Below are 230,686 nucleotides of genomic sequence, written 5' to 3' on the forward strand. Positions count from 1 at the left end.
GGGGAGGGGGAGCTGGACGCCCGCTACTGGTACCGCAACCTCGCCGAACCCGTCCGCTTCCACGACACCGCCAAGGCCCTCGTCGCCACCGGACACGACCTGTTCATCGAGATCGGACCGCACCCGCTGCTCGGTCCCGCCCTGGTGGAGACGGCCGAGGCCGAGGGGGTCCGCGACGCCGCCGTCGTGTCCACCCTGCGCCGGGACGAGGGCGGTCCCGACCGGTTCCGGATCGCCCTGGCCGAAGCGTTCGCGCACGGTGTCGCACCCGATTGGGCCACCGTGTTCGGCGAGGGCGCGCGCCTCGTGGACCTGCCCACCTACGCCTTCCAGCGCCGCCGTTACTGGCGTGACCCGGCCGCCGCGACCACCGCCGCGCCCGTGTCGGTGGCGGGCCCCGGACCGGAGGCCGCCGAGGGGACCTGGACCCCGCCCGAGGGGACGACCCCGGCCGAACGCACCCGCGCCGTCCTGGACCTGGTCCGGGTGGAGACCGCCGCGATCCTGGGCCACGAGGGGCCCGACGCGGTCGAACCGCTGCGCGGTTTCCTCGACGCGGGCGGCACCTCCCTGGGCGCGGTCCGCCTGCGCGACAGGCTCATCGAGCGCACCGGACTGAACCTGCCGGTGACGGTGGTCCTGGACCGGTCCACCCCCGCCGCCCTGGCCGATCACCTGGCCGGACTGCTCGACGATCGGGACGCCCCGACTCCGCTCCTGGGCGAACTGGCCCGGCTGGAGAGCGCGGTGTCCGCCGCCGAGACCGACGGGTCGGTCCCCGACGACGTCCGTCGGGAGCTGTCCGACCGACTGCGCGGCCTGCTGCGCCGCGTCGACGCCGTACCCGACCCGGACGGCCCCGACCTGGACGGGGTCGGTGATGACCAACTCCTGGCCCTCATCGACCAGGAGTTCGGGATCTCCTGAACCCGGATGCCCGACGATCACGGTGGTGAGAGCACACGCATGACGCGTACGACGAACGAGGACAAGTTCCGCGAACTGGTCAAGAAGATGGCCGTCGATCTGCGCCAGGCCAGATCACGGGTCACCGAGCTGGAGGAACGCGACCACGAACCGATCGCGATCGTCGGCATCGGCTGCCGCTTCCCCGGGATCACCGACCCCGAAGGCCTGTGGGACCTGGTCATCGAGGGGCGCGAGACCCTCGGTCCCTTCCCCGAGGACCGCGGCTGGGACCTGGACCGGTTGCTGTCCCCGGACCCGGACGACCCCGGGTCCACCTACGTGCGCTCCGCCTCCTTCATCGCCGACGCCGGCGACTTCGACCCGGCCTTCTTCGGGATCAACCCCCGCGAGGCACTGGCCATGGACCCCCAGCACCGCCTGGTCCTGGAGACCGCCTGGGAGGCCCTCGAACACGCCGGCATCGTCCCCGCGTCCCTGCGCGCCACCCCCGCAGGGGTGTTCGTCGGCACGGTCGGGCAGACCTACGGACCGCCCGTCCAGGAGTCGCCGCCCGAACTCGTCGGCTACCGGATGCTCGGCGCCATGCCCGCCGTCGCCGCCGGTCGGGTGTCCTACACCCTGGGCCTGGAGGGCCCCGCCGTCACCGTCGACACCGCCTGCTCCTCCTCCCTGACCGCCGTCTCCCTGGCCGTGCGCTCCCTGCGCGCCGGTGAGTCGTCCCTGGCCCTGGCCGGCGGCGTCGGCGTCTACACCGACGTGTCCCCCTGGGTGTCCTTCGGCGGGCACGGGGTCCTGGCCCCGGACGGCCGCTGCAAGGCGTTCTCCGCCGACGCCGACGGCACCGGCTGGGGAGAGGCGGCGGGCATGATCGTCCTGGAACGCCTCTCCGACGCCCGACGCAACGGCCGCCACGTCCTGGCGCTCCTCCGGGGCGTCGCCGTCAACCAGGACGGCGCCTCCAGCGGACTCACCGCCCCCAGTGGTCCCGCCCAGGAGCGCGTCATCCGCGCCGCCCTGGCCGACGCCCGCCTCACCCCCGCCGACGTCGACGCCGTCGAGGCGCACGGCACCGGCACCCGCCTGGGAGACCCCATCGAGGCCGGCGCGCTCTCCGCGGTCTACGGTCGCGACCGCGTCGGTGATCCCCTGTGGCTGGGCTCGCTCAAGTCCAACGTCGGCCACACCGGCGCGGCCGCCGGGGTGGCCGGGGTCATCAAGACCGTCCAGGCGCTGCGCCACGGGACGCTGCCGCCCACCCTCCACGTGTCCGCGCCCACCCCGCACGTGGAGTGGGCGTCGGGAGGGGTGGCACCGATCCTCCAGGCCCGCCCCTGGCCCGAGACCGGGCGGGCGCGCCGCGCCGGCGTCTCCGCGTTCGGAGCCAGCGGCACCAACGCCCACGTCGTCCTCGAACAGGCCCCCGAAGCCGAGCCGGCCCCCGCCCGGGAACGCACCGCGCTCACCCCCGCCGGCCCGCCCGTCCCCGTGCCGTGGGTACTGTCCGGACACGGTCCCGACGCCCTGGCCGACCAGATCCGGCGCCTGCGCGACCGGGTCGCCGCCGATCCCGACCTCGACCCGGTCGACGTCGGCGCGACCCTGGCCACGGCCCGCACCCCGTTCACCCACCGGGCGGCCGTCGTCGGCGCCGACCGCGCCACCCTGCTGGCCCGCCTGGACGCCCTCGCCGCCGGTGCCGTCCGAGAGCCCGGCATCGCGCGCGGTCGCGCCCACGAGGGCCGGACCGTGTTCGTCTACCCTGGTCAGGGCTCCCAGTGGGAGGGCATGGCCCGCACCCTGCTCACCGAGTCCCCCGTGTTCGCCGCGCGCATCGCCGACTGCGAACGCGCCCTGGCCCCGCACAACGACTGGCGGCTCACCGACGTCCTCCTCGGCCGCTCCGGCGCACCCTCACCCGACCGCGCCGACGTCGTCCCCCAACTGCTGTGGGCGGTCATGATCGGCCTCACCGCCCTGTGGCGCGCCCACGGCGTCCACCCCGACGCCGTCGTCGGCCACTCCCAGGGCGAGGTCGCCGCCGCGCACATCGCGGGAGCCCTCACCCTCGAACAGTCCGCCGAGGTCATCGCCGTGCGCAGCCGAGTGCTGGGACGGCTCAACGGCGACGTCGCCATGGCGGTGATCTCCCAGGGCGCCGCCGACCTCGAACCGCGCCTGGCCGACGCCGGCGACCTGCACATCGCCGTGGCCAACAGCCCCGGCACCACCGTCGTGGGCGGCGACCGCACCGCGGTCCTCCGGCTCATCGAGGCCTCCGCCGCCCGGGGCGTGCGCGCCCGCCTCTTCGCCGACTCCCTCATCTCCCACACCCCCCACACCGCGGCGGTCCGCGACGAACTCCTCGGCGGACTGGCGCACCTCGCCCCCTCCGAGCCCGACGTCCCCCTGTACACCCCGGTCACCGGCGGCCTCCTGGACCGGCCCGCCGACGCCGACCACTGGTACGCCGGGCTCAGCCGCCCCGTGCTCTTCCAGAAGGCCACCGAGGCCCTCCTGGCGGCCGGACACACCCGGTTCATCGAGGTCAGCGCCCACCCCGTGCTCACCGTCCCCGTCACCGAGACGATCGCCGAGACCGGCGCGAACGCCGCCGCCATCGCCACCCTGCGCCGCGACGAGGGCGGCACCGAACGCCTGCGCACCGCCCTGGCCGAGGCCTTCGCCCACGGCGCCGCGCCCGACTGGTCCACGGTGTTCGGCGACGGCGCCCGTTTCGTGGACCTGCCCACCTACGCCTTCCAGCGCCGCCGCCTGTGGCTCACCGCCGACGGCGGCCGGAGCGACGTCACCTCCGCCGGTCTGGAGAGGGAGGAGCACCCGCTGCTCGGCGCGGCCCTGCCGCTCGCCGACACCGGAACCGTCCTTTTCACCGGCCGCCTCTCCCGTGGCTCCCACCCCTGGCTGTCGGACCACGCCGCCCTTGACACCGTGCTGCTGCCCGGCACCGCCTTCCTCGACCTGGCCCTCGCGGCCGGTGAACGGCTCGGCGTCCCCCACGTCGCCGAACTCATCGTTCAGGTCCCCCTGGTCCTGCCGGACAGGGGCGGCGTCCAGCTCCAGGTCGTCGTCGAGGCCGCCGACGACCACGGGCACCGCGCGATCACCGTGCACGCCCGCCCCGCCGGCGACCCCGGAGCCCCCGACCTGGGCGAACGACCCTGGACACGGCACGCCTGCGGCACCCTCGCCCTCGAACCCGCCACGCGACCCCGCGATCTCGTCGTATGGCCGCCCGCCGGCGCCGAACCCGTCGACACCGGCGACCTCTACGCCGGGCTGGAGGCCCTCGGCTACTCCTACGGGCCCGCCTTCCGGGGCCTGACCGCGGCCTGGACGCGCGGCGACGAGGTGTGGGCCGAGATCGACCTGCCCGCCGCCCGGCACGCCGAGGCCGCCCGGTTCGGACTGCACCCCGCCCTCGCCGACGCCGCCCAGCACGCCATCGGCTGCGCCCCCTGGATGCCCCGCGACGGGGTGCGCCTGCCCTTCGGCTGGAGCGGCGTCACCCTGCACGCCGTCGGCGCCACCCGCCTGCGCGTCCACGTGCGACCCACCGGCACCGACGAGGTGACGATGCTGCTCGCCGACTCCGAGGGCGCCCCCGTGGCCGAGGTCGAGTCCCTCGTCCTGCGGGCCCCCGCGGCGGACCTCGTCGCGAAGGCCCCCTCCGACGACCTGTTCCACATCGAATGGTCGCCCGCCGCCGCCCCGGTCGCCCCCGGCCGCCAAGGGTGGGCCGTGGTCGGCGAGGACCTCCTCGACGTCGCCTCCGCGCTCACCGCCGCCGGGCACACCGTCCGCGCCCACCCCGACGTCGACGCCCTCCTCACCGCCCTCGACCACGGGGCGCCCGTACCCGACCACGTCCTCCTGCCCCGCCTGGTCGCCCCGGTCGTTCCCGACCCGGCCGACGTGCGCGCCGCCGTCAAGGACGCCGTCGCCGCGATGCAGCGGCTGCTCGCCGACCCCCGCACCGGGGACGCCCGCCAGGTCGTCCTCACCCACCGGGCGGTCGCCGCCACGGCCGACGAGGACGTCCCCGACCTGGTCCACGCCCCCCTGTGGGGGCTGGTGCGCGCCGCCGCCCAGGAACACCCCGGCCGGTTCGCCATCGTGGACACCGACGACCCCGGGCGCTGCGCCCCCGTCCTGGTCGCCGCGCTGACCGGTGACGGCGAACAGACGGCGATCCGCGCCGGCGTCGACCTGTCGCCCCGCCTGGTCCGCACCGAACGGATCGACACGCCCCTCTCCTTCGGGGACGGCACCGTCCTGGTCACCGGGGCCACCGGCACCCTGGGCGGGGAGATCGCCCGCCACCTCGTGGACCGCCACGGCGTGCGCGACCTGCTCCTGGTCAGCCGCAGCGGGCACGACGCCAAGGGCGCAGCCGAACTCGAAGCCGACCTGACCGGGCGCGGCGCCCACGTCGCCGTGGCCGCCTGCGACATCGCCGACCGCGACCGCGCGGCCGCCCTTCTGTCCGGCCACCGCGTCACCGGGGTCGTGCACGTCGCCGCCGACCTGGACGACGCCCTGTTCACCTCCATCACCCCCGACGCCGTCGACCGTGTGCTGCGACCCAAGGTCGACGCCGTGCGCCATCTGCACGACCTGCTCCCCGGAGCGTCCGCGTTCGTGCTGTTCTCCTCCGCGGCCGGCACCCTGGGCAGCCCCGGACAGGCCCACTACAGCGCCGCCAACGCCTACACCGACATGCTCGCCCACCACCGGCGCGCCACGGGCCTGCACGCGGTGTCCCTGTCCTGGGGCATGTGGGCCCGGCGCGGCGGCGGCACCGCCCGCCTCGACGACAGCGACATCGGCCGCTACGCCCGCCTCGGCCTGGCCGCCCCGATGACCACCGATCACGGGCTGACCCTGTTCGACGACGCCCTGAACACGGGCCGCCCCCACCTGTTGCCGGTACCGATGGACCTGGCCGGGGCGCGGGCCCGGGCCGCCCGCACCGGCGCGGTCTCCACCATGCTCTCCGGGCTGGTGCGCCCGCCGCGCCGCCGCGCGGGCACCTCCGGGCCCACCGCCGACGACCTGCGCGGCACCCTGGCGCGCACCCCCCTCGACCGGCGCGCGGAGATCACCCTGGCCCACGTGCTGTCGGCCACCGCCGAGGTGCTCGGTCACACCGGCGCGACCGAGATCGGCGCTGACGACCCCTTCCTGGAGATGGGCTTCGACTCGCTCACCGCGGTCGAACTGCGCAACCGGCTCGCCACGTCCACCGGTCTGCGGCTGCCCGCCGGGCTGGCGTTCGCCCACCCGACCCCGCGCGCGCTCGCCGCCCACCTGGCCGCCGAGACGATCGTCGAGGAACGACCGGCGGAGACGTCCCGGGGATCGGCGGCCTCCGACGGGCTGGTCGACCTGTTCGTGGACGCCTGCCGTCGGCGGCGCATCGCGGACGGCCTCGACCTGCTGTGGTCGGCCTCCCGGATGCGTCCCACCTTCACCGGGACCGCCGACATCGGCCCGCCCCGCGTCCCGGTCCGGCTGTCACGCGAGGGGGAGGCGACCCGGCTCATCTGCCTGCCGTCGATCCTCATGGTCTCCGGGGTCCAGGAGTTCGCCCGGTTCGCCGGGCGCATCCGGGGTCACCGCAAGGTCGACGTCATCGCCCAACCCGGGTTCGGTGACGGCGAACCGCTCCCTGAGGACATCGACGCCGTCGCCGAGGTCCTGGCCGACGCGGTCGCCGCCTGTGCCGGAGAGGACCCCTACGTCCTGGTCAGCCGGTCCTCCGGCGGATGGGTGGCGCACGAGGTCCTGCGGCGTCTGGAGGACCTCCAACGGCGGGGGAGCGCCCGGGCCCCGGTCATCACGGCGCTGATGGACACACCCGACCCCGCCGACCTGGACGTCTCGGGTCTGCCCACCATCGAGACGGGCGTGGTCGAACGCGCCGAGATGATCGGCATCATGGACGGCGTCCGACTCACCGCGATGGGCGCCTACCTGCGCCTGTTCCGCGACTGGCGACCCGGCCCCGTGGAGACGCCGGTGCTCCAGGTGCGTCCCGAACAGGCCACCGTCGACCGCGACGGCCGGCGGCTCGCGCCGTTCACCTGGACGGTCGGACACGAGGTGCTGCGCGTCCCCGGCGACCACTTCACCATGCTGGAGGGCCACGTGGACGTGGTCGGCGTCCTCTTCCACGACTGGCTCACCGCCCGCGGTCTGTGACCCCGTCGGCCCCGCCGTCGTCGACGGCGGGGCCGGTCAGACCTCCGTGACGTGGTAGACCTTGCGCAGGGTCTCGTGCACCGTCCACCGGGTGTGGTCGCCGGCGCGCAACAGGCACACGTCCCCGGCCCCGACCTCCAGGGTCGGTCCACCGGTCACCTCGATGGTGGCGCGTCCGCTCAGCACGACGAACACCTCGTCCGCCTCGGTGTCGGTGACCACCCCCGGGGTGATCTGCCAGACGCCCCGGCTCTGGGAGCCGTCGGCGGACTCCCACAGGACGCGCGAGGCGACCACGGGGTCGCCCGCGACGATCCGCGCCGGGTCCAGCGGCTCGGGTTCGAGGTCCACGTCGGCGACGCGCGCGACGAAGGGTGCGAGGGCTGAGAGCGTGTTCATGTCCTCCATCATGAACGCGACGGCCCCCGCGGGGAACCGACACGGTGTTCCCATCGGGGGCCGATGAATGACAGATCGACCGGTCCGCCGCGCCCCTAACGGGGGGAGCGCAACAGGCCGAGGAGATCGTCCACGACGACGTCCGGGTCGCCGGCCGAGGCCGGATGCCCCGCCAGCCTCAACTGGACGGCGCCGTGCGCGGCGGCCAACAGCAGGCAGGTGCACCGTTCGGGGTCGTGCCCGGCCAGCTCACCGCCGCGCTGACAACGGCGCACCACGTCCGTCAACGTCTCGGAGGTGCGCCCGAGGGCCTCCTCCAGTTCGCGGCGGGGGCGCGTCCACGGGCCGCAGTAGATCAGCCGGAAGCGCACCGGATGCTCCAGGGCCCACGAGACATAGGAGTGCAGGACCGAATGGAGCGTTCCGCCGAGATCGTTGGGGGCGTCGGCGGCGCGGTCGATCATGCGGCCCAACCGCTCCACCTCCCGGGTGGCGATGACCGCCAGCAAGGATTCCTTGTCGTGGAAGTGTTTGTAGGGGGCCATGTGGGACACACCGCTCATACGGCCGACCTCACGGAGGGTCACCGCTTCGACTCCGCCCTCGTCCAGGAGGGCGGTGGCCGAGGCCAACAGCACATTGCGCGTGTCGTGAGGCATTCACCCATGTTAGACCCGCTGCCGGTACAGACCGGGGGCATCGTGTGCCGCTCGGTATCCGGTCCCGGAACAAAGGACGTCGTGGTGACGTTGAGTGGATGTGCCCAGGGCCCCCCGCCCGAAGCCTCGGCCCGTGCGGCACCGTGGGAAAAACCGGTTGCCGTCCCTCCTACCCTTGACTACTGATGAGCACCACCACGCCCGCACCCACCGCGGACCATCTCCGCTCCCGGCTCCGCGACCTCATGCCCGTGGACCGCCACCGGCTCCGTCGGCGTATCGACGGCCTGGCCAAGATGCGCGACGAACGCCGACGCGCCTCCGTCCTCACCCAGCTCGCCCGGGACGTCGACGAGGCGCGGCTGCGCGTGGAACTGCGCCGCGAGGCCGTTCCCGAGCTGACCTACCCCGAGTCGCTGCCGGTCAGCGGCCGCCGTGAGGAGATCGCCGAGGCCATCCGCGACAACCAGGTCGTCATCGTCGCCGGTGAGACCGGTTCGGGCAAGACCACCCAGCTCCCCAAGATCTGTCTGGAACTGGGCCGCGGCGTCATGGGCACCATCGGGCACACGCAGCCGCGCCGGCTGGCCGCCCGCACCGTGGCCGAGCGCATCGCCGAGGAGATCGGCACGCCCCTGGGCGGCACCGTCGGTTACAAGGTGCGCTTCACCGACTCCTCCGGTGACGACACCCTCGTCAAGCTGATGACCGACGGCATCCTGCTCGCCGAGATCCAGCACGACCGGATGCTGCGCGCCTACGACACGCTCATCATCGACGAGGCCCACGAGCGCAGCCTCAACGTCGACTTCCTGCTGGGCTACCTCAAGCAGCTGCTGCCCAAGCGCCCCGACCTCAAGGTCGTCATCACCTCGGCGACCATCGACCCCGAGCGGTTCTCCCGCCACTTCGACGACGCGCCCATCGTCGAGGTGTCCGGCCGCACCTACCCGGTCGAGGTCCGCTACCGGCCCATCTCCGAGGACGTCCTCGACCCCGAGGAGAACAGCGGCCGAAGGCCGTCCGCCGAGGGTGGTGGGTCGGCGGGTTGGGAGAGGAACCCGGGAGGCGGTACCGACCGCGATCAGACCCAGGCCATCCTCGACGCCGTCGACGAGCTCTCCCACGAGGACCCCGGCGACGTCCTGGTCTTCCTCAGCGGTGAGCGGGAGATCCGCGACACCGCCGAGGCGCTGGAGAAGCGCAGGCTCCGCGACACCGAGATCCTGCCGCTCTACGCCCGCCTGTCGGTCGCCGAGCAGAAGCGGGTGTGGTCCTCCCACTCCGGACGCCGCGTCGTCCTGGCCACCAACGTCGCCGAGACCTCCCTGACGGTCCCGGGCATCAAGTACGTCATCGACCCGGGCACCGCGCGCATCTCCCGCTACTCCCACCGCACCAAGGTGCAGCGCCTGCCCATCGAGGCGGTCTCCCAGGCCTCCGCCAACCAGCGCAAGGGCCGCTGCGGTCGCGTCTCCGAGGGCATCTGCATCCGGCTGTACTCCGAAGAGGACTTCCTGTCCCGCCCCGAGTACACCGACCCCGAGATCCTGCGCACGAACCTGGCCTCGGTCATCCTCCAGATGGCCGCCCTGGGACTGGGCGACGTCGCCGCGTTCCCGTTCGTGGACGGCCCCGACCACCGTCAGATCAAGGACGGCGTCAACCTCCTCAACGAGCTCGGCGCCCTGCACCCGGACCCCTCCGGCGCCAAGCGCCGGCTCACCCCGATGGGCCGTCGCCTGGCCCAGCTGCCCGTCGACCCCCGCCTGGGCCGCATGGTCCTGGAGGCCGAGCAGCGCGACTGCCTGGCAGAGGTCCTCGTCATCACCTCGGCGCTGTCCATCCAGGACCCGCGCGAACGGCCCACCGACAAACAGCAGCAGGCCCAGCAGTCGCACGCCCGGTTCGCCGACAAGGAATCGGACTTCCTGGCCTTCCTCAACCTGTGGAACCACCTGCGCGACCAGCAGAAGGAGCTGTCGGGCAACCGGTTCCGCCGCATGTGCCGCGACGAGTTCCTCAACTACCTGCGCGTGCGCGAGTGGCAGGACATCCACGGCCAGCTCAAGCAGGTGCTGCGGCAGATGGACATCGAGGTGCCGCCGCTGCGCCCCGAGGCCGCCGACCCGCGCGCCGTCCACATGTCCCTGCTGGCCGGGCTGCTGTCCCACGTCGGCCTCAAGGACCCCGAGAAGCACGAGTACCTCGGTGGCCGCGGGGCCCGGTTCGCGATCTTCCCCGGTTCGGCGCTGTTCAAGAAGCAGCCCCGCTTCGTGATGGCCGCCGAACTCGTGGAGACCTCCAAGCTCTGGGGGCGCATGGTCGCCCGCATCGAGCCGGAGTGGGCCGAGGAACTGGCCGACGACATCGTCAAGCGCAGCTACAGCGAACCGCACTGGGAGCGCAAGCGCGGGGCCGTCATGGCCTTCGAACGGGTCACCCTCTACGGGGTGCCCATCGTCGCGCAGCGCAAGGTGTCCTACGGGCGGGTCGACCCGGAGCTGTCCCGGGAGCTGTTCATCCGCCGCGCCCTGGTGGAGGGCGACTGGGAGACCCGCCACCACTTCTTCCGCGACAACCGCGCCCTGCTGGACGAGGTCGAGGACCTGGAGCACCGGGCCCGCCGCCGCGACATCGTCGTCGACGACGAGACCCTGTTCCGGTTCTACGACGCGCGCGTCCCCGAGGACGTCGTCTCCGCCGCCCACTTCGACGCCTGGTGGAAGCAGGCCCGTCGCGACGAGCCGAAACTCCTCGACTTCACCCGCGAGGACCTCATCAACGACGGCGTCGACGTGGTCAGCGAGGAGGACTACCCCGACACCTGGCGTCAGGGGACGCTGGTCTTCCCGCTCACCTACCAGTTCGAGCCGGGCAGCGACTCCGACGGCGTCACCGCGCACATCCCGCTCAAGGTCCTCAACCAGGTGGAGGCCGACGGGTTCGACTGGCAGATCCCGGGGCTGCGCGCCGACCTGGTCACCGCGCTCATCCGGGCCCTGCCCAAGCCGCTGCGCCGCAACTTCGTCCCCGTGCCGGACAACGCCGACCGCGCCCTGGCCGGGCTGGCCCCCTACGAGGGGACGCTCACCTCGGCGCTGGCCGCCGAGCTCACCCGCATGGCGGGAGAGCGCGTCCCGGCCGACGCCTTCGACCTGACCAGGGTGCCCGACCACCTGCGGATCACCTTCCGCGCGGTGGACGACCGGCAGCGCGCCCTGGCCGAGGACAAGGACCTCGAACGGCTGCGCGCCAAGCTCAAACCGCGTCTGCGCGAGGCCATCTCCGCCGAGGCCAAGGGCGTGGAGAAGAAGGGGCTCACCTCCTGGGACTTCGGCCCGCTGGAGCGCACCCTGGAGCGCAAGGCGCTGGGCCCCAAGGTCAAGGGGTACCCGGCCCTGGTGGACGAGGGCGACAGCGTCGCCGTGCGCATCTTCGACACCGAACCCGAACAGCGCGCCGCCATGTGGACCGGCACCCGCAGGTTGCTGCTGCTCAACCTGCCCTCGCCGGCGGCCGTGGTGAGCAAGGGTCTCAACAACCCCGACAAGCTCGCCCTCGCGGACAACCCGTACGGGTCCACGAAGAAGCTGCTCGTCGACGCCGAGACGGCGGCCGTCGACCACCTGCTCGCCCGCGCGGGCGGACCGGTGTGGAACGGCGACGACTTCGCCGCGCTGGCCGAGCGCGTCCGCGCCGACCTGGGCGACGTCGTCGCGGAGATCCTGCCCAAGGCGGCCCGGGTCCTGGTGCTGTGGCGCAAGGTCGCCAAGAAGGTCAAGGGCACCACGTCCCTGGCGGTCCTGCCGTCGCTCAACGACGTCCAGGGTCAGCTCGTCTCCCTCGTCGGAGACGGGTTCCTCACCGCCACGGGGGTGGGTCGCCTCGACGACCTGCACCGCTACCTGCGCGCCGTGGAGTACCGGCTGGAGAAGCTGCCGGAGAACCCGCGCCGCGACCAGGTCGAGATGAGCAGGGTCGAACAGATGCGCCAGGCGATCGCCAAGGTGGTCGGCGGTCTCAAGCCGGGCCGTTCCGCCGATCCCGACGTCGTCGAACTGCGCTGGATGCTGGAGGAGTACCGGGTGAGCCTGTTCGCCCAGGGGGCGATCCGCACCGCCTTCCCCGTCTCCGACAAGAGGATCATGAAGGCGGTCGAGGCGGTCAAGGCCGCGGGGCGGTAGCCTGCGGGCCCACCCGTGAGGCGGGTGGGCCTCGGCGGCGTCACGCCAGGGTCTTGGCGATGTCGCTCATCTTCCGGTACAGCCGCATGCTCTCGGGGATGCCCCGGAACCCGTGCTTCTCATAGAAGGTGTACGCCTCCTCGTCCAGGGCGTCGACCACGAAGAACCGTACGGCGAAGACCTCGTTGCCGGTCAGGGCACGTTCGAAGGCGTCCACCAACAGCACGGGTCCCAGACCTCGCCCCTGGTGGCGTGTGTCCAGTGCCAGCCGCGCCAGGAGCACGGCGGGCATCTTGTGCATGCCGCCTCGGGCCAGGGATCTGGGCAGCTCCTCCCGCTCCAGGGTCATGGAGGTGAAGGAGTAGTAGGCCACCACCTCCGTGGAGCCCTCCTCGCACCAGACGAAGGTGGCCGCGGTGTTGTTGGCGCGCGCGTGCAGCGCGCTTCTGCGCAGCCAGGTGTCCAGCTCCTCCTTCCCACAGGAGAAGGTGTCGGTGCGGTGCTCTCGCCGGAGGGGCTGACAGACGAACACGCCCGGTTTACCTCTTCACCATGGAGCGGTGCCTGCGCACCGCGGAGGCCAGTTCCTCGATCGGCTGAGCGGGCTCCTCCAGGGATTCGACCATGGCGTCGAAGAACGCGGCGGGGACCGTGGTGGCCTGCTCGCGCTCCACGATCTCCGTGGCCGCCTCCCTGGCGGTTCGGACGACGAACTTGGAAGCGGACTCGTGGCTGATACGGGCCGCCTCAAGGAGCAGTGCCTTGTCCTCGGGCGTGACGCGGACTTCGATCCGTTCCGTGGCGATGCTCATGGGCGCAGGTCTTTCTCGGTGGGCGGCCTTCCCGGTCGGCGGTGGCGGACGCACAGCCGGGACTCGTCCCCGAGTGTACGGCATTTGTACGGACATCGGGAGGGGGTGTGAATTGCGCTGGATGCTGGAGGAGTACCGGGTGAGCCTGTTCGCCCAGGGGGCGATCCGCACCGCCTTCCCCGTCTCCGACAAGAGGATCATGAAGGCGGTCGAGGCGGTCAAGGCCGTAGGGCGGTAGCCGCCCGCGCGGCGGACGCGCGCCCCGGCCCGTGCGGGCCGGGGCGCGGTGGTCTACGGGGCGGCGCGCCGGGCCGCGTTCTCCTGCCTGGCCCCGAAGAAGTCCCCGCCCTTGCGGAGGGTGTCGTCCGTGCCCCAGTCCTCCTCGGCCCCGACCTTGCGCAGGTGGGGGATGTGCTTGCGGCAGTGGATGTAGGCCTCTTCCACCTGCACCAGGACCCACATCTGCGCCCGCTGGCCCGGGACCTCCGGCAGGGGCAGGTCCCGCACGTGGGACCGCAGGCGCTCGTCCTCCATGATCTTCACCCGGCCGTTCACGTGGAGGCCGATCCGGTCGCGCAGGAAGTCGAGGAACATCAGGCCGATGTGCGGGTTCTGGGACATGTTGCCCGCACTGGCGAAGACGCCGTTGCCGCGGTACTCGGGGAAGGCCAGGGTGCGGTCGTCGATCACGTGGACGAAACCCGGGGGGCCGGCCCTGAAACTGGAGTCGCACTCGCCCCGGCCGTCCGCCGTGGCGATGAACAGCATCTCCTGCCGGGCGATGAAGGCGCGCATCTCCGTGTTGAGGTGGTCCAGCATCTGGTCGCGGTAGAAGCGCTCCGCGCGTTCGGTCGTGCCCATGACGTGCTGGACGTACCGCTCTCCCTCCGTGCCGGTCGAGTTGTTCTGGCTGGTCTGTGTCATGAGGTGGGGCTTTCGACGGTGTGCGGTGTGGGGAGGGGCCGGGGCGCGCCCGTCAGCGCGCGCTGCGGGACATGGCGGACGGCGGGGCGGGCTCGACGTCCTCGGCCCCGGCGATCATCTGCGCGGTGATCCACTGGTAGACCAGCACCCAGGCCGAGCTCATCGAGGACGACCAGGTGGGCGAGACCTCGCTGACGGCGCGGACCAGGGCCCGTCCGACATAGGGGTAGTGCTCGGGGAGCACACCCAGGTCCCGGTGGTGGTCCCTGCCCAGACGCCGCAGGTAGTGCGCGATCTCGTCGGGGGAGTCGAGGTGGCGGACCACCGACAACAGGGCGTCGGCCATGCGCTGCTGCTGGGGCCGCAGGTCGGCGGAGAACATGTCCCGCACGGCGGGGACCATCTCGAACAGGTTGTCGTAGAAGGACTTGGCCAGGCGGGTCGATCCCTCGGGCAGGTCGACGCACGACTGGCGGACCAGATCGATGATCTCCCGGTCGGGGAGCGGTACTTCGGATACGCGGCGAAGAGTCAAGGACGAGTCCAGGGTTCGGGTGAGAGGGGAACCACGGTGCGTCAGCGGGCGGGGCGCTGCGAGCCCGCCGTCACCGAAGAGGACGGGGTCGTGCACCGGGGCGGTCCTCGGCGACCGGGACGCGGTCTCGCGCCGAGGGGCTCGGATCCACCCTTCCCGCCAGGAGCCCCGCAGGCGAACGGTGCGGGACGAGAGAGGAAACAACGGGACGGGTGGGGTGCAAGTGACCCTTGTCTTTTTTTCTCGGTCTTTTGAGGGGGAACTGTAACAGATCTGCTACGGGGAGGAGTGTCCTCGTCCGGCTTCGCCACCGTGGGCCCGCGATCCCGGCCGGGTCCCTTCTGCCCGAGGTCGCGGGGCGATAGCATGCGGCGGGTGGTGTAGACCACCGTCGGCACGGACGCGAGGAAACGGGGTCCCCTTGGGCGACGCGGTGAACGGACGACGGCTGCTGCTCGTGGGCACCTACACCCCGGACTCCGACCCGCCCGGCGCGGGTCGGGGGATCCACCGGGTGGGGTTCGACCCCGTGACCGGCGAACTCTTCGACCAGGGGGTGGCGGCGGACACCCCGGGGCCCTCGTTCCTGGCCTATCGGCCCGAGCCGCCCACGGTCTACGCGGTCAACGAGCGGGAGAAGGGCACCCTGACGGCCTTCCGCATCGACGGGAGCGCCGACCTCACCGAACTCGGTGAGGTCCCCACCGGCGGGGGATCGCCCTGCCACGTCCGCTACCTGGGCCCCGAACAGGTCGCCGTCGCCAACTACGCCAACGGCGTGGTGACCTTCGTGCCCACCGACGCCGACGGCGTCCCGGCCGCGCCCCACCGTGAACTCGCGTACCGGGGGAGCGGCCCGGTCAGCGACCGCCAGGAGGGCCCGCACGCGCACAGCACCGCCGTGGTGCTGAACTCGCACGAACGCCGCCTGCGCTACCTGCTCACCGCCGACCTGGGCACCGACGAACTGCGCGTGTACCAGTACGCGGTGCCGGTCCAGGACGAGGAGCCGGCCCACCCGGACGAGGGCCTGTTCGGCACGGTGAGGCTGCCCGCGGGCACCGGGCCCCGCCACATGGCGGTCAACGGCGACCACGTCTACGTCGCCGGCGAACTCGACTCCCGGGTGCACATCGTCCGGTGGAACCCGCGCCGGGGCGCAGGCGAACACCTGGGCTCGGTCCCGACCATCGGCGGCGTCCACGACGCGAACTTCCCGGCGGAGATCGCCCTGCACCGACTCAAGGTCACCGGCCGGGAGATCGCCGACGGCGACGCCCTGCCGATGACCACGACCTACGAGGGACGGGTGTACGTGTCCAACCGGGGCGCGAACGTGGTCTCCACCTTCGCGGTCCGCGACGAGGGCGCCAGCCTGGAGCACCTGGCCGACACCCCGGTGGGGGACTGGCCCCGCCATTTCGCGGTCGTCCGGGGCCACCGGGACGAGCCCGACCACCTGGTCGTCGCCGCCCAGAACGGCGACGAACTCCGCTCGCTGCGCATCGACCCCGACACCGGGATCCCCACCGACACCGGCCACCGCCTGGAGATCCCGATCCCGGTCTGCGTCCTGCCGGTCCCCATCAACCGCATCCGCCGCGCCTGCGATCACCCCTGACCGACGCGGCCCGGGACGGCGCTCCGATCACTCCGCTTCGTCCGACTCCACCCCGGACATACGTGTGGCCCGGGGACCATCGGCCCCGGGCCACGAGCCTCACCGACTGACACCTGTCCCTACCGTCGCCACCGCACCGGACCGGCTCCACGACCCTCGCGGCCCGGGCCTCGGCGGCGGCTCCGTGTGCCATCGCCGGGACCGAGCCGGAACCGCCACGACCGGCCTGCTCGGCTGCGTCTTCTCGATCTCGGCCGCCAACTCCGGGGCACTGTCACCGCTCAGCATCACCATGCGTCCGGTGTGCGCCGCCCAGTACCGGCCGGTCGAGCTGCCGTGCCACACCGTCCACCCGTGCTCACGGTAGGTGGCGCGGAGGTGGTTCACCTCCTGCGGAATGGACGCTTCGACGGTCTCCGGGGTCGTGAAGGCGGTCATGCCGCACCGCCTTCCATGGCCCTCAGGGCCTTCCGAAGTTCCTCGGCGCCCGCGCACACGACCGGTTCGGGCCGGCCGCCGTCGGTGGTCCGGGTGTCGATCGCCATGAGGCAGGGCCGTCCCTGCCCTCCGCGCAGTTCGCAGATGAGGAAGCCGGGGAACTCCTCGCGCAGCGTCAGAACGGCTGCGCTCGGCCTCAGGTGGTAACCCTCCACGGTGTTCACCGGCCCTTTCGGGGGAGGGGGACCGCCGGGGCCGGCGGCTCGGGCACGTGCCATCGCAGCTCGAAGAACATCCCGGGTCCGCGCAGGGACCGGAAGCGCCCCCAGCGGGAGGCGAGGGCGTTCACCAGGAACAGGCCGCGCCCGCCCTCGGCGTAGGTGTCGGGGCTGACGGCGCGGAGGGACGGGGCCCGCCCGTAGGCGTCGAGGACCTCCACGCGCAGCCACCCGTGGAAGAAGAACGCACGGACGTAGAAGTCACCGCGCTCCACGTCGCCGTTCGGGGCGTGCCGGACGTTGTTGGTCGCCAGCTCCGAGAGCAGGAGCAGGGTGTTCTCGGCGGTCTCCTCCGGAGCGTCCGCGAAGGTCAGCTTGCGCTCCATCCAGTCGCGGGCCTCTTTCACGCTCTCGGGGCGTCCGACGAAACGGAAGGAGCAGCGCCTCAGCGGCAACCGCCGACGCGGTTCGGGGGTGTTGGGAACGATACGGTTGGACATGGGTCCTCACCTGTCTACTCAGGTTGTGGGCCAAGGCCCTGGTTCGGTGTTCGTGCACCGTCCAGGGCCGTTTGCGTGCTAGCCGGGGTTGCTCCCGGCTCCTTTGGCCACAGTGGCACGAGAAGCGCCTGAACTCTCGCTACGGCCATAAGAAGAAGCTTTCTGTGGAAAGCCGAAGCGCGGTGTGTCCACTTGTGTTCAAATGTAGGCATGGGTGGCCGGCAGAAGGCAGTAGATAAGGCAGCATTGGTGCAATTCGGGCAGGAGCTTCAGCGTCTGCGCAAAGCGGCTGACCTGTCCCAGCGTGAGTTGGCGAAAAGAACCCTTATCTCTCACCAGATGTTGGGAGCCATAGAGCGAGCGCAGCGTGCTCCGCGCAAGCACTTCGCGGAACGAGCGGACAGGGAGCTCGGCGCGCACGGAGCCCTCTCCCGCCTGCGTCCTGGAGCACAGGAGAGCTACCCCCACTGGTTTCGACGCTATGTGGATCTGGAAGCCGAGGCTGAGGCCATCCACGACTTTCAGTCCGATGCCGTGCCTGGGCTGTTCCAGACCAAGGATTACGCCCGCGCCGTGCTCAGCGCGGGATGGCCGCCCAACGACCAGGAGCGGACGGAGCGCCTACTGTCTGCCCGTGTGGCGCGGCAGAAGTTGCTGAAGCGTGATCCTTTGCCGTTGCTGTGGGCTGTCATCGATGAGGGAGTTCTACGACGTGCGGTGGGGTCCAAGGAGATCATGCTGGCTCAGTTGAGCCACCTCTTGGAACTGGCGAGCAGGCCGCACATCCGCCTTCAGGTGTTGCCCTTCAGTAAGGGTGCCCATGCCGCTATGGATGGATCGTTCAAAGTGTTGGACATGAGTGACGGCAAGCACCTGGCCTACGCGGAGATACCAGGCAGTGGCCGCGTGATCTCTGACGCCGATGAGGTGAAACAATGCTCCCTGCGGTTCGGGGCGCTACAGTCCTTGTCCTTCTCTCCGGACGAGTCCGTTGACTTCATCTCCCGCTACAAGGAGGCACACAGCCATGGAATCGACTCCTTCTCACTGGCGTAAGTCCAGCTACAGCGGCAACCAGGGGGGTGACTGTGTGGAGGTCGCGGACACCCCCGCCCACGTCCACGTCCGTGACACCCAGAACCGCTCCCTCGGGCACCTCACCTTCCCCTCCTCCGACTGGGGCGCGCTCCTGTCCACCCTGCGGGAGGACACCGTGGCCGGGTAGGTCCGGTGGGTTCCCACGCGCGCCGCCCGGCGTCGGCGTCCGGCGAGGTGGAATGTGACCCGCGTCTCAGGGGGAGTCCGACAATTCCCGCAGCTCGGGTTCTGTACACCCCCGCCATCCCGCCGGTGACCCCCGATAACGGACAATGGGTGCTGTTCCACTCCTGTTCGCCTTCCGAGGGGAAGCCCATGCCCACGACCCGGACCACCGGCGTCCGCTACAAGGGACTGACCGCCCGCGACCTGGCGCTCATCGCCGTGTTCGCCGCGTTCATCGCCGTCCTCAGCATCACCGGTGCCATCAACCTCTCCTTCTCCCCGGTGCCGATCACCCTCCAGACCCTGGGCATCATGCTCGTCCCGGCCCTCCTGGGCTGGAAGCGCGGCACCCTCGCCGTCGCGGTCTTCCTCGTCCTGGGCCTTGCGGGTCTGCCCCTGTTCGCCGGCGGCGCCGGCGGCCTGGGCGTCCTGGCCGGACCCTCCGCCGGGTTCATCCTCAGCTGGATCCCCGCCGCCCTGATCATCGGCCTGCTCACCGACCTCATGGTCCGCAACGGCCGTTACCTCTTCTGGGCGGGACTGGCCGTCAACGTCGTCGGCGGCATCCTCGTCGTCTACGCCGTCGGCGTCCCCTGGCTGGGCGTGGCCATGGGCAACGACCACCTCGCCGCGTTCACCGCCATGGTCGCGTACCTGCCCGGCGACCTGGCCAAGGCCGTCATCGCCGCCCTCATCGCCTCCGCCGTGTACCGCGCCTACCCGATCCCGCCCGCCGGCCGCCCGGTCATCGAGGACGTCGAGCCGATCGAGGGGACCGCCGAGGCCGAGAAGGCCGACAGGGGCGAGGACGCCTGATGCTCCGCCTGGAGGGTGTCTCCCACTCCTATGACGCGCGCCCCGTGCTGCGCGGCATCACCCTGGACCTCGCCGAGCACCGCATCGGCGTGATCGGGGCGAACGGATCGGGCAAGTCCACGCTCGCCCGCACCCTCAACGGCCTCGTCGTCCCCGACGAGGGCCGGGTGACGCTCGGGGAGTGGGACACCCGCCGTCACGCCAGGCACATCCGCCGCCGGGTCGGGTTCGTCTTCTCCGACGCCGCGAACCAGATCATCATGCCCACGGTCGCCGAGGACGTGGAGATCGGTCTGCGCGCGCTCAGACTGGGGCGGGAGGAGACGGCCCGGCGGGTCGACACCCTGCTGGAGCGGTACGGTCTGGACGGGCACCGCGATCACCCCGGACACCTGCTCTCCGGTGGCCAGAAACAGCTGCTGGCCCTGGCCGCCGTCCTGGCGACCGAACCGGAGATCCTCGTCTGCGACGAGCCCACCACCCTGCTCGACCTGCGCAACACCCGCATGGTCCACCGGGTCCTCGACACCCTGGAACAACAGGTCGTCCTGTTCACCCACGACCTGGACCTGCTCGACGCCTTCGACCGGGTCCTGGTGGTCGACGACGGCCGGATCGTGTTCGACGGCCTGCCCGCCGACGCGGTCGACCACTACGTCAAGCTCATGGACGACCGGTGAACACGCTCGGCCTCTACATCCCCGGCGACGGCGTCCTGTACCGGCTCCGGGCGGGGACCAAACTCGCGGGCCTGCTCGTCGTCTGCGTCGTGGTCATCGCGCTGGCCGACCCGCGGGTGTCGGTGGGGCTCCTCCTCGCCGCCGTGCTCCTCTACCCGGCGGTGGGCCTGCCCTTCAAGCGGGTCCTCGGGGTGCTGCGGACGCTGTGGCCGTTCCTGCTGGCGATCGGCGTCTTCCAGGGACTCTTCGGCGACCCGCTCACGGGGGTGCGTCTGTGCTCCCAGCTCCTGGCGCTGGTGCTGCTGGCCAACGCGGTCACCCTCACCACCCGGGTCCGCGAGATGCTCGACCTCTTCGAGCGGCTGGCCCGGCCCCTGGGCCGGTTCGGCGTCTCCTCCGAGCGGGTCGCCCTGGTCCTGGCCCTGACGATCCGCTCCATCCCCATGGTCGCCGCCGCCTGGCGCGCGGCCGTGGAGGGCTACCGGGCGCGCGGGCTGTCGGGACGCCCCTACCTGTTGGTGACCCCGCTCATCGTGCAGCTGTTCCGCATGGCCGAGGCGACGGGTGAGGCCCTCGTGGCGCGCGGCATCGACGAGGACGCCCGGCCCTGACCCCCTCTCCGGCGAAGGGAACGTCGCCTCAACGGCGTGTTGCATCCGTATCGATTCCGTATCGAGCCGTGGCACCGGATGATACGGACGGGATAATGGACGCATCAGCCGCTGAGAACGTTGTCGACGACGGATCGGTGATCGTGTGCTCCGACGTCTCCTCGCCGACCTCCCCCGCCCCTTCCGCACGCTCGTCGTGATGGTGCCGGTCCTCCTGCTGTTCCTCCTGGTCCTGTCCCCTCCCTCCTCCCAGGCGCTACCGGAGGCCGATCCCGCGGCCGTGCAGGCCATGCTGTCCCGGAGCACGATGGCCCTGGTGCCGTTCGCCCCCGTCACCGGACCCGCGACCGGGGGCCCCGTGCTCACCCCGCGGCAGCACGACGACCTCACCGCGCGGGTCGAGGAGATCATCGCCGACGGTGGCGGCCGGGTCGGCATCGCCCTCCAGGACCTGCGCACCGGCGCGACCTTCAGCCACGGCTCCCGGGAACCGTTCGCCACCGCGAGCGTGGTCAAGCTGACGATCCTCACCATGCTGGTGCTGCGCGCCCGGGAGGAGGGCCGCGAACTCACCGAGACCGAACGCGCCGAGGCGTCGGTGATGATCCGTTACAGCGACAACGACGTCACCAACGGCCTGTACGAGCGGATCGGTTACAACCCCGGTTTCGTCGAGGGGGCGGAGACACTGGGGTTCACCGACACCGAGCCCCATCCCCACGGCGTGTGGGGCGGCACCCTCACCACCCCCGCCGACCAGATGCGGCTGCTGCGCGCCCTGTACACCGATGAGGGTCCGCTCACCGCCGACGAACGCGCCTACGTCCGCGACCTCATGGAGTCGGTCGCCCCCGAACAGGCCTGGGGCGTGTCCGCGGCGGCACGGGAGGGTGACGTGGTCGGCCTCAAGAACGGGTGGACGCCCAGGGAGTCCGACTCCGGCCGCTGGATGATCCACAGCGTCGGCTACGTGGCCGGGCCGGAGCGGGTCTACCTCATCGCGGTCATGTCCGACGGGCACCCCGACCACGGCTCGGGTATCGCCGTGGTCGAGAGCGTGGTCGCGGAGGTCACCTCGACCCTGGGGCACCCGCCGGTCGATCCACCGGCGGGTGCCCCTCCGAGTCGCTGAGACGTCCCTCGTCGGGACTCCGCTCCGCCCATCACCACCGCTCCCGCGGGGCGGCGGCCGACGCCCTCACCCGGAGAGGTCCATTCCCCGGGTTCGGGCGGACTCCTCAGGGCCCGTTCCTCGGGCGGCCTCGCGCGAACCGAAGCGGAGGTTCACAGGAGGCAGGGCCGTCCCCGTTCTCCGGGCTCGCCGAGCACGAGGCGGAACGGGGGTTCACGAGAACACGGCCTAGTCGAGCGGGCCGCCGGCCACGTACAGCACCTGGCCGGAGACGAACCCGGAGTCCTCGGAGGTGAAGAAGGCCACCGCGTTGGCGATGTCCTCGGGCAGGCCCACCCGGCGGACCGGGATCTCGGCCTCCTTGAACTTCTTCATGTCGTCATAGGAGACGCCGACGCGCTCGGCGGTCGCGCGGGTCATCGCGGTCTCCACGAAACCCGGGGCGACGGCGTTGACGGTCACGCCGAACTTGCCCAGCTCGATCGCCAGGGTCTTGGTGAAGCCCTGGAGTCCGGCCTTGGCCGCGGAGTAGTTGGCCTGGCCGCGGTTGCCCAGCGCGGAGGAGCTGGAGAGGTTGACGATCCGGCCCCAGTTCTGGGCGGTCATGTGCGTCTGGGCGGCCCGGCTCATCAGGAAGGAGCCCCGCAGGTGCACGTTCAGGACGGTGTCCCAGTCCGAGGCGGACATCTTGAACAGCAGGTTGTCGCGCAGCACACCGGCGTTGTTCACCAGGATGGTGGGCGCGCCGAGCCGTTCGGCGACGGTGTCGACCGCCGTGTTGACCTGCTCCTCGTCGGCGACGTCGCAGCCCACGGCGATGGCGCTGCCACCGGCGGCGCCGATGCGGTCGACGACCTCCTGGGCGTCGGATTCCTTCAGGTCCAGGACGGCGACGGCGTGGCCTTCGGCCGCCAGACGCTCGGCCGTGGCGGCGCCGATACCACGGGCCGCTCCGGTCACAATGGCCACACGAGGCGTTGCGGACATGGGTTACCTCCAGGATTCACGTGGTGGGCGCGTAGGAATCCTATCTCCATCCCTACCGGTCGGTAAGTGGCCGGGGGGCTTCTCCGAGCACGTTTCCTCGCACCCCTGTGCGGCGCCACCTGGGTGTCGTCCCCTCGTGCGAAGATGCCGCCCGTCGGGTCCCCCGGTTTTCCTGCACGCCGTCCTCCCTTGGCCTACGATTGCCTGCAAGGCCAGGATGCACGTGCATTCGATCCGTGCAGCAGCACGCGCCCGACCAGTCGGGGAGGAGTGGAAGGCATGGAGTGTGCGGAGACGGTCACGGAGCCCACGGGGGGATGGTGGCTCAGGGTGCTGACGCACGGCTCCCGGCGCTGGAACACACCCGTGTGCGGAGACCGGCACGACGCCGTCACGTGGACCTTCGACCCCCGCCCCCACTCCGTGTCGGCCGCACGCGAGATTTCCGCCGTCCTGCTTCGGGAATGGGACATGACCCACTTGTCCCCCGATGTCGCCGTGGTCGTTTCGGAATTGGTCACCAATGCGGTCCGCCACGGTGGTCCGCTGCTCCCCATCGGAGCGGGTGAGGCGGGTATTCAACTCTCCCTCATGCGCAGCGGGAGCGAATTCATCTGTGCCGTTCGGGACGGCGGAGATCGGTTGCCGCTCAGAAGGAGGGCCGATGCGACCATGGAGGGTGGTCGGGGACTTGCCTTGGTGAGCGCCTTCGCGCGAGAGTGGGGTGTGATTCCCACTCCGCCCGGGGGAAAGTTCGTTTGGGCGCAATTCGTGTGATCCGACGGTGTCGGATGATCACGGCGCCCCGCACGGACCCCGGGCCCCGGACCCGTGTCCGGGGTGGCGGGGACCGGAGGCCACCGACCCCGGTACCGCGGTCACATCGGCTATATCGTGTACACGGGTGTCCCGAGGAGAGCGGACGCCCTCGTGCAGGGGAATGACAGGGAGGCGGCGAACGTGGATATCGCTCGATTGCGCAAGGGGAGTGGCCCCACCGTGCGTCGCATGCTGCTCGGCCACGAACTGCGCAGCCGACGCGAACAGCGCGGTATCAGTCGAGAGGACGCGGGGAGCAGGATTCGTGCTTCCGCGTCGAAGATCAGTCGGATGGAACTCGGCCGGGTCGGTTTCAAGCTCCGCGATATCGAGGACCTCCTGAAGTTGTACGGCGCCGACCGCCGCACGATCAAGGAAATGCTCGAAGTCGCGAAGGAATCCAACAAGCCCGGATGGTGGAAGGAGTACGGCGACTCCCTGCACAAGTGGCTCACCCATTACATCGGGTTCGAGGAGGCCGCCGACCAGATCCGTATCTACGAGTCGCAGTTCATCCCGGGTCTGCTCCAGACCGAGGAGTACGCCCGCGAGATCATCTTCGGCGGCGTCGAGGCCGACACGGTCGCGGAGCAGCGCCTGGAGGCGCGTCTGAAGAGACAGAAGCGCGTCGAGACCGACGACAACATGCGCATGTGGGTGATCCTGGACGAGGCCGCGGTCCGCCGCCCCATCGGCGCGACCACCACCGGTCTGGGCGTCATGCGCCGTCAGATCGAGCACCTGATCCGGCTGAGCACGGAGAAGGACAACATCACCATCCAGATCATCCCCTTCGCGGTGGGCGCGCACGCGGCCGAGGCCGGTTCCTTCACGTTGCTGCGCTACTCCGACTACGAGCTCGCGGACATGGTGTACCTGGAGCGCTTACACGACGGTGAGCTCAACGACAAGCGGTCCGTGGTGGAGGCCTACACCAAGGCGATGACCCGGCTGAGCGTATCGGCGGCCACCCCCGACCAGACTCTGGAGATGCTCAAGGGCATCCTGGAGGACTTCTCCGTTTCCGGCGACGGGCCCGTCACCCCCGTCTGACCGCCCCCATGACGAAGGACCCCGTCCCCCGACGGGGTCCTTCGTCGTTCCCGCGCCGATCCGTCGAGGACACGGACCGTGCTCGTGCGAACTCGCGTGGAACGGACTCGGGCGATACGGGTCGGCGCGTGTGCGGGGGGTCCCACCTCGTGGTGGCGTGACCCCCCACCTGCGCTCCCGGGGCCGGTCGGCCCCGACGGGAGCCTCCTCAGCTCAACAGGTTGTCGAAGTCCCCGTCCTTGGCGCCCAGGATGAGGCAGTCGATCTCCTCCTGGGTGTAGACCAGGGCGGGGCCGGCCGGGAAACGGGAGTTGCGGACGGCGATCGATCCGTCGTTCAGGCGGGCCAGCTCCACACAGGCACCCTGCGAGTTGCTGCGCTGGGCCTTCTGCCAGGCGGCCTCGGTGAGGTCGGACGCGCTGATGCCGTTGTACGCGGTCATGTGGACGTTCTCCTTCGGAGTTCCTTGAGGGGAGGTGCCGTGCGACTGCACTGCCAGATGCACGTGCATAAGCACTGACACGTTCACAAGCATAGCGTGACACTCGCCACTTGTCCGGGAGTTCACCATCCCGAGTCCCACGTGATAGGAGAAGGCTCTTCACGGGCGGCGTGTCCCACCGCGGCCCGCCCGTACCGGCCCGCCCGCCCGCCACCCGACCCGGACCGGTTCCGCACACGCGAAGGCCCCGCCGGGCGAGGGTTCGCATTCCGGCGGGGCCGTACGGGCTCAGGGTCAGGAGCAGACCAGGGCGGTCCTCAGCGCTTCCAGGTTCCCGCGCATGATCGACGGGTAGTCGTCTCCGGGGGAATCGTCGGTGACGCCCTCCAGCGGGTCGAGCACCTCCACCTCGGCGCCGGTCTCGGCGGCGATGGTCTCCGCGGTCGCCCGGGGCATGAGCGGCTCGGTGAAGATCGTGTTGACGTCGTGCTCTTCGACGAAGTCGGCGATCTTCGCGATCTGGGCGGGAGAGGGCTCGGTGTCGGGGTCCACCCCGCTGACCCCCATCTGCTCCAGGTCGTACCGCTCCGTCAGGTACGAGAAGGCGGTGTGCCCCACGACGACCTCGCGGTGCTCGCAGGAGGCCAGACCCTCCTCGTACTCCCCGCCGATCGTCGCGAGCTCGGCGCTCACGGCCTCGGCGTTCGCGGTGTACTCGTCGGCGCCCTCGGGGTGCAGCTCACCCAGACGCGCGCTCAGGGCGTCGGCGACCTGGGCCATGAGGTCCACGTCGAGCCAGAAGTGCGGGTCGAAGTCGCCGTGCTCGTGCCCGTCGCCCTCGTCCTCGTGGTCCTCCTCGGCCTCGGCCTCGTCCTCGTGGCCGTGGTCGTCGCCCTCGTGCGCGTGGTCGTCCTCGTGGCCGTGGTCCTCTTCGTCCTCGTGGTCGTGGCCGTCCTCGCCGGCCGCGTGCAGCTCGACGACGTCGGCGACGTCCAGTGCCTTGTCCGACGCCTCCTGGGTCACGGCCTCGTCCACCGCCGGCTGCAACCCGGACACGTAGAACGCGACGTCGGCCTCGGTGATCTCGCCGATCTGGCGCGCGGTCAGCTCCAGATCGTGGGGTTCCATGCCGGGCTCGGTCAGCTGGACGACCGCCACCCGGTCGCCGCCGATCTCCCGGGCCAGCCATTCCAGGGGGTAGACGCCGGTGACCAGGGTCAGCTCGGGGTCGGCCGGAGCGGGGCCGCCCGTCTCGGCGGCCCCTCCTCCCTCGCCACCGCCGCAGGCGGTGGCCGTCATCAGTGCCACCGCGCCGAGCGCGGCGGTTCGCAGGATCGTTCCGGTTCGCATGGGACCATGATCGGGAAAATGAAAACGGTTGTCAATTTGACCGTTGTGTCCGGTATCTCGTACCGGCCTCCGTCGGGATCAGACGACCTCGGCGAAGAGCTCCACGTCCTCGGTCCGGCCCGCGACGACGATCACGTCGCCCTTCTGTAGCACGGTCTCCTCCGTCGCGTAGGTGAACGGCGAGTTGATCCGTTTCACCGAGACCACCGTGATCCCGTACTTCTGGCGCACCTTGGTCTCGCGCAACGGCCGGCCGAGGAGTTCCTTGGGCGCCTTGGTCTTGCCGAGGGAGAACCCCTCCTCCAACTCCACGTAGTCGAGCATCCGCCCCGACACCAGGTGGGCCACCCGCTCACCCATGTCGTGCTCGGGCAGGACGACGTGGTGGGCCCCCACCTGTTCGAGGATGCGCCCGTGACGCCTGCTGATCGCCTTGGCCCAGATGTCGGGCACGCCCAGGTCGACGAGCTGGGAGGTGGCGAGGATGCTCTCCTCCAGGTGGGTGCCGATGGCCACCACGGCCCTCTGGAACTGGGCCGCGCCCACTTGGCGCAGCGCCTCGTCGTCGGTGGCGTCGGCGATCACGGTGTGGGTGAGGGCCTCGGAGTAGGACTGCACCAGGCGGGGGTTGGAGTCCATGCCCAACACCTCCCAGTCGTGGTTGACCAGTTCCAGGGCGAGGGAACTGCCGAAGCGTCCCAGCCCGATCACGAGGATCCGTTTGTCCTTCAGTTTGTTCTGTTGCGGCATGTCGGAGCTCCTAGAGAGATCAGCCGATGATCGGCCGGGCTTCGGCGAAGTCGTAGCGGCGTTTGCGCTCACGGAAGGCGATCGCGGTCGCGAACGTGACCGGGCCGATCCGGCCCGCGGCCATGAGGAAGGTGAGGAAGAGCTGGGACCAGGGTTCCATGTCGGGGGTGATCCCCGTGGAGAGCCCGACCACTCCGACGGCCGAGACGACTTCGAAGAGGGTCTCCATGAAGGTGAAGGGGGTGGTGTGCAACAGGATCACGGTACTGATCGCCACGACCGTCATCGACAGGAACGTCAGGCTCAGCGCCTGCCGGATGACCTCCGGGGCCAGTCGGCGACCGAAGACGTGCACCCGGTCGTGCGCCCTGATCTCCGACCACACCACCAGGAAGAGGACGGCCAGCGTCGCCACCTTGATCCCGCCCGAGGTTCCGGCGCTCCCGTTGCCGGCGAACATCATCATGACGGTGAGCAGCAGGGTCGAATCGTTCATGGAGCCGATGTCCACCACGTTGAACCCCCCGCTGCGCGGCATCACGCCGTGGAAGACGCCGTCGGTGATGCGGGCCCACCAGTCCAGACGCCCCAGGGTGAGGGGGTTGTTCCACTCCATGATGATCACCAGCACGATGGTGACGAGGAACAGGGCACCGCTCGTGGCGATGGTGATCTTGGTGTGGAGGCTCCAGGCGTGCGGGGTCCGGAAAGAGCGGCGCAGTTCGATGAGGACGGGGAAGCCGATGCCGCCGAGGATCACCGCCGCCGCGACGGGGAAGAGGATGAAGGCGTCACCGGAGAAGCGCGTCAGGCTGTCCCCGTACAGGGACAGGCCGGCGTTGTTGAAGGCCGAGACGGCGTGGAAGACGCCCGAGTAGAACGCCTCCCACAAGGACATGTCGTAGGCCAGCCACATGCGCGGGAAGATCAGGGCGAGGATGACGCCCTCGATGATCAGGCTGACCTTCAGCACCCGGGTGGCGATGCCCCTGACCTGTCCCACCGCCAGGGCGCGGTTCTCCGCCTGCACGTTGAGTTCCATGCGCAGGCTGAAACGGTGGATGATCGCCACGCCCATCAGCGAGGCCAGGGTCATGATCCCGAGCCCGCCCGCCTGGATGAGCACGAGCACGATCACGTCGCCGAAGGGGGTCAGCCGGTCGCCGATGTCGATGACGGCCAGCCCGCACACCGCCAGGGCCGAGGTCGCGGTGAACAGTGCCTCGACGAAGGTCAGGTTCTCCTTCTCGGAGGCCGCCGGGGTCATGAGCAGACCGGTGCCGATCAGGTCCACGACGAAGAAGATCAGGACGAAGGCCCGGGCCGGTTTGCTCCAGACGTTCTTCCGATGCTGGACGGGATCGCTGTTGAAGCTGTGGCGGTGACGGCGCGGGAACAGCGCCCTCCGGGCCGAGCCCAGCTCGGATAAGAGCCGGGACACACGGCCCGTGGCCCGTGCCAGGGTTCGCATCATGGTCGTCATTCCGTCACTTCGCGCGGGTCGTCTTCGCTCAACCCGAACGATTGTGCCAGCAGGTATGGACCGGTACGAGCCGGGGCACGGGGCCGGAGGCGGGACGTGTCGTCGTCCCGGGGGTTCAGGCGTGTCGGGCGCCCTCGTGGTCGGCGTGGCCGGGCGGCTCCAGCTGGAGGGTGGAGTGTTCGACGTCGAAGTGCCCGGCCAGGCAGGTGTGCAGTTCGTCCAGGGTGCGCCCGCCGTCGAGGAGCCGTTCCTCGGGGACGACCACGTGCGCCGACATCACCGGCACCCCGGAGGTGATGGTCCACACGTGCAGGTCGTGGACGTCGACCACGGCCGGGTGTTCGAGCAGGTGGCGGCGGACCTCGGCCAGGTCCATGCCGCGCGGCGCGGACTCCAGCAGGATGTGGATCGCCTCGCGCAGCAGTGACCAGGCCCGGGGCACGATGATCGCGGCGATGAGGAGGGAGACGAGGGTGTCGGCCCGACTCCATCCGGTCGTCCAGACGATGAGTCCGCCGATGATGACGCCGACCGACGCCAGCGCGTCGCTCACGACCTCCAGGTAGGCGCCCTTGACGTTGAGGCTCTCCCGGGCGCCGGCCCGCAGGATCAGCGCACCGACGATGTTGGCGGCCAGACCGATGGCGGCGACCACGACCATGCCCGGCCCGGACACCTCGGTGGGGGAGCGCAACCGGTCGACCGCCTCCACGACGATGAACCCGCACAGGACGAACAGCACCAGGGCGTTGACGGCGGCGGCGAGGATCTCGGCCCGTTGGTGGCCGAAGGTGCTGCGCCCCCGGGCGGGGCGTGCGGCGATCCACACGGCGGCCAGGGCCAGGGCCACGCCGAAGGAGTCGGTGACGGTGTGCCCGGCGTCGGCGAGCAGGGCGAGACTGCCGCTGGACATCGCGCCCGCGACCTGGACGGCGGCGACGGCGAGCATGAGCGCCAGGACGAGCGCGAGCCGACCTCGATGGGCGGAGCCGGCGGTGCCGACGTGCCCGTGTCCATGCCCGTGTCCGGCACCCATGGACCCCTCCTCCGTGGTGATGACGTGATGGTTCAGTCACCACTGTTTATACAGTCTGAACTGTCTATACAGCAAACTATGTACAATGGTTTTCATGTTGACCTCCGAGCAGCGTCTCTCCGCCATCCACCGGCTCGGTCGCGCCCTGTCCGATCCGACCCGCTGCCGCCTGCTCCTCGCCCTCCTCGACGGCCCCGGCTACCCCGCCGACCTGGCCGATCACCTCGGTCTCACCCGTCAGAACGTCTCCAACCACCTGGCCTGCCTGCGCGATTGCGGCCTGGTGCGCACCCAGGCCCACGGCCGTCGGGTCGCCTACGAACTCGTGGACGCCTCTCTCTCCCACGCCCTGGAGGACCTGCTGCGCGTGGTCTGGGGCACGGGCCGCCCCCACGCCACGGCCGAGGGCGGGGCGCGGGACGAGCCGGAGCGTCGCGTGGGTTGACCCCGGTCCCTCCCGTCCCCCCTCGTTCCCTCCGTCGCGCGGACGATCGGGAGGTGCCGCCGTGGCGCACGTCACGGGCGGCGGTGATCGACGCGCACCCCTCGCGGCGCGGGCGGTCTCCGACTTCTGTCGGGTGTCCCCGACTTTGGTCAGGGGTGGACCCTGACAGAAGACTGACGCGTCCCTGAAAGGCCCCTGAAGCCCTCGTGGGAACGGGATGTCCAGATATAACGCGACGTATGGTTGGTGTGCGCCCGGCGGATACGGTGCCCCGCACACGACGGAGCACCCGGCGCGGGACGGGACCGTCCCGCGCGAGAGGGACTCCGCACGGATGAGAAACGTATCCCCACCCCACCTTTCGAGGACCGGTCCGCCCATCGGCGACGACGACGCGGCCGTGCCCCGGGCACGGCGCCGACCGGCCCCGTGACCCGCAGCGAGTAGGAGCGAGAACCTCTCATGTCCAGATCGGCCCTCAGGACCCCCCGATCGGGTCCCTCCCGCCTGGAAGGGGTGACCGGATGAACCGCCTCGCGGTCATGTCACTCAAGAACCGGGCGTTGGTACTGCTCATCACCCTGGCCGTGCTCTTCTTCGGAGTGCTCGCCGCCGGCGCGGCCAAGCGCGAGCTCTTCCCCCAGATGTCCCTGCCGATGGTGATGGTCACCGGCACCTACCAGGGGGCCTCTCCACAGGTGGTGGAGAACCAGGTCACCGAGCCGCTGGAGCAGGCGGTCCAGGGCGTCGCGGGGGCCGTGAGCGTCAACTCGACCTCCAGCAACGGCGTCGCGCAGGTCACCGTCGAGTTCGACTACGGGGCCGACCAGGACGACCTGGTCCGCCAGACCCAGATCGCGGTCGACCAGGTCTCCGGCATGCTGCCGGAGGGCGTGGACACCAGCGTCATGTCCTTCAGCACCGACATGATGCCGGTCGTCATGCTCGCCGCGGGCGCCAAGGACGGCGACGACCAGGCCATGGTCGAGCCGCTGGAGACCCACCTCATCCCCGAACTGGAGTCCATCGACGGCGTCCGCTCGGCGATGATGACCGGCGCGGTCTCCTCCGACCTGATCATCACCCCGGACACCGAGGAGATGGTCGAGGCGGGCGTCACCGCCCAGAACATCACCGAGGCGCTCCAGGGCAGCGGTCAGCTCATGCCCGGCGGCGACATCGACACCGACGGCCGCACCCTCGGCGTCACCACGGGCGAGCAGTTCACCTCCGTCGAGCAGGTCGAGGACATCTGGATCCGCCCGGCCGCACCGGAGGCGGGCGCCTCCTCGGCGATGCCCGGCGCGCCTCCGGCCGCCGAGCCCGAGCCGGTCCGCCTCTCCGAGGTCGCCGACATCGAGCTGGTCCGGGACGACGCCACCACCCTGGCCCGCGTCAACGGCGACCCGAGCATCGGCGTGATGATCCTCAAGACCCCCGACGGCAACACCGTCGAGGTCTCCGAGGGGGTCCAGCGGGTGCTGGACGAGCAGGCCGAGGTCCTCGGCGACGACATCGACATCAGCGTGGTCTTCGACCAGGCGCCCTACATCAACGAGTCCATCGTCGCGATGCTCGAAGAGGGCGGCATGGGTCTGCTCGCCGCGGTGATCGTCATCCTCGTCTTCCTGCTGTCGATCCGCTCCACCCTGGTCACCGCGGTCTCCATCCCGGTGTCGGTGCTGATCGCCTTCCTGGGCATGCAGGTGTTCGGCTTCACCCTGAACATGCTCACCCTCGCGGCCATCACGATCTCCATCGGGCGCGTCGTCGACGACTCCATCGTGGTCCTGGAGAACATCCGCAGGCACCTGGACTACGGCAAGGAGAAGATGGAGGCCGTCAAGACCGGTGTCCGCGAGGTCGCGGGCGCGGTCGTCTCCTCCACCCTCGCCACCGTCGCGGTGTTCCTGCCGCTGGCCTTCGTCGGCGGACTGGTCGGCGAGATGTTCATGCCGTTCGCGGTCACCGCCACCCTCGCCCTGCTCGCGTCGCTCATCGTGTCGATCACGATCATCCCGGTGCTGTGCTACTGGTTCCTCAAGCCGCGCGACATCGGCGACGCCACCCAGGAGGAGATCGAGCACGAGGAGAACGAGCGCGAGCTGCGCAGCCCGCTCCAGCGCGCCTACATGCCGGTCATCCGGTGGATCACCACCAAGCGCAAGCAGGCCACCGTCATCACCCTGGCCGCCTCCGCCCTCATCTTCGGCGGCACGGTCCTCATGGCCGGCCAGCTGGAGACCGACTGGATGGGCCAGTCGGAGGAGAACACCTACGCCCTCGTCCAGGAACTGCCCCCGGGCACCTCGCTGGAGGACGCCGACACCGAGGCCGCCAAGGTCGAGGAACTGCTCGCCGGGTTCGCCTGGGTGGAGTCCTACCAGACCAACGTCGGCGGCAACGCCATGGCCGGTCCGTTCGGCGGCACCGGCACCGCCCAGATCGACTACACGATCACCGCCGATCCCGACACCGACCAGGAGCGCAACCGCGAGGTGCTGCGCGACTCCCTGGCCGACATCGACACCGAGCACGAGCCGACGATGGGCGCCATGGGCGCCATGGGGGCGGGCTCGGGCATCGAGGTCCAGGTCACCGCGGACGACCAGGAGGTCCTGGCCGAGGCCGCGGCGATGGTGGCGGACGAACTGGGGGCGATCGACGGCACCGCCGACGTCGTCAACGGCGTCACGATCTCCCAGCCCGCCATGGAGGTCCGCGTCGACGGTGAGAAGGCCGCCGAGCTGGGACTGACCGAGTCCGCGATCGGCGGCCAGGTGAGCGCGGCCTTCAACGGCCAGCGGACCGGCACCGTCACCCTCGACGACGCCCGTCGCGACGTCGTGGTCCGCGCCGTCGACTCCCCGACCGGCGTCGAGGAGCTGGAGGAACTGGTCGTCATGTCCCCGGTCGCCGGGCCGGTGGAGCTCTCCGAGGTGGCCGACGTGGTGGAGGTGGAGCAGCCGCCGCAGCTCACCCGCATCGACGGCATCACCGCCACGACCGTGGAGGCCGCCGTCACCGCCTCCGACCTGGGCGCGGTCAGCGCCGAGATCATGACCACGCTCGACTCGCTCGACCTGCCCCAGGGCGCCACCGCGACCCTGGGCGGCGTCAGCCAGGACCAGAGCGAGGGCTTCGCCTCGATGATGCTGGCCATGGTGGCCGCCGTGGTCATCTGCTACCTGATCATGGTCGCGACCTTCAAGAGCCTGCTCCAGCCGCTCATGCTGCTCATCTCGATCCCGTTCGCGATCACCGGTTCGCTGGCGCTGCTCCTCGTCACCGGCACTCCGCTGGGCATCGCCGGCCTGGTCGGCATGCTGATGCTCATCGGCGTGGTCATCACCAACGCCATCGTGCTGATGGACCTGATCAACCAGAACCAGAATCGGGGGATGCCGCTCAGGGAGGCGATCGTGGAGGGTGCCCGTCACCGTCTGCGCCCGATCCTCATGACGGCGCTGGCCACCGTGGCCGCACTGACCCCGATGGCCCTGGGCGTCACCGGTGGCGGCGCCTTCATCTCCGCCCCGCTGGCACTGGTGGTGATCGGTGGTCTGGTGACCTCGACCATTCTCACGCTGATCCTGGTCCCCGTCCTCTACCAGCTGGTGGAGTGGGGCAAGCAGCGCCGGGCGGCCCGCCGGGCGTCCCGTGAGGAACTGCGCCGGTCGGCGCGCGCCGCCAAGGTGGCGGCCGCCCGAGAGCGCACCGAGGAGACGGTCGGCTGACGGGGCCCCCGGGAGACGGGGGATCCCTTGAGGAGAGGGGCGTTCCGCGCTTCGGCGCGGGATGCCCCTTCGTCGTGTCCGGGTCGGGCGAAGCAGGGTGGCGGCCTGTGAGCGGAGCGTTGATTTGTGTCATCGGCGCACTACGGGCAGGCTGCGACACATGACGGAAACACAGAAGAAGAGTCTCGACGATCTCGTGCGCGAGGAATTGGGCGCGGAACCCTCTCAGGAGGCCAAGGACTACGCGCGTCTGCTCTACGAGCGCTACCGGTTGCCGGAGCCGTCCGGCCCCGAGAGGGAGGAGGACGTCACCGCGCCGACCTCGGAGTGACCGGCGAGGTCACCGGTCGGGCTCCTCCCACGTCAGTTCGAACCACACCTGGCGGCCCATTCCGTCCTGTCGGGCCTCGCTGCCCCACTTGTCGGCGAGCGCCTCGACCAGATCCAGGCCCCGGCCGTGCTCGGCCGTGTCGTAGGGGTCCCGGTGCTGCGGTCGAGGCGTCTCCTTCAGGTTGCCCAGGTCGCGCACCTCCACCCGGGCCCACCCCGGAGCCCGGTGTACGCACACCTCGAACTTGCCGGTCTCCCGGCCCGAGGCGCTGTGCGTGATGGCGTTGGTCGCCAGTTCGCTGGTCAACAGCGTGGCGGTGGTGGGATCGGGACAGTCGCCCAGGTGGCGGGCGACGAATCGGCGTGCGTAGGCGATCTGGCCCGGCAGGCCGGGGAAGCGACGCTTGGCGGGTCTGGTGCTGTGCTCTTCCATGGGATCGACCGGACTGTGCAGAGGAGAGGACGGGACGGTCGCGGGGCGCTCCGGCGAGGACGCGCCGCGCACGCCGACGGGGACGAGGGGATCGTGGGGTGCTGCTGCGGTCTCACACATGTGCGGATTCACTCCCCGGTGTGTTCGCGGCGGGCAGGGCTGAGGAGCGCCTGGCCCTCGGTGCGTCCGTGCCCGGCTGGCGGGTCACGGCGCGTGGTGGACACACAGGTCGAAGCCCCCTGGGACAGGGAGGGATGCGGTGCCGTGCGGCGAGGCGCGCGGGTCGAGGGCGGCGACGGGCGAGGTGCGGGAGCGGGCCGGGATGGATGGTCGTGTCCGATGTCGAATGTGCCCCACGACACTGAAGGGCGTATTGGCGCATAGCATACGCTCCGTGCCTTTCCGGAAACCCGGCCGACCTGGTCGGGTCAGAATAACCCCGCTTGACCTGGATAAAGGGGGTGTTCGGTCAGGGTATGACACCGGTCAAGGGCGGGGTTCCGTGACTGGTGGGGCGTACGAGGCTGCATAACAATGCGGTAACGGAGTTACGGCTTTCGCTGTTCGTCGGGGTCTTGCGTACGCGGGGGCCGACCCGCCAGGGTATGGGGCATGGCCTCCCGCTCCCCCCTGACCTCCGGCCTCGGCGTTCGACTCGACCGCGCCGTGCGCCTCGCCGACGAAGGGCACGTCCTCGTCGGTGGGGACCCGATCCGCTCGTTCCGTCTCACATCGCGACAGGTCAGCGGTGTCATCCGGTGGGTGAGCGGGGCCCCGACACGCGACCTCGACGAGGCCGCGACGGCCGACGCCCTGGTCCGGGCCGGACTGGCCCACCCGCGTCCGATCGGGGTGCGCCCCGATCTCACCGTCGACGTGGTCGTGATCGACCGGGGCGCGGCCGGTGGTCTGATCGCCACCCTGGACCGGCTCGAACGACTCCACCCGGGACTGGAGCCGATCGTCGTCGGCGCGACGGGACCCGCCGCCCGGGCCGCCCGCGCGCACGGGGCCCGTGTGCTGCCGGGGCCCGTGGGCGGAGCCGCGGCCCGCGCCCTGGCCCTCACCGTCTCCGACGCCGACCTCGTCGCCCTGATCGACGCCGGCCAGGTGCCGATGCCCGGCTGGCTGGAGGCCTGCGTCGGACACTTCGCGGACCCCGGGGTGGCCGCGGTCCTTCCTCGCGTCCTCGTCGATCGCTCGGTGCCCGCCGGTGCGGGGGCCACGGCCGTCGCCGCCGTCGCCGCCGCTCGGGTCGTCCCCGATCGCGGGCCCGACCCCGCCCCCGTACTGCCGTGGGGGCACACCACCCCCGATCGCGCCCGGCCGGCCGGGGCCGCCCTCGGCGATCCCTTGCGCCCCGCCACCTCCCTGGTCCTGCGCCGCGACGCGGTGGGAGAGCTCCGGCCCGACCCCTCCCTCGGGGTGGCCGCCGAACTCGAACTGCTGTGGGGCCTGGTCGATCGGGGTGCTTCGGTGCGCTACGAACCCCGGGCCCGGATCCTGGCCCGCCCCCTCGACGACCTCGGCGGTTACCTGCGGTCCTGCGCCGAGATCGGCGTTCGGGGCGCGGCCCTGGCCCGTCGGCGCGGTGCCCGTGCGGCCGGACCCGAGCTGTCCCGGATCGGGGCCGCGGCCCTGGCCCTGCTCGTGGCCGGCCGGCCCCTGTCGGCACTGACCTGCGTCGCCGTCGGAGGCGGGGCCTCCGTGGCCACCCTGGCCGCGCCTCCGTCCCGTACCGCCCCGGCGGTGGGACGGAGTCTGGTGCGCGAGGCCGGGGTGATCTCCTCGGCCCTGCGGGGCGCGTGGTGGCCGCCGGCCGTGGCGGCCGTCGCGGCGGGCTCCGCCGGGATCGCCCGGGACCTGGGCCGGGGGCGCCGGGTCCGTCGCGGTCGGGTCGTGGCCGTGGCGGCCGTGGCGTCCGCCCTGGTGGTGCCGCACCTGACGTCGTGGCGGACCTCGCGCGGCACCGCGCCGGTCGATCCGTTGACCTGGACCGCGCTGGGCATCGCCGGTGACGCGGCCCGAGGGGCGGGGGTCTGGTGGGGGATGGTGCGGTCGCGCACGGTCGCTCCGCTGGTGCCCCGGGTGAGGGTGGCGGGACCGATAGCGGGCCCTCTGCACGAGGGGCCGGCCGCCGAGCGGGTTGAGGGCGACTCGATGAGCCTCGTTGGGCCCGGTTAACTCCCATCACGTGGAGTGACGCCCGTTGGTGAGGCCCGATCGGCCCCGTTCCGTCCTTCCGGGGGCATCGGGAGCGCGCGGACCTCGGCGGCGGTGGAGCCGGGTTTTCGACCTGTCGCGGTGCACGGCCTTTCGGTGTTGAGTTTGCCCGTTTTGTCGTGTTTCACGTAAACACTGATGACCCGAGGAGCGTCTCCAGGGTGGCATTCATGCAGTTCAAAGCGACTTTTCTGGCCGTGTGTAACTATTTCATTGCTTTGTGTGAAAAGATTGACAAATCGCTAGCTTTTTGTCGGTGAAAGCGGCTCTGTTGTCTTTTCTTGATGTACTGGTTACCGTCAAGTGTCTAGCGATGGCCCAGACTCTTGACATTCCGGTCACTGACCGTGAATCGGACGCAACAGTGTTTCACCAGTCACCGGGAGTGACCCCCACCGGTGGTCGCGGGATCATGGACGCTCAACGGGCCACAAGCCATCGAGTCTTCGAACCGTGCATCACCAGTGCTCCTGGTGCAAAAGCACCCCCGTCAGCAGACCACCGCGCCGGTCTCGGCTGTGAGGTTCGGAGAGAGTTTTGGGCAAGTTCCTGGTCAGGCGACTGTTGAACTACGTCGTGCTGATCTTCCTGGCGACGAGTTTCGCCTACCTGCTCGCCGCCACCAACCTGTACCCGCGCGGATACTTCGAGCAGATGCAGCCGCCACCCACCCCCGAGGCGGTCAACGCACAGCTCGACGCGCTCAACCTGAACGACCAGACGCCCCTGGCGCAGCGCTACGTCACCTGGCTGACCGGGGTCGTCCAGGGCGACTTCGGACAGACCATCCAGGGACGTGACGTCACCGACCAGGTCTGGCTGAAGGCCGGCGTCACACTCCGACTCATCACCGTCGCCACCATCCTGGGCAGTTTCCTGGGCATCGCCATCGGCGCCTACGCCGCCGTGCGCCAGTACCGCAGATTCGACAAGGCCGCCACCGTCGCCTCGTTCGTCGTGCTGGCCATCCCCACCGTGGTGATCGCGCTCAGCGTCCAGATCGGCGCCACCGCGATCAACGGGGCGCTCGGCTTCCAGCTCTTCCTGTTCTCCGGCGAGTACTCCGCGGGCTTCAGGGGAGAGTGGTGGGAGCTCCTGCTCAACCGACTGCACCACGCGATCCTGCCCACCTTCGTGCTCGCCGTGGCGCTCTTCGCCGCCTTCGCCCGCTACCAGCGCAACATGATGCTCGACGTGCTGGGCGCCGACTTCGTGCGCACCGCCATGGCCAAGGGGCTCACCCGCCGCAAGGCGCTGCTCAAGCACGCCCTGCGCACCGCGCTGATCCCCACCATCACCTACTTCACCTTCACCTTCGGCCTGATGGTGGCGGGTGCGACCTTCACCGAGAAGATCTACGGCTGGCACGGGATGGGCGCCTGGCTGATCGACTCCATCTCCCAGCAGGACGTCCATGTCGTCGCGGCCGTCTCCTGCTTCATGGCGGTGACGATCATGATCGCCTCCTTCCTCTCGGACATCCTCTACGCCTGGCTCGACCCGAGGGTGCGGGTGTGACCGTGACACGACCCCGCGCGAGCGCGCACACCCTCATCCGACCGTTCGCCCCGACGGCCGCCCGGCAGGAGAACCCGTCATGAGCACCACCGAAACGAGCCCGAAGACCACGGCCGGGGTCCCGACCGTGCCGCCGACCCCCAGCCGGGTCAAGGACATCGTCCGGCAGCTCGTGGGCACCCCCCGGGTCATCGTCGGCCTGTCCATGATCGCGCTGCTGCTGCTCTTCGCCTTCATCGGTCCGCTCCTCACCGGTTGGGACATCGGTGAACGCGACTACCTCGCCCTGAAGTCGCCTCCCTCACCCGAGCACTGGATGGGCACCAACGCCACCGGCCAGGACATCTTCACCCAGGCCTCCGCCGGTCTACAGAAGTCGCTGCTCATCGGTCTGCTGGTGGCGCTCATGTCCACCGCGATCGCCGCCCTGGTCGGCTCCTTCGCCGGCTACTTCAGCGGCATCCCCGACCGCGCCCTGATGTGGATCGCCGACCTCGCGCTGGTGCTGCCCAGCTTCGTCGTCCTGGCCATCCTCTCCAAGCACTTCGGCGGCGACGGCGGCTGGTTCGTCCTGGTCATCCTGCTGGCGGGGTTCAGCTGGATGGTCACCTCCAAGATGATCCGCGGCATGACCATCTCGCTGCGCGAACGCGAGTACATCCACGCCGCGAGGTTCATGGGCGTCCCGTCGCACAAGATCATCCTGCGCCACATCCTGCCCAACATGTCGTCCCTGCTCATCGCGGACGCCACCATCGCGGTCAGCACCGCGATCATCGGCGAGACCTCGCTGAGCTACTTCGGCCTCGGTGTCCAGGCGCCGGACATCAGCCTCGGTGTGGTCATCGCGGACGGATCCCGCTTCGCCACCACCGCGTGGTGGATGTTCCTGTTCCCCACGCTGCTCCTGGTGATCCTGGTGCTCGCCGTGAACATGATCGGGGACGGGCTGCGCGACGCCCTCGACCCGCAGTCCAAGTCGCGCCGGTCCTAGGGGGGAAGAGCACATGAGCGTAGAGACCATCGAAACCGCCGAGACGACCGAGGTCCGGCCGGGAGACGAGACCCCCGTCCTGGAGGTCACCGACCTCACCGTCACCTTCCGCGGCCTCAACGGCAACCCGGACGTGCACGCCGTGCGCGGTGTCGGTTACTCCGTCCGTCGCGGCGAGGTGCTGGGCATCGTCGGCGAGTCCGGTTCCGGCAAGTCCGTCTCCTCCATGGCCGCCATGGGCCTGCTGCCCGACCACGCCGTCATCACCGGCTCGGTCAAGCTGCACGGCGAGGAGATCCTCGGACTGGACGACCGCGCCATGGCCGCCCGCCGCGGCAAGGTCATCTCCATGGTCTTCCAGGACCCGCTGTCCGGCCTCACCCCGGTCTACACCGTGGGCGACCAGCTGGCCGAGGCCGTCCTGGTGCACAACCCCAGGCTCCCCAAGGAGCAGGCCCGCAAGCGCGCCGTCCACCTGTTGGACCTGGTGGGCATCCCCAACCCCGAGGGCCGCTACCGGTCGTTCCCGCACGAGTTCTCCGGCGGCATGCGCCAGCGCGTCATGATCGCGATGGCCATGGCCAACGACCCCGACGTCATCATCTGCGACGAGCCGACCACGGCCCTCGACGTCACCATCCAGGCGCAGATCCTCGACCTGCTGCGCACCGCCCGCGAGGAGACCGGCGCGGCGATCGTCATGATCACCCACGACCTCGGCGTCGTCGCCGGGTTCGTCGACCGGGTCCTGGTCATGTACGCGGGCCGTCCCGTCGAGATGGGCGGCGTCGACGAGATCTACTACGGCAGTCGCATGCCCTACACCATGGGCCTGCTCGGCGCCGTTCCCCGCATGGACCTGGAGCGCCAGGGCGCGCTCGTCCCCATCAAGGGCACCCCGCCCTCGCTGAGCGACCTGCCGCCCGGGTGCCCGTTCGCGCCCCGCTGCCCCATCGTGAGGCCCGAATGCTCGCTGGCCGAACCCGACCTGCTCCCGGTGGGCGGGCAGCCCTCCGCGGAAACGATCGAGGAGGTCCACGGGCACACCGACGACACCTCCGCGACCGGGGTTCGCGACACCGGTGTCCAGCGGGTGGCCTGCATCCGCTCCGGTGAGATCGCCGACCGGGGATGGACCGCCCAGGACATCTACCCCGTCCCGGACATCCCCGAGGTGCCCGTCGCCGACGTGCGCCGGGAGGACCGTGCCGAGATGCTGCGGGTGGAGGGGCTGACCAAGCACCACCCGCTCACCAAGGGCGCGGTGTTCAAGCGGCGCGTCGGCACCGTCTACGCGGTCGACGGGATCGACTTCGACATCCGTGAGGGCGAGACCCTGGCCCTGGTCGGCGAGTCCGGCTGCGGCAAGTCCACCACCCTCATGGAGATCATGGGGCTGGAGCGGCCGCAGGCCGGCAGCATCACCGTCATGGGCCACGACACCGCAAGCCTGGGCAAGACCGACCGGTTCGCGCTGCGCCGGGACATGCAGATCGTCTTCCAGGACCCGATGAGCTCGCTGGACCCGCGCATGCCGGTCTTCGACATCATCGCCGAGCCCCTGCGCACCCACCGGTTCTCCCAGGCCGACACCACCCGTCGCGTCTACGAGCTCATCGAGCTGGTCGGCCTCAACCCCGAGCACGCCACCCGGTTCCCCTCGGAGTTCTCCGGCGGTCAGCGCCAGCGCATCGGCATCGCCCGCGCCCTGGCCCTGGAACCCAAGCTGCTGGTGCTCGACGAGCCGGTGTCCGCCCTGGACGTGTCCATCCAGGCGGGCGTGGTCAACCTCCTGGAGGAGCTCCAGGCCCGGCTCGGCCTCTCGTACCTGTTCGTGGCACACGACCTCTCCGTGGTCCGGCACATCGCCGACCGCGTGGCCGTCATGTACCTGGGGCGGATCGTCGAGATCGGCGACACCGAATCGGTCTACACCAAGCCCGCCCATCCCTACACCCAGGCGCTGCTGTCCGCGATCCCCATCCCCGACCCGGAGAGGGAGCGCGCCCGCACGCACATCGTCTTGGACGGCGACCTGCCCAGTCCCGCCAACCCACCGTCGGGTTGCAGGTTCCGGACCAGGTGCCAGAAGTTCATCACCCTCTCCGAACCCGAACAGGAGCGGTGCATGAGCGTCGAACCGTCGCTCGACGCCACCAACGGTGGCGACCAGGCGGCCGCCTGCCACTTCGCGGAGCGGCAGAGGGTCCTCTGATCCCTCGACGGTCCGATACGGCACGGACCGGTGCCGCCCCGCGCGCCGGTCATCTCATCCCCATAGGAGGAATCCCCATGCGAATCGGGAAGGCGCGTTACCTCGCCCCCGTCGCCGCACTGGTCGTCATGGCCAGCGCGTGCAGCAACGACGACGGAAGGTCCACCGAGGAGGCCAAGGAGGAGAACGCCTCCCTGGAGGCCACCGACCTCAACCCCGCGGCGCGCGAGGATCTCCAGGAGGGCGGCCGGTTCGTCTGGGCCCTCAGCGAGTACGAAGAGCAGTACAACATGGTCCACATCCAGGGCAACAAGGCTGACGTGCGCCGCGTCATGGCCGCCATGATGCCCTCGATCACGCGCTTCCAGCCCGACGGCTCCTACGAGCCGCGCAAGGAGTTCGTGCTCGACTACGGCGTGAGCGAGGACGGCCTTGAGGTCACCTTCGAGCTCAACCCCGACGCCGTGTGGTCCGACGGCGAGCCCGTCACCTGGGAGGACTACGAGGCCCGGGTCCTCACCTCCAAGGGGGAGACCGAGGGCGACTTCCAGGTCGGCTCCGACGAGGGCTACAAGTACATCGACGAGGTCGTCCAGGGCGACGACGAGTTCTCCTTCACCCTGGAGTTCTCGCAGCCCTACGCCGACTGGCCCGCCCTCTTCGACATCGTGTACCCCAAGGAGTACATGGAGGACGAGGAGCTCTTCGAGGAGGGCTACACCGCCGGTGAGGAGTTCGTCACCGCCGGTCCGTTCGCGAACCCCGAGTTCGACGAGGTCACCCAGCGCATCATCGTCACCCGCAACGACGACTGGTGGGGTGACAAGGCCCTGCTGGACGAGATCGTCTTCGTGAACGTCGCCATCGACGGTCAGGCCACGGCCTTCAACAACAACGAGGTCGACGGCTTCTACCTGGGCTACGACTCGGCCGGCTACGACCTGCTCCAGGGCAAGGACGGCGCCTACTTCACCCGCGCCGTCAACCACGGCCACCGTTTCATCTCGGTGAACGCCGGCAGCGAGCTCCTGTCGGACAAGAACGTCCGTCACGCCCTGGCCATGGGCATCGACCGCGACAAGATCGCCAACGTGGCCCTGAGCCCCGTCGACTGGCCGATCACCGGTGAGGTCAACCGCCTCCTGCGCTCCAGCCAGCACGGTTACCAGGACAACAGCGGCGAACTGGGCGAGTACAACCCGGAGCGGGCCGGGGAGCTCCTCGACGAGGCCGGCTGGACCCTGGAGGACGGCGAGCAGTTCCGCACCAACGCCGACGGTGAGACCCTGACCATCAGCTACGTGGCCTCCGAGGACATGCAGCTGGCCAAGGACGAGGCCGACATCACCCGCGAGATGCTCGCGGAGATCGGCATCGAGGTCGACGTCCAGAACGTTCCGGGCAACGCCCTGTTCTCCGACTACATCGTGCCGGGCAACTACGAGCTGGCCGCGTTCGTCCTGACCGGTTCCAACCCGTACGCCAGCGACAGCGCCGGCAACTTCGGCGGCCCGTACGACGAGGACGGCGAGGACTGGGGCAACAACCTCAGCTTCCACTCCACCCAGGAGATCAACGACCTCTTCGAGGAGATGGGCCAGGAGACCGACCCCGACCGCTACGCCGAGCTGGCCAACCAGATCGACGCCGCCATCTGGGAAGAGGTCCTGACCATCCCCATGTTCGAGCGTCCCGGCCAGTACGTCCTCAAGGACGACCTCCACAACTGGGGTGAGTACGGCCTCGCCGGCGACTACGTCTACGAGAACATCGGCTGGGCCAAGGAGGAGTAACACCCCTCCCACCGTGTCGCGCCACCGGCGGCCCTGACCCGACGCCGGTGGACGTACCCCCGGCGCCGCCCCTCCCACGAGGGGCGGCGCCCTTTCGCATGTCCGGGTTGGGGCTGCGGCCCGGGCTGTGGCAAGGTGTGGCTCGATCCCCCGAACCCCCCGCCGTCCCTGCTCGCTGGAAAGCCCCCCATGACCGTACGATCGATCCTCATCATCGGAACGGCGGCAGCGCTCTGCGCCGTCCTGGCAGCCTGTGCCGGGTCGGGGGAGACCTCCCCCGAGATCGACCCCGCGCCCGTCGAGGCCGGTGTCGAGACCCCGACACCCGAAGAGGGGGACGAGAGCGGCGCGCCCCCGGACGCGGAGCCCTCCGGACCCCGCTGGGGCACCCCCGTGGGATGGGCCGCCCAGCCCCTGGAGCGGGAGGGGGAGATGCACCCCGCCGTCACCGGCGGAGCCGCCGGGGAGACCGTCACCGCCGACGACGCCGACACGCTGGCCGAACACCTCGCGGCGGAGGAACCCCTGGTCGTCGAGGTCTCCGGCCGGATCGAACTCGACGGCGCCGTTCGGGTGGGGTCGGACAAGACCCTGATCGCCGCCGCAGAGGAGACCGCCGAACTCGTCGGAGGCCGTCTGGTGGTGGAGGAGGCGGCCAACGTCGTCATCTCCGATCTCACCCTCGACGCGGACGGCGCCGCCGTGTCGGTACGCGGCGGCTCCCACCACGTGTGGATCGACGGCAACACGCTCCGGGGCGGAGGTGACGAGGCGCTGATCTCCATCACCGACGGCGCCGACCACGTGACCGTCTCCTGGAACCACTTCCGCGACTCCGAGGCCGCGCTCGGCGTCGGCGGCAGGGAGGACGGTCCCGATCCGATGCGGGTGAGCGTCCACCACAACCTCTTCGAGGGCGTCGACACCCGCAACCCCCGCGCCCGGGGCGCCGCCCGCGCGCACGTGTTCAACAACTTCTACCGGGGCGCCGCCGGGCACGGCGTGGAATCCGGCTACGGGGCCGCCGTCCTCGTGGAGGGCAACTACTTCGACGGGGTCGGGATCTCGGTGACCGTCGATCCCGAGGTCCCCGGTTCCGCGTTCACCCGCGACAACCTTCTGGTGGACACCGGGCAGCCCGAACTCTTCGGCACCGTCGACGACCCGCCCTACGCCTACGAACTGGACGACACCGCCGACGTCCCCGACATCGTCACCGCCACGGCCGGCGCCGGCCGCTAGGTTCCGGTCGCCCGGGGCCGCCCCGGCGACGGTCGCCCCCCGCTCCGCACACCCGGAGCCATCGTGCGGGTCACCGCCCGAACGGCCGCTCGAACGGCCCGGGGTGCGGGCCCCGTCCGACTCCCAGAGCGCGATGGGGAGGGTGTGCCGGGAGCGCGGGGACGCCTGGCACGGCTTCGGGGGGGCGGGCCCCGTCCGCCGGTTCCGAGCGTGTGCGAAGCGTGGCGGAGGGAGGCCCGAGAGCGGGAGGGCCGCTCGCACACCCCTCACCGTGCCGGGTGTCGGGGGTGACCGGGAGGGGCCGACGGCCCGCCTCCGACCACCCGGTCACCCGGTCACCCGGCCGGAACGATCAGGACACCTCGTACTCGTAGGCCTCCTCCACCCCCTCCGGAGTGACGTAGAGCAGCCGCAGCGGCCGCCCCTCCGGGGAGACCCACAGCGTGAACGCGGCCTCGTCCTCCGACGTGAGCGTGTTCTCGCGCCGGTGGACGTCGTAGTCGCCGAGCGTCGCGGTGAACGTCCCCTCGTAACGCAGGGCCGCCGTCGCGCCCTCCTCGGTCTCGACCTCCTCCCTGCCCAGGAACTCGATGTCGGGGGAGGTCCCGGTGATCTCGTGCAGCTTGGCCGTGCCGAACGCCGTCGAGCACAGGTACCGGTCCGCGTCGGTGGGTTCGGTCGGGATCTGCAAGCCGTGTCCGGCCGTCGTGATCGGCGTTCCGTCGCCGAGGTCGTAGCGGTACACCTCCGTGCCGTCGATGTAGGTGAAGGAGTGCTCGAACAGGGGGGTGCCGGCCGTGTCGTAGCGGGCGGTGCCCTCGCCCACCGGCGTTCCGTCCTTCCGGCGGGTGAAGGAGACCGCGTAGGAATCGGCGGATTCCATCCGCGACGCCGTCTGTTCCACGAACGCCACCGGATCCTCCGGTGAGGCGGACGCGGACGGCGATCCCCGCCGGTCCTGCGAGGGGACCGGTTCGTCGAAGACCGCCTTGGCCACCCACCATCCACTGGCCACCACGGCCAGGCAGATCACGATGATCAACAGGATCATCGGCCAGCCGAGCGGACCCTCGGGGACGGGGGCTTCGTTCTCGGGCACGGTGTCGGGCAACGACGACATCGACATGGCCTCGACCTCGATTCTGCGGTTCACGCGACCACGCGATCGCGGGGGGTACGGGGGGTCGTCGCCCGAGATCCTCGGACGACATCGTGGTGTCGTGTGTGCGCAGGGTACGACGCGGTGACTCAGGGTTCCGTTCGATGATCGCGTACACCTGATCACCAACCGTGCTCACGAATCGCAGGGCCCACGCCTCGGCGGGGGAGTCCAACGCCTCCTTCAGGAACCCGAACGTCCCGGTCTCGGCGAGCCGGCGCAGCACCTCGTCCGAGGCGTGCTCCCACAGCGACCGGACCGCGATCCGGGCCGCCGGACCCTCCGAGAAGGACCGTTGAGTGAACAGTTCGTGCAGTTCATCGGCGTCCAGCCGGAGGACCGTCGCCTCCAGGACCTCGGAGTCGAGCAGCGCCAACAGGGCCAGCGCGCAGTCGACCCTGCCCACCGGATCGGGTCGTGGCAGCCCCCGGCCGCAGCGCACCAGGGCCTCGGCGGCGGCCACCGGATCCAGGGTCCGTTCGGGCCGGCCGATGGTGGCCACCGGGCCCTCCGTCACCTCTCGCAGGGCCCGGTCCACCTCCTCCACCCCGGGCCGCGCCGGAAGCGCCACCGCGATCAACGCCGCCACCAACGACAGCACCGCCGCGTACTCGATCACCGCGTGTCCGCGATCCACAGCGCACCCCTCATCGCAGCCTCGGCGGCCGCCGCCGGTACGCCCGGATGCGCCCGCGCACCACCTCGCGCTCCTCGGGGGAGCAGGTCCACCCCCGGGTCTCCAACGCCTCGCGGATCCACGTCGACAGTTCGACGGTGCGACGTTGGAGCAGATGGATCGTCACGGGGAAGACCTCCCAGCCCTCGGCCCGCATCAGCGCGTACCGCGCCCGGTCCCGGCACCGCTCCCGCGGCTCCGAGTGGTGCGGCGGGCTGTCGTACTCCACCCCCACCCGGTACGCGGGCCATCCCGGATCCGCGTGGAGCGGCCGCTCCCGTGTCCGCGCCGCGCACCGCACCACCGGTGGCGGCGACCCCACCTGACGGATGATCGCCCGCACACACGACTCACGGTGGGACTGACTCAACGGCGACGCGTACTCCGCCGCGGTGCGCAACCGCGCCTCCTGGGCCCGTGAGAACAACCCGCGATGGGCCGACACCCGTGCGGTGTCGACCGACCTCCGCGCCAGGAAGGCGTCCATGCGCGCGGTGGCCACCGGTACCGATGGCGCCCGCGCCACCACCTCCGCCGCCGTCCGCGCCGCCGAGGTCACCGGGAGCCCCGCCGGCCGCACCCGGTCCCGGTGCGGCACCACCTCCCGGCGCGCGAGCACCGGCAGGCCCCGCAGCGGTGTGCCCGGCGGCAGCGCCACCCGTGGCGCCATCCGTGTGATCCGCACGTCCGGGTCGGTCAGGTCCACCCCCCACGGGTACGCGGCGGTCACGTCCCGCACCAGCGCGTCCGGGGACGGCACCGGCACGATCGGTCGCGGGGTCCGCACCAACGGGGAACGTTCGGAGATCAGGGGATCACGAGGGGTCATGAGTCCAGGTTCCGCGCCCGGGACCCATCGGACAACCCCTCGCGCCCGGCTGTGGAAAACCCCGCCCGCGCCCGTGCGCGGCCCCGACGCCCCGCCCGCGAGGGACGGCGCGCGCACCGGACATCGCCGCCGACCTCGACAGGTCCGACGCCGCGCCCGCGAGGGGCGGTGCCCGGGGAACGGCTAGAGCATCCTTCCGGGGCCGGCCGCCAGGTGGATGTGGTCCACGTGGTCCTGGGTGAGGTTCCCGCTGTTCTGGTGGAACCGGCGCACGCTCTCCCACGGCCCCACCGGGTCACTGGCGGCGTTCCAGATGTGGTGGTCGTAGATGAGCCCCTTGACGCCCAACCGGTGGGCGTTCTGGATGATCCAGTCGACCACGGTCAGCGCGGTCTGGTGCATCTGGGGCGTGGGGACGTGCCCCAGGGGGGCCATCATGTAGTCCACCGCCATGCCCTGCCCGTGGTCGCTGCCGGGTTCGTTGCGGTACCCGCCCGCACTCAGGTAGAAGCCCGGGAACTCCACCTGGAGGGTCTCGTGCACCTGGCACATCACCGGGTGCAGCCTGCCCAACGACGAACAGTCCACGACGGCGCCGCCGCCGAAGGCCACCATGGCGGGATCGAACTTGTAGCGGCCCTCCTTGTCGACCAGGTGCACGTCGACGGCCCGGCGGGCCCGGTCGAGGTCGGTGAGGTCGATCCCCGCGCAGCTGATGCCGACCGAGTCGCGTCCGCACTCGGGGAACTCGGCGATCGCGATCGCCGCGGCCGTGCCCACCCTGCCGGTGGAGTCGTCCTCCCCGTCGCAGACCACGTCCCCCCAGTGGCGGGACCCGTCCGCCTCCAGCTCCTTCTGGCAGATCGCCCCGCGCACCTCCACACGGACGATGTTGCCGTTGCGCCCCATGACGTTGTCGCTGGCCCGGATGTCGGTCACCACCGCGTCGTTGGCCCGTGCGTACTCCTCGGCCCGCTCGCGGGCGACGTCCTCGTCGAACAGCGGCATCGGGAAATCACCCGCCACCAGCGCCTCGGCCGCCTTCTCCTGCATGGCGCCCACCGCCGCGAGGGCGGCCGCGTCCGCCGCGGTCTGCGCCCGCGAGCGCTGGTCGCCGGCGGCTCCCACCCGCACGAACAGCAGGGTCAACGCCAACAGAGCCAGGGTCAACCCGAACAGGAGCAGGATGTTGGCCTGTCCGTCTTCTCGGTGCCCGAGCAGGTGGCGCGGGCGTGGGCGGGAGGGGGGCAACGGTCCCATGCTGTCGTCCGAAGGAGGTGAGGGGGTACGGCGGAGGGGGTCGGGGGTGGCGCGCGGTGAACACCCGGACACGGACCTTTGCGCAGCCTACCCCGAGCCTCCCGTGATCGGTAGGGCCTGTGGACGAACGGGACCCGTGACCGAGTGCGGCCGGCGGGGCGTCCCGTCCGGCTTCCGGGGCACGTAGGTGTTCGGCATCGGTTCCGTGACACCCCCGGGTTTTCAGCGCGTGTGTCCGACAAAAACCGACTCCACCGGAGAGGATGGACGCTGTCCGACACATTCCGTATCAGCAGATGCCCCGCCCCGGCGGCGGGGCGGGTGACCAGAAGGCGAGAGTATGAACTCCCGTACTCCGATGACAGCGACAGAACAGGATCGGTCCCTCCGCCGGATCGGGACGGCACTCCTGGACGCCGCGCCCGAGGACTGGATCAAACTCCGCCTGGTCTACGCGGGTCTGGCCGACTGCGAGTCGATCCACCTGGAGGCCCTGCTCCCCGACGGCGCCGGAGTCGGCTGCGTTCCGCCCCTGTCGCTGCTCGCCGAGTTCCGGGACCTGCGCGCCGGCATGGCCCGCCCCCGGGCCGGCACCTGGTACACCGTCTACTACGACCTGGAGCGCCCCGCCCGGTACCGGGTCCGCTACGACCACGACAACGAACCCGACTTCGACGAACCCCGCGACAACGACAGCTATCTGTCGGACCTGGAGCACTTCCCCCGGGAACGCGCGCACATGCCCGACTGGCTCCTGGAACGCCTCGAAGGCGGACTGGTCCCCGAGTCGGTGTCGCCGTGGATGGCACTGGCCACCCCGGGGGCCTCACGGGAGTACCGCATCGACCCCGGGGACATGACCCCCGAGGAGATGATGGACACCGTCCAGGAGATCGCCGACCGCACGGTGGCGGCGGTCTGGGGCGAGTGGCACGAGATCGTCATCGACCACAAGGCGCTGGTCTGCGCGGCCTCCTCCCGCGTCGAGGTGGCCCGCGCCGACGGCCGCGAATGGGACCTGCTGCTGCCGGAGGTCGCCCGGTTGTTGAGCCGGCTCCGCACGGGCATGTACCAGCCGGGCAAGGGGACCTGGTTCGCCGCCCGGCTCACGGTCAAGCGGTCGAGGGAGATCGGCGTGCACTTCGACCACGGCAACCACCCCGGGTTCGACGTCGAACCCGATCCGCGTGACTTCCACCGGGACGCCGTGCGCTTCCCGCGCACCGCCGACCACATGCCCGACTGGTTGTTGGAGCGGCTCGGTCGAGCCCAGCGCATGATCCGCGCCGAGAACGAGGGCCGTGACCCGTTCAGTGCAGCCGGCGGTTGATCGCCTCCCATACGTGGACGTCGGCGACGGTGACCTTCAGGTCCTTGTCGGCCAACGGGGACACGGTCACCGAGCGCACGTAGGGACCGTGGTTCCAACGGCGGGCCGTGTGCCCGACCACGCAGTCGGCGCGGATCGGGCTCAGCGCCCCCGGCGGGCCGACCAGCAGACGCACCTGCCAGGAACTGCGGAGCCCGTCGGTCTCCCTGTACTCGGCACGCGCCAGCAGCGGGGGCGTCCCCGTCAGCCGGCGGCCCTCGATGGTCAGCGGGTACCGCCGGCCGGCGTCCGTGCCCCGCACGATCTCCACCGCGGCCTCCACGCCTTCGGGCAGTGCGTCGGCGAGCCGGAAGGCGAACCGCAGCCGGTCTCCGCGCCCGACCGCGCGCACCCGCACGTCCTCGACCTCGACGGTCGGCGTCAACGGGGAGGTGACGAGCCCCAGCCGGTCGTTGACCGTGTAGTAGGGGCGCACCCGCGATCCCGGGCCTCGGGTGGGCCGCACGTCCTGGGCGGGGTACTCGATGATCTTCTTGTACCCCACCACCCCGGACAGGTGGCGGCCCACGGTGCACTCGGTGCCGTCGGACAGCACCAACCGCATCTCCCATGTCTCGGAGTCGCCGTGGCGTCCGCGCACGACCACGGCCGGGTCGATGACGGCGGTGAACAGCCCTCCGATCGCCACCGGCGCGGAGAACTCGCGCAGGGTGTGCGGAGCGTCGCGCAACCGCACCATCACGCGGGCGCGGGCGTCGGCCTCCTCACGCCCCAGCACCCTCCCCTGGACGGTGATGAGCCCCTCGGCGGCCTCCACGTGTTCGACCTCGGCGTGGTGGGCCGCCCGGCGCACGTGCAGCAGCAACGTGCCCTTGGCCGAGCGGGTGGGGATGACCAGGGACAACTCCGATGTCCGTTTCGCCGACAGCGGGTACCCCTGCTGGTGGATCTCCACATCGTGGACCGGGGTGGCGACGTCGCCGTCGACCCGGATCACCTCCCAGGCGTGGGAGGTCAGCCGCTCCCGGGCGGCGTCCACCACGACCTGTCCCCGCCAGTCGGGGGCCAGGGTGACCCGCTGTCCGGAGTGCACCAGTTCGATGAGGTCGGGCGGTTCGGTGAACGACAGGGTCACCAGCCCGTCCCCACCCGCGCGCACCCGGCACGAGGTCGTGCTCTCGGAGCGGGGCTGCGGTACCGGGGGCGTGATGTCGGAAGCGGTCAGCGGGCTGCCGGCCAGGTCGGAGAACAGCCTCTCGTGCAGGCGCACCACGTTGACCGGGTCGAACCGGGCGGAGTCGGCCAGCGCCGCCGCCGACATCCGGCGGCGCAACCGGTCGTCGGCCATGAGCCGGGACATGCCCTCGGCGATACCGGTCACGGACTTGTTGGGCACCAGGAGACCGTCCTCCTGGTCGCGGATGATGGAGGCGGGCCCGTGCGGGCAGTCGGTGCTCACGACCGGCAGCCCCGAACGCATCGCCTCCACGATGGTCATCCCGAAGGGTTCCTCACTGGAGGTGACGGCCGCGAACGACCCCTGCGCCCAGGCCTCCTCCACGTGGGTGTGCGGACCCATCAGCCACACCCGATCGTGCAGGCCGAGGGAGTCGACCAGTTTGACCAGAGCCCCGCGGCGACCGCCCCGGCCGTAGATGCGCAGCGTCCAGTCGGGGTACTCGTCGGCGAGGGAGGCGAAGGCCTTCACCAACAGGTCGTGCCGTTTGCTCGGCGCCAGGCGCCCGGCGGAGACGATGGTGCGCGTGTTGTGGCCGTTGGTGGTGAACGGCGGCGCGGGCACCGAGTTGGGGATGGACAGGACGCGCACCCCCGGCATCGGCATCCTCCGGGCGTAGGTGTGCGCGTCGGCGTCGGTGACGGTGACGAACGCGTCGAGCCCGGGGTATTCGGCGGCCATGACACGACGCAGCGACTCGGAGTGCTGATCATAGGTCAGGTGCTCCTGGCCGACCTTGACCACGTGTTCGGGGGCGGCACGGGCGATGACGATGTTGAGCCCGGGGCGGGTGCCCACGATCACGTCGGCGTCGGTGGTGGTCAGGTACTCCTCAAGCCGGTCGTCGGTGAGGCGGCTGTGAGTGGAGCCGCGGGTGTCCTCCGAGGGGAAGAGTTCCGGCGGCAGACCGGACCGTTCCGATCCCTCGTACAGCGGTCGGCCGTCCACCCCGGTGGAGCCGTCGTGGTCGCGCACGTCGACGAGCGGGCGCAGGCGCACACCGGGCGGCATGGGCAGGGTGGGGTCGTCGCGGTGGCGGAACACCGAGACGACCTCCACCTCGTGCCTGGCGGTCAGGGCCGCCGCCTGATTGGCGACGGTGCGGATGGTGCCCCCGATGCCGTACATGTCGTTGACCAGATAGGCGATCTTCACCGAGCCCCCGTGTTCTCGGTGTCGGTCCGCGCCCCCGCGCCGACCGACACCGATGTCCTTCGTGATCCCCGCGCCGGTCGCTCCCGCCGCCGGGGCGGGGGAAGCGGTGCGAGGAATGATTCAGGCTAAGAGCGCGGCCGGCCCGCGACGTGCGCCCATGTACATTTCTGCCGGAAGATTTGCCGCGGCATGTCGGTACTTTGCGCGTGGTCCGCGGGCGCGGAGGCGTGAAAGGACCCCGCCCCGGATCGGGGCGGGGCCGAGCGGAACCCGTGCGCCGAAGGGCGTGCGCGGTGTCCGCGCCCGCTCTCGCGGACACCGCGCCACGGGTCCCGCCGTCCACCCGACCCGGAGGTCGGGCGGGGCCGTGGCGAAGGGGCGGAAGGGCCGGGCGGCGAGCCCGGAACAGGGTGGGGACACCGGGAACACGACGTGGGGTCGCCGCCCCCGGCTCTCGGTTCCGAAGGGTGTCCGGCGTCACCGTCGATCCCGATCGCTCCGAACGGTCCTCGGGCCGTCGATCCCCGGGGACCTGTGCCTTCTCACCTCCGGCCACCGCCCCACCGCGACCTCGCCGACCGCAAGGCTCCACGGCGCGCACGGTGGTGCGAGGGTTCCGGGCGGGCGAGCGGACGCCACGCCTCACCGGAGGGTGGCACCGGCGGTCCGACAAGGGTGGTCCATGTGCTGACCTGCACTGGTTGACAAGTCGCGTGATTACCGTGAACATCTGGCTCCAAAGCGTTTGTGCAACTTTTTGCAGAAGCGATCCGTCCCGGCCGGAGAACCTCCCCTGAACCCGCACGTTCCCCGCCGGTCGAAAGGAACCCCCACCACCATGACCACGAACCCCTGGGCGCGTGTTCGGTCCCTGCTCGCGGCGGCCGGAAGCCTGACCCTCATCGCGGCCGCCTGCGCCCCCTCCTCCGAGCCGCAGGAGAGCGTCGTCGAGGTCGTCGAACCCACAGGGACCCCCGTCACCCCCTCGGTCACCCCGTCGACGTCCCCGTCGGCGACCTCCTCGGAGCCCGTCGCCGACCCCGAGCCGGCCGCCGCCACCGAGGACGAGGCGACCGCCCCGGCCGAGGCCGAGCCCGGTTCCGCCGACGCGATCGACCCGCACGCCGACGCCCCCCTCGGCTACGCCGCCATGAACGGCGGCACCTCCGGTGGATTCGGCGGCGACACCGTCACCGAGCTGGTGCTCAGCGAGTACCGCGACTGGAGCGGGGCTCCCACCCCGGGCCAGGCACTCCACCAGGCCCTCCAGGAGCACCGGAAGGCCGCCGACGGCGCCGGTCTGGTCGTCTACGTCGACGTCACCGTCACCCGCGACCAGGTCGACGCCGAGGACCTCGTCCTCAAGGACGTCTCCCACGTGTCCCTCCTGGGCGTCGGCGACTCCGGTGAGCTCGACGGGATCGGCATCGGGATCAGCCGCTCGCACGACATCGTCCTGCGCAACCTGACCATCCACCACGTCTCCGAAGGCCAGGGCGACGCCGTGGGCGTGGCCGGCGCCAGCACCAACGTCTGGATCGACCACAACACGTTCTTCAGCGAGATCGACGGCGTCGACAAGGACTTCTACGACGGCCTCGTCGACATCAAGCAGAACACCGAGTACGTGACCGTCTCCTGGAACGAGTTCCACTCGCACTGGAAGGCCTCGCTGGTCGGCCACGAGGACAACGCCGCCACCGCGCCCGACGGGATCACCTTCCACCACAACCGCTTCAGCGACATCAACAGCCGCACCCCGCTCATCCGGGCCGCGGACGTGCACATGCTCAACAACGTGTTCGAGGACATCCACGGCTCCGCGATCAACGCCCGGATCGGCGCCCGGGTCCTGGTGGAGGGCAACCACTTCGACAACGTCGGCTCCGGCGGCACCGACCGCGAGACCGGCCACGTCTCCGGGCCCGTGGGCTGGTGGTACGGCGGCGACGAGACCGGGCACTGGAACCTGGTCGACAACGCCTACGTGGACAGCCCGCACGAGCACCTGGAGTCGACCACCGACTTCACCGTGCCCTACGCCTACGAGGCGCAGAGCCCCGAAGAGGCACTGGCCGCGGTCGAGGCCCACGCGGGCTCGGGCGTCATCGACGTGACCTCCCGCTGATCCCGGCGTCTCCGGGGACGTCACCCGGATGACGAAGACCCGGAACGGCCCGCGGGCCCTCCGTTCGAGCACGCTCGGACGGAGGGCCCGCGGTGTCCGGCGATCACGGTGGAGCCGGGGGCCATGACGACACCCCGCTCCGCCTTCGGGCCTTCACACCCGTACCGAAGCCCGATCCGGTCCGGTCCGGGGATCCGTCGAGAATCCCAGCCCCCGTCGGGGCTCCCGCCGCGTCCTGGAGACGGTGTCGGAGATCGTGGTGCGACGGAGGCGCGGGAAGAGGAAGTGGCGCCTCGGGATACCGGTCGCCCTGGGCGGTGTCCTGTTCGCTCTCGGAGTGCTCCCGGACCTGCTGGGCACCTTCGAGATCGAGGCATCCTGGCCGGTGGCGATCACGATCGTGGTGTCGGTGGTGTCCGGTGCGCTCTTGGACGTGTTCGACCTGCGCCGCGAGGTGAAGGACCCCGAACAGGCGTCGGAAGAGGTCCCGGGCCCGGGACTGGACCCGGGCTCGGAAGAGGACGATCGGGAACCGGGCATTTCCTGCTCGCGGACCATGGGGGAACGGGCGCTGGCAGAAGGCGGGCGTGGCCTGCTGCTGATCGAGGCCACCGCCGCCGTGCGGGGTCACCGACCGGTGTGCGAGTGCTGCGACCTGGGGCGGCACACCTGGGTGGTGTTCAGCACGCCCGTCATCGCCTGAGTGAGAAGACGAGAAGAAGCGGGTGCCGGTCTGCCCCCTTTCCGGGGCGGCCCCCACCGACGATCACCCTTCAGCGGTCGCGCGGGGGATCGAGAAACCCGATGCGGGATGTGAATGGTCGTCCATTCTTTTTACACATCCGGCATTGGTGTATTTCCACGCCTTGTAAGGTCTTCGGGAGGTGTGAGCGCACCCGCGTCCGTAATTCGGGGGAGGGGAGTCCGCTACGAGGACTCCGTTAGTAGTTGTGCCCACTCTGCCAGTAGGTCCAGGCCGCACAGGGGGTTCCATAGTATTCGGAGATGTACCCCAGGCCCCAGGAGATCTGGTGCGAAGCATTGTTCCGAAACCCCTGCGGCAGGGTGCCGTGCACACCGGGTACGAAGCCGCTGATGCCGACCGCCCCGCTCTCGGGGTCGGTGAAGGTGTGATCCCAGTTCGAGGTCGCGCCCCAGAGGTTGCTCAGACATTGCCATTCGTCGTCGGTCCAGCCGTACCCTTCGGCTTCGTTCCGGGCGATGTTCTGGTTGTCGAGCCTGTTGGGGTTGCCCTGGCCCCACTCGTATTCCTCGGGTTCCTCCGGGCGGTCGGCGTCCACCCACGTCTCGTCGCCGCAGGAAGGGCCGCGTACGAGGCACACCATTTGTCGGACGCCCTCGTTGAAGGTCTTGCTCAGCTCAAGTTGGTAGACCGCGACCATGACGGCGGCGACGAGGATGAGCACCGCCGCGGTCTCGGTGAGGGCGGCCCCTCGATCCCGGTGTGCGTCGTGGGGGGCCGGGCACAGCCAATGCCAGGTTCGCGGAGGTCCATTGAGTTCCCCCGCACGCCCTGCGGGCCTCGACGGCGTTGGCCGACGGGGATCCCCGATGTGAGTGTGTCGGGAGGCGAACAAAACAGCTCCAGAGTTGGGTGGGGGAGTGGGGGGAGTAGGCGATGGGGGTGACGTCAGGAGACCGGAATGTCCTCGATCGGCTCGAAATTAGGAATTTCGATAGTAAGCTCTTCCACTCCATCTGGTATTGAGAATAGAGACCAATATGCGACTTGATCACCTGGCTCGACGCGCTGGCTGAAATCATTTGACGTCTTTCCTGAACACAAGCATGCTCCGGTGCTATCCATGATTGGGTGATAGCGCGTGGCATGCTCCTGGTTCAGTGCGGTGACGCCTGCAAAGTTCGGTCCTGAATATGTATATGTTCTGTCGCTTAGCCAAGCGAGAACTACACGCTCGCTCCCGCTGTTTTTTACGCTCCAAGTTATGGAAACAATATTTCCTTCGGAGCTTCTCTCTGCCTGGTGAACTTCAGCATTCAGTCCAGTAGAGAGCTGGTTATTCCCGCTGGAGGAGCCTAATGAATTAAGGTTTTCGGTCTTCGGATGCGGTCCTGCGTGGCTGACGCCCACTGCTATGGTGAGGGAGGACACAGAAGTAGCGCATACAAGCCATGCTTTTTTCAAATTTCGGTGCCTATTGCTTTGCGAATGTGACGCTGACTCGTCGATTTCTTTCCCTTCCTTCCTCTGTGTTATTGTCTGCGATGGGATCGCTCGACCCATGTCCTTGCACTTCAAATTCTATTCCTTCCCTGGCTACGAGCTCAGACAGGGCGGATTCAACTGTTGCGGCTCGGTCTTGTGAAAGAGAAAGGTTAACAGAGTCGCTTCCGGTGTTATCGGCATGTCCGTCAATTTTTACAGTTTCAGAATTGGCATCATTGATTTCTTGGGCTACTTGATCCAAAATTTCTTGAGCCTCAGGGCTGAGTTCAGATTTATTTGTTTCGAACAGTACGTCAGAAGAGAGAATGATGCTCACCTCCTCGTTGTTCTCTGTTCGTCCTGTTTGATCTTCAGTGTTGTCTGATATGTTTGTAAGAGGAAAAATTTCTGGACTGGAAAGTCCAGCGCTTTCGATGGTTTCGGATGATTCGCTGACTGGGATGTCCAAAAGTGGTGGAGTTAGTGGTGTTGTGATTGTCATTGCTTCGACGTCACTCGGGGGTGCGGGGAATATGACCCAGGTCTCAACGGTTTCTCCTGATTCGATGGGGCCTTCGAAGGCCAAGCAGAAGCAATCCCCATTATTTTGCTTGTGGCTTATATGTCTATTTTGGTTTTTTGTATCTATTAGGGTTACGGCGTTCGCCGTGTAGGGGTTATTGTCATCGGAAAGCCCTTGAGATATTCGGAAATCTTCCCCTGACTTGTTTGTTATTCCAAGGCGCAGCCTTAGGAGATCGCTGTCTACTCTCTCTAGGGAGTAGACGTCGATCTGAAATTGACCTCCGAGGGTCGTTGAGGAGGTTATGCTGCTTGCAATTATATTTTTTGAACTGCCGGGGTCTTCATGGGGTGGGGTGTTTGTATTTTCGTTTCCCGAGCCTCCATCTTCCTTTTCTATATTTCCTTCTGGGGGAACCACACAACTAGAAGTGAGTGCAATGAAGGATGCCACCAGGAGGGTTATCTTTATTATTTTTTTTGGAGGGTTCGGGTTTATTTTTGGCAAGACTTCTCTATTTTCCCGGTTTTTATTCGGGTAGGAGAAACGCTGGTTTGTGTTTTGCATCAGGGGCCGCTAAGGGCATCATCGATCGAGGTGCTGACGGCGTCCGATATGAGAGAAGGGATGCCGAGAGCGAAGACGCCGATGGCGATTGCGGCCACGAGAATTAGGATGGCTGCGTATTCAACGATTCCGGCGCCCTTGTCGTTCTTGTGGGCCGGGGGAGCGATCAGGGTGCTCAGTGTCACCCAGAAACCGCTGGTCAGTTTCTTCATGGGAGTCAGTTCCTAGGGGGAGGAGGTCGGGGTCATGGGCCACTTCCTCGTAGCCCTCTAAGGGTGGACCAAGGGTCAGGATCCATCGGCTGTCCACCACTCGGGTGCGGGAAGCCCACGTGCGCAGACACCTCGGGATCCTCACTATCCGGCACGAACCCCGGGTGTGCCCCGGGGCCTGGCCGGATGTGGCCACCCCTCTTCTCGATGCCCGGCGTATCCCACCATCACACCTTGTCCACAGGACACCTTCCGGTTATCTATGAAAATCCTGGTGAGAACACCCGCTGTCCGCTTCCCACACGCATCCGAATGCGTAACCCGTCTCGGTGAAGCGCACACGAACCTTGGTAACGTTCCGTGTTCGATAGGTCACCATTATCCCAGGCGTCCCGTGAGAAGTCACCACCACCTGCGGATTTCCCGAATACGCTGTGAATCACCAGGTCACACGTACCGAGCAGTCAGAGAGCACCGCACTTCGGAAACCTCGGACGGCACAACGGCCACTCGCTCTCCAGTGCTTCACATCTCCTCGGGGCCGCTACGAAGCAGCCCCCGAAGCCGTTGTCCCTCGCGGCGTCGCCCACGCACACACTCCGTGGCCCCCTGGCTTCCGGCTCCGGGGCCGAAGCCGGTTCGGGCTGGGGCGATGGCGATTTCGGTGGCGAAGGGGTTCCGGCGGTGGTGGCGGCCGGGGCGACTGATCGGAACCGGTCCACCGTCCCCGCCAAGGGCTTCGCCCGCGAGCCTCGCCCGAACGTTCCCCGTTCGGACTGACGAGGACCCGTACCCCGACCCCTGGACGTGCCCCGAGCCCGTACCCCGGCGGTCCGGTCGCACCGGCTTCGTGCCCCGAGCCAGGGCCTCGCGCTCCGCTCCGGCCTTTGACGGGACGTGGCGGTCCGTCACCCCACCGCGCGGACCCTCGCGGTCCGCGCCCCCCGGATGACGAAGGGCCGGGCACCGCGCCTCTCACAAGGCGCGGTGCCCGGCCCGTTCTCTCCTCCCGGCCCGGAAGGACGGCACCGTTGCCTGCCAACAACGTCGTCCCACGCCGCCACCCTTGCCCGGTACTCCCGGGGCCGGGAGAACGGGGCTCATTCCGCTGAGGGACCGTTCAGTCCGGCGACATCCGCCAGCAGCTCGAAGGAACGCAGACGGGCCTGCTTGTCGTAGATCATCGACGACACCATCACCTCGTCCACGCCCGTGTCGGTGACGAACAGTTCGAGCTTGCGGCGCACCGTCTCCGGGGAGCCCACGAACGAGTAACGAAGCATGTGTTCCAGGCGTTCCCGCTCTCCCGGACGCCACATGGTGTCGAGGGAGTCCACCGGTGGGCGCAGCAGACCGCGCGCCCCGCGCACGGTGCCCAGGAAGGCCTGCTGCATGGTCGTGAACAGGCGGCGGGCCTCTTCGTCGGTGTCGGCGACGAACGCGTTCACCCCGGCCATCGCGTACGGTTCCGACTGCTGCCGTGACGGCCGGAAGTCCTCCCGGTAGGCCTTCAGCGCCTCGTACAGGGCGTCGGGAGCGAAATGGGACGCGAAGGCGTAGGGCAGTCCGAGCTGCGCCGCCAACTGGGCGCCGAACAGGCTCGAACCCAGGATCCACAGGGGCACTCGCAGGCCCTCGCCGGGGATCGCGCGTACCGGCCGCCCGGGTTCGGCGGGCTCGAAGTAGGACTGCAATTCCTGGACGTCGTGCGGGAACGCCGAAGCGGCGCTGTGGTCGCGGCGCAGCGCCATCATGGTGCGCGGATCGGTACCCGGGGCCCGGCCCAGGCCGAGGTCGATCCGGCCGGGGTACAGGGATTCCAGGGTGCCGAACTGTTCGGCGACCACCAGGGGGGAGTGGTTGGGGAGCATGACGCCGCCCGCGCCGACCCGGATGGTCGAGGTGCCCTCGGCGATGAAACCGAGGGAGACCGAGGTGGCGGCGCTGGCGATGGCCTGCATGTTGTGGTGTTCGGACAGCCAGAACCGCCGGTAACCGAGCCGCTCCACGTGCCGGGCGAGATCGCGGGCGTCGCGCAGCGCCCGCCCCGGGGTGGAACCCTCGGTGATGCTCGCGTGGTCGAGCACGGACAGGGTGACGGTGGACATGGGTGTTTCCTCTCCCCCCGAGGCGCGTTCACGGACCTCGTCGGGTGCCCTGGCCGACTCGGCGGCGACCAGCACGTTCGATGTTCGATGAATATCGAATATGAAGATACACCCACGGCTGTCCTCTTCGTTCGACCTCGGCCCGGAGCGGCGACCCGGAGGCGGTCGAGTGGCGGCTCGGAGGCGGCGGGGCGGCGGTTGAAGCGGCGGCGGGAGGGTCCACCCACCTGGTTATGCTGGTGTGCACAGCGCCCCGTCCCCTCGGGGACCGCGGGGGACCCGGACCGCTGTGACCTCCGGCCACCCCGACCCAGCGTGCGGGGCGGCGAGGGAGTGAGATCGACGACGATCCCGCCCGGCTCCCCGCCGGGCGCCGCAGGAGGAGGCCCGTCTTGGCACCCAGGGAGCCCGAGCACCCCAGGCTCGACGGGGTCGAGCTGGTGACGGTGCTGGCCGCGCTGGCCGAACCCACCCGGTTGAAGATCGTGCGGATGCTCGCCGCGAGGAGCGGCGAACGCGCCTGGAAGGACATCGACCTGCCGATCGCGCAGTCGACGCTGAGCCATCACCTGAAGATCCTGCGCAACGCCGGCCTCGTGCAGAGCCGCACCGAGGGCACCCGCTGTTTCATCTCCCTGCGCGACCGGGACCTGGAGCGGCGTTTCCCCGGACTCCTGGAGACCGTGCTGTCCTGCCGGGACGCCGCCACCCGCCAGGGGGCGGGCCTGCGCGACCAGGTCTCGTAGGGCGGGCGTCCGTCCTCCCACCGCCGGCCCTGCGCCGCACCCGCCGGTCGCCCACCGGCCCCGGCTCCCTGTTTCCGTGCCCGCGCGCCGGGCGGTGGCATGGTCGAGAAGGCGGACGGAACCCCTCACCCCCAGGAGTAGGAGTGAACGGGGGCGTGAGGCGCCGCCCGCCCTCGGTAACGTTCAGCACCCGAGAACGGGATCGGACGGTGATCCCGGCCGGGGGCCGCAGCACTCACCTTAGGGGAAAGGTCGCCGCCGTCGCCGAGAATCATGGAAATCCATCGACGCGGAATCGGGATTCCAGGCGGGTTAGGCAAGAAAGTCGGTTTCGGTCTGTCATCTTCTCGTCGCAGCCGAGGTGCGCCGGTGCCCTCATGATGCGGGCGGGACCGAAGGGACGCCACCCCGGGCGGGAAGGGGATCGGGTCCGAGGAGTTCTCCCACCGGAGTCGAAGAACGGATTGGCATACGGGTGAACGTATGAAAAACGTGGCAGGTGGGCCCGTTGTACCTCTCCGGGCCCACCTGCCATCCCCCGTTTCATTGTGGCGTGTAAGGGGCCGGGTATGGAGAACGCAGTCCTTTTCCTCGGCCCCCGACCAAGTTCTATACCTTGCCGCGAACCTTGCGCAAACGAGGTGTTCGAAATCGATCGGTAGTGGCCCCCGTGCGGGTTCTCGGCATGCGCACGAGTGTGCGCACCCCTCTCGCCGAGAGCGTCGTTCCCAATCGCTTCCCCCCTCGGGGGCCACTGCTCTGAGTATGCACGAGAACACTGTCGGGTGTCGTCGTTTTGGCGAACGCGACCACGCCGATCGGCGTGGTGACGGGGTGTCCGGATCCCCATGGCGCGGTCGGATGCGCAGCTCGAAGCCGATGCGCGGAGGGCCGTCGAGGCTGTCGCGGGATGTCTTCAAGGGGCGAATCGGTACGGAACGACGTTCCCCGTGCGCCGCCGGCGCTTCGCGGTCGCAGCGGCCGGAGCGCCGGCCACCGCGACCGCGCGTCCGGTGGCACGTGCCGCGTTCGGCCGCCGGGCGCGGGCGGCGGGGTTCCGGAAAAAGATCGGGGGAGTGGTGATCGGAGATGAACATATGCCGCTCGTATTTCAGGTCCGAAAAGATTCCGTGATGAGTGACTTCGCGGTTCTCGCTTTTTCAGATCGGATCGGTGCGTTCATGTCCTTCGGGTGGCTCTGAAATATCCTCACCTTTCTGTCGTTCCGAGGTCGGGGGGAAGTGGGAGGAGGGGATGTTCCTCGTCGAATCGGGTCGCCGTGACCACCGCTCCCTCTCCGCCGTTCCAGGGCGTCCGATTCTTCTCCCCCCTCCGTGAGACCTCTCGGTCGACGGAACCGATCCGGCCGAGGGGGATCACTTTCGGGTCCGCGTCGAACCGACCGCGTCGAACCGGCCGTGCCGGGCCGACCGCATAGGGCCATCGGATATCGAATCCCTTGGTTATCGGCGCTTTGTAAGTTCATATCCGGAATATCGTTTCCGTATGCCCCTCGCCCCGGGGGAGGTGATCACGACCTCCTCCTCGGGGGAGAGGAGGGCGTCCGTGGACGCGCCGGGCGGGGTCACCGCCCCGGGACGCCTCCGCCTCTGGAAGGGCCGGGTCCGTACACGGGGAGCCGTATCACCCCGGGGGTGACAGGGAGGAGAGGCGCCCTCTTCCGGGTCACGTCCCCTGGAGCGACGTGGTTCTCTCGCGGCCGCGTCTTCACAGGTCGTTCCGGTGACCGGAGCGGAACGTCCTCCGTGCGCCCCCGGCCCTGTGAGCCGGTGCGGACGCGCCGCCGGAGGTGGCGATCCTGCTGAGTGTCATCTCCGGGGAACCGGACACGGAAAGGGTGCCGGACGCTCTGTCGCCGCTCATCGGTCGCCGCCCGGACAAGGATCCGACCCGGCGGCCCACCGCCAAGGAACTGCTGGTGACACCGCCGGGGTACGGGGACGAGACCTCCGCCCGGCAGAAGGCACGGCCGGAGGTCGTGACCCCGCGCACCCTCGTCCCGCCCTCGGACACCTTCGACACCTCGAACGCGGCGAACCCCCCGGCTTTCGCGCGACCTTCGACGCCGCCATCGCCCTCCGGGCCCCGGACGCCCCCGGCGGGGACGGGTTCGCGGCCCTTCCGCTTCGGGGCCGGCGAGTACATGTCCGCCGCCGACCTGTCCGCCGCCGATCTGTCCGCCGCCCTCCAGGCCGGCCGACCGGAACGACGCCATCGCCCCGCTGTGCTCCGAGCCGCACCGCGGGGCGTTCACGGGCCGGCCGCCCCTGACCGGCTCCGCCCGGCGACTGCTCGTCCACGCCCCCGCCCCGGGTGGGGAGACCCTCGCGCCACGCCCCGGGGCCCGGTGATCGGCCCTCGGCCACCGAGACCCCGGTGATCCGGTGATCCGGTCGGCCGCGTATTCTTCCGTCGAGATGGCCGATAAATCGTGAGAATCATGGTAAAGGTGGTGTGAACGGATACGGAACGGGCGAGAACCCGTTTTTTCGGCGGTGTTCTTTTGCGCTTCCATGGCCGTGATCGGCCACGGAACCTCCTGGATCCGTGCGGTACGGGACCGATGGTGCGCATATCCTTTTTCCGTCCAAGGCCGGCACATAATCTGTCACCGGGCGAACCGACGGCCGTTCCCAGGGTTCCCACCACACGTATGGCGGGTGGTTCTCGTGCCCTGTCGTCCCCGGAGCGTCCGGGAACGTACGTTCGGTCTTCGCCGAACGCGCGCGCCAGGGTCCCGTCGTCGCCGACACCCGGACCCGGAGAGTGGAAAGCGAACCCCCCATGGCATCGACAGTCGTCTTACCACCGCACATCCGGCCCCTCCTGCCCGAGGACCCGCCCTGGGTGGGCGCGCATCGGCTGATCGGCCGCCTCGGCGCCTCCGGCCTCGGTGTCGTCCACGCCGCCGTGACCCCCGAGGGCCACGCGCTGGCGCTCAAGATCATGAACGAGGAGTGGGTGTCCGCCGCCGCCCCCGACGCAGCCCTCGACCCGCGTCGTCTACGCGGCGAGTACGGGCTCGGCGTGCTCGACGGCGGCGTCCACCGCAACCGGCCCTGGGCCGCGGTCGAGTACCTGCCCGCCCTCGACCTCGGTGTGCACGCGGGGGTCCGCGGACCGTTCGGCGGCCAGACGCTCCTGGTGCTGGCCGCGGGCATCGCCGAGGCCCTGACGGCGGTGCACGCCGGGCGCGTCCCCCACGGTGACGTCAAGCCCGGCAACGTCCTGGTGACGGCGGCCGGTCCGCGCCTGGTCGACTTCGGGCTGGCCCGCCAGGTCGACGACGGCGACTCGCACACCACCATCGGCAGCCCGGGGTGGCTGGCCCCCGAACGCTACGCCGGGAAACGTCCCGACGAGGCCTCCGACGTCTTCTCGTGGGCCTGTACGGTGCTCTTCGCCGCCACCGGCCTGCCTCCGTTCGGCACCATCGCTTCGCAGTCGGAGGCGGTCGCCCGGACCAACGCCGGCGTCGACCTGTCCGTGATCCCCCCGGGCCCGGCCCGGATCCTGGCACGGGCCCTGGACCGCGACCCGGCCCGGCGCCCCTCCGCCGAGGAGATCCACCTCGAATGCCTGCTGTTGCTGGGGGTGTCCGAGGACACCCCCCGCGACGCGTGGGGCGACCGGCTCCACGGGTTCGTCCGCTCCCACTGGCCCTACGTGGACGTGGCCTGGCACCGGCCCGAACGGTGGGCCCAGGCGGCCCGCGGACTGGACGCGGAGGCCGCCGCGTCGGGGCGCCGGACCTGGACGCCCGCCAAGGTGGAGAACGCCCGCCGGCTCGTCAGCACCCGCGACCCCATCACGGGCGAACTGAAGATGGTCCCCGCCCCGGGGAGCGACGCCCCGGCCTCGACGGCGGCGACCGGCGACGGGCACGACGCGCGGGACCACGAGGTCCGGAGCGGCCCCGACGACCGGGACACCGACCGGGAAAGCGAGGGAACGGGCGCCGAGGGCGGCCGTGCCGACCGGCGTCGACGCGAACGTCGTGGCGGCGGTGCCGGACGGCTTCTCGCCGTCGGCGCCGCCTGCTGCTTCGCGCTCGCGGTGGCGGGCGGCGGCGGTTACGTGCTGTTCGACGCCCTGGCCCAGGACGCCGAACCCGTCTCCGAAACCCCGGGCACCGACGCGAACGACCCGCAGGAGACTGCCTCGCCCACCGGCATCGACCTGGTGGCGGCCTCTCTGGACCGGTTGACGGCGGCCCGGACCCTGGAGATGACCATCCTCACCCACGCCGGCAACGGCGAGGGCTACGGGCAACCGCTGCCCGGGAACACGGCGGCCTCCCCCACCCTGTTCGACCGGGTGCTGTACCAGGCCGACCCCGAGGCCGTGCGCTGGACCAGCACCGTCAGCGGGGCCCGGGCCGCTGATCTGATGCTCGTCGACGGGGAACTGCTGTACAGCGGGACCACGGCGTGGAACGGGCCCGCCGTGTGGGCTCCGGCCGCCGCCACGGACCTGGGCGCCTCCGAGGCGGTGTTCGACCCCGAGCGCATCCTCGAACCGTTGGCCCGGGTCGTGGAGACCGGCACCGTCACCTCCGAGGAGGAGACGGTGTTCGCCGCGCCCGGGCCCGTCGAGGACGCCTACGGGCACCTGGCGGGGGAGGACCCGCCCGACGAGGTCCCGGCCGTGCTCATCGAAGGGACCTTCCTGCCGGAGACCGCGTCGGAGGAGGCCGGGTTCACCCTGGTGGCCACCGAGGACGGGGTCCCGTTGGCGTTCGCGACCGAGGGCGAGCCCCAGGGCGGCTACGTGCTCAACGGTCGGCCGATCGCCCAACGGCTCCCGGCGGCCTTCACCGAGCCGGTCCCCGCGCCGGAGTACTGGTACACCCGCTACACGTTCGTCGGCGTCGACGGGGACCTCGACGTGGGGGTCCCCGAGCCCGAGGACGTGCAGCGCGCCGTACGCCCCACGGGGGAGTGACGGCCCCGGACGCGAGGCTCCCCGGGACGCCGGTTCACGGTGTCGGCCCGCCCGGGGCCGGCACCCGGATGTCGGCCCCCCGCACCAGGCGTCGCACCAGGACCTCGGCCGGGCCGCGACGGTCCGCCCGGCGCAGCGCCTCGGAGCCGATCGCGCACCCCACCCAGGTCACCACGGCCACGGCGGCCGTGGCCGCCGCTCCCAGTGAGGCGCCCAGACCCGCGCCATAGGGGGCGAACACCAGGGTGAACACCACCGACTGCGCCAGGTAGCAGCTCAGGGACCGCTCTCCGACGGCCGCCACCGCGGAGACCACCGGTCCGTGGGCGCCCGCCGCGCTCCCGCTCCGTTCCGGACGGATCGCGAGCAGGGTGATCAGGGCCGCCCAGCCGATACCGCCCGGCCAACCGCCGACGTCGTGCACGACGGCCGACACGCCCTCCGCGTACGGTCCCACCGTCAGCACCTCGGCACCGACCAGCGCGTCCGGGAGACCCGTCACCACGGCCGCGCCCAGACCCCAGACTGCGGCCGACCGCAGGGTACGCCGGTGCGCCTCGGGCTCCTCCAGGATCCGGCGATGCCCGACCCACATGCCCAGCGCGATCATCGGCATGGCCACCAGGAGCAGCGTGACCGGCGTGTAGAGCACCCACTCGTGGAACCGTTCGACGGTCGCCGCCGAGAACGAGGTCTCCACCAGGGACGGCACGGCCGCCGACCCGCCCTCGCCTTCCGCACCCGGGTCCGTCATCATCACCGTCAACACGAGGGCCAGGACGGTGGACACCAGCGCGACCACCCCGGCCGTCCACAACAGGGTCGCGTCGCGGGCCCGGACCAGGCCGGCGAAGAGCACCAGGGCCAGCCCGTAGGCGCCCAGGATGTCCACCGGCAACAGCAGGGCACCATGGGCGAACCCCAACGCCAGCAGCACCCACCCGCGCCGGCGCAACAGGAGGCGCACGTGGATCCACCCGCCGCCGGCCGCCCGCACCCGGCGCGTGATCATCACCGCGCCGTAGCCGAACAGCAGCGCGAACAACGGGATCGCCCGCCCGTTGACCAGGGTCGACTGGACGAACGTCACGATCTGATCGGCGAGGGAGCGGACCGGATCGGGGCCGGTGAGGAAGAACTGCGCGTTGACGAGCGCGATGAACAACAACATGAACCCCCGGGACAGGTCGGGGGCCGGGGACCGCCCGGCGGGTGTCCCCCCTCCGGAGGGCGTGGCCCGTCCGTGGCCGTGCGAAGCCATGGTCTTCCCTTCCGCGCACCGTACGCGCGCCGTGGCCGTGCGCACGTCTCGTGAGGCTCCGAACCTACGGAGATCGGGTGCGGGAGTCGCTGGGGCCGGCCCGTCGATCCACGGTGGGGCGGGCCCCACCCACCACGGTGGACATCTCCGAGCGGGCCGGGTAACGTCACGGCCGTGTCGCGTGTCCTCGACCAAGAGCAGTGGGCCGGTCGGGTCGGCATGGAGGCACCAGGACCATCGGGGAGTCGATCGTGAGCCACCACATCGCGCACCGCGCCTAGCCGAACCGACATCCGGACGCGGCCGTCGGCCGCGCCCGTGAGTCGACACCGCGGCCTCCCCGAAGTCCCTTCGCATTCCCTTGTGCGCTCGCGCGCCACCGGTCCCGTTCGTACGCCGGAATGCCCGCGACGTCCCGTGCCACCGTCCGGTGTGCACGCTCTCCTCGGGGACGGCCGCCCCCCACCGACCCGACCCGTCCCGAGGAGGACACCTCTTGAGAACCCGGACCGACGACACCCCCGACACCCCGGGGCCGTTCGACCGACCCGAACCGCACGTCAGCGACTTCAACGAGCCCGTCGTCGCGGAGTTCCGCGCCAACGGGGGCCGCGTCGGCGGCATGTTCGAAGGCGGCGACCTGCTGCTGCTCACCACCGTCGGCGCGCGCAGCGGCCACGAGCACACCACCCCGCTGGGGTACGTCCGCGTCGACGGGCGGCTGCTCGTCATCGGATCCGCCGGCGGATCCGACCGGCACCCCGCCTGGTACCACAACCTGCTCGCACACCCCATGGTGCGCGTCGAGCTGGGCACCGAGGAGTTCGCCGCGATCGCGGTGCCCGCCGAAGGCGACGACCGCGACGCGCTCTTCGCCGAGGTCGTCCGGCGGGTACCCGGATACGGCGACTACCAGGACGGGACCGAACGGATCCTGCCGGTGATCGCCCTGGAGCCGATGGCCGATGAGGAGAGCACACCCGCCGCGAACCTCGCCGAGGCGCTGGTCCGGGTGCATCGGTGGCTGCGCGGGCAGCTCCTCCGGGTACGCGAGGAGACCGACGCCTACCTCGCCGACCGTGACGAGCGCGCCGCCCGGGAGGGCGCCGTCCCCGCCCCCGGGCTCACGTTGCAGCTGCGCCAGCACTGTCTGGGCTTCTGCGAGTCCCTGCACATGCACCACGACAAGGAGGAGATGATGTTCCCCGCGTTGGCCGAGCGGCACCCGCACCTGGCCGACACCCTGCGCCGGTTGTCGGAGGAGCACCGCACGGTCGACCGCATCCGCGCCGACCTCCAGGCACTCCTCGCCGGGCTCGCCACCGCGGACCCGCGCGCGTTCGGTGCGGAGCTGGACCGGATGAGCCGGGAACTGGAGGCCCACCTCGACCACGAGGAGGCCACCCTCCTCCCGGTCCTGGCGGCGGTCCCGCTGCCGACCGGCTGACGGGTCAGCCGCTCGACCCGGGAGGGAACCCCGGCCCCGACCCGCCCCCAGGGTGGGTCGGGGCCCTCCGGGGACGGTGGGGGAGGGGTCGGTAGCGGCCGGGAGGGCCCTACGTAGAACCCTCGGCACAGTCGAGGTTACGTAGCGAACACGTATGGTCCGGGTCGCCCTCCGTGACGGATCATGAGTGTCGGGTGGCCACCCTTCCACATCCCCCGTCCCCCGCCGTCCCCCCGAAGGGTTCTCCGCATCATGCGCAAGAGCAAGGTAGGCGCGGTCCTCGCGGCCGTCGCCCTGCTGCCTGTCATGTTCGCAACACCGGCCCTCGCGGAGGAGGTCCCGGACTTCCTCGACACCTCCGACGTCACCGAGCGCACCTACATCGTCGTCCTGGACGAGTCCGCCTCGCCCGAAGAGGTCGCCGAACGTCACGGCGACGACCCCATCGGCGTCTACGAGCACGCCCTCACCGGTTACGCGGCCGAGATGACCGCCGCCGACGCCGCGGACCTCCTCCGGGACCCGGAGGTGGCCTACGTCCAGGAGGACCAGCCGGTCCACACCTTCGACCAGGACGTGCCGAACGGCATCGCCCGCACCTTCGCCCCCGACAACCCCAACCTGGCCATCAACGGGCAGGACGACTACGTGCCCGACGTGGCCGTCGCCGTCCTGGACACCGGTGTCGACGGGGCCCACCCCGACCTCAACGTGGTGAACTCCGTCAACTGCACCAGCGGCACCTGTGTGGCCAACACCGCCACCGACGGCAACGGGCACGGCACCCACGTCGCGGGCACCATCGGGGCCATCGACAACGACGAGGGCGTCGTCGGCATCGCCCCCGGCGCCGACATCTGGAACGTCCAGGTCCTCAGCGCGGGCGGCAGCGGCTCCCTGGCCGGCATCGCCGCCGGTGTGGACTACGTCGTCGCCAACGCCGGGGACATCGCCGTCGCCAACATGAGCCTGGGCTGTGAGGGCTGCTCCGACCAGGCCATCAGCCAGGCGATCGCCTCCGCCGTCGACTCCGGGGTCGCCTTCGCGGTCGCGGCCGGCAACAGCTCTCGCAACGCGGCGAACTTCTTCCCCGCCAACCACCCCGACGTCCTCACCGTCTCCTCGATGGCCGACTCCGACGGCGCCCCCGGCGGCACCGGCGGGACGCTTCCCTGCACCGGTGACGACGACGACACCCTGTCCTACTTCTCCAACTACGGTCAGGTCGTCGAGATCGCCGCTCCGGGCTCGTGCGTCGTCTCCACCGTTCCCGGTGGCGGATACGGCAGCAAGAGCGGCACCTCCATGGCCTCCCCGCACGCCGCGGGCGGCCTGGCGCTGCTGGCCGTCGGCGACGCCAAGCCCACCGACCGCAACGGCGTCAACGCGATCTACGCCACCCTGATCGGCGCCGGCAACCACGACTGGACCGACACCTCCAACGACGGGTACCACGAGCCGCTGCTGGACGTCGGCGACCCGGACGTCTTCCCGGCGGACGGGGACGGCGCGCCGCCCGAAGGGCCGGTCGCCTCGCTCACCCACGCCTGCGACGACACCACGCTGACCTGCTCGTTCGACGGTTCCGCCTCCACCTCCGACGGTGAGATCACCGCCTGGGACTGGGAGTTCGGCGACGGCTCCGGCGACAGCGGCGCCACGGTGGAGCACACCTACGGCGCCGAAGGCGACTACACCGTGACCCTCACGGTCACCGACGACTCCGGGGCGACCGACAGCACCACCGCGACCGTGTCGGTGGGATCCCCCGGCGGAGGCGAGGGACCCACGGCCGCCTTCGGCGGCGGGTGCTACACCTTCTTCCGCCTCTGCGAGTTCAACGCCTCGTCCTCCACGGCGGGCGACGCCCCGATCGTGTCCTACTCCTGGGACTTCGGTGACGGCTACACCGGCAGCGGTGTCTCCACCTGGCACTTCTACTCGCGCTCCGGCACCTACGTCGTCACGCTGACCGTCACCGACGCCGACGGCGCGACCGGTACGACGTCCAAGAGGGTCACCCTCTAACATCCGCCCCCATCACCCATCCCCGGCGACCCCTCCCCGAACCCCCGGGGGAGGGGTCGCACCTTTGGGCCGGCCGTGACCGGACACGGGTTTGCCGGAGGGTGCGCCAGGGGCGACGATGGTGTCGTAAAAGGACAAAGGAGGCATACCCCCCATGACGTCGAATCCCGCGCCGAGGCTGACCGCGCACACCGAACCGCTCACCTCCGACGACCCCCGGGAGATCGGCGGGCACCGGATCGAGGGACGGGTGATCGACGGCGGGGGTGCCGTCCTGTACGCCGCGCGCCCGGCGGAGGGGGAGCCGGTCCTGGTCGCCCTCGCCCGAGCGGAGGAGGCCGACCGGGTGCTTCCCGAGCCCGACGGCGCGGGCGTGTGCGCGGTGGGGGCGATCGAGACGGGCACCCTCGACGGAAGACCGTGGGCGGTGCTGCCCGACCAGCCGGGGCCGCACCTGCGCGGGCACGTGGCCGCGCGGGGGGCGTTGCCGCCCTGGGGAGCGGTCGTTCTCGCGGCGGCGGTGGCCGAGGCGCTGGCGGTGCTCCACCGGCAGGGGACCGCGCACGGGGAGGTCGGACCGGACACGGTGGTCCTCACCGACGGAGGGCCGCGCCTCCTCGACACCGGGCTGGGCCGACGGGCGGCGGCCCCGGTCACACCCGGACTGCGGGGCGTCTCGGGATGGGTGGCCCCGGAGGTCTACGGCGGGGGGCGGCCGACCCCGGCGGCGGACGTGTTCGGCTGGGCGTGCCTGGTGGTGCTGGCGGCGACCGCTCGGGAGCCGTTCGGGGAGTCGCCGGCGTCGCGGTTGGGCGAACGCGCGGCCCTGGTGGAGATGGAGCGGCGCGCCCGTCAGGACACGGTCGACCTGGCGGGGGTGCCGCAGAGCCTGCGCGAGGTCGTCGCGGGTGCGCTGTCGCCGGACCCGGACGACCGTCCGTCGGCGGAGGAGACGCTCGCCGCGGCCTTGCGCCACCTCGACGGTGGGGACGCCGAACCGACGGCGGACCGACTCCGCGCCGCCCTGTCGGGTACCCGCGCTCCCGCGAGTGTTCCGCCCGGCCCCGTCGCCCCGGCGATCCCGGTCGTCCCCACCCCGGGGGACGCCTCCTCCACCGAGGACACCACGGTCCCGTCGGCCTTCGGTACCACCGGTGCCCCGGGCGCTGCGGGGGGTGCCGTGACGGCGGGCACCCCTCCCACCGAGGACACCACGGTCCCGTCGGCCTTCGGCGTCTCCGGCGCCTCGGCGCCGGAGACCTCCGCGGAGACGGGCGTCGCCTCCTCCGGTGCCGCGACCCCTCCGGGAGCCGCGGACACCATGGACACCGCCACGGTTCCGGCGCGCCCCGGGACCACCGGACCAAAGGGTCCGCCCGGAGCGGACAGCGCCGCTCCCACGGGGTTCGGCATCTACACCGACCCCGTCACCTTGGAAGGCTCCGCCGTGGCCGGCGCGGCTCCCGCCGCCCTCGCGCCGGGCACCCCGGTCGCTCCGGGAGGCCTCGGCACCCCGCCCCTCCCCGGTGCGCGGGCGGGCGGCGCCCCCACGGGCTTCGGCGTCCACCCCGTGCCGGGCGTCCCGGCCGCCGGGCGACCCGTGACCTCCTGGAACGCTCCCGGGGAGGCGGCCGGGACGATCGCCACGCTGGTGCGCGGAGCGGCGAAGCACGGGCGGACGTCGCTCCTGGTCAACGTGGCCGTGGTGAGTGCGCTGGTACTCGGTGTGCTGGTCGTGATGCTGTTCCGGGTGGGAGTTCTGTGACCGGTGGGCGCGTGCGCCGCATCTGACGCGGGCGCCCGGGACCGGGCGGCGTACACGGTCGTCGTGCCACCCGATGGGTCCTCCGCGGATGCGCCGCTGACCGGTCCCCGGTGACCGTCACCGTGTCCGAGCGGCATCCACGGAACACGCTTCAGCCCCCCAGGATGCTCCCCAGGTCGACGTCGGTGCCGAGGAACATGGAGCCGACGATGAGCAGCAGCAGGCCCGGCAGCAGCGTCACCGCCGTGATCATGGTGACGCGCGGGTTCAGGCGCTGGGCCTTGCGGCGCATGTACTGGGCGTCCTCACGGCGCATGTCCTGGCTGATGTTCACCAGGGTGTCGCTGAGCGGCGCCCCCAGTTCCTCCGCCTGCTGGATGGCGGTGACGAACTTGCTCAGGGAGTCGTTGCGGTTGCGGCGACGCAGGGTCTCGAACGCCTCCCGGCGTGAGGTGCCCAGTTCCATCTGCCGCAACGCCAGGGTGAACTCGTCGGCCAGCACCCCCGGCATGGACTCGGCCACCCGCGCCACCGCGGCGCGGAACGACAGCCCCGCGCTGACCGTCACGGCCAGGACGTCCAGGAAGTCCGGCAGCTGGGACTGCACCCGGTCGGCGCGCTCCTGGGCCTGTACGTACAGGTTGAGGTCCGTGAGCCCGGCGAACGCCAGCACGACGAGCCCGATGAGCGGGCTGTCGGCCACGAACATCAGCACGCCCAGCGACCCGTACAGGGAGATCTCGCCGATCTTGCGCCGCAGGTAGCGTTCCAGGGTGAGCCCGTCGGGCCGCCCCGCGACCTCGATCCTTCGGGTGATGGAGCGCCGTCGGACCTCGCTGAGCGAATCCAGCACGAGCCCCGAGAACGGCCGCCCGATCGCCTCGGTGATCCGGTGCAGGACGAACGTGCCCTCCGCCTTCGTCTTGGGCAGGCGTGCGAGGGAGTCGTCCACCCGTACCCGGGTCTGCGACATCATCAGGTACACCCCGTACGCCGCCAGCGGTACGAGCAGGGCGGCGGCCGCCGACAGCGCGATGGGAACCCACGCCAGGTTCATCACAGGCTCCTCGTCACAGGTCGAACTTGGTGATGCGGGACACCAGCAGGAAACCGATGGAGAACAGCGCCGCCACCACCAGGAGGACGCCGATGCCCGCCGCCGAGGTGGTCATGGTGCGCAGGATCCCCGGTTCGATCGCGTTGATCAGGAACAGCGCGCCCACCGACATGAACCCCAGCGCCCACACCGTGCTGGTGGTCTCGCTCAGGATGGTCCGCACCTCGCGCCGGGTCTCCTTGCGGTTCTCCAAGGTGGCGGAGATGTTGCGCAACGCCGTGACCAGCGAACCGCCCGAGCGCGAGGCCACCAGCAGTGTCGACAGCAGCACCCCCAGCTCGCGGGAGGGCATCCGTTCGCGCAGCTCGGCGACGGCCTCTTCGAAGGACGCGCCGAGCTTCATCGACTCGGTCATCCTCCGCAGCTCCTCCCCGGCCGGCCCGTCGAGCTCCTCGGCGGCGATGGCCACCGCGGTCGGCAGCGCCAACCCCGCGGAGGTGGCGTTGCCCAACACCCGGGCCAGGTCCGGCAGCTGTCCGGTGAACTCCTCACGGCGCTTGGCCTCGGCCCGGTTCAGGTACGAGAAGAACAGGAACGCCACCCCCGCCGCGGCCAGCAGCCCGAAGAACGGGGCCAGCACCTGCCACACCACGATCACCGCCAGCAGCGCCCCGCCGACCAGGCCGAGCACGAACGTCGACACCTTCAGGTCCGTCCCCGACCGGGCGATCCGGCGGTGCAGGCGGGCGCCCCACTGGGTGCGGTGGAGTGCCCGCTCGAACCGGGCCAGGGGCGTGGACGCCGCGTGCTCGGCCTGGTCCAGGGCGCTGCGGGCGGCGATGAGCCGCCGCTGTTCGGCGCTGGCGACGAACTGCCACAACGCCCACAGCGCGATCAGCAGCACCATCGCGAGGCCGGTGAGGATCACCGCCATCTGCCAGTTCATCGTGTCTTCCTCTCACCGACCGGCTTCGGGGACCACACCGAACACCGCGGGGACGGTCTCGCCCCTGTGATGGATCCGCTCGGCGACGTTCCGGGGCAGCGGAAAGTGCAGGAACCGCCCGTCCACCGTCCGGTTCGGGCCGAGCGGCAGCGACTCGAAGCGCAGCACCGGGTCCAGCCGGAACTCCTCCCGGCGCTTGGACGAGACCACGCTGATCTCGTTGATCCGCCGCGACCCGTCCGGCCACCGCCCCAGGTGCACGATGGCGTCGACCGCGTTGTTGATCTGGTCGCGGATCGCCTCGTAGGGGATCCGCCCGTCGCCCATCGTCGCCAGCGTCTGGAGCCGGTGGATGGCGTCGTCGGCCGAGTTGGCGTGCACGGTCACCAGGGACCCGTCATGGCCGGTGTTCATGGCCTGGAGCATGTCGATGGTCTCCTCGCCTCGGACCTCACCGACGATGATCCGGTCCGGGCGCATGCGCAGCGCGTTGCGCACCAGATCGCGGATGGCCACCTCGCCCCGGCCCTCGATGTTGGGCGGACGCGACTCCAGCCGCACCACGTGCTCCTGCATGAGCTGGAGTTCGGCGGAGTCCTCGATGGTGACGATGCGTTCGGTGGGCGGCACGAACGCCGACAGGGCGTTGAGGAACGTCGTCTTACCGGTGCCCGTACCGCCGGACACCACCACGTTGAACCGCGCGCGCACCATCGCCGACAGCAGCACCCCGGTGGCCTGGTCCAGGCTGCCCATCCGCACCAGTTCGTCGATGGGATAGGGCTTGGGGAACCGCCGGATGGTGAGGACCGGACCCGACAGCGACAGCGGCGGGATGATGACGTTGACCCGCTCACCGGTGGGCAGGCGCGCGTCGACCATCGGCGAGGACTCGTCCACCCGGCGGTTGACCAGCGACACGATGCGGTCGATGGTCTGGTAGAGCTGTTCCTCGCCGTTGAACGCGGCGTCCACCCGCTGCATGCGCCCACCGCGTTCGATGAACACGTTGTCGGGTCCGTTCACCATGATCTCGGTGATGGTCTCGTCGGCGAGCAGCGGTTCCAGGACGCCCAGGCCGAGCGCCTCGTCGACCACCCTGCGGATGAGCAGTGACCGTTCCCGGTCCGAGAGCACCGGCCCCTCGCGGGTGAGGATGTGCCCGACGACCTTCTCCAACCGCACCCGGCGCTGGGCCAGGGTGAGCCGGGTCAGGTCCTCCAGGTTGATCTCCTCCAGCAGCCGCCGACGCCAGTGCGTCACGCTGCCGCGATCGGTGCGCGCCTCGACGGCGCGGTCCTCCTCCAACCGGTCCTTCAACCCCATGACCGTCGACCCCTTCCCCCTGTGGGGCACCGCCCCGTGTCACACATTCGGCATGTCCACCCGTCGCGTCACGGTGAGCCCGAATCCCGCCGAGGAGAACACGACCGGCAACGGGTGGGACACCTGTACGTAGAAACCCTGATGATCGTTGGCGCCGCTGGTGACGGTCGCCTCGTCGAGCCAGGACGGCAGGGACTCCCGGGCCGTGGCCTCGGCGCCCTCCAACCCCTGGGCGCCCGCGACACGGGCCCCCGACCGGGCCGCCGACTCCAACCGTTCGGTGGCCACGAACGCCAGGAACGCCTCGATGGCGACGACCGCGGTGAGCAGCAGCACCGGGAAGGCCATGGCGAACTCCAGCAGTGGGCCGCCCCGGTCGTCGCGGCGACGCCGACGGGCGGTCACGACACGTCCCCGCGTGGTCGGATCTCGGGGACGATCCGGGATTCGGCGGCGATGTCCCACGGCCCGCTCGCCCCCGGCAGGAAGATCGGCATGGCCAGGGTGACCCGCGCGTAGCGGACGCCGTCGCGTTCGACGATCTCCACGGTCATGGTGTCCGCCCCGTCCCAGGGGGGACGGACCCGCTTGCGGGCCTCCTCGCCCACGCGCCCCATGTCGTCGGGGGTGACCGCCGCCTGCCGGGCCGCCTCGGCGGCCCCGTGCGAGGCGTACATGGAGGTGATCCCGAGCAGCAGCACCTGCCACACCAGGGCCAGCGCCAGCATCAGGAACGGCACCACCGCGGCGAACTCCACGAGGACCCCGCCCCGGTCCGAGCGCTCACGGTCGGGGCGGCGGGCGCGACGGGCGGCGCCGGTGTCAGCCACCGAAACCACCGTGACCTCCCGGATCGCGGCCGCCGCCCGTGCCGATCCGGCCCGGGTCGGACACCGAGGCGTTGAGGAACCCCGACACGTCACGGGTGGACGGGTTGGTCTCGGCCACGGCGCGCAGACCGGCCAGACCGCTCGGCGGGGTGGGTGCTCCGCCCTTGCCGTTGCCGCCCTGGGCCGGCGGGCTCAGCAGGTCGAGTTCGGCGGCCAACCGGGAGAACGCCTTGCGCAGGCCCTCATCGGTGACCTTGGTGGGATCGCCGTTGTTCTCACCCGGTTCCAGACCTCGGTAGGAGGCGGGGACGGGGGTGCGCAGCACCTTGGTGTCGAGCAGCTGGCGCAGGAAGTCCGGCTGGATCTCGTTCTTCCGACTGTGCCTGGTGACCAGCGTGTACACGTCCTGGTGGGAGCGGATCTGGAGGCGTTCCCACATCGCCATCAACCGTTGGGCGCCGCGCAGCGCGGGCACGTCGGGGGTGACGGTGACGACGGAGCGATCGGCGAGCTCCACCGCCATGGCGGTGGCGTCGTTCATGGTGGCGCCGCAGTCCACCACGACCAGTTCGTAGCGCGAGCGCAGCGCGGTCAGCACCCGACGGGCGACCCGGGCGGTGACGTCCTCTCCGCGTTCGCCGTGCTCGGGGGCGAGCAGGACGTGCGGTCCGCGCGGGTCCACGTACAGGGTCTCCGACAACATGCCGGGGGTGATCTCGTCGCCGCTGCCGGCCAGGTCGCCGATGGAGCGGCGGTGCCGCAGGTTGAGGAAGGCGGGCAGATCGCCGGTCTGGAGGTCCAGGTCGACCAGGCACACCACTCGACCGGCGGCGGCCGCCGTGAACGCCAGGTGTACCGCGCAGGTGGTGGTCCCCACCCCGCCCTTGGCGCCGCTGATCGCCAGGACCCGGCCGCGCACCCCGGACGCGGGCAGGTCCAGGGAGGCCGATTCCAGGTGGCGGCGCAGGGTGCGCGACCAGTCGGCGGCCCGGACGATCCGGTTCTCCAGCTCGGCGATGCCCGAGTCGGCCGCCAAGACGCCGCGGGCCCCCGCCTCCATGGCCCCGGTGAAGGTCTCGGGGTCCATGGCGGAGGAAACCAGCAGGATCGCCAACTGCGGGTGCCGATGGGACAGGTCGCGTATGGCGTCGAACACCGGGGCCGGGCCCAGGTCCTGGTGGATGAGGACGACGTCGAGTTCGGGGAACTCCCCGGCGGCGTCGATCAGCGCGGCCGTCGTGGACCGGACGGCCACGAGGTCGGCGGAGGTCAACTCGTCGAAGCGCGCGGCCAGCACCATCTCGGTCTCGGAGGTGGGCATGCCCGCCAGGACACGGAAGTTCATCGCTCGCCTCCCCACGGGGCGGTCCGGTCGTCGGTGGTACCGCTGCCCTCGTCGGGTCCGCCCCCGCCGACGAGATCGTCCATGTCCTCGCTACAGAACTCGGAGTCGCCCGGGCTGCCGCCGCCCGCCGCGCTCACCAGCGCCAATCGCATCTTGGTGGAGAAGTCCTCGGCGTAGGCCAGGCGCAGAGCGGCCTGGGGCTCCAACCGGAACGTGACCGGGACGACCCCGGCCACACCGCCGGTGTTCGTCTCCTGGGTGCGCAGCTCGCCGATGTCGAGGACCTCGACCTCGGTCAGGATGCGCACCGCACAGGCCTGACCGTGGTCGCGGGGCTGGAAGGTGGCGTAGATGTCGACGAACGAACCCCGTTGGACCTTGCCGGCGACCCCGGTCTCGGCGTCGACCATGATCGCGATCTCGCGCTCCCCGGTGGTGAGGGTGGGTTGTGGCTGCACCATGCCCCGTTGCAGGTACACGCCTGCCTCCAGGTGGGAGGCGGCGACGAGTTGCTGGTCGGAGGGGGTCTCGATCTCGGACAGGTCGCCGAGGAACACCTCGGGGTCGAAGTACATGCTCGGTACCTGCACGCGTTCGACGGAGTCCGGCCCGAGGGGCTGGTAGGCGTCCACGTCCTCGGCCAGGCGCAGGACCGTCGCGAAGTCGCCGAGCCGCTCCTCCCTGGCGTCGAGGTAGGTGAAGACGGAGACGAACACGGCGACGGCTCCGAGGGCGGCCACGACCATGAGGAGGACGCCGCGTCGCTGACGGGGGTTCATGGGAGGTGTTTTTCCGTTTCCAGGCTCGTTGCGGGCGACCCGTCCGGGGCCGGGGTCCTACCGGGAGTAGGTCCGGGGGGCTTCGGGGCGCGGGGCGCGTCCCGCGAGAGGCGGGTTCTCGGATCGGTCGGAGGAGGCGGGCTGTGGTCCGGGGGCGTCGGGTGGGCGTGGGCCCGTGGGCGGTCGGGGTGCGTCGTGGGGACGGCCGTCGACGGTGGAGTGCCAGGCGGCCTCGTCGACGGTGATCGGTGGCAGGGCCTCGGCCTCCAGGGTGAGGTGGTGATCGCCGTGCCGCTCGTGGTCGTGGGTGCGGGCGGGGTCGGGGCCCCGACCGCCGGTGGGCATCGCGGAGGTCGCCCCCGGGCCCGTCAGGGGTGGTTCGGCGCCCGGGTCGGAAGGGAGGGCGTCCGGGCGCCGCCCGTTCGCGGCGACGGACACCGGCGCCCATGCCCCGGAGCCGGTGGGAGGGCCTTCGGTGCTCGGGGCGCCGGGGGCCTCCCTCCGCACGGGGGCCGGCCCCGCACCGTTCCCGTTGGCCGCCGGTGCGCCCGGGACGAAGGTGTGCCCGCCCGTGGTCCGGGGATCGGGTGTCGGGGCACCGGGGGTGCCCGCGTGCTCGCCCCCGTGCCGACGCTGGGCGCCCAGCGGCGCCGGGACGTCGGGGCGGTGCCCGTTGGCGGCCGGTGCGCCGGGGACGAAGGTGTGCTCTCCGGTGACACGGGGGTCGCGTGCCGGACGCGCGCCGTCGTGGTGGGCGTCGGCGGGCGCCGGAGCCGACCGATGCCCCTCCGGGCGGCGGGGATCGGCCCAGGCGGAGGTGCCGCCGGAGAGCCCTCCCGGGGTGACCGCGTACTCACCCGTGGTGCGAGGGTCGGGCATCGGGTTCGCGGCCCGAGCGGCCACGTCGCCGACACGTGCCGGCGCGCCGGAGGTGGGGGCGTGCTCTCCGGTGGCGCGTGGATCGCGGGGCGGGTCCTCGGCGCGCGGCCTCGATGGAACGCTCCCACCGCCGAGGGCCGACGACCACGGGCCACTGTCGTGACGGTCGCGCACGGGGGCGTCGGGGCGGCGGGGCCGCTCATCCGGTGTTCCCCGATCCGGGGTCATACGGGTCCGCAGCGGGCTGCGGGCCGTGCCCGCCGCGCAGAAGGGGCAGGGCGCCCCCGTCATCGGCTCACCGCACCAGGAACAGGCCGAGGCCCGCACCGCGCCCGCCGCGTAGGCGAGCGCCTGCGGATGGGCGCTGAGCGCCACGAACTCCACGTACTTGGCGGTCCCCCAGTACTCGGGGCCCAGGGGCTGGGCGGGCAGCGTCCGGGTGGCGACCGGCTGGATCGCCTGCGGCAGGTTGTCGTCGAAGATCCCCGTGATGGTCGGGTCCGGGGTGGAGCACAACAGCTGCACCGGCTGCACCGGGCGGAAGGGCAGACGGCGGGCCACCTCGGAGGGGCGCAGCCGCTCCACCCTCGGGGTGGGCGCGCAGTAGGCCAGGAAGGACACCGCCGGCGCGTAGGACCCCATGTGCTGGCGCATCGAGGTGGGGATGGTCTCCAGGCCCGACACGGTCTTGAGCCACGCCCCCGCCAGCAGGTGGCGGGGGAGTTCGTTGCACAGCGCGGCGACCATGCCCGGTGGCAGGTAGGGCGCCAGGTAGGTGAGCTGGTCGGCGACCAGGGACAGGGCCAGCGGGGACAGGTCCAGGGGGATGCCGGCGATGTGGTCGGTGCGCAGGGCGCCACGGGCGAAGTTCACGGCCCGGGCGGCGTCGTCCGCCCGCCAGGCGGGGTACAGCGCGACGATCTTGCGGCCCGCGGCGGTCTGCTGCCGGGCGAAGGCGACGAACGCGGCGCTGCGTTCGCCGATGCCGTCTCCGTGCATCGCGAACCGCTGCGCCCGGACCTCGCCCACATGGCCCGTGCTGGGGATGTCCGCCAACAGGGCGACGGCCGTCGCCGACCGAGGTAGGGCTGTGGACACTGGGCAAGCTCCATCGGTTCTGCGCGCTGGGGTGGGATATGCCGGATGGCCTTCCGTGCGGAATGCCCCACTCGGTCGCATCGTAACGAATGTGTGCCAGGACGCGGGAGGCCTCGCATTTGCCGTGATCATCGTGGGGCCGATGATGACCTCGGGCGGTCGGGGGGCCGGCGGGCCGAATCCGGCTCGGTCGTCGGGTCTCCCGGGCAGGCCGTGAGGGATGGGTCGTCCGCGCCTCGTGCGCCCTCGTCCACCGTGGGAGAAGGGCGGCGATGGCCGGATGTGGCCAAGGTGTGGACAGCGGACCATCACATGGTTTGGTCAGTATTTGCAAAATTTGTCGGTTTTGTTCTGCGACTTCTCGGGTCCCCTCTTCCCCCACCAGTGTGCGCCGGTCCGCCCGTGCATGTGCACCGTTCGTGATGACCCCCCTAGAATGCCCTCCTTTTTCTCCCGTCACCAGGGACCGGGGGCCGGTTGTGGACAACCCCACCGGGGTTTCCCCCGCCTGTGGGGCGCATGTCGCCCGACGTTGCCGCAGGGGTCGCCGTGACCTCGGCGGGGAATCCGGGTGTCACGTTCGTCTCGTCCAGGGTTGACGTGCCCCTGACCGGGAACCATCTAGACGGGCTTCGCGTCATATCGTGAGAAGCCGAGTGCCCCCCAGAGGAGACGAACCATGCGCAAGGAGAACCGCGCCGCGGCGGGTGCCGCCGCCTGGCAGGTCATCCAGAACACCGACGGCCGCATCTCGGTGGGGCAGCGAGTGGGAGCCGTCCCGCGCATGCTCGGTGCCAAGATGCGCGGCCGCTACCCGGAGATGAGCGCCGCCAAGCTGTTCGGAATGTTCGCCCTGGTGCTCTACATCGTCTCTCCGATCGACTTCATCCCGGAACTGTTCGTGCCCCTGCTCGGCCTGACCGACGACGTCGGCGCCGCCGTGTGGCTCACCACCATGGTCCTGGGCGAGAGCGAGCGGTTCATCGAGAAGGAACGCCGAGACCGGGCACAGCAGGCCTTCGACCAGGCCGACCCGGGTCGGTCCGGTGCCGGTCCGCAGGGCCACGACGCTCCGGGGCGGCAGACCCCGGGCACGCGCGCCCAGGGCTGATCCCACGACGAACACCGAGGGCGGATCCCGGCCGGGATCCGCCCTCGGTGTGTTCGGGGACGACGTCAGCCGGGAGGCACGATCGTGTCGATCATCCGGTCCACGAGGGCGCGGACGTCGTCGTCGCCGAGCACGTCGGGCAGGGTCAGGTGCTCCACGAACAATCCGGTCATCGCCAGGTAGAGCGTGATCACCGTGGAGCGGTCCCCGGGGAACCCTCCCTCCAGATGGAGGCGCACGTTGTCCTCCAGGGTGTCGCGGATGGTGCGGGTCAGCTCCTCCCGGATGCCCGGGTGCCGGTTGGCCTCCAGGCGCAGTTCCAGGAGGGCCAGGTAACCGTTGCGATCGGACCTCACCCGGCGCAGCAGGTCCTGCATGCCCACACGGGTCTGCTCCCGGCTCGGCTCCCCGCCGATGAAGCCCGCCATGAACTCCTCGGTGGGCGTCAGCCGCACGTGGACGTGCGCGCCGGCCTGCAACAGCAGCTGGGCGCGGTCGGTGAAGTAGTTGGACGCCGTTCCGACGGGGACGCCCGCGCGGGCGTCCACCGCGCGGAAGGTGAGTCCGCGGGCGCCCTCTTCGGCGAGCACGTCGATGGCCGCGTCCAGGAGCGCGCGGCGGCGTTCGGGGTTCCTTCGGACCACTTCCTGCCTCCTCTTTCTCCGGGGGAGAGGAAAGGTGTTGCCCTGATAACTTCAGGCGTAGTACTTTACTTGAAGTGGTAAACAGCCTACCCCAAGGAGTCATCGTGCACGTGGACCTCATCGGCATGGCCGTCCTGTGCGACGAGCCCCGTCAGGCCGCCGACTGGTTCGTCGAACACCTCGGTTTCGAACTCGGCGTCGACATCGGCTGGTACGTCAACACCCGGCACCCGCAGCACGAGAACCTCTCGCTGGACTTCGTCTCCCGTGACCACGGATCCTCCCCGGAGGGGCTGCGCGGACGGACGGTGGCGGGGACCCTCGTGGCCTTCCTCGTCCCCGACGTCGAGGCGGAGGAGAAGCGCCTGCGCGACGTCGGCCTGGAGATCGTCCTGCCTCTGGTCCGCGAACCCTGGGGGCAGTACCGCTTCCAGATCGCCGGTCCGCAGGGGCTGTTCGTGGAGATCCTCCAGAGGGTGCGGCCCGACCAGCGCTGGATGGAGGACAACGGGCTGCTCCCGGCGTAGCCCGAGGAGATCCTCGCGGTCGGCGGTACGACGGACGACGTCGTACCGCCGACCGCGTCGCGCGGGGAGGGCCGGCGGTGGCACCCGCGTCCTTCACGGCCCCGGCCACCGCGCGAACGCCCTGACGACGCGGCCCCTCCCGAAAGACACCGACGTGGTCGCCGAGACGGCCCCCACGTCGCGGGCCCGGGGAGCGGGAGACCCTCGCCGACCTCGGTACCCACCCGGGCCGAGACGAGGCCCCGGCCGGTGTCGACCTCGGCGAGGTGCTCGTGCGGCGGCCGGTGGAGGTGGCGTACGACGGATCGGCTCGGGCCGCTCACGGTGCACGGGCACGGGCGGAGAACGCCCCGCTCCACCGGACCCGGTATCCCCCACCCGGGCACGGCGCGATCAGGAGGGGTGAGGGCCGCCCCGATCCGCCACCGCCTCCCAGGGCGTGTTCCGTGGATGCCGCCCGTCGCGCAGCAGGGTGAGTATCCGCGGAACACGCCTTAGAAGTGCTCGGCCAGCGGGCCCAGCACCGGGATCCACTCACGGACCTGGACGTCGGTGACCAGACCCTCCAGACGGAACGGGTCCTTCTCGGTCAGGGCCAGCACCTCCTCGGCGGAGTCGGCGCGGAACAGCAGCAGGGCACCGGGGGCGTCCTGGGCGCCGAACGGTCCCGAGCACAGGTTGATCCCCTGTTCGGTGAGCCCGCCCAGGTACTCGCGGTGCGCGGGACGGTGCTCGTCCCGGGCGGCGTCGCTGTTCTCGGCGTAGATGTAGGTGATGGCGTAGACGGCCATGCGGCGTCCTTCCTCGTGGCTGCGGTCCGGTACCGACCATGATCGCGGACCCGGTCCCGGCCGGTCGCGCCGGGTGGCCGTGTCATGCCGGGGTGCCGTCCGGCCGGACGCAGGGGGAACGAGGCACCGATGCCGGTACCGGGCGCGGCGGTGGCGTCGCCTGCGGGCGGGACCCGACCGTCGGACCGGGCCGAAGCCGCGGTCAGCGGGCGTGGTGGGCGGCGTGCTCCCAGGTGTGCTCGACCAGGGTCGAGCCGGCCCAGACCAGGGCGGCCACCGCCATGAGGGTCGCGGCGACCGCCAGCACGTAGACGGTGACGGCGATGAGCCGCCGTGCGGTCCGGTGCGCCGGCGGGGTCACGGGTCCCCTCCCCCCACGTCCGCGGGCACCGGGGCGCTCGTCAGCGCCGCGAACGCCCGCCCCTGCCGCTCCAGGAGCCAGGCCGACAGGACGTCCAGGCTCGGGTCCGCCCGCCAGTCGGGCCCGGCCACCGAGGACGTCAGGAACACCCGCACCGAACCGAAGTCCGCCCGGGCCGCCGCCAACAGGTTGCCCAGTCCCAGCCGCCGGCCGGCCCACTCCTCCACCGCCGTCCCCGCCGGATCCACCGACGTGCCCCGGACCAGATCGGCCCGTGTGATCACCACCGCCAACCGGCTCCCCGTCGGACCGCGCCCCAGGGCCCGCCACTGCCGTTGGATCTCGTCGCGCACCGCCCCGTAGGCCAACTCCGGGTCGCGGGTGTGCGAACGCTCCCCGGCCAGCCGTCCCTGTTCGCCCGCGGTCAGGCAACGCCACACCGCCGGGATCCCCAGCGGATCCACCACCAGCACGAACGTCGACGCCTCACCCAGGTAGGTCAACTCCTCGGCGGTCGTCGAACGGTTGAACCGCTCCCCGGCGGCGTCGAACACCTGGAGGACCAGGGTCCTGCGCCCCGCGCCCAGCCGCACCGTCGCCGCGCGCACCTTGCGCCCCGGCGGGGTGGGCCGGGTCCGGTGCCCGGGGGTCAACGCCCGCGCGCCCTCGCGCGCGCTCCGCGCCGCCTCCTCGCCGACCGGCTCGACGTAGGCGTTCGGGTCGCGCAGCGCCGCCTGGGACAGGGCCAGGTGCAGGCCCGCCGCCAGCCGGGTCTTGCCCGCACCGGTGCCGCCGAACAGCGGCAGGGGGAATTCCCGGGACTCGCCCGGCCGGTGCTCCAAGGGCCGATCGCAGTGCGGGCACAGCGTCTCCAGGTCGGCCGCGCCCAGCAGGATCAGTGTGGGCAGGGTGCGATCGCACCGGCAGCGCCGCCGCACCAGACCGCGCGCGCCCGGACGGACCTTGTCGTGCCGCCGGCCGCACCGTCCGCACAGGTACGACGGGTAGGGCAGCCGCCGGTAGCACTCCGGGCACACCATCCGGATCCGTCGCACCGTCCGCAATCCCGTGTCCACCAGCCGCAGCAGACCGGCAAGGCTCCAGGCCACCGCCAGATAGCCGCCCACCACGAGCGCGTACGCGGTGATGTGGGGGAGCAGCAGCACCCCCCACAGGGCCGACGCCCGCCAGGTGCGCCCCGCCACCGCGCACAGATCCCACCAGGCCGGACCGCCGTGGTAGCCCCGATGCGCGGGGTCCTCGCGCTCCTCGGAGGAGGGCTCCCCGGGGTGATCGCCCAGGAACATCACCCGGTGCACCTCGCGCAGGTACACCCCGGTGAGCACGCACAGCCCCACCACGGCGACCACCACCCCGGCGCCCACCAGCAGGGTCACGGCCGCCGCCAGGATCCACCAGCGGAACACCACCACGACGACGCCGATCCCCACCGGCAGCAGGATCCCCAGCAGGACGGCCGCCGGACGCGCGGCCCCGTCGTCCCGCCCGCGCGTACCGGCCGCCGCCCTCCCCGGGGAACGGACGGCCGCCGACGGACCCGCCCGCGGCGGCCGGCCGCGATCGTCCCTTCGCGCGGTGGGGTACGGCGCGCCCGTCCCTCCCCGCCCGGTCATCGCCGTCCCTCCCGGGAACCGAACAGGCCGCGGCGGACCCGGTGCTCCCGTGCCCACCCCTCGAACCCGGCCGCCTCCTCGCGCGGCAGCCTGCGGCGCAGCTGGGTCGTGTGTCGCCGCCTCCAGCCGCTCAGCGCGGGGAGCAGCACCTCGCGCTCCACGTCCGACGCCCGTGCCCGCCCGAGTTCGGGACGTCCCGCCACCAGGTACACCCGGGCGGCGGTCCCCACGTCCGGGGGGTCGTCGCGCAGCCGTCGCGCGGCCAGCGCGCGGTAGGCCTCGAAGACCGACTCCGGGCACTCCCGCAACACCGGCGCCACCGTCTCCGGATCCCACCGGTCGAGCAGGAACGCGGCGGCCGTGCGCCGTGCGACCTCGGCCACCGTCGGGTGCGCCCGGTCCAGCAGCGCCCACGGGTCGGCCGGGCACGCGCGGGCCGCCGGTCGCCACCCCTCGCGCCAGGGTCCACGCTCCTCCGCCCCGGTCGGCCCCGGGCCGCGCCCGGGTTCCTCCGGCGGGGACCCCCGCTCGGGCGCGCGGGAGGGGGACCCGAGCGCGTTCGCCCAGGCTGCGAGGGCCACGCCCAGCGCCGACCGGTCCCCGAGCGCCCGTGCCGCCTCGCCGGGGAGCAGATCGCGGAGCGGATGCCCCGCCAGTTCCTCGGCCAGCGCGTGCCAGGAGGGTTCGGCGTCCACCGGTGGAACGGCGACCACCGCCCCCGCCACCCAGCCGGCGACGTCCGACGACACCCGGAGCCCCGGGCCCAGCACCCGCAGCGACCCCAGGGCCGCCCGTGGCCCGTGCCCCGGACCCCACACCTCCGTCAGCAGCGCCGCGTCCACATCGTGCGCGGCCACCCCCGGGGCGCCCGCCTCCCGGCCCTCGGCGCGGATCGCCGCCACGTCCGCCAACAACCGGGCCGGGTCGGCCCGTCCGTCGGTGCCCAACCGGCGCAGTTCGCGCAGCAGTGCGCCGCCGCCGTCGGTGAACAACGCGCCCGCCGGCCCGGACGCCAGCGCGCCGAGCCGGGGTCGGGGCAGGTCGGCCAGCACGGTCGCCGTACCCCGCCGCATCTCAGGGTGCGCGCCGAGCAGGGCGGCGACGGCCGGCGCGGGATCCTCGTCGGGCGGGGCCGCCGCCAACAGCGGGGCCACCACCCCCCTCCCGTACCGTTCCAAGGCCAGCGCCGACGGCACCAGGCCGCAGGCCCGGGCCCAGCGCAGCACCTCCGCCGCCCGCTCCGGCGCCGTCCATCCGGTGTCATCGCCTCCGGCGAACGGCGTCGACAACAGATCGGTGATCCGCTCGCGTGCGGCCGCCCGCACCGCTTCGGACCGCATCGGACGCGGGGCCGGGACCGGCGTGCCCGTCGCGATCCCGTCCAGGCACCGGTGGACCAGCACCCGCTCCAGTCGCCCGATCGTCGCGACCGACCCCGTTCGGTGCGCCACCCGTTGCAGGTCGACCAGGCCGTGGTCGTCCGCACCGCCGCCGTCCACGACCAACCCCACCAGGGACGCGGCGTCGGCCGCGGGCAACCACTCCACCGCCGCCGACAACCAGGAGCGCACCGCCCGCAGATCCGCCACCGACACGTCGGCCGCCCCGTGGGCGAGCAGGTCGGCGGCGGTCAGCACCGGGTACCAGTCCGCCAACGACTCCTCCCGGCCGCCGGCGTGCCGTCCGGCCGACCGCCACAGCGCCTCGGCGCCCACGGTGCCCGCCGCCACCGACCGGGCCGCCACCACCATGGTCCGGGATGACGGTTCCGGCAGCGCGTCCATGGTGCCCAGCACCGGATCCACCACGGTGAACCGGCCCCGCAAGGGCTCCAGGTCGCTTCCCGGCGGCACCCCCACCACGTGCGCGAACGTCTCCTCCGGGCTGGCGCTGTAGGTCGCGAACGCCAGCCCCCGGGCCCGTTGCGGAGGCAACAGATGGGCCAGGGCGGCCACCCAGTGCGCGACCGTCGCGCTGTCGGCGACCAGCACCACCGGCCGTTCCCCGCCGACCGCGCCGTCCACCGCCGCGAGCAACCGCGCCACCAGTTCCGGAGGGCGACGGCGCACCCAGACGTCGGTGCGCGCCCGGTCCAGCGGGCCGCCGCACACCTCCAACACCGGCAGGTAGGGATCGGCCACCGGCGACGACACCCAGAAATCGGCGTCCCACAGCTCGGCGGGCAGCGGCCCGCCCGATCCCACCAGGCTGTGCGCGAAGTAGTTGCCCGGACGCCCCGACGGGTCCGGGCCGCACGAGACGATCCGGCTCACCACCGGGTACCCGCCCAGGTCGGGGGAGTAGCACAGGTTCACCGGGTGCCCCTCCACCCGGTCGGCCGGATCCGACCGGGGCGGTTCGTACACCGTGAACCGCTCCACCTCGCGCAGCACCCCCTGGTCGATCCCCGGTGTCGCCGCGTTGAACTGGTAGCCCGCGTACCCCGACAGTCCCTGCTCGCACGAGGTGTAGTAGAGCTGCGCGAAACCCATCGACCGGGACCTCCGCCCCTCGGTGATCGCCACGGATCAGGACCGCCCCTCACGGGAGGGGACGACGCCGAACCCCCCGAGCATCCACAGGAACGGGTCGGCCACCCGGTAGGGGCGCACCCCGCCCTGAAGACGCTGTTCGGCGTCGGGCGCGTGTCCCAGCGCCGACACCCCGAAGTACCTGGCCTCGGCGTAGTGGTTGGTGATGTGCGCGTCGATCCGCCCCCCGTCCCACCGGTGCAGCAAACGGCGGATCTGGGCATGCACGTCGCGGCTGTCGGACTCGTCGAAGTAGGGGGAGTCGGGCTGGGGACGGCGTAGCGGCGACCCCGGGTCGAGCGCGTCGTGGAACACGTCGAGCTTGGTCAGGCACACCGCCATCGGCACCGGGATGAGCCGCGACGGCGACCCGGTCCGGCGCAACAGCAGGTCGGTGACCCTGCTCAGCATGTCCAACGGCGGATGGTCGGACCGGTCCCGCGGCGGCGGGGTGCCCGGGGCGGCCTCGGCGTGGGCGCCCCGCATCCGCAGCGGGTCCAGGAGCAGGATGATCCCGTCGGCGTTGTCCAGGTAGCGCAGGTTGGTCTCCACGCTCGCCTCGGTGGTGAGGTCCTCGCCCGCCGTGTCGAAGAACGACAACAGCGTGTGTCGGGGGCGACGGCCGAGCGGACCGCGCCGCCGGGACGTGAACCGGAACACCAGGGGTTCGCGCGCGACCCCGGTGCGGCGGGTGGCGCCGAGCAGCCGGGCGTCGTCGTAGAGCGGCGACTCGTAGTCGGTGTGGAACCGGTGCCGGGTGTGATCGTCGGACCCGCCCACCGAGGCCTGGAAACGCGCGCCCACCCGGTGCATCAGCTCGTGGATGAGCACGGTCATGAACACGGTCTTGCCCGCCTCCCTGGCGCCGACCAGCGCGATGAGCCGGCCCGGGATGCGCCCGAAGTTCACCGGGAGCCGAGCGTGACAGGTGACGCACACCTGGGCCCCGGTGGACACGCCGCAGTCGGGGCACAGCGCCCGGGCGCGGCGGCCGTCGGCGGCGAACACCGGCGGCAGGCGTTCGCGTCTGCCCAGATGGAGGCGGATCGCCGTGTCCTCGACGGGGGCGCAGCGGCGGCCGTCCGGTCCGGGGCGGCCGCCGCACCGGAACAGGATCAGCCGCTCGGTGAACCGGGTGTAGCAGTAGGGGCACACCAGGCGGTCGCCGCGCGTCGGGCGCAGAAGGTCGAGCGGTGTCACAGGCGGAGCTCCTTCACCGAGGGTTGACACAACCGGGCGCCGTCGGCGTCCTCGCCGACGGGCAGGCACACCAGCCAGGCGGGGCCTTCGGCGCGCGGCGGGCGGACCCGCAAGGACGACCGCTGCCCCGCGCTCAGGTGTCGGGGCGGGAACACGGCCAGCACCCGCCCCTGGTCGACACGGTCCGGGGGGAAGGCGCCCTCGGCGTAGACGACGGCGATCTCGGGGGTGACGCAGTCCGTGTCGGCGACGAGCACGATCTCGCGCTCCCGGCGCAGCAGCCCGGCGGGGGAGACGTGGTAGTCCAGCGCCGCCCAGCCCGGGACGGTGAGGGCGGTGGGCGGGCCGACGACGCCGCCGACGACGGACCGCACGGTCACCCGCACCGGACCGGGGCCCATCGGCGCCTCGAAGCCGCCCTCGGCCTCATACCGCGGGCGGTCGGAGACCGCCTCCCGGGGTCCGTCTGCGGGGACGGTCGGCGACGGGACGAGGGGCGACACCGCCGAGGCGGCCGGTCGCCAGGCGACCACGGCGGTGGCCGCCTCCTGCGGCCAGACCCAGGCCAGCCGGACCACGTCGCCGAACCGCTGGGCGCGCAATCCCGTCACCGCCGGCACGGCCACCACCCGGACCCGGTCACCGACCACGACCTGGTCGCCGCGGGAGGTCACCGCCACCACGTGGTGCGTCCCCGGCTCCAGTCGGATGCGCACTCGTGCCCGCTCCTCTCCGACACCGGGTGCCGTCGTCGGAACCGGGGGCGGTTCCCCGCTCTCCTCGACGCCTCCGATCCCCCCGGCCGTGGCGGTGCCCGGTTCTCCGGTGGTGGTCGTGCCCTGGCCCCCGGCCATGGTCGTGCCCGGTTCTCCGGTGGTGGTCGTGCCCTGGCCCCCGGCCATGGTCGTGCCCGGTTCTCCGGTGGTGGTCGTGCCCTGGCCCCCGGCCATGGTCGTGCCCGGTTCTCCGGCGGTGTCCGTGCCCGGACCTCCGGCCGTGGTCGCGTCCGTGTGCGTGTCCCGGATCGGCGGCGCCGAAGGACCACGGGGCCGTCCGGCGGTCGCGTCCGGCACCTCCGCCCCGGTCGTGTCGGCGAGGACCGGCGGTTCGCTTCCGTGCGCGGCGAGCTCGGCCGGGGGCACGGCCGCGCCCGCCGGCCACGGCGGCGGCTCGGCGTCCACGCGCAACGACACCCGTCCTCGCGGCGGCGGGGTCCACGAGGCCACGAACCCGCCCTCCCCGTCCGGGACCACGAGCAGATCCGTCACCGGCGACGGAGGCGGACCCGGCACCACGCGCCTGACCAGGCCCTCCGAGCCGCGCGCCGACCCCCCGGAGGTGAGGTACACCGCCCGCACCCGGTAGTAGTACTCCACGTCCGGGCGCACCTCCGGGTCGGTGAACCCCATCCCGTCGGTGGTCACCCGCGTTCCGTCCCCGGCCCGGGGCGGCGCGCCCTCACCGCGCACGACCTCCACCCGCACCGCCTCCCGCGGCACCCGCCACGACCCCGAGATCCCGTGCTCCCCGGCGCGCACGCACAGGTCCTCGACCTCGGGGGTGAGCATCACCGGATCCGTCTCCACCGCTTCGGAGAGGCCCCGGTCCTCCCGCACCGCCCGCACCGTGTAACGGATCTCCGCGCCCACCGGCGGCTCGGGGTCGATGAGCTCCGTCCCGGTCACCTCGCCCATCGGCGTCTCCCGGGCACCCGCGCTCCGCCCGATCCGCCGCACCACCCGGTAACCGATCCGCCCCACCAGGCTCGGGCTCGGCCGCCACACCACCACGGCGCCCAGCCCCTCCACCCGGGCCCGCACCTCGCGGGGCGGCGACGGCGGCACCTCGCCCAGCCGTGCCCGCAGCACCTCGTCGTCGGCCGCGAGGGCGCAGGCCTGTGCCAACGCCCGGGCCGCCGCCTCGTCACGGCCTTCGCCCAGCGCCCCCTCCGCCTCCCGCGACAACTCCTCCACCCGGGCCGCACGGTCACGGACCTGGGCGATCAGCCCGTGATCGGGGGGCAACTCCGCCATCGCCGCCTGGGCCTGTCGCAACTGGTCGTCGGCCAACAGGTCGCGCACCTCGCGTTCGGCCCGGGAGATCCGGTCGGAGCCGGCGGGGCGGCGGCGCACCGCCGCCGCCAACAGGGTCGCCTCCGCCTCGGTCAGCCCCCTCCGTACCCAGGGCCGGGCCAACGCCGCCTCGGACAACTCCGCCGGGCGCGCCCGCAGATCCTCCGCGACCTCCCACAACGCCACCGCGTCGCGCTCCTCGCGGGAGGAACAGGAGCGCAGCACCCCCAGCACGCTCTCCGCCGCCGCCTTGCCCTCCGTCATCGGCTCCACCTGGACGCGGGCGATCGCCGCGCTCAGCGCCGCGTCGTCCAGGACTCCGCCGTCGGCCAACCGGAACCCGTCCACCACGGTGAACCCGCCCGCCAACCGGCCCGCCCCGAAGACCACCTCCGGGGAGAACACCGCGCCCCGGGTGCGCAGGTTGTCGCGCAGGCTCCGAAAGGTCCGGATCGGCGGGTGCGCGGGCGGTTCCGGCAGCCGCTCCACCACCCGTACGCCCCGTTCGCGCAGCAGGCGTTCGGCGTCCGCCTCGGGCAGCCCCACCGAACCCGCCATGGTCCGCAACGCCCACCGGTCCACCAGAGTGGTGGTGAGACCGTCGACGATGTCGGCCCACTCCGCCATCGCCCGTCGAGTCTGCTCGGCCCGCACCCGACGGAAGTGCTCATGGGTGAGCGCGCCCTCCCGGCCCAACCGCTCGTGCGCCGCGATCAGCTCCACCAGGACCCGCCGCAGGGTGCGCCGCCGCGTCTGCAACCCCCGCCAGTAGGTGCACACCGCCGTGACGTGCGCGATGAACCCCTCGGGGTCACCGGCCAGCCTCCGCTCCAACGCGGGACCGACGCCGTAGCGCGCGAACAGGTCGGCGGGCGGCCCGCAGGTGCGCGCCGCCGCCAGCACCTCGTCCTCGTACCGCCGTCGTTCCCGTACATCCCAGGGCATCGCCGTGTCGCCCCCTCGGAGAGTCCGCCCTCACAACGCTTCCGCGCCCGCGCCCGCGTGGACGCGGGCCATCGCTCACCCGGAGGTGCGGATCGACGCGATGGCGTCCCGGGCCCGGCGCACCTCTTCCTCGCCCATGCCGCCGATCCGGATGTCGAACCGGATCTCGTTGCCGTTGCCGGGATCCCAGCCGCGCACGGTGAGCATCCCGGTCTCGCCCAGGCGGAACTCGATCCGGAACGGCGTCCCGGCCGGCCCCTTGGGCAACCCGGTGAGCAGGGCGTCCCCGATCCGGACGTTGTGCTCCAACTCCTCGGAGGCCACCGATCCGGCCTGCTCCCACACGTCGATCTCGACCTGTTCCTGGTTGGGCCACACCGTCGCGAAGCCGTCCTCCACCGTCACCGGCAGCGGGGTGTTGGCCCGGATGAGGTGACTGACGTACTGGCGGGCCCGGCCGGGGTCGTGGGCGAACACGGGGTCGGAGGCGTCGGTGGCCTTCACCCCGAACGCGCGCGGGGCCACGCCCGTGACGGTCTTGTTCGCCAACCGCTCCACCTCCTCCCGGGTGATGCCCAGGGCCGCGCCGACCTCCTCGGCCTTGCGGGCGCGTTCGACGGGGTCGAGGCCCGGCTCCTCCATGACCTTCTCGACCTGTCGCACCAGGGCGAACAGGGCCGCGCCCTTGGCCACCGCCAGGTCGGGTTCGTGCAGGTGGGGGGTGAACCCGAAGCGTTCGCGCAGGGACCGGGCCACCACCGGCATGCGGGTCATCCCGCCGACGAGCAGGACGTCGTCGAAGGACTCCACACCGCGTTCGCGCGCCGCGACCAGGGTCCGCTCGGTGATGGTCAGGGTGCGTTCCAACAGATCGGAGGTGAGCGCCTCCAGATCGCCGCGCGTCAGCTCCACGCGCACCGTCGCGCCGGCGAAGCGCAGGTTGTGCCGGGCGCGCTCGCGGGTGCTCAGGGAGCACTTGATCCGTTCGGACGCGGCGGCCACGTCCTGGAGGAACTGTTCGTCCCCGGCCGGATCGGGTCGGGGATGGCGCTCGGTGAACAGCTCCAACAGCAGGTCGGCGAGCTTCTCGTCCCAGTCGGCCCCGCCCAGGCGGTGGTCGCCGTCGGTGCACACCACGCGCACGTCGTCGTCCTCCACCCGGATCACCGTGGTGTCGAAGGTGCCCCCGCCCAGGTCGTACACCAGCAGGTGACGGGTCCCGGAGACGGCGTCCAGGCTCTGGTAGTGCAGGGCGGCCGCCACCGGTTCGGGCACCACGTCCAGCACGTTGAGCCCGGCGATGAGGCCGGCCCGTCGGGTCGCCTCCTTCTCGTGCACGCCGAAGTAGGCGGGCACGGTGATGACCACGTCCTCGACCTTGTCCCGGGTGTGCTCACCGGCGGCGCGGACCAGTTCGCGCAGGATCAGCGCGGAGATCGACTCGGGGCCGTGGGACCCGCCGTGGAACTCGTAGCGGGCTTCGGTGCCCATCTGCCGTTTGACCAGGGAGACGACCATGTCGGGAAAGAGGAGGGCGGTGTTCTTGGCCTCTTCGCCGACCACGACGTTGTGGGCGGACTCGAAGTACACGACGGAGGGGGTGGTGTCGTTTCCCATGGCGTTCTTGGTGACGGTGGCCCGGCCGGTGCCGTCGACGAAGGCCGTGCAGGAGTAGGTGGTGCCCAGGTCGATTCCGTAGGTGGTCATGTGCCTTTCCCTGTTGCGGCGTCCTCTTCGGGGCGCGCCGGCCCGACATGGCGGAAGAAACGGGCCTGGACCCTGCGGCGGATCCGGCCGGTGACGGTGTCGCGGAATCCGGGGGCGGTGACCTCGGCGACCGTGTTCGCCCGCGCCGGGTCGGGATCGTCGATGGTCGACAGGGGGCGGTGCAGGTCGGCCCGGAAGGGGTCGCCGATCTCGGCCTCGATCGGTTCGACACCGATCCGCTCCAGGGCCAGGAGGGTGTCGTCGGCGAAGCCGACCATCAGGTCGGCCAACCGTCCCTCGCCGCGTTCACGCAGGCCCCGGGCCTCACGGTCGAGCTGATCGTGCAGGTGGACGAGGTCGGTGACGACGGGGTCGAAGAGGGCGCGGGTCTGCTCGGAGCGCAGTTCCCGGTTCTCGGCGTGCAGGCGGTCGATCACCGCCTCCCGGTGCCGGGCGCGCTCGTCGAGAGAGCCCAACCGGTCGTCGAGGGAGGCGAGGATCCGTTCCAGGGGGAGGGGGGAGTCGGGGGGTGCCGTGTCGTCGGACGCCGCCATCGGGCCGCCTTTCACCGCCGATTTCCTCGTGGCGTTACCGGTTGCGTTTTCCGAGCATACTCCGAATCGACCCGAGGAAAAAAGAGGAACGCGTTATTCGGCAAAGGGTGTCGAAACCCTGTTCACATTAGCCTCCTTTTGTTCTCTGAAGAACTTTTTCGGAGTATGGCCGAAATATGGGAAGAAGTGATCCGAGGGTTTCCGGATGAGTTTCGACGGACCGATGAGGCGTCCGATACCCGCAGGGGAGCGAAGGGCGGAGCGAGGGCGGGACGCCGGGTCACAGACCCAGGACGGAGAGCGCGACGACCAGGGCCAGGGCGGCCAGGACCGCGAACAGGAGCAGCGCGCCGCGGGCGTGTTCGCGGCGGGACGGGTGATGGGCCAGACGCAGCGGCTCGGGCAGGGGGCTCCAGTGGGCGGCCAGCGCCGTGCGCACCGCCGCGCGGGGATGGGCGGCGCCGGTGAGACGGGAGAGCAGTTCCGCGGCGGTCGGCCGCTCGCGGGGATCGCGGCGCAGTGCCTCCTCGACCGGGCCGCGCAGGTCCTCGGGCAGGCCGGAGAGGTCGACGCCCTCACGCCACAGGCGTTCGCGATCCTCGTCGGACTCCACCGCGCTGCGCCCGGTGGCGGCGTACAGCACGAGGGCGCCCCAGGAGAACACGTCGTGGGCGGGCGCCACCGGCCGCCCCGGTCCACCGGCGTTCGGGTCCACGACGAGCGGCAGCGCCGGGTCCACGGTCTCGTGGTACTCGCGGTAGTCGCCCGGCCCCGGTCCCGCGTCGCAGACCAACGGCCCGTCCGGGCCCAACAGGACGTTGAACACCGACAGGTTGCCGTGGGTCAGGTCGGCCGCGTGCAGGTCCGCCAGGGCCTCGGCCAGCACGGCGGCCACCAGGCGCACCCGCACCTCCGGCAACGGTCCCGTCGCGTGCACCAGGGTGCCCAGGTCCGGGCCGGGGACGTAGGAGGTCGCGTACCACAGGCGTTCGCCACCCGTCCCGCTCGGCAGGGAACCGGTCGCCACCAGCGGCGGCAGCCGGGGGCACCCGACCCGCCCGACGAGCTCCAGCCCGCGCCGGATCCGCGCCGCCTCCCTCGGATCCTCGGTCAGCACCCGGGAGAGCACCTTGACCGCGTACCACCGGCCGGCCTCGTCGGTGGCGGCGTAGGTGTAACCGAGGTTCATGCCCCCGATCAGACCGCGGCATCGATATCCGTCCACCCGTTCCGGATCGGTGGCGGTCAGCGGGCGCAGGGGACGGCGGGGGAGTGAGGTCATGACCGCATTGTTCCGTCGAAAGCGGGGCGATGGGTGTGGATCGTCCTGATGTGGACGCGGTGGACTTCCTGGCCTCCGCCCGGCCTCAGATCCGGGCGAGCGCCTCGTCGAGACGTTCGCCCAGGTGATCGGCGAGCAGCGACATGTAGGTGTTGGTGATGTGCCCCGAGTCCCGGTAGACGATGACGTTCCCGATCACGGCCGGGCACTCCTCACCCGTGCAGAACAGATCGCTCATGTCCACCAGCACGGCCCGCCCGGCGAGGTCGTCGACCGCCTCCTCCTGGGGGTCGTCCCGTTCGAAGGCCTCCTCCTCCGGGATCGCGCACCCCCGCGGATCCTCGTCGTTGCGCGCCACGCACTCCACCACGTCCCGGCGCTGGCGCGGGGTGTCGCGCACCGCCACGATCGGCGTCGACGACTCGGCCACCTCGTCCCACAACCGCGTCATCCCCTCCGCCATCAGCTCCGTCCTCGCGTCGGGGTCGTCGGAGTCCGCCGGGACGGCCGCGGTGGAGGAACTGGTCACCACCAGGTCGGGCCGCAGTTCGTCCAATTCCTCGACCACCGCCCGGTTCCACGTCCGGCACTCCAGGTAGGGGAGCCCCTCCGGGCCCTTCGTCAGGGTGTCCGTGAACGCGCACGACGACTTGGTGAACAGCACCAGCCGCCACCCCCGCTCCTCGGCCAGCCCCAAGAGCGCGGGCACCCACTGGGCGCTGTGCGAGTCGCCGATCACCGCCACGGTCCGATCGGCGCCCTCGGGGCCGTACACGCACGGGTCCTCGGGCGCGGTCGCCGTGTGCGGGGCCTGGCAGTCGTCGTCGTACAGCACCGGGGCGTCGTCCTCGGCCTCCACCGGGGAGGGGTACAACGGTGCGAAGGCGAAGTCCTCCCCGAGCGCTCGCGGACCCACGTGCACGTTCGGGTCGAAGTCCACCGATCCCACCCGGTCCACCCGCACGTACAGGGTCGCCCCGACCGCGGCCACCACCAGGACCCCCGAGACCGCCGCCGCCAACGCGCCCCGGCCGCTGCGGACCAGCCGGTGGTCGCGCGCCGGGTCCTCCACCCACACCTTGGTCGCCCACGACAACAGCAGCGCCGCGCCCGCCACGACGACCGCCGTGCCCGCGCCCAGCTCGTCGCGGCCGGTCACGGCCAGGGTCAGCACGATCAACGGCCAGTGCCACAGGTACAGCGCGTACGACAGGTCGCCCACCCACCGGGCGGGCGCGGTGCTCAACGGGGCCGACACCGACAACGGCCCCGGAACGTGCTCGGCGGCGATCACCGCGGCGCACCCCAGGACCGGGAGCAGCGCCGCCCACCCCGGGAACGGGGTGGCCGCGTCGTAGAGGACGGCCGACGCGACGATCGCGGCCAACCCCGCCCACCCCAACGGCAACCGCACCCGCTCGGGCAACCGCCCGTGGGCCAGCCCCACGGCCAGGAGTCCGCCCACCGCCAGTTCCCAGGCGCGCGTCGTCGGCAGGAAGTACGCGGACGGCTCCCCGCCGGTCGTCAGCACCGACCAGGCCAGCGACGCCGCCAGCAGCGACCCCAGCAACAGCACCAGCGTCGCGGTGCCCGCCCCCCGGCGGCGCAGCAGGGCCCACAGCACGAACAGCAGCGGCCACACCAGGTAGAACTGCTCCTCCACCGACAGCGACCAGAAGTGCTGGACCGGGGACGGCGCGACCTCCGCCGCCAGGTAGTCCACCGACTGTCGTGCCAGGTACAGGTTCTCCACGTACGCCGCCGAGGCGACCAGCTGCCACATCGTGTCGGTCAACCGGGTCACCGGCAGCAGGAAGAAGGACGCCGTCCCCGTCGCCACCAGGACGACCGTCGCCGCCGGCAACAGCCGGCGCACCCGGCGCGCGTAGAACCGGGCCACCGAGATGCGGCCCTGGCCCATGGCCTCCCGGTACAGCAGCGACGTGATGAGGAAACCGGAGATCACGAAGAAGACGTCGACGCCGACGTAACCGCCCGGGAGCAGATCCGGGTCCAGGTGGTAGACGAGGACGAGCAGGACGGCGACGGCGCGCAGGCCCTGGACCTCCGGGCGGAAACGGCGCTCTGCGCCGGCAGGGGCGGAGGACATCGTGGTGACTCCCCGAAGACGGTGACAAGGGCGGTCGGGGGACGAGGGTGGAGGGCGTGGACGGGGGCGGCGGGGGAAGCCGTGTCCGCATTCTGTTATGTCATGAAGGGGGTGATCGCCCCGAGAGCCGACACACGCCCCCTTGTTCTCTCGATATCGATCGACTCGACACCCTCTCGTGGCCGGATGTTCGCCACACCCCCGTCCGGAACGGTCGTCGACGGCACGCGCGCTCCGGATCTCGGGCAGACTGTTCGGACACGGAAAGCGGCCCGGTCGACGGTGTGCGCCACCCCGGACGTCCTTCCGCGTTCCCCCGTCCCCCGGGCCCGCGTCCCGTCCTCGCGGCCGTGATGCGAGAGGAGGCACACCGTCACCCCCGTCATCCGCACCCGTCTCGCCGCGACCGCCGCCGTGGCGGTCATCGTTCCGGTGGTGCTGTACCCCCTGATCGGCGCCTGGGCCCTGCTGTGGCCCCTCCTGGTCCTGGCGGCCACCGGGGTCCTCCTCGTACGCGCCCGCCCCCGCCTCCTCGACATCGGGGGGAGAGCGGTGGGGGAGATCGCGCGGGCGGACACCGGTCCCGACGCCGCCCCGGCCCCGCCCGCCCGTCCCCGGAACGGCGGCCGCATCCGAACGATCGCGCTGCCCAGCGCCCTGGACGACTACGACCTGCACTTCTCCGCCGTGGTCCACTGGCGCTGGTCGAGCACCGTGGACCTGCGCCTGCGCGACCCCATGGGTCCGGCCGTCCTGGCCGTCGTCACGCGTGCCGCCGAACTGGTCCGTGAGACCGACCCCTCCGACGAGGGCATGGCCGAATGCGAACTGGCCGCCCGGCTCGCGTTCGAGCACGCGGTCCTCGGCAGCGGGATCGTGGTGTGGGCCGACGCGGTGGAGCTGCGGCTGTCGGACGCCGACGCCGGCCGTCTGCGCCGTACGGCCGACCTGCGCAAGGACCGGGCGCTACGGGAGGCGACCCGGGTCGCCGAGGACGACCTGGTGGAGATCCCCGTGCCGGTCGCGCGGCCCCGACGGGACACCGGCCTCCACGACGACCCGCTGCCCGACGACCCGCTCGACCTCGACATCGTGGACGACCCCGATCCGGCGCTCGTCGGCCCGGGCAGCGATGTCGACGGCGAAGGGTACGAGAGTTACTGGTGGCCCGCCGAGGACGAGGACGACCACGACCGTGCCGAGCGGGACGTCCAGGTGGCCATCCTGCGCGGGATGATCGACTCCTTGGCGGAGGGCCCCGAACGCGACTCGTTCGTCCGGGACCAGGTGCGGGTCCTGGAACGGGGCGGGTTCGACGAGGTGGCCCGCAGGATCCGCGCCGGCCACCCCGAACCGGCGGACACCGACGACCCCTGACCCCGGGCCTCCGCGCGTCGTTCCCGGGAGGACGGGAGGGCCACCGGGGCCGTCCGGCGGGCCTCGACCCCGCCCCGGAGGCGGTCGTGACGGTCGACCCCCGGGTACGCGGACCGGCGTGCGAGGAGATCGAGCAGCGCCAGGGGCGCCCTCGACCGGGCCGGTGCCGCGCCTCGGAGCGCGAGGCGACCGCGGGGTGTCCTCCACCTCGTGATCCCGGGCCGGTGGGCCCCGGGCTCCGAACGCGGGAGGGCCCCGGCGCGAGCGGTGGTCGTGCCGGGGCCCGGAGCGCTTCCCGCGCCGGTCTCCTCAGTGGATGAGCCGCTGGAAGAACACGTACGCGGCCGCGACGGTGCCCAGGCCCACGAGGACGGCGTTGGCGATGTTGTCGTGGGCCAGCCAGGTCAGGGACCCGGCCACCGTCCCGGACAGGACGCTCAGGGTGGCGATCACGGCGACGCGGAGGCTGATCCGGCCGTCGGGATCGGGCTGGACGGGGGTGTTGGTCGGCGGCGATGCGGTCATGGTCGCCCCTCTCGGACTCCTCGGGCTGACAGGGATGCGTTCCCTGGGCGGTTCGGGACGGGTAACGGTCCTCGATTCCGCTGGGAACGGAAGGGCCGATGGGGCGCGAAAGGTCTCCTGAGGCACATGAATGCACGGGGGTGCCTCCAATGGTCGGCCTACTCGCCCGTTAGGGCCGGTCCTCACCCTTGTCAGACGGTCCGTGACCGGGGAACCTGTGAGAACCCGGACCCTCACCGGTCCGGTGGGGCCGCTTCGGTGCGGGTCGCCGCGACACCCTTCGCTGGCAGGCAGAGGTTCGCGGGGCCCGCCGGGGCGGCCCTCCTGCGTGCGCGGACCGTGGACGCGGTCCGCGGCTCTCCTCCTTTCCGATTTTCACTTCCGGTGATGTTTACTGACAAATTGATACCCCGCGGACAGCGTGCAATCACTCCATGTGATGCCGATATGTCAGGAAGTGTTATTCAAGGTGGCGGACGGCAAGGTGGCATGGGAGAACCTTGTCCGGTAATGTCTCTGGAGAAGGTGGTATGTGCAAAAACAGACATCAGCCACTTTCTGCTTTCCGGTAACAATGGCGACGGGATGGGGACTCCGTTCCGGTGAGGGTGTCGGTCTTTTCTCGGGAGTGGGTTCCACCGGGTGACGGAGGCGGAGCAAGGCGCGGATCAGGGGCCGGTCGTGCAGCGGGCGCTCCTGGTCGACGCACTCGTGCGTTTGCGGCGCGAGAGCGGTCGGACGCAGAAACAGGTGTCCGAAAGCCTGGACTGGTCGCAGGCCAAGATCATCCGCATCGAGGGCGGTAAGCAGTCCATCAGCCGGACCGACCTGGAGGCGATGCTCCGGCTCTACGGGGCCGGCGAGGGTGAGACCGCGCGCCGACTCGTGGAACTCAACCGGTACGCGGGCCGGGAGGGCTGGTGGGGCCGGTACCGCGCGGAGGGCGTCCCCGCCGATGATCTGCGCATGGTCGGCTACGAGGCGGGCGCGTCGCTCATTCGCCAGGCGCAGAACGCCTTCGTGCCCGCGCTCCTCCAGACCCCCGAGTACACCGAGGCCGTCATCGGACTCTTCCGGCGCGGGACCGACGGCGCCGACGGAGCCGACGCGGCCGTCGCCCTGTGCCGCGAACGCCAGGACCGTCTGGGCGAAGGGGGGCGGGCTCCGCGCCGGATCCACGTCCTGGACGAGGCGGTGATCCGCCGCCGGGTCGGTGCGAACGAGGACCCCGGGATCATGCCGGCGCAGCTGCGCCGGCTGGTGGCCGAGGCGGCCCGGGACGAGGTCGACATCCGGGTGGTCCCCTTCGGCCGGGGCTCCCATCCGGGGATGCGGGGGCCGATGACGCTGCTGTCGTTCGAGGGTCCCCTCGACGACGTCCTCTACCTGGAGGGCGCGGGAGGGGCCGACCTCGTCGAGGGCGGAGAGACGATCGCCGAGTACGACCGGGCCTTCGACGAACTCCTCACCGAACACGCCGTGGGGGAGCGGGAATCGGTCGCCCTCATCGAGGAGGCGGCCGCCCGCATGGAGGGATAGGGTCGCGCGGCTCTCGGCCTCGTCCCTCCGTCCTCCGCAGCCGCCCGCCCGGTGGGACGGACGATCGCGAGCGGGCACGGCCGGTCCTCGGTGAGCGCCGCCGTCCACACGGCCGCCCGGACGGTATCCGGGGGTGCCGGGGAGCCGGGCGGAGGGGTGCCGCACACTGGAGGCGGTGTTCCGGTACCGGGCGGGAGGGGCGATGCGCGGACGTGACGGTCGGGGAGTGAAGCGGGCGGGGGACGGGGAGCGGGCGCACGCGGTGCCCCGGCTGCCCCCGGCCTCCTCCCCGGCGCCACGGGAACCGGCCCTCATCCGACAGCGTTGGAGCGACGTCGTCTTCCTGCACTGGCCGGTGGCCCCGGACGCGGTGGCACCGCTCCTGCCCCCGGGAACCCGTCCCGACCTCCTGGACGGGGTCGCCCACGTGGGGCTGGTCGCCTTCCGGATGCCCGTCAACGACGTGGCCGGCCGGGTGCCCGCCGGCGGGTTCGACGAGGTGAACGTACGGGTGTACACGATCGACGACCACGGTCGGCGCGGTGTCGTGTTCCTGACCATGGACGCCGACGCGGCGCACGCGGTGGTGGCGGCCCGGCTGCTCACCGGACTCCCGTACGTGTGGTCCGACGTCTCCCTGAAACGGGGGAGGGGCGGACTGCGCGCGGGCGCGGTACGGCGGCGCGCCCCCGGCGGGGCCCGGGGCCGCTGGGCGATCCGGATCGGGGAGCCGGTGCGGCGCCCCTCGGACCCGGACCTCTTCCTCACCGCCCGCTGGGGACTGCACACCCGTCATCTGGGCCGCACGTGGTGGCTGCGCGCCGACCACGCGCCGTGGCCGCTGTACCGGGCGGAGTTCCTGCACTACGAGGGCGACCTGCTGGCCGCGGCCGGGCTCGTCCCCCTCACCGAACGGCCGATCTCGGCGCTGTGGTCGCCGGGCACGGACACCGGGTTCACCGTGTCGTTCGTCTGAGCCCGCCGCTCCGTACCCGGGAGGCGCCGGTCGGGCGCGGAGAGGGGGTCAGGCCGGGACCGGTGCGTGCGGGTCGTCGCCCTCGCCCGGCTCCTCCACCGGGTCGTCGGCCTCCGGGTCGGTGCGACGGAACGCGGTGACGTTCAGCGCCGAACCGGAACCGTGCTCCATGACGCGCAGGACGTCCCGGACCTCCCGGAGCAGGCCCTCCGGCACCGTGCCGAGCCGGACGCCCTCCCGCGCGAGGTACTCGGCCTGCGTCATGATCCGCCAGGCGGCCAAGGGGTCGTCGGGGAACGTGATCTGGGCCAGTGTCTTCATCGCCCGCAACTGCCCCGAGCGGTGCCGCAGCCCCCGGTAACCCTCGACCGCCACGCGGGCCGACGCCTCGGCCTCCGCGGTCCGTTCGACCCGCCGCAGTGACTCCGCCGCCATGCGGTGCGCTCGGGCGTGCCACCACTTGTCGCCCGAGGCCCGGAAACCCTCGGCGGCCTGGAGCATCTCCTCCTTGCCGCGACCTCGGTCCAGGTCCATCAAGGCCTGGCCCAGCACCAGGCGGGTGCGCATGATCCCCCACGTGTCGCCGAGCTCGGTGAACATCCGCTCCGCCCGCCTCAATCGATCGATCTGGTCGTGCACCTGCCAGGTGTCCCGCAGCCACTCGCGTCGGCGGCGCCCGAGGAAGGGGAGGGGGCGGGAGGGGAGACGAGGGTGGTCGGGGTCCTCCTCGACGCCGAGCCACTTCTCCAGGACCCCCCGATCCGGCATGCCGTCGGCGAACAGGCCGGCCACCTCGGCCTCCTGCTTCTCCCGCCAACGCCGATTCCACGCGATCAGCCGGCGGCGTTCCCGTTCCCGGGCGGGATCGAGCAGCTGCTCGCACATGCGGACCTGCTTGTTGAGCAGATGGGTCGGCAACTGTCCCAGGGAACGCAGGTAACGGGCGTGGTACCAGTCTCCGTTGGGCGTCTCGGAGACCTGACGGCGTCCCTCCTCAAGAACGAACCAGGCGTTGAGCGCGAACCCGCGCAGCCGCAGCACCTCGCCCAGCCGCAACCACACCCGGGGCCACTGGTCCGGGGCCTGCCCCGATCGTTCGAGTTCCTCCCGGGCGAGGGAGAGCTGCCGGTGCGCCTCCTCCTGGTGCCCCTGGAAGCGGTAGACCTCCGCCAGGTTGCACAGCGAGCGCACCAGCCACCAGATGTCCCGGTGGTCCGTGAAGATCCGCACGGCCTCGTCGATCTCGGCCCGGCCGTCGTCCAGGTCGCCGCGCCGGTACAGGTTCACCCCGACCGCCCGGTGCGCTCGGGCCCGCCAACGCGGATCGACCGACCCCGGGTCGTCCAGGGATTCCAGAACGGTCGAGGCGGTCACCGCCAGTTCGTGGCCGGTGTCGTGGTCACCGTGCCCGCCGGCCACCTCGGCCCGGTCGAGTAGGGCGATCGCGCAGGCCACGGGGTCATCGGTCGCCAGCGCCAGTGCGGTGGCCTCACCTGCGGCCTCCCGCATCGCCTCCCAGCGGACCCGTCCGGTCCGGCAGAGCAGGGAGAAGGCCCGACGCAACCGCCACCCGTACCCCGCGACCTCACGGCGTTCGACGTCACGGGCGGGGAGCGTCTCCGGGCGGGTCCACCGAAAGCAGGTCTCGAAGCCGCGTTGTTCGCTCTCCAGCCAGGCCAGCGGGTCGACCGCGGGGAACCGGGGGAGCGGGCCCGCGTTCGCGGCCGGACCGTCGGCGCCCGTCGGCCGCACCGGGACCCCCGGTGGGTTCCGGGCCTCCGGGGACCCCGGTGCGCCCGGCCGGAGGGGCTCCGGACCGAAACCCCACTCGTGCGGGGCGGCCCGCCGTGCCGCCTCCTCGGCGATCAGCGTGTACGCCCGCAACAGCCGCCGCACCGCGTGCTCCAGCCCGTCCCGGGACCAGTCCGGCAGCTCCGCCTCCGGAACGCCGAGCATGCGGGGGCCGGCCGTCACCAGGGTCTCGCGCACGTGCTCGTGCAGCTGGAAGCGCTCGAACCCCCCGGCCCTGTACATGAAGGTCACCAGGTAGCGGTGGCCCAGGCGTTCCAGCATGAGGGCCGCCCTCTCCTCGGACACGTTCATGAGCGCCGCGGCCGCCCAGGCGGTGAAGGTCGTCGCCCCCACCCCGGCCAAGCGGCTCAGCAGCAGTCGTTCCTCCCCCGTGCACTGGCGCAGTCCGAACGCCAGGGACCGGACGACGGCCTGAAGGCCGGACACGGCGGGGAACCCCTCCCGGTCGCCCATACGCCGCAGCAGATCGGCGGCGCCCGGTCCGTTGTCCTGCGCGATCTGCGCGCCCACCAGGCACAGCGCCAACGGGAACCCGTGGCAGGCGGCGACCAGTCCCGGCAACGCCTCCCGGTCCGCCGCGGACGGCGTGCGGGGGCGTCCGGCCGTCAACCGGTTCAGGAGCAGCAGTCCTTCCTCGGGGGACAGCGGACCCATCCGGCGCAGCGTCATGTGCCCCGGGGTCCCGTGCAGATCGGTGCGGCTCGTGATGAGCACCGCGCACCCCGGGCCCACGGGCAGCAGCGGCTCCACCTGTTCGTAGTCCTTGGCGTTGTCGAGGACGAGGAGCAGCCTGCGCCGTTCGGTCGCGGTCTTCCACGATCCCGAGAGTTCGTCCAGGGAGGCCCCGTCGGGGACCCGCACCCCGATCGCGGTGAGCATCTGGGCGAGGATCTCCGAGGAGCGCCGGGGCACGCGGTGCACCGACGGGGCGTCGTCGGAATCGCCCCGGCGCGCGTGCCGGGAGACGGAACCGTAGAGCTCGAACTCCAGTTCGCCGTCGGGGAAACGGTCACCGACCTCGGCGACGACCTGGGAGACGAACTGGCTCTTGCCGGTGCCGCCCTCGCCGGTGACGGCGATGATCAACGGACCCGCGCCGCGTCGCCGGGACAGACGGCGGGTGCGGCGCCGGGGGAATCGGGAGAACGCGGCCCGCACCTCGGCCATGAGGTCGGTGTGCCCGATGAAGTGTTCGACGGTCGCGGGCAGACGGCGACGCACCGCACGCTCCTCGGCGCCCTCGAAGGCGCGCGGGTGCCGGTCGAGCAGGACCTGCGCGGAGGCGGTCAGCCCGCTGCCGAGCATGGAAAGCGCCACGACCCACCACGCGCCGCCGTCGGGGAACAGGTCGGGGAAGGCCTGGAGCATCGTGCCCAGGCCGACCGTCAGGACCAGGGCGGTGCCCAGCCCGGTGCGGACCGGCCGCCACCGGGGCGGAAGGCCGTTCCCGCCCCTGCCGAAGGATTCCTCGTCCACGTCCCGCCCTTCCCGGAGGCGCCGCAGGCCCTTGTGCGTCGGGCTTGCGGGGCCGGGCAGCCGATGGGGAACCGATCCTGCCGAGAGCGGGAATCCGGTGTCCAGGGTGCCGGGGAGGCCGGGGCCGGTGTTCATCCGCTCGCCCCGGTCCGGTCACCGGGCGGTCACCGCGCGCGGTTCCGTGGAGGCTCCGGGGACCGGGCGCCCGGTCTCAGGCCGCCCGGTCGCTGCGGGGGCACGGGCACGCGGGAACGGACGACATCGCCCCCATGCGCAGGATCCGCTCCAGTTCCCACTCGGCCCGGATGATGCGCGCCGCGAGGACCTCCGAGGGGGGAACGCACCGGGCCTCCTCGATCGCGTGGTCGCGCTCCCGGGCCTTGGCGGCGACCGTCCGGTCCGCCTCGGTGAGGCGGACGACGGCGTCGTGCCACTCCCCCAGGGCGGCGTCCCGGACCGACCGCAGCTCCCGTGCCCGCTCCCCGAGGGCACGGACCCGCGCGGTGAACGGTGCGGGAGAACGGTCGAGCAGCCACAGGGCCGCCTCCACCCGCTCCAGCGCCCTCCGCGCCCGGTTCGCCTCCGCCTCATGGAGGGCGACCTCATCGACGATCCGCTCCGCCGCGGCCCGCGCCCTGTTCACCCGGGCCCGGGCCCGGGCCGTCCGGTCGCGGACGGCCGTCTGCCTCCGCGCCGCCGCGAGGATCCGCACCAACTCCTCGGCGCGTGCGCGCAACCCCGCCCCGAGCCGCTCACCGATGATCTCCGGATCGAGCTCCCTCGGGTGGGGAGCGGACCCGGACCCGCTCGGCTCGGGCACGAGGACCCGGTCCTCGCGCAGGAGGACATCGCCGGGGAAGGACCCCAGGTCGGCCTCGGTGACCACGTGCACCCTCCCGGTCGAGGTCAGGGCGGCCTCCGCCGGATGCCACGGCCCGCAGGAACCGGGACGGCGGACGAGGAATCCGGTCGGCCCGAACGGCGCCCGCCGGCGCTCACAGGAGAACACGTACTCGTGGGGGGAGTCGCCCCCGGGGCGCAGCCGCCGTCCGTCCGTCAAGGAGAGTTTTCCACCGTGCGACAGGGAGTCTCCGAGGACGGTCCGGATCTCTTGGTCGAGGGCGATGATGAACTCGTCTGCGGATTCGGGGAGGGCGCTCGGGGAAGTCACGTGACCCTTTCAAGGGGGAGAGAGCCGTCGGTGAGGGGTCCGACGGTAGGGAGTATGCACGAGTGGTACGACATTCTGTAAGGGTGTGGGCACACAAAGTTCGCCTGTGTCGCCGTGTGAACACCGCGCGATGGGGGAGCCTGGGCGTCCACGGCTCACGTGCCCCGTCGTTATCGCAGGTCACAAGGCCGACAGTGGGACGCACCCGGTGCCAGGGGGCGGCTACCGCGCATTTCGCGTGGGGGGAACCGGGGGCGCTCATCGAGGTGAACCTGGTGGCCAGGTTCGTTTCGGTGGGTCTGGAACGGCTCTTCCGTATGACCGGCCTCCAGGTGGCGGGCCCCGGACCCCGGCCCCGGCGCCGGGTTCCGGAGCAGCCGGTCGGGGAGGGCCTGCTCACCGGACTCACCCTCACCGACGCCCCGGGGGCCGCGATCGAGGCGCACCCGATCGGGTGCAGCGCGCGACCGCGCCGTTCCGTCCTCGCCCACCCGGAACCGGCCGACCACCTCCAGGCGGTCTTCCCCGCGGCACCTCCGGGGCGGCCCCGCCCATGGCGGAGGGAGGCACCGGAACGTCGCGGCCACGACACCGTGACCGCGCCGGTGCCGGCCAACGCCACGGCCCCCTCGCGATCGGCCTCGCCGCCGCCGAGGACCCTCGTTCCGCCGGCGAGGACCCGAGGGAACGGCCCCGCCGGGCGACGACCGCGGAGCGGATCGTCGCCGAACACCCCTCCTCGGAGCCGCCTACGCGGGGCTCCCGCGTGTGCCGGACGAGATCCTCGGCCACCTCCTCCTCGCCGCGGCCATCGGCGGTCTCGTCACCGACGCCCCCGTGGGTCGGCCGATCGGCGAGGTCATCGCGGCCCCGGCACGTCGCGGCGGCCCCGTGCCCACGGAGCGGCGCTGACGGCGTGCCCGGGCTCCCAGGGCGCCGCCGCGCGGGGCCCGGCTCCCGAGAACACGACCCGACCGGTTCCGTGCGCGCGGAGCCGCCGGACGCGCGTGGGCGCGCCGGCGTCCTTCGCCGACGCGCCCACCGGACCGACCGCGCCGTCGCGCCTGCGGCTCTGCGACCCGGCGGGTCCGAGCGTCGGGCACCGGCCCGACCGCACGATCATCGACGCCGACGCCGACGCCGACGCCTCCTCCGAGGGTCGTGTCACCACCCCCGCCCCGGTGCGCGACCCCTCCCGCCCCTCACTCGACGGCTCGCAGCGACAGGAAGAGGCCGAGCAGTTCGCGGTCCTGAGGGTGACTGAGCAGTGATTCCGCCTCCGAGGCCGGGACCCAGCGCACGGCGTCGACCTCCTCCGACGGCTCGAACACGTCGGCCTCCTCGACGGTCATGGACCAGTAGTGCACGACCTTGCCGGGGTAGCTCATGGAGCCGAGCCGCCGGCCGAGCCGGCAGCGCAGCGCCGTCTCCTCCCACACTTCGCGCAGGGCGGTCTGTTCCAGGGTCTCGCCGGGATCGACCTTGCCCTTGGGGAACGACCAGTCGTCGTACCGGGGGCGGTGGATGACGACGAACTCCGGTCCGGAGTCCCCCGGTCGGCTGATGAGACCACCCGCGGCGGTCAGGGATGCGTTCACGGTGTCCTCGTGGCATGGTCGGCAGGGCCGCGGCGGTTCCGGGCCCTGGGGTTTCGGGTGAAGTGGGGGAGGGGCCCCGTCAGGGGTCGAGGATGCCCTTCTTGGACTCGTGCTTGACGAGTGTGAAACCGGTGATGGTGTCGGCCACCGCGCACAGCGGTTCGGGGGCCTCGCGTCCGGTGAGGATGACGCTCGTGAGGGGGTGCCGGCCGCGGATCTCCTCGGCGACCGTGGCGGCCTCCAACCATCCGTGCTCGACGGCGTGGGTGATCTCGTCGAGGACGACGAGCCCCGGCGGATCGGAGCGCAGGGATTCCACGGCCGCCGCCCACGCCCGGTCGCAGAGCGCGCGCGGGTCCTCCGCCCCCCAGGTGAGACCGGGGGCGAAGACGGGCCAGCGGATACCGGCGGTGGCGCTCACGGCGGCCTCCGCGGCGTTCCAGGCGCCGCCCTTGACGAACTGGACGAACGTGGTCGGCCAGCCGTGGCCGGCGGATCTCACCGCGTACCCCAGGGCGGCCGAGCTCTTGCCCCACCCCTCACCGTTGAAGAGCATCACGATGCCGCTCCTCGGGGCCGCCGACCTGGTTCTGTGTCGCACGCGCCGATCCTAACGGGTGAGGCTCCGCCGCCCCGCCGAAGATGACCGCCCCATCGGGTTCGATCTCCAGACCCACCCGGTCACCGGGCCGCTGTGGGGAGACGGAGTGGAGCAGGACGGTCCCCGCCGAGCCGACCCGCACCCGCACCCGGTGGTGGCGGCCCTCGAAGACGCTCGACACGACCACGGCGGGCAGGGCGTCCGGCCCTTCGCCGAGCCGCACCGCCTCCGGATGCAGGTACGCCGCGGGTCCGCCGCCCCCCACGTCCTCGCCGCAGTCACGGCCGACGAACCGCGATCCCCCCACCGTCGCCACCGCGCGGCCGTCCTCGACGGTGACGGCGTCGGGCTCGATCCGTGAGGAGAAACCGGCCAGGTCGGCCACCCAGCCACTCGCCGGGCGTCCGAAGACCTCCTCGGGGGAGGCGTCCTGGACCGTGCGGCCCTCGTGCAGGACCAGGACCCGGTCGGCCAGGGCGAGGGCCTCGCTCACGTCGTGCGTGACGTACAGGGCCGTGGTGCCCAGGCGGCGCAGCAGGAGGGCGAGTTCCTCGCGCATCTCCCCGCGCAGCTGGGAGTCGAGATTGGACAGCGGCTCGTCGAAGAGCAGCAGCCGGGGACGGGTGGCCAGGGCGCGGGCGATCGCCACCCGCTGTCGCTGGCCACCGGAGAGCTCGGCGGGCCGGCGGTCCTCCAGACCGTCCAGGCGCAGGAACTCCACGAGTTCCGCCACCCGGGAACCGCGCTCTCCCGCCGAGGTCCGGTGCACCCCGTGGCGCAACCCGTAGCCGATGATGTCGCGCACCCGCAGATGCGGCCACAGCGCGTAGTCCTGGAAGACCATCCCCATGTCACGGAACTCGGGGGACACGGTAGAACCGGGTGCCGAGAGGACGCGGTCACCGAGCAGCACCTCCCCCTCCCCGGGCGTCTCCAGCCCGGCGACCAGCCGCAACAGGGTCGACTTGCCGCAACCCGAGGGACCGAGCACGGCGAGGGTCCGGCCCGCCGGGACCGTCGTGTCGACACCGCGCAGCGCCCACGCCCCGGTCCCGTACCGCATACCGAGCCCGCGCAGCCTCAGCGGCGCCGTATGCCGTTGGTCGATCATGCTCCACTCCCGTGGGTAGGGCCGCCGAGGAGCCGGCGGCCGATGACGGATGACACGGCGGCGAGCACCATCACGAGCACCGCGCTGACGACGGCGCCCGCCGTCGCGTAGCCGTACCGGCCACGGTCGTACTCCGCCAGGATCTCGACCGGCAGCGTCGTGAAGGAGGGCGGCGCGAGCATCGTGGTCGCCGCCAGATCGAAGATCCCGGAGGCGAGCACGGCCGCGAAGGCCGAGACGAGCGCCGGTGCGATCAGGGGCGCCAGCACGGTGCGCAGCCGGGTGGGGAAGCGTGCCCCGCTCAGCGCCGCCGCGTTCAGCAGGCTCGCCGGTACCTGCGCGAGGGCTCCCAGTTGCAGGCGCACGGCGATGGGCAGCGCGGTGGCCGTCCCCGCCAGGACGAGCAGTTCCGCCCGTCCGTACAGGCCCAGGCCCACACCCGCGAGGAACGGCTGGTTCCACAGGAAGATGTAGCCGACGGCCAGGACGATGCCCGGGATCGCGAGGGTCACGGTGCCCGCGACATCGATGAGGAAGCGGGCGCGAAAGCCCGTGAAGGTGAGCACCACGCCGATGAGGAACGCCAGGACCGTGGTGACGGAGGCCGCGGCCAGCGCGATCGTCAGCGAGTTGACGATGCCCTCGGACATCCTCGAACCCGCCGAGAAGATGTCCGCGTAGTGCTCCAGCGTGAGGTTGTCCGGCACGGGGCCGCCGTGCAGGGTCCGACTGAAGGAGACCTGGAGGGAGGTGCCCAGGGGCACCCCGAACGTGATCGCCAGGACGAGGGCGGTGAGGCCGGACCAGAGCCACGGGTACCGCGCGGGCGGCGGCGGGACCCGGGTGGCCGCTCCGGTGAGGAAGTCATAGCGCGAGCCGCGCAGGATCCGGATGTAGAGCAGGATCGCCGCGCCGATGATGGCCACCAGGTAGAACGACAGGACCCCGCCGAGCTCGAAGCTGACCGGGCTCTGGCGCACCGAGGCGTAGATCGAGTACGGCAGCGTCGGGTAGGAGTAGGCCGCGGAGAGCGCGGCGGGCAGTCCGAAGTCACCGAGCACGTCGACGAAGACCAGGATGGCCCCGGAGGCCACGGCCGGGGTCAGCAGCGGGATCCGCACCGTGCGCAGGACCGTCCACGGGCGCGCCCCCGCCAGGGCGGCGGCCTGCCGGTAGGAGCCGTCGTCCCAGTGCAGGGCCGCCGACGTGGCCAGGTAGGCGAACGGGTACTTGATGAGGCTCGTGATGACCACGAGTCCGGCCGGCGAGAAGACGAGGGACGACGGATCCACCCCCAGGGTGCCCACCGCCACCCCGCTCGGCGACGCGAAGAGCACCCAGCCCTGGGCCAGCACGAAGGACGGGCTCACCAGGAGGGCCCAGGCGGCCACGTCGAGCAGCCGCGCCCCGGGGAAGGCGACCGTGTGGCGCAGCAGGGCCAGCCCCGTCCCGAGCGCGCCGCCGAGCAGCATCGCGCCGGTGGCCAGGGTCAGCGAGTTCACCAGGCTCGTCTGCCACAGCGGTCGCCGCGCGATCTCGCCCAGGAGTTCCGGCCGCACGCTCCAGTCACGGGCCAGACCCAGGCCGGGGGCCACCCCCTGGGCGAGGACGAACAGCAGGGGCGCCCCGACGAGGACGAACAGGACGGCGAGGATGAACCAGCCCAGGGCGTTCTCCGGGGAGACGCGCCGCGTCGGTCGGGGACCGGCCTTCGCCCGCCGACGCTCCAGGAGGGGCGTCACCGGCCCTGGACCGACCGCTCGGCGAACCAGTTCTTGACGTCCGCCTCGTTCTCGGCGGCGAAGACCGCGTCGGTGATGAGCAGCTCCCCGTCCTCGGGACGGGTCTCCGGCAGGCTCGACGTGTCCGTCCCCGACACGAGCGGGCTGATGATCCCGTCGTCACCGCCCTCGGCCATGAGGTGGCCCATGGCCTCCGGGGTGAGCAGCCAGTCCACGAGTTTCTGCGCCGCGCAGGGGCGCGGGGTCCGCTCGCTGATGGCCGCCGCCCGGACCACACCCGGGGCGCCCTCCTCCGGCCACACGAAGTCGACGGGTTCGCCGGAGTCGATGAGGCCGTACACGTTCTGCTCCTGGAGCGCGGCCACCGGGACCTCGCCGGAGGCCAGGGCCTGTCCCACCGGGCCGTTCTTCTCGTAGGTGTTGAGACCGTTGTCGATCAGCGTCCCGAAGTAGTCCTCCGCCTCATCGCGGCCGAGGTCCTGGAAGAACCAGGAGACGATCGGGTAGGCCGGCGCCGCGACGGCGGGATCGGCCATGCCGATCGGCGCGTAGGCGGGATCCGCCAGGTCGGACCAGCGGCCCGGCGCCTCGTCCGGGTCGATCCGGTCGGTGTTGTAGGCGATGACGGCGGCCGCGTGTCGGCTGATCGGCACCCAGGACCCGTCCTCCGGGGCCAGGGCCGCGCCGTCCTCGTCGAGGTTGCCCAGGTTCTCCAGCGGGTGACCGCTCAGCAGGGCGCCCTGTTCACGCAGCGACTCCAGGCTGCCGTGGCCGTCGAGGACGACCACGTCCCACTGCGGGTTGTTGGCCTCCGCCGCGATCCGGGCGAGGATCTCGCCACCGCCCAGGTCGGCGATCTCGGTGGTGACACCGGTGTCCGCCGTGAAACGGTCGCTGAGGGTGGAGCCCCAGGGGTTGAGGTAGACGCGCAGGGCTCCGTCCTCCACGGCGCACTCGGAGGAGGGGAGCAGGTCGGCGCCGTTCGTCTCGGCGGCCTGCCCGCCCGGGGCGCAGGCGCTCAGGCCGAGCGCGAGGAGGCCGGCCAGGGTGGCGGCGGCGGTGCGTTCGGTGTGGGACATGGTGGTGGTTCCTCTCGGGGGATGACCGTCCGGCACGCCTCACCTTGGCCGACGGTCCTGAACGGAACGCCCGCGCCGACCGTCCCCCGTACGAGTCCGAGGCGACGATCCGACGACGTCCCGTGCCTGCGAGGAGGATCCGGCGGCCCGTGGTTCACCCGTTGTTCATCCTCGTGCGCGGCCTCCGGCGGGAAGGGGCCCACTGCTCCCGGCCCGGGGACCGGCCGGGGCGCGGCCAGGGAGCGGGAGAGGGTGGCGAGGGCGCGCCGGTCGCGACGGGACGGCTCAGGCGGGGGGACGCCGAGCGGCCGACGCCGCACCCGCCACGCCCTCCCGGAACCGTCCGGGCGGCTGCCCCGTCCAGCGCCGGAACGTCCGCGAGAAGGAGGCGGCGTCCGAGAACCCCACGAGGTAGGCGACCTCGCCCACGGAGGTCCGGCCCGCCCGCAGGTAGGCGATCGCGAGGTCGCGGCGCACGTCGTCGACGACCTGACGAAAACCGGTCCCCTCCGCGCGCAGCCGGCGGGACAACGTCGAGCGGCTGCAATGAAGCCGGGCCGCCACCGCGTCCGCGCCGAGATCCCCCTCGTGCACCACCGTGCGCACGACCTCCTCGACCCGCTCACGGAAGCTCTCCGGCGGCGGACGCCGGGCCAGCAGCGCGTCCCCCTTCTCCCGCAGGACGCCGAAGACGTAGCGGGGGTGCCGCGCCACCGGCCAGGAACCCACCTCGGGGTGGAGTTCGATCTCGGTCCGCCGGGCACCGAACCGGACCGGACACCCCAGCACGCGCTCGTACTCGGCCGCGCACTCCGGCGTCCCACGGGTGAGGCGCACGCGCAGTACGTGGGGACGGTCCAGGAACCGCCGTGGACCGCAGACCAGACGTGCGACCGCTTCCTCGGACAGCTCGGTGCCGGGTCCCACGGGCCGGTGCTCGACCAGCAGCAGACGGTCCCCGAGGCGTTCGAGCTCGAATCGCGGACCGCCGTCACCCGCGTCGATCTCAAGCGCGAGACGTCCGTACCGCTGGAGCTGCCGCAGGGCGGCGGCCATATCGGGGGCGGCCTCCATGACCAGACCCACGATCGACACGTCGGCCATCGCGACCTCGGCCCCGTAGTGGAGCGCCAGGGCGTCGTCGTCGAGGGCGACGCGTGCGGCGCGCACGAGTTCCAGGTAGCGCGGCAACGGGACGCGCGCGTCCGGGTCGCGCAGCCGCTCACGGGACAGACCCGAGGCCGTGGCGAGCGCGTCCGCGTCGGCACCGTGCCGCTCGGCGTAGGTGAACAGCCCGGCGACGAGACCGGCCGCGATCGTGGCCCGCTGCACCTCGCTCCTCCTCGCGACGGGGCCCGGGAGAACCCTGACCCGCAGGATCAGGGATCCTGACACCGCAGATCATTCCGGCCCCGGAGCGCGGTGACAAGACTGGCCGCATGAACGCTTCCACCACGTCGGCGACGGCCGACACGATCACGCCCCTGCGCCGCAACCTGCTGCGCGCCTGTCACCTGCTCCTGGTGGTCGGGCTCGGACTCACCGCCTGGCCGCGCCTGCTGACGTCCGGGCTCGACCGTCCCGTCATCGACGGGGCCTTCGACGCCGTGCTGTGCGCCCTGCAACTCCTCGCGATCGCCGGGCTCTTCGCACCGGTGCGGATGGTCGCCCTGCTCGTGTTCGAGGTGCTGTGGAAGGCGATCTGGGTGCTCGTGGTCGCGGTGCCGCTGTGGTCGCGTGACGCCCTGACCCCGGAGGTCACCGAGACGCTGTTCGCCTGCGCCTTCGCGGTCCCGTTCGTCGTCATCATCCCCTGGCGCGCCCTGGTCGGCGACCTGATCCGACGCCGCGAGCCCTGGCGCGGGGCACCGGCCGAGACCGGCGTACCGGGCGAGCGGTGGATCCCACGTCGGAGGAGAGGGTGACCCGGCCGAAGGATCGGTGACACGTCGTCCGGGCGGCGGGACGGGTCGGTGATCCCCACCGAGGCCGCGGTGCCGCTCGGTGCCCCGCGCCGCCCCGGCCTCGGCCCGGCGTCCTCGGACCTTTTCCGCCGACCAGAGCGGGCGCGGTAGCGATCGGAGGCGCGGTCGGTGCACGCCCGCGTGCATCCCCCCTCGGGGCATGAGTGACGGGATGGGCGGTGTGCGCCCACCGGGTGGTTCCGCTGGTGGCGGCCGGAAGCCGGGACGTGCCCGGCGAGGTCGCCGCCGTCCTGAACGGCCTGGGGCGGCGGGTCGGGGACGGCCGTCTTCCGATGGACCCCTCGACCGCCTGGGACGCCATGCACGAGGCGTGGGTGGTGTTCACGGCCGGTCCAGGGCCTCTCCCGGCCGGGGCACCGTGCCGACCGCGCGGGGCAGGGCGTTCGCCCGCGCGACACTGCGGCACGGGCGCTGAAGCGCCCCCGAACGGCGAGAACGCGCCGCTCGGGGGCCGGGCACCGTCACCCCCGGCAGTCCGGGCAGCGGACGGGGGGACGTCCTCGCCCGGTGTGGGTGAACGGCTCTTCGCAGCTCTTGCAGATCCGTTCCCCCGACCCCCCGGGAGCACGGCGTCCGGACACCTCCTCGGAGGCCGCCTCCGGAAGGGCGGCCCCGTCCGCCCCGCCGCGCGCCGCAGGCGTGTACCGGAGCAGTTCGTGCACGTGGGCCCGGCCCGACGGCAGGGACCGCTCGGCCAGGTCGGCGAGGTGGGCGTGGTGGGTGAACACCACCACCTGAAAGCGGTCGGACATCCCGTCCAGGACCTGTAGCGCCGCCGCACCGCGCTCGTCGTCGAAGGTCATGAACACGTCGTCCACGATGAACGGCATGGTCTGCCCGGCCTCGGCGTAGTGGTCCAGGGAGGCCAGCCGCAGCGCCAGGTACAGCTGGTCGGCGGTGCCCTCGCTCAGCCCCCCGATGTTCACGGTGTCCCCGTTGCGGCGCTCCACCCGCAGGACGTTGACGCCGTTCTCGTCCAGGTCCGGCCGCAGGCGGGGGAACTCCCCCAGGGTCAGGAACGCGAACAACTCCTCGGCCCTGCGCAGGACCGGGTCCTGGCTGTGCTTGCGGTACTCCTCCATCCGGTCCAGCAGCATCCGCCGGGCGAGCGTCACCTTGACGTACTCCTCGGCCTGGTCGGCGATCCGCTCCGTGAGGGCGGCCTCCTCCTCGGCCAGTCGGGCCGCTTCGGCGGTGCCGTCGATCCGGGCCAGGGCGTTGCGCGCGTCGGCGTGCCGGACGGTGGCCCGGTCGCGCCGCCCCCGCACCTCCGCCAGGTCCCGCGTGGCCTGTTCGACACGGCCCGCGATCTCGGCGTCGGTGAGGTGCCGCGCCCGCTCCTCCAGGGCCTCGACCTCGCCGTGCTCGGCGAGCTGTTCCTCGGCCTGGCGGACGCGGTCGCGCGCCTTCTCCGCCTCGCGGGCCCGGGAGACCGCCTCGCGCAGCCCGGCCGGGGCGTCGACACCGTTCTCGGCCAGCAGGGCGTCCAACCTCTCCCGTGCCGCGTCCCGTGCCGCGCGAGACCGGACGAGTGCGGCCTCATCCGCCGCGACGGTGTCCGCCAGCTCCTCGCGCTTCTTGGCGGTGGCGGCGTTCGCCTCCGCCTCGCGGTGAAGCTCCTCCAGAGCCAGGACGCGCTCGGTGCGCTCCGGCGACGGCACACGGCCGCACGTGTCGAAGACCGCGGCCAGGCGCAGGTCGAACTCCGCGATCCGCTGCCTCGCCCGGTCGGCCTCGTGTTCCTCCGTGAGGGCCTGGTCCCACACCGCGGCGGCGTCCTTCAGCAGGTCCAGGCCGGCGCGCACCTCCTCGGGGTCCGCGCCGGGGGCGAACCCCGCGGCGGTGGCGGCCCCGTCCCACTCCCGGGACCACGCGGCCTCCTCTTCCTCCGCCCGTTCCCGCTCGCCGAGCGCCTTCTCCAGATCCTTCTCCGCTGCCCCGACCAGGGCCTGCGCGGTCGCATTCTTCTGCGCGACCTGTTGGCGGCGGTCGATCTCCTCCTGGGCCAGGGCCTTCAACTGCGGAAGGACCACGACGGCGGCGGCCCCGGTCCGCGGCCGCACGTCCAGGGGCTCCACCGGGGCGTCCGCGTCGGTGAGCAGGTCGACGAGCTGCCCCGTCAGGGTCAGGGCCGACTCTTCCAGCACCGCCAGCGACCGCCGCCGCTCGTCGCGCTCGCCGTGCAGCGCGCGAAACTCGTCCAGGCGGTCCAAGACGGCCCCGGCCTCGTTCGGGGCGGGCGCGGGGACTCCGACGGCGGGCCACATCGCCTCCCATTCCCGCTCCAGCTCCGTTCCCCGGGTGGTGAGGGCGTCGAGGTCCTCACCGCGCTCGCACAGGTCCTGCTCCAGTTCGCGGACCTTGTTCTCCAGGGTCAGGCGGTCGGCGACCGCCTTCGCGGAGTCGCGGAGCCGGTCCGCGAGCCGGTCCGCCTTCACCAAAGCGCTCTGGAAGTCCAGGGCGAGCCCGTTCTCGGCGTCCCCCTCCCGGATCCGCCGCCACAGCCCGTCCCGCTCCTGCCGGGCGCGCTGGAGTTCACCGACGGTGGGAGGGTCCTCCTGGGCGCGCAGCGATTCCAGTTTCCCCCGGGCACGGCTCAGCTCCCGGCTCGCCTTGGTGAGTGCCGACTCGGCGTTCTCCACCTCGGCGGTGTGCCGGGTCGACCGGTCCCGGTGGGCGGAGACCCCCGCCTTGTCTGGCACGGCGGCGGACAGCAGGTCCCCCACCGCGGCTTCGGCCTCCCGGCCGAATTCCGCCACCAGGGCGTCGAACCGCGCCGCCGCCTTCGCCTCCTCGGCGTACGCCCGTTCCAGGTCCGCGACGAGGGCGGAGGGGAACTCCGCGACCACGCTCGCCAGCGCGTCCCCCTCCACACCCTCGGGGAGGTCCGCGAGGTCGGCACGGGCACGGTCCAGCGCCCGCGCCTGGTCGTGGGCCTGGCGGCGAGCGTCGTCGACCCGGGTTCGCAGGCCGGGGTGGGCCCTGGCCAGTTCGACGAGGCGTTCGGCGGTCGGTTCGGCCACCCGCGGGACACCGGAGTCGTCAAGGTCCGCGCCGGGGCGGACACTCCGCAGCAGCCGCTCGGCCCGGGCCCGATGCTCCCCGGCCCGCCGGGTGCGCTCGGTCAGCTCCAGTGCCGCTTCCTCGACCGCCTCCACGGACCGGACCAGGGCGTCGGCGTCCTCCCGCACCCTCGACAGCCGTTCGTCGACGTGCAGTTCCGCCAGCTCGCGGAGGTGCGCCGCCAGCGACTCCTCCTCCCGCTCGCGCTGCTGTTCACCCAGGTCGAGGTCTTTCTCCAACCCGTCCAGAAGCTCCCCGGCGTGCGCGTCGGCCAACGGGCCCCGGGAGGTGATCTCCGCAAGGTCGTCCAAGGCCCGGCGCCGGGTGCGCAGGGAGGGCAGCGCCGACTTCAGGGACTTCCAGTGGTGATACGCGGCCTCTTTCTCCTTGAGCCGGTCGTCCTCCTCCCAGAAGACCTTCTCCTCGTTTCGCACGGCGTCCTGGAGGCGCAGGAACTCCTCGGTCGCCGTCGACGCCCGGGTGCGCTCGGCGGCGATCCTCTTGTACTCGCTCAGCGCGGTGTTCAGCAGTCGAACGGAGCCGGTGCGCAGGTACAGCTCCCGCTGACGCTCCTCCAGGGCCTTGAGGACGGCCGCCGTGTCCTGTCCGGACCGGGCCGAGTACAGGGCCTGGCCGATGTCCCCCTCACCCCGGATCAGGTTCTTTCCGCCCCGTTGGAGTTCGGCGAGGGTCAGCGCGAAGACGGTGGTGAAGACCTCCTCGGTGACGCCGTTGAGGAACCCCAGCAGCTCCCCCTCGGAGACGGGGGTCCCGTCGGGTGCGGTCAGCGGGTTCCTGTTCCGCTTGTGCCGGACGACCTCCAGGGTCTCGCCGGAACCGTTGCCCAGCGCCGCGCCCAGTCTCAGCTTGGACATACCGTGCAGGAAACCGAACGGCGTCCTGTGCGGTATGCCGTAGAGCAGCGACCGCAGGGCGGCCAGCGCGGACGTCTTCCCGGCCTCGTTGGGCCCGTAGACCAGGTGGACTCCGGGGCCCGACAGGTTCAGGGACAGGTCGGTGAACGGGCCGAAGGCGGTCAGGTCCAGGTGTTCGATCCTCATCGGGACTCCTCCAGCATCGCCACCAGCAGGTCCGCCGCGCCGCCGGCCATGCGCTCGGCCCACCCGTCCTCCTCGAAGGACGTGCGGACCTCGGCCGGGAGCCTTCCCCGGAGGCCGGCGCCGGCGAGGACCTCCCGCACCCGCTCGGGGTCGTCGGCCAGCCGCGCGGCCTCCTCGCGCACGTCCGCGACGAGCCCGGCGAACTGCTCGGAGGCGACCCGCTCGCGCGGGCGCGAGGTGTCGACGCGGACCTTCTCGATCCACACCGACGGGTAGTCCTGACTGAGCCCCCGGACCTCGGCGGTGAACTCCTCCCGCCGGGTGAGCAGGGCCGAGTGCGCCTCGCCGGCGCCGACGGCGACCACCCGCACCGCGTCCACGCGGCCGTCCACGGCGTGGTCGGTCACTCGGCGCTGCAAATCCCGCTCGACCAGGTGGCAGGCGTCGTCCAGGTCGAGTGCGCCGGTCATGTCCACCCGCACCTCGTGCCAGCGCGCGGCGGTGTCCAGGTCGCGGTGCTCCAGACCCTCGACCGCCCCCGCGCCGTCCACCGTGATCAGGGTGCAGCCCTTGTCGCCGGTCTCACCGGCGTGCCGCCCCTGGGTGTTGCCGGGGAAGACCACGTGCACGCCGTCCCCGTGCACGACCTCGCGCTTGTGGATGTGGCCCAGCGCCCAGTAGTCGTAGCCGTGGTCGACGAGCTGTTCCAGGTTGCACGGGGCGTAGCGGTCGTGTCCGGGACGGCCGTTCAGCGAGGTGTGCAGCAGACCCACGTTGAACAACCCCGGAGCCGCCGGACGGTACCCCGCGGCCAGGTCGTCGGTCACCTTCGCCTGGGCGAAGCTCTGCCCGTGCACCGCCAGCCCCAGGTCCTCGTGGACGGAGCTACCGGCCTTCTCGGACGGGAAGAGGTGCACGTTGTCGGGAAGCGTCAGCTTCATGGTCATCTTGTTCTCGGCGTCGTGGTTGCCGGAGATCATGAAGACCCGGATGTCGGCCTCGCGCAGTCGGCGCATCTGCTTCGTGAAGTACAGGCCGGTGTTGACGTCCCGCCACGACCCGTCGTAGATGTCCCCGGCCAGCAGGACCGCGGTGACCCCTTCCTCCAGGGCCAGGTCGACGAGGTTGTCCACGGCGGTGCGGGTGGCGTTGCGCAGGTGCTCGGCGGGGGCGCCGGGGTAGCGGTCCAGGCCGCGCAGGGGGCTGTCGATGTGCAGGTCCGCGGCGTGCAGGAGTTTCACGAGGGGTCTCCTCCTCAGGGGGCGGATTACAGGGTTTCACAGGGGCCACTGCGTCCACTCCGTTTTCCCCGAATCGCAGGTGCCTTCGGGTGGTGTTCCGGCCCCGCCGAGGAGGCGGGTCCGGAACGGTTCCGTGTCAGGCGACGTCGCCGACGGAGTGGACGGTCTCGCGCACGTGGTCGTCCGACTCCTCCCGGTCGCTGAGCGTCAGTTCGACCTGGAGGTGGGAGTCCTCCTCGGGCGGGGCGCAGCCATGGCCGGCGGTGGCGGTGCGGCCCTTCTCGCCGACCTGGCGGTGGACGGAGAGGTGGGTGAGGTCGACGGGGCTGCCGGTGGCGTTGCCGAACCGGACGTCGAAGTACACGTACGGGGAGTTCTCCGGCAGGTCCCACTCGCCGGTGACGCGGCGCTCGACACCGACGGCCCGGACGGTGAGCCCGTCGAGGAGAGAGATCGCTTCCAGGACCCCGGCTACCTGCTCACTCCAGCGGGCGAACCCGAGGGGATCGGTCTCGGCGGGCCCGACAGGACTTCATCGCTCGGAGGTGGCGCAGGGCGCACTTGAGGGCCGGAGCGATCATGGTGCCTCTTCCGAGCGGTACGAGATCCCTCCCCTCAGCCCGTGCGTCTCCAGGGTCGGCGGCGAGCGTGGGCGTTCCTCACGAAGGGCGTCCCCACGAGTCGGCCGAACGCCCCGCACGGCCCGCACCCGGCCGGTAACGTCACGGCCATGTACGCTTCCACCACACCGACCCTGTTCCCCCAGCGCGGCGAGCCCGTCCTCTACACGGTCCGGGCCGAACTCGTCCACACCTCGCCCCCGCTGTGGCGGCGCGTGGAACTCGCCTCCGACCTGTACCTGGACGATGTGCACGACGTCCTCCAGACCGTGTTCGGCTGGGACGACGGCCACCTGCACAAGTTCGGCAGGGGAGGCAAGCGCTTCTACGACCGGAACACGGCGCACTTCCTGTCCCCCTACGACGTGGACGAGGGCCAGCGAGGACTCGCCGAGCAGCAGGTCAGGCTCGACGAGGTCCTGGAACACGAGGGCGACCGGCTCCTCTACCTGTACGACTTCGGCGACGACTGGGAACTGTCCCTCACCCTCCGGGGCATCGCTCCGCTGACGGCGGACACACCCAGGGCGCGGTGTGTGGACGGGCGACGCCCGTCACCCGTGGACGACTCCGGCGGTCCGTTCCAGTACGAGTTCTGGGAGGCGGTCAACGACCCCGGGCACCCGGAGCACGCCGAGGCGGTGGCCGAATACCGCGCCGAGTTCGGGGAGGACGACGACCCCTCTTATCGGGCGCCGAAGCCGTTCGACAGGGACAAGGTGAACGAGGGGCTGCGACGGCTGTTCCCCGAGCCCGGCCCGGCCGGGGAGGAGCGGCGGTCTTCCGGGGAGAACGCGGGAGCGCGCCTTCCGGGCCCGGTCGCCGATCTCCTCATCGACGCCGCCTACGCCGGACCGGAGGCCGAGAGGCTGCTGTCCGCCCTGGTCGACCGTGCCGGGCTGGACACGTCGGCGGAGGTCGACGAGGACACCGCCCGCCGTATGGTCGCGCCCTACGCCTGGCTGCTCGACCGCGCGGGTACCGAAGGACTGCCGCTCACCCAGGCGGGATACCTCAAGCCCGCTGACGTGGAGGCCGCCGCCGACGTGCTCGGCCTGCGCGGCGACTGGATCGGCAAGCTCAACCGCGAGGACCAGACCGCGCCCGTCCGCGTGTTCCGTGAGACGGCCCAGCGGATGAAGCTGCTGCGCCGCTACCGGGGGAGACTCATGCGGACCCCGGCCGGGCGGAAGACGGGCGGGGACCCGGTCGCCCTGTGGACTCACCTTGCGGAGAGGATGCCCGCGGACGAGGGCAGGGCCGCCTACAGTCACGGCGGACTGTTGTCACTGCTCGCATTGGCCGGGGGAGACGGCGACGTCCTCGCGACCACGGGCCGGGCCCTGACCGCACTGGGGTGGCGGGACCACTCCGCCACGGACAGGGCCCTGTCTCCCGGGGCGGTGTTCGGCCTGTGCGGTGACTCCCACTCCGTGCTCACCTTCCTCGGGGCGTTGACGGGGCGGGGCATGGATGCTCGTCCGACGCCTGAGGGGAGGCTGTTCGCCCGCGCCGCGCTCCGGAACTGGCCCCGAGAGGGGTGAGTACCATCGGCGGGGTCCGAAGCCGGTGCATGCCGAAGCCTTCGATGAACAGTGAAGACGGTGAAGACGAGGACGAGAAGCCCGCTGCCCGGACGGAGCCCTCGGACATGGCACGTCGAAACCGAGAACCGGTGGTCATGAAGGACATCGTCAAACGGAGTGCCCGCGCGCTCCTCTTCGACGGCGAAGGGCGACTGGTGCTCATCAAACGCACCAGGCCCGGCCAGGAGCCGTATTGGACCACTGCCGGAGGAGGAATCGAACCGGAGGACGAAAGCGTCGAGGCGGCTCTGCGGCGTGAGGTGTCCGAAGAGCTCGGCGGCCGGATCGAACGGGTCCGACAGGTCCTCCTCCTCACCGAGGAGGTGCCCGGCGGTGTCAGGCTCCAGTACGTCTTCGTCGCCCGGCTGGTCTCGATGGACCTCTCCGCCCGCACGGGACCGGAGTTCGACGACCCCGGGCGGGGAACCTACGACGTGGTCCGCGTTCCCGCCACGCGCGATGCCCTGGCCACCGTCCGGCTCCTGCCGCCGTCGCTCGCGGAATTCGTCCGGGACGATCTCCACGGCCTGGTCGCCCTTCTGGAACACGAGGACGGAAGGACGTCATGAGGCCGGTACTCCAGGGCCGACGCATCCTCGGGGCAGCCCGGGGCACCATGGCGGTTGCGATTCGTGCGCTGCGGTGAGGAGCGGCAGGTGAGGACGGAGACGGTGATCCGCATGTGCTGGAGTCCCGTTTTCCCTGGAAGTCGTGATGTCTCGATTTCGCAGGTCGGTTCCTGGAGAATGACGCTATGAGCCCTGCGCGCTCGCCCCGTGCCGACCATCTCAGCGCGATGGTGCGACGCCTGCCGCCGACGGGTGCGCCGGTCGTTGAGGGGGGTACGTCGGTGGTCTCCTTCGGGGACGCGCAGCGCGCCGTGGTTGCGACACTGGGCATCAACCCCGGTAAAAGGGAGTTCCTCAACGCGGGGGGCGCTGTTGCGTGGGGAGCAGCGCCGGCTGGCCACACTGGAGTCGATCCAAGCCCAGCGGCTCGATCGCCTCGATGACGACCAGGTGGCCGCGTGCTCGCCGATTGTGCCGGCTACTTTCACCGCAATCCGTACAACACCTGGTTCGAGCCTTTGAACGAGCTTCTGCAAAGCGCAGTGGGTGACGGCTACGGGAACGGGACGGCCTGCCACCTCGACCTCGTCCAGTGGGCCACTGACCCGGTCTGGGGCGGCATTTCCGACCCGAAAGCGCGTCGAGCCCTGTTGATCGAGGGTGTCCGGTACCTGCACGCCCAGTTGGAGCACAGCCGGGTGCGGCTCGTCCTTCTCAACGGTCGAGGCGTCATCGACCAGCTCAGCGACCAACCCTTCGGGTCATTGTCCCTGACGGAGGTGGGCCTCATCCCCATGGGTCGCACAACCTGCGCCCTTGTGCGCGGTACCGACGCCGGTATCACCTTTCTCGGCTGGTCGACGAACCTGCGGAGTAGCTTCGGTGTCCCCAAGACCTTCAAGGCGGAACTCGCCGACTGGCTCCGTAACCATCTCGCGGATACCGACTTCGAACCGCTGGCCAACCAGCGGCGGTCGGCGGTCGACCTCACCTCGGACGGGTTTCTGTCATCGGGCTTGGTCCTGGACGCGGGACACGAGCTCTTCCAGACCCTCTCAGGCCGGCTGGCCCAATCTGAGCAGGCGACGATCGGCGATGTTGATTCCTACGGCGGACGGCCACACGTACGGATCCGTCTCAAAGGCCTGGATGCCGTCCTCAACGCGGACACCACTCGATCCGCTGTGCGAGATCACCTCAGTCTTGTCGACCGCCATGGCTCCGAGATGTCCTGGCGGGTCGTGGCTAACAAGCGTGGTCGGATCAACAAAGTTCTTCCCGCGCCCGCTGGCGAGACGATCCGCGGCTGGTACTGCTATCCGGTGACCTCGCTCGATGCCCCCCGGAGGCTGTGAGTACGCGGAGACGTCAGCGTATGCCGGCGCACCTGCGGGAACTGGATCCAGGGGGCGGTGCATGTCGGGGCGGGGGTGCACAGGCGTGCACCCCCGCCGCATCGGTGAGTGACGGGATGGGCGGTGCGCACTCAACCGGTGGAAAATCGGGGCCGTGCACCCGCCGGTGCACCCCCGGACACGCGAAAGCCCCTGACCTCTGCGCGTTCGCGCTGTTCAGGGGCTCAAGCCTCTGGGGTGAGTGACGGGAATCGGATCACCCAGCGTCAGCCCGCCGACCTGCCCGAACCCGAGAACCCACAGGCCCTGACGCTGCCCGTCACCCCGTTGCCCCCGGCTCCCGGTTCTCCCGCGTTGCACCAGCCCCCGTCCACCCTCCGGGTGCATCACCTCCGCCGCCCTGGTGCACCCTCACGGGTGCGTCAGAGCCCCGAAATTCTCACGTTCCGGCTGAGAACGCACACCCCCGGCCCCGGCTGGTCGGCCAGGTCATGACCGGATAGGGCACATGGATCCGGACAAGGCAACCGAGTTCCATGGCATCACGACAGGACCGCCGTGCGCACGGCCCCGGTCACCCTCTGTCCCCACCGTTCGGCATAATACGCCTGAAGAGGCAACAGGAATCACTTATCGCGGTGAAATGCGCAGAAGGGGTGAACGGGTGAGATCCGGCCTGATGGAACGGGGTTCCGGTGACGAAGAGAAGCTCGTCCCGAAGCCCTTGCGCCGACAGGGGGCCGCTCTCCGCACGACCCGGCCGCGTGGTCCGGCCGTTTGTCGGACCGAGCGGCCCCGAGGTGGCGCAAACCCCCTGAAAAGTAACCTGACCAGGCCCTTCGGTCCACTTCGCCCGTTGCCGTTCCGTGCGGTGACGGCTCCCGTTCCTGCACAACGGGAAATGGCCGGAATCGGTCACGTCGATGGTCCACGAACGTTCGGAGGATTTCACACCGAGCGGTTCTCGGGAGTAAGGAAGGGAGTCCGATGAGTTCGTGGGATATCGATCCCGCGCGGGTCGGCGGTGTGTTGGAGGCGACCTTGGGCCATCTGGGCGATGAGGAGGGCACCGGCGGGCTGACCCGGGAGCTGTCCCAGCTGGAGACCCATCTGGGCAACGCCGTGGAGGAATGCGGTAGCGGCATCGTCTCCGATGCCCTGGGACGGTTCGCCGAGCACTACTTCGGCGTGCTCGGCGACATGGCCGGTACCACCCTGCGGGCGGTCGAGGGAGCCTATGAGGCCACCACCCACTACATGGAGGGGAACCTGGAGATGGCCGCCGAGGCCCAGGCCAACGCCGCCAAGGAACCGGCCACCGAGGCCACCCCGAGCGCGGGTTCGGGCCACCAACCCCTCTACCACTGACCCCGCCGGCCCCCGCCCCGCTCCCGGACCCCGAGCACCCGACCCCACCCCCACACCCCCTGGAGCGGTGACCTGTGGGCACAGCACCCTTCGACCCGAGCACGTTCTTCGTCCCCGCCACCGACCCGGACCGCCTGGAGTACACCGCCGGCGATCTCAAGGGCGATGGCGCCGACATCGTCGAGGGCGCGGCCGACATCCACACCGCCTGGGCGGGACTGTCCTCCTGCTACAGCGCCCCCGAGGCCGAGCTCCTGTTCTCGGCGGTGGACGCGGTCCCCGAGGACGCCGGGGAGGTGGACGGCGCCCTGGGCACGGCGGCCACCGCGTTGACCACCTTCGCCGAACGCGCCCGCGAGCTCCGTCGTCAGGCGTGGGCGTTGCAAGGGGACGCGCGCCGCTTCAACGCGCGGGTCGCCGACGACGAGGACTGGGCCAAGGGCACCCTGCTGGGGCAGGAGAGCGAGGAGTACACCGAGTACTCGCGGATCAACTCCGAGAAGATCCGCATCCAGAACGACTTCATGGCCGCCGAGGCCGAGTGCGCCAACGCCATCGTCGCGCTGTTCAGCGCACGCCGGTACACGGCCGTGAACCCGGACGGGTCCACCCGGCTGCGCGGGGGTGAGATCGCCTACGGGTTCACCGAGATCACCGAGGAGCTGGAGAACGCCTGGGGCGAACCCGAGGTCGGTGTCGACCACTACTGGTTCTGGGACGTCCAGCACGCGGCCTGGGACTTCGGCGGCGGGATCCTGGAGAACGCCGGCGGCATGGTCGGGATGCACGGGGCCGGGGGGTGGGACTTCGAGTGGGGGACCAACGTCGAGGCCCACTGGTGGGGTGTGGTCCAGGGCGCGGGCGCCGCGGTGGGGTTGTACGACGCCGAGATCGACCACTGGGGGTTCCAGAGCTGGGAGCGCAGCCGCGAGATCGCGTGGGACACGGCGGTGGAGGCGGCGCACGCCATCGTGCCGTGGCAGGAGTGGGAGGAGCGGCCCGCGTACGTGATCACGACCGCGCTGCTCAACGTGGGCACGATCGCGGCGGGTGTGGCGCTGTCCTCGACCGGTGTGGGGGCGGTGGTGGGGGTGCCGCTGCTGGCCTACAAGGGGTTGAAGATCCTGGACGGGCTCGGCGGTGGTCACAACGGTCTCACCGGCGCCGTGCGGGAACTGATCGACAACGCGGCCTCCGGACGCCACGGGGGCTCGGGGGGTTCGGGTGGTGGTTCCGGCCAGGCCACCCCGGTGATCTCCGTGGACGAGGACACGCTGCGGGCGTTCGGGTTCGACCCGGAGAAGCTGCGGGCGCTGATCACCGGGTTGGAGGCCCTGCGCGATCAGGACCCCCGGTCCCCCTCGGGTGACGGCGCGGCCGATGCGGAGCGGCCCGCTGATCCGACCGCCGCCGAGTTGGCCGCGGGCCAGGGGTTCCTCGACGGTATCGATCCGCGCTCCCGTAGCGGTCTGGAGGAAGGGCTGCGCGAGGAACAGGGCCTCTGGGTCACCGGGCAGGTACCCGATGACGTGTCCTCGGTCAACGACACCCCGGTGCAGCGCTACGAGACCGACCCGCCCCGCATCGAGGCCCAGGACGGCCGGCGGGTCGAGGTCGACAGCGCGGGCAACGAGATCACCGCCCACCACGACACAACCATCACCAACAGCATCGGTAGTGGCGGCGGCTCCCCGGACACCCCCAACGGCGGCACCATTACCGTGGACCCCGACTCCGGCCCCGGCTCCAGGCCCGGACATGGTCGCACCAGTATCAGTACAGGCGGAGATGGAGGCGGACTGCCGAACGGTCCGGGCACTCCGGAGCAGCAACCACCGGAGTACGTCCAGAGATCCGGCGGAATCGCCGATGTGGGTAACCCCCGGGCCAACATGGAAGCCGGGGATGGGTTCTATGACTCCGATAACCACCGCGTCGATTTGGGATATCGGGACGAGACCGGTACCTATTTCGATGGTGAGGGTAACCGCTATGTCGACGTCCCACAGAACGCCTGGGCACTGAAGCAGTACGGTGAAATCCGCGCTAACGACGGCGACGTCGACCATATCTCCGAGAACACCGGCTTGAACCGGGACGTGATCTACGAGGTCAAGCAGCACCTGTTCCTCCGCGAGCATGTCGATGTTCCCTCTCCGCCGGACGGGCGTCAGCGAACGGGTCGCTTCGCGCCGGTGGAACAAGTCGCCGAGCTGTGGCGCAAGGCGGAGACGGGCACTTTGAACGCCTCCGAGAGCGCTGCCTTCCGCAACCTGGTCGCACACGAGTACGTCAAGGCCCGTCTGATGGAAGAGGGTGTGCCGTACCGCTCTCGCGATCCTCAACTGTGGAACAACGATCAGTACGAAGGGACCTCCGAGAGGAACGGCGCGGACGACATCTCGCCTTGGGGGGACCCTGAAGCCGATGGCGGATTCGAGCTGTGGGAGAACTGGGGGATCCCCGAGCCCGAGTCAGGTTTTAGAACGGGTGACGACCTGTCCGGTCTGGACAGGGTCGCTGAGAGCGCATTGAACTGGTGGCGAGAACGCAATCCCTATAACGGTGCTGCGCACCGTCCTTCGTACGAGCACACGCAGACGATCGATGTGGGAGACTCCCGTTATCCTGGAGAAAGACAGCGGTTCGGGACAGGCGAGGATGGGGAGGAGGTCAAGCTCGACCCACACACCCTGTACCGGGTGGAGGGGAGAGGCGTTTTCATCACAGACGCCGATGGCCGCATCGTCCATGTTGAAACGCGGTCCTCATCGAGTGCCGATGGAAATCCCGAGCTCGTCTACCCCAGGCCGAACGCGATGTACTACGTTGACCATCCGAAGACGGGTGGGCAGTTCGTCTATGGGACGGATGACAAGTCCAGGACGATCTCCATCGAGGGCGAGCTCAGGACGGGAAGGGAGTCGAGGAACAACGAACAGACACCCATCGGCCATGAGGGCAGGAACTACTTCAGCGAGTACAACAAGCGCGATGACACGGAATATAAATATGATGAAGCCAGTTGGCAGGGCGGACACCTGGTCGCGAGCAACATGTTCGGTGGTCCCGGTGAGAGGATCAACATCATCCCGATGCTCAAGTCCTTGAACCACCCTGGCCAGAGTCGGGATTTCTACGAGAACTGGGGTCGTCTTGAATATCTTTGGAACGGGATCCTCAAGAAAGACGAAGGGACTCTCGGTAGGGCTTATAACACAGCTTACGCGGAGCGGCAGCCGGGAGGGAAGCCAGCCCTCACAGCTCCTTGGTTGAGTCTCGCCGGGGAAGACCCCCGAATCACATTTCGCATGGAAGTTGAATATGACGACAGCCTTCCAGAATATGAAAGGCACGAATATCAGCACCGCTCAGATCTAACCAGCCACGCCAGAAATTACGAGAGAAATCGCCCCGCAGGGATGAATTACTTTGGGGCTCCGCCTGCGAGAATTGTGATAGACTGGCGCCTTAATGGAATTGACCAAGCGAAGCTGCGGTACGATAATCACCCTAGTCGGACCTTAAGATAAAAGAAAGAGAGCCGATGGATCCAATTCGACAGCAGGAGCTCGTGCGCGAGATCGCCCATGATCTTGTTCAGGCTGCCCCACGCGGCTGGAGTTCGATGAGCTACAGGTTTGAGTACATCGGGCGCGTTTCGGCAAGTGAGAACCTCGTGACCTTTGAAAGTGGAGAGACGGTGAGGAAGCGGCATCCAAATTCTCTAGACAATAAAGCTGAAAATCTCAAGGTTGACATGTACCAGGAGGGCAAGGGGACGTGGCTTGCCATGTCGGTCAATGTAACGAAGCCTGGTAAGTTCAAGGTCGATTTCTACTACGATAAAGAATTGGGGGTTCACCCGCTCCCCGCATCTCCGGGTAGTTATGCTTTCGAGCTGGAGAAGTTTCCCCGGGATCCCGACGCCATTTCTGATTGGATTCGAGAGCGGATTGGTCAAGTGCGGGAGGAGTAGAGTTCCAGGGTGCATTCCAGAGGTGATCGTGCATGGGTTTCCTGGCCCTTTTTTGGGCTTTTCGGGCTAACCAGCGGTCGACCTTTAACTGGTAGAGTTTTGAGCCCTTATTCTGCTTTGGTGCTACTGATATTTGATGTGTGGGTTGACGTCCGAGTGAGCTGGGAAAACCCTCCTCATTGAGCTTCCCCTCTCCTCTCCCCGCACCCCCGCCGAGTACGAGAAACGACGCCTGGTCCACCGTGCACAACCGGTTCCGTCAGTGGCGGGACGCCGGGGTCTTCGAAACCCTTTTGGAGGGGCCGATCGCGACGGCGGCCGAGCGGGGCCGGGTGGACCTGTCGCTGGTCAGCGTGGACTCCACCACCGTGCGGACCCATCACGACGCGGCCGGGATGCACCTGGACGCCACCACGCTCGCCGCCTTGACCAAGGCCTCCGCCCAAGAGGAGAAGACCCGTTCAAAGGCAGGGCTGTTTCAAAGTCGGGATCGTGACTCATCAGTGCTGATCACAGCCCCATAGCGATCCGGTCGAAGCTCCCACCAACGAGCAACGGAGCCCGCTAGAAGATCAGGGACTCTCACATCTCTGACTTCCATTCGAGCAGGTAGCGACGTTGCCTTGGGTTCAGGCCCCCACGCTGGGCACCACCCGGGCCCGCGGCCACGGGCGGGCCGAGACCCGTACCGTCAAGGTCATCGACCTGGCCGGGGCCACCGGTTTTCCGCACGTGGTCCAGGCGGTGCGCGTGCGCCGCTACGTCAGGGAGCTGCGTACCGGGGAAGTGTCGTGGACCGTGGCGTATGCGGTGACCTCGCTAGAGGTCGGGCAGGCCGACGCGGCCCGGATCGGAGCTCTGGTGCGGGGGCACTGGAACATCGAGGCCTGGCACCACGTCAAGGACGTGTCGTTGGGCGAGGACGCCTGCAAGGTCCGCTGCGGGCACGGCCTCGACAACCTGGCCGCGCTACGCGCTCTCGCCTTGGTGTTCTTGGGCCGGTTGGGTCAGGACACGGTGCCCGACGCCATCCGGTGGGTGTCGTATGAGGCGTTCACCCGCCCGCTGGACGTGATCGGGTTGCCGTGACCAGCGCGAACGTTACTGCATGCCGAGAATGAAACAGCCCTGGGGGAGATCGGGTGGGGGCGTCTGTTCCGGTCCGGGCGGCGTGGTGCCGGCGGATCGCGGCGGCCCGGCCCTGGGGGTCTCCTCCTCGGCTCCGGCCCTGAGTCGGTCCGCGTCGAAGAGGAGGAGGGGAGCGATCGCTTCCAAGGCCCGGGCGATCTGCTCGGACCAGTGGGCGAACTCGAGGGAATCGGTCTCCGCGGGTCGGCGGGCCTTCACAGCGCAGAGGTGCCGCGGGACGCGCTTGAGCGCCGGGTCGATCATGGTGCTTCTTCCGAGCGGTACGTGATCGGCCCTATCCTGCGCCGTTTCCGCAGGAGTGCTGTATCCAAGGGGTGGCTTCGGCGGCGTTCTTGAGATCCTCGGCCTGCCGGTCCAGGTGGGTCCGGGTGGTCTTCTTGGGGAGCACGCTGATGACCGCCACCATCAGCCCGCGCATCTCCAGGTTCAGCATCAGGTGTGAGCGGTCCCCGCCCAGGGCGTCGACACGGTGGCAGACGACGGTCGTGGCGCCATCGGCCTTCTGGGCGAACTCGAAGTAGGCGGGGGTGTCCCAGACGGTGATGTCCCACAGGCCCTCGGGCAGCTCGCGCAGGCGCACGGTCCCGCCGACCTCGAGCGGCGGGGATGCAACGACCTCGACCACCTCGACCAGCCGGATGACGCGGGGCCAGGCCTCGATGTCGGTCAGCACGTGCCAGACGCGCTGCCGGGGCGCCTCGATGTGGATGGACTTCTCGAACCGCATGCCGGGGCCGCCTCGGCCGGGACGCGTGTCCCCCAGACCCTGTGCACACCGACCCTACGTCGATCCGGGGAACGGAGGAGGCCGCGACCCGGGATCTGGGCCCTCGGACTGCGGAGTGGTGGGCGGAGGGGACGTGAGCCGCACCGGGGAATGCGTTGACCAGGGGGAACGCGGGAATTCACAGGTGCCGTTCCAATGAGTCGGCGGTGCTCGATATCGTCGTCGACGCCGATGGCCGGTGTGTGGGATGGTCGGGGGATCCTGATTTCGGTCCGGGTCGGTTCAATGCGTTTCCTGTGAATGCTTCGGGGAGTCCTTTCATGTCGGTTGGCGGAGAAGTGGTAGCGGAGTACGAGCGAGTTTATTCCGCTGCCGCGCGGATGCTGTGGCTGGAGCCTGATTGGCACAAGCGGAGCGCTTGGCCGGAGGGGCGCAAGGCGGCGTGGCGGGCACTGGAGGAGGTTCTGGCCTCCGACGCGCAGGTCCCGGCCGGGGCCCCAGGTGAGCCCTCGGACCCCACGCGGCATCTGTTGACACGCCGTGGCCCTGATGACCGGCCGGTTCCTCTGGCCGAGGCCGCCCAGGACTGGTGGACCCGGTTCGAGGAGGGGCGCCAGTTCAGACACCCCGGATTCGTGCTGTTGGACCATCCGGAAATGTACGGGGATGTTGTCTTCGAGCCGGGGTCGTGTGTCATCGTCACCAGCGACTGGGTGCTGGCGGCGGCAACAGCCCTCACCGACCTGGAGCGCCGTCTCGCTCCGGGGCGGCCCGCGTGTGTGATCGACGAGGAGGCGGCGGGGTTGTCGGTGACCCTGCACGAGATCGCCGATCACCTGCGTGGCGCGTTGACGGGTCAGGGCCCTACCCCGCACCCCGGTGATGTTCCCTGGGCCGCCGCGACGCCTGAACCGTTCACCACGCGGGTCGGCGCCGATCGGCTGGAGCGGTTGCGTCGGGTGGCCCAGGGCGCCGCCGACCACATCCCGTCCCGAGAGCAGGTCATCGCCACAGACGAGTTCATAGGTATGGACACGGTTGTGGCGGTGGAGAACCTGCGGCGGGTCCTGGCCGGAGAAGAGATCCCGCTCTGGTGGGAGCGCGGCTCCAATGACTCCCGACATGAGTTGTTGTCCGGAGGTTCCGACTCCTCCTTCACGAGTAAGAACGCAAAGATCCGCAAGAAGGTGTTCGAGGACTCCCCGCTGCCGAGGGTGCCGCGCGAGCGGGAGATCGTCGAGCCCTACCGGGACGGTGAGCCCTACTGGAAGGCCTTGGTCCCGAGCACCGTGTTCGTCGTGGCAGAAATCCTCGACGAGGCTGCGGCCCGGTTCGTGCCCGGTCGGGCCACGGCCATGATCGGCTACGACGCCCAGTCCTTCTCCTCCCGGGTCAGCGACATCAACACCCGCCTGTTCAGCCTGTGATGGTCCGCCCCATCGCGCAACAGATTCTCTTTTCCGGAACGACCGCACGTGAGGCCGCTGGAGCATGACGCGCTATCTCTTCCTGGCCAGTTCCGGGAGGCTCGATGACGGGGGTGCGGTTCTCAACCGCCAGTTGTCGGAGGCACTGGCCCGTGGCAACGATGTCCACCTGGTCACGATCGGCCGTTGTGAGCAGCAGCGGGAGGGGGTGACCGTCGTCGAGCTGGACGAGGCCCTCCTGTCCCCGCAGACCATCGCCGACATCAAGCAGACCCGCCACTTCGTGGACCGGTTCTCCAAGATCATCCGGGCCGCCCTGGACGAACAGGGCCCGGAGCGGGTGGGGTTGCCGACCGACCCGGGCGCGTTCGACATGATCGTCGGATACGGCGATGTCACCGGTCCAGCGGCCCTGCACCTGAAAGACGCCTACTATCCGGACGCGAAGGTGTCCACGGTCATCACCTTGGACCCCAAGGGGTTCTTCAGGACCCTCGATCTGCCCGAACTCGAAAAGCACCGGATCGAGAACCACCGCAGGGTCCTGGCCGGCTCCGATCTCATCCTGGCGCACGGCCCCAAGTCCGCCGTGGACGCCCGGCAACTGGCGGCGGAGTGGTCCCAGGCGCGGTCGCTACCGCCCAGCCACGAGTTCCTGCCCGGTGTTGAGATCTCCCGGGGCACCCCCGCGCGCTGGCAGCCGGGAGAGCCCTTCAACGTCCTGATGCTCGGGCGCATGCACGACGTCAACAAGGGCGCGGCCGACGTCACACTCGCCGTGGCCCACATGCGCACACAGGGGTTCGAAGACATGCACCTCACCCTGCGCGGTATCGACCCGAAGATGAAGGATGCATTCGTCGATCTGCTGGATCGCCAACTCGGCGAAGGCCGGTGGAATTCGTTCGTGACGGTGGAGGAGTTCACCAGTGACGAGGCGGCGAAGGAGCGGTCCATCCGGGAGTCCCATGTCATGGTCATGGCCACGGAGAGCGAGGCCTACGGTCTGGCGGCCAGCGAGTACGCCGCCCAGGGAAAACCGCTGATCGTGGCCGAGGGGTACGGGAACGGGTTCGCCACCCTCCTGCGGGATGAGAACCGGATTCCGCGTGACATCGCGGACCGCTTCGTGCTGGACGACAGCGGGTCACGCAGTGCCAACGGGTCCCTCATGGGTGAGGGAGCCGCAGATACGGGTGTACCGCGGCACCATCTGATCGCGGCACGGCTGAAACACGTCTACAACGACTACGACGGCTACGCCGAGGTGGCTCTACGCCTGCGCGGACACCTGAGCGAGTACACCCTCGACCACACCGCCGCCAGTATCGGCCAGGCGGTCGACGATGTGCTCGTGGGGAACATCCGCCACACCAAGCAGCTCGCCCGGGGGGTCAACGCGGTCCCCTCGGAGGAGGAACTGCTCCGGGGGATCCCCGAGGACAAGCGGGACCTGATCCTTGATCCCCGGGTGACGCCGCGGTGGTCCCCGGCCGTCGACGGAACGTCGGTTCCGGGGGCCGATCCCGCGCTGGCCCGACGGGTGATCCTGAACGATCTGTCGGCGCAGCGCGGCCACCGCGAGGCCTCCCCGTTCGAAATGGTGAGGTCGGGCATGAGCGGCGAGGAGACCAGCGCCGCGATCTCCGCGTGGGAGGCGCTGGGCAGACCGGAGACGGTACGGGAGCGCGAGGCCCGCCTCCGGGACGGTCAGTCCGCCCCGGAGCCCGCCGAGAGGGCGACTCGGGTTGCCGAGGCCTCGGCAACCACCCCCGAACCCGCTGCGGAGCCTACTCCCGAGCCCACCGCGAGCGCATCGCGCACGGCTGAGGATCCCGAACCCGCCCGGGAGTCCGGGACGCCGACCGCCACCCCCGACAAGACCCCGGAACGCCATCAGGGCATAGAGGCCCAGACACCGAAGAGGACTTCCAGCAGGATCTGGGAGACGCCGAAGCCGCCGATAGCGTCGATGGCCGAGCACCGGACCCAGTGGGCGCTCTACGACGACCTGCACGGTTACGGCCGGCGTACGCCACTGATCTCGGTGAGGACGCCGACCAAGGCGCCCGGCGCCTACCGCGAGCTGCTGCACCCGGACACGGGCGCGGCCTACGAGCGCGACCAGCGCCAGGTCGAGTCGGGAAGCCGAGGGTACGGCGGGTAGCGGTCGAACGTGTGGCCGGTGGGATCCCAGTGCACCCGGGACCCCCTGCCCCTGGGGACCTGTCCCGGGGAACCCCCACATCTCCGGGAACGGCGAAGGCCCCGTCCCTTCTCGGTGAGTGACGGGATGGGTGGTGCGCACTCACCGGGCGGATCTTTTGCCCCCGTGCACCCGCTGGTGCATCCCCGGGAACGCGAAAGCCCCTGACCACATTGCGTTTCCGCTGGTCAGGGGCTTAAGCCTCTGGGGTGAGTGACGGGACTTGAACCCGCGACTTCTTGGACCACAACCAAGTGCTCTACCGGCTGAGCTACACCCACCACGTCCGCCGGACCTCGCGGCCCTGCGTACGTATGAAAGCTTAGCGGACTCGGGAGAGTGCTTCGATCAGTTTTCCGGGGAGTCGTCGCGTGGCGCCACGCGACCGGTGCCGCCGGCGACCACGTCGGCGGCGATGGCGCGGGCCGTGGCCGAGTTCGGGCCGGGTTCGGGGACGAACGCGGCGGCGCGGTAGTAACGCATCTCACGGATGCTCTCGGTGATGTCGGCGAGGGCGCGGTGGCCGCCGTTCTTCTCCGGGCTCGCGTAGTAGACGCGCGGGTACCAGCGGCGCAGGAGCTCCTTGATGGAGGACACGTCCACCATCCGGTAGTGGAGGAAGTCGTCGATGCGCTTCATGTCCCGGGCGAGGAAGGTGCGGTCGGTGGCGATGGAGTTGCCGCACAGCGGGGCCTTGCGGGGTTCGGACACGTAGCGGCGGATGTGCTCCAGGACGGCGTCCTCGGCCTCGTGCAGGGTCACGCCCTTGTCGAGTTCTCCGAGAAGGCCGGAGGTGGTGTGCATGTCGCGAACGAAGTCGCCCATGGCGTCCAGTGCGGCCTGCGGGGGTTTGATCACGACGTCGATGCCCTCGTCGAGGATGTTGAGTTCCCCGTCGGTGATCAGACAGGCCACCTCGATCAACGCGTCGTTCTCGAAGTCGAGGCCCGTCATCTCGCAGTCGATCCACACCAAACAGTCGTTCATAACGGTCAGCTTAGGGGTTCTCGCGTGAGGGCCCGGACACGCGGCGGGGGCGCCCCGGTGAGGGGCGCCCCCGCGGACGTCAGTCCCAGATGAAGGGGTCGGAACCGCCGGGAGGCGCCCCGACGTTGAAGATCGCCCACATCCAGTCCCAGATGTCCCAGAACTGGAGGTAGGCCAGGAACCCGAGGATGAGGAAGATCAGCAGGAAGGTGAAGCAGCCGCAACCGCAGCCGCCCTTTTTCTTCTTCCTCTGCTGCGGGGGTTGCTGCGGGTAGGGCCGGTGCGGCGGGTGCGCCGGCGGCGGGCCCCACGGGGGTTGCTGGGGGCCGCCCGGCATGGGCGGGCCGCCCGGGGCCGAGGCGCGGGGGCCGGTCGGCGGGTAGCCGGGCGGGGGACCCTGCGGCGGGCGGTTCATCGGGTGCGGCGGCGGCATGGGGGGACCCTGCCGCGGGTACGCCGGGGGCCGGTTCATCTGCTGCGGGGGCGGGAACGGCGGGGCGTAGCCACCCGAGTGCGGCGGCTGGCCCTGGCGGTACCCCTGCTGCGGGCCCGACGGGAGTGCGCCCCGTTGCTGGGGGCCGCTGGGCGGGTAGCCGGGCTGGGCGCCGGAGTGGGGAGCCGGGTAGGGCGGGGGCGCCTGGCGGGCCGGGTCGGGACGTCCCGGCGTCCACGGGGCGCCCGGGGCGGGGGTACCCGGCGCGGGAGTGCCCGGAACGGCCGGGGTGCCCTGGGCGGGCGCGTCGGGCGCGTCCGGTGTGTTCGGAGCGGCCGCGGCCTCCGGCGGCGGCGCGGGGCGGTTGCGCTCCTCCTCGGCGCGACGCTCGGCCTCCTCGGCCTGGCGCTTGGACTCCTCCTCGGCGCGCTTGCGGTCCTCTTCGGCCCGCTTGGCCGCTTCCTCCGCCTGACGCTTCGCCTCTTCCTCGCGGCGCTTGGCGGCCTCCTCCTCGGCCTGGCGGCGCTGCTCCTTGCGCTCCTCGGAGAGGTCGCTCCACCCCTCCTTGATGTTGCCCAGGAGCTTGTTGAAGCGGCCGCCCTTGCGGTCGTCCCCCTCCTCCTCGTCGGAGGCGCCGCCGGAGAACATCGGGTCGGCGGGGTCGAAGACGGCCGTGCCGCCCGCCTCGCCTCCCGGGGTGAAGACCTTGGTGCCCGGGGCCTCCCCGAACTCGTCCGGGTCGAAGACGGCGGTGCGCGGAGCCTGTCCGGCCCCGTTCGGGTCGAAGACCTTGGTGCCCGGGGCGCGGCCGAGGTCGGAGTCGGTGAGGTCGGAGGTGGGGATGTCGTCGCCGCTCAGGTCGGCGGTGGGGGACTCATCGTCGTGACCTGGGAGGTCGCCGGGGGACACACGGACGGTGGCGCCGTCGTCGACGTCGGCCCGGGGGCGGACGGAACCGGGGGAGACGCGGACGGTGGCACCGTCGTTGAGGTCGGCGGTGGGCTCCTCGTCGGAGGGGGAGGCCCAGGTGGGGTTGATGCGGACGGTGCCGGAATCGTCGTCCGACGGGGCGTTCGGCGGGGTGCGGTCCCGGCCGGGGGTGGAGGGGCCGATGCGGACCGTGCTCGGTTCGTCGTCCACGGGCGGGGCCGGCCGTGCGGCGTCGCGGGCCCACGAGGGGTCGATGCGCATGGTGCCCATGTCGTCGTCGGCCCCGGGGGAGGGGCCGAGACGGACGGTGCCCGGCTCGTCGTCGTCATCGGACGGGCGGCCTCCGGGCCCGCCGAGGTAGGTGGTGGCGGCCTCCTCGTCGTCGGAGCCTCCGGTCCCACCTTGGAGTTCGTCGAGGGAGCGGGTGTGCCGCGTCCACTCTTCGCCGTTCCACCATCTGAGCGTCTGCGCGTCGCCCTGCGGGTCCGCGTACCAACCCGGCTCGATAGATCCACCCATGGGGGTCAGACTAAGGGGTTTCGGAACTGTGCTCGACCAGCGGAACCCCCTTCATGGGTTTCGCGCGGGCCCGCCTCCGCCGCATGGATCCGGAGGGTGGTCAGACGGTGGCGGAGGGTGCGAGTTCCGGGTGTCGATCCCTCCGGTGGCCGCCTGTGGCCAGCAGCGGGACGGTGTCCAGACGTCCCGGGCCGGGATCGGTCGAACCCGGTACCTGGTCGTGGCCGAAGTGCCCGCCCCGGGCCCATTCCCGCGCCCGCACCTCGATGGGAAGGTCGACTCCCGGGGGCCCCGCCGGCCAATCGCGTCGAACCCCCCAGGAGTCGAGCCAGTCCAGGACGGCCGCCAGACCGCGCATCGGTCCCTCGGTGAACGGCTCCCCGGTGTGGCCGACGACCGCGACGACCAGGCACACCCGCCCCTCGTCACCGTGGTCGACGTGACTCCCGTACACGTGGGTGGCGCCCACCGTCGGGGTCCCGCGCCGGGTCGCCGGCAGGATCTGCGCGATCCGCCCGGACGAGGGGTTCCACACCAGGTGCACCGTCCGTCCCTCGGCGATCAGCCGGACGGCTTCCTCCCGCGCGGACCACGCGTCCGGGTCCGCGCCCGTCACCGTCCACACGGCGCGTGGTGCACCGATCCCGCGTGACGCGTGCGCGTCGCCGCCGTCGATCCGTTCGGCCTCGGGCATCCACGCGTTCGCCATGGCATTCCCCTTACGGTTCTTCGCGTCCGGGTCCTCTCTGGGTACGCCAACCCGGTCGAGAAGTCCATAGTGCTTCCCTTCAGGGACAGGGTCTTGTCACCTCCGGTTCCACGACGGGGACCGCCGTCGCTTCCCCCGGGATCCCGGGAACGCCGTGGGGGCGGGGACCGTGTGCGGTCCCCGCCCCCACGGGCGCTCGTCCGGCCGGACTCACTCCTCCGGGTCGGAGATGCGCAGGGAGAACGCCCGGATGAAGATGTCACCGATCTCCGTGGGGTCCTCGGTCATGTACGCGGCACCGCCCGTGGCCGCCGCGATCTGCTGGAGCGGCTCCAGGTTCTGCACGTCGGGACCGAACGCGATGGTGATGATCGGGATCGGTCGGGCCGGGCTGGCGATGGCGTCGATCTGCGACAGCAGCTCGTCCAGCTCCATGCCGCCGGGGTTGTCGTTGTCCCCGTCGGTGAGCATGAGGATGACGTTGTTGCGGTCGGGCCGATAGGTCCGCGACATCTCCTGGTAGGCGGCCAGGTAGGTCTCGTACAGCGCGGTGTCGCCCTGGGGCAGCGGCTGGAGCGCGGCCAGCGACCCGGCCAGGATCTCGCGCTGCTCGGTGCCGTCGTCGGCGGCGGCCTGGAGTTCGCGGACCGGCGCGACCTCCTGGTAGTGCAGGTTGTTGTTGACGTCGGTGGAGAACTTCCACAGACCCAGCTCGGAGCTGGGCGAGAACATCTCCAGACCCTGGGTGGCGGCGGCGCCGGTCACCTGCATGCGGGTCATCCCGGTGCCCGGGACCTCGGCCAGCATCGACCCGGAGACGTCGACGATCGCGAGCACGCGCGAGTCCATCTTCATCTGGTTCCAGGTGAGGGTCAGGTCGGTGATGGAACCTTCGGAGGGGGCGGGCAGTTCCTCGGGGGCGGTCTCCTGGAACCCGTGTTCGGCGGCCAGCAGGGACGTGTCCACCTCGTCGTCGGGGCCGCGGAAACCCTCGGCGAGGATGTGCTCCCGCGCCTCGTCCGAGCGGATCGCGGTGCGGAACGCCTCGGCGGCCCGGGTGATCTCGCCGTCCTCCGTGCGGACGATGTAGGGGTAGTCCAGGTAATAGGTGCCGTCTTCGAGGTAGTCGACCCGGACGGAGGTGTCGCCGTGGGCGGTGTTGTAGCGCCAGGCGGCCTGCTCCGACATCACCATGATGGGCGGGGCCTCCTCGCCGCCGCCGCTGAGCGCCAGGAAGGCCGCCTCCTCGTCGGCGGAGGCCCCGCGGTGCAGCGCCTGAAGGGCTGCGGTCATGGTGGCGTTGAAGGTGTCGTTGTCGGGGCTGGCCTCCTTCAGGGCGCCGTGCAGCAGGTAGAGGGTGCCCAGCCCGGTGGAGCTGCGCGCCGGGTCGACGACCCGGACGGTGTGCTCGGCCTGCTCACCGGGAGCGGTGGTGGGCACGACGTCCATCCAGGTGGTGGGTTCGTCGCCCTCGGCGGCGTATGCGGCGAGTTCGGTGACGACCAGCGGGGTGCGGGCCACGGAGGTGCCGGTGTCGGTGATGACGGCGTCGCCGGACTGGCTCTGGACCAGGCGCGGCCACACCGAGGAGTCGGGGATCCACACGTCGGAGTCGGTGTCGCCCATGGTGGCGCCCGCGCCGGTGATGCCGAAGGCGACGTTGGCGGAGTCGACCTGGCGGACCTCGACGTGCACGCAACGGCCGTCGACGGCGGTCTCGGTGAGGTTGAAGTCCCGTGCGACCGCGTCGACGGCGGGAGCCAGTTCCGGACTGACGGCCACGTCCAGCTGGATGTCGGAACCGCCGCACCCGTCGGAGTTGCCGAACATGTACACGCCCACGCCCGCCAGGCCGACCACGATCACGAGGGCCGCGGCCAGGGCGGCGAAGGCTCCGCCGCGGCCGCGACGGCGCCTGGAGCGACCGGAGGGTTCTTCTGCGTATCTTCCGCGGTGACGTCCCACAGCTTTCCTCACGGGGTGGTGTGTACGGACGAATGTCGTACAAGGGGGATGACGGCGTTCAGGAGGGGCCCGTAGGTGGACGATACGGGCGGATCGGTGGACCGGCGCCGAAGGGTCGGCGGATCGGTCATAGGTGTGTTACTGGTGGGAACGGTACTCAACCGGTCGGAGCGGGTGGGGCCCGCCCGGACCGGAGCGGTCGGGCCCGGGGCGGACGTGATCCGTCCCGCACCCCTGTGCATCGCCCTTCACCTTGGGAGATCCGGTCCTGGTCGGGAGCGGCGCACTCGGAGAAGCGGTCCGACCGAAAATCGATTCCGATATCGAATCGAGACGCTTCCGGGTCTCCTCGGCCCCTGACCCCGAGCGCGGTGCGGACCGGGACGAGGACGGATCCTCCGGCCGCACCCGACCTCAGTTGTCGCAGTCGGGCACGCACAACCGCCGCGAGATCGAACTGAGGAAGATGTCGCCGATCTCGTCGGGATCGTCGGTCACGAACAGCGAACCGCTGGTGGCGGCCGCGATGTCGCGCAGTTCCTCCCGGTCGGCCTGCTCACCGAAGGCGATGATGAACAGGCTCACCGGCCGATTCGGGTCGAACCGGTCCTGGAGGGCCGCCACCAGCTCCCCGTGCGACAGGTCGCTGGACCCCTCGTCCCGACCGGCGGTCAACAGGATGACGCTGTTGATCTTCTCCTCGTCGTAGACGGCCTGGACCTCGTCGTAGGCGGACAGGATGTTGTCGTAGAGCCGGGAGCCGCCGCCGTGCACGTCGATGGTCTCGGCGACCTCGATGAGCTCCTGACGTCGGGTGTTCTCCTCACCCGACTCGGCGTCGCCCAGCCGGTGCATGTCGGCGGCCTCCTCGCGGCCGCTCTCCCCGTGGTCCTCCGATATCAGCCACAGACCCATGTCCGTGGCGTCGGGGAACAGGGCCAGCCCCATCAGCGCGGCGCGCTTGGCGGCCTCCATCCGGGTCGGGCCGTCCTCGCCGTCGAGGTCCTCGGCCATGTTCGCCGAGACGTCGGCCAGGACCAGCGTGCGGCTGGGCATCGACAGACGGTTCCAGTCGGTGACCGAGGCCAGCAGCGCGTCGCCGGTCAGGTCCCCGTGCACGACGGGGTCGTCGGCGATGATGCCGGGCCGCGCCGACAGCGCGGCCGAGGCCGTCCCGCCCGGATCGCGAAAGCCCAGCTCCCGCATCCGGTCGCGGTACGCGTCGTCGCGCAGCACCTCGTACAGATCCGCGGCGGCCGAGCGCAGGGAGGGGTCGTCGGTGGTGGTGACGTAGGGGTGGTCGAGGGAGACGGTCCCCTCCTCGGGGTAATGGGCCCGCAACAACGGCGCTGTCCCGGGCCGCGCGGCGTTGTAGGACACCACGGCCTGCTCGGGGACCACGATGACCGGCGCCGGCCGGTCCCCGCTCAGGGTGGCCCCGGTGAAGAAGGTGGCCAGGTCGATCTCGCCGAAGGCGCTGTCCGTCTGCACGTCGCGGACGAAGTCGGTCATGGCGGTGTCGGCGGCGTCCCCCGAGCCCAGGTGCCGGCGGACCGCGTGCATCACCGTCATGCCGTCGGCCCCGCGGTTGGGGTCGACCATGACCAGCGGCCGCTGCGGATCGCGTTCGCCGGGCAGTACCAGGGTCCAGTCGGTGTCGTCGGGGTCGGGCATGCCCTCGGTGTCCTCCGGCGCGGCCAGGACCACGGGGGAGGCGGCCAGCGACGGCGGGGCGGTCTCGATGCCGTGGGTGCCGCCCGCGGACATGCGGGTCAGCTCGACCCAGGCGGAGGACTCGGGCACCCACACGTGCGGCGTGATGGTGGAGTCCGTCCCCGATCCGCCGGCGAGGGCGGCCATGATGCGGTGCGGCGCGATCTCGTCCACCTGTGCGTACACGCAGTCCCCGTTGTAGGAGGGGCGCTCGGAGTTGAACTCGGTCGCCGCCTCGCGCAGGACCGGGGCCAGGCTCTGGGTGGCCGACACCCGCAGGTAGCGGGTCTCGTCACAACCGAGCATGCCGATCCCGACCGGAACGGCGATCGCGGCCGCCACGACCAGCGCGACGACGACCGCGCTGATCCCCAGGGGGGACCGGGCCAGCCGGCGGGTCGTCGTGACGGTCGGTGAGGGAAGTCGATGGCGTCCAGTGGACACGGGCACTCCGGGGGCGTTGCTGCGGCCGGTCCCCGCGGGGGGTGGGCGGGGTGCGCGGGGAGTCGGCGCGGACATGGGGACGGTGACATGGGGTGCGCCGCCGGGCACCCCGAACGGGGGAGGGTGAACCACCGCGCGCCCGGTGACGTCATAGAGGGCGAAAGGACGTCCACCCTACGACCCCATATGACCTGAGCCACTCTCCGCCATCGTCACTTGGACCTTACTCGTTGGTAACGCGGGAACGGAAGGGCCACCGGGAGCGTGCGGAACGCTCTCCGACCGGCCCCGCGACCCGCGACCGACACGTGGCCCTCCGACCGGAGTGGGTGATCTCTTTGTTACGGTGCTCACCGAGGAGCATCACCGTCTTCCCGTTAGGCTGGGGCACCGCCCCTGGAGTCCACCCGTGCACACGCTCCCCCCGGGTGCCGACGAACGCGGCGGACCTTCCTGTGACCGACGACCCCCGAGGGTTCTCGCATGTCCCATGCTCGTGATCAACGGCGCCGAGGATCACTCGGCACCGGTCTGCTCGCCGGTGCCTGTTGCGCCGGCGCGGTCGCCTATGGGGTGATCGTCGGCCCGTCGATGCTGCCGCCGCAACAGGACGTGCAGGCCGCCACCGCGCTCAGCCCCGACCTGGCCGGTCTGGAGGTCGAGGCCGAGGGCGACGGGGCGAGCGCCCCGCGAGGCCCGATCGGCGTGCTGGAGATCCAGGTCAGCGACCGGGACCGGGCCTGGGTGCAGACCCTGGTGTGCGAAGGCGACGCGGAGTCGGACCCGCCGGCCTGCGCCGACCTGGCCGCCATCGCCGCGGAGTTCCAAGGCGAGCCCGGCGGCAGCGCCGAGCACCCCAGCGCCGGTGAGGACAGGGAAGAGGGAGCGGAGGAGGAGGGCTCCGACGAGGAGACCCCCGAGGAGATCGCCGGGATCACCGTCGAACCCACGACCGCCGCCCTGCCCGGCAGCGAGGCGTTGTTCACCGAGGTCAGCCAGGGCACGGTGTGCACCGACAAGGTGTACGGCCCCCAGGAGGCCGTCATCGTGGGCGTCTGGGAGGGCCACGAGATCGAGACGACCCTCAACCGCAAGGGTTCCTGCGAGGAGGCCCGCTGGCAGCGGCTGCGCCCCCTCACCGACCGGATCATGTAGCGCCTACCGATCGTCCGACCGTGCCCGGCCCCGTGCCGGGCACGGTCGTGACCGGGGATAATCGTCGACCATGCACGTCATCGAGATCGACGACCCCGCCGACCCCAGGCTCGCCGACTACACCCGTCTACGGGACGTGAACCTGCGCCGCCACCTGGAGGCCGAGCACGGGTTGTTCATGGCCGAGGGGGAGAAGGTCATCCGCCGGGCCGCGGCCGCCGGCTACGCGCCGCGCAGCCTCCTCCTCACCCGACGGCGCGCCGAGGTGCTCGCCGACCTCGACGTCGACGCGCCCCTGTACCTGGTGGAGGAGGAGACCGCCGAGCGCCTCGTCGGCTTCGACCTGCACCGGGGCGCCCTGGCCGCCTTCCACCGCGGGCCGCTGCCCTCCCTCGATGAGGTCCTGGCCGGGGCGCGGGGCATCGTCGTCCTGGAGGACCTGGTGGACCACACCAACGTCGGGGCGATCTTCCGCAGCGCCGCCGGACTGGGCGTGGACGCCGTCGTCCTGGCCCCGCGGTGCGCCGACCCGCTGTACCGGCGATCGGTCAAGGTGTCCATGGGCGCCGTGTTCACGCTGCCCTACACCCGGCTCGACGACTGGTACGGGGGGCTGGACGAACTGCGCGAGGCCGGATTCCACCTCATGGCGCTCACCCCCGGCGAGGACTCCCGTCCGCTGCGGGAGGCGATGTCCGCCGTCGACCCGGACACGGGCGTGGGCCTGCTGCTGGGGACCGAGGGCGACGGGCTCTCCGCGCGCTGGCTGGAGCGGGCCGACACCCGTGTGCACATCCCCATGTCCGGCCGCGACGTCGACTCCCTCAACGTCACCGCGGCCGCGGCGATCGCCTGTTACGAGCTGACCCATCGCGGGGGCGCGGGCGTGCGCGTCCACCGGGGCGGGACCTGACCGGTCGATAGTGTGTCGGCGGACACCCGCGCCGTCAGGAGGAGCCATGCCCGGTCGAGTACTCGTGCAGTGGGAGGAGAACCGGCGCAACGCGCCGGCTCCGCTCGCGGTGGACGTCTACACCGGGGGCCCCGCCCCCGAGGGCCTGGACGGGGTGGTCTTCTACCAGGTGCCCTACGCCCCCTCCACCCAGGGGGTCGACGAGCGCCTCGACATGATCGCCCGTATGCCCGATCTGGAGGTCGTCCAGCTGGTCTCGGCGGGGTACGAGCACGTGCTGCCGCTGCTGCCCGAGCACGTGACCCTGTGCAACGGGCGTGGACTGCACGACGCCAGCGCCGCCGAGCACACGCTGGGGCTCGTCCTCGCCGCTCAGCGGGACCTGCCCCGGTGGGCGGTCGATCAGCGCGAGCACCGGTGGGCGCCGGTGCCGTCGCGCTCCCTGGCCGACCAACGGGTGATGATCGTCGGGTACGGGAGCATCGGCAAGGCCATCGAGGACCGGTTGCTGCCCTTCGAGACCGAGGTGGTGCGGGTGGCGAACCGGGCCCGTCCCGAGGAGGGCGTGCACGGGGTGGGGGAGCTCCACGCCCTGCTGCCCGAGGTGGACGTGGTCGTGCTGATCACCCCGTTGACCGAGCGCACCCGGGGCCTGTTCGGGGCCCGGGAGTTCGCCCTGTTGCGTGATGACGCCCTGGTGGTCAACGTGGCCCGGGGGCCGGTGTTGGACACCGGTGCGCTCCTGGCGCAGAACGGTCGGGTGCGCGCCGCGCTCGACGTCACCGATCCCGAGCCGTTGCCGGTGGGTCACCCGTTGTGGGACGCGCCGGGGGTGTTCGTGACCCCGCACGTGGCCGGTGGGTCGGTGACCTTCTACCGCAGGGCCCGCGCGTTCATGGACGCCCAGCTGGCTCGTTGGGCGGCGGGGGAGGTTCTGGAGAACGTGGTCCGCCCCGGACACTGACCCGGGCGACCGGGCCGGATCGGACGTCCGGAATGTCGGTATCGGTGATGAGAATGACCGTATGAGGATCGCGGTGGTCGCCGACGGCGAGGGCGGAGGGTGGCTGCGCCCGCTCGACGGGGAGTCCCCCGCCCGACGGGTCGACGATCTCGCCGCGGCCGTCCGCGCCGGTGAGGCCGAAGCCGACCGGCCCCGCTGGGTGTGGGCCGACACCCGCGACGTCCACCCCGAGCTGGTGCGCGCCGGGGTGCGGGTCGAACGCTGTCACGACGCCGCGCTCGTCGAGGCGCTCCTGCTCGGACACGCGGGGCGCCACGGTGAGCCCCGCTCCCTCGGCGCGGCCTGGGCTCGGGCGCACGGCCGGCCCGTGCCCGACGATCCCCTCGAACCCGCGGGGGAGGGGGTGGCGGCCCAACCCGCGCTGTTCGAGGCCGACCGCTCCACCCTGCCGCCGGGCACCGACCGGTTGGACGCCCTGGTGGAGGTCCACGCCGAGCAGTCGCGTCGACTCGCGGAGCTGCCGGGCGGGATGTCCCTGCTCGCGGCGGTGGAGTCGGCGGGCGCGCTGGCCGCCGTGGAGATGAGCCACGACGGGCTGCCCTGGCGGCCGGATCTGCACGACCGCATCCTCACCGGTCTGCTGGGGCCGCGCCCGCCCGCGGGTCGTCGACCGCCGGTCCTGGCCGATCTCGCCACCCGGATCGGCGAGGCGGTCGGCCGCGAGGTCAACCCCGATTCCCCGGCGCAGGTGCTCAAGGCGATGGCGTGGATCGGCCACCCCGTCGACTCCACCCGGGCCTGGGTGCTGGAGCGGATCGACCACCCGGTGATCCCGCTCCTGTTGCGCTACAAGGAACTGTCGCGTCTGCACTCCGCCAACGGATGGGCCTGGCTGGAGACCTGGGTCGACGAGCGCCGGGGCCCCGACGGGCGGCGGTCGGGCCGGTTCCGACCCGACTACGTCGTGGGCGGGGTCGTCTCCGGGCGCTGGGCCACCCGGGGCGGTGGCGCCCTCCAGATCCCCAAGGCGGTGCGCGGCGCCGTCCGGGCCGACCCCGGGTGGGTGCTGATCCGCGCCGACGCCGGACAACTCGAACCGCGCATCCTGGCGGCGGTCTCCGGGGACACCGCCCTGGCCGACGCGGCCGCCGAGGACGACCTGTACGCCCGCCTGGCCGTGCACACCGCCGGCGACCGCGAGCGTGCCAAGATCGGGCTGCTGGCCGCGATGTACGGCCAGACCGGTGGAGACGCGGCACCGCTGTTGGCACTGCTGCGCCGCCATTACCCCCGGGCCCTGGAGTACGTGGACGCCGCGGCCCGCACGGGCGAGGAGGGCGGCCGGGTCCGCTCCTGGCTGGGGCGCACCTCGCCCTCGCCCGTCGGGTGGGAGCGGCGGACCTCCGGGCCCGACGGCGACCGCCACCGTCGGGCGCACGGCCGGTTCACCCGCAACTTCGTCGTGCAGTCCGGGGCGGCCGAGTGGGCGCTGGTGCTGTTGGCGTCGCTGCGTCTGCTGATGCCCGGGGCGGTCGTGTTCTTCGTGCACGACGAGGTGGTCCTGCACGTGCCCCGTGAACGCGCCGAGGAGGCCGTTCACGCGATCGATGTCGCACGGGAGCGGGCGAGCACTGTTCTGTTCGGGGACACTCCGGTACGATTCCCCCTGGCCGTCAGTGTTACAGAGGGCTACGAAGGCACCACCCCACCCCCATGACCCCCCAACCCTCCGGAAAACGGACGGCGTGGGCTTCTTGCAAAGGCGACCGGGTCCGCCCATTCTTGGATTCGGAACGTCAACGGAGGAGCGCGCGCCGTAGGGGTCCCCCCTACCCCGGGTGGTTCAGAGAAAGGGCGGACATCCCCGTGCGGAGCCGTAGATCTGCTTGCACCACGGCGGTCCTGGTGGCCGCCTTCACCGCGTTCGGGGCGACACCGGCCATGGCCGATCCCGTCGTCGAGGACAGACCCCCCGTCAGTGAACAGTTCGCCCCCGACGCGCCCAGCGGAGCCGACCCGCGGGTCGGGGCGACCCCCTCCGCCACCGCCTCCCCCGAGGTCGCCGACCCCGAGGACCTGCGCCGCGACGCCTACGTCGCCCCCTTCCGCGAGGCGCGGAGCATCGAGTACTTCGTGGTCGCCCCCGACACCCTTCCCGCCGACGCCGTCGACGCCGTTCGCGAGATCGGGGACGTGGAGCACGTCCTCACCGTGGACGCCGCCCGGGTCCTGGTCGACGACCAGGCCACCTCCGTCCTGGGCGTGGACCCCTCCACCTTCCGCAACCACGCCCCGAAGCCCTCCGCCGAGTCCGACGACGTCTGGCAGGGCGTCGCCGAGGGGCGCATCGCGCTCTCCAAGGACGTCGGCACCGAACGCGAGCTGGAGGTCGGCGGCGATATCACCGTGACCGGCGGTCGTGGCGAGGTGCCCCTGGAAGTGTGGACGCACGCCACCTCCGGCATCGCCGGCATCGACGCCCTGATCTCCCGGGAGACCGCCGCCGCGCTGGGCGTGCCCGAGGGCAACGCCCTCGTCGTCTCGGCCCCCGACGCCGACCTGTGGGAACTGTACGAGGAACTCGGCGCGGTCCTGGGCGAGGAGGTCTCCGTCCAACTGGTGACCGACGCCCCCGAACCGTCGGTGAGCGGCGACAGCGTGCCGTCGTCGGTGATCGAGCAGGTCATCGCCAACGCCGAGTCGCAGCTCGGCGTTCCCTACGTCTGGGGCGGTACCACCCCGGGGGTCGGGTTCGACTGCTCGGGTCTGCTCCAGTGGGCCTTCCGGAAGGCGGGCGTGAGCATCCCGCGCGTCACCCACGACCAGTGGAACGCGGGCGAGCGCATCGAGTTCGACGACCTGCGCCGCGGCGACCTGCTGTTCTGGCGGTCGGACCCCACCGCGCCCGACTACATCTCGCACGTGGCGATCTACCTCGGCGACGGGATGATGCTGGAGGCGCCGCGTACCGGTCTCGACGTGCGCGTCACCCCGGTACGGACCGCCAACTACGCGGGCGCCGTGCGCGTCCAGACCTGATCCCCGTGCCCCTCGTCCCCGCGAGGGCGCCCACGGGGCCCCTGGAGCCGGCGGAGTGGACGAAGGGCCCTCGGCCGCGGGTCGCCCGGTGCGGGCGATCCTCGGCGGCGGAGCGCGAAGCACGGCCCCGCCCGGACACGTTCCGGGCGGGGCCTACGCGTGCGCGGGGGTGGGAGAAAGCAGTGGGCCGTGGTGCCACCGCGTCGGCGGCACCACGGCCTACATGTCTCCTTGTCCGAAGGACCCGGCCGGGAGGGGAAGGACAGGCCTCGGTCAGGAGGGGGAGACAGGGAGCCGCTGAGGGAGGGGGAGACAGCGTACCGACCCTGTCGGAATGGTCCTGGAGTGTGACGACGTCGGTGCGTCGCACAAGGACTACATAAGCAGCGAGCGGGCGATTTGGCAAGAGGCGCGATCAAGGCAGGCAAGTAGTCCCAATACCGGCTTAACGTTCAAAACGGCAGTCGGTCCGCTCGTTCCGTACCCGGGCGTCTCAGCGCCCGGCGGCGTACCCCTGCGCTCCCCGGGCGTCGGCGGCCGCGCGCAGCTCACCGGTCTCGGGATCGCGTGCCACGGCGGCCAGACGGCCCAGCGACCACGGGGCGGAGAGCTGGACCCGGTGGCCCCGACGGCGCAGTTCGGCGATGGTCTCCTCGCCCAGGCCGGGCTCCACGACCAGGTCGCCCGGGATCGTCTCCCTGGGGTGGAACGAGCTGGGGAAGGCGTTGGTGTGGAACATGGGCGCGTCCAACGCCTCCTGGAGGTCCTCGACGCCGTTGAGGATCCGCAGCAGCGCGGTGAAGGTCCACTGGTCCTGTTGGTCGCCGCCGGGCGTGCCGATCGCCAGCACCGCCTGCCCGTCCTCCCGGGTGACCAGGGTGGGGGAGAGCGTGGTGCGCGGCCGCTTGCCCGGTTCCAGGGAGTTGGGGGAGGCGGGGTCGAGCCAGAACATCTGCGCCCGGGTGCCCAGCGGGAATCCGAGCGCCGGGATCACGGGGGAGCTGGTGAGCCAGCCGCCGCTGGGGGTCGCCGACACCATGTTGCCGTGGGCGTCCACCACGTCCACATGACAGGTGTCGCCGCGTCGCACCGTGGGCTCGCCCGTGGTGCGGTCGGCCGGCGCCTCCCCGCTCAGGTACAGCGGCGGTGTGAAGGGCGTGCGGCCGGCCACGGCCCCGGGACGGGTCTCCAGGGACGCCCGGGCGTCGTCCACGAGCGCGGCCCGATCGGCGGCGTACCCGGCGGACAGCAGGTCCTTGAGGGGCACGTCGGTGAAGTCGGGGTCGCCGTACCAGGCCTCGCGGTCGGCGAAGGCGAGTTTGGCCGCCTCGGTCACCCGGTGTACGAAGTCGGCGCCCTCACCGGAGGTGCCCAGCGCCTCGGCCAGGCGCAGCTGCTGGAGCATGCTCGGTCCCTGACCCCAGGGGCCGGTCTTGTGCACGGTGTACGCGCCGTACGGGACGTTCGCCGGATCCTCGTAGGAGGCGCTCCAGTCGGCCATGTCCTGCGAGGTGAGCAGGCCCCGCTGCGGCTCCCCCTCGGCGGACGGCACCGGGGTCGTCAGGAACGCGGCGACGGACTCGGCGACGAACCCCTGAGACCAGCTCCGCCGGGCCGCGTCGATCCGCGCCTCCCGACCGCCGCCGCCGGACTCGGCCTCGGTGACGATCCGCCGGTAGGCGGCGGCCAGGGCGGGGTTGCGCAGCCGGGTTCCGACGGCGGGCACCCGGCCGTGCGGCAGGTACACCGCGGCCGAACCGGTCCAGTGACGGGTGAAGACGGGTTCGAGGGCGGCGATGGCCGCGGAGATCCGGTCCAGCACGGGATAACCGCGTTCGGCGAGCCCGATGGCGTGGTCCAGGACGTCGCGGACGGTCATGGTGCCGTGGTCTCGCAGCAGGAGCATCCAGGCGTCGAAGGATCCCGGGACGGTGGCCGCCAGCACCCCGCTGCCGGGGACGCGGTCCATGCCGGCGAACGCTTCGAGGGTGGCGGCGGCGGGAGCCACCCCCTGGCCGCACAGGACCCGGGGCGGACCGCCGGCGGCCTGGAAGATCACGGGCACCTCGCCGCCGGGGCCGTTGAGATGGGGTTCGACGACCTGGAGCGTGAACCCGGCGGCGACCGCGGCGTCGAAGGCGTTGCCACCGCGTTCGAGGACGGACATGCCGGTGGCGCTGGCCAGCCAGTGCGTCGAGGCGACCATGCCGAAATCGCCTCGGAGCTGGGGTCGGGTGGTGAAACGGGGCATCGAGGGGGGCCTCCTGGGTGAGCGGGCGGAACGCCGACGGCGGAACGCGGAACACGGTCCGGGCGACGCTACAGCACACCTTCGAGGAGGGGGAGACGTGCGAGCGCCGGGGATCCTCGCGGGACCCCCGGCGCTCAACGGTTCAGACGCGGATCACGGCTGCGTCGGAACACTCCACGGCAGGGAGTCCCACAGCGCGCGCCACTCCTCGTCGTCGACGGTGTCGAGATCGGAGAGGACCTCCTCCGCCTTGTCGTCGGCCTCCTCCATCTTGGCGGCGGCGGCCGCCTCGGCCTCGGCGACCAGTTCCGCGATGATGTCGGCGACCTCGTTCAGGATCTGCTCCACCTCGGCGCGGTCCAGGTCGTTCGCCTGCGCGCACTCGTCGAGGGCGGTGTTCTTGTCGCCCTCGTGGCCGTAGTACCAGACGGTGGCGAGCAGACGGTCGCGCTCGGCGTCGTCGAGGTCGTCCTTGCTCAGCGCCTGCTCCACGAACGCGCCGCTGTCCGGGGTCAGCTGGGACTCGTCGATCCCGCTGTCGCCCGCCTCGAAGTCCACGAAGCGGTCGATGAGGCACCCCTTGACCTCGCGGGAGCCGCTGCCGGGCAGGGTGACCGCGTCCTCCACCGGGGCCTGGTCGGCCGGGGTCTCGGGGGCCTCGTTCGCCGGAACCTCGTCGGCCGGGGCCTCGGGCACCTCTTCGGCGGGAGCCTCGGGGACCTCGGGGGCCTCGGGAGCCTCTTCGGTGGGGGCCTCGGGGGCCTCCGCCGCGGGCGCCTCGTCCACGATGTCGCCCACCGGGGTCACGGGGTTCTCCGGAGCGCCGGGCTTCTGCGGTGTTTCGACGACCGGGGCCTGGTCGGCCGGGATCTCGGGGGCCTCGTTCGCCGGAACCTCGTCGACCGGGGCCTCGGGAGCCTCTTCGACGGGGGCCTCGGGGGCCTCCGCCGCGGGCGCCTCGTCCACGACCTCCTCCGGTGCCGGGCCCGGGTCCTCCTGGGCCGTCTCCGTTTCGGTCTCCGCCGGTTCCTCCTGCGCCGGTTCCTCCTGTTCGACGGGCTCGGCCGCGCCGGCCTCCTCGGCCACCTCCTCGGCCATACGCCGCAGTTCCCTGGGCCCCCAGCGCTCCGGCTGGAGGTGGGTGGCCACGGCGACCCCCGGCCTCTCCAGCCAGAAGAGGTCACCGGTCTCCTCCGAGAGGTAGGCCCCCTGCTCGAAGGCGGCGTCGCCCTCCACCAGCTCCAGTTCCCGGTCGGGGATGTGGCTGTAGCGGCTCGCGCGCAGGTCGTCGAGGTCCTGAAGGGCCTCGGAGCGGATGACGGCCACCCGGCCGTAGAGCTGGTCGGGGCCCTGCATCCAGGACAGCTGTGAGTGGCGGCCGCCCTGTCGATCACTGGTGGAGGAGGCGTTGATCCCGTACCTCTCCAGGCCGGCGGGCAGGTACCCGATCTCATATCCGTCGAGGCTGTACGAGGACTTCCCCTGGCGTACGACCGGCCAGCTCAGCGACCGCTCGTCCTCCTCGTCGGCGAGGGCGGACCCGGCGAGACCGATCGGTCCGGCGACGGACAGGGCCGCGACGCCGAGAATCGCGACCCACCTGGTGCGGTGCTTGCGCATAGTGTTCCTTCCCATCGACTACTAATAGTGATGGTTGCAGGGCTGTGCGTAATTATCGAGGTTCTCGAGGGCCAAAATTGTGACATGAAGTCATCAAGTGAATGCATAGGGTTACAAGTGGTGGCAGTCGGACAAGGCACTCTTAGGTCGTTCTCCGGACGTTCCCGCGCGCTCCGCGCACGGTCACCGTCCGGTCACCCTGGGCGTTCAGGCTTCGGTCTCAAGGAAGCATTCGGCACGTCCGTTCACGCGTATCTGGGAGGTCCGGTGCACCGCATCGGCATCGTCGTCGGAGTCGTCTCACTCGCCATCGTCGTCCTCTGCGCCCCGTCCGCCGCCTCGGTCACCCCTCTGCCCGACTCGCCGGGCACCATCGCGGAGAAGCCCGCCACGGTGCGGCACGTCGCATCCCAACGCCCCCTGCTGGCCGTCTCCCACCGGGGAGCGGCCGGACACGCACCCGAGAACACGCTCGCCGGACTCGACGCCGCGCACCGCCTGGGCGCCGAGACCGTCGAGATCGATGTCCAGCGCACCAAGGACGGTGAGCTCGTCCTCCTTCACGACGTCACCCTCACCCGCACCACCGACGCCGAGAAGGTCTTCCCCGGCCGCTCCTCCTACCGGGTCGCCGACTTCACCCTGGCCGAGATCCGCCGCCTCGACGCCGGTTCCTGGTTCTCCTCCGTCTACGCGGGGGAGCGCGTGCCGACCCTGAGGGAGGCGCTCCGACGCCTGGAGTCCCTGGACCTCAACCTCTTCCTGGAGATCAAGGAACCCGCCCGCCACCCCGGTATCGAGAGGGACATCGCCCGGGAGCTGCGGGCGCGCTCCATCTGGTTGAAGCACAACCGCCCGTGGGAACCCCGTCGCCTGATCGTGCAGAGCTTCGACTGGGAGGTCGTGCGCTCCTCCAAGCTGATCCTGCCGTCGGTCCCGCACGCCCTGCTCGGCCGGGTCCCCGAGTCCCGCGTCCCGGATTTCACCTGGGCGCACATGATCAACCCCAACCACGCCACCATCGACGCCGCCTACGTCGACCTGCTCCACGAGCACGGGTTCGAGATCATGCCCTACACCGTCAACACCCGGGCCGCCATGGACACGGTGCTGTTCAAGGGGGTCGACGGATTCATCACCGACTACCCCGACGCGGGGCAGCGCGCCATCCGGGACTTCCTCGCCAGGAACGCGAAGAAGACGCCGACCGAGGTCACCCTTCCCCTGCTGCCCGCTCTCCACTAGCCTTCGCGCATCCGAGCCGCCGAACGGCGTCGGCCGGCCACCGAAGGGGTGGCGGGTGACGGGCGGGGGTGACCGGGCGACGCACGGCAGGGCGGGCGTCCGCGGAACGTGCCCTGGATTCCGGAAAGACCCAGAGGAGAGGCGGAACACGTGAGCGACCGTCCGGACGTCCCCGGAGAACTCGTCGACTGGCGGATCAAGGGGGTGTGGTGGCCGGGCGCCCCGACCCCCGCCGCCGACTTCGCCGCCCGGCGTGAACGGCTGTTCGACGGGCCCTTCACCTGGCCCCTGCTGGTGCTGCGGGAGTCCGCGCTGGAGCGCAACGTGGCCGCCCTCGCGGAGTTCACCCGGTCCCACGGCCTGCTGTTCGCCCCGCACGGCAAGACCTCCATGGCGCCCGCCCTGCTGCGCCGGCAGTTGGAGGCGGGCGCCTGGGGCATCACCGTCGCCACCGCGAACCAGGCCCTGGCGGTGCGCGGGTTCGGGGTGCGGCGGATCCTGCTCGCCAACCAGCTCCTCGACCCCCGGGTCATCCGGTGGGCGGCCGAGGAGATGTCCGCCGACCGGGGCTTCGACCTCCTGTTCTACGTCGACTCCCCCGAGGGGGTCGCCGCCGTGGCCACGGCGGCGGAGGGGTGGGAGGGGGAACGCTTCCCCGGAGCCCTGATCGAACGCGGTGTCCCCGGCGGCCGCACCGGGGCGCGCACCCGCGGGCAGGTCCTCGACCTGGCCCACGCCGTCGACGCGATCCCGGGCGCGGCCACGGCCGGCGTGGCCGGGTACGAGGGGCCGCTGTCCGACGCCGACGGCGTCCGGGGCTTCCTGCGGGATCTGCGCGGCGACGTCGAGGCCCTGCTCGCACAGCGCGGGCCGGGGCACGGGCGGCCGATCCTCACGGTGGGCGGCAGCGCCTGGTTCGACCTGGTCGCCGAGGAGATCGGCGGCATGGTCGAGGCACTCCCGATCCTGCGCAGCGGGGCCTACCTCACCCACGACGACGGGCTGTACCGCCGGATGACCCCCTACAACCGGCTGCCCGAGGGCGGCGACGCGCTCACCGGCGCCCTGGAACTGTGGGCCCAGGTCATCTCCGCCCCGGAGGAAGGGCTGGCGATCGCCGGGATGGGCCGCCGCGACGCCGGATACGACCAGGACCTGCCGATCCCGCGCGTCCTGCGCCGGGCCGACGGCACCGCCGTCCCCGCAGACGGGGTGCGGGTGACGAAGTTCGACGACCAGCACGCCTACCTGAGCGTCCCGGCCGGGCTGGACGTCCGGCCCGGCGACCTGATGTCGTTCGGGATCTCCCACCCCTGCACGACCTTCGACAAGTGGCGGGGCATCCCCGTGGTCGATGACGCCGACACGGTGGTCGACCTCATCGCCACCTACTTCTGACGGAGCGGATCACCGGGCCGACCGTACGGATGGTCGGCCCGGCCGTCCGCGGAGCGGCGGCGGTCGCCCCGCGGACGGCCGCCGCCGGGACGGTCACCCCCAGCCGTGCACGCCCGGACGGGTGTGCCAGGGACGGGGGCCGTCCATCGGGCGGTACTCCACCCCCGCGGCGTCCAACCGGGTCAGGTGGTGCAGCAACCGGGGCTCGAACTCGGCGTAGTCCCGCTCCCCGGCCGACCACACCTTCTCGGCGAACGCCGACAGGCGCGGGAACACCATGTAGTCCAACCGCCGGGGCGTGTCGATGTGCTCGGTCCACACGTTGACCTGGGCGCCCAGGACGTGCGCGGCCTCCTCCTCGCTCAGGCCCTCCGGGACCGGCTCGGCGAGGTAGACGTCCTCGACCCGCAGCAGGGTGCCCACCTTGATCGGCTCGTCGTCTGACTCCGACTGCCGGTAGTCCAGGTACGAGGTGGCGGTCGGGCTCATGACCACGTCGTGCCCGGCCTTGGCGGCGGCGACGCCGCCCTCCTCCCCGCGCCAGGACATGACCGTGGCGCCGGGTGCCAGTCCGCCTTCGAGGATCTCGTCCCAGCCGACCAGGCGGCGCCCGCGCGCGGTGAGGTGGGCGTCCAGCTGCCGGATGAACCAGCTCTGGAGTTCGTCCTCGTCGGCCAGACCCTCCTCGCGGATCCGCTGTCGCGCCGACTCGCTGCCCTTCCACTGGGTCTTGGGGCACTCGTCCCCGCCCACGTGGAAGTACTCGGAGGGGAACAGTTCCAGCAGTTCGTCGATGACGTTGCGGTAGAACTCCAGCACCTCGTCGGTGACCGCGAGCACCTCGTCGAAGATGCCCCAGCGCTGTCCCACCGGGATCTCCCCGACCTCGCCCAGTTCGGGGTGGGCGTGGATGGCCGCCTGGGAGTGGCCCGGGACGTCGATCTCGGGGATGACGGTGATGTGCCGGGCGGCGGCGTGGGCGACGATCTCCCGGATGTCGTCCTGCGTGTAGAAACCGCCGTGCGGCCGCTCCTCGAAGACCGGGTCCTCGCCCGGACGCGGGTTGCCCAGCTGGCTGCGGGTGCGCCAGGAGGCCTTCTCGGTGAGCTTCGGGTAGCGGCGGATCTCCACCCGCCACCCCTGATCGTCGCTGAGGTGCAGGTGCAGCACGTTGAGCTTGTGCAGGGCGAGGAGGTCGATGTAGCGCAGGACCTCGCGCTTGGGAACGAAGTGCCGGGCGGTGTCCAGCATCAGGCCGCGCCAGCCGAACCGGGGCGCGTCGGTGACGCGCACGGCGGGCAGCGTCCAGTCGGTGTCGCCGATGGGGGCGTCGCGGTGGGCGGCGGCCGGTAGGAGCTGGCGCAGCGTCTGGGCCCCGTAGAAGACCCCGGCGGGGTCGTTGCCGATGACGATGGCGCCCTCGTCGTCGACGATGAGCCGGTAGCCCTCTCGGCCCAGCCCGGCGGAGGGGTCCACGCTGAGGCGGATCTCGCTGTCCTCGTCGCCCGAGGAGAAGGGCAACCCGGTGGCCGCGCCGAGTTCACGTTGGAGCCACACGAGCGTGCCCCGGGCTTCGGGGTCGGCGGAGACCCTGGTCGCGGCGGTGAGCGCGAGCCCGTTCTCCTCGCCCGGGATGACCTGGAGGGGACGCGGGATCACGGGGCGGGACGCGAGGAGGGAAGGGGAGGTATCAGGCACGGGTGGTCGCTCCTATCCGGTCTAGACCAATACGGGACATGGTGCCATGGCGACCGCTGCCGGCGCAGCAGCGAACCCCCATCGGTGGGACCGGACGCGCGTGTTCGGCTCATCCGATACCCGCTTTTGACCGCGCCGGAGCCTTAACGCTCCGCCCTCCGCGGAAGGGATGCGAACAACGGGTCGGCGTGTCCGGGCCGCCGGAACCGCGCTCGGCGGACGCCGGGGGAACACACCCCTCCCGGGGGTGGGGCGGGCACCACTCGAAGACGGGAGTCGGCGTCATCGCCGGGGCGGCGCCCCGTCCGTATCGTTCGGGACGTACCCGATTCCGTGCGGCTCGTGGGGGGAGACGGATGATGACGGAGGCGACTTCGGGTCCGGAGCGACCCGCGCGCCGGCGGTGGTGACGATGCTCTGGCCGGTCCTCCTCGCCGTCGCGGGGGCCTTCACGCTCGCCCTCGGATCCGCGCTCCAGGAACGCGACGCCGTGCGCGCCCCCGGAGAACAGGTGGCCCGTGTCGGCTTCCTGTGGCATCTGCTGCGTCAGCCCCGCTGGCTGCTGGGCACTCTGGCGGCCGGGGCGGGGGCCTGCCTGCACCTGATGGCCCTGAGCGGTGCGCCGCTGACCATCATCCAGCCCATCGGGGTCACCGGGCTGGTGTTCGCCATCGTCCTGTCGGCGTTGTTCAACCACCAGCGAGTGCGGATCTCCCAGGTCATCGCCGGGATCGCGGTCATGGTCGGCCTCATCGGGGTGCTGTGGACGTTCCCGCACGGCGCGGAGACCCCCGTCATGCCGCTCCGGGACGCCCTGACCCTCACGGGTGTCACCCTCGCCGTCGGAATGACGGTGTACCTCACCGCGCGCCGGATGCCCAGCGGGGCCAGGGCGATCGTGCTCGCCCTGGCGGGCGGTGCGGCGCTGGGCGCCACCTCGGGCCTGGCCCGGGTGATCACCTCCAACGCGCTCGCCGACTGGACGACCGTCCTCGGATGGCCGAGCCTGCTCGCCGTCGTCCTCGCCGTCTTCGGCGGACTGCTGATGCAGAACGCCTACCGGACCGGCCACTTCGCGGCCGCCTACGCCACCCTCCTCATCACCGACCCCGTCGTCGGTGTGGCGATCGGAGCGCTCCTCCTCGGAGAGGGGGCTCCGGAGACGCTCCCCGCTCAGGTGGGCGCGTTCGCCTTCGCCGCCGTCGCGATCGCCGGAACCGTCTTCCTGGCCCGGACCCGACACCGCAACCCCGAGGCGAAGGGGGCGCGTACGCAGATCGGCACGGCTCGCACCCGCACCCGCTGAACGAAGGAAGTCCACCCATGCCGTACTCCCGCCCGTCACCCACCACCGCCCTCAACGGGGCCTCCGGCACTGTCGCTTCTCGCCCGTCACCCACCACCGCCCTCAACGGGGCCTCCGGCACTGTCGCTTCTCGCCCGTCACCCACCACCGCCCTCAACGGGGCCTCCGGCACTGTCGCTTCTCGCCCGTCACCCACCACCGCCCTCAACGGGGCCTCCGGCACTGTCGCTTCTCGCCCGTCACCCACCACCGCCCTCAACGGGGCCTCCGGCACTGTCGCTTCTCGCCCGTCACCCACCACCGCCCTCAACGGGGCCTCCGGCACTGTCGCTTCTCGCCCGTCACCCACCACCGCCCTCAACGGGGCCTCCGGCACTGTCGCTTCTCGCCCGTCACCCACCACCGCCCTCAACGGGGCCTCCGGCACTGTCGCTTCTCGCCCGTCACCCACCACCGCCCTCGACGGGGCCTCCGGCACTGTCGCTTCTCGCCCGTCACCCACCACCGCCCTCGACGGGGCCTCCGGCACTGTCGCTTCTCGCCCGTCACCCACCACCGCCCTCGACGGGGCCTCCGGCACTGTCGCTTCTCGCCCGTCACCCACCACCGCCCTCGACGGGGCCTCCGGCACTGTCGCTTCTCGCCCGTCACCCACCACCGCCCTCGACGGGGCCTCCCGTCCGCTCCGCCCCCTGAGGATCCTCATCGCCGGTGACACCTACCCGCCCGACGTCAACGGCGCCGGCTACTTCACCCACCGGTTGGCCGAGGGGCTCGCGGAACGCGGACACCGGGTGCACGTGGTGTGCCCCTCCGAGGAGGGCGAACCGTACGTGCGCCGCAACGGGCGGGTGATGGAACATCGGCTGCGGTCGGCGCGGATGCCCCTCCAGGACGGGATGCGCGCCGCGGTGCCGCTGGGGACGGGCGGGCACATCGCCCGCCTCGTGCGGAGGCTGGACCCGGACGTCGTACACGCCCAGAGCCACTTCACGCTCAGCCGGTCGGCGATCCGAGCGGGCCGGGCGGCGGGGATCCCCGTCGTCCTGACCAACCACTTCATGCCGGACAACCTGTACGCCCACGCGCGGATCCCGGAGGCGATGCGCGCGATGGTCGGCGATCTGGCCTGGCGGGACATGGTGCGGGTGGCGGGGGAGGCCGATCACCTGACCACGCCGACCCCCCGCGCCGCCGCCCTACTGAGGGAGAAGGGGTTCGCCGGGGAGGTCGAGTCGATCTCGTGCGGCATCGACCTGGAGCGGTTCCACCCGCGTTCCGACCGGTCGGCCGCGCGCGGCCGCTTCGGACTGCCCGACCGGGACACCATCGTGTTCGTCGGGCGGCTGGACGAGGACAAGCGGATCGACGACACGATCCGGGCGCTGGCCCTGATCTCCCGTGAGCACGACGCGCAGCTGGCCCTGGCCGGTCTGGGGCGCGACGAGGAGGAACTACGGGCGCTGGCCGCCGAGCTGGGCGTCGCCGACCGGGTGTTCTTCCTCGGGTTCGTGCCGGACGCCGAGCTGCCGCTGTTCTACGCGGCCGGGGACGTGTTCGCGATCGCGGCCGTGGCGGAGTTGCAGAGCATCGCGACCCTGGAGGCGATGGCCACCGGGCTGCCGGTGGTGGTGGCCGACGCGATGGCGCTGCCGCACCTGGTGGAGGAGGGGCGCAACGGGTTCCTGTTCCCGCCGGGCGATCCGGTGCGCATGGCCGACCGGTTGCTCACGGTCCTGAGCGCGGGGAGGGCGCGTTCGGCGCTGGGCGAGACCGCCCGGGAACTGGCGTTGCGGCACGACCACCACCGTTCACTGGAGCGGTTCGAGGAGGTCTACCGGGGCCTGCGACCGAGTGCGCTCCCGCCGACGCGCCCGGAACGGATCGCCGTCGCCTGAGGGCGGGTGACCCAACGGAGCATTCTGTCCTCTTTTTCTGTATTGAGAAGAAGGCGAGGTTTGCCACTTTCCGCATTCTTTGCGTGGCTGTCGGTGATATCCCCGTGGCCCGGGAAACACATCAGGTGTGTGGTTCGAAGGCATCAATGGACGCGGCGTCCTCGGCAGGGTCACCCCCGAAGGTGACGTGCACGAGGCCCTCACCGAGCGGCTGCTCGCCGCCGAACGCGAAGCGGGTTTCCACGAGCGCGACATGTCGGCGTTCGAACGCGAACGCATCGACCTGGAATACAGGGTCACCCGCATGGAAGCCGAACTGGAGGCATTGCGACAACGGAGACTGGAGGCCTACGCCCGGTGGTGGAACGCCCGAGACGACCGGGACCGGGTCCTCCACATCTGCCGCAGACTGCGCCGTCGCGTGGACAGGGCCCGACGCAGGAGCGGTGAGGAGCGTTGAAGGTTGCGACATCGACGGGTATCCCGATGGCCCGGCCCCGGCGGCCGGGCCATCGTCGTGTCCGGCCCCCTCAGGAGGGGCGGTCGGTCAGATCGGACAACTCGGAACCGACCGTCCCGGCCGCCTCCCGCAACGCCCGCAAGGTGACCTGGACCGCCGGACGGCGCAGCGACGCCGGACGCAGTACCGCGTACACGTGCCGCGCCGGGACCCGGCCGGGCAGTGTGCGGTGGACCAGCCCCGCGGGGGCGCCCACCATCGCCAGGGCGGGCACCGCCGCGATCCCGATGCCGCGTGAGACCAGACTCAGCACCGTGCCCAACCCCTCGAACTCCCAGGCCGCCGACGGTAGCCCGCCCACCTCCGCCAACAACAGGTCCGTGCCGTAGCGCGAACGTTCGCCCTCGGGCGCCACGATCCAGGACTCGCCCAACAGCCGCTCCAGGACCACCGGCTCGTCCGGGTCGGCCAGTCGGTGTCCCCGGGGGACCGCCAACACCAGCGGGTCGCGCAGCAGGTGCACGTGCCGCAGGCCGCTGTCCACCCCCCGGCCCGGGTGCTGTCCGGTCCAATCGTCGACCAGGGCGATGTCCACCTCACGGGAGCGCACCTTCTCCGTGCCCGACGACAGCAGCGTCTGCCGCAGCACCAGCTGCATCTCCCCGTACCGGCGCAGGGAGGGCGCCAACAACGGCGCGAACGCCACGGCGGCGGTGGGGAAGGCCGTGACCTTGACCACCCCCAGGGCCACGTCGGCCTGCTCGGCCAGGATCGACTCGGTCGCCTCCACCAGGGCCAGGATCTCCTCGGCGTGGGTCACCAGCAGACGTCCGGCGTCGGTCAGCTCCGCGCCGCGCGGCGTGCGGTCGAGCAGGGCCACCCCCGTCTCCCGTTCGAGCGCGGACAACTGCTGGGAGATGGCCGAGGGCGTGTACCCCAGCGCCGTCGCGGTGGCCGCGATGGTGCCCCGCACGGAGAACTCACGGAGGATCTGGAGACGCCGGAGATCGAGCATGAGCAGAGCTTACGCTCACCATCGAAAAGAGTCGCTTGTACTGAAGGGCGCGGATGGGAAGGCTGAGGGGCGATGGACCGTCACCTCGAAAGACGGTCGAGCGCCAGAACACGAGCCGGAGATGAGTCGTCCATGACCGTCACTGTTTCCGCGACCCTCGCAGTCAACGAAGCCCTCGCCGACAAGCGCCGCCAGGGGGTGCGTGTGCTGCCCCTGGGGTTCGGCGAGGCGGGCCTGCCGGTCCACCCGGTCATGCGGGACCGGCTCACCGCGGGCAACGGCGCCAACGCCTACGGCCCCGTCGCCGGCTCCGCCGCACTGCGCGAGGCCGCCGCCGGCTACTGGGCGCGGCGCGGCCTGCCCACCGACCCGGAGACGGTCATCGCCGGCCCCGGCAGCAAACCACTCCTGTACGGCCTCCTGCTGGAACTGGGCGGCGACACCGCCATCGCCGCGCCCAGCTGGGTCAGCTACGCCGCGCAGAGCCGCCTGGTCGGCTCCCGCCCACTGTTGGTCCCCACCGCCACCGGTGAGGGGGGCGTCCCCCAGCCCGACCTGCTGCACGCCGCCGTCACCGCCGCCCGCGAGGCCGGACGCACCGTCAACGCCGTCATCGCGACCCTGCCCGACAACCCCACCGGGACGGTCGCCACCCGCGCGACGGTGCGTCGTCTGGCCGAGGTCGCCCGCGAACTCGACCTGATCGTCATCTCCGACGAGATCTACCGCGACCTCGTCCACCCGGAGGACCCCGAGGCCGAGCCCGTCGAGGTGCACAGCCCGGCCGAATTCGCCCCCGAACGCACCGTCATCTCCACCGGACTGAGCAAGAACCTGGCGCTGGGAGGCTGGCGGATCGGCGTCCTGCGCCTGCCCGACTCCGAGATCGGGCGCCGCCTGCGCGGCGGACTCCTCGGGGTGGCCAGCGAGATCTGGTCGAGCCCGGCCGCCCCGGTCCAGGAGGCCGCCGCCCACGCCTTCACCGAACCCGCCGAACTGGTGGACCACGTCGACCGCAGCCGCCGCCTGCACGGCATCGTCGCCCGCGCCGTCACCGACGTGTTCGCGCGGGCCGGGGCCGCCGTCGTCCCGCCGCGTGCCGCCTTCTACCTCTACCCCGACTTCGAGCCGCTGCGCGAACGGCTGACCGAGCTGCACGGCGTCACCACCGGTCCCGGGCTCACCGGGCTGCTGCTCGACCGTTTCGGGATGGGCGTGCTGCCCGCCGTCGAGTTCGGGGAGGGACCCGAGGCCCTGCGCATGCGGGTCGCCACCAGCCTGCTGTACGGCGACACCGAGGAGCGGCGTTACGCCGCCCTGGCCGCCACCGACCCACTGGCGCTGCCCTGGATCCGCGCGCACCTGGACCGATTGGGGGAGGTGCTCGGCACGCTGCTCGCCGGACCGGTGGGCGCGCCGGTGCTCCGCACGCGGGTCACGGTACCGACGTCCGTGCGCTGAGCGAAGACCGGGGAGCCCTGCCCGGGAGGACGTCCCCGGGGAAGGGCTCCCCTTCCCCCCCGCCCGGCGTCGGCACCGGTCCGCCCGGTGTCCTCCGCCGTCCTCACCGGCCTCGCCGGGCCTTCAACGGACGCCCGCGGCACTGTTCTTCTCCGCGAGTTCGCGGCTGGAGGCCAGGACCGAGCGATAGTGGCCGATGAGCTCCTCGCCCACCGCCTCCCAGGTGCGGTGCTCCACCGACGCCCGGGCGCGGGCCGCCAGGGTCTCGCGCACCGAGCGGTTGTGCGCCAGTCGGCCCACCGCCACCCGCAGCTCGCGCACCGAGTCCGGGGCGTACAACAGTCCGTTGCCCTCGTGCTCGACCAGGTCCAGCGGACCGCCCGCGGCCGGCGCCACCACCGGCACCCCCGAGGCCAGCGCCTCCTGGACCGCCTGGCAGAACGTCTCGTCCGCTCCGGTGTGCACGAACAGGTCCAGGGAGGCGTACAGCCGGGACAGGTCTGCGCCGGTGCGCTGACCGGTGAAGATCGCGCCGCGCAGCCGGCGCCGCAGCCGGGGCAGCTCCGGCCCGTCCCCGACGACGACCACCTTCACACCGCGCAGCTTCAGCACGTGTTCGAGCAGGTCGACGCGCTTGTCCTTGGCCAACCGGCCGACGTAGCCCACGATCGCCTCCCCGTTCGGGGCCAACCGTCGGCGCAGTTCCTCGTCGCGGTGGTCGGGGTGGAAGCGCCGGACGTCGACCCCGCGCCGCCACAGGTCCAGCCGGGGGAACCCCCGCGCCGACAGGGCCTCCATCGTCGCGGAGGAGGGCACCAGGGTGCGGTCCACCGCGGCGTGGACGCGGCGCAGCGCGGTCCAGATGTGCTCGGTGCCCGGCAGCCCGTACCGCCGGGCGAAACCGGGCAGGTCGGTCTGGAACACCGCCACCGTCGGCAGTGCCCAGCGGCGGGCGGCCTCCACCGTCGCCACGCCCATGAGGGCGGGGGAGGCCAGGTGGATCACGTCCGGCGAGAACGACCGGATCGCCGTGGTCAGGGTGCGCCGGGCGGGCAGACCCAGGGAGAAGCCGCGATACCCGGGCAGGGGGATCGAGGGCGTCCGGACCACCGGGAATCCCGACTGGTGGGTGGGACCGTCGTGTCCCGGGGCCAGGATCAGCGCCCGGTGCCCTTGGGCCGCCAGCATGTCGGCGACCCGGCACACGGAGTTGGTCACCCCGTTGACCTGGGGGAGGAAGGACTCGGTCACGATCGCCACGCGCAGAGGTCGGTGCGCGTCGGCGGGGGAGGGGACCGGGATGCGGTCGCGGTGGGTGTCGATCGGGGACATGCGCATTGCTCCCAACGCCGGGGGGAACGGCCGTCTCCGACGCTAGGCGCGCCCGGTGAACCCGGATGAGGGACGGGGGGAACCGGGCGCGACGCGCGGGCGTGGGTTCACCGAGCGGACGGTGACCGCTCGTGGACGACGCACCCGACCAGGGGTTGCGCCGAGATGACCTCACGGTGGCTAAGATCGCATCACGTGATCGAATCATTGCTCTAGGGAGTTGAACGGTGACCCTCGTGGAATGGGCCGAGACGGTCCGCGTCGAACTCGGGCTCGCCGAGAGCGAACCGTTGAACAAAGAGGACGTGGAACGCATCCTCGACCTGGCAAGGGACGCCGCGCACTCCATCGCCCGCCCGGCGGCGCCGCTCACCACCTTCCTGCTCGGAGTCGCGGTCGGTCGCGGGGCCGACCCGGAACGGGCCGCGCGGGTCCTGAGCGAACTCGCCCTGAGCCGTGGCGGCCGCGAGGAAGGTGACACGTGACACGCTGAGCGGCCGAAGAACGTACCGGTGTCCGCTCCGGTTCCCGAAGAGACCCGCATGTCGAAGTCATGTGATGCGTTCGTTACGCGTCGCTGCAATTCTTTGCCGATAACGCAAGGCGCTCACCAGTGCCGACACGCCAACGAGGGAACCGACCTCCCGCACCGACACAGCGGTGACCTCGACCCCATCCACTTGACCGACAGGGAGATCCCCCGTGGACCAGCTCCTTGAAATGGCCGGCCTCATCAGCGGCATCATCTGGGGACCCTTCGTCCTCATTCCGCTGCTGTTCGCCGTCGGCCTTTTCCTCACCATCCGTCTGAACCTGCTCCAGCTCCTCCGCCTTCCCCACGCCCTGTGGCTCGCGCTGATCCGGCGCAAGGAAGACGATTCCGTACAAGGCGACATCTCCCACTACCAGGCCCTGAGCACCGCGCTCGCCGCCACCGTCGGTGTCGGCAACATCGCCGGTGCCGCGCTCGCCATCGGCATCGGCGGTCCGGGCGCGCTCTTCTGGATGTGGGTCGTCGGCTTCCTCGGCATGGCCACCAAGTACAGCGAGGCCCTGCTGGGTGTGAAGTTCCGCCGCACCGACGCCAAGGGCGAGCAGAGCGGCGGTCCGATGTACTACCTCAAGTACGGGATCGGCGGCGGCTTCGGCGCCACACTCGGTGTGCTCTTCGCGGTCTTCGGCGCCATCGCCGCCTTCGGTATCGGCAACGGCAGCCAGGCCAACACCGTCGCCCAGCAGGTGAACAGCGTGACCGGTGTCGACACCTGGATCATCGGCCTGGTCCTGATGCTGCTGGCCGGAGCGGTCATCCTCGGGGGCATCAAGAGCATCGGCCGGGTCGCCTCCGCTCTCGTCCCGATCATGATCATCTGCTACGTGGGCATCTGCCTGGTGGTGCTCGCGGCCAACTGGGCGCAGATCCTGCCGGCGTTCCAGCTCGTGGTCACCGACGCCTTCACCGGCACCGCCGCGGCCGGCGGTTTCGCGGGCTCCACGATGCTGATCGCCATCCAGATGGGGTTCGCGCGCGGCATCTTCTCCAACGAGTCGGGTCTGGGCACCGGTGGCATCGCGGCCGCCGCCGCCAAGACCAGGCAGCCGGTGCGCCAGGCCATGGTCTCCATGACCCAGACCTTCATCGACACCATCATCGTGGTCACCATGACCTGCCTGGTCATCATCACCACCGGTGTCTGGCAGGGCGAGAACTCGGCGGACGGCTCGCTGCTGACCAGCCAGGCGATGACCGAGGGCCTGGGCGCCCTCAGCCCCGGGCTGGCCCCGGCGGGCGCCGTCATCGTGGCGGTCTCCGTCGCGGTGTTCGCCTTCACCACCCTGCTCGGCTGGTCCTACTACGGTGACCGGTGCGTCGAGTTCCTGGCGGGTCGCAAGCTCGTGCTGCCCTACCGGATCCTCTTCATCATCGTCATCTTCATCGGCTCGGTCGCCAGCCTGGACTCGGTGTGGCTGTTCAGCGACATCGCCAACGGCCTGATGGCGCTGCCCAACCTGGTGGGTCTGCTGGTGCTCTCCCCGCTCATCGTGTCGGAGACCAGGAAGTTCTTCGACCACCCGAACTGGCGTGATCCCGACGCGGTGATGGACGACGTCAAGGGGTAGCGGCCCCGACGGCCTGAGAGAACGCGAAGGGGGACCGGCCCGGCGCCGGTCCCCCTTTCCCGTACTCGCGGATCACCACCAGGCGTGGAAGTGGTGCACCGGGCCCTGGCCGTGGCCCGCGTCGATCTCGTCTGCGCGGCGCAGGGCCTCGGTGAGGTAGGCCTTGGCGTCGGCCACGGCGGTGGCGGCGTCCGGCCGCTGCGGCAGCAGCGCGGCGATGGACGCGGACAGGGTGCAGCCGGTGCCGTGGGTGTTGCGGGTGGCCACCCGGGGCGCGGAGAACTCCCGGGGGTCGGCGTCCCGGGAGACCAGGACGTCCACGCTCTCCCCGCCGGTCAGGTGGCCCCCCTTGAGCAGGACCCGGCGCGGTCCCATCTCCAGGAGCCGACGGGCCTGGTCGCGCATGCCCGCCGGGTCGGTGGCCTCCGGCTCGTCCAAGAGGTCGGCGGCCTCGGGCAGGTTCGGGGTGATGAGGTCGGCCCGGGGCAGTAGTTCGGTGCGCAGCGCCTCGATCGCCGAGGTCTCCAGCAGCCGGTCACCGCTCTTGGCCACCATCACCGGGTCCACCACGACGCCGCGCAGACCGTGCCGGTCGATCGCCCCGGCGACGGCCTTGGTGACCTCGGCGGTACCGAGCATGCCGATCTTGACCGCGTGCACGGTCGCGTCGGAGAAGAGCGTGTCCATCTGCCGGACGACGAAGTCGGCCGGGACGGGGTGGACCCCGGTGACGCCGCGCGTGGACTGGGCGGTCAGCGCGGTGACCACGCTCATCCCGAAGGTCCCGTGGGCGGAGAAGGCCTTGAGGTCGGCCTGGATCCCGGCGCCCCCGCTGGGGTCGCTGCCGGCGATGGACACGATGTTGTACGCGCTCATGATGGCGTTCCTTCGCTAGTACGAACTAGGGCAGGTTCGACGGGTGTGCTCTCAGCCGGGACGCGACCGGTGGTCGCGTCCCGGCACCCCGCGCCTCGGGGCCCGTGGCCCCCGGGTGTGCTGTCGCCTTCGCGACGTTGTGGAGTGGCGGCGGGTCGCCGCCGGGACGTCACGCGGCCGGGGTGTTCCCGGCGCGCGCCTTGAGGATCTTACGCACCCGGACGACCACGAACCACAACAGCAGTAGGGCGATGACGACCAGCACGAGGTTGCTGATCAGGCCGCTCCACTGGACCAGGACCGGTTTGATGGCCGGACCGAAGGCGAAGCCGAGACCGATCCAGAGGGAGTTCCACACGGCCGATCCGATGACGGTGTAGACGGAGAACTTCAGCAGTGGCATCCGCTCGATGCCGGCCGGGACGGAGATGAAGCTGCGGACCAGGGGTACGCACCTGCCCAGCAGCACGGCCAGACCACCGAAGCGCAGGAAGAACCGCTCGGCCTTGTGGAAGTCCTCGATCTCCAGCAGCGGGGTCTTCTCGACCAGTCGGGCCGTACGCTCACGGCCGAGCAGGGCGCCCAGGGCGTAGAAGCCCCACGCGCCGACCAGACAGCCGATGGTGGCCCACATGATGGCCAGCCAGACGTTCATCTGACCGTCGTAGGCGAGGAAGCCCGCGCCGGGCAGGACGGCCTCACTGGGCATCGGGGGGAAGAAGGTCTCGATGAACAGGGCGATGCCCACACCGGGCTCGCCCAGCGTGACCATGAGGTTCAGGACCCAGCCGATGAACCCTTCGTATTCGTGGGCGGGATCGATGGCATCGACCGGGCCCGTGGCCCGGATGGTGAGGTTCGACAAGGGTGCTTCCGTGCTTTCCGGTCTCGGTCGGCGGGACCCCGCGGGTCCCGCCGGGTCTCAGACGGAGACGGATCCGGGCCTGGCGTCGGCGGCTTCGCGGGCGAGCTTGTGCCGCTCCCAGACGATGGCGGCCACCACCACGGCGAAGCCGAGCACCATGAGGGCGACGGTGACCGGGACCTCGGTCGGCGTCACGAAGGCGCGGTCCTCGTTCTGCCAGGGCCACAGCGCGCGCAGCGACCCGGCCATGAGACCCGTCAGGACGACCAGGGTCATGTGGTGGAAGTTCTCCAGCAGGTACTGGAGCACCTTGACGAACAGGGACAGGCCGGTGAGGGCGCCCAGGGCGAAGACACCCAGGTAGACGAGGTCCACGTCGCGCACCGCGTTCATCGTGGGCTCGTACAGGCCCATCGTGAGCAGAAGGAAGGAACCGGAGATCCCGGGCAGGACCAGGGCGCAGATCGCGATCGCGGCTGCGAAGAAGACCACCACGGGGTGGGTGGGCAGGTTCGCCCCCGGCAGGCCGGTGATGAGGAAGGCCCCGGCGGCGAAGACGAGCGCGACGAGGTAGTGCCAGGGGCGCCACGCGCTGCCCGAACCCGTGTAGGGGATCCACAGGCAGGCCAGCACCAGGCCGAAGAAGATCGCGTAGGCGTACTGCGGGTAGGCCTCCACGAGGGGGGCGAGGACGATCGCGGCGCCGACGAGGAAGACGGCCATGCCGATGAGGGCGGGGATCAGCACGCTCCAGTCGACCATCCGGAACTGCGCCCTGGCACGCTCCGGTCCCCGGCCGCGCGGGACGTCGGTGACGTAGCGCTTGATACCGCTGACCAGGTGACCGGCCCCGCCGATCAGCTTGTCGTACAGTCCGACGATCAGGGCGACCGTGCCGCCGCTGATGCCCGGGAGCGCCTCCGAAGCGCCGACCGCGCCTCCGCGCACCATGTTGAAGAGGTAAGAGCCTGCTGTTCTGGCCATCTGATCGTTGGGCGCGGCCCCGGTCCGGTGGGGGTGAGGGGCGCCGTTCTCCGTTCTGACATCGATACCGCCGGACCCCATGGACGAGGGGTCCGGGAGAGAGAGGGGGTTTCCGCCGCTCACTGACGTGTGATCCCGCACCCCGTATCGGGGTCGCGGTCCGTTCGCTCCCCGGGGGAGGGGGCTCTGGAGGCGGCGATGCCAGTCTAGTGCCGTACGGGCACGTGGATACGGCCTTCACGCGTCCGATGTCGATGTTCCGGCTCGTCATGAGCACATTGGTCTGATAACCGAAACGTGGATCCCCGCTGTGGCGCGCACGGATGTACGAGATCACGGGCGCGGGACACCGCGAAGGGGCCCTCGACTTCGTCAGGCCCCGTCCCGGACCACCGACGACGCCCATCGGTAATCCTGCTTGCCGACGGCCGTGCGGCGCACCCGATCGACGAAGTGCACCGTCCTCGGCACCTTGAACCCCGCCAGGCGCACCCGGCAGAACACGAGCAGACCCGCCTCGTCGGGTTCCGCCCCCTCCGCGAGGGAGACCAGCGCGGTGACCCGCTGCCCCAGCCGTTCGTCCGGAGCGGGCACCACGATGGCGTCCTCCACGGAGGGGTGCGCCTTCAGCGCCGCCTCGACCTCTTCCGGGTACACCTTCTCGCCCGCCGTGTTGATGACGACGCTGCCCCGGCCGAGCAGCACGATCGCCCCGTCCCGGGCCCGGGTGCCGAAGTCCCCGGACAGGGCCCAGCGCCGTCCCAGGTCATCGGTCGGGAACGTGCGCGCCGTGGCGATCGGATCGTTGTAGTACCCCAACGGGATCCGTCCGGTGCGCGCGATCCGGCCGATCACGGCGGACCCCGGCGGCAGCGGACACAACCGCTCGTCCAGCACGGCGATGCTGCCGCCCATGGTGAAACTGCGCCCGTCGGGAGACCCGGTCAACGGTTCCGCCGAGCCCTCCCCGTCACCGGCGGTCGCCGAACCGCACACCCCCGTCTCCGAGCCCCCGTAGGAGTCGGCCAGGGCGATGTCCTCGCGCCAGGCCCGCCACAGCCCGCGCACCGGCGGGGTGAGCGGCGTCCCGCCCGAACGCACCGCCGAGAGTTCCGGGCACAGGTCCGGCTCGGTGAGCAGGTGCCGCGCCAGCGGGCGGGCCATCGCGTCGCCCACCACCTGGAGCGTGTGCACGCCCTCCCGGTGGGCCAGCGAGACGACCCGCTCGGCCTGGAAACTGCGGTCGGTCGACAGCACCACCCGCTTGCCGCACAGCAGCATGCTCAACGCGTTCCACTGGCCGGCGGCGTGCATCAACGGGCCCAGCACCAACATGCGCTGGGGGAAGCACGACCGGGCCCGCTCCGCCACGTCCTTCGGGGAGCGGGCGCGCGCGGCGCCGGGGGAGCGGCGCTCGATCGCCGCTCGGAAGATGTCGGCCTGCCGCCACAGGACCCCCTTGGGGTAGCCGGTGGTGCCGCCCGTGTACAGCAGGTAGTGGTCCGTGCCCGAGGTCGGCGGCAGCGCCGTCCCGACCGGAGCGTCGGACAGCGCGATCTCGTAGTCCACCGCGTCGGGGAACGCGGCGCGCACCGCCGCGCGGTCGTTCGGATCCGCCCCGTCCGACAGCAGCACCGTGTGCCGCAGGCGCGGCAGGTCGGAACGCACCACGGCCACGGTCGCGGCCAGGGACTCCTCGGCCACCAGCGCCACCGTGTGCGAGTCGGCCAGGACGTGGCGCAGTTCGCCCGCCACATAGCGGTAGTTGACGTTGACGGGCACCGCGCCCGCGCGCAGCACCCCCAGGAAGGTCTCCACCCACTCGGCCCGGTTGAAGGACAGGATCGCCACGTGCTCGCCGCGGCCGATCCCCGCCGCCACCAGGTGCCGGGCCAACCGGTCCGCGCGTTCGCGCAATCCGGCGTAGGAGAGGACCCGTGCTCCGGCGACCAGCGCGATCCGGTCCGGAACCGCCTCGGCGACCGCGTCGAACAGGAGGGACAGGGAGAAGGCGGTGTCCGGGTCGGCCGTCGCGGGGCGCGCGGCGGTCTCCGGTGCGGTGGACCCCAGGGGCACTGAACGCACGGTCTGCCTCCCTCGGCGGTGGGTACGGGCGCACCGTCCACGGCCCGGGGCTCGCGGCGGAACGCCGACGCCGACCGGATCCGGTCGGCGCGTCGGTGGCTTGTGAGCCGACCGTACCCGTCGGGGGGCCGACCGACCGCCGGTGGGGCTGTGGACCGCGTCACCCGACCTCACGGGCCCGGTCACAGCGCGCGGACGGCCCTGTTCCACGGGCTGTCCGGGGTGGATGTGGCACCCGGATTCCGGGCCCGATCGTGCGCTTGTGACACACCTCACCGTTGCTGATTCCGTGGTCGGATGCCGACATCCCGGACGTTTCCGTCCGGAGGGTCCGTGTCGGTCACCACAACGGGAGTCGTGCGCCCCGACGACGGCCTCCCGCTTCCCTCCGCTCGCGCGGTGTCGCGCCGCCTGCCCGCCCCGGGTGTTCGATCGGCGGTTCGAACAGCGACGGTGACGGGGGCGCATGTCCGTGCACGGGGAACGGGTCGACCCCCGCGGGCCCGTCGCGTGACGTGCCTCACTGTGGCTGATCCGGTGAAAGTTCCTCGGAGGGGCGCCGCCGTTCGTCGGCACATCACGGATACCGCCGCCACCCCCTTGTGGGCTCACCGGATCATCTGCTCAACTCTTGGGGACTCTCCGCCGGGGCTCTACCGGGCCCCTTCGGTGGGTATCTAGTGTCTGACATCGGTCAATGGTGATCGGAGCGGTTGGATGAGCAACACCCAGAACCTGGGGCAGCGGAACACCGCCGGGAACCCCGGCGGAGCAACACTTCCCGAAGACGAGACCCCCGCGCTCTCCAGCGCGGACCACATCGCCCTGGCGCGGAAGCACTCCGCGCACAACTACGCGCCCCTGCCCGTCGTCATCGCCGAGGGCCGCGGGGCCTGGGTGACGGACGTGGAGGGCGAACGCTACCTGGACTGTCTGGCCGGATACTCGGCCATGAACTTCGGCCACCACAACCCCGACCTGCTGGCCGCGGCCCACCGCCAGATCGACCGGGTGACACTCACCAGCCGCGCCTTCCACAACGATCGTTTCGGCCCCTGGGTCGACGCCCTCGCCGGGATGGTCGGCAAGGAGAAGGTCCTGCCGATGAACACCGGCGCCGAGGCGGTCGAGACCGGCATCAAGGTCGCCCGCAAGTGGGGCTACGAGGTCAAGGGCGTGGCCGAGAACGAGGCCACCATCGTCGTGGCCGGCGCCAACTTCCACGGGCGCACCACCACGATCATCTCCTTCTCCTCGGACTCCGAGGCGCGTACCGGATTCGGTCCCTACACGCCCGGGTTCCGCTCGGTGCCCTACGGCGACGCCGCGGCCATCGAGGCGGCCATCGACCACACCACGGTCGCCGTCCTCATCGAACCCGTCCAGGGCGAGGCCGGGGTCATCGTGCCCTCGCGGGACTACCTGCCGCGGGTGCGGGAGATCTGCGACGCCAACCGGGTCCTGTTCATCGCCGACGAGGTCCAGTCCGGCCTCGGCCGCACCGGCACCATCAGGGCCTGCGAGCACAGCGGGGTCGTCCCCGACGCCTACCTGTTCGGCAAGGCCCTCGGCGGCGGCATCCTCCCGGTGTCGGCGATGGTGGCCGACGAGGACGTGCTCGGCGTGATCCGGCCGGGCCAGCACGGGAGCACCTTCGGCGGCAACCCGCTCGCCGGCGCGGTGGGCCACACGGTCGTCCGGATGCTGACCGAGGGCCCCTACCTGGAGAACGCCCGCAAACTGGGCGAGGTGCTCACCCGCCGCCTCGACGGGTTCGTCGGCAACGGGGTGGTCGCCGCTCGGAGCATCGGGCTGTGGGCCGGGGTCGACGTCGACCCCGCCCTGGCCTCGGGCAAGGAGATGTGCGAGCGGCTCGCGAAGAAGGGCGTCCTGGTCAAGGACACCCACGGCTCGACGGTGCGCATGTCGCCGCCGCTGGTGATCAGCGAGGAGGACCTCAACTGGGGTCTGGACCGGTTCGCCGAGGTCCTGGAGGACCTCAGGGCCGGGCGCTGACCACGCCGCGAACGGCGGGCGTCCGCCCCGGGGGACCGGGGCGGACGCCCGCCGGCGGTGTCGAGGGCGGTCAGGAACCGCCGGCCTCGTCGACCACCGACTCGGAGGGGTCCTCGGAGGGTTCCTCCGAGGGCCGGTGCACCGGGTCCAGCGGACCGCCCAGCTCGGTGTGCAGCAGCGACTCGTCCACCCGGGCCAGGGTCTCCCGCGACACGTACAGGACGCGTTCGGGGCCCTCCATGATCTGAAGGCGCACCCGCTCGGCGAGCGACCGCTGTCCCTGAGCGGTGGGGTGGAAGGTCGCCCGGTCCACCTTCAGGCCCTCACCGAACTGGCCGAGCACGATCCCGTTCAACCAGGCGTCCTCGGCGCTGACCTCGTGGCCGCTGAACGCGGAGAAGGTGTTGACGTACTCCACGCTGCCCGCCTCCCGAGTGCCGTAGATCCCGCCGTCGGCACGGTAGACCACGTCACGGATACGGGTGTTGAACCGCTCGGCGATCCCGTTGAGCCAGAGCTGGTCCTTGACGGTCAGCGTGTAGTACATGCCCGGCGGCTCCTCCGGGAACAGTCGCGGATAGCCCAGCACCAGGATCCGCGCGTCCGGGGCCCGGCTCCGGATCTCCCCGACGACGGTGCTCAGGGTCTCCTCGAACTTGTCCATCCGCTCGGCGATGTCCTCCTCCTGGGCGGTGCAGACACTGCTCTCCAGGAGGGGCATGCGCACGATGCAGGTGCGCAGGACGGGGATGAAGCCCAGGTCGTTGCCGCCGATCCCGAGCGTCACCAGGGAGGTGTGCTCGGTGACCCGCTCGATCTGGGAGTCGGGGGTGCCCAGCTCGGAGAGCATGGCGGACCCCTTGTGGCTGCTGCACGCGTAGAAGGCCAGCGCGCCGGCGAAGTCGAACTCCTCCTCGATGAGGTGGGCGTAGGCGTTGGCCGACCGCCAGCAACCGCCGGCCACGGCGGTCTCGGGGGCGTAGTCGCCGGCGCCGTCACCGGAGGAGTAGGAGTCGCCCAGGGACACGTAGTTGCCCCACACGGCGCCCTCCTCGGGGGCCACCCGCGTCCGCCAGTCGGTCTCCTCCTCCTCGGCGATCGGGGGGAGCTCGGTGCTGGGGCAGATCCCGCCCGTGACCCCGCACCACAGGAAGCGCAGCGCGTCCCGGCCGGCGGGCACGGTCAACATGACGATGAGGGAGACGACCAGCACCAGGGCCACGCCCACGCCGATCCGGGTGCGCAAGCGGCCGCGGCGGCGCGGCGTCGCCACCGCTCCGGCCACGGTGGCGCCGGTCCCGGCGGGGGCCTCGGGGCCGGAAGCGTCGGGAGACCCGGGGGGAGCGGTGTCCTCGGGAGGGGTCTTCGCCGCGTCGTCGGCGTTCGGGTTCTGTTCGGGGGTACCCGATGCGTCGTCACGGCCCGGCACTGCGGTCACCGCCTCCTTTGTCGCGGACGGTCCTTCTGTCCCCTCCGAAGGTTACCCGGGGAGATGTGCGACGATGACGTCCACCGCCCGGCGGACCTCGGCTTCGGTGAGCGTCGCCCGTGCCGTCAACCGCAGGCGGGAACGGCCGTCGGGAACCGACGGGGGACGGAAGCAGCCCACCCGCACCCCGGCCCTCAGACAGGCGGCCCGCCAGCGCACCGCCGCCTCCGGGGAGGGGGCCGTCACCGACACCACGGCGGCGTCGGGGGCGGTGACCTCGCATCCCCGTTCGCTCAGCTCGTCATGGAGACGGCGGGCGTGGGCGCGCACCGCCTCGGCGCGTTCGGGCTCGGCGCGCAGGACGCGCAGCGCGGCGAGGGCGGCCGCCGCCGACGCAGGGGCCAACCCGGTGTCGAAGATGAACGTGCGGGCGGTCTCCACCAGGTGCCGGACGACCCGGGCCGGACCCGCGACGGCACCGCCCTGAGCGGCGAGCGCCTTGGAGAGGGTGACCGAGACGACCACGTCGTCGGGGGCCGGGAGCAGCCCGGCCGCGGACAGCGCGCCCCGGCCGCCCGGTCCGACGACACCGAGCCCGTGGGCGTCGTCGAGCAGCAGGGCGCCGCCGGCCGCCCGGGCCGCGCGGTGCAGCGCCCCGAGGTCGGTGAGATCGCCGTCCACGGAGAAGACGGTGTCGCTGACCACCAGGGTCCGGGCCGCCCGATCGTCCGCGCGCCCCTCCAACGCCCGTGCCGCCGAGACCGGGTCGGCGTGCTCGAACAGGGCCACCCGGGCCCCCGCCGCCCGGGCCAGCCGGGTGGCGTCGATCAGCGACGCGTGGTTGTGGCGGTCGCACACCAGCAGTGGGGACGACGCGGTCGGACCCGCCTGCGGGAACGGGGCGGTCAGGGCGGTGACCATCGCGAGGTTGGCGGTGTACCCGGAGGAGAAGACCAGGGCCGACTCGGTGCCGAGGTGGTCGGCCAGCTCCCGTTCGAGCTCGTGATGGAGTTCGGTGTCGCCGGTGACCAGGCGCGACCCGCCGGCGCCGGTGCCCCAGCGTCGGATCGCCGCCTCGGCGGCCTCCGCCACACGGGGGTGGCGCAGCAACCCCAGATAGTCGTTGCCGGCCAGGTCCAGCACGTGTTCGGTGGCGGCCCGGGGCGTGACACGGCGGGTCAGTCCCGCCCGGGCCCGCGCGGCGGAGGCGTGCGACAACCAGGAGAAGGGGTGCGCGGTCGGCGCGCCGACACCGGGGGACCGCCGGGAGTCCGTGCGGGCGGACCGCAGGGTCCAGGGGCGTCGGGGCGGGGTGAGTGCCTGGCCGTCCATGGCGGATGCTCCTTCGCGGAAGGGGGAGTCGCGTACTCCGAGGGGGATCGTGCCACAGGGCCTTTCGTGGTGTGGGGGGACGCCGCGCGGCGGCGGAGAGGCGCTCGGGGCCCGGGCGCTCGACGGCGCTCCCCGTGCGCGGGGCGAAGGGGACCGGGGAGACGGCCCGGTCCGACGCCCGACCCGCCGCGGTGTCGGCGCACGAAGGGACCGACCCAGCGGCGGCCAATCCCGCTGGGGCGGCCCGGTCCTCGTGCCAGGGAGGCGTAACCGACTCTGCCCGGTCCGGGGTCCGCGCGTCACCGGTGGAAGCCCACAAAGTTCCACCTCGAATCCTGGTAGGACCGTACGGCTCCGGTCCGGCCGCGCCGAGTGGACAATGGGTCCACATGACGCCTGAGTGGATACGTTCCGTCGATCGCGCACACCTGTGGCACCCCTACTCGACCCTCCCCGCGGGCGAGCCGCCCCTGGTCGTCACCGGGGCGGGGGGAAGCCGCCTGCACCTGTCGGACGGGGAACGGGGGTTCGACGTCGTCGACGGCATGTCCTCCTGGTGGTCGGCGATCCACGGGTACCGGCACCCGGTCCTGGACGCCGCGCTGCACGCGCAGGCCGACACCTTCAGCCACGTGATGTTCGGCGGACTCACCCACGGCCCGGCGGCGGAGCTGGCCGCGCTGCTGGTGGAGATCACCCCCGAACCCCTGCGCCACGTCTTCCTGGCCGACTCCGGTTCCGTCGCCGTCGAGGTGGCGATGAAGATGTGCCTCCAGTACCACCGCTCCCGGGGCGAGGCGGGCCGGAGCCGGTTCCTCACCTGGCGCGGCGGTTACCACGGGGACACCTTCCACGCGATGAGCGTCTGCGACCCGGAGGGCGGCATGCACGCCCTGTGGGGCGACGTGCTGCCCGCGCAGGTCTTCGCGCCCGCGCCGCCGGAGGAGTACGACCCCGACCACACGGCCGCACTGGAGTCCCTGGTGGCCCGGCACGCCCGCGAACTCGCCGGGATCATCGTCGAGCCCCTGGTCCAGGGCGCCGGCGGCATGCGCTTCCACGACCCCCGCCACCTGAAGGAGCTGCGGCGCATCGCCGACGAGTACGGCGTCCTGTTGGTCTTCGACGAGATCGCCACCGGATTCGGGCGCACCGGATCCCTGTTCGCCGCCGACGCCGCCGGGACGGCCCCCGACATCATGTGCCTGGGCAAGGCGCTGACCGGCGGGTACCTCACCCTGGCCGCCGTGCTGTGCGGGGAACGGGTCACCGACGGGATCGCCCGGGGGGAGGTGCCGGTCCTGGCGCACGGTCCCACGTTCATGGCCAACCCGCTGGCCTGCGCCGTCGCGGTCGCCTCGGTGCGGCTGCTGATGGAGTCGGACTGGCGGTCCGACATCGCCCGGATCGAGCGAGGGCTCACCGAAGGGCTCGCCGGCGTCCCCGGGACACGGGTGCGCGGCGCCATCGGGGTGATCGAACTGGACGGACCCGTGCGGATGCGCGAGGCCACGCGCGCCGCCCTGGACGCGGGGGTCTGGTTGCGGCCGTTCCGGAACCTCGTCTACACCATGCCGCCGTACGTGTGCACCGACGACGACATCGCCACCGTCGCGGCGGGGATGGTCGCGGCCGCGGAGGCGTCCCGATGATCCTGGTGGTGACCGGTACCGGGACCGGCGTGGGCAAGACCATGGTGACCGCCGCCGTCGCGGCGGCCTTCGACGGCCGGGTCGCGGTGGTCAAACCCGCCCAGACCGGGGTGGGGGAGACCGAGGCCGGGGACGTCGAGACGATCGCCGCGCTGGTCCCCACGGTGACCTCGGTGGAACTGGCGCGCTACCCCGACCCGCTGGCCCCCGCCACGGCGGCCGCCCGCTCGGGCCTTCCGGAGGTGCGCGCCGAGAAGGTCGCCGACGCCGCCCGTTCCCTGGAGAACACCCACGACCTCGTCCTCGTCGAGGGTGCCGGCGGACTGTTGGTGCGGTTGAACGGTGAGGGGCAGACCCTGGCCGACGTCGCGGTCCTCCTGCGCGCCCCCGTCCTCGTCGTGGCGCGGGCCGGTCTGGGGACGCTCAACGAGGTGGCGCTCACCGCCGAGGCGCTGAACGGGCGCGGGTTGCTCTCGGCGGGCGTGATCATCGGTTCGTGGCCGGACGCGCCCGATCTGGCGATGCGCTGCAATCTGGAGGACCTGCCCGGGATGGGCGCGGGCCCGGTCGTGGGGGCGCTGCCGGAGGGGTGCGCCGGCCTGGACCCGGAGGCCTTCGCGGAGACGGCCCGGCGGGCCCTGGCCGGCTTCAGGCCGGGACCGGGGAGGCGAGGGTGAAGGCCCTGCTGCCGGGGCCGTGGGCGCGCAGGTGCTCTTCGCGCCCGCGGGTCTCGTCCGGGGTGGGCGTCCCCTCCGACCACCACAGGGTGCGCTCCACCGTCGGGAAGGCCCCGTGCCGCTCGCGATGGGCGATCAACAGGGAGTGGGCCTCCTCGACGAAGGCCCGCAGGGCGACCGCGTCCCGCCACAGGGAGACGATGTGGACCTCGTTCTCCGAGATGGAGAAGTCCACTTCGCTCAGATGGTCTTCGGTGGACTCGGCCAGTGCCCGCATCCCCTTCACGAGCGGGGCGAGGCCGTTGCCGCGCAGGAGCCGGGATTCGACGAGAACAGAAGATTGGTATGCCATGATGACTCCCTTTAGAGGTCCATTTCTGTCAGTATGGACATGAAGAAGATGGCTGTGTAGAGCCAATGGAGGCACAAATGGACTCTTCTCGAACGGTGGACGACCTCGTCGGTCTCCTCGGTACCTGGTCCGTCGGGAGCGGGGCGCTCTACCGTCGGCTCGCCGACGGACTGCGGGCCCTCATCGACGAGGGGAGCCTCGAACCCGGGGAGCGGCTGCCCTCCGAACGGATCCTGGCGGCGGCGCTGCGGGTCAGTCGGACCACGGTGGTGTCCGCCTACGACCTGCTGCGCTCGGAGGGGGTCTTCGACAGCCGTCAGGGCAGCGGCACCCGGGTCAGCCTCAAGGTCGCCCCGGTGCGCTCCGACGGCTGGGCGACGAACGGGGTCGGGCAGTACATGTACCGCAACCTCATCCAGAAGGAGGCCGACCTCATCTCCGCCTCCTGCATGAGCACCCCGGCGCTCCCCGGGTTCACGGAGATCGTCCGGGAGAGCCTGGACGACCTGGGCCCCCTGCTCGCCGAGGGCACCTACCACCCCCGCGGCCTCCCCGAACTGCGCGAGGCCATCGCCGACTTCTACCGGGCCCGGGACCTGCCCACGACCGCGGACCAGATCGTCGTGACCACCGGCGCACACCAGGCCATCTCCCTGGTGGCCCAGCTCTACCTGCGCAAGGGGTCCCCCGTCGTGGTGGAGGACCCGGGGTTCGCCGGCTGCCTGGACCTCATGAGCGACCAGGGCGCCCGGTTCGTGCCCGTGCCGCTCGACGACCAGGGCATCGACATCAACCGGCTGCGCCGGGCCGTCGACGAGCACGCGCCGCACCTCGTCTACACGATGCCCTCGTACCACAACCCCACCGGCACGATGATGTCCGTCGCACGCCGCCGGGAAGTGGGGGAGCTGTCGGCCCGGTACGGGGTGCCGGTGCTGGAGGACTCCGCCTACACCGGTATCCGGCATCCCCGGGAACCGGCGCCGCTGGCCGCCTTCGCACCCCGGGGCGCGGAGATCATCAGCGTCGACTCACTGTCCAAGGTGGCCTGGGCGGGCCTGCGCGTCGGCTGGCTGCGCGCCCCGGCGGAGATGGCGCTGCGGCTCAGCCGCCGCAAGGTCCTGGCCGACCTGGCCGGCCCGCAACTGGACCAGGTCGTCGCCGTGCGCCTTCTGGCCGACTACGACCGGCTCTCCCGCGAGCGCTCCGCGCACCTGAGCGAGGCGATGGACCATCTGGAGGCGCTGCTCCGCCGCGATCTGCCCGACTGGCGGTGGAAGCGCCCCGACGGCGGCGCCGCGCTGTGGATCGAACTGCCGGGCATCGGCTCCCGGGCCTACGCCCAGGTCGCGCTCTGCCACGGGCTCGAACTGGTGCCCGGAACGTTGATGACGGCCGCCCCCCAGGAACACCACGACCGGTACTTCCGGCTGCCCGTGCCCTTCGAGGCCGAGGGACGGGAGGAGATCGTCTGGCGGCTGTCCCGCGCCTGGCGCGAACTCGACCGGCACGGCCCCATCGACGCCCCGGTCCCCCTGATGATCTGAGGGCGACGGTGGGTGACGGAACGAGGGCGGTGCCGTCCGGAGGGACGGCACCGCCCTTCGGCGTGTCGCGAGGTGCCTCTCGGCCTGCTAGCCGATCCGGACCTTGCGGGCGGCCTCGAAGCGCTCCTGGACGTCGGCCCAGTTGACCACGTTCCAGAACGCCTTGATGTAGTCGGCCTTCACGTTCTTGTACTGGAGGTAGAAGGCGTGCTCCCACATGTCCAGCATGAGCAGCGGCACGGAGCTCAGCGCGGCGTTGCCCTGCTGGTCGTAGAGCTGCTCGATGATCAGGCGCTGACCGAGGGCGTCCCAGGCCAGGAAGGCCCAGCCGGAACCCTGGAGGCTCGCGGCGACCGCGTTGAACTGACCGCGGAAGGCGTCGAAGGAGCCGAACTGGTCGTCGATGGCGGCGCCCAGCTCGCCCTCGGGCTTGTCGCCGCCGTCGGCGGACAGGTTCTTCCAGAAGACGCTGTGGTTGACGTGCCCGCCGAGGTGGAACGCGAGGTTCTTCTCCAGCATGGTCACGGTTCCGAATTCGCCCTTGTCGCGGGCCTCGGCGAGCTGCTCCAGCGCCGAGTTGGCACCGGCGACATAGGCGGCGTGGTGCTTGTCGTGGTGCAGCTCCATGATCTGACCCGAGATCCACGGCTCCAGGGCCGCGTAGTCGTAGGGCAGCTCGGGGAGCGTGTATGGCGCAGACATCTCTGACGCACCTTTCCTATGAAGCGGTTCGTCGTGCTTATCAGCGATGGGATCGCTAGGCAGCAAGCTATCAGCCGTGTGGCGGGGCTTCCCGTGTCAGGACACCGACACCGGGAGAAGGGAATAAACGGCCGGTCACCCTCCGTGTCCTTTTCGCGGTCGATGGTGCGCGTGTGATGTGAACCTCCCGAGACGGGGAACCGGAGGTCTTCGCGAGGGTGGGTCAGTGTCGCCGGGCGCCCGTTGCCGTGTGTTGGAGGGGGGTTCAACGTTCGTTCTCCGAGAGGGGCGATGATCCAACGCCGGTCTCCCGGCCCCCCATCCCTCCCGAACACCTCCGAGGCACGTCCATGTCCACTCCCGAACGCAGCGGGTTCCGTCCGGAGATCGAAGGACTGCGCGCCGTCGCCGTCCTGCTGGTCGCCGTCTATCACATCTGGTTCGGCCGGGTCTCCGGCGGTGTGGACGTCTTCCTGCTGCTCACCGGGTTCCTCATCACCGGTTCCCTGGTGCGCTCGGCGGAACGGCACGGGCGTATCGACGTCCTCGGGTTCTGGACCCGGCTGCTGCGCCGGCTGACACCCGCCGTCGGCGTGGTGCTGGTGGCGATCCTGGCCATGACGTACCTGTGGCTCCCGCGTTCGCGGTGGCCGGACGTCATCTCCGAGGTCTACGCCGCTGCCCTCTACCACGAGAACTGGGCACTGGCCCGGGCCGCCGTCGACTACCTGGCCAGGGAGGGCGCGCCCAGTCCCGTGCAGCACTTCTGGTCGCTGTCCATCCAGGGGCAGTTCTACGTGCTGTGGCCGCTCCTGCTGGGCGCGGTGCTCCTGGCGGTGGGCCGGTCCCGGATCCGGCATGCCGCGCTCGTCACGATCGGCGCGGTCCTGGTCCTCTCCCTGGCGTACTCCATGTGGATCACCGCCGTCGACCAGCCCTGGGCCTACTTCGACACCGGAGCCCGCCTGTGGGAGTTCGCCCTGGGCGGCGTCCTGGCCCTGGTGGTCCACCGGCTCACCCCGCCCCGGCCGGTGCGGGTGATCCTGGGCTGGGTCGGACTGGTCGCCCTGGTCCTGTGCGGCGTGCTCCTGCCGGTCTCCTCGCTGTTCCCCGGATACGCCGCCCTGTGGCCGACCCTCGCCGCCGTCGCCGTCATCGTGGCGGGGGACAGCGGCAGCAGGTTCGGCGTCGACCGGCTGCTCACCCGCCGCCCGCTGATGGCGCTGGGCGGGCTGTCCTACGCGCTCTACCTCTGGCACTGGCCGCTCCTGGTGGTGTACCTCCAGCTCACCGGCCGCCCCCTGGCCACACCGCTCGGCGGGGCCGCCGTCCTGGGCCTGTCCCTGGTCCTGGCCTGGGTGACGAAGAGGATCGTCGAGGGCGGCGCCGAGCGGATCACCCTGCGGGTGCGCCGCGCCTGGCTCCCGGCCTGGTCGGCGTCGCTGGCCGCGCTGCTGCTCGCCCCGCCCCTGGTCCTCGGCTCGCAGTGGTCGGACCGGATCGCCGAGCAACGTCGGGAACGCACCGAGCGGGTCATCGAACCCGTCGACTACCCCGGGGCCGCCCTGGTCACCCGCCCCGAACTGGCCGGTGTGCTGCCGGACCTGCCGGTGGTCCCCGACCCCCTCGACGCCAGCGACGACCTGTCCGATCACCACCTCCAGGGCTGTCACGTGAACCTCCACGTCGAGGAACCCGAGATCTGTCGGACCGGCCCCGAGGACGCCGAGCACACCCTGGCCCTGGTCGGCGCCTCCCGCACCGCGCACTGGTATCCGGCGGTGCAGGCGGTCGCCGAGACACACGGTTGGCGTTTGGTGTCGTTCACCAAGAGCGGGTGTCAGTTCGCCTCCGGCGTCCCGCACACCCAGGGGCGGGTGTTCACCGAATGCCAGGAGTGGAACGCCCGGGCCATGGCGGAACTGGAACTGCTGCGTCCCGACGCCGTGCTCACCTCCTCGACCCGCTCCAGCGCCGAAGGGGAGACCGTCCCCTCCGGTTTCGTGGATCGTTGGCGGGAGCTGGACACACTCGGCATCGACGTGATCGGCATCCGTGACCTGCCCCGACGCCCCTATGCCGGCGCCGAGTGCGTGGCGAGCGAACCGGTCGAGGAGTGCACCAGCCCCGCCGTGTACGCGCAGGCCGACCGCGACCCGGCCGTCGTACTGGACGAGGCCGGGGACCTCCCGGACAACGTCACCCTGGTGGACCTGACCGGGCACGTCTGCCCCGACGGTCGCTGCGACGCGGTCGTGGGCAACATCCTGGTGTTCTGGGACTACTCCCACATGACCGCCACCTACGCCCGCACGCTCATCCCGGCCATGGAGGAGACCTTGGTGACGGCCACGGGATGGGTCCCCGATCCGGAGAACTCTTGAGGGCGCGTCGGTCGGCCCGCGGTGATCTTCGGATGAACAAAGGGGGAATTGCCCGGCACACGGGTTTCGTCTTCGCGAACGGGGTGTTCTCTTGGTCGCGTGGGCCGCTCGTGTCATCGTCGCTTCGACCGCCTCCGTCCGGTCGGGCGCGTCTGGAACCCTCCCCATCCACACCGGCCTCGTGATCCCTCAGGAGATGCCCGCCCATGCGTTCACTGCGCCGCCTGTCGCGCCCCCTCGCCGTCGTCGTCGGTGTCCTCGCCCTGGTGGTCCCCGGGATCCTGGTCGTGACGGGACTGATCACCCCCGTGGAGGCGGTCACCCTCACCGGTCTGGTCCTGCTCGGGGCCCTGGTCTGCGGCCTGGGCCTGGGGCTGCTGCTGGTGCGCCGTTCGGTCCGGGCGCTGGAGGCCTCCGTGCGCGAGCACGGCCGCACGGTCACCCAGGCAGTGGCGGAGGACCGGCTGGAGACGGCGCGGGCCCTGAAGGAGGTCCGCGAGCGCGTCGCCCGCATCGGCGACCACGCGCTGCCCAAGGCGACCCGTGAGATGCGCCGCGCCGTCGAGGTCCAGGGCCGTGCCGACTACGAGCAGCAGGTGGCCTGGACCGAGCTGCGCGATCACCTCGACACCGCCCCGTTCATGCCGCCGCTGCGCGGCTGGGCCGCCTCCCCCGACGTCCTGCGGGTCCTGGTCCGCCACATCGAGCGGTTGCGCCCGGAGACGGTCGTGGAGTGCGGCAGCGGCGCCTCCAGCGTCTGGCTGGGGTACGCGCTGCGCCGGACCGGCGGCGGACGGCTCATCGCCCTCGAACACGACGCCCGCTACGCCGAACTGAGCCGCGCCCTGGTCGCCTCGCACGGGCTGGACGACATCGTCGAGGTCCGCCACGCCCCGTTCGCCGAGATCGAGACGGATACGGTGGTGGTGGGCGGGGAGGAGCGACGCACCGCCGATCGCTGGTACGACCTCGCCGCGCTGGCCGACCTGACGGACGTCGGCCTGGTCTTCGTGGACGGCCCGCCCCAGGCCACCGGGCTGCACGCCCGGTACCCGGCGCTGCCGCGCCTGCTCTCGCACTGCACCGAGGACGTCGTCTTCGTCCTGGACGACGCCGACCGCGAAGAGGAGCGCGCGGTCGGCGACCGGTGGCTGGCCGAGCACCCCGAACTGCACCGTACCGAGGAGAGCGCGGAGAAGGGGGCGCACGTGTTCGCCCGCAAGGCGCCGTGAGCCCCCTCCCGCCCTCCCGCACCACCGCACCGACACCCACGAGGTCTGGATGATCACCACCGCCCTCCGGAACGCCCTGCGCGGCCGGGGCACCGAGACCGCCCTGCTCTGCCACACCGGCACCGGGGCCCGCGCCCATCTGGACGGGCTGCCGCTCACCGACTCGGACGCGATCGTCGACCTGGACGCCCGCGTCCTGGGAGAGCCTGTGAAGCTCCAGGGCGTCTGGGAACGCGATCTCGGCCCGGAGGCGGGCCTGGTGGCGGTCGTCGCCGCCACCACCACCGACCTGCACCGGTCCCTGACCTCCGCCGCCGGTCTGCCGCGCGCCGTCCAGGTCGTCGTCGCGATCCTGGACACCACCGGCCACCAGGAGCCGCCGCTGCCCGCCTCTCCCGGCATGGGCCAGTGGCGCGACCTCCAAGAGGTGCGGGTGCGCCGGGTCGGCCGGCGCGGGTGGCTGTGCGAGCTGTTCTTCCCCAACGGTGTGGAGACCCCGCAGGTCCTGGACGCGATCTGGTCCGGGACGCGCGGCCGACGGCGCGGCCCCGCCGTGGCGCCCCTGGCCGCCCTGTCCGGCCCGGAGGCCGCCCTGTGGCGCCCCGGCGACACCGGCGCCCACGGCGTCGAACCGGCCGGACCGGTACCGCTGCGCCGGGTCACCCCCGTCGGGGATCTGGCCCTGCGGGTGGGCGACGACACCCCGCCGGGATGGACCGACGCGACCGTGCCGGTCCTGGACCGCCGCACCACCTCCACCGACGCCTGGGAGCGGATCGCCGCACCCGGCGGTGTCGCCTCGGTACGCGAGAGCGCCGACCCGGTCGCGGAGGTCGCCCCCATCGACGAGCTCACCGTCAACCCGATCGGGTTCACCAAGCACGGGGACGCGCACTGGGGGGATCTGACCGCCGCCGACGGGCGCGCCGTCGTCCGGCAGGGAGAGAAGGACCTGGTGGTGGTCCCGCCGGACGGGACGATCACCGACGTCGACCTCGGTCGGCTGCGGCATCTGCGCGGCGTCCGCGTGGACTGGTCCGGGCACAGCGGGCCCACGGCCGCCGTCCGGGCGGTCGCCTCCCTGGCGGCCGGCGGCGTTCCGCTCGTCGGAGGATCGGTGCCCGCCTGGGCGGCGGGCCTCGGCGCGCCCCTCATCGACCTGCTCCTCGACGCCACCGAGGAAGGCCTCGCCGACCCGTTGCGGCGGGAGGAGTACAGCGTTCGGCTCCGTCGCGTCGCCCTGCGCACCCACGGAACCCGCTCTCGCTGGCGCACGCTGGGCGCGCGGGCGGGCGTGCCGGTTCCCCCGGCGCCGACGGTGTCCGTCATCCTGTGCACCCGCCGCCCCGAGATGGTCGGGTTCGCGCTCGCCCAGATCGCCCGCCAGCGCGGGGTCGACATCGAGGTCGTGCTCACGTTGCACGGTTTCTCCGCCACGCTCCCCGAGGTGGCCGCCGCCATCGCCGGCTTCGAGGCCACCGGTCTCCCCCTCGTCGTGTGCGAGGCCGACGCCGACCGGATCTTCGGCTCCGTGCTCAACGACGCGGTCGCCCGTACCTCCGGCGACCTCGTGTCCAAGTGGGACGACGACGACTGGTACGGCCCCGACCACCTCGCCGACCTCGTCCTCGCCCGCACCTACTCCGGTGCCGAACTCCTCGGCGTCGGACAGGACTTCGTCTACCTCCAAGAGGTCGACCTGACCCTGTGGCGGGAGGGCAGGTCGGAGTCCTCCAGCCGGTTCATCGCCGGGGGCACCATCCTCACCGACCGGGCGGTCCTGGAGGAGACCGGCGGATTCCGTCCGGTACCCCGTTCCATCGACACCCAACTCCTCATCGCCGTCATGCGCGGTGGCGGCCGCATCTACCGCGGCCACGGGCTGGGGTACGTGCTCCGCCGCACCGGCGGTGGCCACACCTGGTCCGAGGACATGGCCTTCTTTCTGCGCAATCGCATCCAACAGTGGTTCGGCTGGCATCCGAGCGCCCTCCTGGAGGGGGAGCCCGAGCCCTTCGGCCGGCCCGTCACCGAGTACACGGGGGGACTCCGTTGACCACCCTGGACACCGGCCGAGAACCGGTCGCCGCCGCATCCCTCTCGGGGCACGCCCTTCCGCGCGGGGAGGTGGACTTCACCGGTCAACCGCGCCTGGTGCGCAACGATCACGCGTCGCTCACCCCTCCCGCGCCGGGGGCGTGGACACCGACCCTGTCGGTCAGCGTGGTGATCCCCTCGCACGGGCACCCCGAGAAGCTCGCGTTCGTCCTGGCCGCGCTGGCCGGACAGAGCTACCCGGCCCACCTGATGGAGGTGGTGGTCGTCGACGACGGTTCCCCGGAGCCGCTCGCGCTGCCGCCGGTGCGCCCCGAGAACACCCTCCTGATCACCTCCGACCCCGGCGGGTGGGGGTCGGCGCACGCGTTCGACAACGGGGTCGCGGCCTCGTCCGGGCAGGTCGTGCTGCGGTTGGACGCCGACATGCTGGTGTACCGCGAGCATGTGGAATCGCAGATGCGCTGGCACCACCTCATCGACTACGGGGTGGCCATGGGGCACAAGCTGTTCGTCGACTTCGACCCCGATGCCATGACCCCCGAGCACGTCCGCGACGAGGTCGCCGCGGGCCGTGCGGACCGGCTGTTCGACCGGGAGGGCGCCGACCCGCACTGGGTGGAGAAGATCATCGACGGCAGCGACGGGCTGCGCACGGCCGCGCACCAGTCCTACCGGGTGTTCACCGGGGCGACCGGTTCGCTGCACCGGAGCCTGTTCGAGGCGGCGGGCGGCATGGACCCGGCCATGGTGCTGGGCGGCGACACCGAGTTCGCGTACCGGGTCTCCCAGCAGGGCGCCGTGTTCATCCCCGACCTGGAGACGAGCAGTTGGCACCTGGGCCGTTCCCAGATGCAGACCCGTCGCGACGCGGGCATGCGGTACCGGTCCCCGTACGTGTCCAACCGGGTCCCCGACTTCCGGCTGCGGCGCAAGCGTCCGGACCGGGCGTGGGAGGTGCCCTTCGTCGACGCGGTCGTGGCCGTGGAGGGCCGCACCCTGGAGGACGTCGAGATCACCGTCGCCGCGCTGCTGAACGGCACCACCCCCGACCTCCGACTGTCGCTGGTGGGGCCGTGGGGCCGGCTGGACGACGGCCGTCGTTCCCCGCTGGACGAGGAACTGCTGGACCTGCGGCTGATCGGTGAGTCCTTCCGGGGCGACCCCCGGGTCCGCCTCGTCGAGGAGGTACCGGAGCCGGATCCGCGCGTCACCTTCGTGCTCCACGTCCCGCCGGGTACCCGTCTGGTGAGCACGGCGGTCGCCGATCTGGTCGAGATCGCCAACAAGGAGCGCGCGGGCCTGCTGTGCGCCCCGCCGCCCGGTGCCACGCGCGCGGCGGACGGGGTGCTGCGTCTGGAGCGCCGTTCCGCCTACGCGCGGGCACGGCACCTGGCCCCCGAGGCGGTCGGCGCGGAGCTGGACCGCACCGTGGAGGAGATCCACGGGGCCCACTGGATGTCGGGGGAGGTCGTCACCGTCCCCGAACCCGAGGAGGGCGCCCCGGCGAGGAAGGACGAGAGCCCCGAGGCGCTGCGCCGCAAGCTCGACCAGGCGCTCGCCGAGGTGGAGCGCATGCGCGCCCGTGCCCGCCGGGCCGAGCGCAAGCTGCGCTGGTTCACCCCGGGCCTGGGACGCCGGGTCCTGCGCAAGATCGTCCGCTGAGCCGAAGCGCACCGAGGGCCGCTCCGTCCGGGGCGGCCCTTTTCGGTGTTCTCAAGCGCATGAGCAGTGGATATCACGACACGCACATGAGAAGGCACGAAAAGTAACCATCATGCCTATCATGGGGCCTTGTGGTCGATAAGCGACCACATCGTGTCGCCGAGACGATCGAGGCCGTCCGATGATCACCTCAGCCGTCCGCCAGGCCCTGCGCACCCGCGGTGACGAACCCGCGGTCCTCTGCCTCATCGGTGATCTCGGCCCGGACCGGGCCGAACTCGCCGCCCTGCGCCTGCGCGGGAACGACCGCCGCGTCGACCTGGACGCGCACGGCATGGGTCGTCCCGTCACGGTCGAGGGGATCGGAGGAGAGGGCGAACCCTCCTCCGTCGGCCTCGTCGTCGTCGCCGCCGACGGCCTCACCGACCTGCGCAGGGCCGTCACCGTCACCACCCAGTTGCCGCCCACCGCCCACCTCCTCGTCGTCGTCCGGCACGTCCCCGTCCACCTGGGCCCGCTCGTGCCCGCGCCGCCCACCATCGACGAGTGGAACGACCTGCACGAACTGCGGGTCCGCCGTTTCGGCAACCGGGGCTGGGCCTGTGAACTGTGCTTCCCCGGCGGTAGGGCCGTCGCCGAGGTGCTGGCCGCCGTCGTCCACGGCCCCCGGGGCCGACGGCGCGGCCCCGGCGTCGGAGTCCTCGGCGGACTCAGCGGGACCCAGGCGGCCCTGTGGCGGCCCGGTGACGTGGCGGCCCGGGGCGTCACCGCCACCGGGCCCGTCGAGATCGACCGGGTCACCCCCGTCTCCGACCTGGTCCTGCGTCTGGACGACGGTGGGGGACTGCCGTTCTGGGAGGACGTGGAGGTCCCCGTGGTGGACCGCTTCGCCACCGACGCGACCGTCGCGCCCGAGGTGCGCTCCCCCGAGACCCGGCCCCGCGTGTACGGGACCGACCCCGTCTCCCGGGTGGCCCCCGTCGACGAACGCTTCGTCAACCCCATCGGGTTCACCAAGAAGACCAAGGGCCCGCTGGGCGAACTGGTCGAGGTCGACGGGCGCGTCGTCGTGCGCGACGAGACCGGTGTCCGTATACGCCCGACCCCCGACGGCACCGTCACCGAGAACGACCTCGAACGGGTCCGCCACATGCGCGGCGTCCGCGTGGGCTGGCCGGAGCACGGGGACACCGCCACCGTGCGCGTCGTCGCCGCGCTGGCCGCCGGTGGGGTCCCGCTCATCGGCGATCCGGCCCCGATGTGGGCCGCGGGCCTGGGCGCCCCCCTGGCCGAACTCATCGCCGGGGGCGCGGAGGACGTCCTCGTCGATCCGCTCCGGCGTGAAGAGCACAGCATCCGCCTGCGCCGGGCGGCCCTGCGCACCCACGGCGTCCGCACCCGATGGCGGTCCCTGGCGGTGGAGGCGGGGCTGCCCGTCCCCCCGGAGACCCGGGTCTCGGTGGTGCTGTGCACCCGTCGTCCCGAGCTCGTCGGGTTCGCCCTCGCCCAGATCGCCCGACAGCGCCACGTCCGCTTCGAGGCGGTCCTGGCCCTGCACGGATTCTCCGCCGACCTGCCCGAGGTGGACGCGGCCGTCGCGGAGTTCCGGGCCACCGGGATCCCCCTCGTGGTCCACGAGGCCGAGGGGGAGAAGGTCTTCGGGGCCGTCATGAACGACGCCGTCGACCGGGCCTCCGGGACCGTCATCGCCAAGTGGGACGACGACGACTGGTACGGGCCCGAGCACCTGGCCGACCTCATGCTCGCCCGCGCCTACTCCGGCGCCGACGTGGTCGGCATCAGCCAGAACTTCACCTATCTGGAGGAACTGGACCTCACCGTGTGGCGGGGCTACCGGTCGGAGGTGCCCAGCCCGGCCATCGTCGGCAGCACCATCCTCGCCGACCGGGTCGTCATCGAGGACGTCGGCGGCTTCCGGCCGCGCCCCCGGGCCATCGACAGCCAGTTCCTGCTCGCCGTGACCCGTGCGGGCTGCCGGGTCTACCGCACCCACGGGTTCGGCTACCTGCTGCGTCGCGCGGGAGGCGGCCACACCTGGAACGTCGACCTCGGCTACTTCCTGCGCAACCACACCGAACAGTGGATCGGCTGGCGCCCCAGCGTCCTGCTCGAAGGGGTGCCCGCCCCCTTCGGCGAACAGGCCGACCGGCACATCGACCACCCGGGGGGACACGTTGAGCACCTCTGAGAGCATTCCGCGACAGCGCGGTCCACGCCCCATGGTCGACTTCGTCGACCAGCCGCGGATACGCCGCAACCAGTACGGCCCCCTCGCCCCGCCGACCTCGGGGGAGTGGACGCCGAGTCTGTCGGTGTCGGTGATCGTGCCCGCGCACGGCCAGGCCGAGAAACTGGCGCTGGTGCTGGCGTCCCTGGCGGGGCAGAGCTATCCGTCGCACCTGACCGAGGTCATCGTGGTGGACGACGGCTCTCCCGAGCCGCTCGTCCTGCCGCCGGTGCGTCCGGAGAACACCCTGATCATCCCCTCGGCGGCGGGGGCCTGGGGATCCGGTCACGCGGTCAACACCGGGGTGGCGGCCTCCTCCGGGCAGGTGATCCTGCGCCTGGACGCGGACATGCTCGTGTACCGCGAGCACGTGGAGTCCCAGCTGCGCTGGCACCACCTCGTCGACTACGCGGTGGTGCTGGGCCACAAGCTGTTCGTGGACTTCGACCCGGCCCGGGTGGCCGGGGACCTGTCCCCGGAACGGGTCCTGGAGGAGGTGCGGGCCGGGCGGGCCGGGGGGTTGTTCGACCGGGAGACCGCCGAACCGCACTGGATCGAGGAACCCATCGAACGGTCCGACGGGTTGCGGACGGCGGGGTTCGGCGCCTTCAAGATGTACGTGGGGGCGACCGGTTCCTGCCACCGGGCCCTGTTCGAGGCGGCCGGCGGGATGGACCCGGACCTGATCCTGGGCGGTGACAGCGAGTTCGGCCACCGGCTGGCGCAACGGGGCGCCCTGTTCGTCCCCGACGACGCGTCCGATTCCTGGCACCTGGGCCGCTCCCAGATGCAGGACCGGCGCGAGACGGGCATGCGCCTGCGCGCGCCCTACGTCGCCAACCGGGTGCCCGACTTCCACCTGCGGGCCAAGGGGCCCGACCGGATCTGGGAGGTGCCCCGGGTCGACGTCGTCCTCGACGTCGCCGGGCGTTCCCTGGAGGACGTGGACGCCACCGTTTCGATGCTCCTCGCCGGCACGGCGCCGGACGTGCGCGTGTGGCTGGTGGGACCGTGGGGCGAACTGTCCGAGGGGCGACGCGCGCCCCTGGAGGAGGAGCTGCTGGACCTGCGGCTGATCCGCGAGACCTACCGGGGCGACCTGCGGGTGCAGTACGGGGAGGAGGTCCCCGACGCCGACCCCCGGGTGCCCTTCCGGCTCCTGATGCCCACGGGCGTGCGCCCGCTGCCGGGCATGATCTCCGCGCTCGTCCGGCTGGCCGACCGCAAGTCGGCGGGGCTGGTGTGCGCACCGGTGCCCGGCGCGCTGCGGGCCGGGGACGGGGTGCTGCGGCTGGAACGGTTCGCCGCGTTCTCCCGGGCCCGTCACCTGTCGCCCAAAGCGGAGGGGACCGGCCTGGACCGGGTCGTGGAGGAGGTGGGCGGGTTGCAGTGGACGTCGGCGCAGCGTTTCGTCGAGCCGCCCGAGGGGGCCGAGGCCATCTGGGGGGCGCCCCGGCCGGACGCGACGGCGCCCGCGCCCGAGCCGACCCCCGTCGAACTGCGCGCCGAGCTGCGCCGGGCGCGGACGGAGATCGACCGGCTGCGCCGCCGGGCCGAGCGGACCGAACGCAAACTGCGCTGGTTCACGCCCGGTCTGGGCCGTCGCCTCCTGCGCCGCATCGCCCGCTGAAGCGGACCGTGACCGGCCCCGGGGTGTGGGTCCCGGGGCCGGTCACGGTCCGGAGGGCGGCAGGCCGTCCACGGGTCCCCGGGGCGGCGAAGACGCCGGCGGGGAGTGCCGGGCCGCCCCTACGGGGTGGTCCGGCGGCCGTAGGCCGTCCGTGGCGGGCGGGCGAGGAGGCCGCCGTGTCCCCTTCGGCCCGAATCCCGCCGGAGGCCCGAAGGGCCTCAGGGGACCCAGAGGCCCAGGGACTCGGCGACCAGGGCCGGACGCTCCTGGCCCTCGATCTCCACCGTGTGCCGCGTGGTGACCAGGTACCCCTTGGGGGTCTCCTGCACGGAGAGGATCTCCACGCCGTCGCGCAGTCGCGAGCCGACGGTGACGGGCTGGAGGAAGCGCACCTTGTTGAGGCCGTAGTTGATGGACATCGTCGGCTTCTTCTCGACCTTGATGATCGACTGCGAGAAGTGCGCGAGCAGGGACAGGCTGAGGAAGCCGTGCGCGATGGTGCGGCCGAAGGGGCCGGCCGCGGCCTTCTCCTCGTCGATGTGGATCCACTGATGGTCCTCGGTCGCGTCGGCGAACAGCGAGATCCTCTGCTGGTCGACGGTGATCCAGTCGGTGTACCCCAGGTGCTCGCCCTGGGCGGCGATCACCTCGTCGATGTCGGCGAAAACGCGCACCACGCCTCCACAGGCTGCTCGGTCGAATGGTGCGGCAACTCTACCTAACGGTGTTCGGTTAAGGTAGGGGTGGGACCCCGCTCAACGCCTCCTCCGTTCGGGCGCGAGCCCGCGACACCCCGAAGCGTTCACCAACAGGGCCTCGGCGGTCCGCTCGGCCACCGCCGCCCGGTCCACCCCGTGTCCCAGTCCGCTCTCGGCCAACGGGATCGGGACCACGCCCTCGTGCGCCCGCACCGGCGGCGTCACCAGATCGCGCACACGGTTCCCCGGACCGGGCATCTCCACCGGCAGGGACGCTCCCGTCAACGACGCCAACGCCACCGTCGCGGCCCGGCCCACACCCGTGACCGCCGACGAACCGCACCAGACCCGCCACCCGGCGTCCACCGCCAGATCGATCGCCCGACGGGCCGGGGTGAGTCCGCCCAGCCGCGCCACATCGATGTTCACCGCGTCCCCGGCCTCCGCCTCGATCGCGTGGTCCAGATCCGCCAACGAGCGCAGCGGGCGGCCCAACGCCACCGGTGTGCGCAACTCCGCCGTCGCCCGGGTGTGCGCGGCGAGGTCCTCCGGGGCGAACGGATCCTCGATCGCCAGCAGGTCCAATCCGTCCAAGGCCCGCAAGGCCTCCAGGTCCGTGTCGGACTCGGTGTAGCGGCCGCCCGCGTCCGCCTGGAGCACGAGGAACGGGAACCGGGATCGCACCGCGTGCACCACCTCGGTGTCCCATCCCGGCGCGATCTCCAGCCGGATCCGCCGAAAGCCCGCCCCCACCTGACGGTTCACCTCGGTGATCAGCGTCTCGACGTTCACCGTCCGCGGTACCGTCACCCCCGCCGTCAACGCCGTGCGCTCTCCGCCGAGCGCGTGCGCCAGCGGGGTGCCGCGTTGACGGCTCCACAGATCCCAGCAGGCGGCGTCCAACGCGCCCGAGAGCACCGGATCCCACGGCAGGTGCTCCCAGGCCGAGCCCACCTCGGTGGGACGGGTCCACGCGTGGTCCACCAGGGCGGGGGCGAAATCCGAGCGCAACGCCGCCCACTGGTCCGGACTCGCCCAGGGGACCTCCCCCCAACCGCCGACGCCCTCGCCGTCGGCCACCCGCACCAGAACGGGTCCGCCGCCCCCATCGGCACGCCGCCCCGCGTTCGGGGGTCGCAACCGGATCAGTTCGAGTTCGACGATCCGGGTCGCGGTCGTCGAGCCGGTGTGTCCCACGCTGTCCCACCTCGGTCCTCGTGGGCCCGTCGATCGTCCGGCCCGTGGCCGGCCACGGGCTCCGTCCTCCCCTGACGGTACCCGTGCCCGACCCGGTCGACCACCCCGAACCGCGTGGACCTGCCCGAACGTCCCCGCCTTCCAGGGCGGAGGAACCACGGTCAGACGTGCGCCAGGACCTCGTCCAGCGGCCGGTACTTGAGGCCGTGGGCCTCGGCGACCGGCGCGTACACGACCTCGCCCGCGTGGGTGTTGAGCCCGGCGGCCAGCGCGGGGTCCTCCGCCAGGGCCCGACGCCACCCCTTGTCGGCCAGTTCCACCGCGTACCGCAGCGTGTCCTTGGTCAGCGCGTGCGTGGAGGTGTTGGGCACCGCGCCCGGCATGTTCGCCACGCAGTAGAACACCGTGTCGTGCACCCGGAAGGTCGGGTCGTCGTGCGTGGTGGGACGGGAGTCCTCGAAGCAGCCGCCTTGGTCGATGGCGATGTCCACCAGGACCGCGCCCGGACGCATCCGGGAGACCAGCTCGTTGGAGATCAGCTTGGGCGCCTTGGCGCCCGGCACCAGCACCGCGCCGATGACCAGGTCCGACTCCAGGACCGACAGCTCCAGCTCGAAGGAGTTGGACACCACGGTCTTGACCTGTCCCCGGTACAGGGAGTCCACGTGGCGCAGCTTGTTGACGTTGAGGTCCAGCACGGTGACGTCGGCGCCCATGCCCACCGCGATCTGGGTGGCGTTGAGGCCGGACACACCGGCGCCGATCACGGTGACCCGTGCCGGGCGCACGCCCGGGACCCCGCCCATGAGGACGCCACGGCCGCCGTGGGGCCGCTGGAGGGTGACCGAACCGACCTGCGGCGCCAAGCGGCCCGCGACCTCGGACATCGGGGCCAGCAGCGGGAGGGAGCCGTCCGGGAGCTGCACGGTCTCGTAGGCGATACCGGTGACCCCGTGCTCCAGCAGGGCGTCGGTGCACTCGCGGGAGGCCGCCAGGTGCAGGTAGGTGAACAGGGTCTGGCCCTCGCGCATCCGGTGGTACTCCGCCGCGATGGGCTCCTTCACCTTGAGGACGAGGTCGCCCTCGGCCCATACCTCGTCCGCGGTGTCGAGGATGCGCGCACCCGCGGCCTCGTACTCCTGGTTCGTGATGGAGGAGCCCAGACCCGCGTCCCGTTCGACGGACACCTGGTGTCCGCGGCGGGTCAGTTCGTGAACTCCGGCCGGGGTGATGGCCACACGGTACTCGTGGTTCTTGATCTCACGGGGCACGCCGACGCGCACGATTCCTCCTACTGGTATCTCCGTTGATACCCCCACTGTCACCTGTGAAGGCGTGGCCACGCCATCGCCAACATGCATGTCGGTCGGCGATCTTGTTGACAGGGTGTCAAGCCCACGTGTGGGGTGGGACACCCGTGTTCGGCGAGGTCCGCAGCCCTGAGACCCAGACCGGCCCCACCTCGCCGGTGAGTTCCCTACCCGCGTACGGACTCCGGTCCACCTTCGAGACCGATACCGGCCGTTCGGGGGCGAAGGCGACCAGGTCCGCGTCGCACCCCTCGGCGATCCGTCCCTTGCCGGCCAGCCCCAACAGTTCCGCCGGCGCCAGCGCCGTCCACCGCGTCAACAGGTCCAGGCCCGCCCCGCGCCGCCGCGCCGCCGTCCACAGCGCGGACAGGCTCCACTCCAAGGTGTGCAGGCCGTGGGCCGGCAGGTGCCCCGAGGAGATCGTCGTGATCGCCGACCCCTCCTCCAGCAGAGCGCTCCACAGGGCCTTGCGGTTGGCGTCGGAGCGCAGCGGCGGTCGGCAGGCGTGCGCGGGCGATCCCGGAGGCAGGACCTCCGCGGGCAGGCACAGGTAGTGCGGACAGGTCTGCGCGCTCAACCGCACCCCGATCGACCCGGCCGCCGACACCAGGGCCGCGCACTCGGCGGCGGTGAACGGCAGCACATGGGTGCGGGTCCCCACCGACCGGGCCGCGGAGATGACCCGTTCCAGACCTCGGCGTTCGGCCCGGGGCGGCCGCTGCTCCGCCGACACCGGAGGGGTGCCCAACTCGCCGGCGTCCTCGGCGTGCACCAGGAGGATCGCGTCCAGCGCGGTCAGCTCCGCCATCGCCTTGCGCAACCAGGAATCGTCCAGCGCCGCCATGTCCGGGGCGCCCCCGTCCGACAGGGAGCACTGGAAGGCCACCGCGCCCGCCGCCCGCAGGTCGGCCAGGTCCAGCGACCCGCTGCCCGGGGTGACCCCGCCCAGGAAGAACAGCGACACCGGTACCCCGGCCGCCGCCCGACGGTGCACCTGGAGATCGTCGGCGCAGATCATCGCCGGTCGGGCCGGCGCGGGCGAGACCACCAGCGTCGTGACACCGCCGCGCAGCGCCGCGGTCGCGGCCGCCCGGTAGGAACCGGACAGCTCCCGACCGGGATCGTGCACGCCGGTACCGACGTCCACCGCCCCCGGCAGCAGGGCCGTCTCCCCGAGGTCGATCTCCTCCCGGGCCGACCAGCGGACCTCGGGGCCGGCCACCGCCTCGATCCGACCGCCCCGGATGCCGACCGCGGCCGGCACGACCCCGTCGGGTGTGACCGTGCGCCGGGATCGGATCACGCTCTCGAAATCGGTCATCGCCTTCCCCTTCGGGTGTGTTCGCGACGGGAGGGAACGCCGAGGCGGCCTCGGAGGCCGTATGGGAAAAAGGAGGGTGCGCACGCGGACGAGGAGGTGACGGGACCTTCGTCTCGACCGGGCATACCGAGAGTATCGCGAAGAACACGCGAAGGAGGGGCGAACGCCACTTCCGACGACGACGCCCGTGTCGTCGGGTTCCACCTTCGACCCCCGACGGACATCGTGTAATGGACGGTTTACGCTGGAGTGCGCCGAGCCGCCCCTCAGGGCGTGTTCCGTGGAGGACGCCGTCCATCGCGAGGGAACACGCCTTCGACGGCATCCCCGCCTTGAACGACACCGACGACGGAAGTGGCACGTGGCTCCTCCCGCAAAGATCACCAAGTCCCCGGACCGGACCGGAGCTCCCCGCAAGGTCACCCGACCCGTCCTCGCGGTGCTCGCCGCCGTCCTGTGCCTCACCGGGCTGACCCTGACCCTGATCCTGGGCGGCGCCGCCTTCCCCGAGATCATCCCCGGTCTCCCGGACGCGGGCGACGCCGTGCGCTGGGGCATCCCCCTGTCCAAGCTCGTCATGGACGTCTCGGCCGTGCTCACCATCGGCACGCTGCTGCTCGCCGTCGTGCTGCTGCCCTCGGACAAGGGCCGGCTCTCCCGGCAGGCGATCGGCTACGTCCACGCCGCCACCTGGGGCGCACTGGTCTGGGCCGTGGCCGCGGTGTTCGCCCTGTACTTCCAGGCGTCGGAGTTCCTGGCCCGCCCCATCGGGCAGGTCAGCGTCGACGAGGTCACCGCCTACGCCGGTTCGGTCTCCGGCGGCATCGCGTTGATGTTCGTCATCCTCTTCACCACCGGCATCCTGCTGTTCGGACGCACCGTCGCCGGAGCGACCGGCGCCCTGTGGCTGCTGCTGCTCGCCCTGGCCGCCACCACGCCGCCGGCCCTGACCGGCCACTCCGCCTCCTCCGGGGCGCACGAACTCGCGGTCACCGGCCTGGCCATGCACGTGATCGCGATCAGCGTGTGGACCGGCGGCCTGGCCGCGGTGACCCACCACGCGCTGCGGGCGAACGGTACCGGCGTGGAGATCGCCGCCGCCCGGTTCAGCCGGCTGGCGCTGTGGGCCTACATCGGCGTCGCCATCAGCGGTCTGGCCAGCGCCCTGGCCCGACTCGAATCGTTCGACGCCCTGGTGCGCACCGAGTACGGGATGATCATCCTGGTCAAGGTCGTACTGTTCGCCGTGCTGGGCGCGTTCGGATACCTGCACCGCGAGTTCGCCCTCAAGAACCTGTCCGGCGCCGCCAAGGGCCCCGCCTGGCCCGCCAGGCGACGCCTGCTGTTCCTGCGCATCGCCTCCGTGGAGATCCTCGTCATGGCGACCGTCATGGGCGTCTCCGTCGGTCTGGGCCGCACCGCGCCGCCCCCGCCGCTGGACAGCCGGGTCGACCCCGCCGCGCTCATCCTCGGTTTCCCGGTGCCCCCGCCCATGGACCTGGTCAACCTGCTCACGCTGTGGCGGCCCGACCTGTTCTTCATCATGTTCGTGGTCATCGCCGGCGGTCTCTACGCGGCCGGGGTGACCCGACTGCTGCGCCGCGGCGACGCGTGGCCGGTCGGGCGCACGGTCTCCTTCGCCGCCGGCCTGCTCTCCGTCGTCGCCGTGCAGCTCAGCGGTTACGCGACCTACGCGATGGTGCTGTTCTCCGCGCACATGATCCAGCACATGGTGCTGGCGATGCTCACACCGATCCTGCTGGTGCTGGGCGCCCCGGTCACCCTGGCGCTGCGGGCGCTGCGCCCGGCGAGGCGGCGGGGCGACCGGGGGCCCCGCGAGTGGCTCAACCTGTTCCTGAACAGTCGCTACTCGAAGGTGGTGACCCACCCGGCGGTGGCCACCCCGCTGTTCGTGTTCAGCCCCTACGTCCTGTACTTCACCCCGCTGTTCCCGACGCTGATGAACGACCACCTCGGTCACCTGTTCATGGGCGTGCACTTCCTGGTGACCGGCTTCCTCTTCTACTGGGTCATCGTGGGCGTCGACCCGGCGCCCCGCAAGATGCCCTATCTGCTGCGCATCCTGCTCCTGCTGCTGGCGATGGGCTTCCACGCCTTCTTCGGCATCTCGATCATGATGCAGTCGGCCCCCATCGCCATGGACTTCTACGGACGGTTCGAGGTCCCCTGGAGCGACGGTCTGGCCGAGGACCAGTACGCGGGCGGCGGCGTGGCCTGGGCGTTGGGCGAGATCCCGACCCTGCTGGTCATGCTCGCCCTGGTGGTGCAGTGGTCCCGCGACGACGAGAAGGAGGAACGCCGCCGGGAACGACACGCCCGCCGGGGCGGCTCCGAGGACGCCGACCTGGACGCCTACAACGCCTACCTGGCCGAGCTGGACCGCCGCGACAGGGCCATGACGGCGAGGCCCGTCACCGAACCGGACGGGGACGGGACCGCCGAGGAGAAGACGAACGGCGCCTGACCGGCGCCGGGTACGGAAGAGGGCCGCGGATCACCGATCCGCGGCCCTCGTGGTCTTCGGGCGTCAGACGAACAGGGCGGCCAGGGCGGTGGCGACCAGGCCCAGGGCCAGGCACAGCACCAGGCCGACCGCGAACACCGGCAGGGACGGTGTGAGCACCCCGGCCGTGCCGCCCTGGCGCTTGGCCACCAGCGGCGACAACGTGATGTTCACCCCGGCGACGACGGCCGCGACGCAGGCGGCCACGGCGAACGCCGTCCAAAAGCCCGCCCCGGACGCCAGCGCGTCGATCGCGCCCAGGGTGGGCACCGCCACCAGCAGGGCCAGGGCCGCGGCCGCGAAGGTCTTCTGGAGGCCGGGCGAGATCCCACCCCGGCGCCCCGAGACCACCAGGAGCAGACCGACCAGGGCCGCCATCATGATGGCGCCCACGATTCCGAACACGACGATGTCCACCAGCGAATTCACGTGGATCATTGTCCCACCGATCACCCGGGCCCCGCCCCCGGGGCCCCGGACCCGCCCTTCTCCCGGCCCCTCCGCCCCGGGGGAGCGGGAACGCGCACCGCGCCCCGGGGCGGAGGCCGGTTCCGGCGGGATCAGCCGATGTGCTCCACCCGGGAACCGGCGGCCGTCTTGATCACCCTGAGCCGGGTGGTGATCCGATGGCGCAGGTCGGCGACGTGGCTGACCACGCCCACGGCGCGTCCGCCGTCACGCAGCCGGTCCAGCACGTCCAGGACCTCCTCCAGGGTGTCCTCGTCCAGGGTCCCGAACCCCTCGTCCACGAACAGGGTGTCGATGTCGGCGCCGCCGGCCTCCGCGCTCGCCACATCGCCGAGTCCCAGAGCCAGCGCCAGCGAACTGAAGAACGTCTCCCCGCCCGACAGCGTCGCCGGGTCGCGTTCGGAGCCGGTCCAGGCGTCCACCACCCGGATGCCGAGTCCACCCGCCGACCGGGCCCGGCCGTCCCCGGCCGCCTTGTCCACGGTGTAACGGAGTTCGTAGCGGCCGTCCGACATCGTGAACAGCCGGTCGTTGGCGGCCGCCACCACCTGCTCCAAGCGGGCGGCCAGCACATAGGCCGACAGCCGCACCCCGTCGGTGTTGTCCTTGGCGGTCCCGGCGGTCAGCGCCCGCATCCCCTCGGCGACCCGGTAGCGGTGCCACACCGGGCCGCACTCGTCCAGCCGGACCCGCAGGTCGGCGCGCAACGCCGCCAACCGGGCGGACCGTTCCCGCCACAGGCCCAGCCGGGTGACCGCCCGGTCGGCGGCCAGGGCGGCCTCGTCCGCCGCGGCCTTCAACGCCGACAGGTCCGGCGGCGCCGACCCGGCGACGGCGACGAGTTCGGGGTCGGCCAGGGCCGCCCGGACCGCCGCCAGGTCGTCGTCGTAGACCCGGGCCCGGGCCCGCAGGTCCCGGCGTTCGCGCTCGCCCAGGGCGGCGGCCCGGACCCCGGCCTCGTCGGTGAACCCGGCGTCGGTCAGGGCCTCGGTGACGGCCGCGTCGGCGGCGTCCCGCTCCCGCAGGGCCCGATCGTGCTCCTCCACGGCCGCGGCGGCCGCGGCCAGCAGGTCGGCCTCCTCCCGGGCCCGGCGCACCCGCTCGTCGACGTCGGTGTCCGCGCCCAGGGCCTCGGCCAGGGCCGCCGCCAGCCGTTCGCACTCCTCGGCGGCGTCGGCGCGGTGGGCGGCCGTCTCCGACCGTTGACCGGCCAGATCGGCCTCCCGGGCCCGGGCCCTCTCCAGCCGGTCGACCAGACCCTCCAGGTCCTCCTCGACCCGGCGCACCTCACCGGCGGCGGTGCGGGCCTCGTCCCGGCCCCGCGTCAGTTCGGCGACCTCGGCGACGGCGTCGCCGAGGGTGCGCCCCTCGGACCGGCCCAGGGCGGCGGCGGCCCGTTCGCGCAGCGCGGCCACCGTCTCCTGTGCGGTGGAACGGCCCGTGGCGGCCTCGTCGGCGGCGGTCTGGGCCGCGCGCTCGGCCTCGGCGGTGACCAGTCCTTCGGCGGAGGGCAGCGCGGGGGCCGGGTGCTCGACGGCACCGCACACCGCGCACGGAGTCCCCGCCACCAGCTCCGCGGCCAGTTCGGCCGCCATGTGGGTGATACGCCGTTCGCGCAGGGAGAGCGCGTGCTCACGGGCGGTCTGGGCGGCGTCCACGGCCTCGCGGTGCGCCTCCTCGGCGCGGGCCAGCGCGGCGACCAGCCGGTCGTGCTCGGCGACGGCGTCCCGCCGCTGCTCGGCGGCGACCAGCGCGGCCTCGGCCGCCTCCACCCGCCCGGCCCGGTCGCGGGTCGCGGCGAGGTGTTCACGCAGCTCACCGATCCGGACGGGCAGGTCCGCGATCCGCTGGCGGACCCCCTTCAGGTCGCCGTCGACCTTGTCCAGGTAACGGTCGAACCGGGTGATCGCCTCGCGGCGCTCCCGCAGACGCAGGGCGTCCGCGCGCAGGTGCTCGGCCCGGGCCAGCGCGGCCCGACGGTCCTGCTCGGCGGCGCGCAGCGCCTCCGCGGTGACCGGCGGGGCGTGGGAGATCAGGGCCAGCGTCTCCTCCCGGACCAGCGCGGCCTTGTCGAGGGAGGTGCGGCGGGCGTCGCGATCGCGCAGGGCGGGCAGGACCGAGGCGGCCCGTTCGGCCGCCTCCAGCCCGGCGTCGATCCGGGCCCGCCATTCGGACAGCTCCGTCAGCTCCGCGTGCCGGGTCCGGGACCTGGTCAGCCGGTTGCGCCGCTCGTCCAGGCTCCGGGCCTCGGCCAGGGCGCGGGCGGCCGCCTCCCGTTCGTCGGCCACGGCGTCCACCACCGGGGCGATCTCGTCGGCCACGGCGGTGGTCATCGCCGTCAGCTCGCTCGCCCAGGCCCACAGCACGTCGGTGTCCTCCGGGGCGGTGGAGCGGCCGGTCTCGGCGATCCGGCCGGCGGCCTCGCGCACCCGCAGGTCGGCCGTGTCCACCTCGCGGCGCAGCCCGCCGGCGTGCCCGGCGAACCACTCCTCCAGGTCCCGGAACACGCGCGTGTTGAAGATCCGCTCCAACGACGTGCGCCGCTCCTCGGCGGACGCGCGCAGGAACCGGGCGAAGTCGCCCTGGGGGAGCAGGACGATCTGACAGAACTGGTCGAGGGTGAGCCCCACCAGGTCACCGATGAACTGGCCGGCCTCGTCGGGGCGGGTGGTGACCGGTTCCCACCGGTCCTCCGAGAACTCCTGGACGGTGACCTTCTGGTTCTCCACCAGGGTCCCCGAACCCCGCTTCTTGGGCCGCTCCCAGCGGGGGTTGCGCACGACCCGGATCCGGCGGCCCCGCACGGTGCACTCCAGCTCCACCTCGGGACGCCGGTCCAGGGGCGCGTGGTCGCTCTTGGGGGAGCGGTCCTTGCCGCGGGCCCCCGGCAGGGACCCGTACAGCGCGAAGCACACGGCGTCGAGCACCGAGGTCTTCCCCGCGCCGGTGGGTCCGTGGATCAGGAACAGCCCGCCGGCGCCGAGCCGGTCGAAGTCGACCGTCTCGGTGTCCGCGAACGGCCCGAAGGCCCGGACGGTCAGGGTGTGCAGACGCATCAGCGCAGTCCTTCCCGGAGCCGGACCTCTTCGACGGCGGTGTCCACGAGGGCCCTCTCCTCGGGGGTGGCGGGGAGGCCGCGCGCCCATTCCACGAAGTCGCCGATGACCGCCCGTTCGGCGCGGCCGGCGACGGGGGCGGCCACCGGGCGGGTGGCGGGCGCCCCGCCCTCGGGGGCGAACTCCAGCACCAGGGCGTGCGGGAAGCGTTCGCGCAACCGGTCCATGGGCTGGGCGGGGCGGCGCGCGTCGGTGAGGGTGACCTGGAGCCAGTGGTCGGCGTACCGCTCCCACCGGGGGTCGGCGAGCAGGTCGTCGATACGGCCGCGGATCCGGGCCAGGGGGCGGGGGACCGGCGCGTCGACGAACTCGACCCCGCCCAGGCCGTCGGCGTCCAGGTCCACCAGCCAGTAGCCCTTGCGGTGGTGCTCCTCGGAGAACGAGTAGGCCAGCGGGGTGCCGGAGTAACGCACCGAGGGCGTGATGGTCTGACGCCCGTGCAGGTGTCCCAGGGCCGTGTAGTCGACCCCGTCGTAGATCGAGGCGGGCACGTGGGAGGCGCCGCCCACGGAGATGTCGCGTTCGCTGTCGGAGGCCTCCCCGCCCGCGACGAAGGCGTGGGAGAGCACCACCGACCGGGTGCCGGGGCGGTCGGCGAGGTCGGCGCGGACCAGGTCCATGGCGTGGCCCAGCACGGCCGTGTGCCCGCGCCCGGTCAGCCCCCAGTGGTGGCGGGCGATCTCCGGCTCCAGGTAGGGGAGACCGTAGAAGGCGACGGGGCCGTGCGCGTCCTCGATGACGATCGGGGCGCCGACGCCGTCGAGGGTGCTGCGCAGGTGGACGCCGGCGGCGTCGATGAGGTCGGTGGCGAACGACAGCCGGGCCATGGAGTCGTGGTTGCCGGCGATGAGCACGGCCCGCGCCCCGGTGTCCCGGATGCGGCCCAGTGCCCGGTCGAACAGGCGCACCGCGTCCACCGGTGGCAGGGCGCGGTCGTAGAGGTCGCCCGCCACGAGCACGACGTCGACCTCCCGCTCGCGGACGGTGTCGACCAGGTGGTCGAGGAAGGCGGCCTGGGCGTCGAGGAGGTTCTCCCTGTGGAAGGAGCGACCCAGGTGCCAGTCGGAGGTGTGCAGCAACCGCATGGAACCGGACACTATCGAAGGGGCGGTGGTTCCGGGTGGGAAAACCGTCGGTCGGTGGACGACGACGCCGTGCCGTTGCGCACACGCACGGCACGGCGCCGGGTCAGTTCTTGCGGGCCAGGGTCAGACCGTCGCCGATGGGCAGCAGCACCTGGGTGACGCGGTCGTCGGCGACCAGGCGCGCGTTGAAGTCGCGGATGCCCTGGACGTGCGCCCTCGTGTCGGAGGCGTCGACGACCCGGCCGTGCGACAGGGTGTTGTCGGCCAGGACGATCCCGCCGGGGCGCAGGCGCGGGACGAGCTCCTCCCAGTAGTCGACGTACCCCTCCTTGTCGGCGTCGACGAAGGCCAGGTCGAAGAGCGGTTCCTCGGGCAGGGCGCGCAGGGACTCCAGGGCGGGGCCCAGCCGCAGCGTGATCTTGTCGGCGACCTTCGCCCGTTCCCAGTAGCGGCGGGCGACCGAGGTCCACTCCTCGCTGACGTCCAGGGCCAGCAGGGTGCCGTCGTCGGGCAGTCCGCGGGCCAGGCAGAGGGAGGAGTAGCCGGTGAAGGTGCCGATCTCCACGACGTCGCGGGCTCCGGAGACGCGGGTGAGCAGGGTCGTGAAGGTCCCCTGTTCGGGGCCGATCTGCATCCCCTTGCTCTCGGGGAACAGGCGCGCGGTCTCCTCGACCAGGTCGGCCAGCACGTCGTCCACGGGCGCGCCCTGGGCGACGAGGTAGTCGTACAGTTCCGGGGTGAGGCTCTCTGTGGTTCGTGTCACGGCGCCCACCTTAGCCCGGGACCTCGGAAAAGGAAGGGCCCCGCCGACGTGGGTCGGGCGGGGCGCGCGGGAAAGGGGGACGCGGGGAGGGCGGGGCGCCGTCAGTACTCGGGGAGCAGCGCGGGCCAGTCGAAGAGGTAGATGGAGCCGACGATCACGCCCACCGTGAGCAGCGGGGTCATGACCTTCTTCTCGACCGGGCCGTCGGTCTTGAAGCCCATGTTCTGGCCGATGCGCTTCTTCCAGAACGGCCAGAAGATCGGCACGCCCATCTTGGTGATCATGTCGCCGCAGAAGTGCAGGACCACACCGAACGCCACCGCCAGGCCCAGCCAGGTGTAGTTGGTTCCCGCGGAGAACAGGGTCAGGGTGATCGCGGCCGTGGCCAGCGCGTTGATGATCCCCGAAGCGACCCGGTTCTTGTCCAGGCCGAAACCCAGGCCCTGGAGCGCGATGCCGATCAGGAGGAAGACGAAGATCTGCACCGCCAGCTCCGACCACAGGGCCAGGAGCTGCACGATCACACCCATGAGGACCGCGAAGAAGAACGAGTGGGTGCCCATCCGGTGGCCGCCGAAGAGGAACGACAGTATGTCGCTCAGGACCTCCGTGACCTTGCCGTAGGTCTTGGTCACCGTCGCGCTCTTGTGGTCCACGTCGGGGAGCAGGGCCGCCCCCGCGCACACCAGAGAGCCCGCGATGATCTCACCCGGTCCGAGATTGAAGTCCAGACCGAGGAATTGCCTTCCCTGGACCAGCGGAACGACCGCCATCCAGCCGACCACGCCGCTCAGTGCGTGAGAGTGCCCCATCATGGCGGGAACCGTAGCGGAGTACGCCGAACAGTGCCAAGGCGGGGTCATCACGGTCGTCGTCACGGGCCACTCGACACCCGGGAACACCCCCTGTGCCGCCCCCCGGAAGCGAATGCGTTGCGATGGCACGGCGCACCTCGTAGGTCATTGACGCTCATCGCCGTCCGTTGGTAGACAACCAACGACCCCCCCTGGTGGCCCGGCCACCACCCCACGATCCTGACAGGGGCCGAGATGCACTCCCATCACCCTCCACCCGCGTCACCGTTCCGGCGGGCGGCGACCACGGGAACCGCGCTGTTGCTGATCGTCGGTACGGCGGCGACCCCCGCCGCCGCCTCCCCCGCGGCCGGGACCACCCTCACGGTGGCGGTCGCCCAGCAGGTGGACTCCTTCAACCCCTTCACCGCCCAGCTCGCCGTCACCACCAACATCCTCTCCCACGTCTACGACCCGCTGGTGACCAACGACCAGGCCACGGCCGCCCCAGCCCCGGCCCTGGCGGAGAGCTGGGACACCGGCGAGGACGGTCTGACCTGGACCTTCCACCTGCGCGACGACGTCACCTTCACCGACGGCGAGCCACTGACCTCCGACGACGTGGTCTGGACGTTCACCACGATCATGGAGAACGAGGCGGCCGCCATCGCCAACGGCAGCTACGTCGCCGGGTTCGAGGAGGTCACCGCCCCCGACGACCACACCGTCGTCATCGAGCTGACCGAACCCCAGGCCACCATGACCTCGCTGACCGTGCCCATCGTGCCCCGGCACGTCTGGGAGCCCATCGTGGAGCGCGAGGGCGACGCCTTCTCCGACTACACCGGCGAGGACCTGCCCTCGGTCGGCAGCGGCCCCTTCGTCCTCACCGCTCACGACCGCGGCCAGAGCATCACCCTGGAGGCCGACCCCGACCACTGGAACGGCGCCCCCGGCTTCGACGCGCTGGTCTTCCGGTACTACTCCGAGAAGGACGCGGCCGTCGAGGCCCTGCGCAGCGGCGAGGTCTCCTTCGTCTACGAACTGACCGCGGCCCAGGCCGACGCCCTCGACGGCGTCGACGACATCGCGGTCAACTTCGCCGACGGCAAGCGGTTCCAGGCCTTCACCGTCAACCCGGGCGCCCGTACCCGGGACGGCGACGAGTTCGGTGACGGCCACCCGGCCCTGGAGGACGTCACCCTGCGCCGGGCCATCGTCATGGCCATCGACAACCAGGAGATCGTCGACAAGGCGCACGGCGGACGCGCCACCGCCGCCGGCGGCTACATCCCGGCCCGCTACGGCGAGTTCCACTGGTCTCCCGAGGGCGGTGAGGCGATCCTCGACTTCGACCCGGACGCCGCCAACGCCGCGCTCGACGACGCCGGCTACGAGACGGACGACGACGGTGTGCGCGTCTCCCCCGACGGGGACCGCCTCGAACTGCGGATGCACGTCCACCAGGACCGCCCCGACAACGTCAGCGCCGGCAAGATCATCGTGGAGCGCCTGGCCGACATCGGCGTCGAGGTCGAGAACCTGACCGTGGACCCCGGCGTGCTCAGCGACGCCCTCTACGCCGCCGAGTACGACCTCATCTTCACCGGGTGGACGGTCAACCCCGATCCCGACTACGTCTTCGGCATCCACACCTGCGACGCGCTGCCCACCGAACCGGGCACCATGCAGGGCGACGCCTACTTCTGCGACGAGGAGTACGACGGTCTCTACGCCGACCAACTCAGGGAGTACGACCGCGGGGCGCGCGCCGAGATCATCCACGACCTCCAGCGCGTCCTCTACGAGGAGGCCGTCGTCAACGTCCTGACCTACCCCGACATCCGTGAGGCCTACCGGACCGACCACGTCCGGGAGGGCACCCTCCTGACCCAGCCCGCCGAGGGCGGCAACATCTGGGGCCAGGACGGCTACTGGGCGTTCTGGGCGGCGCGGCCCGCCGAGGCGGGGCGGGGCGGCTCCGGCGGCGTGCCCACCGCGGTGTCGGTCGGTGTCGGCGCGGTCGCGCTGGTGCTCGTGGCCGGCGGCGGATTCCTGTTCTTCCGCAACCGGGCCACCGCGGAGGACCGCGAGTGACCGGCGCCCCGATCACGGTTCCGTCCGGCGCGGAGGAGGAGACCCCCTCCTCCGCGCCCGCGGCCGCCGCCTCCGGCCGGATCGGCCGCGTGCTCCGCTACGTCGCCGGTCGCCTGCTGACCGCGGGCCTGTCCCTGGTCGCCGTGGTCGTCGCCGGTTTCTTCCTGTTCCGCATCCTGCCCGGCGACCCCGTCCGCGCCATGACCGAGGGACGCGAGGTCACCGCCGAACAGCGCGCGGAACTGCGCCGCCAGTTCGGCCTCGACCAGCCCCTGGGGCAGCAGTTCCTCGACTACGCCCTGGGCCTGCTCCGCCTGGACCTGGGCACCTCGTTCCAGTACCGGGAACCGGTCACCGAGCTCATCCTGGAACGGATCGGGCCCACGATCCTGCTGGCCGGTACCGGCACGCTCATCGCGGCGCTGCTGGGCCTGTTCCTGGGCGTGCGCGCCGGCTGGCGCCCCGGCGGGCCGGCCGACCGGATCAACACGACGGTGGCGCTGTTCTTCTGGTCCGTGCCGACGTTCTGGCTGGGCCTGCTCCTCATCGTGCTGTTCGCCTCGGGTCGGGACCCGCTGCCCGGCCTGTTCCCGACCGGCGGCATGACCACCCCCGGCGTCACCGGGACCGTGAACGTCGTGCTCGACACCGCCTGGCACATGGTCCTGCCGGTGAGCACCATGGTCGCGGTCATCTACGCCCAGTACCTGATGATCATGCGCTCCTCCCTCATGGACGAGAGGGGCGCCGACTACCTCACCACCGCGCGGGCCAAGGGGCTGCGCGACGCGCTGGTGCGCCGCAGGCACGCCGTGCCCAACGCCCTGTTGCCCACCGTCACCCTGATCTTCCTCAACCTGGGCCAGGTCGTCTCCGGGGTCATCCTCGTCGAGACCGTCTTCTCCTGGCCGGGGCTGGGCCAGCTCTTCTACTCCGGTCTGCGCGTACCCGACCTGGGCCTGGTCCAAGGCCTGTTCGTGGTGTTCGCGGCCTCGGTGATCGTCATGAACCTCATCGCCGACCTGGTCTATCCGCTGATCGACCCCCGGGTGCGCCCATGACCGCGGAACCGGCGTCCACACCGCCCCCCGCGCCTCCGTCCCCGCGGGCACTGGCCCGCCGCCGACGCCGTGAGGCGCTGCGCGACCTCGCCCGGGAGTACGCCCGTCACCGGTCCGGGGTCGTCGGCCTGGTCGGCCTGCTCGCCATGGTCGTCCTCGCCCTGGCCGCGCCCCTGCTGGTCGACCCGGCCGACCTCACGGTGACCCGGGCTCCCGGGGCCGCCTTCGAACCGCCCGGAGCCCGGTTCCCCCTGGGCACCGACGACTACGGCCGGTCCATTCTCGACCTCGTCATCTGGGGATCGCGGGTCTCGCTGACCGTCGGTTTCCTGGCGACCGTGGTGTCGGTGTCGCTGGGCACCCTGGTGGGCGTCACCGCCGGGCACTTCGGCGCGGCCGGCGGCACCGCCGGGCGGATCCTGTCCTCGATCCTGCTGCGGCTCACCGACTGGTTCCTGGTGCTGCCGACCCTGGTGCTCGCCGTGGCCCTGGCCGCCGTCCTGCCGCGCGGCACCGGCACCATCATCATCGCCATCGGCCTGACCGTGTGGCCCGCCACCGCGCGCCTGGTGCGCGCCCAGACCCTGGCGGTGGAGGCCCGACCCTACGTGGAACGGGCCCGAGCCCTGGGCGGCGGCCACGCCCACGTCATGCTCTGGCACGTCCTGCCCAACGTCATGCCGGTCGTGCTCGCCCAGACCACCCTGCTCGTGGCCACCTCGATCATCGCCGAGTCCACCCTGGCGTTCCTGGGCGTGGGCGACCCCACCACCATCTCCTGGGGCGGGATCCTGGAGAGCGCCCGCAACGCCGGCGCGATCAGCTCCGGCATCTGGTGGTACATGATCCCGCCCGGGCTGGCGATCGCCCTGGTCGCCCTCGCGTTCACCCTGTGCGGCCGAGCCCTTGAGGCCGTCATCGACCCCCGACTCCGGGAGCAGCGTTGACCTCTCTTCTCGACGTTCGCGATCTGCACGTGACGTACCGCTCCGGGGGCGTCGAGGTCCCGGCCGTGCGCGGTGTGGACCTGTCCCTCGACCCGGGCGACACGGTCGGCCTGGCCGGGGAGTCCGGCAGCGGCAAGTCCACGATCGCCCTGGCGCTGCTGCGGTTGCTGCCCGACGGCGCCCGTGTCACCGGCCGGGTGGCGGTGGCCGGAGAGGACGTGCTCACCATGAGATGGGGGCGGTTGCGCGCGGTCCGCTGGGCGGAGGCGGCCATCGTGTTCCAGGGGGCCATGCACTCGCTCAACCCGGTGCGGCGGATCGGTGACCAGATAGCCGAGCCCCTGCTCGTCCACGGGACGGTCCCCAGGGGGCGGGTCCGCGACCGGGTCGCCGGACTCCTCGAACAGGTGGGTCTGCCCGCCTCCCGCGCCAACGACCACCCCCACCTGCTGTCCGGCGGTCAGCGCCAGCGCGTCATGATCGCGATGGCGCTGGCCTGTGAGCCGCGGCTGATCGTCGCCGACGAGGCGACCACCGCCCTGGACGTGATGATCCAGGCGCAGATCCTGACCCTGCTCAGACGCCTGGTCGCCGAACACGACATCGGCATGCTCATGATCAGCCACGACCTGTCGGTCCTCGCCGACGTCTGCGACCGGGTCGCGGTGATGTACGCGGGCCGGATCGTGGAGGAGGGGCCGGCCGGGCGGGTGATGGGCGCCCCCGTCCACCCCTACGCCGTCGCGCTCGGCGCCGCCTTCCCCAGGATCGGTGATCCGGCGTCCCGGCTCGCCCCGCGCGGGCTGCCGGGCGATCCGCCCGATCCCGCCGACCCGCCCTCGGGGTGCGTGTTCCGGCCGCGCTGCCCCGTGTCCGAGGAGGTGTGCGCGACCGTCGACCCGCCCCTGTGGCCGGTCGACCCCGACACCGAGGGGCGCTCGGAGCGCAGTGCCGCCTGTGTTCACGTGGGACAGTCGAAGGAGGGCGTCCGTTGAGCACGACGGAGACCGACGCGACCGCGTCCACGCCCGACAGCGGCGGTGGCGCGCCGATCCTCGGTGCCCGGGGCGTGCGGGTCGTCTTCACCTCCGGGTTCGGCGGCGGCCGCGAGGCGGCCCGGGCCGTGGACGGCGTCGACCTGGACGTGGCCGCCGGTGAGATCGTGGCCCTGGTGGGGGAGTCCGGGTGCGGCAAGACCACTCTGGGCCGGGTGCTGCTCGGTCTGGAGCGTCCCACCTCCGGCACGGTGACCTTCGAGGGGGCGGTGCTGCGCCACTCCTCGCGCGCCCTGCGCGCCTACCGGCGCCGGGTGCAGCTGATCCAGCAGGACCCGATGGGCTCGCTCAACCCCCGGCGCACCGTCTACGAGTCGGTCGCCGAAGGGCTGCGCATCCACGAGGGGACCCTCTCCGACGAGGCGGAACGGGTGACCGGGGCGCTGTCCCGGGCCGGCCTGCGTCCGCCGGAGCGGTTCCTGGCCCGGTATCCGCACGAGCTGTCGGGGGGTCAGCGCCAGCGCGTGGTGATCGCCGGTGCGCTCGTGCTGGAACCGGAGGTCCTGGTGGCCGACGAACCCGTGGCCTCGCTGGACGCCTCGGTGCGCGGTGAGATCCTGCGCCTGCTGTTGGACCTGCGCGCCGACCTGGGGTTGTCCGCGCTCATCGCCACCCACGACCTCGGCCTGGCCTGGAACATCGCCGACCGGGTCGCGGTGATGTACCTGGGGCGGGTGGTGGAACTGGGGACGGTCGAGGAGGTCCTGTCCGGTCCCCGGCACCCGTACACCCGGGCGTTGCTGTCGGTGCTGCCCGAAGCCGGTGGCGAACCGGTGGTCCTGTCCGGGGAACCGCCGGACCCCAAGCGGGTCCCGCCGGGCTGCCGGTTCCATCCGCGCTGCCCGGTGCTGGCCTCCGGTGAGGCCGCGCGCGCGGGTGTCGCGGACCGGTGCCGCACCGTGGACCCCGACATCCTCCCGGGCGGCGCTGGCGCGCACGTGACGGCCTGTCACTGGGCGCTCGCCCAGGAGGGGACCTCTCCGGACGCCGTGTGACGGGACGTCCCGGAGCCGTCCGTTCCCGGGCGGGCCGGGGCGCCCGGAGACGGGCGCGCCGGGGCGCGGGACCGGTTCCTCGACGCCGACCCGACCTCGAACGGGTGCGGGATCCCGGTGGGCGAACACCCCCAGGGGAGAAAATGTGATCTGAGTCACTTTTCTGGCGGGTGGGGATGACGCCGTCCACCGGAAAGACCGAAGCCACCTGGGATGCCGTTCCCGGACCAAGGCCGCGAACGTGATCTTCCATATCATGTGCTCATGTTTCCGACCGGTCGGAACGTTCGCCGCGGTGGAGACCGGGGGAAGACATGGGAGGTGTCGTCCCGTGCGGGGCGGCCAGGTCCCGAGGAGGGCGCCCCATGGCGCGCATGACCACGGAAGACGTCCACGAGTACATCAACGGGGTCTGCTTCAAGACCGGCCCCCCCGGAAAGGTCGGGGCCGAGACCGAGTGGCTCGTCACCGACGCCGCGGACCCGACCGTCACCGTCACCATCGACCGCCTCGCGGCGCTGCTGGAGGGCACGGGCCCCCCGCCCGCGGGCAGCCTGATCACCTTCGAACCCGGCGGACAGATCGAGCTCAGCTCGCCCGCCCTTCCCGGGCCGGCCCGGGCGCACGAAGCGCTCTCCGCCGACCTGGAGTACATCGGCAAGACCCTCGCGCAGGACGGCCTGTGCCTGGTCGAGTCCGCGCTCGACCCCGTGCGCACGCCCCGCCGACAGCTCCGACTGCCCCGGTACGGGGCCATGGAGCGCTTCTTCGCCGGACGCCGCAGCCACGGCGGTCACACCATGATGTGCTCCACCGCCTCGCTCCAGGTGTGCCTGGACACCGGCGCCGACCCCGCCGACCTGCGCGCCCGCTGGGAACTCGCGCACCGGCTCGGTCCCGTGCTGGTCGCCGCGTTCGCCAACTCCGCGATCTGGCGCGGCCGCCCCACCGGCTGGAAGTCGACCCGCTGGGCCATCTGGGCGGGCATCGACGCCGACCGCACCGCCCCCGTCGCGGGCTCGGGCGCCCCCTCCGATCCGGCCACCGCGTGGATCGAGTACGTCTTGGCCGCCGACGTCATGGCGGTTCCCGAGATCCCCGGGGGAGAGGGCACCTGGCTGCCCGACCCCGGTATCACCTTCGCCGAGTGGATCGCCGGGCACGGCCCGCGCCCCGTCACCCTCGCCGACCTCGAACTGCACCTGAGCACCCTCTTCCCGCCGGTCCGCCCCCGCGGATGGTGGGAACTGCGCATGATCGACGCCCTGCCCCTGCGCTGGTGGCCGGTCCCCGTCGCGGTCGCCGCCGCCCTCTTCGACGACCCCCGGGCCCGGGCCGTCGCCGAGGAGGCCACCGAGCGTCTCTGCGGCGGCCGTCTCCCCGAACCCGGGCTGTGGCTGCGCGCGGCCCGGGACGGCATGTCCGACCCCGACGTCGCCGCCTGTGCCCGACGCTGCCTCGACACGGCCGTCGAGGCCCTGCCCCGCATGGGCGCGGCGTCCCTGGCCCTCCTCGTCGACGACTACGCCGACCGCCACACCCGCCGCGGGCTCAGCCCCGCCGACACACGGCCGAGCGTGCCCGAGCCGCACACCGCCCACGCGGGCGCGGCGGACCGTCACTCCCGACACGGTGGAGGAGCCCGGTGAACCACGAACAGGACATCTCCAAGGAACGCATCGCCGCCGAACTCGACCACGGCCGACGACGCAGCAACGGGCTGACCCTCGACGTGCTCGACGAGGAGGAACTGCTCGCTCAGCACTCGCCACTGATGTCGCCGCTGGTCTGGGATCTGGCGCACATCGGCAACTACGAGGAGCAGTGGCTGCTGCGGGCCGCCGCCGGACGCGAGGCGCTGCGCCCCGACATCGACCACCTCTACGACGCCTTCGAGAACCCGCGCGCCGAACGCATCAGCCTGCCGCTGCTGCGCCCACAGGAGGCCCGCGACTACAACGACAGGGTCCGACGCGAGGTGCTCGACGCCCTGGACACGGTCGACCTGACGGTCCCCGCCCAACGGGGCCCCGACGAGCCGCCGTCCCTGCTGGCCGCCGGACGCGTCTACCACCTGGTCATCCAGCACGAGCACCAGCACGACGAGACGATGCTCGCCACCCACCAGCTGCGCCGGGGCGCCCCCGTCCTGCTGGAGGAGCTCGCCGACGTCACCGCCCTGCGTCCGCCCGCCGACCCCGAGGTCCTCGTCCCGGCCGGCCCCTTCACCATGGGCGCCGCCGACGACCCCTGGGCCTACGACAACGAACGCTCCGCCCACACCGTCGACCTGCCCGCCTACCTGATCGACACCGCCCCCGTCACCAACGCCGCCTACCGCGCGTTCATGGACGACGGCGGTTACCGGACGCGGCGCTGGTGGAGCCGGGAGGGCTGGGAGTGGAAGGAGAAGCGGGGCGCGTTCGCCCCCGCCTTCTGGGAACGCGAGGGCCAGGGCTGGTCCCGCCGCCGCTTCGGCCGACGGGAAGTGGTACCGCCGGACGAACCCGTCCAGCACGTCAACTTCCACGAGGCGCAGGCCTACGCGAAGTGGGCCGGCAAACGTCTGCCCACCGAGGCCGAATGGGAGAAGGCGGCGCGTTTCGACCCCGTGACCGGACGCTCCCACCGCTACCCGTGGGGGGACGACGAGCCCACGGCCCGCCACGCCAACCTCGGCCAGCGCAGGCTCGGGCCCTCGCCCGCCGGCCATCACCCCGACGGGGCCTCCCCTCTGGGGGTGCAGCAGCTCATCGGCGACGTGTGGGAGTGGACCTCCACCACCTTCGACGGCTACCCCGGGTTCCGGGCCTTCCCGTACCGCGATTACTCCGAGGTGTTCTTCGGCTCCGGGTACAAGGTGCTGCGCGGCGGCTCGTGGGCCACCCACCCCACGGCCGTGCGCTCCACGTTCCGCAACTGGGACCTCCCGATCCGACGGCAGATCTTCAGCGGGTTCCGCTGCGCGCGCCACCCGGAACCCGCCTGATGTGCCGCCACCTCGCTTACCTGGGGCCCCCGCGCACGGTGTACGACCTGCTGTACGCGGCGCCCCACTCGCTCCACGTCCAGTCCTGGGCGCCGCGCATGCAACGCCACGGGACGGTCAACGCCGACGGATTCGGGGTGGGCTGGTACCCCGACGACATCCCCGAGCCCCTGCGCTACCGACGCGCCCTGCCGATGTGGGGCGACACCTCCTTCGCCGAGACGGCCCGCGCCCTCACCTCCGGCTGCGTGCTGGCGGCGGTGCGCGACGCCACCATCGGCTTCGGCACCGACGAGGGGAGCGCCCAGCCCTTCCGCGCCGGACGGCTGCTGTTCAGCCACAACGGCGCGGTCAAGGACGACGACGCCCTGGTGGCGGCCTTTCCGCCGCCACCGGGGGTGATCGACGCCCGCGCCCCCGTGGACTCCGCCCCCCTGTTCGCGCACACGGTGCGCCTGTGGCGGGCCTCCGGGGACCTGCCCGGCTCGCTCGCCGCCGTGGTCCGCCACGCCCGGGAGCACTCCGAGGGGCGCTACAACCTGTTGGCGACCGACGGCGAGACCCTCGTGGGCACCGCCGCCGGGGACACCCTGTTCACGTTGAGGGAACCGGGGGGAGGCGTCCTCCTGGCCTCGGAGCCCTTCGACGAGGCCCCCGGCTGGCGTGAGGTGCCCGAGGGGTCGGTGGCCGTGGCCACGGGGGAGCGGACCGAGATCCACCCCATCGTCTGACGAAGGAGTCGCCGTGTTCCGCATCGATCGCAACCTGACCGCCGACGACCTCGACAAGGCACTGCGCCGGGACGTGGCCGCGGGCCTGACCTCGACGCCCAAACAGCTGCCGCCCAAATGGTTCTACGACGAACGCGGCAGTGCCCTGTTCGAGGACATCACCGCCCTGCCCGAGTACTACCCCACCCGCGCGGAGCGGACCATCCTCGAACGGCGTTCCGACGAGATCGCCGACGCCGCCGACGCCGAGGCGCTCATCGAACTCGGCTCGGGCTCGGGCGTCAAGACCCGACTGCTGCTGGACGCCATGCGCCGCCACGGCACCCTCGCCCGGTTCGTCCCCGTCGACGTCAGCGGCGACTTCCTCGCCGCCTCCGCCCACAAGGTGGCCGAGGACTACCCCGGACTGGACGTGCACGCCGTCGTCGGCGACTTCGAGCACCACCTCGGGCTCCTGCCCGTCCGCGAGAACGGCGGCCGACAGACCATCGCCGTCCTCGGCTCCACCATCGGCAACCAGGAACCCGGCCCCCGGGCGGCGTTCCTGCGCGACATCCGGTCGGTCCTGCGGCCGGGCGACACCTTCCTCCTCGGCGCCGACCTGGTCAAGGACCCCGACCGGCTGGTCGCCGCGTACGACGACGCCCAGGGGGTCACCGCCGAGTTCGACCGCAACGTCCTCAACGTCATCAACCGCGAACTGGGAGCCGACTTCGACCCGTCGGAGTTCGACCACGTCGCCCGCTGGAACGAGAAGGAGGAGTGGATCGAGATGCGGTTGCGCTCACGTGTGGACCAGCACGTGCGCATCGCCGCCCTCGACCTGGAGGTCGACTTCTCCGCCGGTGAGGAACTGCGCACCGAGGTCTCCGCCAAATTCCGCAAGGAGGGGCTGATCCGAGAACTCGACGGCGCCGGGTTCGACCTCACCCACTGGTGGACCGACCCGGACGGCGACTTCTCCCTGAGCCTGTCCGCCGCCCGCTGACACCGCACCCGGACGCCTCCAGCGAGGTGAACGTCCCCACCAGCGTGCCCACCGGTCACCGGCATCGCGAAGGAGCCGCCCACCACGCACCGCAGCGCCGCGCGCACCGGAGGGGCGCCGCCCATGCGGGCGCTGCTCGCGCCCGGCGCTCCGGTGGCGCGAGCACCGACACCACCGTCGTCTGGAGCCGCCAGGGGTATCAGGGCGCCCGGCACCGCCGCCCGCAGCCCGCCGCTCGTTCAGCAGGGAACCCGGCCGACGATGGGAACCCGGGGAGACGCTCCCGCCGTGTCCGGTGCCCTCGTTCGCCATGGGGCGATCGTCGCACGGGGCCCGCTGCCGGGCCAGGTCACACCGCGACGGGGGGTGGGGATCCGCTACGCTCGTGCCGTGTTCAAGGTAGGAGTTTTCGGCGCCGAAGGGCGCATGGGGTCAGAGGTCGTCAAGGCGGTCCAGGGCGCGGACGACATGGAGTTCGTCGGTGGCGTCGACGACGACGCGGACCGCGATCGGGTGCTGGGGGCCGACGTCGTCGTCGACTTCACCCATCCCGACGTGGTCATGGACAACCTGGAGTGGCTGATCGGCCACGGGATCCACGCCGTCGTCGGCACGAGCGGTTTCGACGAGGAGAAACTGAACAGGGTGCGCGAGCTGCTCGCCGCGAAGCCGGGGGCCCGGGTGCTCATCGCCCCCAACTTCGGCATCGCCGCCGTGCTGATGATGCACTTCGCCCAGAAGGCCGCGCCCTACTTCGAGTCGACCGAGATCATCGAGCTGCACCACCCCAACAAGGCCGACGCCCCCAGCGGCACGGCCTACCACACCGCCGAGCTGATCGCCGAGGCGCGCCGTGAGGCCGGTCTGGGCCGGATGCCCGACGCGACCACCGCCGAGATCCCCGGCGCCCGCGGCGCGGACGTGGACGGTGTGCGGGTGCACGCGCTGCGCGTCCAGGGGCTCATCGCCCACCAGGAGGTCGTGTTCGGCACCGACGGGGAGACCCTGAAGATCCGCCACGACTCCATGAACCGGGCCTCGTTCATGCCCGGCGTGCTGCTCGGCGTCCGCAGGGTCGCCGACCTGCCCGCTCCGCTGACGATGGGCCTGGAACCCCTGCTCGACCTGAGCTGACCCGCGTCCCGACGCCCCCGCACCGCCCGTCGGCCCGGGGGCGTCGGCGCGCCCGGGGCTCAGTCCGAGGGGACGTCGTCCACGATCGGCGCCTCGAAGTCCTCGATGGGCGCCTCGAAGTCCTCCACGGGCGCCTTGATCCCGGAGACGGGAGCGGTGTCCACCTCGCCCCCGCCGACCTCGGGGACGTACGTCCCCGGCGGTCCGTCGGGAGGATCTCTCAGGGCCGAGACGAGGAACGCGAAGAACAGCCCCACGGCGAGGAGGGGACCGAGCAGGGCGATCAGGCAGCAGCCCAGGAACCGGCCGACCGACGTGGTGTGCCCCGATCCCACCTCAGACAACGGGAACCCCGGTGAACGTCCCGGCGAAGGGGACCCGCACGTTCATCTCGGTCACGTCCTCCGGTGGCGCGGCGAAGGTCGCGCCGAGCACCAGGACGTCCCCCGTCTCCAGTTCCGGTGCCGTTCCCACGTCGGAGCACACGCACACCCCGTTCTCGTCGCGGGCCACCCGATGGGCCTTCAGGTTGTGCGCGTCGATCAGTTCCGTCGCCTCCAGGGCCGTACCGTCGCCGTCACCCACGTCCAGCAGATCCCTCGGGAGGTACCCGTCGACGATGTGGATCGTCAGCGTCAGTTCGACGAGGTCACCGGTCCGGACCAACGGGTCGACGCCCACGGTGATGTCCGTACCCTGGATCCGCTGGGAGAGATACGTGCGCTCGGCCGCCGTGTCCGCGTCCGGCGGGGGAGGGGCCTCCCGCTCTTCGGCGGACGAGGGGGCGGACGCGTCGCCATCGCGTCCCTGCCCGCCGGCGGCGGCGTCGGGGCGGGGGCCTTCGGCGGGGTTGCCGCCACCGCACGAGGCCACGGTCAGTGTCAGCGCCACGGCGGCCAGGGCCGCGACGGTCCTGCGGGGGGTGATGACCATGCCCCGAACCTAGGCACGGGGTGGTCTCCGCCCGGTCACGCCCGACTTGCGAATCGCCTCCGGCCGCATCCGGCCACCCGCCCGGATTCCCCGCGCGGGAGGGGGTTCAGCCGAGCAGCAGCGCCACCGAGAACAGCACACCGAACGCCATCTGGAGCCGGCCGGTCTCCCCGAGGCCCAGCACCAGGTCGCGGCCGACCTGGCCGCCCAGCACCCGGCGCAGCGGCGGCACCGCCAGCGGCGCCGACAGCAGCACCAGCGGTGTCCACCAGAAGACCGGTGTCAGGACCAGGGCCACGGCGTAGGAGGCGACGATCATCCCCGCGTACAGCCGCCGCGTCCCGGAGTCCCCCAACCGGACCGCCAGTGTGATCTTGCCGGTCTCCCGGTCGGTGGGGATGTCGCGCAGGTTGTTGATCACCAGCACCGCGCAGGAGAGCAGGCCCACCGGCACCGAGGCCGTCCACACCTGCCAGGGCGCCGCCTCCAGCTGCACGAACACGGTGCCCACCACGGCCACCAGCCCGAAGAACACGAACACCGAGACCTCGCCCAGGCCCCGGTACCCGTACGGGGTGCGTCCGCCGGTGTAGTACCAGGCGGCGGCGATCGCCACCGCGCCGACCAGCAGCAGCCACCACGACGTGGTCGCCACCAGCACCAGACCCACCGCACCCGCGAACGCGAAGCCCCCCAGCGCGGCGGCCAGGACCCGCTTCGGCGCCACCAGCCCGGTCGCGGTCAACCGGGTCGGCCCGGTCCGTTCCGCGGTGTCGGTGCCCTTGACCCCGTCGCTGTAGTCGTTGGCGAAGTTCACCCCCACCTGGAGGGCCATCGAGACCACCAGCGCCAACAGGGCCTTCCACCACACGAACCCGTCCAGGGCGAAGGCCAGCGCGGTACCGACCGCCACCGGGACGATCGAGTTGGGAAGCGTCCGAGGGCGCATCCCCGAGATCCATTCGCTGACCGTGGCCACTGCCGGTCCCTTCATCGTTCGACGGTCGGCGCGTGCGCGCCGATACGACCTCCCCACGGTAGTGCCTGCCCGCGACGGCCCCGTACCCGGCCCGGAACCCTAGGCGATGGCGGCGTGCAGACGCACCATCGGCAGCGTCGACCCCAGGTCGATCTCCCGTCGTGCCCCGTCGGCCGCCCACCCCGAGGACTCGAAGAACGTCCGCAGCGCGTTGTCGGCCTCGGGCACCCACACGTGCACCGTGGTGAACCCGTCCTCGACCAGGTGGTCCACGCTCGCGTTGAGCAGGCGGCCACCGTGTCCGCGCCGGGTCAGCTCCGGATCCACGTGCAACGCGAAGACCTCGGCGTCCGTGGCCGGCCACAGGTCGGGGTCGCCGGCCGGGCCGAAGGCGGCGAATCCGACCACCGAGCGCACCCCGTCGTTCTCGTCGGTGGCCACCACCAGCCGGTGCTTGGAGGTCGGGGGTGATTCCAGGGCCGCCGACCACTGCGCGCGGAAGCTCTCCCGGGCCTCCTCACCGGCCAGTTCCCCGATCACCTCCGGGGGCAGCAGCGCCCGGTACACCTCCCGCCAGGAGGCCACCTGGAGGTCCACCACGGTGCCGACATCGGCGGCTCGGGCGGGACGGACGAACTGGGCACCGGACACGATCAGGCCTCCTGGGGAGTCATCGACACGAGTACACCCACGCCGGAGTTTCCGGACCTTGCCATGGCGTGGGAACATCTATGTTGTGAGCTTCATTATCAGAGTCATCGTGAACGCGCTCGCCCTGTGGGCAGCGGTCCTCCTGATCGACGGCATCGAGATCACGACTCAGGACACCACCGGCCAGATCCTGGCCTACCTGGCGGTCGGCCTGATCTTCGGTGTGGTCAACGCGATCATCAAACCGATCGTCAAAACGGTCGGTTGCCTTTTCTACGCGCTGACCCTCGGGCTGATCGGCCTGGTCGTGAACGCGCTGCTGTTCCTGCTCACCGAGTGGATCGCCGGTCTCTTCGGTCTTCCCTTCGAGATCGCCGGTTTCTGGGACGCCTTCTGGGGCGCGATCATCGTCGCCGTCGTGAGCTGGCTGATCAGTCTGTTCCTGCCGGACGGCAAGGACGACTGAGGTCCCGGATACGGCGGCCGACGCCCACTTCGACCCGCCCGCCCCGATCCGCGGGCTCCCGTCCGTGTCCCGGCCACCCGGCCGGGGCACGGGACGGGTAGGTTCACATGCGGGCCCCTCCCTCGACCCACGAGGACGGGGTCGACACCGGTTCCGGTGACCGCGTCCCACGGACGCGGGCCAACCCGGCCGGCACAGGCTTCTCCACGACCGACCCCCGGCGTGGACCGCACGGCGGTCACGTCCGGCCTCGGCCGTGGCGGCGGACACACGGTTCCGCATTCTTCATCAGTGACGTCACACCATCGGTGCCGCCCCGAACGGCGGCACCGTACACACCGAGAGGAGGAGGGGCGACCATGGACCCCACCGCCCCACGGCGGCGGTCCGCACGCCTTTCACACACGATGGTGAACACGAAGTACCGCCCGTTCGGCAAGTTGTTGACCGCGATGGTCACACCGATGCTCGAAGACGGGGAACTCGACTACGACGGTGCCGCCCGACTCGCCACCTACCTGGTCGACGAGCAGCACAACGACGGCCTCGTCATCAGCGGCACGACGGGTGAGTCGCCCACGACCAGCGACGAGGAGAAGGACCGGCTGCTCCGCGCCGTCATCGAGGCGGTCGGCGACCGTGCCCAGATCGTCGCCGGGGTCGGCACCAACGACACGCGACACAGCGTCAAGCTGGCCAGGGCCGCGGAGAAGGCGGGCGCGCACGGCCTCCTGACGGTGACGCCGTACTACAACAAGCCGCCGCAGGAAGGCCTGATCCGGCACTTCACCGAGATCGCCGACACCACCGGGCTGCCGGTGATGCTCTACGACATCCCGCACCGCACCGGGACGCCGATCGCCTCCGAGACCCTGGTCCGGCTGGCCGAGCACCCGCGCATCGTGGCCAACAAGGACGCCAAGGACAACGTCGGCGCCAGCTCCTGGGTCATGGAGCGCACCGACCTGGCCTACTACTGCGGCACCGACATCCTCAACCTGCCGCTGCTGTCGGTGGGCGCCGCCGGTTTCGTGAGCGTCGTCGGCCACATCGTGGGCACCGACCTCAAGGACATGATCGACGCCTACGAGGCGGGCGAGGTCGGCCAGGCGCTGGCCATCCACCGCCGTCTCACCCCGGTCTACACCGGGATGTTCCGCACCCAGGGCGTCATCACGACCAAGGCCATCCTCAATCTCTTCGGCCTGCCCGCCGGTCCGGTCCGCACTCCGCTCGCGGACGCCTCCTCCGAACTGCAGACGCTTCTGCGAGAGGATCTGGCCGCCGCCGGGGTCAAGGGCCCGATCGGTCTGGCCCCGCACCAGGCCGTCCCCGCCAGTGCCGTCCGCGTCGAGCGCCTCACGGAGGGTTCCGTATGAGTCACCCGCACCCCGATCTGAGCTCGCCGCCGCCTCTCGCCGAGGGCGCCCTGCGCATCGTCGCCCTGGGCGGTCTCGGTGAGATCGGCCGCAACATGACGGTCTTCGAGTACGGCGGCCGGCTGCTCATCGTCGACTGCGGTGTGCTGTTCCCCGAGGAGGAACAGCCCGGCGTCGACCTGATCCTGCCCGACTTCGAGTACATCCGGGGCCGCCTGGACGACGTCGAGGCGATCATCCTCACGCACGGCCACGAGGACCACATCGGCGGCGTCCCGTTCCTGCTCCGCGAACGGGCCGACATCCCCATCGTCGGTTCCCGGCTCACCCTGGCGCTGATCTCCGCCAAGCTCGGCGAGCACCGGATCAATCCCGTCACGATCCAGGTCGAGGAGGGGGAACGGCACGACTTCGGCCCCTTCGGCCTGGAGTTCTTCGCGGTCAACCACTCCATCCCGGACGCGCTGGCCGTGGGCATCCGCACGCCCGCCGGCTCGGTGCTGCACACCGGTGACTTCAAGATGGACCAGCTGCCGCTGGACGGCCGCCTCACCGACCTGGCCGGGTTCGCCCGGTTCGGCGACGAGGGCGTGGACCTGCTGCTGTCGGACTCCACCAACGCCGAGCAGCCCGGGTTCGTCATCCACGAGCGCAACCTGAGCGAGGCCATCGACAAGGTGTTCCGCCAGGCCGACAAGCGCATCGTGGTGGCCTGCTTCGCCTCGCACGTCCACCGGGTCCAGCAGGTCATCGACTCCGCCACCAAGCACGGTCGCAAGATCGCCTTCGTCGGCCGGTCGATGGTCCGCAACATGAACATCGCCCGCGACCTGGGGTACCTGACCATCCCCGGCGACACCGTCATCGACGCGCGCCGGATCGACGACATGCCGCCCGAGAAGGCCGTGCTCATCTGCACCGGTTCCCAGGGCGAGCCCATGTCGGCACTGAGCCGGATGGCCAACCGCGATCACCAGATCCGCATCGAGGAGGGCGACACCATCCTGCTGGCGTCCTCGCTCATCCCCGGCAACGAGAACTCGGTCAACCGGGTGATCAACGGACTGACCCGCTGGGGCGCCAAGGTGGTCCACAAGGGCAACGCCCTGGTGCACGTGTCCGGGCACGCGCCCGCCGGTGAGCTGCTGTACGTGCTCAACATGGTGCGCCCGCGCAACTTCATGCCGGTGCACGGCGAGTGGCGACACATGCGCGCCCACGCCGACCTGGCGAAACTGGCGGGCGTCCCGTCCGACCGGATCGTCATCGCCGAGGACGGCGTGGTCGTCGACCTGCACAAGAACCGGGCCAAGATCGTCGGCGCGGTCCAGGCCGGTTACGTGTACGTGGACGGCTCCTCCGTCGGCGACGTCACCGACGCCGCCCTCAAGGACCGCCGCATCCTCGGCGAGGAGGGCTTCATCTCCGTCGTCGTCGCCGTGGACTCCACCACGGGCAAGATCCTGGGCGAGCCGGAGATCCACACCCGGGGCGCGGGCATCGGCGCCGACGCCTACGACGACGTCATCGACCGGCTCCAGGACGCCCTGGACAAGGCGGCCAAGGACGGGGTCAACGACCCGCACCAGCTGCGCCAGCTCATCCGGCGCAGCACGGGTCGCTGGGTCAACGACACCTACCGTCGCCGCCCGATGATCATCCCGGTCCTGGTCGAGGTCTGACCGGCCCGGGGCGATGCGCGCCGAACGGCCCGGGGCGACCCGGGCCGTTCGGCGTTCCACGACACGCCGCCGGAGGAACACGCCTCGGGATGGACATCTCGATAGGCTCCGCGCCGTGGCGGTCCCTCGTGCCCGCCGGACGATCGACCCTTCCCCCGTATCGGAGGTGACCCCCGATGGCCGCGCGTGCCTCCTCAAGCGGTTCCGGGCGCAAGAAGTCCCCGGCCGCGCGCAGACCGCCGGCCAAGCGGATGCCGGACGGGCCCATCGCGTTCGCGGTCACCATGTTCGGACAGTTCCTGCTGGTGTTGTGGAAACTCGTCGCGCACACCGTCGGCGGCGCGGCCCGCGCCGTGGGCCGCAGCACCCGCGACCTCGACCCCGACCTGCGCCGCGACGGCGTCGGCCTGCTGCTGTTGGCGGCCGGCATCCTGGTGGCGGCGGCCGTGTGGTGGGAGAGCGACGGGCCGCTGCCGGAGTACACCCGTCTGGTGGTGGTCGGCGCCTTCGGCACGTTCTCGCCGATCCTGCCGCTGCTGTTCCTGCCGCTGGCGGTCCGTCTGATGCGCACGCCGAGCACGGCCAAGGAGGGCGACGCCGGCCGGCTGTTCATCGGCACGACCGCGATCATGCTGGGTCTGCTCGGCCTCATCCACATCGGTCACGGCATCCCGCGGCCCTCCGAGGGCATGGCGGCCCTCCAGGAGGCGGGCGGTCTCATCGGGTTCGTCGCCTCGGGGCCGCTGAGCGCCGTCATCACCCCCTGGCTCACCGGCGTGCTGCTCTCGCTGGTCCTCGTCTTCGGGATCCTCGTGGTCACCTCCACACCCATCCGGCGCATCCCCGAACGGCTCCACACCCTCATGGGCGCCCTCATGGAACGCGACGCCGGACCCGACGCGGGCATCGGCATCCTGGGCGCCGAGCCGGAGAAGAAGCCCGCCCGCAAGCGCAGGTCCAGGAAGAAGACCGAGGAGACGGCCGGCGAGACGGTGGCCGGGGACCACGAACGCCCCTACGACGGCCCGGTGCTGCCCGAGGGGCCCCTCGGGCCGGCGCCGACCGACGAAGAGGGGGCGGCGCGGGCCGGGACCGTCATCGAGCCCGAGAAGGGCGGACGGAAGAAGACCACGGTCCCCGATCCCACCCCGGCGCCCACCGTCAGCGAGCAGCTCACCCTCCCCTCCCGGGTGGTGGAGGGCGACTACGAGCTGCCCCCGCCGCCGATGCTCAAGCCGGGCAGCCCGGTCAAGCCGCGCACCAAGGCCAACGACGAGGTGCTGGCGGCGCTCACCGGGGTGCTCACCCAGTTCGGCATCGACGCCGAGGTCACCGGGTTCACCCGGGGGCCCACGGTCACCCGCTACGAGATCTCGCTGGGCCCCGCGGTCAAGGTCGAGAAGGTCACCGCGCTCACCAAGAACATCTCCCTGGCCGTCAAGAGCGCCGACGTGCGCATCCAGTCGCCGATCCCCGGCAAGTCCGCGATCGGCGTGGAGATCCCCAACACGGACAAGGACATCGTCAGCCTGGGCGACGTCCTGGGCTCATCGGTGGCCACCTCCGACGACCACCCCATGCTGGTGGGCCTCGGCAAGGACGTCGAGGGTTCCAACGTGGTGGCGAACCTGGCCAAGATGCCGCACGTGCTGGTCGCCGGCGCCACCGGCGCGGGCAAGTCGACGTGCATCAACGGGCTCATCACCTCGTTGATGATGCGGGCCACCCCCGACGAGGTCCGGATGATCCTGGTCGACCCCAAGCGGGTCGAGCTGACCATGTACGAGGGCATCCCGCACCTGATCACGCCCATCATCACCAATCCCAAACGGGCGGCCGAGGCCCTCCAGTGGGTGGTGGGGGAGATGGACCGGCGCTACGACGACCTGGCGGCCTCCGGGTACCGGCACGTGGACGACTTCAACGCCGCCGTGCGCACCGGTGAGCTGACCGCCCCCCTGGGCAGCGAACGGGTCTATGAGCCCTACCCGTACCTGCTGGTCATCGTCGATGAGCTCGCGGACCTGATGATGGTGGCCCCGCGCGACGTCGAGGACGCGGTCGTGCGCATCACCCAGCTGGCCCGGGCGGCCGGCATCCACCTGGTGCTGGCGACCCAGCGTCCCAGCGTCGACGTCGTCACCGGCCTGATCAAGGCCAACGTGCCCTCCCGGCTGGCGTTCGCCACCTCCAGCCTCGCCGACAGCCGGGTCATCCTCGACCAGCCCGGGGCCGAGAAGCTGGTGGGCAAGGGCGACTCCCTGTTCCTGCCGATGGGCGCGGGCAAACCGATCCGTTTGCAGAACGCCTGGGTGTCGGAGAAGGAGATCCGGGCGATCGTCGAGCACTGCAAGAAGCAGGCCGAGCCCAGCTACCGCGAGGACGTCGCGGTGGCCGACACGAAGAAGAAGGAGATCGACGAGGAGATCGGCGACGACCTGGACCTGCTGTTGCAGGCCGTCGAACTGGTGGTCACCACCCAGTTCGGGTCGACCTCCATGCTCCAGCGCAAGCTGCGCGTCGGCTTCGCCAAGGCCGGCCGGCTGATGGACCTCATGGAGAGCCGCGACGTGGTCGGCCCCAGCGAGGGCTCCAAGGCCCGCGACGTACTGGTCCAACCCGACCAACTGCCCGCCGTCCTGACCGACATCCGGGGCGGTTAGCCCGGGTTCCGGTGGTGCCGCTCGTCACGAGCGGCACCACCGGCGTGTTCCCCCGTCGACCGATGAGGAGGCCCTCCGTGCCGGGGCGCCGCGCGGCGGCGGGGCGCACGCGCGGAACACGTCCCGGGTGCGCCGACCCGACGGGCCGGGTGCGCGGCGGACCGTGGGCGGTGAGGCGCGGCCCCGAAGAGGCGGGGGTCAGCGCCGACGGGTGGCGAAGTGGTCGAGCACCCCTCGTAGCAGGCCGGTGTCCAGCGCCAGCCCGTCCAGTGCGGCCTCGGCCAGGTCGCGGTGGGCGGCGAGCGTACGGGCGGCCGTCGCCCGGCCGTGCGCGCCGACCAGGGCCGACCGGGCGCCGTCGGAGTCGGCGAGCAGCTCCGAGCGCACCCGCAGGACGATGCCCGCATGGTGCGCGTAGGAGGTGAGCAGATCGATCTCGTGGTCGGGCAGGCCCAGGAGGATCGCCGCCGGGACCAGGGCGACCTCGATCTCCGTCGAGGTCGTCAGCGCGTACACCTCCAGGAACCCGGACGGGTCGGCGGGCTCCTCGCCCCGCGCCGGCACCCGGTCCAGGTAGCGGCCCCGGCACAGCCGTTCGGGCCCCAACAGCACGCCCACGCGCGCGATCGCCCTGATCACCCGCTCCTCCGGGTGATCGTCCGCCATCCGCGCCATGAGCGCGTACCCGCTGGAGATCAGCGCGATCCCGGCCAGGTGCGAGAACCGTTCGTCGAAGGCCAGGCTCCCGGTGTGGAACAGCTCCACGGCGGCCACCAGCGGTGCCAGCGGTTCGGGGTCCATCGCCGCCCCCTCGGCCAGCATCAAGGTCAGCGCCGGGCGCAGCGGGCCCTCCGGTCCGTCCGTGGAACGGGACAGCACCCCCCGCGGGCCGCGGGCGTCGTTGCCGGAGGCGTACCGGGTCAGGGCGGTGTCGACGAACCCCGAGCGGTCGGCGGCGAAGGTGCGGGGGTCGGTCGCCGCGTGCGGGCGCGCCCGCGAGGGCGCCGGCGCCGGGAGGGCGAACCCGCTCCGGCGGTGGGCGATCCGCGCGGCGGAACGCAGGAACCCCTCGATCTCCGGTGTCGGCCGGTGCGCTTCGAGCCACTCCTCGATCCGGAAGCGATCCCGCGCCAGGTGGGCGACCAGCCGGGCGCTCCCGTGATGGGCCAGGGCGTCGGCGGTCTCCGGGTCCCCGCCGAACACCGTCGCGGCCATGTACGCCTCGGCCGCGAAGAGGTCGTGGAGCGGATCGCCGTCCAGGTCCCGCGGGGCCAGCGTGAACGGGGTGAGCCGCCCGGTCACCGCGTCCCGTGCCCGGTTCAGCAGGTCGTGGCGCAGCCGGGTGGCCAGTGCCATGACGAGGTGCCGGTGGACCGGAACCCCCGGGCGGGCGCGGCGGCCCACCAGGGTGGCGGCGATCCCGCCCGCCCCCGTCTCCACCATCGCGTCGACGAGCAGCGTCTCCCCGCCGTCGCGGAGCGCCTCCGCGCGGGTGCGCCGTTCCGCACGGGCCCGAGCCAGGTACATGACCTCGGTGGCCCGGTACAGGAGGCGGTGCTCGGCGAAGGGGAAACCGGCCAGCAGCAGGACGTGGGCCGCGTGCAGTTCCTCCGCCAGGGGATCGTCGGGGACCCCGGCGGGGGGAACGGGTTCGATCTCGCTCAACAGGTGCGGCAGCAACCGGTGGTGGGCGTCGTTCCTGTCGTACGCGGGAAGGTCGACCACGGCCTGGGCCACGGCCAGGGCGTAGGCCCCGTGGACGACGCGTCTCAGGTGCGCCGCGGTCGCCTCGGGGCCGGCGTCGAGGGTGTCGTGCGAGCCGATCGCCAGCACCCGGCCGATGGTCCTGGCCGCCCGGTCCATGGCCCCGGTGGCGAGCGCCTCCTCGGGCAGCGCCGCGTACAGCCGGGTGATCCGCTCGCGCAGCAGGCCCGAGGCCGGAACCCGGCGCAGGGCCGCGTGGGCGCGGATCCGTTCCAGCGCGGTGTCGACCGCGTCGACGGGCGCGGTGGAAGAGGAGGGGGGTCTGCGTCGCGGATCGGCGATGATCCGGTCGAGGAGGTCTGAGGAGGGGACCTCGCCCAGGGAGAGCGCGTGTCGGCGCAGGGCCTCGCGCCGCAGACGGGTCGCTTCGGCGGCGCGCGCCGCCTCGGAGTCCGGCCGATGGCGTATGAGGGCCTGGAGGCGGTGCCGGTCGGACGGCTCCGGTAGGTGGGCGGTCCACCGGTACACGTGCGCGGCGACCTCTTCGGGATGGGTGCCGCTCCAGGCGCGGAAGGCATCGAGGGTGTCGCGGGCCGCGACGAGCGGGGCGTCGCCGTCGAGATCGGCGTCGGAGAGATGGTGGGGCATCGTCTGCTTCGGGGGGAGGGGAGCGGGGACGTTCCAAGGTCATCGTAGCCACGGGTCCCGGACAAGGGGATGACCGTATCCGGTTGAGGAATCTGGCCGTAATTCTGTCCGATTTGGCGGGATCTTGAGCGCTTCATGGGGCGTGGTGAACTGCGAGCACCCTCCGAGGGGCGGCAGAGTGGACCTCGACAGATACGCACAGTCGCGAGGGGAGTGCGCATGGCGACGATCGGTCATACCCTGTCCGCCGCCCGCGTCGCGGCGGGATTCACGGTCGCCGACCTCAGCACCCGTACACGCATCCGGGAACCGGTGCTCCGGGCCATCGAGGAGGAGGACTTCGTCCTTTGCGGTGGGGACTTCTACGCCCGCGGCCACATCCGCGGCCTCTGCCGGGCCCTGGGCCTGGACCCGAAGCCGCTCCTGGAGGAGTTCGACCGGGAGCACGCGGGCCGCCGCGGCTCCGTCTTCGTTCCCCCGCCCCGCCACGCGGCCGCCGTGCCGGCGGCCTCCCGGGCCATGATGGAGGCCCGGGCCGGGGGACGGGAGGGGGAGACAGGGGAGGCCGCCACGGCCGGTCCCCCCGTCATCGGGGAGGGCGTCGAACCCGACGCCGGCACCGAGCGCTGGGGTCACTTCGAACGCGGTGAACGGCTGCGCCGCAAGGTACGCGGCGGTCGTCCGCGCCGTCGCCCCGCCGCCGCGGCGGCCGTACCCGGGCCCCGCGAACCGGAGAGGGGGGACGGTCGTCCCCGGGACCCGGGGAAGAGGGCCGACCGACACCGGGAGCAGGGGAAGGGAGCCCACCGTCCCCGGGGGCGCAGGGCGAAACCCCGGGACGCGCGGCCCGACGCCCGACCGGCGCCGCGCCCGCCCGTCACCCGGGCCCGCAGCCGTCGGGCCGATGCCGTCCGTCGGCACTGGCCCTGGGCGCTGGTCGCCCTGCTGGTCGTCCTCAGCGTCGTCATCGGTGTGCGGACCTGGCGGGAGTGGGACGGCGGCGACCCGCTGAGCACCGCCTTCACGGAGACCGGGAGCGGCGGGACCGTCGACTCCTCGGTGCTCCCCGAGACGCTGGAGGACGATACCGCCGAGAAGGTCGCCGGCAAGACCACGGACAAGGGCGCGGCCGCACCCGACGAGGTCACCGTCGGGTTGACCGCGTCCGCGCGCACGTGGCTCAAGGTCACCGACGCCGAGGGTGAGGACCTGTTCACGGGCTTCCTCATGGCGGACGAGGCCAAGGAGTACGTGACGGAGAACACCCTCACGCTGTGGCTGGGCAACGCCGGCGGCGTCGAGGTCTCCGTCAACGGCGAGGACCTGGGTGCCGTCGGACGCAGCGGTGAGGTCAAGGAGGTGGTCGTCGGGGTCGACGGCTTCGACGACTGACCCGGCACCGGCCCCGGCCAGGGAGGATCCCGGCCGGGGTACGGGCGGGTGGACCGATGCGGGTAATGTGGGTGGCTGCGGGCGACGCCGATCGCACCGCGCGCGAGGGGTGATTCGGGGACCACGCCCGACCCGCCCTCGCGACCATTCGAAACG

173 protein-coding genes, 1 tRNA gene, 2 pseudogenes and 1 riboswitch (1 of these 177 running past the window's edge) are annotated in these 230,686 nt (G+C 71.6%); of the genes and pseudogenes, 86 read left to right on the top strand and 90 right to left on the bottom strand.

The window, feature by feature from the left end:
- On the top strand, nt 1-927 hold the end of the coding sequence (locus PWG71_RS00495; RefSeq protein WP_274807437.1) for a type I polyketide synthase. 2,376 nt of this gene lie to the left of the window's left edge; only the last 927 of its 3,303 coding nucleotides appear in the window; its start codon lies off the left edge, out of view; it ends in the stop codon at nt 925-927.
- A 39-nt stretch (nt 928-966) separates the two neighbouring features.
- Nucleotides 967-7,152, top strand: coding sequence for a type I polyketide synthase (locus tag PWG71_RS00500; protein ID WP_274807438.1), 6,186 nt, complete (start codon nt 967-969; stop codon nt 7,150-7,152).
- Nucleotides 7,153-7,188: 36 nt separating this feature from the next.
- Here PWG71_RS00500 and PWG71_RS00505 read toward each other — a convergent pair whose 3' ends face one another.
- Entirely contained in the window at nt 7,189-7,551 is a 363-nt protein-coding gene (locus tag PWG71_RS00505) for a cupin domain-containing protein (RefSeq protein ID WP_274807439.1), read from the bottom strand.
- Between the two features lie 95 nt (nt 7,552-7,646).
- Nucleotides 7,647-8,210: a TetR/AcrR family transcriptional regulator gene (locus PWG71_RS00510; RefSeq protein ID WP_274807440.1), complete on the bottom strand. Its 564-nt coding sequence runs from the start codon at nt 8,208-8,210 to the stop codon at nt 7,647-7,649.
- A gap of 185 nt (nt 8,211-8,395) precedes the next feature.
- On the opposite strand from PWG71_RS00510, the gene hrpA reads away from it, so the two are divergent.
- The gene (hrpA, locus tag PWG71_RS00515; protein WP_274807441.1) at nt 8,396-12,397 is read left to right on the top strand and encodes an ATP-dependent RNA helicase HrpA; all 4,002 of its coding nucleotides are present in this window, start codon (nt 8,396-8,398) and stop codon (nt 12,395-12,397) included.
- Nucleotides 12,398-12,437: 40 nt separating this feature from the next.
- Here hrpA and PWG71_RS00520 read toward each other — a convergent pair whose 3' ends face one another.
- Together PWG71_RS00520 and PWG71_RS00525 are read right to left on the bottom strand one after the other, a co-directional pair.
- Entirely contained in the window at nt 12,438-12,929 is a 492-nt protein-coding gene (locus tag PWG71_RS00520; RefSeq protein ID WP_274807442.1) for a GNAT family N-acetyltransferase, read from the bottom strand.
- Nucleotides 12,930-12,936: 7 nt separating this feature from the next.
- Nucleotides 12,937-13,209: a type II toxin-antitoxin system TacA family antitoxin gene (locus PWG71_RS00525; RefSeq protein ID WP_274807443.1), complete on the bottom strand. Its 273-nt coding sequence runs from the start codon at nt 13,207-13,209 to the stop codon at nt 12,937-12,939.
- 109 nt (nt 13,210-13,318) lie between these two features.
- Between PWG71_RS00525 and PWG71_RS00530 the strand changes: the two are divergent.
- Nucleotides 13,319-13,447, top strand: a pseudogene (locus PWG71_RS00530) (DUF3418 domain-containing protein); the annotation flags it as partial.
- 53 nt (nt 13,448-13,500) lie between these two features.
- Here PWG71_RS00530 and PWG71_RS00535 read toward each other — a convergent pair.
- Both PWG71_RS00535 and PWG71_RS00540 read right to left on the bottom strand, forming a co-directional pair.
- Nucleotides 13,501-14,133 (bottom strand): pyridoxamine 5'-phosphate oxidase family protein, encoded by a 633-nt coding sequence (locus PWG71_RS00535; RefSeq protein ID WP_274807444.1) that lies wholly within the window; start codon nt 14,131-14,133, stop codon nt 13,501-13,503.
- 52 nt (nt 14,134-14,185) lie between these two features.
- Nucleotides 14,186-14,668 carry a globin domain-containing protein gene (locus tag PWG71_RS00540; protein WP_274807445.1) on the bottom strand — a complete coding sequence of 161 codons (483 nt, stop codon included), beginning with the start codon at nt 14,666-14,668 and terminating at the stop codon, nt 14,186-14,188.
- A 421-nt stretch (nt 14,669-15,089) separates the two neighbouring features.
- Between PWG71_RS00540 and PWG71_RS00545 the strand changes: the two genes are divergently transcribed.
- Nucleotides 15,090-16,289 (top strand): lactonase family protein, encoded by a 1,200-nt coding sequence (locus PWG71_RS00545; RefSeq protein WP_274807446.1) that lies wholly within the window; start codon nt 15,090-15,092, stop codon nt 16,287-16,289.
- A gap of 434 nt (nt 16,290-16,723) precedes the next feature.
- Here PWG71_RS00545 and PWG71_RS00550 read toward each other — a convergent pair whose 3' ends face one another.
- Nucleotides 16,724-16,951: a hypothetical protein gene (locus PWG71_RS00550; RefSeq protein WP_274807447.1), complete on the bottom strand. Its 228-nt coding sequence runs from the start codon at nt 16,949-16,951 to the stop codon at nt 16,724-16,726.
- Nucleotides 16,948-17,445, bottom strand: a complete 498-nt coding sequence (locus PWG71_RS00555) for an ATP-binding protein (protein ID WP_274807448.1) — start codon at nt 17,443-17,445, stop codon at nt 16,948-16,950. The genes PWG71_RS00550 and PWG71_RS00555 overlap by 4 nt, the downstream gene beginning before the upstream one ends.
- A gap of 210 nt (nt 17,446-17,655) precedes the next feature.
- Between PWG71_RS00555 and PWG71_RS00560 the strand changes: the two genes are divergently transcribed.
- From PWG71_RS00560 to PWG71_RS00585, 6 genes are all read left to right on the top strand, one after another.
- Nucleotides 17,656-18,501 (top strand): helix-turn-helix domain-containing protein, encoded by an 846-nt coding sequence (locus PWG71_RS00560; RefSeq protein ID WP_274807449.1) that lies wholly within the window; start codon nt 17,656-17,658, stop codon nt 18,499-18,501.
- On the top strand, nt 18,473-18,670 hold the full coding sequence (locus PWG71_RS00565; protein WP_274807450.1) for a DUF397 domain-containing protein: 198 nt from the start codon (nt 18,473-18,475) through the stop codon (nt 18,668-18,670). Before PWG71_RS00560 ends, PWG71_RS00565 begins: the two co-directional genes overlap by 29 nt.
- A gap of 188 nt (nt 18,671-18,858) precedes the next feature.
- A complete protein-coding gene (locus tag PWG71_RS00570; RefSeq protein ID WP_274807451.1) occupies nt 18,859-19,524 on the top strand; it encodes a biotin transporter BioY in 666 nt (221 codons plus the stop codon).
- The gene (locus tag PWG71_RS00575; RefSeq protein WP_274807452.1) at nt 19,524-20,204 is read left to right on the top strand and encodes an energy-coupling factor ABC transporter ATP-binding protein; all 681 of its coding nucleotides are present in this window, start codon (nt 19,524-19,526) and stop codon (nt 20,202-20,204) included. The genes PWG71_RS00570 and PWG71_RS00575 overlap by 1 nt, the downstream gene beginning before the upstream one ends.
- Nucleotides 20,201-20,815, top strand: coding sequence for an energy-coupling factor transporter transmembrane component T family protein (locus PWG71_RS00580; RefSeq protein ID WP_274807453.1), 615 nt, complete (start codon nt 20,201-20,203; stop codon nt 20,813-20,815). The genes PWG71_RS00575 and PWG71_RS00580 overlap by 4 nt, the downstream gene beginning before the upstream one ends.
- Before the next feature lie 145 nt (nt 20,816-20,960).
- Nucleotides 20,961-21,947, top strand: coding sequence for a serine hydrolase (locus tag PWG71_RS00585; RefSeq protein WP_274807454.1), 987 nt, complete (start codon nt 20,961-20,963; stop codon nt 21,945-21,947).
- 228 nt (nt 21,948-22,175) lie between these two features.
- Here the strand turns inward: PWG71_RS00585 and PWG71_RS00590 are convergent, their stop codons facing one another.
- A complete protein-coding gene (locus tag PWG71_RS00590) occupies nt 22,176-22,934 on the bottom strand; it encodes an SDR family oxidoreductase (protein WP_274807455.1) in 759 nt (252 codons plus the stop codon).
- A gap of 279 nt (nt 22,935-23,213) precedes the next feature.
- Between PWG71_RS00590 and PWG71_RS00595 the strand changes: the two genes are divergently transcribed.
- Both PWG71_RS00595 and PWG71_RS00600 read left to right on the top strand, forming a co-directional pair.
- The gene (locus PWG71_RS00595; protein ID WP_274807456.1) at nt 23,214-23,711 is read left to right on the top strand and encodes an ATP-binding protein; all 498 of its coding nucleotides are present in this window, start codon (nt 23,214-23,216) and stop codon (nt 23,709-23,711) included.
- 231 nt (nt 23,712-23,942) lie between these two features.
- A complete protein-coding gene (locus PWG71_RS00600; protein WP_274808095.1) occupies nt 23,943-24,806 on the top strand; it encodes a helix-turn-helix domain-containing protein in 864 nt (287 codons plus the stop codon).
- Between the two features lie 208 nt (nt 24,807-25,014).
- Here PWG71_RS00600 and PWG71_RS00605 read toward each other — a convergent pair whose 3' ends face one another.
- From PWG71_RS00605 to PWG71_RS00625, 5 genes are all read right to left on the bottom strand, one after another.
- Nucleotides 25,015-25,248 carry a DUF397 domain-containing protein gene (locus PWG71_RS00605; protein ID WP_274807457.1) on the bottom strand — a complete coding sequence of 78 codons (234 nt, stop codon included), beginning with the start codon at nt 25,246-25,248 and terminating at the stop codon, nt 25,015-25,017.
- 294 nt (nt 25,249-25,542) lie between these two features.
- Nucleotides 25,543-26,598, bottom strand: coding sequence for a metal ABC transporter substrate-binding protein (locus tag PWG71_RS00610; RefSeq protein ID WP_274807458.1), 1,056 nt, complete (start codon nt 26,596-26,598; stop codon nt 25,543-25,545).
- 78 nt (nt 26,599-26,676) lie between these two features.
- Nucleotides 26,677-27,348 (bottom strand): potassium channel family protein, encoded by a 672-nt coding sequence (locus PWG71_RS00615; RefSeq protein WP_274807459.1) that lies wholly within the window; start codon nt 27,346-27,348, stop codon nt 26,677-26,679.
- A 19-nt stretch (nt 27,349-27,367) separates the two neighbouring features.
- Complete coding sequence (locus PWG71_RS00620; RefSeq protein WP_274807460.1) at nt 27,368-28,822, bottom strand: TrkH family potassium uptake protein; 1,455 nt, start codon at nt 28,820-28,822, stop codon at nt 27,368-27,370.
- Nucleotides 28,823-28,946: 124 nt separating this feature from the next.
- Entirely contained in the window at nt 28,947-29,867 is a 921-nt protein-coding gene (locus PWG71_RS00625) for a cation diffusion facilitator family transporter (protein ID WP_274807461.1), read from the bottom strand.
- A gap of 94 nt (nt 29,868-29,961) precedes the next feature.
- On the opposite strand from PWG71_RS00625, the gene cmtR reads away from it, so the two are divergent.
- From cmtR to PWG71_RS00640, 3 genes are all read left to right on the top strand, one after another.
- A complete protein-coding gene (gene cmtR / locus PWG71_RS00630; protein WP_274807462.1) occupies nt 29,962-30,312 on the top strand; it encodes a Cd(II)/Pb(II)-sensing metalloregulatory transcriptional regulator CmtR in 351 nt (116 codons plus the stop codon).
- Nucleotides 30,313-30,836: 524 nt separating this feature from the next.
- Complete coding sequence (locus tag PWG71_RS00635) at nt 30,837-34,049, top strand: efflux RND transporter permease subunit (RefSeq protein ID WP_274807463.1); 3,213 nt, start codon at nt 30,837-30,839, stop codon at nt 34,047-34,049.
- 160 nt (nt 34,050-34,209) lie between these two features.
- Entirely contained in the window at nt 34,210-34,380 is a 171-nt protein-coding gene (locus PWG71_RS00640; protein WP_274807464.1) for a hypothetical protein, read from the top strand.
- Nucleotides 34,381-34,389: 9 nt separating this feature from the next.
- On the opposite strand, the gene PWG71_RS00645 is transcribed toward PWG71_RS00640, so the two are convergent.
- The gene (locus tag PWG71_RS00645; protein ID WP_274807465.1) at nt 34,390-34,812 is read right to left on the bottom strand and encodes an ATP-binding protein; all 423 of its coding nucleotides are present in this window, start codon (nt 34,810-34,812) and stop codon (nt 34,390-34,392) included.
- Between the two features lie 612 nt (nt 34,813-35,424).
- On the opposite strand from PWG71_RS00645, the gene PWG71_RS00650 reads away from it, so the two are divergent.
- The 6 genes from PWG71_RS00650 to PWG71_RS00675 all read left to right on the top strand — a co-directional run bounded on the left by PWG71_RS00650 (nt 35,425) and on the right by PWG71_RS00675 (nt 44,797).
- On the top strand, nt 35,425-36,996 hold the full coding sequence (locus PWG71_RS00650; protein ID WP_274807466.1) for a glycosyltransferase: 1,572 nt from the start codon (nt 35,425-35,427) through the stop codon (nt 36,994-36,996).
- Nucleotides 36,997-37,572: 576 nt separating this feature from the next.
- Nucleotides 37,573-38,553 (top strand): ABC transporter permease, encoded by a 981-nt coding sequence (locus PWG71_RS00655; protein ID WP_274807467.1) that lies wholly within the window; start codon nt 37,573-37,575, stop codon nt 38,551-38,553.
- Between the two features lie 79 nt (nt 38,554-38,632).
- Nucleotides 38,633-39,547 carry an ABC transporter permease gene (locus PWG71_RS00660; protein WP_274807468.1) on the top strand — a complete coding sequence of 305 codons (915 nt, stop codon included), beginning with the start codon at nt 38,633-38,635 and terminating at the stop codon, nt 39,545-39,547.
- Between the two features lie 13 nt (nt 39,548-39,560).
- Complete coding sequence (locus PWG71_RS00665; protein ID WP_274807469.1) at nt 39,561-41,762, top strand: dipeptide ABC transporter ATP-binding protein; 2,202 nt, start codon at nt 39,561-39,563, stop codon at nt 41,760-41,762.
- 77 nt (nt 41,763-41,839) lie between these two features.
- Nucleotides 41,840-43,555: an ABC transporter family substrate-binding protein gene (locus tag PWG71_RS00670; RefSeq protein ID WP_274807470.1), complete on the top strand. Its 1,716-nt coding sequence runs from the start codon at nt 41,840-41,842 to the stop codon at nt 43,553-43,555.
- 189 nt (nt 43,556-43,744) lie between these two features.
- Nucleotides 43,745-44,797, top strand: a complete 1,053-nt coding sequence (locus PWG71_RS00675) for a pectate lyase family protein (protein WP_274807471.1) — start codon at nt 43,745-43,747, stop codon at nt 44,795-44,797.
- A gap of 352 nt (nt 44,798-45,149) precedes the next feature.
- Here PWG71_RS00675 and PWG71_RS00680 read toward each other — a convergent pair whose 3' ends face one another.
- The 3 genes from PWG71_RS00680 to PWG71_RS00690 all read right to left on the bottom strand — a co-directional run bounded on the left by PWG71_RS00680 (nt 45,150) and on the right by PWG71_RS00690 (nt 48,721).
- On the bottom strand, nt 45,150-45,950 hold the full coding sequence (locus PWG71_RS00680; protein WP_274807472.1) for a hypothetical protein: 801 nt from the start codon (nt 45,948-45,950) through the stop codon (nt 45,150-45,152).
- 653 nt (nt 45,951-46,603) lie between these two features.
- A complete protein-coding gene (locus tag PWG71_RS00685) occupies nt 46,604-47,461 on the bottom strand; it encodes a hypothetical protein (RefSeq protein WP_274807473.1) in 858 nt (285 codons plus the stop codon).
- A gap of 183 nt (nt 47,462-47,644) precedes the next feature.
- Complete coding sequence (locus PWG71_RS00690) at nt 47,645-48,721, bottom strand: pilus assembly protein TadG-related protein (RefSeq protein WP_274807474.1); 1,077 nt, start codon at nt 48,719-48,721, stop codon at nt 47,645-47,647.
- 358 nt (nt 48,722-49,079) lie between these two features.
- Between PWG71_RS00690 and PWG71_RS00695 the strand changes: the two genes are divergently transcribed.
- Nucleotides 49,080-50,051, top strand: coding sequence for a hypothetical protein (locus PWG71_RS00695; protein ID WP_274807475.1), 972 nt, complete (start codon nt 49,080-49,082; stop codon nt 50,049-50,051).
- Here the strand turns inward: PWG71_RS00695 and PWG71_RS00700 are convergent.
- Complete coding sequence (locus PWG71_RS00700) at nt 50,032-52,443, bottom strand: glycosyltransferase family 4 protein (protein ID WP_274807476.1); 2,412 nt, start codon at nt 52,441-52,443, stop codon at nt 50,032-50,034. The two genes, PWG71_RS00695 and PWG71_RS00700, sit on opposite strands and share 20 nt — an antisense overlap.
- An 838-nt stretch (nt 52,444-53,281) precedes the next feature.
- Here PWG71_RS00700 and PWG71_RS00705 point away from each other — a divergent pair.
- Together PWG71_RS00705 and PWG71_RS00710 are read left to right on the top strand one after the other, a co-directional pair.
- Nucleotides 53,282-54,571 carry a pectate lyase family protein gene (locus tag PWG71_RS00705; protein WP_274807477.1) on the top strand — a complete coding sequence of 430 codons (1,290 nt, stop codon included), beginning with the start codon at nt 53,282-53,284 and terminating at the stop codon, nt 54,569-54,571.
- A 244-nt stretch (nt 54,572-54,815) separates the two neighbouring features.
- Nucleotides 54,816-55,274: a hypothetical protein gene (locus tag PWG71_RS00710; protein ID WP_274807478.1), complete on the top strand. Its 459-nt coding sequence runs from the start codon at nt 54,816-54,818 to the stop codon at nt 55,272-55,274.
- A 238-nt stretch (nt 55,275-55,512) separates the two neighbouring features.
- Here PWG71_RS00710 and PWG71_RS00715 read toward each other — a convergent pair whose 3' ends face one another.
- From PWG71_RS00715 to PWG71_RS00735, 5 genes are all read right to left on the bottom strand, one after another.
- Nucleotides 55,513-55,998 (bottom strand): aggregation-promoting factor C-terminal-like domain-containing protein, encoded by a 486-nt coding sequence (locus PWG71_RS00715; protein WP_274807479.1) that lies wholly within the window; start codon nt 55,996-55,998, stop codon nt 55,513-55,515.
- Nucleotides 55,999-56,222: 224 nt separating this feature from the next.
- Complete coding sequence (locus tag PWG71_RS00720) at nt 56,223-56,705, bottom strand: hypothetical protein (protein ID WP_274807480.1); 483 nt, start codon at nt 56,703-56,705, stop codon at nt 56,223-56,225.
- Nucleotides 56,706-56,748: 43 nt separating this feature from the next.
- Complete coding sequence (locus PWG71_RS00725; protein ID WP_274807481.1) at nt 56,749-57,849, bottom strand: OmpA family protein; 1,101 nt, start codon at nt 57,847-57,849, stop codon at nt 56,749-56,751.
- Nucleotides 57,849-58,061: a hypothetical protein gene (locus PWG71_RS00730; RefSeq protein WP_274807482.1), complete on the bottom strand. Its 213-nt coding sequence runs from the start codon at nt 58,059-58,061 to the stop codon at nt 57,849-57,851. Before PWG71_RS00730 ends, PWG71_RS00725 begins: the two co-directional genes overlap by 1 nt.
- Before the next feature lie 1,100 nt (nt 58,062-59,161).
- The gene (locus tag PWG71_RS00735; protein WP_274807483.1) at nt 59,162-60,169 is read right to left on the bottom strand and encodes an LLM class flavin-dependent oxidoreductase; all 1,008 of its coding nucleotides are present in this window, start codon (nt 60,167-60,169) and stop codon (nt 59,162-59,164) included.
- Between the two features lie 392 nt (nt 60,170-60,561).
- On the opposite strand from PWG71_RS00735, the gene PWG71_RS00740 reads away from it, so the two are divergent.
- Both PWG71_RS00740 and PWG71_RS00745 read left to right on the top strand, forming a co-directional pair.
- Nucleotides 60,562-60,915, top strand: a complete 354-nt coding sequence (locus PWG71_RS00740; protein WP_274807484.1) for an ArsR/SmtB family transcription factor — start codon at nt 60,562-60,564, stop codon at nt 60,913-60,915.
- Between the two features lie 2,805 nt (nt 60,916-63,720).
- Nucleotides 63,721-65,880: a serine/threonine-protein kinase gene (locus PWG71_RS00745; protein ID WP_274807485.1), complete on the top strand. Its 2,160-nt coding sequence runs from the start codon at nt 63,721-63,723 to the stop codon at nt 65,878-65,880.
- A 34-nt stretch (nt 65,881-65,914) separates the two neighbouring features.
- Here the strand turns inward: PWG71_RS00745 and PWG71_RS00750 are convergent, their stop codons facing one another.
- Nucleotides 65,915-67,141 carry a DUF418 domain-containing protein gene (locus PWG71_RS00750; protein WP_274807486.1) on the bottom strand — a complete coding sequence of 409 codons (1,227 nt, stop codon included), beginning with the start codon at nt 67,139-67,141 and terminating at the stop codon, nt 65,915-65,917.
- Between the two features lie 496 nt (nt 67,142-67,637).
- Between PWG71_RS00750 and PWG71_RS00755 the strand changes: the two genes are divergently transcribed.
- From PWG71_RS00755 to PWG71_RS00765, 3 genes are all read left to right on the top strand, one after another.
- Nucleotides 67,638-68,588: a nitroreductase/quinone reductase family protein gene (locus tag PWG71_RS00755; RefSeq protein ID WP_274807487.1), complete on the top strand. Its 951-nt coding sequence runs from the start codon at nt 67,638-67,640 to the stop codon at nt 68,586-68,588.
- Between the two features lie 252 nt (nt 68,589-68,840).
- Nucleotides 68,841-70,616, top strand: coding sequence for a S8 family serine peptidase (locus PWG71_RS00760; RefSeq protein WP_274807488.1), 1,776 nt, complete (start codon nt 68,841-68,843; stop codon nt 70,614-70,616).
- 154 nt (nt 70,617-70,770) lie between these two features.
- Nucleotides 70,771-72,381: a protein kinase domain-containing protein gene (locus tag PWG71_RS00765; protein ID WP_274807489.1), complete on the top strand. Its 1,611-nt coding sequence runs from the start codon at nt 70,771-70,773 to the stop codon at nt 72,379-72,381.
- A 151-nt stretch (nt 72,382-72,532) separates the two neighbouring features.
- On the opposite strand, the gene PWG71_RS00770 is transcribed toward PWG71_RS00765, so the two are convergent.
- The 8 genes from PWG71_RS00770 to PWG71_RS28735 all read right to left on the bottom strand — a co-directional run bounded on the left by PWG71_RS00770 (nt 72,533) and on the right by PWG71_RS28735 (nt 80,641).
- Nucleotides 72,533-73,438 carry a type II secretion system F family protein gene (locus PWG71_RS00770; protein WP_274807490.1) on the bottom strand — a complete coding sequence of 302 codons (906 nt, stop codon included), beginning with the start codon at nt 73,436-73,438 and terminating at the stop codon, nt 72,533-72,535.
- A 13-nt stretch (nt 73,439-73,451) separates the two neighbouring features.
- Entirely contained in the window at nt 73,452-74,384 is a 933-nt protein-coding gene (locus PWG71_RS00775) for a type II secretion system F family protein (protein ID WP_274807491.1), read from the bottom strand.
- A gap of 12 nt (nt 74,385-74,396) precedes the next feature.
- On the bottom strand, nt 74,397-75,710 hold the full coding sequence (locus tag PWG71_RS00780) for a CpaF family protein (protein ID WP_274807492.1): 1,314 nt from the start codon (nt 75,708-75,710) through the stop codon (nt 74,397-74,399).
- 39 nt (nt 75,711-75,749) lie between these two features.
- Nucleotides 75,750-76,115, bottom strand: coding sequence for a TadE/TadG family type IV pilus assembly protein (locus tag PWG71_RS00785; protein WP_274807493.1), 366 nt, complete (start codon nt 76,113-76,115; stop codon nt 75,750-75,752).
- Complete coding sequence (locus PWG71_RS00790) at nt 76,112-76,468, bottom strand: pilus assembly protein (RefSeq protein ID WP_342455937.1); 357 nt, start codon at nt 76,466-76,468, stop codon at nt 76,112-76,114. The genes PWG71_RS00785 and PWG71_RS00790 overlap by 4 nt, the downstream gene beginning before the upstream one ends.
- A 64-nt stretch (nt 76,469-76,532) precedes the next feature.
- Nucleotides 76,533-77,885 (bottom strand): AAA family ATPase, encoded by a 1,353-nt coding sequence (locus PWG71_RS00795; protein ID WP_274807495.1) that lies wholly within the window; start codon nt 77,883-77,885, stop codon nt 76,533-76,535.
- Nucleotides 77,882-78,664 (bottom strand): Flp pilus assembly protein CpaB, encoded by a 783-nt coding sequence (gene cpaB, locus PWG71_RS00800; protein WP_274807496.1) that lies wholly within the window; start codon nt 78,662-78,664, stop codon nt 77,882-77,884. The genes PWG71_RS00795 and cpaB overlap by 4 nt, the downstream gene beginning before the upstream one ends.
- Before the next feature lie 57 nt (nt 78,665-78,721).
- Entirely contained in the window at nt 78,722-80,641 is a 1,920-nt protein-coding gene (locus PWG71_RS28735; protein WP_446724955.1) for a hypothetical protein, read from the bottom strand.
- Between the two features lie 679 nt (nt 80,642-81,320).
- On the opposite strand from PWG71_RS28735, the gene PWG71_RS00810 reads away from it, so the two are divergent.
- Nucleotides 81,321-81,752 carry a YkvA family protein gene (locus PWG71_RS00810; RefSeq protein ID WP_274807497.1) on the top strand — a complete coding sequence of 144 codons (432 nt, stop codon included), beginning with the start codon at nt 81,321-81,323 and terminating at the stop codon, nt 81,750-81,752.
- Between the two features lie 65 nt (nt 81,753-81,817).
- Here PWG71_RS00810 and PWG71_RS00815 read toward each other — a convergent pair whose 3' ends face one another.
- A complete protein-coding gene (locus PWG71_RS00815; RefSeq protein WP_274807498.1) occupies nt 81,818-82,396 on the bottom strand; it encodes a TetR/AcrR family transcriptional regulator in 579 nt (192 codons plus the stop codon).
- 104 nt (nt 82,397-82,500) lie between these two features.
- Here PWG71_RS00815 and PWG71_RS00820 point away from each other — a divergent pair, with 104 nt between their 5' ends.
- Entirely contained in the window at nt 82,501-82,923 is a 423-nt protein-coding gene (locus PWG71_RS00820; RefSeq protein WP_274807499.1) for a VOC family protein, read from the top strand.
- A gap of 494 nt (nt 82,924-83,417) precedes the next feature.
- Here PWG71_RS00820 and PWG71_RS00825 read toward each other — a convergent pair whose 3' ends face one another.
- From PWG71_RS00825 to PWG71_RS00870, 10 genes are all read right to left on the bottom strand, one after another.
- Complete coding sequence (locus tag PWG71_RS00825) at nt 83,418-83,714, bottom strand: YciI family protein (RefSeq protein WP_274807500.1); 297 nt, start codon at nt 83,712-83,714, stop codon at nt 83,418-83,420.
- A 202-nt stretch (nt 83,715-83,916) separates the two neighbouring features.
- Nucleotides 83,917-84,075, bottom strand: a complete 159-nt coding sequence (locus tag PWG71_RS00830) for a hypothetical protein (protein ID WP_274807501.1) — start codon at nt 84,073-84,075, stop codon at nt 83,917-83,919.
- Nucleotides 84,072-85,709, bottom strand: a complete 1,638-nt coding sequence (locus PWG71_RS00835; RefSeq protein ID WP_274807502.1) for a TRAFAC clade GTPase domain-containing protein — start codon at nt 85,707-85,709, stop codon at nt 84,072-84,074. Before PWG71_RS00835 ends, PWG71_RS00830 begins: the two co-directional genes overlap by 4 nt.
- A complete protein-coding gene (locus PWG71_RS00840) occupies nt 85,706-88,201 on the bottom strand; it encodes a GTPase-associated protein 1-related protein (RefSeq protein ID WP_274807503.1) in 2,496 nt (831 codons plus the stop codon). The genes PWG71_RS00835 and PWG71_RS00840 overlap by 4 nt, the downstream gene beginning before the upstream one ends.
- Before the next feature lie 36 nt (nt 88,202-88,237).
- A complete protein-coding gene (locus PWG71_RS00845; RefSeq protein WP_274807504.1) occupies nt 88,238-89,440 on the bottom strand; it encodes a TRAFAC clade GTPase domain-containing protein in 1,203 nt (400 codons plus the stop codon).
- Nucleotides 89,437-92,457, bottom strand: a complete 3,021-nt coding sequence (locus PWG71_RS00850; protein WP_274807505.1) for a hypothetical protein — start codon at nt 92,455-92,457, stop codon at nt 89,437-89,439. The genes PWG71_RS00845 and PWG71_RS00850 overlap by 4 nt, the downstream gene beginning before the upstream one ends.
- 75 nt (nt 92,458-92,532) lie before the next feature.
- Nucleotides 92,533-94,164 carry an Hsp70 family protein gene (locus tag PWG71_RS00855; protein WP_274807506.1) on the bottom strand — a complete coding sequence of 544 codons (1,632 nt, stop codon included), beginning with the start codon at nt 94,162-94,164 and terminating at the stop codon, nt 92,533-92,535.
- Nucleotides 94,161-94,718 (bottom strand): nucleotide exchange factor GrpE, encoded by a 558-nt coding sequence (gene grpE, locus PWG71_RS00860; RefSeq protein ID WP_274807507.1) that lies wholly within the window; start codon nt 94,716-94,718, stop codon nt 94,161-94,163. Before grpE ends, PWG71_RS00855 begins: the two co-directional genes overlap by 4 nt.
- Before the next feature lie 280 nt (nt 94,719-94,998).
- Nucleotides 94,999-96,000, bottom strand: a complete 1,002-nt coding sequence (locus PWG71_RS00865) for a hypothetical protein (RefSeq protein WP_274807508.1) — start codon at nt 95,998-96,000, stop codon at nt 94,999-95,001.
- Nucleotides 96,001-96,085: 85 nt separating this feature from the next.
- Complete coding sequence (locus tag PWG71_RS00870) at nt 96,086-98,110, bottom strand: acyltransferase family protein (RefSeq protein WP_274807509.1); 2,025 nt, start codon at nt 98,108-98,110, stop codon at nt 96,086-96,088.
- 435 nt (nt 98,111-98,545) lie between these two features.
- Between PWG71_RS00870 and PWG71_RS00875 the strand changes: the two genes are divergently transcribed.
- On the top strand, nt 98,546-99,487 hold the full coding sequence (locus PWG71_RS00875; protein WP_274807510.1) for a hypothetical protein: 942 nt from the start codon (nt 98,546-98,548) through the stop codon (nt 99,485-99,487).
- Between the two features lie 309 nt (nt 99,488-99,796).
- Here the strand turns inward: PWG71_RS00875 and PWG71_RS00880 are convergent, their stop codons facing one another.
- Nucleotides 99,797-100,012: a hypothetical protein gene (locus PWG71_RS00880; protein WP_274807511.1), complete on the bottom strand. Its 216-nt coding sequence runs from the start codon at nt 100,010-100,012 to the stop codon at nt 99,797-99,799.
- 681 nt (nt 100,013-100,693) lie between these two features.
- Between PWG71_RS00880 and PWG71_RS00885 the strand changes: the two genes are divergently transcribed.
- A complete protein-coding gene (locus PWG71_RS00885; RefSeq protein ID WP_274807512.1) occupies nt 100,694-101,551 on the top strand; it encodes a helix-turn-helix domain-containing protein in 858 nt (285 codons plus the stop codon).
- A gap of 202 nt (nt 101,552-101,753) precedes the next feature.
- Nucleotides 101,754-102,527: a YqjF family protein gene (locus PWG71_RS00890; RefSeq protein ID WP_274807513.1), complete on the top strand. Its 774-nt coding sequence runs from the start codon at nt 101,754-101,756 to the stop codon at nt 102,525-102,527.
- 48 nt (nt 102,528-102,575) lie between these two features.
- On the opposite strand, the gene PWG71_RS00895 is transcribed toward PWG71_RS00890, so the two are convergent.
- Both PWG71_RS00895 and PWG71_RS00900 read right to left on the bottom strand, forming a co-directional pair.
- Complete coding sequence (locus PWG71_RS00895) at nt 102,576-105,815, bottom strand: tetratricopeptide repeat protein (protein WP_274807514.1); 3,240 nt, start codon at nt 105,813-105,815, stop codon at nt 102,576-102,578.
- A 211-nt stretch (nt 105,816-106,026) separates the two neighbouring features.
- On the bottom strand, nt 106,027-106,986 hold the full coding sequence (locus PWG71_RS00900; protein WP_274807515.1) for a hypothetical protein: 960 nt from the start codon (nt 106,984-106,986) through the stop codon (nt 106,027-106,029).
- Nucleotides 106,987-107,754: 768 nt separating this feature from the next.
- Here PWG71_RS00900 and PWG71_RS00905 point away from each other — a divergent pair.
- The gene (locus PWG71_RS00905; protein ID WP_274807516.1) at nt 107,755-107,898 is read left to right on the top strand and encodes a hypothetical protein; all 144 of its coding nucleotides are present in this window, start codon (nt 107,755-107,757) and stop codon (nt 107,896-107,898) included.
- Between the two features lie 290 nt (nt 107,899-108,188).
- On the opposite strand, the gene PWG71_RS00910 is transcribed toward PWG71_RS00905, so the two are convergent.
- The 6 genes from PWG71_RS00910 to PWG71_RS00935 all read right to left on the bottom strand — a co-directional run bounded on the left by PWG71_RS00910 (nt 108,189) and on the right by PWG71_RS00935 (nt 114,449).
- A complete protein-coding gene (locus PWG71_RS00910) occupies nt 108,189-108,584 on the bottom strand; it encodes an NUDIX hydrolase (RefSeq protein WP_274807517.1) in 396 nt (131 codons plus the stop codon).
- Between the two features lie 79 nt (nt 108,585-108,663).
- Nucleotides 108,664-109,140 (bottom strand): cob(I)yrinic acid a,c-diamide adenosyltransferase, encoded by a 477-nt coding sequence (locus tag PWG71_RS00915; RefSeq protein ID WP_274808096.1) that lies wholly within the window; start codon nt 109,138-109,140, stop codon nt 108,664-108,666.
- Nucleotides 109,124-110,296, bottom strand: a complete 1,173-nt coding sequence (locus PWG71_RS00920; RefSeq protein WP_274807518.1) for an ABC transporter ATP-binding protein — start codon at nt 110,294-110,296, stop codon at nt 109,124-109,126. Before PWG71_RS00920 ends, PWG71_RS00915 begins: the two co-directional genes overlap by 17 nt.
- Nucleotides 110,293-112,038, bottom strand: coding sequence for an ABC transporter permease (locus PWG71_RS00925; RefSeq protein ID WP_274807519.1), 1,746 nt, complete (start codon nt 112,036-112,038; stop codon nt 110,293-110,295). Before PWG71_RS00925 ends, PWG71_RS00920 begins: the two co-directional genes overlap by 4 nt.
- Nucleotides 112,035-113,117 (bottom strand): ABC transporter substrate-binding protein, encoded by a 1,083-nt coding sequence (locus PWG71_RS00930; protein ID WP_274807520.1) that lies wholly within the window; start codon nt 113,115-113,117, stop codon nt 112,035-112,037. The genes PWG71_RS00925 and PWG71_RS00930 overlap by 4 nt, the downstream gene beginning before the upstream one ends.
- Before the next feature lie 285 nt (nt 113,118-113,402).
- Nucleotides 113,403-114,449 (bottom strand): AraC family transcriptional regulator, encoded by a 1,047-nt coding sequence (locus tag PWG71_RS00935; protein WP_274807521.1) that lies wholly within the window; start codon nt 114,447-114,449, stop codon nt 113,403-113,405.
- A 107-nt stretch (nt 114,450-114,556) separates the two neighbouring features.
- Between PWG71_RS00935 and PWG71_RS00940 the strand changes: the two genes are divergently transcribed.
- Nucleotides 114,557-115,042, top strand: a complete 486-nt coding sequence (locus PWG71_RS00940) for a hypothetical protein (protein WP_274807522.1) — start codon at nt 114,557-114,559, stop codon at nt 115,040-115,042.
- A 521-nt stretch (nt 115,043-115,563) separates the two neighbouring features.
- On the opposite strand, the gene PWG71_RS00945 is transcribed toward PWG71_RS00940, so the two are convergent.
- The 3 genes from PWG71_RS00945 to PWG71_RS00955 all read right to left on the bottom strand — a co-directional run bounded on the left by PWG71_RS00945 (nt 115,564) and on the right by PWG71_RS00955 (nt 120,831).
- Nucleotides 115,564-119,226, bottom strand: coding sequence for a YhaN family protein (locus PWG71_RS00945; protein WP_274807523.1), 3,663 nt, complete (start codon nt 119,224-119,226; stop codon nt 115,564-115,566).
- The gene (locus tag PWG71_RS00950) at nt 119,223-120,467 is read right to left on the bottom strand and encodes a metallophosphoesterase family protein (RefSeq protein ID WP_274807524.1); all 1,245 of its coding nucleotides are present in this window, start codon (nt 120,465-120,467) and stop codon (nt 119,223-119,225) included. Before PWG71_RS00950 ends, PWG71_RS00945 begins: the two co-directional genes overlap by 4 nt.
- A 136-nt stretch (nt 120,468-120,603) precedes the next feature.
- Nucleotides 120,604-120,831 carry a hypothetical protein gene (locus PWG71_RS00955; RefSeq protein ID WP_274807525.1) on the bottom strand — a complete coding sequence of 76 codons (228 nt, stop codon included), beginning with the start codon at nt 120,829-120,831 and terminating at the stop codon, nt 120,604-120,606.
- 366 nt (nt 120,832-121,197) lie between these two features.
- Here PWG71_RS00955 and PWG71_RS00960 point away from each other — a divergent pair, with 366 nt between their 5' ends.
- The 8 genes and pseudogenes from PWG71_RS00960 (at nt 121,198) to PWG71_RS00995 (ending at nt 131,033) form a co-directional block, all read left to right on the top strand.
- Nucleotides 121,198-122,631, top strand: a complete 1,434-nt coding sequence (locus tag PWG71_RS00960) for a plasmid pRiA4b ORF-3 family protein (RefSeq protein ID WP_274807526.1) — start codon at nt 121,198-121,200, stop codon at nt 122,629-122,631.
- 137 nt (nt 122,632-122,768) lie between these two features.
- Nucleotides 122,769-123,242: an NUDIX hydrolase gene (locus tag PWG71_RS00965; RefSeq protein ID WP_274808097.1), complete on the top strand. Its 474-nt coding sequence runs from the start codon at nt 122,769-122,771 to the stop codon at nt 123,240-123,242.
- Between the two features lie 458 nt (nt 123,243-123,700).
- Nucleotides 123,701-124,597: a hypothetical protein gene (locus PWG71_RS00970; protein WP_274807527.1), complete on the top strand. Its 897-nt coding sequence runs from the start codon at nt 123,701-123,703 to the stop codon at nt 124,595-124,597.
- A 987-nt stretch (nt 124,598-125,584) separates the two neighbouring features.
- Complete coding sequence (locus tag PWG71_RS00975; RefSeq protein WP_274807528.1) at nt 125,585-125,965, top strand: DUF6507 family protein; 381 nt, start codon at nt 125,585-125,587, stop codon at nt 125,963-125,965.
- Between the two features lie 74 nt (nt 125,966-126,039).
- Complete coding sequence (locus PWG71_RS00980; protein ID WP_274807529.1) at nt 126,040-129,498, top strand: DNA/RNA non-specific endonuclease; 3,459 nt, start codon at nt 126,040-126,042, stop codon at nt 129,496-129,498.
- A gap of 41 nt (nt 129,499-129,539) precedes the next feature.
- On the top strand, nt 129,540-129,944 hold the full coding sequence (locus tag PWG71_RS00985) for an immunity protein YezG family protein (protein WP_274807530.1): 405 nt from the start codon (nt 129,540-129,542) through the stop codon (nt 129,942-129,944).
- 233 nt (nt 129,945-130,177) lie between these two features.
- Nucleotides 130,178-130,417, top strand: a pseudogene (locus tag PWG71_RS00990) (hypothetical protein); the annotation flags it as partial.
- A 145-nt stretch (nt 130,418-130,562) separates the two neighbouring features.
- Entirely contained in the window at nt 130,563-131,033 is a 471-nt protein-coding gene (locus tag PWG71_RS00995; protein ID WP_274807531.1) for a hypothetical protein, read from the top strand.
- A 334-nt stretch (nt 131,034-131,367) separates the two neighbouring features.
- Here PWG71_RS00995 and PWG71_RS01000 read toward each other — a convergent pair whose 3' ends face one another.
- A complete protein-coding gene (locus PWG71_RS01000; RefSeq protein ID WP_274807532.1) occupies nt 131,368-131,820 on the bottom strand; it encodes an SRPBCC family protein in 453 nt (150 codons plus the stop codon).
- Between the two features lie 320 nt (nt 131,821-132,140).
- Here PWG71_RS01000 and PWG71_RS01005 point away from each other — a divergent pair, with 320 nt between their 5' ends.
- A complete protein-coding gene (locus PWG71_RS01005; RefSeq protein WP_274807533.1) occupies nt 132,141-133,247 on the top strand; it encodes a hypothetical protein in 1,107 nt (368 codons plus the stop codon).
- A gap of 64 nt (nt 133,248-133,311) precedes the next feature.
- The gene (locus PWG71_RS01010; protein ID WP_274807534.1) at nt 133,312-135,414 is read left to right on the top strand and encodes a glycosyltransferase; all 2,103 of its coding nucleotides are present in this window, start codon (nt 133,312-133,314) and stop codon (nt 135,412-135,414) included.
- 244 nt (nt 135,415-135,658) lie between these two features.
- Here PWG71_RS01010 and PWG71_RS01015 read toward each other — a convergent pair.
- The 6 genes from PWG71_RS01015 to PWG71_RS01040 all read right to left on the bottom strand — a co-directional run bounded on the left by PWG71_RS01015 (nt 135,659) and on the right by PWG71_RS01040 (nt 143,153).
- Nucleotides 135,659-135,734 (bottom strand) — tRNA-His (locus PWG71_RS01015).
- Nucleotides 135,735-135,801: 67 nt separating this feature from the next.
- Nucleotides 135,802-136,440, bottom strand: a complete 639-nt coding sequence (gene orn, locus PWG71_RS01020; RefSeq protein WP_274807535.1) for an oligoribonuclease — start codon at nt 136,438-136,440, stop codon at nt 135,802-135,804.
- Nucleotides 136,441-136,519: 79 nt separating this feature from the next.
- Nucleotides 136,520-138,322, bottom strand: coding sequence for a DUF2510 domain-containing protein (locus PWG71_RS01025; protein WP_274807536.1), 1,803 nt, complete (start codon nt 138,320-138,322; stop codon nt 136,520-136,522).
- A gap of 100 nt (nt 138,323-138,422) precedes the next feature.
- Nucleotides 138,423-139,031, bottom strand: coding sequence for a hypothetical protein (locus tag PWG71_RS01030; protein ID WP_274807537.1), 609 nt, complete (start codon nt 139,029-139,031; stop codon nt 138,423-138,425).
- A 210-nt stretch (nt 139,032-139,241) separates the two neighbouring features.
- On the bottom strand, nt 139,242-140,996 hold the full coding sequence (locus tag PWG71_RS01035; RefSeq protein WP_274807538.1) for a substrate-binding and VWA domain-containing protein: 1,755 nt from the start codon (nt 140,994-140,996) through the stop codon (nt 139,242-139,244).
- 414 nt (nt 140,997-141,410) lie between these two features.
- Entirely contained in the window at nt 141,411-143,153 is a 1,743-nt protein-coding gene (locus PWG71_RS01040) for a substrate-binding domain-containing protein (protein WP_274807539.1), read from the bottom strand.
- A gap of 483 nt (nt 143,154-143,636) precedes the next feature.
- Here PWG71_RS01040 and PWG71_RS01045 point away from each other — a divergent pair, with 483 nt between their 5' ends.
- From PWG71_RS01045 to PWG71_RS01065, 5 genes are all read left to right on the top strand, one after another.
- Nucleotides 143,637-144,308, top strand: coding sequence for a hypothetical protein (locus PWG71_RS01045; RefSeq protein WP_274807540.1), 672 nt, complete (start codon nt 143,637-143,639; stop codon nt 144,306-144,308).
- A gap of 70 nt (nt 144,309-144,378) precedes the next feature.
- A complete protein-coding gene (locus tag PWG71_RS01050) occupies nt 144,379-145,221 on the top strand; it encodes a TrmH family RNA methyltransferase (RefSeq protein WP_274807541.1) in 843 nt (280 codons plus the stop codon).
- A gap of 46 nt (nt 145,222-145,267) precedes the next feature.
- Nucleotides 145,268-146,185 (top strand): 2-hydroxyacid dehydrogenase, encoded by a 918-nt coding sequence (locus PWG71_RS01055; protein WP_274807542.1) that lies wholly within the window; start codon nt 145,268-145,270, stop codon nt 146,183-146,185.
- Between the two features lie 61 nt (nt 146,186-146,246).
- Nucleotides 146,247-147,902 carry a bifunctional 3'-5' exonuclease/DNA polymerase gene (locus PWG71_RS01060; protein WP_274807543.1) on the top strand — a complete coding sequence of 552 codons (1,656 nt, stop codon included), beginning with the start codon at nt 146,247-146,249 and terminating at the stop codon, nt 147,900-147,902.
- A gap of 149 nt (nt 147,903-148,051) precedes the next feature.
- Entirely contained in the window at nt 148,052-149,224 is a 1,173-nt protein-coding gene (locus PWG71_RS01065; protein WP_446724956.1) for a C40 family peptidase, read from the top strand.
- Between the two features lie 493 nt (nt 149,225-149,717).
- On the opposite strand, the gene PWG71_RS01070 is transcribed toward PWG71_RS01065, so the two are convergent.
- Together PWG71_RS01070 and PWG71_RS01075 are read right to left on the bottom strand one after the other, a co-directional pair.
- The gene (locus PWG71_RS01070) at nt 149,718-151,475 is read right to left on the bottom strand and encodes a gamma-glutamyltransferase family protein (RefSeq protein ID WP_274807544.1); all 1,758 of its coding nucleotides are present in this window, start codon (nt 151,473-151,475) and stop codon (nt 149,718-149,720) included.
- Nucleotides 151,476-151,628: 153 nt separating this feature from the next.
- Nucleotides 151,629-153,110, bottom strand: a complete 1,482-nt coding sequence (locus PWG71_RS01075; RefSeq protein ID WP_274807545.1) for a hypothetical protein — start codon at nt 153,108-153,110, stop codon at nt 151,629-151,631.
- A 252-nt stretch (nt 153,111-153,362) separates the two neighbouring features.
- On the opposite strand from PWG71_RS01075, the gene PWG71_RS01080 reads away from it, so the two are divergent.
- The gene (locus tag PWG71_RS01080; protein ID WP_274807546.1) at nt 153,363-154,340 is read left to right on the top strand and encodes a glycerophosphodiester phosphodiesterase; all 978 of its coding nucleotides are present in this window, start codon (nt 153,363-153,365) and stop codon (nt 154,338-154,340) included.
- Nucleotides 154,341-154,490: 150 nt separating this feature from the next.
- Nucleotides 154,491-155,738, top strand: a complete 1,248-nt coding sequence (locus PWG71_RS01085; RefSeq protein ID WP_274807547.1) for an alanine racemase — start codon at nt 154,491-154,493, stop codon at nt 155,736-155,738.
- Between the two features lie 93 nt (nt 155,739-155,831).
- On the opposite strand, the gene PWG71_RS01090 is transcribed toward PWG71_RS01085, so the two are convergent.
- Nucleotides 155,832-157,436 carry a beta-N-acetylhexosaminidase gene (locus PWG71_RS01090; protein ID WP_274807548.1) on the bottom strand — a complete coding sequence of 535 codons (1,605 nt, stop codon included), beginning with the start codon at nt 157,434-157,436 and terminating at the stop codon, nt 155,832-155,834.
- Nucleotides 157,437-157,848: 412 nt separating this feature from the next.
- Here PWG71_RS01090 and PWG71_RS01095 point away from each other — a divergent pair, with 412 nt between their 5' ends.
- The 3 genes from PWG71_RS01095 to PWG71_RS01105 all read left to right on the top strand — a co-directional run bounded on the left by PWG71_RS01095 (nt 157,849) and on the right by PWG71_RS01105 (nt 161,100).
- Nucleotides 157,849-158,742 carry a DMT family transporter gene (locus PWG71_RS01095; protein WP_274807549.1) on the top strand — a complete coding sequence of 298 codons (894 nt, stop codon included), beginning with the start codon at nt 157,849-157,851 and terminating at the stop codon, nt 158,740-158,742.
- Nucleotides 158,743-159,434: 692 nt separating this feature from the next.
- On the top strand, nt 159,435-160,640 hold the full coding sequence (locus PWG71_RS01100; RefSeq protein WP_274808099.1) for a glycosyltransferase: 1,206 nt from the start codon (nt 159,435-159,437) through the stop codon (nt 160,638-160,640).
- Nucleotides 160,641-160,767: 127 nt separating this feature from the next.
- A complete protein-coding gene (locus tag PWG71_RS01105) occupies nt 160,768-161,100 on the top strand; it encodes a hypothetical protein (protein ID WP_274807550.1) in 333 nt (110 codons plus the stop codon).
- Between the two features lie 70 nt (nt 161,101-161,170).
- Here PWG71_RS01105 and PWG71_RS01110 read toward each other — a convergent pair whose 3' ends face one another.
- Entirely contained in the window at nt 161,171-162,115 is a 945-nt protein-coding gene (locus PWG71_RS01110) for a LysR family transcriptional regulator (protein ID WP_274807551.1), read from the bottom strand.
- A 132-nt stretch (nt 162,116-162,247) separates the two neighbouring features.
- On the opposite strand from PWG71_RS01110, the gene PWG71_RS01115 reads away from it, so the two are divergent.
- Nucleotides 162,248-163,576: a pyridoxal phosphate-dependent aminotransferase gene (locus tag PWG71_RS01115; protein WP_274807552.1), complete on the top strand. Its 1,329-nt coding sequence runs from the start codon at nt 162,248-162,250 to the stop codon at nt 163,574-163,576.
- Between the two features lie 123 nt (nt 163,577-163,699).
- On the opposite strand, the gene PWG71_RS01120 is transcribed toward PWG71_RS01115, so the two are convergent.
- Nucleotides 163,700-164,908, bottom strand: coding sequence for a glycosyltransferase family 4 protein (locus tag PWG71_RS01120; protein ID WP_274807553.1), 1,209 nt, complete (start codon nt 164,906-164,908; stop codon nt 163,700-163,702).
- Between the two features lie 227 nt (nt 164,909-165,135).
- Here PWG71_RS01120 and PWG71_RS01125 point away from each other — a divergent pair, with 227 nt between their 5' ends.
- Together PWG71_RS01125 and PWG71_RS01130 are read left to right on the top strand one after the other, a co-directional pair.
- Complete coding sequence (locus PWG71_RS01125; RefSeq protein WP_274807554.1) at nt 165,136-165,393, top strand: DUF6457 domain-containing protein; 258 nt, start codon at nt 165,136-165,138, stop codon at nt 165,391-165,393.
- 217 nt (nt 165,394-165,610) lie between these two features.
- A complete protein-coding gene (locus tag PWG71_RS01130) occupies nt 165,611-167,029 on the top strand; it encodes an alanine/glycine:cation symporter family protein (RefSeq protein ID WP_274807555.1) in 1,419 nt (472 codons plus the stop codon).
- Nucleotides 167,030-167,101: 72 nt separating this feature from the next.
- Here the strand turns inward: PWG71_RS01130 and thiD are convergent, their stop codons facing one another.
- From thiD to PWG71_RS01150, 4 genes are all read right to left on the bottom strand, one after another.
- The gene (gene thiD / locus PWG71_RS01135; RefSeq protein WP_274807556.1) at nt 167,102-167,905 is read right to left on the bottom strand and encodes a bifunctional hydroxymethylpyrimidine kinase/phosphomethylpyrimidine kinase; all 804 of its coding nucleotides are present in this window, start codon (nt 167,903-167,905) and stop codon (nt 167,102-167,104) included.
- A riboswitch (TPP riboswitch) is annotated at nt 167,896-168,006 on the bottom strand. (Overlaps the previous gene by 10 nt.)
- A gap of 68 nt (nt 168,007-168,074) precedes the next feature.
- Entirely contained in the window at nt 168,075-168,770 is a 696-nt protein-coding gene (locus tag PWG71_RS01140; RefSeq protein ID WP_274807557.1) for a DedA family protein, read from the bottom strand.
- A 57-nt stretch (nt 168,771-168,827) separates the two neighbouring features.
- Nucleotides 168,828-169,754 carry a DUF368 domain-containing protein gene (locus PWG71_RS01145; protein ID WP_274807558.1) on the bottom strand — a complete coding sequence of 309 codons (927 nt, stop codon included), beginning with the start codon at nt 169,752-169,754 and terminating at the stop codon, nt 168,828-168,830.
- A gap of 372 nt (nt 169,755-170,126) precedes the next feature.
- The gene (locus PWG71_RS01150) at nt 170,127-171,830 is read right to left on the bottom strand and encodes an acyl-CoA synthetase (protein ID WP_274808100.1); all 1,704 of its coding nucleotides are present in this window, start codon (nt 171,828-171,830) and stop codon (nt 170,127-170,129) included.
- Between the two features lie 726 nt (nt 171,831-172,556).
- Between PWG71_RS01150 and rocD the strand changes: the two genes are divergently transcribed.
- Nucleotides 172,557-173,855: an ornithine--oxo-acid transaminase gene (gene rocD, locus PWG71_RS01155; protein ID WP_274807559.1), complete on the top strand. Its 1,299-nt coding sequence runs from the start codon at nt 172,557-172,559 to the stop codon at nt 173,853-173,855.
- A 70-nt stretch (nt 173,856-173,925) separates the two neighbouring features.
- Here rocD and PWG71_RS01160 read toward each other — a convergent pair whose 3' ends face one another.
- Nucleotides 173,926-175,284: an SGNH/GDSL hydrolase family protein gene (locus PWG71_RS01160; RefSeq protein WP_274808101.1), complete on the bottom strand. Its 1,359-nt coding sequence runs from the start codon at nt 175,282-175,284 to the stop codon at nt 173,926-173,928.
- Between the two features lie 51 nt (nt 175,285-175,335).
- A complete protein-coding gene (locus tag PWG71_RS01165) occupies nt 175,336-176,616 on the bottom strand; it encodes an 8-amino-7-oxononanoate synthase (RefSeq protein ID WP_274807560.1) in 1,281 nt (426 codons plus the stop codon).
- Between the two features lie 389 nt (nt 176,617-177,005).
- On the opposite strand from PWG71_RS01165, the gene PWG71_RS01170 reads away from it, so the two are divergent.
- Together PWG71_RS01170 and bioD are read left to right on the top strand one after the other, a co-directional pair.
- Nucleotides 177,006-178,268, top strand: coding sequence for an adenosylmethionine--8-amino-7-oxononanoate transaminase (locus PWG71_RS01170; protein WP_274807561.1), 1,263 nt, complete (start codon nt 177,006-177,008; stop codon nt 178,266-178,268).
- Entirely contained in the window at nt 178,265-178,945 is a 681-nt protein-coding gene (gene bioD, locus PWG71_RS01175) for a dethiobiotin synthase (protein ID WP_274807562.1), read from the top strand. The genes PWG71_RS01170 and bioD overlap by 4 nt, the downstream gene beginning before the upstream one ends.
- On the opposite strand, the gene PWG71_RS01180 is transcribed toward bioD, so the two are convergent.
- Nucleotides 178,917-179,297 (bottom strand): DUF3291 domain-containing protein, encoded by a 381-nt coding sequence (locus PWG71_RS01180; RefSeq protein ID WP_274807563.1) that lies wholly within the window; start codon nt 179,295-179,297, stop codon nt 178,917-178,919. The two genes, bioD and PWG71_RS01180, sit on opposite strands and share 29 nt — an antisense overlap.
- Before the next feature lie 77 nt (nt 179,298-179,374).
- Between PWG71_RS01180 and PWG71_RS01185 the strand changes: the two genes are divergently transcribed.
- Complete coding sequence (locus PWG71_RS01185) at nt 179,375-180,844, top strand: aminotransferase-like domain-containing protein (protein WP_274807564.1); 1,470 nt, start codon at nt 179,375-179,377, stop codon at nt 180,842-180,844.
- 87 nt (nt 180,845-180,931) lie between these two features.
- Here the strand turns inward: PWG71_RS01185 and PWG71_RS01190 are convergent, their stop codons facing one another.
- On the bottom strand, nt 180,932-181,546 hold the full coding sequence (locus tag PWG71_RS01190; RefSeq protein ID WP_274807565.1) for a superoxide dismutase: 615 nt from the start codon (nt 181,544-181,546) through the stop codon (nt 180,932-180,934).
- A gap of 350 nt (nt 181,547-181,896) precedes the next feature.
- Between PWG71_RS01190 and PWG71_RS01195 the strand changes: the two genes are divergently transcribed.
- From PWG71_RS01195 to PWG71_RS01220, 6 genes are all read left to right on the top strand, one after another.
- A complete protein-coding gene (locus PWG71_RS01195) occupies nt 181,897-183,930 on the top strand; it encodes an acyltransferase family protein (RefSeq protein WP_274807566.1) in 2,034 nt (677 codons plus the stop codon).
- Between the two features lie 206 nt (nt 183,931-184,136).
- The gene (locus PWG71_RS01200) at nt 184,137-185,162 is read left to right on the top strand and encodes a class I SAM-dependent methyltransferase (RefSeq protein ID WP_274807567.1); all 1,026 of its coding nucleotides are present in this window, start codon (nt 184,137-184,139) and stop codon (nt 185,160-185,162) included.
- 49 nt (nt 185,163-185,211) lie between these two features.
- Entirely contained in the window at nt 185,212-187,218 is a 2,007-nt protein-coding gene (locus PWG71_RS01205) for a glycosyltransferase (RefSeq protein WP_274807568.1), read from the top strand.
- Nucleotides 187,215-188,882 carry a glycosyltransferase gene (locus tag PWG71_RS01210; RefSeq protein ID WP_274807569.1) on the top strand — a complete coding sequence of 556 codons (1,668 nt, stop codon included), beginning with the start codon at nt 187,215-187,217 and terminating at the stop codon, nt 188,880-188,882. The genes PWG71_RS01205 and PWG71_RS01210 overlap by 4 nt, the downstream gene beginning before the upstream one ends.
- Nucleotides 188,883-189,063: 181 nt before the next feature.
- Nucleotides 189,064-191,091, top strand: coding sequence for a glycosyltransferase family A protein (locus tag PWG71_RS01215; protein WP_274807570.1), 2,028 nt, complete (start codon nt 189,064-189,066; stop codon nt 191,089-191,091).
- A gap of 31 nt (nt 191,092-191,122) precedes the next feature.
- Nucleotides 191,123-192,760: a glycosyltransferase gene (locus PWG71_RS01220; RefSeq protein WP_274808102.1), complete on the top strand. Its 1,638-nt coding sequence runs from the start codon at nt 191,123-191,125 to the stop codon at nt 192,758-192,760.
- A 218-nt stretch (nt 192,761-192,978) separates the two neighbouring features.
- Here the strand turns inward: PWG71_RS01220 and PWG71_RS01225 are convergent, their stop codons facing one another.
- The 4 genes from PWG71_RS01225 to PWG71_RS01240 all read right to left on the bottom strand — a co-directional run bounded on the left by PWG71_RS01225 (nt 192,979) and on the right by PWG71_RS01240 (nt 197,286).
- Nucleotides 192,979-193,434, bottom strand: coding sequence for a MaoC family dehydratase (locus PWG71_RS01225; RefSeq protein ID WP_274807571.1), 456 nt, complete (start codon nt 193,432-193,434; stop codon nt 192,979-192,981).
- An 81-nt stretch (nt 193,435-193,515) separates the two neighbouring features.
- Entirely contained in the window at nt 193,516-194,655 is a 1,140-nt protein-coding gene (locus PWG71_RS01230; protein ID WP_274807572.1) for an enolase C-terminal domain-like protein, read from the bottom strand.
- Between the two features lie 161 nt (nt 194,656-194,816).
- Nucleotides 194,817-195,938, bottom strand: a complete 1,122-nt coding sequence (gene ald / locus PWG71_RS01235) for an alanine dehydrogenase (protein ID WP_274807573.1) — start codon at nt 195,936-195,938, stop codon at nt 194,817-194,819.
- 106 nt (nt 195,939-196,044) lie between these two features.
- Nucleotides 196,045-197,286: an amidohydrolase family protein gene (locus PWG71_RS01240; protein ID WP_274807574.1), complete on the bottom strand. Its 1,242-nt coding sequence runs from the start codon at nt 197,284-197,286 to the stop codon at nt 196,045-196,047.
- Between the two features lie 361 nt (nt 197,287-197,647).
- Here PWG71_RS01240 and PWG71_RS01245 point away from each other — a divergent pair, with 361 nt between their 5' ends.
- Complete coding sequence (locus tag PWG71_RS01245; protein WP_446724957.1) at nt 197,648-199,771, top strand: cytochrome c oxidase assembly protein; 2,124 nt, start codon at nt 197,648-197,650, stop codon at nt 199,769-199,771.
- 63 nt (nt 199,772-199,834) lie between these two features.
- Here PWG71_RS01245 and PWG71_RS01250 read toward each other — a convergent pair whose 3' ends face one another.
- The 5 genes from PWG71_RS01250 to PWG71_RS01270 all read right to left on the bottom strand — a co-directional run bounded on the left by PWG71_RS01250 (nt 199,835) and on the right by PWG71_RS01270 (nt 206,057).
- Nucleotides 199,835-200,248 (bottom strand): hypothetical protein, encoded by a 414-nt coding sequence (locus tag PWG71_RS01250; protein WP_274807575.1) that lies wholly within the window; start codon nt 200,246-200,248, stop codon nt 199,835-199,837.
- A 122-nt stretch (nt 200,249-200,370) separates the two neighbouring features.
- Complete coding sequence (locus PWG71_RS01255; protein WP_274807576.1) at nt 200,371-203,334, bottom strand: AAA family ATPase; 2,964 nt, start codon at nt 203,332-203,334, stop codon at nt 200,371-200,373.
- Nucleotides 203,334-204,479 carry an exonuclease SbcCD subunit D gene (locus PWG71_RS01260; protein ID WP_274807577.1) on the bottom strand — a complete coding sequence of 382 codons (1,146 nt, stop codon included), beginning with the start codon at nt 204,477-204,479 and terminating at the stop codon, nt 203,334-203,336. Before PWG71_RS01260 ends, PWG71_RS01255 begins: the two co-directional genes overlap by 1 nt.
- A 103-nt stretch (nt 204,480-204,582) precedes the next feature.
- Nucleotides 204,583-205,242, bottom strand: coding sequence for an O-methyltransferase (locus PWG71_RS01265; protein WP_274807578.1), 660 nt, complete (start codon nt 205,240-205,242; stop codon nt 204,583-204,585).
- A gap of 101 nt (nt 205,243-205,343) precedes the next feature.
- Nucleotides 205,344-206,057, bottom strand: coding sequence for a metal-dependent hydrolase (locus tag PWG71_RS01270; protein WP_274807579.1), 714 nt, complete (start codon nt 206,055-206,057; stop codon nt 205,344-205,346).
- A gap of 234 nt (nt 206,058-206,291) precedes the next feature.
- Between PWG71_RS01270 and PWG71_RS01275 the strand changes: the two genes are divergently transcribed.
- The 10 genes from PWG71_RS01275 (at nt 206,292) to dapB (ending at nt 218,033) form a co-directional block, all read left to right on the top strand.
- Nucleotides 206,292-208,133, top strand: a complete 1,842-nt coding sequence (locus tag PWG71_RS01275) for an ABC transporter substrate-binding protein (RefSeq protein WP_274807580.1) — start codon at nt 206,292-206,294, stop codon at nt 208,131-208,133.
- 11 nt (nt 208,134-208,144) lie between these two features.
- Nucleotides 208,145-209,194 carry an ABC transporter permease gene (locus PWG71_RS01280; RefSeq protein ID WP_274808104.1) on the top strand — a complete coding sequence of 350 codons (1,050 nt, stop codon included), beginning with the start codon at nt 208,145-208,147 and terminating at the stop codon, nt 209,192-209,194.
- Complete coding sequence (locus PWG71_RS01285; RefSeq protein WP_274807581.1) at nt 209,191-210,141, top strand: ABC transporter permease; 951 nt, start codon at nt 209,191-209,193, stop codon at nt 210,139-210,141. Before PWG71_RS01280 ends, PWG71_RS01285 begins: the two co-directional genes overlap by 4 nt.
- The gene (locus PWG71_RS01290; RefSeq protein WP_274807582.1) at nt 210,138-211,136 is read left to right on the top strand and encodes an ABC transporter ATP-binding protein; all 999 of its coding nucleotides are present in this window, start codon (nt 210,138-210,140) and stop codon (nt 211,134-211,136) included. The genes PWG71_RS01285 and PWG71_RS01290 overlap by 4 nt, the downstream gene beginning before the upstream one ends.
- Nucleotides 211,133-212,191, top strand: coding sequence for an ABC transporter ATP-binding protein (locus tag PWG71_RS01295; protein ID WP_274807583.1), 1,059 nt, complete (start codon nt 211,133-211,135; stop codon nt 212,189-212,191). Before PWG71_RS01290 ends, PWG71_RS01295 begins: the two co-directional genes overlap by 4 nt.
- A 365-nt stretch (nt 212,192-212,556) precedes the next feature.
- Nucleotides 212,557-213,840: an ergothioneine biosynthesis glutamate--cysteine ligase EgtA gene (gene egtA, locus PWG71_RS01300; RefSeq protein WP_274807584.1), complete on the top strand. Its 1,284-nt coding sequence runs from the start codon at nt 212,557-212,559 to the stop codon at nt 213,838-213,840.
- Nucleotides 213,837-215,180: an ergothioneine biosynthesis protein EgtB gene (gene egtB, locus PWG71_RS01305; protein WP_274807585.1), complete on the top strand. Its 1,344-nt coding sequence runs from the start codon at nt 213,837-213,839 to the stop codon at nt 215,178-215,180. The genes egtA and egtB overlap by 4 nt, the downstream gene beginning before the upstream one ends.
- Nucleotides 215,180-215,911 (top strand): ergothioneine biosynthesis protein EgtC, encoded by a 732-nt coding sequence (gene egtC / locus PWG71_RS01310; RefSeq protein ID WP_274807586.1) that lies wholly within the window; start codon nt 215,180-215,182, stop codon nt 215,909-215,911. Before egtB ends, egtC begins: the two co-directional genes overlap by 1 nt.
- A gap of 13 nt (nt 215,912-215,924) precedes the next feature.
- The gene (gene egtD / locus PWG71_RS01315; RefSeq protein WP_274807587.1) at nt 215,925-216,899 is read left to right on the top strand and encodes an L-histidine N(alpha)-methyltransferase; all 975 of its coding nucleotides are present in this window, start codon (nt 215,925-215,927) and stop codon (nt 216,897-216,899) included.
- Nucleotides 216,900-217,289: 390 nt separating this feature from the next.
- On the top strand, nt 217,290-218,033 hold the full coding sequence (gene dapB / locus PWG71_RS01320; protein WP_274807588.1) for a 4-hydroxy-tetrahydrodipicolinate reductase: 744 nt from the start codon (nt 217,290-217,292) through the stop codon (nt 218,031-218,033).
- A 59-nt stretch (nt 218,034-218,092) separates the two neighbouring features.
- On the opposite strand, the gene PWG71_RS01325 is transcribed toward dapB, so the two are convergent.
- The 4 genes from PWG71_RS01325 to PWG71_RS01340 all read right to left on the bottom strand — a co-directional run bounded on the left by PWG71_RS01325 (nt 218,093) and on the right by PWG71_RS01340 (nt 220,596).
- Nucleotides 218,093-218,377, bottom strand: coding sequence for a hypothetical protein (locus PWG71_RS01325; RefSeq protein WP_274807589.1), 285 nt, complete (start codon nt 218,375-218,377; stop codon nt 218,093-218,095).
- Complete coding sequence (locus PWG71_RS01330; RefSeq protein WP_274807590.1) at nt 218,370-218,966, bottom strand: hypothetical protein; 597 nt, start codon at nt 218,964-218,966, stop codon at nt 218,370-218,372. Before PWG71_RS01330 ends, PWG71_RS01325 begins: the two co-directional genes overlap by 8 nt.
- Before the next feature lie 106 nt (nt 218,967-219,072).
- Nucleotides 219,073-219,945 (bottom strand): 1,4-dihydroxy-2-naphthoate polyprenyltransferase, encoded by an 873-nt coding sequence (locus PWG71_RS01335; protein WP_274808105.1) that lies wholly within the window; start codon nt 219,943-219,945, stop codon nt 219,073-219,075.
- Nucleotides 219,946-220,044: 99 nt separating this feature from the next.
- Nucleotides 220,045-220,596 carry a GNAT family N-acetyltransferase gene (locus tag PWG71_RS01340; protein ID WP_274807591.1) on the bottom strand — a complete coding sequence of 184 codons (552 nt, stop codon included), beginning with the start codon at nt 220,594-220,596 and terminating at the stop codon, nt 220,045-220,047.
- Nucleotides 220,597-220,681: 85 nt separating this feature from the next.
- On the opposite strand from PWG71_RS01340, the gene PWG71_RS01345 reads away from it, so the two are divergent.
- From PWG71_RS01345 to PWG71_RS01360, 4 genes are all read left to right on the top strand, one after another.
- A complete protein-coding gene (locus PWG71_RS01345) occupies nt 220,682-221,062 on the top strand; it encodes a phage holin family protein (protein ID WP_274807592.1) in 381 nt (126 codons plus the stop codon).
- Nucleotides 221,063-221,469: 407 nt separating this feature from the next.
- The gene (gene dapA / locus PWG71_RS01350; protein WP_274807593.1) at nt 221,470-222,441 is read left to right on the top strand and encodes a 4-hydroxy-tetrahydrodipicolinate synthase; all 972 of its coding nucleotides are present in this window, start codon (nt 221,470-221,472) and stop codon (nt 222,439-222,441) included.
- The gene (locus tag PWG71_RS01355) at nt 222,438-224,123 is read left to right on the top strand and encodes a ribonuclease J (protein ID WP_274807594.1); all 1,686 of its coding nucleotides are present in this window, start codon (nt 222,438-222,440) and stop codon (nt 224,121-224,123) included. Before dapA ends, PWG71_RS01355 begins: the two co-directional genes overlap by 4 nt.
- A gap of 176 nt (nt 224,124-224,299) precedes the next feature.
- On the top strand, nt 224,300-226,786 hold the full coding sequence (locus tag PWG71_RS01360) for a DNA translocase FtsK (RefSeq protein WP_274807595.1): 2,487 nt from the start codon (nt 224,300-224,302) through the stop codon (nt 226,784-226,786).
- Between the two features lie 198 nt (nt 226,787-226,984).
- Here the strand turns inward: PWG71_RS01360 and PWG71_RS01365 are convergent, their stop codons facing one another.
- On the bottom strand, nt 226,985-229,138 hold the full coding sequence (locus tag PWG71_RS01365; protein ID WP_274807596.1) for a hypothetical protein: 2,154 nt from the start codon (nt 229,136-229,138) through the stop codon (nt 226,985-226,987).
- 219 nt (nt 229,139-229,357) lie between these two features.
- Between PWG71_RS01365 and PWG71_RS01370 the strand changes: the two genes are divergently transcribed.
- Nucleotides 229,358-230,530 carry a helix-turn-helix domain-containing protein gene (locus PWG71_RS01370; protein WP_274807597.1) on the top strand — a complete coding sequence of 391 codons (1,173 nt, stop codon included), beginning with the start codon at nt 229,358-229,360 and terminating at the stop codon, nt 230,528-230,530.
- The last annotated feature ends 156 nt before the right edge of the window (nt 230,531-230,686 follow it).

Origin of the sequence: Nocardiopsis sp. N85 (assembly GCF_028882275.1) — a bacterium.
Taxonomy (GTDB): Bacteria; Actinomycetota; Actinomycetes; order Streptosporangiales; family Streptosporangiaceae; genus Nocardiopsis; species Nocardiopsis lambiniae.

Coding starts and splice junctions, on each gene's coding strand:
- PWG71_RS00940 (WP_274807522.1), top strand. CDS start 114,557: ATGAACGCTTCCACCACGTCGGCGACGGCCGACACGATCACGCCCCTG.
- bioD (WP_274807562.1), top strand. CDS start 178,265: ATGATCCTGGTGGTGACCGGTACCGGGACCGGCGTGGGCAAGACCATG.
- PWG71_RS00645 (WP_274807465.1), bottom strand. CDS start 34,812: ATGGAAGAGCACAGCACCAGACCCGCCAAGCGTCGCTTCCCCGGCCTG.
- PWG71_RS01195 (WP_274807566.1), top strand. CDS start 181,897: ATGTCCACTCCCGAACGCAGCGGGTTCCGTCCGGAGATCGAAGGACTG.
- PWG71_RS00750 (WP_274807486.1), bottom strand. CDS start 67,141: ATGGCTTCGCACGGCCACGGACGGGCCACGCCCTCCGGAGGGGGGACA.
- PWG71_RS00675 (WP_274807471.1), top strand. CDS start 43,745: ATGACCGTACGATCGATCCTCATCATCGGAACGGCGGCAGCGCTCTGC.
- PWG71_RS00690 (WP_274807474.1), bottom strand. CDS start 48,721: ATGGGACCGTTGCCCCCCTCCCGCCCACGCCCGCGCCACCTGCTCGGG.
- PWG71_RS00670 (WP_274807470.1), top strand. CDS start 41,840: ATGCGAATCGGGAAGGCGCGTTACCTCGCCCCCGTCGCCGCACTGGTC.
- PWG71_RS01025 (WP_274807536.1), bottom strand. CDS start 138,322: ATGGGTGGATCTATCGAGCCGGGTTGGTACGCGGACCCGCAGGGCGAC.
- PWG71_RS00570 (WP_274807451.1), top strand. CDS start 18,859: ATGCCCACGACCCGGACCACCGGCGTCCGCTACAAGGGACTGACCGCC.
- PWG71_RS00975 (WP_274807528.1), top strand. CDS start 125,585: ATGAGTTCGTGGGATATCGATCCCGCGCGGGTCGGCGGTGTGTTGGAG.
- PWG71_RS00945 (WP_274807523.1), bottom strand. CDS start 119,226: ATGAGGATCGAACACCTGGACCTGACCGCCTTCGGCCCGTTCACCGAC.
- PWG71_RS00850 (WP_274807505.1), bottom strand. CDS start 92,457: ATGCCCTGGGATGTACGGGAACGACGGCGGTACGAGGACGAGGTGCTG.
- PWG71_RS00640 (WP_274807464.1), top strand. CDS start 34,210: ATGACGGAAACACAGAAGAAGAGTCTCGACGATCTCGTGCGCGAGGAA.
- PWG71_RS00695 (WP_274807475.1), top strand. CDS start 49,080: ATGACAGCGACAGAACAGGATCGGTCCCTCCGCCGGATCGGGACGGCA.
- grpE (WP_274807507.1), bottom strand. CDS start 94,718: ATGGCGGCGTCCGACGACACGGCACCCCCCGACTCCCCCCTCCCCCTG.
- PWG71_RS01250 (WP_274807575.1), bottom strand. CDS start 200,248: ATGATCCACGTGAATTCGCTGGTGGACATCGTCGTGTTCGGAATCGTG.
- PWG71_RS00890 (WP_274807513.1), top strand. CDS start 101,754: ATGCGCGGACGTGACGGTCGGGGAGTGAAGCGGGCGGGGGACGGGGAG.
- PWG71_RS00840 (WP_274807503.1), bottom strand. CDS start 88,201: ATGGGTTTCGCGCAGCTCTACTACACCTCGTGCGAGCAGGGACTGTCG.
- PWG71_RS00635 (WP_274807463.1), top strand. CDS start 30,837: ATGAACCGCCTCGCGGTCATGTCACTCAAGAACCGGGCGTTGGTACTG.
- PWG71_RS01205 (WP_274807568.1), top strand. CDS start 185,212: ATGATCACCACCGCCCTCCGGAACGCCCTGCGCGGCCGGGGCACCGAG.
- PWG71_RS01370 (WP_274807597.1), top strand. CDS start 229,358: ATGGCGACGATCGGTCATACCCTGTCCGCCGCCCGCGTCGCGGCGGGA.
- PWG71_RS01285 (WP_274807581.1), top strand. CDS start 209,191: ATGACCGCGGAACCGGCGTCCACACCGCCCCCCGCGCCTCCGTCCCCG.
- PWG71_RS00795 (WP_274807495.1), bottom strand. CDS start 77,885: ATGAACTTCCGTGTCCTGGCGGGCATGCCCACCTCCGAGACCGAGATG.
- PWG71_RS01060 (WP_274807543.1), top strand. CDS start 146,247: ATGAGGATCGCGGTGGTCGCCGACGGCGAGGGCGGAGGGTGGCTGCGC.
- PWG71_RS01190 (WP_274807565.1), bottom strand. CDS start 181,546: ATGTCTGCGCCATACACGCTCCCCGAGCTGCCCTACGACTACGCGGCC.
- PWG71_RS00960 (WP_274807526.1), top strand. CDS start 121,198: ATGTACGCTTCCACCACACCGACCCTGTTCCCCCAGCGCGGCGAGCCC.
- PWG71_RS00620 (WP_274807460.1), bottom strand. CDS start 28,822: ATGATGCGAACCCTGGCACGGGCCACGGGCCGTGTGTCCCGGCTCTTA.
- PWG71_RS01000 (WP_274807532.1), bottom strand. CDS start 131,820: ATGCGGTTCGAGAAGTCCATCCACATCGAGGCGCCCCGGCAGCGCGTC.
- PWG71_RS00535 (WP_274807444.1), bottom strand. CDS start 14,133: ATGACACAGACCAGCCAGAACAACTCGACCGGCACGGAGGGAGAGCGG.
- PWG71_RS00770 (WP_274807490.1), bottom strand. CDS start 73,438: ATGAACCTGGCGTGGGTTCCCATCGCGCTGTCGGCGGCCGCCGCCCTG.
- rocD (WP_274807559.1), top strand. CDS start 172,557: ATGAGCAACACCCAGAACCTGGGGCAGCGGAACACCGCCGGGAACCCC.
- PWG71_RS00615 (WP_274807459.1), bottom strand. CDS start 27,348: ATGCCGCAACAGAACAAACTGAAGGACAAACGGATCCTCGTGATCGGG.
- PWG71_RS00505 (WP_274807439.1), bottom strand. CDS start 7,551: ATGAACACGCTCTCAGCCCTCGCACCCTTCGTCGCGCGCGTCGCCGAC.
- PWG71_RS00555 (WP_274807448.1), bottom strand. CDS start 17,445: ATGTCCAACCGTATCGTTCCCAACACCCCCGAACCGCGTCGGCGGTTG.
- egtA (WP_274807584.1), top strand. CDS start 212,557: ATGGCGCGCATGACCACGGAAGACGTCCACGAGTACATCAACGGGGTC.
- PWG71_RS01095 (WP_274807549.1), top strand. CDS start 157,849: ATGCTCTGGCCGGTCCTCCTCGCCGTCGCGGGGGCCTTCACGCTCGCC.
- PWG71_RS00735 (WP_274807483.1), bottom strand. CDS start 60,169: ATGTCCACCGTCACCCTGTCCGTGCTCGACCACGCGAGCATCACCGAG.
- PWG71_RS01045 (WP_274807540.1), top strand. CDS start 143,637: ATGTCCCATGCTCGTGATCAACGGCGCCGAGGATCACTCGGCACCGGT.
- PWG71_RS01115 (WP_274807552.1), top strand. CDS start 162,248: ATGACCGTCACTGTTTCCGCGACCCTCGCAGTCAACGAAGCCCTCGCC.
- PWG71_RS00595 (WP_274807456.1), top strand. CDS start 23,214: ATGGAGTGTGCGGAGACGGTCACGGAGCCCACGGGGGGATGGTGGCTC.
- PWG71_RS01110 (WP_274807551.1), bottom strand. CDS start 162,115: ATGCTCGATCTCCGGCGTCTCCAGATCCTCCGTGAGTTCTCCGTGCGG.
- PWG71_RS00685 (WP_274807473.1), bottom strand. CDS start 47,461: ATGACCCCTCGTGATCCCCTGATCTCCGAACGTTCCCCGTTGGTGCGG.
- PWG71_RS01330 (WP_274807590.1), bottom strand. CDS start 218,966: ATGGTCATCACCCCCCGCAGGACCGTCGCGGCCCTGGCCGCCGTGGCG.
- PWG71_RS00775 (WP_274807491.1), bottom strand. CDS start 74,384: ATGAACTGGCAGATGGCGGTGATCCTCACCGGCCTCGCGATGGTGCTG.
- PWG71_RS01030 (WP_274807537.1), bottom strand. CDS start 139,031: ATGGCGAACGCGTGGATGCCCGAGGCCGAACGGATCGACGGCGGCGAC.
- PWG71_RS00765 (WP_274807489.1), top strand. CDS start 70,771: ATGACGTCGAATCCCGCGCCGAGGCTGACCGCGCACACCGAACCGCTC.
- dapA (WP_274807593.1), top strand. CDS start 221,470: ATGGTGAACACGAAGTACCGCCCGTTCGGCAAGTTGTTGACCGCGATG.
- PWG71_RS01145 (WP_274807558.1), bottom strand. CDS start 169,754: ATGGCCAGAACAGCAGGCTCTTACCTCTTCAACATGGTGCGCGGAGGC.
- PWG71_RS01165 (WP_274807560.1), bottom strand. CDS start 176,616: ATGGACGGCCAGGCACTCACCCCGCCCCGACGCCCCTGGACCCTGCGG.
- orn (WP_274807535.1), bottom strand. CDS start 136,440: ATGAACGACTGTTTGGTGTGGATCGACTGCGAGATGACGGGCCTCGAC.
- PWG71_RS00705 (WP_274807477.1), top strand. CDS start 53,282: ATGACCACGAACCCCTGGGCGCGTGTTCGGTCCCTGCTCGCGGCGGCC.
- PWG71_RS00870 (WP_274807509.1), bottom strand. CDS start 98,110: ATGTCCTCCGCCCCTGCCGGCGCAGAGCGCCGTTTCCGCCCGGAGGTC.
- PWG71_RS01010 (WP_274807534.1), top strand. CDS start 133,312: ATGACGCGCTATCTCTTCCTGGCCAGTTCCGGGAGGCTCGATGACGGG.
- PWG71_RS00510 (WP_274807440.1), bottom strand. CDS start 8,210: ATGCCTCACGACACGCGCAATGTGCTGTTGGCCTCGGCCACCGCCCTC.
- PWG71_RS00930 (WP_274807520.1), bottom strand. CDS start 113,117: ATGTCCCACACCGAACGCACCGCCGCCGCCACCCTGGCCGGCCTCCTC.
- PWG71_RS00725 (WP_274807481.1), bottom strand. CDS start 57,849: ATGCAAAACACAAACCAGCGTTTCTCCTACCCGAATAAAAACCGGGAA.
- PWG71_RS00590 (WP_274807455.1), bottom strand. CDS start 22,934: ATGTCCGCAACGCCTCGTGTGGCCATTGTGACCGGAGCGGCCCGTGGT.
- PWG71_RS01170 (WP_274807561.1), top strand. CDS start 177,006: ATGACGCCTGAGTGGATACGTTCCGTCGATCGCGCACACCTGTGGCAC.
- PWG71_RS01275 (WP_274807580.1), top strand. CDS start 206,292: ATGCACTCCCATCACCCTCCACCCGCGTCACCGTTCCGGCGGGCGGCG.
- PWG71_RS01075 (WP_274807545.1), bottom strand. CDS start 153,110: ATGGGAAGGAACACTATGCGCAAGCACCGCACCAGGTGGGTCGCGATT.
- cmtR (WP_274807462.1), top strand. CDS start 29,962: ATGTTGACCTCCGAGCAGCGTCTCTCCGCCATCCACCGGCTCGGTCGC.
- PWG71_RS00965 (WP_274808097.1), top strand. CDS start 122,769: ATGAAGGACATCGTCAAACGGAGTGCCCGCGCGCTCCTCTTCGACGGC.
- PWG71_RS01240 (WP_274807574.1), bottom strand. CDS start 197,286: ATGACCGATTTCGAGAGCGTGATCCGATCCCGGCGCACGGTCACACCC.
- PWG71_RS01215 (WP_274807570.1), top strand. CDS start 189,064: ATGATCACCTCAGCCGTCCGCCAGGCCCTGCGCACCCGCGGTGACGAA.
- egtC (WP_274807586.1), top strand. CDS start 215,180: ATGTGCCGCCACCTCGCTTACCTGGGGCCCCCGCGCACGGTGTACGAC.
- PWG71_RS01255 (WP_274807576.1), bottom strand. CDS start 203,334: ATGCGTCTGCACACCCTGACCGTCCGGGCCTTCGGGCCGTTCGCGGAC.
- PWG71_RS01180 (WP_274807563.1), bottom strand. CDS start 179,297: ATGGCATACCAATCTTCTGTTCTCGTCGAATCCCGGCTCCTGCGCGGC.
- PWG71_RS00855 (WP_274807506.1), bottom strand. CDS start 94,164: ATGACCACCTACGGAATCGACCTGGGCACCACCTACTCCTGCACGGCC.
- PWG71_RS00745 (WP_274807485.1), top strand. CDS start 63,721: ATGGCATCGACAGTCGTCTTACCACCGCACATCCGGCCCCTCCTGCCC.
- PWG71_RS01360 (WP_274807595.1), top strand. CDS start 224,300: ATGGCCGCGCGTGCCTCCTCAAGCGGTTCCGGGCGCAAGAAGTCCCCG.
- PWG71_RS00560 (WP_274807449.1), top strand. CDS start 17,656: ATGGGTGGCCGGCAGAAGGCAGTAGATAAGGCAGCATTGGTGCAATTC.
- PWG71_RS00500 (WP_274807438.1), top strand. CDS start 967: ATGACGCGTACGACGAACGAGGACAAGTTCCGCGAACTGGTCAAGAAG.
- PWG71_RS01220 (WP_274808102.1), top strand. CDS start 191,123: ATGGTCGACTTCGTCGACCAGCCGCGGATACGCCGCAACCAGTACGGC.
- PWG71_RS01270 (WP_274807579.1), bottom strand. CDS start 206,057: ATGATGGGGCACTCTCACGCACTGAGCGGCGTGGTCGGCTGGATGGCG.
- PWG71_RS00915 (WP_274808096.1), bottom strand. CDS start 109,140: ATGCTCTTCAACGGTGAGGGGTGGGGCAAGAGCTCGGCCGCCCTGGGG.
- PWG71_RS00600 (WP_274808095.1), top strand. CDS start 23,943: ATGCTGCTCGGCCACGAACTGCGCAGCCGACGCGAACAGCGCGGTATC.
- thiD (WP_274807556.1), bottom strand. CDS start 167,905: ATGAGCGCGTACAACATCGTGTCCATCGCCGGCAGCGACCCCAGCGGG.
- PWG71_RS00575 (WP_274807452.1), top strand. CDS start 19,524: ATGCTCCGCCTGGAGGGTGTCTCCCACTCCTATGACGCGCGCCCCGTG.
- PWG71_RS00760 (WP_274807488.1), top strand. CDS start 68,841: ATGCGCAAGAGCAAGGTAGGCGCGGTCCTCGCGGCCGTCGCCCTGCTG.
- PWG71_RS00605 (WP_274807457.1), bottom strand. CDS start 25,248: ATGACCGCGTACAACGGCATCAGCGCGTCCGACCTCACCGAGGCCGCC.
- PWG71_RS01365 (WP_274807596.1), bottom strand. CDS start 229,138: ATGCCCCACCATCTCTCCGACGCCGATCTCGACGGCGACGCCCCGCTC.
- PWG71_RS01120 (WP_274807553.1), bottom strand. CDS start 164,908: ATGTCCCCGATCGACACCCACCGCGACCGCATCCCGGTCCCCTCCCCC.
- PWG71_RS00835 (WP_274807502.1), bottom strand. CDS start 85,709: ATGACCGGGCGGGGAGGGACGGGCGCGCCGTACCCCACCGCGCGAAGG.
- PWG71_RS00780 (WP_274807492.1), bottom strand. CDS start 75,710: ATGGGGTTGAAGGACCGGTTGGAGGAGGACCGCGCCGTCGAGGCGCGC.
- PWG71_RS01200 (WP_274807567.1), top strand. CDS start 184,137: ATGCGTTCACTGCGCCGCCTGTCGCGCCCCCTCGCCGTCGTCGTCGGT.
- PWG71_RS01070 (WP_274807544.1), bottom strand. CDS start 151,475: ATGCCCCGTTTCACCACCCGACCCCAGCTCCGAGGCGATTTCGGCATG.
- PWG71_RS00865 (WP_274807508.1), bottom strand. CDS start 96,000: ATGACCTCACTCCCCCGCCGTCCCCTGCGCCCGCTGACCGCCACCGAT.
- PWG71_RS00730 (WP_274807482.1), bottom strand. CDS start 58,061: ATGAAGAAACTGACCAGCGGTTTCTGGGTGACACTGAGCACCCTGATC.
- PWG71_RS01005 (WP_274807533.1), top strand. CDS start 132,141: ATGTCGGTTGGCGGAGAAGTGGTAGCGGAGTACGAGCGAGTTTATTCC.
- PWG71_RS00825 (WP_274807500.1), bottom strand. CDS start 83,714: ATGGCCGTCTACGCCATCACCTACATCTACGCCGAGAACAGCGACGCC.
- hrpA (WP_274807441.1), top strand. CDS start 8,396: ATGAGCACCACCACGCCCGCACCCACCGCGGACCATCTCCGCTCCCGG.
- PWG71_RS00660 (WP_274807468.1), top strand. CDS start 38,633: ATGAGCACCACCGAAACGAGCCCGAAGACCACGGCCGGGGTCCCGACC.
- PWG71_RS00665 (WP_274807469.1), top strand. CDS start 39,561: ATGAGCGTAGAGACCATCGAAACCGCCGAGACGACCGAGGTCCGGCCG.
- PWG71_RS01260 (WP_274807577.1), bottom strand. CDS start 204,479: ATGCGGTTGCTGCACACCTCCGACTGGCACCTGGGTCGCTCCTTCCAC.
- PWG71_RS00920 (WP_274807518.1), bottom strand. CDS start 110,296: ATGATCGACCAACGGCATACGGCGCCGCTGAGGCTGCGCGGGCTCGGT.
- PWG71_RS00525 (WP_274807443.1), bottom strand. CDS start 13,209: ATGAGCATCGCCACGGAACGGATCGAAGTCCGCGTCACGCCCGAGGAC.
- PWG71_RS00625 (WP_274807461.1), bottom strand. CDS start 29,867: ATGGGTGCCGGACACGGGCATGGACACGGGCACGTCGGCACCGCCGGC.
- PWG71_RS01185 (WP_274807564.1), top strand. CDS start 179,375: ATGGACTCTTCTCGAACGGTGGACGACCTCGTCGGTCTCCTCGGTACC.
- PWG71_RS01050 (WP_274807541.1), top strand. CDS start 144,379: ATGCACGTCATCGAGATCGACGACCCCGCCGACCCCAGGCTCGCCGAC.
- PWG71_RS01355 (WP_274807594.1), top strand. CDS start 222,438: ATGAGTCACCCGCACCCCGATCTGAGCTCGCCGCCGCCTCTCGCCGAG.
- PWG71_RS00565 (WP_274807450.1), top strand. CDS start 18,473: ATGGAATCGACTCCTTCTCACTGGCGTAAGTCCAGCTACAGCGGCAAC.
- PWG71_RS01055 (WP_274807542.1), top strand. CDS start 145,268: ATGCCCGGTCGAGTACTCGTGCAGTGGGAGGAGAACCGGCGCAACGCG.
- PWG71_RS00650 (WP_274807466.1), top strand. CDS start 35,425: ATGGCCTCCCGCTCCCCCCTGACCTCCGGCCTCGGCGTTCGACTCGAC.
- PWG71_RS00880 (WP_274807511.1), bottom strand. CDS start 100,012: ATGACCGCATCGCCGCCGACCAACACCCCCGTCCAGCCCGATCCCGAC.
- PWG71_RS00810 (WP_274807497.1), top strand. CDS start 81,321: ATGCGCAAGGAGAACCGCGCCGCGGCGGGTGCCGCCGCCTGGCAGGTC.
- cpaB (WP_274807496.1), bottom strand. CDS start 78,664: ATGAACCCCCGTCAGCGACGCGGCGTCCTCCTCATGGTCGTGGCCGCC.
- PWG71_RS00610 (WP_274807458.1), bottom strand. CDS start 26,598: ATGCGAACCGGAACGATCCTGCGAACCGCCGCGCTCGGCGCGGTGGCA.